General features: G+C 61.6%; 130 protein-coding genes. 71 read left to right on the plus strand and 59 right to left on the minus strand.

Annotated elements, in window-relative coordinates; genetic code table 11:
• The 7 genes from QQJ96_RS17440 to QQJ96_RS17470 form a co-directional block, all read right to left on the minus strand.
• Window positions 1–3371 (minus strand): beta strand repeat-containing protein (locus QQJ96_RS17440; protein WP_486599112.1); only part of this gene is annotated, 3371 nt, incomplete at its 3' end.
• A 504-nt stretch (window positions 3372–3875) separates the two neighbouring features.
• Window positions 3876–4337 (minus strand): DUF4019 domain-containing protein, encoded by a 462-nt coding sequence (locus QQJ96_RS17445; RefSeq protein WP_284333301.1) that lies wholly within the window; start codon window positions 4335–4337, stop codon window positions 3876–3878.
• 155 nt (window positions 4338–4492) lie between these two features.
• Entirely contained in the window at window positions 4493–5326 is an 834-nt protein-coding gene (locus QQJ96_RS17450) for an OmpA family protein (RefSeq protein WP_284333302.1), read from the minus strand.
• A gap of 19 nt (window positions 5327–5345) precedes the next feature.
• Window positions 5346–10646, minus strand: coding sequence for an ESPR-type extended signal peptide-containing protein (locus QQJ96_RS17455; RefSeq protein WP_284333303.1), 5301 nt, complete (start codon window positions 10644–10646; stop codon window positions 5346–5348).
• Window positions 10647–10849: 203 nt separating this feature from the next.
• On the minus strand, window positions 10850–11008 hold the full coding sequence (locus QQJ96_RS17460; protein ID WP_284333304.1) for a hypothetical protein: 159 nt from the start codon (window positions 11006–11008) through the stop codon (window positions 10850–10852).
• A gap of 426 nt (window positions 11009–11434) precedes the next feature.
• Window positions 11435–12418 carry a helix-turn-helix transcriptional regulator gene (locus QQJ96_RS17465; RefSeq protein WP_284333305.1) on the minus strand — a complete coding sequence of 328 codons (984 nt, stop codon included), beginning with the start codon at window positions 12416–12418 and terminating at the stop codon, window positions 11435–11437.
• A 473-nt stretch (window positions 12419–12891) separates the two neighbouring features.
• The gene (locus QQJ96_RS17470) at window positions 12892–13554 is read right to left on the minus strand and encodes a response regulator (protein WP_284333306.1); all 663 of its coding nucleotides are present in this window, start codon (window positions 13552–13554) and stop codon (window positions 12892–12894) included.
• Window positions 13555–14048: 494 nt separating this feature from the next.
• Between QQJ96_RS17470 and QQJ96_RS17475 the strand changes: the two genes are divergently transcribed.
• On the plus strand, window positions 14049–14570 hold the full coding sequence (locus tag QQJ96_RS17475; RefSeq protein ID WP_284333307.1) for a hypothetical protein: 522 nt from the start codon (window positions 14049–14051) through the stop codon (window positions 14568–14570).
• Between the two features lie 8 nt (window positions 14571–14578).
• On the opposite strand, the gene QQJ96_RS17480 is transcribed toward QQJ96_RS17475, so the two are convergent.
• The 5 genes from QQJ96_RS17480 to QQJ96_RS17500 all read right to left on the minus strand — a co-directional run bounded on the left by QQJ96_RS17480 (window position 14579) and on the right by QQJ96_RS17500 (window position 30545).
• Window positions 14579–15088, minus strand: coding sequence for a hypothetical protein (locus QQJ96_RS17480; RefSeq protein WP_284333308.1), 510 nt, complete (start codon window positions 15086–15088; stop codon window positions 14579–14581).
• A gap of 112 nt (window positions 15089–15200) precedes the next feature.
• A complete protein-coding gene (locus QQJ96_RS17485) occupies window positions 15201–16955 on the minus strand; it encodes a ShlB/FhaC/HecB family hemolysin secretion/activation protein (protein WP_284333309.1) in 1755 nt (584 codons plus the stop codon).
• Complete coding sequence (locus QQJ96_RS17490; protein ID WP_284333310.1) at window positions 16952–28375, minus strand: YDG domain-containing protein; 11424 nt, start codon at window positions 28373–28375, stop codon at window positions 16952–16954. The genes QQJ96_RS17485 and QQJ96_RS17490 overlap by 4 nt, the downstream gene beginning before the upstream one ends.
• Window positions 28376–28879: 504 nt before the next feature.
• Complete coding sequence (locus QQJ96_RS17495) at window positions 28880–29575, minus strand: response regulator transcription factor (RefSeq protein ID WP_284333311.1); 696 nt, start codon at window positions 29573–29575, stop codon at window positions 28880–28882.
• 370 nt (window positions 29576–29945) lie between these two features.
• Window positions 29946–30545 carry a DNA-3-methyladenine glycosylase gene (locus tag QQJ96_RS17500; protein ID WP_284333312.1) on the minus strand — a complete coding sequence of 200 codons (600 nt, stop codon included), beginning with the start codon at window positions 30543–30545 and terminating at the stop codon, window positions 29946–29948.
• Window positions 30546–30637: 92 nt separating this feature from the next.
• Here QQJ96_RS17500 and thiM point away from each other — a divergent pair, with 92 nt between their 5' ends.
• Both thiM and thiE read left to right on the plus strand, forming a co-directional pair.
• Window positions 30638–31447 carry a hydroxyethylthiazole kinase gene (thiM, locus tag QQJ96_RS17505; protein ID WP_284333313.1) on the plus strand — a complete coding sequence of 270 codons (810 nt, stop codon included), beginning with the start codon at window positions 30638–30640 and terminating at the stop codon, window positions 31445–31447.
• Window positions 31444–32085 carry a thiamine phosphate synthase gene (gene thiE, locus QQJ96_RS17510; protein ID WP_284333314.1) on the plus strand — a complete coding sequence of 214 codons (642 nt, stop codon included), beginning with the start codon at window positions 31444–31446 and terminating at the stop codon, window positions 32083–32085. The genes thiM and thiE overlap by 4 nt, the downstream gene beginning before the upstream one ends.
• Window positions 32086–32424: 339 nt before the next feature.
• Here thiE and QQJ96_RS17515 read toward each other — a convergent pair whose 3' ends face one another.
• Window positions 32425–33135, minus strand: a complete 711-nt coding sequence (locus QQJ96_RS17515) for a protein-L-isoaspartate(D-aspartate) O-methyltransferase (RefSeq protein WP_284333315.1) — start codon at window positions 33133–33135, stop codon at window positions 32425–32427.
• A gap of 39 nt (window positions 33136–33174) precedes the next feature.
• The gene (locus QQJ96_RS17520) at window positions 33175–33369 is read right to left on the minus strand and encodes a hypothetical protein (RefSeq protein ID WP_284333316.1); all 195 of its coding nucleotides are present in this window, start codon (window positions 33367–33369) and stop codon (window positions 33175–33177) included.
• Window positions 33370–33843: 474 nt separating this feature from the next.
• Here QQJ96_RS17520 and QQJ96_RS17525 point away from each other — a divergent pair, with 474 nt between their 5' ends.
• The 8 genes from QQJ96_RS17525 to QQJ96_RS17560 all read left to right on the plus strand — a co-directional run bounded on the left by QQJ96_RS17525 (window position 33844) and on the right by QQJ96_RS17560 (window position 44195).
• The gene (locus QQJ96_RS17525; protein WP_284333317.1) at window positions 33844–34992 is read left to right on the plus strand and encodes an undecaprenyl/decaprenyl-phosphate alpha-N-acetylglucosaminyl 1-phosphate transferase; all 1149 of its coding nucleotides are present in this window, start codon (window positions 33844–33846) and stop codon (window positions 34990–34992) included.
• A gap of 158 nt (window positions 34993–35150) precedes the next feature.
• A complete protein-coding gene (locus QQJ96_RS17530; RefSeq protein WP_284333318.1) occupies window positions 35151–35975 on the plus strand; it encodes a glycosyltransferase family 2 protein in 825 nt (274 codons plus the stop codon).
• Window positions 35972–37033, plus strand: a complete 1062-nt coding sequence (locus QQJ96_RS17535) for an EpsG family protein (protein ID WP_284333319.1) — start codon at window positions 35972–35974, stop codon at window positions 37031–37033. Before QQJ96_RS17530 ends, QQJ96_RS17535 begins: the two co-directional genes overlap by 4 nt.
• Window positions 37030–38535 carry an asparagine synthase-related protein gene (locus tag QQJ96_RS17540; RefSeq protein ID WP_284333320.1) on the plus strand — a complete coding sequence of 502 codons (1506 nt, stop codon included), beginning with the start codon at window positions 37030–37032 and terminating at the stop codon, window positions 38533–38535. Before QQJ96_RS17535 ends, QQJ96_RS17540 begins: the two co-directional genes overlap by 4 nt.
• A 201-nt stretch (window positions 38536–38736) precedes the next feature.
• Window positions 38737–40218 carry an asparagine synthase-related protein gene (locus tag QQJ96_RS17545; protein WP_284333321.1) on the plus strand — a complete coding sequence of 494 codons (1482 nt, stop codon included), beginning with the start codon at window positions 38737–38739 and terminating at the stop codon, window positions 40216–40218.
• Window positions 40215–41339 carry a right-handed parallel beta-helix repeat-containing protein gene (locus QQJ96_RS17550; protein ID WP_284333322.1) on the plus strand — a complete coding sequence of 375 codons (1125 nt, stop codon included), beginning with the start codon at window positions 40215–40217 and terminating at the stop codon, window positions 41337–41339. The genes QQJ96_RS17545 and QQJ96_RS17550 overlap by 4 nt, the downstream gene beginning before the upstream one ends.
• Window positions 41340–41466: 127 nt before the next feature.
• Complete coding sequence (locus tag QQJ96_RS17555) at window positions 41467–42642, plus strand: glycosyltransferase family 4 protein (RefSeq protein WP_284333323.1); 1176 nt, start codon at window positions 41467–41469, stop codon at window positions 42640–42642.
• Between the two features lie 569 nt (window positions 42643–43211).
• On the plus strand, window positions 43212–44195 hold the full coding sequence (locus QQJ96_RS17560; RefSeq protein ID WP_284333425.1) for a right-handed parallel beta-helix repeat-containing protein: 984 nt from the start codon (window positions 43212–43214) through the stop codon (window positions 44193–44195).
• A gap of 118 nt (window positions 44196–44313) precedes the next feature.
• On the opposite strand, the gene QQJ96_RS17565 is transcribed toward QQJ96_RS17560, so the two are convergent.
• The 3 genes from QQJ96_RS17565 to QQJ96_RS17575 form a co-directional block, all read right to left on the minus strand.
• Window positions 44314–45636, minus strand: coding sequence for a lipopolysaccharide biosynthesis protein (locus QQJ96_RS17565; RefSeq protein ID WP_284333324.1), 1323 nt, complete (start codon window positions 45634–45636; stop codon window positions 44314–44316).
• A 142-nt stretch (window positions 45637–45778) separates the two neighbouring features.
• A complete protein-coding gene (locus QQJ96_RS17570; RefSeq protein WP_284333325.1) occupies window positions 45779–47986 on the minus strand; it encodes a polysaccharide biosynthesis tyrosine autokinase in 2208 nt (735 codons plus the stop codon).
• A gap of 28 nt (window positions 47987–48014) precedes the next feature.
• Window positions 48015–48461: a low molecular weight protein-tyrosine-phosphatase gene (locus tag QQJ96_RS17575; RefSeq protein ID WP_345782714.1), complete on the minus strand. Its 447-nt coding sequence runs from the start codon at window positions 48459–48461 to the stop codon at window positions 48015–48017.
• 405 nt (window positions 48462–48866) lie between these two features.
• Here QQJ96_RS17575 and QQJ96_RS17580 point away from each other — a divergent pair, with 405 nt between their 5' ends.
• Window positions 48867–49949, plus strand: coding sequence for a polysaccharide biosynthesis/export family protein (locus QQJ96_RS17580; RefSeq protein WP_284333326.1), 1083 nt, complete (start codon window positions 48867–48869; stop codon window positions 49947–49949).
• Between the two features lie 61 nt (window positions 49950–50010).
• On the opposite strand, the gene QQJ96_RS17585 is transcribed toward QQJ96_RS17580, so the two are convergent.
• From QQJ96_RS17585 to QQJ96_RS17625, 9 genes are all read right to left on the minus strand, one after another.
• The gene (locus QQJ96_RS17585; RefSeq protein WP_284333327.1) at window positions 50011–50271 is read right to left on the minus strand and encodes a hypothetical protein; all 261 of its coding nucleotides are present in this window, start codon (window positions 50269–50271) and stop codon (window positions 50011–50013) included.
• Between the two features lie 539 nt (window positions 50272–50810).
• Window positions 50811–51788, minus strand: a complete 978-nt coding sequence (locus QQJ96_RS17590) for a hypothetical protein (RefSeq protein WP_284333328.1) — start codon at window positions 51786–51788, stop codon at window positions 50811–50813.
• Window positions 51789–51960: 172 nt separating this feature from the next.
• Window positions 51961–54210: a glycoside hydrolase family 20 protein gene (locus QQJ96_RS17595; protein WP_284333329.1), complete on the minus strand. Its 2250-nt coding sequence runs from the start codon at window positions 54208–54210 to the stop codon at window positions 51961–51963.
• Between the two features lie 86 nt (window positions 54211–54296).
• Window positions 54297–57338: a TonB-dependent receptor domain-containing protein gene (locus tag QQJ96_RS17600; protein ID WP_284333330.1), complete on the minus strand. Its 3042-nt coding sequence runs from the start codon at window positions 57336–57338 to the stop codon at window positions 54297–54299.
• Window positions 57339–57566: 228 nt separating this feature from the next.
• Window positions 57567–58604 (minus strand): glucokinase, encoded by a 1038-nt coding sequence (locus tag QQJ96_RS17605; protein WP_284333331.1) that lies wholly within the window; start codon window positions 58602–58604, stop codon window positions 57567–57569.
• 463 nt (window positions 58605–59067) lie between these two features.
• Window positions 59068–61671 (minus strand): glycoside hydrolase family 3 protein, encoded by a 2604-nt coding sequence (locus tag QQJ96_RS17610; RefSeq protein ID WP_284333332.1) that lies wholly within the window; start codon window positions 61669–61671, stop codon window positions 59068–59070.
• A 74-nt stretch (window positions 61672–61745) separates the two neighbouring features.
• A complete protein-coding gene (locus tag QQJ96_RS17615) occupies window positions 61746–62795 on the minus strand; it encodes a glycosyl hydrolase family 18 protein (protein WP_284333333.1) in 1050 nt (349 codons plus the stop codon).
• A 2-nt stretch (window positions 62796–62797) separates the two neighbouring features.
• Window positions 62798–64402, minus strand: a complete 1605-nt coding sequence (locus tag QQJ96_RS17620; RefSeq protein ID WP_284333334.1) for an alpha-L-fucosidase — start codon at window positions 64400–64402, stop codon at window positions 62798–62800.
• A gap of 134 nt (window positions 64403–64536) precedes the next feature.
• Complete coding sequence (locus QQJ96_RS17625) at window positions 64537–65586, minus strand: glucokinase (protein WP_284333335.1); 1050 nt, start codon at window positions 65584–65586, stop codon at window positions 64537–64539.
• Window positions 65587–65986: 400 nt separating this feature from the next.
• Here QQJ96_RS17625 and QQJ96_RS17630 point away from each other — a divergent pair, with 400 nt between their 5' ends.
• From QQJ96_RS17630 to QQJ96_RS17775, 30 genes are all read left to right on the plus strand, one after another.
• Window positions 65987–67015 (plus strand): aldo/keto reductase, encoded by a 1029-nt coding sequence (locus QQJ96_RS17630; protein ID WP_284333336.1) that lies wholly within the window; start codon window positions 65987–65989, stop codon window positions 67013–67015.
• On the plus strand, window positions 67012–67899 hold the full coding sequence (locus tag QQJ96_RS17635; RefSeq protein WP_284333337.1) for an amidohydrolase family protein: 888 nt from the start codon (window positions 67012–67014) through the stop codon (window positions 67897–67899). The genes QQJ96_RS17630 and QQJ96_RS17635 overlap by 4 nt, the downstream gene beginning before the upstream one ends.
• A gap of 24 nt (window positions 67900–67923) precedes the next feature.
• Window positions 67924–68670, plus strand: a complete 747-nt coding sequence (locus tag QQJ96_RS17640; RefSeq protein ID WP_284333338.1) for an SDR family oxidoreductase — start codon at window positions 67924–67926, stop codon at window positions 68668–68670.
• A 16-nt stretch (window positions 68671–68686) separates the two neighbouring features.
• Window positions 68687–69550 (plus strand): fumarylacetoacetate hydrolase family protein, encoded by an 864-nt coding sequence (locus tag QQJ96_RS17645; RefSeq protein WP_284333339.1) that lies wholly within the window; start codon window positions 68687–68689, stop codon window positions 69548–69550.
• 52 nt (window positions 69551–69602) lie between these two features.
• The gene (locus tag QQJ96_RS17650) at window positions 69603–70922 is read left to right on the plus strand and encodes an L-fuconate dehydratase (protein ID WP_284333340.1); all 1320 of its coding nucleotides are present in this window, start codon (window positions 69603–69605) and stop codon (window positions 70920–70922) included.
• Window positions 70919–72067: an alpha-hydroxy acid oxidase gene (locus QQJ96_RS17655; RefSeq protein WP_284333341.1), complete on the plus strand. Its 1149-nt coding sequence runs from the start codon at window positions 70919–70921 to the stop codon at window positions 72065–72067. The genes QQJ96_RS17650 and QQJ96_RS17655 overlap by 4 nt, the downstream gene beginning before the upstream one ends.
• A 528-nt stretch (window positions 72068–72595) precedes the next feature.
• Window positions 72596–73525 (plus strand): sigma-54 interaction domain-containing protein, encoded by a 930-nt coding sequence (locus tag QQJ96_RS17660; protein ID WP_284333342.1) that lies wholly within the window; start codon window positions 72596–72598, stop codon window positions 73523–73525.
• A gap of 418 nt (window positions 73526–73943) precedes the next feature.
• Window positions 73944–74228, plus strand: a complete 285-nt coding sequence (locus QQJ96_RS17665) for a hypothetical protein (RefSeq protein ID WP_284333343.1) — start codon at window positions 73944–73946, stop codon at window positions 74226–74228.
• Window positions 74229–74248: 20 nt separating this feature from the next.
• Entirely contained in the window at window positions 74249–74866 is a 618-nt protein-coding gene (locus QQJ96_RS17670) for a Pvc16 family protein (RefSeq protein WP_284333344.1), read from the plus strand.
• Window positions 74863–76254 carry a hypothetical protein gene (locus tag QQJ96_RS17675; RefSeq protein WP_284333345.1) on the plus strand — a complete coding sequence of 464 codons (1392 nt, stop codon included), beginning with the start codon at window positions 74863–74865 and terminating at the stop codon, window positions 76252–76254. Before QQJ96_RS17670 ends, QQJ96_RS17675 begins: the two co-directional genes overlap by 4 nt.
• 42 nt (window positions 76255–76296) lie before the next feature.
• Window positions 76297–79494: a phage tail sheath family protein gene (locus QQJ96_RS17680; RefSeq protein ID WP_284333346.1), complete on the plus strand. Its 3198-nt coding sequence runs from the start codon at window positions 76297–76299 to the stop codon at window positions 79492–79494.
• A gap of 61 nt (window positions 79495–79555) precedes the next feature.
• Window positions 79556–80002 (plus strand): phage tail protein, encoded by a 447-nt coding sequence (locus QQJ96_RS17685; protein WP_284333347.1) that lies wholly within the window; start codon window positions 79556–79558, stop codon window positions 80000–80002.
• Between the two features lie 3 nt (window positions 80003–80005).
• A complete protein-coding gene (locus tag QQJ96_RS17690; protein ID WP_284333348.1) occupies window positions 80006–81997 on the plus strand; it encodes a phage tail sheath family protein in 1992 nt (663 codons plus the stop codon).
• Window positions 81997–82539: a phage tail protein gene (locus QQJ96_RS17695; RefSeq protein WP_284333349.1), complete on the plus strand. Its 543-nt coding sequence runs from the start codon at window positions 81997–81999 to the stop codon at window positions 82537–82539. The genes QQJ96_RS17690 and QQJ96_RS17695 overlap by 1 nt, the downstream gene beginning before the upstream one ends.
• An 18-nt stretch (window positions 82540–82557) precedes the next feature.
• Window positions 82558–82764 (plus strand): hypothetical protein, encoded by a 207-nt coding sequence (locus QQJ96_RS17700; RefSeq protein ID WP_284333350.1) that lies wholly within the window; start codon window positions 82558–82560, stop codon window positions 82762–82764.
• A gap of 12 nt (window positions 82765–82776) precedes the next feature.
• A complete protein-coding gene (locus QQJ96_RS17705; protein WP_284333351.1) occupies window positions 82777–83472 on the plus strand; it encodes a CIS tube protein in 696 nt (231 codons plus the stop codon).
• An 8-nt stretch (window positions 83473–83480) separates the two neighbouring features.
• A complete protein-coding gene (locus QQJ96_RS17710) occupies window positions 83481–84701 on the plus strand; it encodes a phage late control D family protein (protein WP_284333352.1) in 1221 nt (406 codons plus the stop codon).
• Window positions 84698–85195 carry a phage baseplate assembly protein V gene (locus QQJ96_RS17715; RefSeq protein ID WP_284333353.1) on the plus strand — a complete coding sequence of 166 codons (498 nt, stop codon included), beginning with the start codon at window positions 84698–84700 and terminating at the stop codon, window positions 85193–85195. Before QQJ96_RS17710 ends, QQJ96_RS17715 begins: the two co-directional genes overlap by 4 nt.
• 13 nt (window positions 85196–85208) lie before the next feature.
• A complete protein-coding gene (locus QQJ96_RS17720; RefSeq protein WP_284333354.1) occupies window positions 85209–85934 on the plus strand; it encodes a hypothetical protein in 726 nt (241 codons plus the stop codon).
• 9 nt (window positions 85935–85943) lie between these two features.
• A complete protein-coding gene (locus QQJ96_RS17725; protein WP_284333355.1) occupies window positions 85944–86348 on the plus strand; it encodes a GPW/gp25 family protein in 405 nt (134 codons plus the stop codon).
• Window positions 86348–88333, plus strand: coding sequence for a putative baseplate assembly protein (locus QQJ96_RS17730; protein ID WP_284333356.1), 1986 nt, complete (start codon window positions 86348–86350; stop codon window positions 88331–88333). The genes QQJ96_RS17725 and QQJ96_RS17730 overlap by 1 nt, the downstream gene beginning before the upstream one ends.
• Window positions 88330–90642 carry a phage tail protein gene (locus tag QQJ96_RS17735; protein ID WP_284333357.1) on the plus strand — a complete coding sequence of 771 codons (2313 nt, stop codon included), beginning with the start codon at window positions 88330–88332 and terminating at the stop codon, window positions 90640–90642. The genes QQJ96_RS17730 and QQJ96_RS17735 overlap by 4 nt, the downstream gene beginning before the upstream one ends.
• A gap of 40 nt (window positions 90643–90682) precedes the next feature.
• On the plus strand, window positions 90683–92221 hold the full coding sequence (locus QQJ96_RS17740; protein ID WP_284333358.1) for a hypothetical protein: 1539 nt from the start codon (window positions 90683–90685) through the stop codon (window positions 92219–92221).
• Window positions 92222–92308: 87 nt separating this feature from the next.
• Entirely contained in the window at window positions 92309–94078 is a 1770-nt protein-coding gene (locus QQJ96_RS17745) for a hypothetical protein (RefSeq protein ID WP_284333359.1), read from the plus strand.
• Window positions 94079–94088: 10 nt separating this feature from the next.
• On the plus strand, window positions 94089–96392 hold the full coding sequence (locus tag QQJ96_RS17750) for a hypothetical protein (RefSeq protein ID WP_284333360.1): 2304 nt from the start codon (window positions 94089–94091) through the stop codon (window positions 96390–96392).
• A 7-nt stretch (window positions 96393–96399) separates the two neighbouring features.
• Window positions 96400–97998: a hypothetical protein gene (locus tag QQJ96_RS17755; RefSeq protein WP_284333361.1), complete on the plus strand. Its 1599-nt coding sequence runs from the start codon at window positions 96400–96402 to the stop codon at window positions 97996–97998.
• 4 nt (window positions 97999–98002) lie between these two features.
• On the plus strand, window positions 98003–100048 hold the full coding sequence (locus tag QQJ96_RS17760; RefSeq protein WP_284333362.1) for an ATP-binding protein: 2046 nt from the start codon (window positions 98003–98005) through the stop codon (window positions 100046–100048).
• 122 nt (window positions 100049–100170) lie between these two features.
• A complete protein-coding gene (locus QQJ96_RS17765; protein ID WP_284333363.1) occupies window positions 100171–105114 on the plus strand; it encodes a hypothetical protein in 4944 nt (1647 codons plus the stop codon).
• 5 nt (window positions 105115–105119) lie between these two features.
• Window positions 105120–106154 (plus strand): tetratricopeptide repeat protein, encoded by a 1035-nt coding sequence (locus QQJ96_RS17770; RefSeq protein ID WP_284333364.1) that lies wholly within the window; start codon window positions 105120–105122, stop codon window positions 106152–106154.
• Window positions 106155–106164: 10 nt separating this feature from the next.
• Complete coding sequence (locus QQJ96_RS17775) at window positions 106165–109287, plus strand: eCIS core domain-containing protein (RefSeq protein ID WP_284333365.1); 3123 nt, start codon at window positions 106165–106167, stop codon at window positions 109285–109287.
• A 143-nt stretch (window positions 109288–109430) separates the two neighbouring features.
• Here the strand turns inward: QQJ96_RS17775 and QQJ96_RS17780 are convergent, their stop codons facing one another.
• Both QQJ96_RS17780 and fucP read right to left on the minus strand, forming a co-directional pair.
• A complete protein-coding gene (locus QQJ96_RS17780; protein ID WP_284333366.1) occupies window positions 109431–109784 on the minus strand; it encodes an L-rhamnose mutarotase in 354 nt (117 codons plus the stop codon).
• Window positions 109784–111040: an L-fucose:H+ symporter permease gene (fucP, locus tag QQJ96_RS17785; RefSeq protein ID WP_284333427.1), complete on the minus strand. Its 1257-nt coding sequence runs from the start codon at window positions 111038–111040 to the stop codon at window positions 109784–109786. Before fucP ends, QQJ96_RS17780 begins: the two co-directional genes overlap by 1 nt.
• Window positions 111041–111257: 217 nt before the next feature.
• Here fucP and QQJ96_RS17790 point away from each other — a divergent pair, with 217 nt between their 5' ends.
• From QQJ96_RS17790 to QQJ96_RS17805, 4 genes are all read left to right on the plus strand, one after another.
• Window positions 111258–112034, plus strand: coding sequence for an IclR family transcriptional regulator (locus tag QQJ96_RS17790; protein WP_284333367.1), 777 nt, complete (start codon window positions 111258–111260; stop codon window positions 112032–112034).
• 18 nt (window positions 112035–112052) lie between these two features.
• Window positions 112053–113414: an alpha-L-fucosidase gene (locus tag QQJ96_RS17795; protein ID WP_284333368.1), complete on the plus strand. Its 1362-nt coding sequence runs from the start codon at window positions 112053–112055 to the stop codon at window positions 113412–113414.
• A 286-nt stretch (window positions 113415–113700) separates the two neighbouring features.
• Window positions 113701–115620 carry a glycosyltransferase family 39 protein gene (locus tag QQJ96_RS17800; RefSeq protein WP_284333369.1) on the plus strand — a complete coding sequence of 640 codons (1920 nt, stop codon included), beginning with the start codon at window positions 113701–113703 and terminating at the stop codon, window positions 115618–115620.
• 36 nt (window positions 115621–115656) lie between these two features.
• Window positions 115657–116481, plus strand: a complete 825-nt coding sequence (locus QQJ96_RS17805) for a CHAD domain-containing protein (protein ID WP_284333370.1) — start codon at window positions 115657–115659, stop codon at window positions 116479–116481.
• Between the two features lies 1 nt (window position 116482).
• Here the strand turns inward: QQJ96_RS17805 and QQJ96_RS17810 are convergent, their stop codons facing one another.
• A complete protein-coding gene (locus tag QQJ96_RS17810; protein WP_284333371.1) occupies window positions 116483–116920 on the minus strand; it encodes a universal stress protein in 438 nt (145 codons plus the stop codon).
• 227 nt (window positions 116921–117147) lie between these two features.
• On the opposite strand from QQJ96_RS17810, the gene QQJ96_RS17815 reads away from it, so the two are divergent.
• Entirely contained in the window at window positions 117148–117978 is an 831-nt protein-coding gene (locus tag QQJ96_RS17815; RefSeq protein ID WP_404649057.1) for an NAD-dependent protein deacetylase, read from the plus strand.
• A gap of 77 nt (window positions 117979–118055) precedes the next feature.
• Here QQJ96_RS17815 and tadA read toward each other — a convergent pair whose 3' ends face one another.
• The 17 genes from tadA to ndk all read right to left on the minus strand — a co-directional run bounded on the left by tadA (window position 118056) and on the right by ndk (window position 134748).
• Window positions 118056–118550 carry a tRNA adenosine(34) deaminase TadA gene (gene tadA, locus QQJ96_RS17820; protein ID WP_284333372.1) on the minus strand — a complete coding sequence of 165 codons (495 nt, stop codon included), beginning with the start codon at window positions 118548–118550 and terminating at the stop codon, window positions 118056–118058.
• Between the two features lie 57 nt (window positions 118551–118607).
• Window positions 118608–118979, minus strand: coding sequence for a type II toxin-antitoxin system VapC family toxin (locus QQJ96_RS17825; RefSeq protein ID WP_284333373.1), 372 nt, complete (start codon window positions 118977–118979; stop codon window positions 118608–118610).
• The gene (locus tag QQJ96_RS17830) at window positions 118976–119173 is read right to left on the minus strand and encodes a type II toxin-antitoxin system VapB family antitoxin (RefSeq protein WP_284333374.1); all 198 of its coding nucleotides are present in this window, start codon (window positions 119171–119173) and stop codon (window positions 118976–118978) included. The genes QQJ96_RS17825 and QQJ96_RS17830 overlap by 4 nt, the downstream gene beginning before the upstream one ends.
• 88 nt (window positions 119174–119261) lie before the next feature.
• Window positions 119262–120035 (minus strand): DUF899 domain-containing protein, encoded by a 774-nt coding sequence (locus tag QQJ96_RS17835; protein WP_284333375.1) that lies wholly within the window; start codon window positions 120033–120035, stop codon window positions 119262–119264.
• Window positions 120036–120122: 87 nt separating this feature from the next.
• A complete protein-coding gene (locus QQJ96_RS17840) occupies window positions 120123–120512 on the minus strand; it encodes a YciI family protein (RefSeq protein ID WP_284333376.1) in 390 nt (129 codons plus the stop codon).
• 323 nt (window positions 120513–120835) lie between these two features.
• Window positions 120836–121882, minus strand: a complete 1047-nt coding sequence (locus QQJ96_RS17845; RefSeq protein ID WP_284333377.1) for a YadA C-terminal domain-containing protein — start codon at window positions 121880–121882, stop codon at window positions 120836–120838.
• Window positions 121883–122360: 478 nt separating this feature from the next.
• Window positions 122361–123941 (minus strand): glutamine-hydrolyzing GMP synthase, encoded by a 1581-nt coding sequence (gene guaA / locus QQJ96_RS17850; RefSeq protein ID WP_284333378.1) that lies wholly within the window; start codon window positions 123939–123941, stop codon window positions 122361–122363.
• 96 nt (window positions 123942–124037) lie between these two features.
• Complete coding sequence (gene guaB / locus QQJ96_RS17855) at window positions 124038–125495, minus strand: IMP dehydrogenase (RefSeq protein WP_284333379.1); 1458 nt, start codon at window positions 125493–125495, stop codon at window positions 124038–124040.
• Window positions 125496–125644: 149 nt separating this feature from the next.
• Window positions 125645–126499: a bifunctional methylenetetrahydrofolate dehydrogenase/methenyltetrahydrofolate cyclohydrolase FolD gene (gene folD, locus QQJ96_RS17860; protein WP_284333380.1), complete on the minus strand. Its 855-nt coding sequence runs from the start codon at window positions 126497–126499 to the stop codon at window positions 125645–125647.
• A 146-nt stretch (window positions 126500–126645) separates the two neighbouring features.
• A complete protein-coding gene (gene moeB, locus QQJ96_RS17865; RefSeq protein WP_284333381.1) occupies window positions 126646–127812 on the minus strand; it encodes a molybdopterin-synthase adenylyltransferase MoeB in 1167 nt (388 codons plus the stop codon).
• A gap of 115 nt (window positions 127813–127927) precedes the next feature.
• Window positions 127928–129325, minus strand: coding sequence for a ribosome biogenesis GTPase Der (der, locus tag QQJ96_RS17870; RefSeq protein WP_284333382.1), 1398 nt, complete (start codon window positions 129323–129325; stop codon window positions 127928–127930).
• Window positions 129326–129343: 18 nt separating this feature from the next.
• Window positions 129344–130543 (minus strand): outer membrane protein assembly factor BamB, encoded by a 1200-nt coding sequence (gene bamB, locus QQJ96_RS17875; RefSeq protein ID WP_284333383.1) that lies wholly within the window; start codon window positions 130541–130543, stop codon window positions 129344–129346.
• Window positions 130540–131193, minus strand: coding sequence for a YfgM family protein (locus tag QQJ96_RS17880; protein WP_284333384.1), 654 nt, complete (start codon window positions 131191–131193; stop codon window positions 130540–130542). Before QQJ96_RS17880 ends, bamB begins: the two co-directional genes overlap by 4 nt.
• 167 nt (window positions 131194–131360) lie before the next feature.
• Window positions 131361–132335, minus strand: a complete 975-nt coding sequence (locus QQJ96_RS17885; protein ID WP_284333385.1) for a helix-turn-helix domain-containing protein — start codon at window positions 132333–132335, stop codon at window positions 131361–131363.
• 71 nt (window positions 132336–132406) lie between these two features.
• The gene (pilW, locus tag QQJ96_RS17890; protein ID WP_284333386.1) at window positions 132407–133201 is read right to left on the minus strand and encodes a type IV pilus biogenesis/stability protein PilW; all 795 of its coding nucleotides are present in this window, start codon (window positions 133199–133201) and stop codon (window positions 132407–132409) included.
• Window positions 133191–134309, minus strand: a complete 1119-nt coding sequence (gene rlmN, locus QQJ96_RS17895) for a dual-specificity RNA methyltransferase RlmN (protein ID WP_284333387.1) — start codon at window positions 134307–134309, stop codon at window positions 133191–133193. Before rlmN ends, pilW begins: the two co-directional genes overlap by 11 nt.
• A 13-nt stretch (window positions 134310–134322) precedes the next feature.
• Window positions 134323–134748 carry a nucleoside-diphosphate kinase gene (gene ndk, locus QQJ96_RS17900; protein WP_284333388.1) on the minus strand — a complete coding sequence of 142 codons (426 nt, stop codon included), beginning with the start codon at window positions 134746–134748 and terminating at the stop codon, window positions 134323–134325.
• Between the two features lie 233 nt (window positions 134749–134981).
• On the opposite strand from ndk, the gene QQJ96_RS17905 reads away from it, so the two are divergent.
• From QQJ96_RS17905 to QQJ96_RS17930, 6 genes are all read left to right on the plus strand, one after another.
• Window positions 134982–135596: a TetR/AcrR family transcriptional regulator gene (locus QQJ96_RS17905; RefSeq protein WP_284333389.1), complete on the plus strand. Its 615-nt coding sequence runs from the start codon at window positions 134982–134984 to the stop codon at window positions 135594–135596.
• Between the two features lie 84 nt (window positions 135597–135680).
• The gene (locus tag QQJ96_RS17910; RefSeq protein ID WP_284333390.1) at window positions 135681–138068 is read left to right on the plus strand and encodes a 3-hydroxyacyl-CoA dehydrogenase/enoyl-CoA hydratase family protein; all 2388 of its coding nucleotides are present in this window, start codon (window positions 135681–135683) and stop codon (window positions 138066–138068) included.
• Window positions 138069–138147: 79 nt separating this feature from the next.
• The gene (locus QQJ96_RS17915; protein WP_284333391.1) at window positions 138148–139353 is read left to right on the plus strand and encodes an acetyl-CoA C-acyltransferase; all 1206 of its coding nucleotides are present in this window, start codon (window positions 138148–138150) and stop codon (window positions 139351–139353) included.
• Between the two features lie 253 nt (window positions 139354–139606).
• On the plus strand, window positions 139607–141049 hold the full coding sequence (locus QQJ96_RS17920) for a DHA2 family efflux MFS transporter permease subunit (protein WP_404649058.1): 1443 nt from the start codon (window positions 139607–139609) through the stop codon (window positions 141047–141049).
• Between the two features lie 83 nt (window positions 141050–141132).
• The gene (locus QQJ96_RS17925; RefSeq protein WP_284333392.1) at window positions 141133–141834 is read left to right on the plus strand and encodes a pirin family protein; all 702 of its coding nucleotides are present in this window, start codon (window positions 141133–141135) and stop codon (window positions 141832–141834) included.
• A gap of 23 nt (window positions 141835–141857) precedes the next feature.
• The gene (locus QQJ96_RS17930) at window positions 141858–142865 is read left to right on the plus strand and encodes an NAD(P)H-quinone oxidoreductase (RefSeq protein ID WP_284333393.1); all 1008 of its coding nucleotides are present in this window, start codon (window positions 141858–141860) and stop codon (window positions 142863–142865) included.
• A 72-nt stretch (window positions 142866–142937) separates the two neighbouring features.
• Here the strand turns inward: QQJ96_RS17930 and epmA are convergent, their stop codons facing one another.
• Both epmA and ligA read right to left on the minus strand, forming a co-directional pair.
• Window positions 142938–143915, minus strand: coding sequence for an EF-P lysine aminoacylase EpmA (epmA, locus tag QQJ96_RS17935; protein WP_284333394.1), 978 nt, complete (start codon window positions 143913–143915; stop codon window positions 142938–142940).
• Between the two features lie 2 nt (window positions 143916–143917).
• On the minus strand, window positions 143918–146305 hold the full coding sequence (gene ligA, locus QQJ96_RS17940; RefSeq protein ID WP_284333395.1) for an NAD-dependent DNA ligase LigA: 2388 nt from the start codon (window positions 146303–146305) through the stop codon (window positions 143918–143920).
• Between the two features lie 147 nt (window positions 146306–146452).
• On the opposite strand from ligA, the gene QQJ96_RS17945 reads away from it, so the two are divergent.
• From QQJ96_RS17945 to QQJ96_RS17970, 6 genes are all read left to right on the plus strand, one after another.
• Window positions 146453–147880 (plus strand): MFS transporter, encoded by a 1428-nt coding sequence (locus QQJ96_RS17945; protein ID WP_284333396.1) that lies wholly within the window; start codon window positions 146453–146455, stop codon window positions 147878–147880.
• A 149-nt stretch (window positions 147881–148029) separates the two neighbouring features.
• Window positions 148030–149232, plus strand: coding sequence for a cation:proton antiporter (locus QQJ96_RS17950; RefSeq protein WP_284333397.1), 1203 nt, complete (start codon window positions 148030–148032; stop codon window positions 149230–149232).
• A 307-nt stretch (window positions 149233–149539) separates the two neighbouring features.
• Entirely contained in the window at window positions 149540–151156 is a 1617-nt protein-coding gene (locus tag QQJ96_RS17955) for a hybrid sensor histidine kinase/response regulator (protein ID WP_284333398.1), read from the plus strand.
• A 235-nt stretch (window positions 151157–151391) separates the two neighbouring features.
• Entirely contained in the window at window positions 151392–153257 is a 1866-nt protein-coding gene (locus QQJ96_RS17960) for a PAS domain S-box protein (protein WP_284333399.1), read from the plus strand.
• The gene (locus QQJ96_RS17965) at window positions 153229–153681 is read left to right on the plus strand and encodes a response regulator (protein ID WP_284333400.1); all 453 of its coding nucleotides are present in this window, start codon (window positions 153229–153231) and stop codon (window positions 153679–153681) included. Before QQJ96_RS17960 ends, QQJ96_RS17965 begins: the two co-directional genes overlap by 29 nt.
• Window positions 153682–153696: 15 nt before the next feature.
• Entirely contained in the window at window positions 153697–157056 is a 3360-nt protein-coding gene (locus QQJ96_RS17970) for an EAL domain-containing protein (protein ID WP_284333401.1), read from the plus strand.
• A gap of 238 nt (window positions 157057–157294) precedes the next feature.
• Here QQJ96_RS17970 and QQJ96_RS17975 read toward each other — a convergent pair whose 3' ends face one another.
• Window positions 157295–158170, minus strand: a complete 876-nt coding sequence (locus QQJ96_RS17975; RefSeq protein WP_284333402.1) for a LytTR family DNA-binding domain-containing protein — start codon at window positions 158168–158170, stop codon at window positions 157295–157297.
• Between the two features lie 145 nt (window positions 158171–158315).
• Here QQJ96_RS17975 and QQJ96_RS17980 point away from each other — a divergent pair, with 145 nt between their 5' ends.
• The 3 genes from QQJ96_RS17980 (at window position 158316) to QQJ96_RS17990 (ending at window position 161719) form a co-directional block, all read left to right on the plus strand.
• Window positions 158316–159506 carry an acyltransferase family protein gene (locus QQJ96_RS17980; protein ID WP_284333403.1) on the plus strand — a complete coding sequence of 397 codons (1191 nt, stop codon included), beginning with the start codon at window positions 158316–158318 and terminating at the stop codon, window positions 159504–159506.
• An 8-nt stretch (window positions 159507–159514) separates the two neighbouring features.
• Window positions 159515–160861: a hypothetical protein gene (locus tag QQJ96_RS17985; RefSeq protein WP_284333404.1), complete on the plus strand. Its 1347-nt coding sequence runs from the start codon at window positions 159515–159517 to the stop codon at window positions 160859–160861.
• 354 nt (window positions 160862–161215) lie between these two features.
• Entirely contained in the window at window positions 161216–161719 is a 504-nt protein-coding gene (locus QQJ96_RS17990) for a nuclear transport factor 2 family protein (RefSeq protein ID WP_284333405.1), read from the plus strand.
• Window positions 161720–161967: 248 nt separating this feature from the next.
• Here QQJ96_RS17990 and QQJ96_RS17995 read toward each other — a convergent pair whose 3' ends face one another.
• Window positions 161968–162867 (minus strand): CPBP family intramembrane glutamic endopeptidase, encoded by a 900-nt coding sequence (locus tag QQJ96_RS17995; protein WP_284333406.1) that lies wholly within the window; start codon window positions 162865–162867, stop codon window positions 161968–161970.
• Between the two features lie 280 nt (window positions 162868–163147).
• On the opposite strand from QQJ96_RS17995, the gene QQJ96_RS18000 reads away from it, so the two are divergent.
• Complete coding sequence (locus QQJ96_RS18000) at window positions 163148–163702, plus strand: DUF6438 domain-containing protein (protein ID WP_284333407.1); 555 nt, start codon at window positions 163148–163150, stop codon at window positions 163700–163702.
• A gap of 189 nt (window positions 163703–163891) precedes the next feature.
• Here QQJ96_RS18000 and QQJ96_RS18005 read toward each other — a convergent pair whose 3' ends face one another.
• Window positions 163892–164845, minus strand: coding sequence for a leucine-rich repeat domain-containing protein (locus QQJ96_RS18005; RefSeq protein ID WP_284333408.1), 954 nt, complete (start codon window positions 164843–164845; stop codon window positions 163892–163894).
• A gap of 176 nt (window positions 164846–165021) precedes the next feature.
• Between QQJ96_RS18005 and QQJ96_RS18010 the strand changes: the two genes are divergently transcribed.
• Both QQJ96_RS18010 and QQJ96_RS18015 read left to right on the plus strand, forming a co-directional pair.
• Window positions 165022–165912, plus strand: coding sequence for an alpha/beta fold hydrolase (locus tag QQJ96_RS18010; protein WP_284333409.1), 891 nt, complete (start codon window positions 165022–165024; stop codon window positions 165910–165912).
• A gap of 256 nt (window positions 165913–166168) precedes the next feature.
• Window positions 166169–168928 carry a GAF domain-containing protein gene (locus tag QQJ96_RS18015; RefSeq protein ID WP_284333410.1) on the plus strand — a complete coding sequence of 920 codons (2760 nt, stop codon included), beginning with the start codon at window positions 166169–166171 and terminating at the stop codon, window positions 168926–168928.
• A gap of 123 nt (window positions 168929–169051) precedes the next feature.
• Here the strand turns inward: QQJ96_RS18015 and QQJ96_RS18020 are convergent, their stop codons facing one another.
• Entirely contained in the window at window positions 169052–170500 is a 1449-nt protein-coding gene (locus tag QQJ96_RS18020) for a YyaL domain-containing protein (RefSeq protein ID WP_284333411.1), read from the minus strand.
• Between the two features lie 370 nt (window positions 170501–170870).
• Between QQJ96_RS18020 and QQJ96_RS18025 the strand changes: the two genes are divergently transcribed.
• Window positions 170871–172013 (plus strand): glycoside hydrolase family 26 protein, encoded by a 1143-nt coding sequence (locus tag QQJ96_RS18025; RefSeq protein WP_284333412.1) that lies wholly within the window; start codon window positions 170871–170873, stop codon window positions 172011–172013.
• A 168-nt stretch (window positions 172014–172181) separates the two neighbouring features.
• Here the strand turns inward: QQJ96_RS18025 and QQJ96_RS18030 are convergent, their stop codons facing one another.
• From QQJ96_RS18030 to QQJ96_RS18040, 3 genes are all read right to left on the minus strand, one after another.
• Window positions 172182–173201 carry a peptidoglycan-binding domain-containing protein gene (locus QQJ96_RS18030; RefSeq protein WP_284333413.1) on the minus strand — a complete coding sequence of 340 codons (1020 nt, stop codon included), beginning with the start codon at window positions 173199–173201 and terminating at the stop codon, window positions 172182–172184.
• A 536-nt stretch (window positions 173202–173737) separates the two neighbouring features.
• Complete coding sequence (locus QQJ96_RS18035; RefSeq protein WP_284333414.1) at window positions 173738–175843, minus strand: flavin monoamine oxidase family protein; 2106 nt, start codon at window positions 175841–175843, stop codon at window positions 173738–173740.
• 31 nt (window positions 175844–175874) lie between these two features.
• Entirely contained in the window at window positions 175875–177638 is a 1764-nt protein-coding gene (locus QQJ96_RS18040) for an alpha-keto acid decarboxylase family protein (RefSeq protein WP_284333415.1), read from the minus strand.
• Window positions 177639–178389: 751 nt separating this feature from the next.
• Between QQJ96_RS18040 and QQJ96_RS18045 the strand changes: the two genes are divergently transcribed.
• Window positions 178390–180036 carry a hypothetical protein gene (locus QQJ96_RS18045; RefSeq protein WP_284333416.1) on the plus strand — a complete coding sequence of 549 codons (1647 nt, stop codon included), beginning with the start codon at window positions 178390–178392 and terminating at the stop codon, window positions 180034–180036.
• A gap of 31 nt (window positions 180037–180067) precedes the next feature.
• Here QQJ96_RS18045 and QQJ96_RS18050 read toward each other — a convergent pair whose 3' ends face one another.
• Window positions 180068–180367 carry a hypothetical protein gene (locus tag QQJ96_RS18050; protein ID WP_284333417.1) on the minus strand — a complete coding sequence of 100 codons (300 nt, stop codon included), beginning with the start codon at window positions 180365–180367 and terminating at the stop codon, window positions 180068–180070.
• Between the two features lie 91 nt (window positions 180368–180458).
• Complete coding sequence (locus tag QQJ96_RS18055) at window positions 180459–180884, minus strand: hypothetical protein (protein ID WP_284333418.1); 426 nt, start codon at window positions 180882–180884, stop codon at window positions 180459–180461.
• Between the two features lie 361 nt (window positions 180885–181245).
• Between QQJ96_RS18055 and QQJ96_RS18060 the strand changes: the two genes are divergently transcribed.
• Window positions 181246–184176, plus strand: a complete 2931-nt coding sequence (locus tag QQJ96_RS18060) for a bifunctional diguanylate cyclase/phosphodiesterase (protein WP_284333419.1) — start codon at window positions 181246–181248, stop codon at window positions 184174–184176.
• A gap of 150 nt (window positions 184177–184326) precedes the next feature.
• Here QQJ96_RS18060 and QQJ96_RS18065 read toward each other — a convergent pair whose 3' ends face one another.
• The gene (locus tag QQJ96_RS18065; RefSeq protein ID WP_284333420.1) at window positions 184327–184590 is read right to left on the minus strand and encodes a hypothetical protein; all 264 of its coding nucleotides are present in this window, start codon (window positions 184588–184590) and stop codon (window positions 184327–184329) included.
• A 137-nt stretch (window positions 184591–184727) separates the two neighbouring features.
• Window positions 184728–186314, minus strand: coding sequence for a PAS domain S-box protein (locus tag QQJ96_RS18070; protein ID WP_284333421.1), 1587 nt, complete (start codon window positions 186312–186314; stop codon window positions 184728–184730).
• Between the two features lie 461 nt (window positions 186315–186775).
• Between QQJ96_RS18070 and QQJ96_RS18075 the strand changes: the two genes are divergently transcribed.
• The 3 genes from QQJ96_RS18075 (at window position 186776) to QQJ96_RS18085 (ending at window position 188984) form a co-directional block, all read left to right on the plus strand.
• Window positions 186776–187147: a DUF2946 family protein gene (locus QQJ96_RS18075; RefSeq protein ID WP_284333422.1), complete on the plus strand. Its 372-nt coding sequence runs from the start codon at window positions 186776–186778 to the stop codon at window positions 187145–187147.
• 196 nt (window positions 187148–187343) lie between these two features.
• The gene (locus QQJ96_RS18080) at window positions 187344–188411 is read left to right on the plus strand and encodes a transporter (RefSeq protein WP_284333423.1); all 1068 of its coding nucleotides are present in this window, start codon (window positions 187344–187346) and stop codon (window positions 188409–188411) included.
• Window positions 188412–188498: 87 nt separating this feature from the next.
• The gene (locus QQJ96_RS18085) at window positions 188499–188984 is read left to right on the plus strand and encodes a peroxiredoxin family protein (RefSeq protein ID WP_284333424.1); all 486 of its coding nucleotides are present in this window, start codon (window positions 188499–188501) and stop codon (window positions 188982–188984) included.
• Window positions 188985–189046: the final 62 nt, after the last annotated feature.

Raw genomic sequence — 189046 nt, forward strand, 5'->3', positions numbered from 1 at the left:
TACGTGGTGGTGGTCACCGCATTGGCATCACCGCTTACCGCACTCAGCGCGGCGATCGCCGTGGCGACTTGGGCGGCCGTCGCGCCGGTGGGGTTGAGGGAGGTACCGCTGTTGCTGCCGGTGGTGATGAGGGTGAGCTGACCGGCGTACGTGGTGGTGCTGACCTTTTCGCCGAAGGCGTCGTAGGTGTACGCGATGACGTTGCCCAGCGCATTGCGCGTCGCGCCGCTCGGCTGGCCCTGGATGGTGTAAAGCACCTTGCCGTCGGCGTCGTAGTAAGTCCACGTGCTGTTGCCCAGCGCATCCGTGGCTTCGACCTGCTGGCCGAGGGTGTTGTAAACGTAGGTGGTCGTCGTATTCGCGGCGTCGGTCGCCGTCAGCGTGTCGCCGAACGCATCGTAGGTCGCACTGGTGGTGCGCGCACTGCCCTGCCCGCTGACTGGCGTGACCGTGGTGCTGAGCACCTGGCCGACGCTGTTATAGGTGTACGTGGTGACGGTGCCATCCACGGCGGTGCGGCTGGTGACCTGGCCGTCACCGTTGGTGGTGACCGTGCTTTGTTCGTTGGCGGTGTTGCTGCCGAGCAAGGCCACCAACGCGGTGACGCTCTCGCTACCGGTCAGCGCACCGAGTTGGGCGCTGGTCAACGCGGTGGCGTAGCGCGTGGTTGTGGTGGTGTCGGTGGTTTCGTCGTAGGCGGTGGTGGTGAGGTAACCGTCCGCGTCGATCGTCGCCACGACACGCCCGGCCCCGTCGTTGTAGGTACGGGTCGTTTGATCCTGCGCGCTGGCCGTGAGATCCGCCTGCAACGCGGCCAGCGTGGGCGTGCTGCCCAGGCTGCTCAGCTGCGCCGCGGTGAGGGCTGTCGCATACGCCGTCTGCCGCACCACCTCATCCGCGTCGTTGGTGGTGATGACCGTGACAAAACCTTGCGCATCAATGGTCGCAGCAGCCCGTCCGTCGGCATCGTAAACGGTCAGCGCCGTGCGGTTGCTGGCGCTGCTGGTGAGATCGGCCTGCAGCGCCGCGAAGGTCGGGTGGCTGCCCAGCGCCGTGCGTTGGGCAGCGGTCAGTGCGGTCGCGTACTGCGTGGTGGCCAGCACGTGATTCATGCCGTCATACAGCACGGTCGTGACGGTGTTGGCCAGATCGATCGTCGCCACCACCTGGCCGGCGGCGTTATAAAGCGTGGTGGTGGTGCGGTCGTTAGGGGTGCTCGCCGGTACCGGCAGGCTGGTTGGATAGCTGCTGGTGAGCGCACCGCCGCTGGTCCAGCTCGATGTCGCCACCGGCGTGGCGTACTGCGTCGTTTGGATCCGCTGCCCATCGGCATCGTAGGTGTAGGCCGTAACATGGCCATCGCTATCGATGCTGCCGCTCACCCGGCCATCGGCATCGTAGAAGGTGTAGCTGACATTACCGGCCGCATCGATGGCGGCGATGGCTTGACCGTCCGCGTTAGTGAGATAGCTGGTCACCCGGCTGGTCTGGCCGCTGGCCGACTGCGTGCTGCTAAGCAACTGCCCGGCGCTGTTGCGCACCTGGGTGGTGGTCAGGCCATTGGCCTGCGTGATGGCGAGGGTGTTGGCACTGTCGGTGTACACGTAGCTGGTGACGTTGCCGAGCGGATCGGTCTTGCTGAGCATCCGCCCCAGGCCATCGTAGGCATAGGTGGTGGTCTGCAAGGTGCTGCGGTTGGCGCCGGTCTCGGTGCTGGTGTGCAGCAAGTGTCCTTGCGCGTCATACGTCGTGGTGGTGATCACCGTGCCATGGGTGACCACGCCATGGCCACTGGTATCGACCGTGTCGTACTGGGTTTGCGTGGCGAGCTGACCGCGCACGTCGTAGGCGTAGTCGGTGCGCGTGCTTTGGCTGAGCGTGCCCTGCACGGCGGTGCCTTGCACCCACGCCTGCAGCTGGGCCAGCGTGGGCGGGTTGCTGGGGCTGTTGCTGCTGGTGCTGAAGGTCGCGCCCAGGTAGTGGCGCGTGGTGGTCAGTTCGCTGAGGCCGTTGACCGTGGTGGTGTCGTGTTCGGTGACGGCACCCAGCGCATCGACGGTATAGGCCAGCTGGTTGGTGGCGGTGTAGACGTAATACGTCGTCTCGGCGCCACTCGGCGCGACGTAACCGCTCTGCCCCACCTGCCCTTGCGCCGGCACGCTGTAGGTGGTCTTGCTGGTGACCTGGTCGGCGGCGTTATAGGTGTAGCTCACCGTGTTGCCGGCGCCGTCTTCCACACTCAGCACATTGCCGTTGGCATCGTATTGGTACGTGGTGACGGCACCGTTCGGGTCGGTGCTCGTCAGCAGGTTGCCGCTGGCGTCGTAGGTATAGGTGGTGGTCGGCGACGCGCCGTTCACCGTCGGCGCGATGACGCTGGTGAGCTGGCCCTGGGCGTTGGTCTGATACGTCGTGACGTGGCCCAGACCATCGGTGACGGTGGTGCTGTTGGTGGCATAGCTCAGGGTGATCGTCTGCGCCGCCGCACCGCTGCCGGTGGTGACGGTCTGCACCCGATTGCTGGCATCGTAGGTGTAGCTGACCGTGGTGCCGTCGCTTTGCGTGACCGAGGCGACCAGGTCGGTGGTGCCCTGATACGTATAGGTGGTGCCATAGCTGGCGGTGGTGGTGTCGGTGTCCGAGCCCAGCGTGGTGGTGACCGTGCTGAGGCGACCCTGGGTGTCGTAGCCATAGGTGACCGCCTGGCGCGTCACGGCGGTGGTCTGGCCGGGCGGGATCTCCTGGATCGACAGGCTGATCAGCTGATTAGTGGTGTTGTAGCCGAACAGCAGCGTGTCGCCGTCGCCGGCGGTGATCTGACTGAGCAAACCGTTGCTGTAGCTGAAGCTATAGCTGGCGCCGCTGCCGGTATCGGTCAGCGCGGTGAGCTGACCGGTGGCGTTGTAGGTTTCCTGGGTCTGCGCGGCGGCGGCGGTCCAGGTCCAGGTGGAGGTGGTGGCGCTCCAGCTCAGCGTATCGGCGGCGCCGCTTTGGGCGGTGCTGACGTAGACGCCCAGCGTGGCGTTGTAGGTGTAGACGACGCTGGCATCGTCATCGCCGGTGCGGGTGATCGTGCTGCCGGCGGTGTTGAGCGTGCCGGTGAGGCCGTTGAGGTGGCGGCTGAAGCCGTAGCTCCAACCGTTGCTGCTCAACTGGCCCAGGCTGTTGTAGGTGCGCAGCACGTTGAGCGGCAGGCCGTCGAACAGTACGCCCTCGTCAGCGCTCTGCAGGACCAGGTTGCCGGTGGCCGTGTTGACGTAGCTGCCGTTGCCGGCCTGGCCTAGCGAAGGCGCGCCGCCCTGGGCTTGGCCCAACTGCGTCAGCGAGGTATTGCCAAGGCCCAGACCATTGCCCGCGATCACTGCGACCATCGTCGTGCTCCTGAAGTCATGAGGCGGCCGCCACCACAGCGACCGTGTTCAGGAGGGCTAATCTGGGATTTAGAGCGAAAGTTTAGGGGTGAGAGGCCAAAGGCTTATGACTTTTATTCATTAGCTGCATGGGCGGCGCTGGCACGCCCGACTTCCTCAGGTCCGTCAGCGAAGGAGCATCGAGGATCTCAATGATCCTGTCCCCATTCCTACACGACATAGCTCCCTCCCCTGCATGCCGGGGAGGGTTCAGGACTAGCGCGCTTGAGGCTCGCCGCCTTCGCGCATTGCGCTTCTGGAATGATGAGGTGCTACTGCGCTTCGAGGGCATGCTTGAAGTTATCCGGCGAAATTTGACCATGCGCTAAAGCCCAAGCAACCCCACCCCGGCCCTCCCCTGCCAAGCAGGGGAGGGAGCAAGTCGAACATCACGCGATATGCAACTCCCTCCCTACTACACGTAGGGAAGGGAGAAGGTGCTCTCAGGGGAGAGTTCGGGTGGGGTTACCGCAGCGTGTAGCCGGTCACCCGCCACACATTGTCACCGTCCAGGTGAAATGAAATCAGTTCGCGCACCGGCTGCTTTTCATTGGCGAAGCGCGTGGCGAAGGCCACGTTGGCAAACAGGCCGGGTGGAAGTTTCTTGCCGTCGGATTCGTTGAAATTGAGCGCGGCCGGCGTGCGGGTGATCAGTGTCCCCACCGTCTTGCGATCGGCGCTGACGCTATTGACGAAGGCATCGCGGGCGACCAGCTGCTTGGTGATGCCGGAAGCACCATCCCACACCTGCCCTTGCTGTCCCTTGTCGACCAGGTCGGCCACCTGCAAGGCAGCCTGTTCGAGTTGCTGATTGCGCTGGGCGTATTCCTGCGGCGTGGGCTGGCGGGCCGGTGCCGGGGATTGGGCGGATGCGCTGGCGGTGAAGGCGGCCAGGGCGAGGAAAGAAAGGGAAGTAACGACGCGCATGTTATTCAGCTCCCGAGAATGCTGTTTTGAAAGACGACTACCCAACCTCGCACTTGCACGATCCGCTATGGAATGGGGTTGCACGAGCTTGCATCCATGCACAGGCTCGTCGCGAGGTTGTGAACTTCACCCCATCCCGACCGTATTACGCATGTTCAATCACTACGCGAAGCCACTCGCACCACCACGCGCCGATTCGGCGCCAGGCAGGCGATCAACTTGCTTCGCGCTTGACCTTCACACTGCACCACCGGCTCGGCCTTGCCGCGCCCCTCCGCGCCGATCAAATCCTCCGGCACGCCCTTGGCGATGAGATAGCTCGCGACTGTCTCCGCGCGCCGCTGCGACAACACCTGGTTGTAGTCATCGCTACCGAGTGGGTCGGTGTAGCCCACCACGCTGATGTGCGCGATACGATCCTTCTCATCCAGCAAATGCGCAGCCAACGCATCTAGCTGCGCACGCCCACCATCCGTAATGTCCTTGAGCGAATAACGATCGAACGCAAACAAGGTGTCTGTCGACAGTATCGTCTCCTGTTTCTCCACCTTTGCAGCCGGCGGCGGTGGCGGCGGCGGATTCATATATCGCGCACATTCGTCCGGCTTCCAATAGAAACTGCGCGCCAGCTTGTCATGGTCGAACAGGATCTTGAACTGGCACACGCTGACCTGTCCCGAATCGGCATCGCGGAAGTTGAACACGTAGTTCCATTCGCGCACGCCCCACACGCCTTCCTCGAAATGCGGCCAGCCGATCAACCGTGAGATCTGCTGCTTGTTCAGACCGGCATGCACCTGGCGCAAGGCGTTGAGTTCGGGGAACGTGCCGCCGCGATGCATCGGCGTGACCTGATCCGGCTTGGGCCACACCAGTTGCTGTGCATGGGAGCCATCCTTGGCCACGTTGCGGCTGATGTCGCCGCAAGCACTCAAGCCCAATGCCAGCAGGACTGCCACGACAACTGAAATCTGCTTTGACGTTTTCATGTTCATCGCCTCCCTGCCCTCACCAGACCATGTTGACGCTGCCGCCCACACCCACGTCGCCGCGGGTGTTGGAGGAAGCGGCCAGCTTGAAGATGTAGCGCCCGCTTTCGGTGATGGTGGACAGGCCCACCGCCACGCCGGCTTCGCCGTGATAGGAACCCACGCCCACGCCGAAGCTGCTCAGGTTCGGCTGGTAGGCCTGGCCGAGGCTGGCCATCGCAATGCCCGCGGCAACGCCGGCATTGGCGCGCGTGGAGATCGCATTCAGATCGTGATCGATCGCGGCGAACTTCTGGTCGGTGTAGTTCTGCGCCCAGTTCTCTGCGGTCTGGATACCGGCATTCACTTGGCCCACATTCGCCGCGTCGCTAGTGGCGGTACCAGCCGCCACATTGTGGACCTGCGCTGGCGCGCCGGCCTGGCCTACGCTGATGCTGCCGTAGTTCACCGTGCCATCGGCGTTCTTGTCGTACTGCACCGAGCCGGCCTGGGCCGACTGCAGCTGCGCCACGTTCACCGCATCGGTCGATGCCGTGCCCGCCGCCACGTTGGTGATCTGTCGCTGATCCGTCGACGAGCCCACTGACACCACATTCGAGCGACCGCCGTCGGTGGAACCCGCGCCCAGCGCCACCGAGTTGCTGCCGCTGGACGTGGAGTTGTTGCCGATCGCCACGCTGCCGCTGCCCGATGCCGTCGACGACGGTCCCGCGGCCACCGAATTGCTGCCGGTGGCCGATGCGGCATTGCCGACCGGGTCGGTCGCGAAATACTTGCTGCCGCCATTGTTGATGTTGCTGACGGCGGTGCTGAGGTTGGCGATCGCCGTGGTATTGGTGTTCACCTGCTGGTTGGTCGCATACAGCTCCGAACCGTTGATCGCATCTGTACTGGTCGCAGTGACCTGCCCGGCCGCGACGTTGGTAATGGTGCGCTCGCTGCCGGCAGTGCCCACGCTCACCGTGCTGGTGGGGTTCGTACCAGCCACGGCATACGTTGTGCCGCCAACCGTCACGCTGCTGGTGCCCTTCACCACCGAGGTGGTGGAACCTGCACCCAGCGCCACGTCCCCCGCATTCGCACTGGCCGTTGCGCCATTGCCGATCGACACCGCATTGGCAGTACCGGCGGTGGACACAGGACCGATCGCGACACTGTTGGCACCCACAGGGGTTGAATCGGCCAGGGTGGAATTGGCGTGGAAGTACTTGATGCCGCCGCCGTTGGCGGCGCCGCTGATCTGGTTCAGCACGCTCTGCACCGAGTTGTAGGTGTTGCCGCCATAACTCAGGCTCGTAGTCACCGCACCCGTGCTGGAGTTGTAGCTGCTGTTGCCACCGAATGAATTGGCGACGCTATTGCCCAGGTTGCTGGTCGCCGTGCCGAGCGAGGACACCGCCTGGTTGGTGGCATACAGCTGCGAGCCATTGATGGCATCCGTGCTTGCGCTGCCGATACGTCCCGCCGCCACGTTGGTGACGGTGCGTTGGCTGGTGGAACTGCCCACGCTCACCGTACTGGTCGGATTGGTGCCTGCGAAGGCATAGGTCACGCCGTTGATGGTGGTATTGGGCGTATTCACCGCCGTGGCGGTCACCGAATTGGCACCCAACGCCACATCACCCGCCTGCGCACTGGCGCTAGCCCCTGCACCCAGCGCTACATCGGTGGGGTTGACGGTGGAACTGCCGGCGCCGATTGAAATCGCCTGGATGCCGCTGGCGGTCGAGTTGGTGCCCATGGCGATCGAATCCTGCAGATTGGTGGTGGCGTTCTCGCCAATCGCCACACCACCCGGCGCGTTCTGCTGCACCAGCGCACCGTTGCCCATGGCAACACCGTTATCGCCATTGACCACCGTGTTCGGACCGACGGCAATCGAATTGCTGCCCACCGCCAGCGAATCCGCGGCGGTGGAGTTGGCATGGAAATACTTGGTAGTGGTGGTTGCAAACGAACTCAGGGCACCGGTTAGCTGGCGTACGGTCACCGCATCGTTGGTCTGCGTGCCGTCCGCCACATTGGTGATCTGGCGATAGGTACTGGAACTACCCACCGATACCGCGCCGAGCAAAGTGTGATCGGTGGTGTTGTAGGGAATGATCGTGCCGCCGATGGTGCCGCTGGCCGGCGTCAGCGCGCGGCTGGAGACCGATTGCGAACCCAGCGCCACGCTGTCGGTGATCGTTGCCTGCGTGCTGTAGCCCAATGCGCTGGCATTGGCTGCGGTGGCGGAAGCCGCCACACCGGCAGCCATCGAATTGGCGCCGGTTGCACCGTTGTTGCTGTAGTTGGCCTGCTGCGTGCCACCGTCGTTGACGCCGTAGTAATGCGTCAATCCATTGGTCACCGTCGTGTTGAGGCTGTTGACGGCCTGGTTCGTCGCATAGAGCTGCGAACCGTTGATCGCATCCGTGCTGGCTGCGCTGATCTGGCCCGCCGCCAGGTTGGTGATGGTGCGCTCGTTGCCGGCGCTGCCCACGCTAACCGTACTGTTTGGATTGGCACCGGAAAAATTGTAGGTCGTGCCGGCGATGCTGGTGCTAGGTGTCTTCACCACAGTGGATGTAACCGAACCCGCACCCAATGCCACATCGCCAGCATTCGCGCCCGCCGTGGCGCCATCGCCGATCGATACAGCATTGGTGGATGTCGCCACGGATACCGGCCCGATCGCTACGCTGTTCGTACCCGTCGCCTGCGAATCGGCCAACGTCGAATTGGCATGGAAATACTTGATGCCGCCACCGCCGTTGATCGAGTTGTTGATCTGGCTCAGCACGTTCTGCACGGAGCCGTAAGTGTTGCCGCCATAGCTCAGGCTGGTCGTCACCGCACCGGTACTGCTGTTGTACGTGCTGCCGCCACCGAGGCTGGAGGCCATGCTGTTGCCCAGGTTGGTCACCTGGTTGCCTACCGCATTGATGGCGCTGTCGGCTGCGTAGAGCTGGCTGCCGTTCACCGCATCCGTACTTGTAGCGCCCACCTGGCCCGCCGCCACGTTCGTGATCTGCCGCGGCGACGTGGACGTGCCCACGCTCACCACGCCACCAGGATTGGTGCCCGCATAGCTGTAGTTGGTACCGTTGATGGGGGCGCCTGTCGTCGGCACGGCGGCCGTTGTCACGGTCGAGCCTTGGCCGAGTGCGACATCTGAGCCGGTCATGCCAGCTGCAATGCTGGCCCCTTGACCCAATACGGTGGAGCCGGCCACGCCGTTGTCAGTGGATTGATTGCCCACCACCGTCGAATTCGCACCGGAAGCCGTCGCACCGAAACCGCCCGCCGCCGCATTCGAACCCGACGACACCGGCTGCGTCGCCGTCACCGAGTTGTTCGACACGAACGGGCCGGTGCTGCCGTTGGTCAGGTTGCTGATCGCCGTGGTGTTGGCCGTCACCTGCTGATTGGTGGCGTACAACTGCGAACCGTTGATCGCATCCGTACTGCTACCGCTGATACGCCCAGCCGCCACGTTGGTGATCGTGCGTTCGCTACCCACCACACCCACGCTCACCGTGCTGGTGGGATTAGTGCCGGCAAAGCTGTAGCTGGTGAAGCCGATGGTGGTGCCCGTGGTCTTTACCACCGTGGCCGTCACCGAACCCGCGCCCAGCGCCACATCGCCCGCTTGTGCGCTCGCCGTAGCGCCGGCACCCAACGCAATCGCATTGGTCTTACTTGCGGTGGCGGTATCGCCGAATGCCAAGGCGCTTGCGGCAGTTGCATTGGAAGAGTTACCCAGCGCCACCGCACCTTGTCCGGTGGCGTTGTTGGTATTGCCGATGGCAACCGCGCCATTGCCGTTGGCAGTGTCGTTAGCACCTTCGGCCACGGCGCCGTTGCCCGTTGCGCTATTGGGATCACCGATGGCTACCGCACCGTTGCCGTTTGCGGTTTGCTGCTGACCAATCGCTACCGCGCCGGTACCGCCGAGCACTTTCGATTGATAGCCGCCGGCGAAGGAACCGGTGCCTGCCGTGCTCGATACCGAGCTGCTGTCGCCGATCACGACGGTGGAGGCGGCTTGCGCATTGGCAGCGTGGCCGATGGCGATGGATTGGGCGCCATTGGCGATGGCCTGCACGCCAAAGGCTGCCGCGTTCGTTTGCGTGGCGCTCGCACCTAGACCCACCGCTGCCGTATTGGCCTGCGAGGCAGTGGCGTTATTACCCACCGCTACAGCGGACGTGCCCGCACTTTGAGCACCCGATCCCTCCGCGACAGATCCAATGCCTGTTGCAACCGCCTGATTGCCGAGGGCAACCGCGAAATTGGCCGATGCATTTGCGGTCGGCCCCACCGCAACGGCATTGCCGCCTGCGGCAGCAGATTGAACCCCCATAGCCATGGCGTTCGTACCGCTGCTATTGGCCGAATAACCAAGCGCAATCGCACCAGGGCCGGAGCCGACCGCCTGCTCGCCGATGGCGACCACCTGCGATTGGCTTGCATTCGCCTGCAGGCCCATGGCAATGGCGTAGGTGCCCGACGATTGCACGTCGGTGCCGATGGCAATGGCCGATTCCGCGGAGGCGCCCACGCCGACCGTGCGCGCGCCGAGATAAATTGCGTTGAGCGCGGTTGAATAGGCCTGCCAGCCTATAGCTGTTGCATGATTAGTCGTAGCTTGCGATCCAAGTCCGACAGCGGTCGCGCCGTTGCCACCGGCAATCGTTGCAGCACCTAATGCAGTGCCACCGATACTGGCTTGCGCATTGTAGCCAAGGGCAGATGCCGATGATCCGCTTGCGTTGGCTGTCGCACCTAGGGCAATGGCGTCGTTACCGCTGGAAATGCTGTCTGAGCCTATGGAAATGGCGTTGCTGCCGGAGGCATTTACGTCGGTTCCGATACCAATCGCACCGCCTGCAGTAGCCCCTGTACCAGCAGCGCTACGGGCACCTATATAAATGGAGTTGATGGCCGTGGCATAGGATTGAAAACCCACGGCGATGGCATTTTGTCCACTTGAACCAGATGCATAGCCCACTGCCAGCGCGCCAAGCACGCTGGCGTTTGCGTCCGACCCAAGCGCCGTAGCGCCAATTCCGCTGGCTGCGGAGTTGTAGCCCATGCACGAAGCCGTGCTGTTATAGGAGTTGTAAGGAGATGGGGTGCAACTTACCGACTGTGCCCGGGCCGAACCGGCCATGCTCAAGCCCAATGCAATGAGCGCACTCAGACCCAGCAGTTTCGTTGGCAAGGGGCGCGGCTCGCACAGTCCTGGCGCCACGCTGTGATGGCTCGAAGCCAGCTCCGAAGCCACCACCATTTGCTTCAACGAAGCATTCCACACCTTGCTGTAAATCTTGTTCATCGCTGTCTCCGAAATCCGGTTTCACGGACGCTGGAAAAGGGCAGTCCATCGTTATTGCGGGTTACGCACGCACTGGATGGGGTTTCCCGGCAGGCAACAGATCCTGAGGCGTCGTCTCGGGGGGTGGGCTCGATCGCCTGCCGTCCACGTCGATTCGTGGACACATGCCTTCCTGGCATGCGGAAAAAAACGGGCATGAAGAGTCAGTACGAGATGAAGTCGAACGCGGTGAGGCACGCCGCTCGGGCATTGGGCAGGATGGCGGCGAGAAAGCTCAGCAAGCGCGGATCGGCTCCGCCGGTTGCACATGGGGACGCAGCTGGAAAACCGTTTCCGCCTGCGCTGTCGCAGTTGTCGCTCATGATCGCCCCCGACTTCGTATCCCTGTGGCAGTCATTTGCGTCATGCAGATGACTGTCAGCTCATTGAAGCGGATGGAAGCGGCAAAAGATGCACAAATTTGGCATGGAACATAGCCAAATATGGCAATTATCGTATAAATCTGGCAAAACGAGACGCACGTCTCAGTGCCGCAAACATCCTGCCCGTCCCGGTTCCTTAGGAAGCGAAAAACCGCGCTGAAGGGAAAGAGCAACAGCTCAAGAAGTGCGTAGGCTGGGATGGCAATCCCAGCATTTCGGAAGCGGCAAGGGAAGCTGGGATTGCCATCCCAGCCTACGACGTGACTCCGCACGAAACATCACGCAAGAGTGGCCCCCTCACCCCAACCCTCTCCCCAAAGGGGAGAGGGCGCCAATCAGGCGCAACGCGAATAAAGAGCCAAAGGCTCAAGAAGCAAAACTGCAGGTCCGCATCAAGGTGTCGCTTGGATGTTCGTCAAACGCCCGCCGGTAGTTCGCGGCGAAGCGCGACAAATTCCAGATCCCGCAATTCATCGCCACGGTTTTCACCGACAGCCGCTCGGTGCCGCGCATGGAAAGCTGGCGGCTCGCCTGGTGCAAGCGAAGCAGCGTGAGGTAACGCGTAGGCGATACGCCCAGCAGGTCGTCGAAGGCCATGCGCAGGCTGCGGTCGCTGATTTGCGCCGCGGCGGCCACTTCTTCCATATAGATGTCGCGCTGCAGGTGATCGCGCATGAATTGCACGGCCTTGCGAAAGGCCGGATAGGAAGCGCGATAGCTGGCCGAATACGGCAAGAACGAGCCGCCCTGGCCGGACAATGCCCTGACGCCGCGTTCGTCGGCCAGGAAGTCCATCGCGTCGCTTTCCATCAATCGTAGAAGCTGCTGACTGTTTCCTTCGGCCAACCCCTGGTACAGCATCGAGTACAAGGTACGCAGCGGCGTACCGGCATGGCTTTGGGGCCTGAACAAGGCGTACTTCCTGCCGGACAGGCCAAAGGCGTCGGCATGCGCATCGATCATGCGTTTTGCCGCCCCATGCAGCGGCGCCAGCATCATGCTTACGCGCGATCCCGCACCCAGCATCAGTCCGCAGCTGCTGTCGGGCAGCGCCAGCAGCATCGCATCCTCGGTCAGCGACATCCCGGCACACCAGCTTTCCGGGGCCGGCTCGTGCAGATAGCAAGCCAGGTAATGGCTATTGGGCAACACCAGGCGCCCATGCAGGGCGAAATCCGTCACGAAGCTGCAAAAGCTCGCAGCGCCGTGTCGGTGGCTGCCAAAGGCACCGCTCAAGCCGCCTTCCTGCAAGGAAATCGCCTCCAGCCTGCATGTCTGCAACATGCGGCCGATGACGGTGAGACCGGGCAGCGGAAGCTTGCGTTCAACCACGGATTCCAGCGGTTCCATGCGACGTTCCCATTCTTATGATCGGTGGCTGCAACCTGCGCGGGCCTGCGCGGCGTTGTTGAAAAAACGAAGCACGGCGCAATGGCTCGCGCTTCTATCACCGCAGGATCAATGGAGGCTTGTGTCGCGAGTGGTCGATACGGACCTGCCCGGTTGAGGCGGACCAAGTGTCGCAAACGTTTACATAAAGCATGAAAAGACGCCCCCTGGAACATCTTTGGTCATGGCATGACGAAAGGCATCTCGCTCTATCCGAGAACGGGAAGCCGCCCCTGCACTCGCTCCCCTACCGTTTAGGCAATCCTTCAAAAGCGCCTGCGGATTGGGGGAATGGGTGTGCCGTTAAAGGCCAGGCTGAAGCATAGGCGTCATTTAGATCGGATGAAATAAGAGGAATCTCATTCTTCGTCAAGATTGTGTGATGACGACCTACACATAGGTGAGGATTGCGTGATGACCGCGCCGGGTTCGCCCTAACCCGCCAAGCCATGCGTGCGCGCGTACTCGAACAGCTGCCCATCGCTGCTTAGCCCCAGCTTCTCCATGGCGCTGCGTTTCTGCCTGCTGACGGTCTTGACGCTGCGATGCGTAAGAGTGGCGATTTCGGTGATGCTGCGCCCTTGCGCGAACATGCGGATCACCTCCATCTCGCGCCTGGAAAGTTGCGGTCCCGCTTTGGCGCCGTCAGCCTGCGTACGTGTCGCATGCTCGCCAGCCAATTGCTCGCCCAGATGCCTGCTCACATAGGTGCGACCACCGCGCACCGTGCGCAGTGCAAGCAACAACTCGTGGACAACGTGCGCCTTTTCCACCACTGCATCCGCGCCTTCCTGGTACAGGCTGCGAAAGATCGCGGAGTTGCGCAGCGCTGTCAGCACCACGATGGGCAACCTGGGATGACGCCTGCGTATTTCATGCAGCAGGGTGACGCCGTCGAGCGCGACGGCGCCTTGCTGCTCATCGGGCATCAGAAAATCGAGGATGACCAGGTCGCACGCCGTGTGTGCGAGCACCTCCAGCAGCTTGACGCCGCCGGCCGCCTGCCCAACCACCTCGTAATCTTCGCCACAGTGTTCCAGGATGGTACGCAGACCGATGCGCACCACTTCGTGGTCATCCGCTATCACAACCCGCACGTGTCACCTGCTTCCCGGCCTTGCGCATCCCGCACAAAGCAAGTTTTTTTCAATTGCTATCACAAGCCATGCTTCATGCATGAATGCCACTAGTCACGGTCGGGTTTGCCAGGGCAAGGCGACACTTATCATTCCATAGTACAAAATTTGAAAACCTGGCTCCATGCGGACAGATGCCACCGCTCAACGACGCTGTCATCAACGCCGGCCATGGCATGCACGAGATCGTTGGTTCAGTTTAGTGGCGAGGTTGCCAGCCCCGAAGGATCAGGATCAATCCCAAAGGCAGTCATTACGGGACACATTGCAAAAAAAGCGCACTGCATCACAGTCTGCGCAACTGACATTTGCTTTGCGCGAACAGCTGTTGCGTCTTGGCACGCGCTCGTGGGAAAGCTGTTAGTCCCGTCCGGTTTTTTTGTGATGCGTTCAGCGCTTTTCGCGCACCGGCTGAACTAGCTTCGGTTTCAGCAGAACGACCAAAGGGGTTGGCCATGAACACCTTCGTGCGTGGACTGGCTTTGCTTCTGCTTGCCCTTCCCCTCTGGGCAACGGCCCAGAACACCCAGGACGTTTCCCGCATCGGCGGATCCATTTACCCCACAATGATCAAGCCGGCACCGGTCCCTGTGCCGGGACCGACGCCAAGTGCGCATCCTTCTTTCGCGACACAAGGCATCCAGGCGGTATGCATCGGTTCGCCCGCCCATGCCGACCGCTGCGGGGCGCAAGCGAACATGGCGTTTTGTGATGTGGACGACGTGGGTCTGGCTCATTGCTTGTCGCATTACGCGAAGGCGTTGGTGAAGCAACCGGATGGGGCGAGGCGCGCCTTGAGCTTTACGGTGCAGGATGCGCACGGTGCATCGAGCATCGTGACGGTGCTGGCGACGTTGGCGCAGAGCGATAAAGCGATCGCCAAAGCGGCCCTGGATGGAATGCCAAGCGCGGAGATCGTCGCCATGCGGACGTCAACCGGTGATATGCCCTACTCGGAGGCATCACGCTTGCCGTGAATGCATCCCTAGGGCTGGTCCAGCAGGTGCCCATGCTGCAAACCGAACCGCCGCACCAGCTTTTGGGTGGGCGGCGCGGCCATCGGCGCATTGCCGGCACGGCCCAGATATGTCACCACGATCTGGCCGTGCTCGACCACAACGCTTTTTGGCACGATGCGATCGCCGATCAGCGCCGCAGGATAACTGCGGCCGTTGCGTGGTACAGCCGCCACATAGATGAAGCTGCCGCTACCGCCGGGATCGTCACTGAGCAAACTCACCACCACCGGCTCACCGTCGAAGTTGCCGCAGGCCTGCGCGCCGGGAATCAACCGGGTTTCGTGCATCGTGTGCGAGCCGGGTGCAGCAGGTTGCGAGCGCGCGCCGTTGACCAGGGTGATCGCATCGCCTTCGATCGTGTAGGTGGCATTGGCGGGGTCGGCCAGTTTAGCGGTGTTGCAATCGAGACTGGCCTGCGCATGCGCGGCAAGGGCTGGCAGGAACAGGCCGATGACCCAGAAGGGGATTGATTTCATGGCGGGCATCTCCGTTGTCGCCTCTTCTGTTGCGACGGGAGTGTGCCATGAATGAGTGCGATCCGTACTCCCTCCCCGGCTTATCGGGGAGGGAGCAATGCTCTGGGTCGTATCAATAAAACCCTTTCTGCACCTGCAGCCAGAAGCGCGGCGAGGTACCGACATGCGCTCCAGCCAGCGCCGGCTTATGGCCGATCGGCTTGGCCACGCTGGTGCCGATCACCCAGTCGTGCGGCGCCGTCCAATGCAGGCCGACGCCAGCACTGCTCAAGCGACCGCTGTTGGTACCCGGAATGAAGGGCTGCTTGTAGACCTGCACATGACCGCTATCGACGAAGGCAGAGGCCTGCCATGGCCCCGGCAGCGCACCGACGCTGAAATCATGGCGATATTCGACGGTGGCAAGATTGCCCTGCGCCCCGGATAGCACACCCACGTCATAGCCGCGTACGGTGCTGGGGCCACCAAGGTAGAACTGCTCGGAGGTATCCAGGTTCTTGTTGCCGTGCTGACCGGAATAGCCGAAGTACAGCGCGTTGGTGGTGTTCAACTGCTGCAGGCGCGAGACGGAGTAATCCCATTTCACATAGCTGCCGGCGGTGCGTGCGCCGAAGTAATCGGCGAACAAGGTCTGGAAGTTGTCCAGGTACAGGCGGCCACGGGTGCCGCTGATGTTGAAGTTGGTGATACCGCTGCGGTCACGTTGATCGCCCGCCACCGTTAGCACCCAGCTGTTGGAATGCCGATGCGTTTCGATGCCGGCGACGTCGATGTCGTCGTACAGGCGCTTGTGGTCGAACTCGAGCTGGGCGTACAAGTTGCCGGCGGTGTTGCGGATGATCGGCTGCGAGAGGTTCACGCTTTGCGTGGTGGCCGTGCCATGGGCGTGCAGATCGGCAAGGCCATTGCCAAGCTTGTACGTCAGCCCTGAAACGGCCATGCCGAGGGTGGTGCCCTGCCCCGTCAATAGATAGCGATAGCCGACGTGACCGTAGCTCATGCCTTTGCCCGAGCTGACGCCGCTGAAATCCAACACGTCGCCCTGGTGGAACAGGCCGTTGACGTCGAACGTGCCGGAAAAGCGCACGCGGTCGGTATAGGCATTGCCGTAGTCGTCCATGCCCAGCGTGCCGGTGTAGCGCGGCGCGTCGGTCACGCTGACGAGCAGATCGGAGCTGCCTTCGGCTTCGCCCGGACGCATCACCGAATTGACGATGGCGCCAGGCACGTCGGAGAGCAACAGCAGGCTGCGCTCCATGCCGTATTCACTCACGGGCTGGCCGGACTGTAACGGCGACAAGGTGGCGCTGAGCGGATAGTTGCCGACCTTGCTCTGGTTTTGCAGCTCCACCTTGCCGTAGCGCGCCTCCACCACGGCGATGCGCACCACGCCATCGCGCAAGGTCTGCGCCGGCACGTAGGCGGTAGCCAGCGGATAGCCGTGGTCGTGATAGTAGTCGCTGATCTTGGTGGCCAGATCGTCCAGATCGCCGAGGCCCAGCTCATGCCCTTCGCCGGAAGCCACCAGCGGACGCAGGGCCTCGGTCTTGATCAGCTGGTTGCCGCTGATCTCGATCGAGCGTACGAAGAACCTGGTGTTGTCCTGCGCGCGTTGCTGCTTCTGTTTCTGGATATTGAGATCCAGATTGGACGATGGCGGCTGCTGTGCTGGTTGTTGCATCTGCTGCAACAACTGGCCGCTATTGGTCTGCGGCGGGGTGATATGGGTTTGCGCGTGCACCGCCGGCGCACATAGCGCCGCGGCGAGCGACAAGCCGATCAAGGTAAGGCGTGGAGTGGCCGAATGCGGCGCATTGTTCATGAGTTCACCGGGAAAGTAGGACCGCTTGGTATGGTTTTTCATCATGGCGAGGCATCCGAGGGCAGACGCACGCCGCCGTTCTGGAATTGCAGCGAAAGGCCGGTACGGAAGTCCGAACGCTCACGGTTGCGCTCCAACGGGCGGTGCTTCAGCTTCTGGTTGCCGGTGAAAACGCCCACCGCATCGGCGTCGCTGGAGCCGTACGGCGTGGCGATGGCAGCCGGCTGCAGGCCCCCTTGCAACTGGGCGATCCAGCTGCCCTGCACGCCGGTGCCATCAAAACCCGCGCTGGTGATGTTGGCGGTGGTGGTGGTGACCGGATCGGTGATCAGGTAGTTCGCCGCATCCACACCGCTTGCCGTAATGCCGCTGACGGTAACGGTCTTGCCGTTGCCCACGTACGGATCGGCGAAGCTGGCAGAGCTATCGGCGACGCTCAGCTGGTCGCCCTGCAGCACACCATTGACGCCGAGCGTGACCACGTCGCTGGTCTTGCTGTTGTACATGCGGTTGGTGCCGATGGCGGTAACCGTAATCGGCAGCGGCGTCACGTTGGCGGCCAGGCCGATGGGCTGGACCAGGATGTAGTTGCCGGCATCACCACCGTTGATGGTCATGGCGGTGACAATGGCCTTGCCGTTGCCGACGTTCTTGTCGCCGAACAGGCCGGTACCGTCATTGCCAAGCACTACGTTGTCGTTGCCGAACACGCCGCTCAAACTGGAACCGCTCAACGCATCGACGCGGGTACTGTCATAGACCCGGTTGGTGGTGGTGGTGCCAACCACCGTCAAGATAGCCGGCGTGATGCTGACCCAGTCGGTGCCGCCAGCCAGCGTGTAGTTGCCGGCCAGGCCCGTGCCATTACCCAGCACCAGCGAACCGGTGTTGGCGAACGCTCGCTGCGAGCCCACGTTCTTGCTGCTGAGCACGCCCGATCCGCTGAGGCTGACCGTTTCACCGTTCACACCGGTAAGCACGCCATGGTTGCCGAACAGGCCGGCGTTGGCGCCCGTCGTTCCGTCATACACTCGCGTGCCGGTGAGGCTGAGCACGTACGGGTTGATGGTGGCGTTGGTGGTAGCGTTGGTGTTGAAACTGTAGTCGCCGGCATTGGCTCCGGAGGCGGTAATGCCGGTGACGGCGATCGACACGGCGTTGCCAGCATTGGGCGAGCTGAAGTTGGCGGCGGCATCGCTGAAGTTCACGGTGTCACCGGCCAACACGCCCTGGCTGCCCAATGTGACGCCGGCCATGGTGTTGCCGTCATAGGTCTTGCTCTGACCGGTGGCGTTGACCGTGATGGCCAATGGCGTGACCGTGACCTGGTCGGTACCGCCTACCAGCGTGTAATTGCTGGCCAGGCCGCTGCCGTTGCTCAATGCCAGGCTACCGAGGTTGGCAAACGACTGCGTGCCGGCATGCTTGCTGACCAGTACAGCCGAGCCGCTGAGGTTCACGGTCTCGCTGCCTACACCGGTAACAAGCACACCATTACCACCGAACAGACCGGCATTCGCATCCGTCATACCGTCGTATACGCGCGTGCCAATGAGGTTGAGCACGTACGGCGTGATGTTGGCGGCAAGGCCGGCGGGCTGAGTGAGCGTGTAGTTGCCGGCATCCGTGCCGCTGACGCTCATGCCGGTGCCGACGGCAATGTTGTTGCTCGCATTCGGCGAGGCAAACGTGCCAGTGCTGTCATTGCCCAGCGCGACGTTGTCGCTGCCCAAAACGCCCTGCAGCTGCGAGCCGCTGAGTTGCGCGGTGGTAGTGCCGTCGTAGGTCTTGTTGGCCGCGACGGTGCCCGTCACAGTCAACGTGGCCTTGGTGATCGCCAGCGTATCCGTACCGCCCGCCAGCGTGTAGTTGCTGGCCAGCGCCAAACCATTACCGGTCAGCGACAGGTTGTTGCGATTGAACTGCGACGCACCCGTATAAGTGCCCACGTTCTTGCTTGACACGAGGCCCGAACCGCTCAACGTGAGCGTGTCGCCATTGATGCCGTTGAGTACGCCGCTGCTGCCGAACAGGCTGGCATTGACGTCGGTGTTGGCGTCGTATACGCGCGTGCCGCTCAGGTTGAGCACGTACGGCGTGATGTTGGCGGCAATACCAGGAGGCTGGGTAAGCGTGTAGTTGCCGGCATCCGTGCCGCTGATGCTCATGCCGGTGCCGACAGCAATGTTGTTGCCCGCGTTCGCTGAGGCAAATGTGCCGGTAGCGTCATTGCCCAAGGTGACATTGTCGCTACCCAGCACGCCCTGCAACTGCGATCCACTGAGTTGCGCGGTGGCATTGCCGTCGTAGGTCTTGTTGGCCGCAACGGTGCCCGTCACGGCCAGCGTGGCCTTGGTGATCGCCAGCGTATCCACGCCACCCGCAAGTGTGTAGTTGCTGGCCAGGGCTGAACCGTTACCGGTCAGCGACAGGTTGTTGCGGTTGAACTGCGACGCCCCTATATAGGTGCCCACGTTCTTGCTTGACACGAGGCCCGAACCGCTCAGCGTCAGCGTGTCGCCGTTGATGCCGTTGAGCACACCACTGCTGCCGAACAGGCCGGCATTGGCGTCGGTGTTGGCGTCGTACAAACGTGTGCCACTGAGGTTGAGCACGTACGGCGTGATGTTGGCCGCGAGGCCGGCGGGCTGAGTAAGGGTGTAGTTGCCCGCATCCGTGCCGCTGACGGTCATGCCGGTGCCAACGGCAATGTTGTTGCCCGCATTCGCCGAGGCAAACGTGCCGGCGGCGTCATTGCCAAGGGTGACACTGTCGCTACCCAACACGCCCTGCAGCTGCGAGCCACTCAGTTGCGCGGAGGTGTTGCCGTCATAGGTCTTGTTGGCCGCGACGGTGCCCGTCACCGTCAGCGTGGCCTTGGTGATCGCCAGCGTATCCATGCCACCTGCCAGCGTGTAGTTGCTGGCCAGGGCCGAACCGTTACCGCTCAGCGACAGGTTGTTGAGGTTGAACTGCGACGCACCCGTATAGATGCCCACGTTCTTGCTTGACACGAGGCCCGAACCGCTCAGCGTCAGCGTGTCGCCATTGATGCCATTGAGCACGCCACTGCTGCCGAACAGGCTGGCATTGGCGTCGGTGTTGGCGTCGTACACACGCGTGCCACTGAGATTGAGCACGTACGGCGTGATGTTGGCGGTAATGCTGCCAGGCTGGGTAAGCGTGTAGTTGCCGGCATCCGTACCGCTGATGCTCATGCCGGTGCCGACGGCAATGTTGTTGCCCGCGTTCTTGCTCGCGAACGTTCCGGCGGTGTCATTGCCTAGCGTGACGTTGTCGCTGCCCAGTACGCCGTTCAATACGGAACCGCTCAGCACAGCGGCAGTAGTGCCGTCGTAAACCTTGTTGCCGGCAACCGTACCAGTGACGCTCAGGGCGGCCTTGGTGATCGCCAGCATATCCGTACCACCGACCAGCGTGTAGTTGCTGGCCAGGCCGGAGCCATTGCTCAAGCTGAGAGTGCCCAGACCGAAGTTCGCCCCGGTGTAGCTGCCTACATTCTTGCTCGATACCGTACCCACGCCGCCGATATTGACGGTTTCCGTGCCGACACCGGTGGAAATCAGCCCGCTGCTGCCGAACAGACTGGCATTGGCGTTGGTGGTCGTGTCGTACGCACGTGTGCCGGTGAGGTTGAGCACGTACGGCGTGATGTTGGCCGTGAGGCCACCAGGTTGGGTAAGCGTGTAGTTACCCGCATCCGTGCCGCTGATGCTCATGCCGGTGCCGACCGCGATCCCGTTGCTCACGTTCGACGAAGCAAACGTGCCGGTGCTGTCATTGCCCAGGGTGACACTGTCGCTACCCAACACACCCTGCAGCTGCGAACCGCTGAGTTGCGCGGCGGTGGTGCCGTCGTAGGTCTTGTTGGCCGCGGCAGTACCCGTCACGGTCAGCGTGGCCTTGGTGATCGCCAGCGTATCCGTACCGCCTGCCAGCGTGTAGTTGCTGGCCAGGGCCGAGCCATTGCCGGTCAGCGACAGGTTGTTGAGGTTGAACTGCGACGCACCCGTATAGGTGCCCACGTTCTTGCTTGACACGATACCCGAACCGCTCAGCGTCAGCGTGTCGCCGTTGATGCCATTGAGCACGCCACTGCCACCGAATAGGCTGGCATTGGCGTCGGTGTTGGCGTCGTACACACGCGTGCCACTGAGATTGAGCACGTACGGCGTGATGTTGGCGGTGATGCTGCCAGGCTGGGTAAGCGTGTAGTTGCCGGCATCCGTACCGCTAATGCTCATGCCGGTGCTGACCGCGATCCCGTTGCCCGCATTCTTGCTGGCGAACGTGCCGGCGGTGTCATTGCCTAGCGTGACGTTGTCGCTGCCCAGTACGCCGTTCAATACGGAACCACTCAGCACAGCGGCAGTAGTACCGTCGTAAACCTTGTTGCCGGCAACCGTACCAGTGACGTTCAGGGCGGCCTTGGTGATCGCCAGCTGGTCGGTGCCGCCGATCAGTGTGTAGTTGCTGGCCAGGCCGGAGCCATTGCTCAAGCTGAGGGTGCCCAGACCGAAGTTCGCCCCGGTGTAGCTACCCACGTTCTTGCTCGATACGGTACCCACGCCGCCGAGGTGGACGGTTTCCGTACCGATGCCAGTGGAAATCACCCCGCTGCTGCCGAACAGGCTGGCATTGGCATCGGTGTTGGCGTCGTACACACGCGTGCCACTGAGGTTGAGCACGTACGGCGTGATGTTGGCGGTGATGCCGCCAGGTTGGGTAAGCGTGTAGTTGCCGGCATCCGTACCGCTAATGCTCATGCCGGTGCTGACCGCGATCCCGTTGCCCGCATTCTTGCTCGCGAACGTGCCGGCGGTGTCATTGCCCAGCGTGACATTGTCGCTGCCCAGTACACCGTTCAACACGGAACCACTCAAGGTCGCGGCGGTAGTGCCGTCATAAACCTTGTTGCCGGCAACCGTGCCGGTGACGTTCAAAGCGGCCTTCGTGATCGTCAGATGGTCAGTGCCACCGACCAGGGTGTAGTTGCTGGCGAGGCCGGAGCCGTTGCTCAAGCTGAGGGTGCCCAGGCCGAAATTCGCACCGGTGTAGGTGCCTACGTTCTTGCTCGACACCGTACCCACGCCGCCGATATTGACGGTTTCCGTGCCGACGCCGGTGGAAATCAGCCCGCTGCTGCCGAACAGGCCGGCATTGGCGTTGGTGGTCGTGTCGTACACGCGCGTGCCGGTGAGATTGAGGATGACCGGCGTGACGTTGGCCGTAGCGGTGGTCGTCGTGTTGTTGAGCGAGTAATTGCTGGCGCTGGCTCCGCTCAAGCTGATGCCGCTCACCGTCACCGTCTTGCCGTTGGCGACGTTAGGGTCAGCAAAGGTGGCCGAGGTATCGTTGATGGTGACCTGGTCACCGGCCAGCGTGCCGGCCAGGGTCACTGCATCGTTCACCGAGCCGTTGTAGACGCGGTTGGTGCCGGTGGCCGTCACCGTGATGGCCAGGGGCGTGATATTGGCGGTGACACCGGCCGGCTGCAGCAGGTTGTAGTTGCCAGCATCGGTGCCGGTGACGGTCATGCCAGTACTGACCGCAATGCCGTTGCCCACGTTCTTGGTGGCGAAGGTACCAGTGGTGTCATTGCCCAGCGTGACGTTGTCGCTTCCCAATACGCCGTTCAACACGGAACCGCTCAGTGCTGCGGTGGTGGTGCCGTCGTAAATTTTGTTGGCGGCAACGGTACCAGTGACATCCAGCGTTGCTTTCGTAATGACCAGTTGATCGGTGCCACCGGCCAGCGTGTAGTTGCTGGCCAGGCCGGAGCCGTTGCTCAAAGCAAGAGTGCCCAGGCCGAAGTTCGCGCCAGTGTAGGTACCCACGTTCTTGCTCGACACCACACCTACGCCGCCGAGGTCGACGGTTTCCGTGCCGATCCCGGTGGAAATCACGCCGCCGCTGCCGAACAGGCTGGCATTGGCGTCGGTGTTGGCGTCATACACGCGCGTGCTGCTGAGGTTGAGAATGCGCGGCGTGATATTGGCTGTGGTAGTAGTCGAGAGGTTGTTGAGCGTGTAATTGTTGGCGCTGGCGCCGCTCAAGCTGATGCCGCTCACCGTCACAGTCTTGCCATTGGCGACGTTGGCATCCGCGAAAGTGGCCGACGTATCGCTGATGGTGACCTGGTCACCAACCAGCGTACCGGCCAGCGTTACCGCATCGTTCACGCTGCCGTCGTATTGGCGGTTGGCGCCAGTGGCGGTCACCGTGATGGCCAGCGGCGTGATGTTGGCCGATACGCCGGAGGGCTGCTGGATAATGTAGTTGCCGGCATCCGTGCCGCTGATGGTCATGTTGGTGCTGACCGCGATCCCGTTGCCCACGTTCTTGGTAGCGAAGGTGCCGGCGGTGTCGTTGCCGAGCGTTACGCTGTCACCGGAAAGCACGCCATTCAAGGTCGAGCCGCTGATGGTGGCCGCCATGCTGTTGTTGTAGACCTTGTTGGCGGCCACGGTGCCGCTTACGGTGAGCGTGGCCGGCGTGATGACCAAGGTATCGGTGCCACCGACCAGGGTGTAGTTGCTGGCCAGCGCCGAACCGTTGCCGGTCAGCGACAGGTTGTTGAGATTGAACTGCGAGGTTCCCGTATAGGTGCCCACGTTCTTGCTGGACACGATGCCCGAGCCGCTCAGCGTGAGCTGGTCGCTATTGAGGCCGGCGAGCACCCCGCTAGTGCCGAACAACGCAGCCGAAGCATCCGTGTTGGCGTCATACACGCGCGTTCCGCTGAGGTTGAGCACGTAGGGCGTGATCACACCGTGGTTGCCGGTCGCGCTCGTGGGCAGGATGTAGTTGGACAGCAAGGTGCCACTGTTGGCCACGAAGTCCGAAACCACCAAGGTGGACTGCACGCCCAGGCCCGTGCCCGCATTGGGCGTGGTGTAGCTGGCGGTGGCCGATTGCGGGATCGATGCGCCCTGCCCGCTTACGAAGCCGGTCAAGGTGTAGTCGGAAGCGGTGAGCGTGGCCGAATTGGTGCCGTCGTAGACCTTGGTCGGGCTGCCGGTGATGGTGGCGGTGAGCGTGGCTGGCGTGATGTTCGCCGTGAAGCCGCTGGGCTGGGTCACCGTGTAGTTGCCGGCCTGCGCGCCACCGAGCGTAAAACCACCAATGGAGACGCCCAGGTTGTTGCCGACGTTGGCCGTGCTAAAGGTTCCGCCCGCTCCGGATGAGACGAGGGCTACGGTATCGCCGCTATAGACGCCAACGAGCGCAGCACTGCCGGTGTTGAGCGTGTCGCTGGTGGTGCCGTCGTAGACCTTGTTGCTGGCTGTAACGCCGTTAATTGTTAGCGCCTTGGGCGTAATGTTCGCAGCCAGGCCGGCGATCGGCTGCAGCGCATAGTTGGACGAGGCGCTGCCAGAGATGGAAAAGCCGCTGGCGGTGACTCCGATGCCATTGCCCACGTTCGATTGTGCGAACGTACCCGAAGTGGACGTGCCCAGCGTAACGTTGCCGACATCCGCTGCAACCAGGCCAGCCAGCCCCGCAGCAGACACATTGAGCGTGTCGCTGGCGGTCGTGTCGTAGACCTTATTGGTGGCGTACACGCCCGTTACATAGAGCGGTGCCTGGGTGATGTTGCCGACACCCGATGCCGAGATGGCCAGCGTGTAGTTGGACAGCAGCGTGCCGCTGTTGGCGGTGTAGTTGTTGGCGGTAAGCGTGCCGTTGATCGCGATATTGCTGCCGGCATTCGCCGAAGCGTAGTTGTACGACTCGGTCGGCGTGACGGTGGCGCCTTCGCCACTGACGAAGCCATTGACCTGGAAGTTGGCCGAGCCCAGCTGGGCAACAGTGCTGCCGTCGTAGACCTTGTTGAGGCTGCCGACCAGGCTCACCGTCAATGGCGCCGGCGTGATACTCCCCGTGGTGAAGATATAGGTGGGGAAGGCGTAGTTACTGGCGCTACCACTGGTGAAGGTGAAGTTCGAGCTGTTCAGCGTGACCTGGAACGGCTGGTTGTTGGCGACGTTCTTGCTCGCGAAATTGCCAGTGATGTTGGCATTGACGTAGGCGTTGTCACCGTTCTTGAAGCCGCTCAGCACGAAGTCCTGCGTGTAGCTCGTGCCACCACCGCTGGTGGCATTGAGCAGATACGTGTTGGTGCCGTCGTACACCTTGGTAATGGGCGTGTTGAGGGTAGCGACCAGGCTGCCGTTCAAGGGAGCTGGCGTAATGGTGCCGAAACCGCTGGCTAGCGTCGGCAACACGTAGTTCGACAACAAGGTGCCGCTGCCGGCGCTGTAGTTGCCGCTACTGAGCGTCGCGCTTACGCCCTGTATGCCCGCATTGGCCGACGCATAGGTACCGCCGGTCGGAGCATTGGCCAACGTGATGCTGTCGCTGCCGATCAACCCGTAAAGGGTGTAATTGCCGGAATTGAGCGTGGCATTGGTGTTGCCGTCGTAGACCTTGGTGGGATCGTTGATGATCGATACGGTCAGCTGGGCCGGATTGATCGTGCCGGTGCCGGTCACGATGCTGTTGAAACTGTAGTTGGAAAGCTTGGTACCGGCGTTGGGCGTGAAGTCCGACGGCTGCAGCGTGGCGGTCACGCCGATATTCGTACCTGCGTTGCGCGACGCATACACGGCGGGGCTTTGCGATACCACCGCGCCTTCGGTGCCGGCGAAACCGGTGATGTTGAAATCGCCCTGCGTCAGCGTGGCGCCATTGGTGCCGTCGTAGATTTTCGCGGGGCTGCCGTTGAACGAAACACTCAGTGGCCGCGGCGTGATGTTGGCGGCCAGCCCGGTGGGCTGCACGACCGTATAATTGCCCGCCGCCGAGCCCGTGAGGCTCAAGCCGCTCGCCGCGACGGCGAGATTGCTGCCCACGTCCGATTGGCCGAAGGTGCCGGTGGCCGAACCGGTAAGCAGTGCAACGTTGTCGCTGCCCACGATGCCGTTGAGCGTGGCGCTGCCGACATTCAAGGTATCGGCGGTGGTGCCGTCGTAGACCTTGTTGTTCGCGGTTACGCCACTCACCGTCAGGGCCTTGGGCGTGATGTTCGCGGTGAGGTTGCCCGGCGCGACCAATTGATAATCGCTGGCCTTGGTGCCGGTCAGCGTAAAGCCGCTGACGCTCACGGCAATGTTGCTGCCGGCATTGGCACTGGCGAAGCTGCCGGTGCCACCCGCGGTACTCAGTGCGACATTGCTTGAATCCTGCGAGATGACGCCGTAGATGCCTACATTGCTGAGGTTCAGCGCGGCAGCAGTGCTGCCGTCGTAAACCTTGCTATTGGCCAGCAAGCCGCTCAGCAGCACCGGTGCCTGGGTAATCGTGCCGGTGCCGGTGGCAGAGGTCGGCAAGCTGTAATTGGAAAGAACGGTACCGGAGTTGGCGACGAAGTTGGTGATGGCGAACGTCGCGTTGACCGTCTGCGAACCGGCGTCTGCGCCCGCGTAGGCGACTGAACTCGGCTGGTTCACCGTGGCACCCTGCCCCGCCACGAAACCGCTTAGCTGGTAGTTGGACGAGCTTAGCGTGGCGGTGGTGGTGCCGTCGTAGACTTTGGTGGGATCGCCGATGATCGAGGCCGTCAGCTGCGCCTGCAGGATGCTGCCGATATTGGCCGTGGCCGAACCGGACAAACCATAGCCATAGGCCGGAATGCCGGCCGCATTGGTGATGGTGAAACCGGAGATGGTCGCGGGCGTGGTTACGGCGAGGTTCGAGCCAGCGTTTGCCGAAGCATACGTGCCTGTTGCGGAAACGATCTTGTCGCCGGAGAGCAGGCCACTGGTGGTGAGGTTGGCGGCAACGAGCGGCGCGCTGGTGGTGCCGTCATAGGTTTTGGACACGCTGCCGGCAAGGCCCGACACCGTCAGCGTCGGCGCCACGCTATAAAGGAAGCCATTGCCCGACGCAGCTGCCGCCGTCTGGTACGGCGCGTTGTACTGGATAAAGCTGGGAGTGAGGCCGCCGGTCGTATCCAGCGTGGGGTTGGTGGAATAGATCAGCCACGGCGCGGACGTGCCGGTCTTGACCGCGGCACTGCCGGCGCTGTTTACGAAATTGGCGCTCGTCGCCAGCGTGACGCCCGCACCACCGGTGATCGACGCTCCGCTCGCGATGGTGAGATTGGCGCCACCAGCGTCCATCACCACCTTGCCCGTACCGTTGACCGCGGCGTTGACGTTGATGCCGTGATACGCCTGCAAAGTCAGCGTGGCATTGGCATTGCTCCAGCTGACTGCGGCATTGACATTGATGTCGCCTGCACCGGCCGACTGCACGCCGCTGCCGGTCGCTCCGGTCGCTGTCGTCGTCTCAGTAACGTTGGTGCCGCCATTGAGCGAGTTGGAAATCGTCGTGGCAGCCGTACTGTCGATGGTGAGGTCGGTCGGATCGACCAGCCAGGTGCCCGCTTGTCCGTGTCCTGCAGCAGCAGTGATGTGCGCGTTGCTCGCCAGATTGAAATGGGCCGCGGAAGTTTCGATCGAACCGCCGTTGCCGCCGTTCGGTGCGCTCGCATCCAGCGTACCGCCGACATTTACTTGCCCGGCGGCCATGCCGCCCAGCAGGGTAATGGTGCCATTGTGGTTCTGCACGGTTTGCGCCTGCACCACGCCGGTGTTGTTTACCACGCTGGCAAGCAGGCTGTCCTTGGCGCCCGCGGTCATGATCACGCGGCCACCATCGGCGACGATCAGCTGGCGGTTTTCGGCCAGATTGGCGAGCGTGCTGCGATCGACCTGAAGATGCACGACCTGGTTGCCGGCGAACGTCAGGGTGACCGCGTTGCCGCCGCCCATCGCCACCGTGCCAAGCTGCGCGGTAATCACGCCCTGGTTGGAAACCCGGTTGCCGAGCAAGGCGATATAGCCGCCATTGATCGCACTGAGGCTGCCGCGGTTGATGATGCTGCCCTTGCCCGATCCGCTGAAACGACGATCGCTGGAGTCCAGCGTGCCGCTGTCGAAATCCAGCGTGGAGGCCACCAGGCCACCCACATTGACTTGTGCGGTTTGCCCGAACAGCACACCGTTCGGGTTGATCAGCCACACCTGACCGTTGGCGTTGAGGTGGCCGAAGATTTCGCTGGGCGTGCTGCTGAAAATGCGGTTGATCGCAATCGCACCGCTGCCCGGCTGCAGGAAGTTCACCGTCTGGTCGGGCGCGATATCGAAGCTTTGCCAGTTCAGCGACAACGTCTGGCTGTTTTGCCTGATCGTGGTGGTATTGCCCACCTGCTGGATCTGGCCCGAACCTCCGACGACCTGGCCGCCGGCAGGGCCGCCGCTGGCGTGCGCCAGTGCAGTCATGCCCAAGGCGGTGGCCAACAAAGATAGCATCGCGAATTTGCGACCTACCACGTGCATGCGTGAAGCGGTGTCCGGAGCGATGGCGGTACTGGCTTCGGGCGCAACAGCATCCTGCGCACCGAAGCGATTCCGGCACAGACGACGGCTAGGACTCATGGCACTACACCTGATCAAGTTTGGGGATTGGCAGCCTTGGTCACACGTGACGCGGGTCGGTTGCTTGCCCACGCACTCCCTTCCTAATGACACGCGCAACATTCCGTCCCGGCTTGAACCAGACCTTCGCTGCGGCCGAAAAACGGACGCAAACGAACGCTGACTCAACGCCAGTCAAGCAACGCGTGGTGTATCGACAGGCGACCCCTGCTTGGCTCGCCCAGACCCCGCTGAACACTCGCGATTCATCCTCGAATCACGGCATACAGGCAGGATCTCCCCCTGTTCCCTCGGCTTGCATGGAAGACTTTCTGCTGAAACGAGACTCTGTACCCATTCCTATGGACGAAATTTTGCGACGATTACCACGTCAGCCTTCTCTGGCTTATGCGCCGCCTCGCAGCAAGCGAAATGTAAGTTTTCGGCGCGCATCCCACAATCTCACTAAATCACCTTTTCTTGCATTTTCTTGCACGCACAGCAGCGTCTGGCGTGCGGACCCGCTCAATTGAGAGTCAGGGTATAACCCACCCTGCGCACGGACATCAGCGGCAATTCTTCACCGGCCTTTTTGGCAACCTTTAGCCGCAATCGATGGATCAGCATTTCGAGCCGTCCCGGATCGAAGCCGGGAATGGCGGCGGCGATTTCATCGATCAAGGCGGCACGCGGGGTGGGCTCGGGCGAAGAAGCAGCCAATCGGTTGAGCAGCAGGCGTTCGGGCATCGACAAGGGAATGATTGCCCCATTGGGCGCGACCAATCGCCATCCGCCTGCTTCCAGCCGCCAATCCGTGGACGCCAGTTCATACGACGCCGCATTGCCCACGCGCCGGCTCAAGCTGTGCAGGGACGCGGCCAGTACTTCCACGTTGACCGGCTTGGTGAGGTAGACATCCGCACCCTCGATCAAACCGCGCACGCGGTGCGCTGTGGAATCCAGTCCGGACAGCACCACGATGCCAATATCGGACAAGGCGCGCAGCTGACTGATAATTTTGAACCCGTCCTCATTGGGCAGTGCAATATCCAGCACGAGCAAACGATAGCGCTCGATCACGATCGAGCGATAAAGCTCGGCGGCGGAACCCACGCCCATCGCATTGAACCCGAAAGCCTTCAAGCCAGGCACCAGAACTTCATCGCGCAATCGCACATCGTCATCTACGACAAGCACGTTGCCCTTCATGCTTTCAACCATGCCTTTCCCCTGCTTCAGGCGCCATGGCGGCGCCGGCATCGGCTGCCGCTTCAGCGCCTGATGCCGATATCCGTTTGTATGACATATACCCGAGCGTACGCTCGGCAAGTCGCAAAAGTCCATGTGCAGACATGCATATGGCGTGGACGGGATTTTTCCCATCACAAACCTGCGGCCTCATCAACTAGCAGGTATGGTCGTTTCCACCCTCTTTGGGGCGCTTTCTGACCAGCGATGACCATTCCGCGCGTCATGCCGGGCACGCGCAATAGCGCGTAGGCCGGGATGCTAATCCCAGCTTTCCACACGGCATCCCGATGCTGGGATTGTCATCCCGGCCTACGCGTGGAGTCGCTGCGAGGCGCGGCATTCACTTTTTCGACACATAGGGGCTATCGCCCACATACCAGCGCCACGGGTAGTCCACCGCCTTGCTGATCCCGATACGCGTCGTCTGCACCGGCTGCTCCGGTGGCGGCACGGCATCATCGACCAGCATGTAGGTCTCGCTACTTACCAGGTCGATCCCGTTCTGCAGTTTGGTAATGCTCATCGCCTGGGTAAGGCATGCCGGCCCGTTGCAAAGCTGCCGGTTGTTCTTCGCCAGCGGACGCGCCGCATGCATCAGGTCAAGACCGGCAATCGGCTGCAGCGCACGGATCAGCACCGCGTTGCCCTTGCCTTTGGGGCCGCACACGGCGTTGGCACACCAGTGCATGCCATAGGTGAAGTACACATACATGTGACCCGGCGGACCGAACATCACTTCGGTACGCGGCGTCACGCCCCGAAACGAATGGGCGGCAGGATCGTCATGGCGATACGCCTCCACCTCCACGATACGCCCGGCACGGCCGTCATGGCAGCGCAGCACCTTATTCAATAGCTCGGGAGCGACGATCAGCGAATCACGCGCATAGAACGAGCGTGGCAGCGGGCGGAGTTCGTTTCGTGGTTTGGCGGTAAGCATGGAACACAGCGTAAATCTTTCTTCCCGTCACGTGCAGGGCCAGTCGCTGGCCATACGGTATAAAATGGCCGCTTACCCACAGCCGTCGCATCATGACCACCAGTACTTCGATCCCTCATGGCGCTTTGCTCGATCGGATGCGCCGCGAATCGCCTCTCGTCCAGTGCGTCACCAATTACGTGGCGATGAACTACGCCGCCAACGTGCTGCTCGCCGCCGGCGCATCGCCGGCGATGGTGCATGCCCCGGAGGAAGCGGGTGAATTCGCCGAACTGGCAAGCGCCCTCACCATCAACATCGGTACGCTCTCATCCTATTGGCTTCAGGGCATGCATGCGGCGGCCAAGGCGGCTCATGCAAGCGGCAAGCCCTGGGTGCTGGATCCGGTGGCGCATTTCGCCACGGCGTTCCGCCGTCAGGCGATCGAAGGCCTGCTTGCGCTCAAGCCCACGGTGATACGTGGCAATGCGTCGGAAATCATGGCGCTGGCCGGCGATGTCAGCTCAGGCCGTGGCGTGGATAGCGGAGACAGTGTCGAGCGCGCGGAAGCGTCCGCACTGGCGCTTGCGCGACGAACGGATGCGGTGGTTGCGGTGACCGGCGTGGTTGATTTTGTCACCGACGGGCACGCTGCCGTATGCATTGCCGGCGGCTCCGAGCTGATGCCAAAAGTAACCGCCATGGGCTGCGCCCTCACCTGCATGGTCGGCGGATTCTTAGCCGTGACGCCACAGCAACCATTGGAAGCGACCGTTACCGCCCTGGCGTGTTTCGGCGTGGCGGGAACACAAGCGGCGCAGGCGTCCAATGGTCCCGGCTCGTTCGCGTGGCGCTTCATCGATTCGCTTGCGGCATTGAATGGCGACGTGCTGCAAGCCCATGCACAGGTGGCCAGGGCATGAAGAAACCATTCGACCTTTCGCTTTATCTGGTGCTGGATCCGGACCTGTGCCAGCGGCATTCGATGGCGGATACCGCACGCGAAGCAGTAGCCGGCGGCGCGACGATGGTACAGGTGCGACACAAGCAGGCTTCCACCGCCGAACGCATCGCACTTGCACGCAGCGTAAAAGAAGCCTTGCACGGCACGCCCGCACTGGTGGTGATGAACGACGACATCGAGGCCGCCGTGGAAGCCAGGGTCGATGCCATCCATATCGGCCAGCGCGACCTGTCGCCGATCCTGGCACGTGAGCGCATCGGCGCGGACATGCTGCTTGGCCTGTCCGTCAATTCCGAGCGCGCGGCACGCGCTGTCGATCCGGGCGTCGTCGACTACGTAGGCATAGGCCCGGTGTTTGCCACACCCACCAAGCCGGACCACGAACAGCCAATCGGCCTGGATGGTCTCGCTCGTATCGTGGCCGCCTGCCCCCTGCCCAGCGTCGCCATCGGCGGCCTCAAAAGACAGCACGTCGAAGATGTCCTGGCCGCAGGCGCCTATGGCCTGGCGGTGGTTTCGGCGATCTGTGGAACGCCCGACCCGCGGCGCTCGGCAAAAGAGCTTTGGGAGCGGATCATCGCCGGCCGGCCGGATTGACCACCCTTTGCCAAGCCTTCGCCAAGCCGATGGCGCTGTATTGACAACTGCATAACGGAATCCGTGATTTAAGGCGTCAATGCACCGTGAAACGCATTACGGCAGTGGGAAAGACCTGACAGCCGCCCGCCAATATGCGATAAATAGCGCCGCCGGGAAGTCAGGCGCCGAGGAGGGGCCCCTCCTCAACATGGATGACCGATGCCCGACCGGGCCGCCGACAAGGCGGCCTGTTTTATTTTAGGGCCCGGATTCCTGCCGTACGTAATGGCCCCCACGGCGACACCAAGTCCACCATCACGCTGTGGCCTGCGCTCCAGACGGCAGCGTACTGTTCCATCAGATGCCATGCCCGTTGTTCTGATCGTGCCACCCTTGCGCACCGATCAGCGGCACGAACTGCACTGCTCCCAATTTCCGCTCTTCCCAGTCGTCATCCCTTCGCCGCACAAGGCGAATCAGGTATTGCTGGAAACGCGACATGCCCACCGGCATCACTAGGCGGCCGCCGATGGCGAGTTGTTCGCGCCAAGCGGCCGGCACGTCAGGGCCACCCGCGGAAGCAAGAATCACTTCGTACGGGGCGCCTTGCAGCCAACCAAGCGTGCCATCGCCCACATGCACCGTTACGTTGCGATAGTTAAGCCGCCGCAGCACTTCGCGCGCGCGTTCCGCCAACAGTCGATGGCGTTCGACGGTATCCACATGCTCGGCTATTTCACCTAATACGGCCGCCGCGTAACCGGAACCCGTGCCGATCTCCAGCACGCGATCGTGCTTATCGACCCTCGCCGCTTCAACCATCAGCGCGACAATGTAGGGCTGCGAAATGGTCTGGCCTTCACCGATCGGCAGCGGTCCATCGTCGTAGGCGGCGCCATGCAGCTGTTTGGGCACGAACGCCTCACGCGGCACGCGCTTCATCGCAGCAAGCACAGCCGGGTCATGCAAACCGCGACCTGCGATCTGACACTCCACCATCTGTCGACGAGCCTGGTCGAAGTCGATCATGTAGATGTGTTGCGATGCCAAGACGTAGTTAGCGTGCATCCAGGAACGTCGCGGATATGTCGATATCACGGCGCGCTGTTAAGCACGTTCCTTCGAAACTGATAAATCCAACGCGTGGTCAATGGACGTGCGCGATGTTTGTTCATCCGTAGCAGCCAGCGGAGTGCTAGCGTCACGCAGTGAATTCGCAAGCAGCCAGGCAATGATGTGCAAAATAGTGAATCGAAATGAAATGACCGCTTCGTGTAGCCAATGGCTGTTGCGATCATTCAATTCTTACTCCTGTCAAAGCGATACCGCTTGATATCGCCACCGACCTCGCAATCGCACGCATCCTGTCGAGCAACATATCGCTCAAATAAGCACGCGCCTATGCAAAACAACGACACGCCAATAAGCATACTTTTCATACTTTTTTATCGATAAAGATCCTCCACACACATTCATGAATGCACGCATACATAGCTCATGCCAAAACAGGCCGATGACGCACATTTTTTGGCCCAATCACACTCTCGCAACAGTCGCTCGATTGAACGCGAATATTCACACCGCAATCACTTTCAAAAGAATTTCTGCTATCACAATCTTGAATGAAAATTTGCGATACGTGGCACGTTTCTTAACGCCACATACACCCATCAATCCATAGCATCGTTACTAAGTACTGCAGTGTCATGTAGTGCTCGCGAAGGTGGCAGGGGCCCTCGCGCGACATGTGTGAAAGTCGTGTAGCTGGGAGATTCCATGCAATACCGCATGCTAGTTTCATGTGTCATCGCTGTATTGTCCTCTGCGGCGGCGATGATCCTTCTGTACCACCACGCGGAATCGATAGGATTGGTCGACCGCCCCGACGAACGGAAGCGCCATGTCGGGAACGTTCCGTTGATCGGTGGCCTGTCGGCGTTCTTCGGTGTCATCGTGAGCATGTGCTTCGAAGGGCAGTCTCTGCTGTTCACGAATGCACTGCTCGGCACCGGAGCCATCCTGGCGTTGACCGGGGCGATGGATGACCGCTTCGATCTAAGCGTACGCATCCGCCTGCTGATTCAGGCGGCCGCAGTGCTGACCATGGTCTACTGCACCGGTGTGTACATCCACACGCTCGGCCATCTGTTCGGCTACAACCTCGAGCTCGGCTCGCTCGGCATTCCGCTGACCCTGGTCGCGGTGGTCGGCCTGCTCAATGCCTTCAACATGATGGATGGCATCGACGGACTGGCCGGCATGCTGACGCTGGTGAGCATCGGCGCCATCAACGTGTTCCAAGGCTTTTCGCAATGGCACAGTGTCATCCTGCTGTTGCTGCTTGCCGCTGCCTTGCTGCCGGACTTGGCCGCCAACATGGGCCTGATCGGGCGCAAGGTCTTCCTGGGCGATGCGGGCAGCGTGATGATCGGCTACTTCCTGGCCTGGACGCTGATCCAGCTCAGCCAGCAAGCACAACCCCAACTGTCGACGCTTGACGTGCTTTGGTGCGTTGCCCTGCCGGTGCTGGACACGCTCCAGGTGATGGCACGCCGCATGGGCGAAGGTAAGTCGCCCTTCAAGCCTGACCGCGGCCATATCCACCACATCATGATGAATGCCGGCTTCAGCGCCCATACCACCCTGGTGCTGCTGATTGGCCTGGCGATGTCGCTGGTGTTCATGGGCACGCTGACGCGCCACCTGGCGCCTGGCAGCAACTTGATGACCTTCGGCGCCATCACCCTCATCTACGTCGCGCTGACTGGCCGGATCTATCGCGCCCAACAGACACGCAAGGCTGGCGCCACTTCCTGGATAACTCCACTGGTACGCAAGCTGCCCCTGCACGCCTCCGCCTGGAACGGCTACCAGGAAGATGAAGAAGAACCGGAACAGGAGACCGCGGAATCCTCGAAGCAATAGCGCATTCGCCAAGGCCGCTGTGGTCACCCCGATAACCGATCAGGAAAGGAGAGGACGTGGTCAATACAGGCCGAACAAGCAACGTGCAAGCCACGCAACAACCGATATCCGCCGGCACGTCCGGCGCTCGTGACCTCCACTCGTCAAAGAGTGGTGATATGGCTTCTGTCAGCGTGGTGGTGCCCTGCTTTCGCTGCGCACACACCATCGCACCCGCAGTGGCGTCCGTGGCAGCGCAGGTGCTGCGCCCCACCGAGGTGCTGCTGGTGGACGACGGCAGTGGCGACGGCACGCTGGAGCAATTGCATCGTGTGGCACGCGCTTATCCGCCCGGATGGGTCAAGGTCATTGCCATGCCGCACAACGGCGGGCCATCGGCAGCGCGCAATCGCGGCTGGGAGAGCGCGAGCCAGGACTGGGTTGCCTTCCTGGACGCCGACGACAGCTGGCATCCACAAAAGCTGAAGCTGCAGATGGAAGCGCTCGCCAGGGATCCTGAGATCGCACTGATTGCCCACGACATGAACGTGCAGCCGCGCTCCGCGCCGGCGCCGGCGCTCAAGCACCCCTTGAAGCTGCGCGTATTCCCGCGCCGCCTGCTAATGCTGCGCAGCCCCTTCCCGACCGCTTCGATCATGTTGCGCCGCGAACTGCCCTTCCGCTTCGACGAAGCGCGCTGGCGGGCGGAAGATTTCATGCTGTGGGCGCAGATCCTGCTGTCGGGACACCGCTGCGCCAAGCTCAACCAGGTGCTGGCCTCCTGGCACAAGCCGCCCTTCGGGGCGGGCGGGCTCAGCGGTGACATGGCGGCGATGTTTGAAGCGGCCAGGGATGTACGCAAGACCCTGCACGCGCAGGGCTTGCTGAACTGGTGGCAGTGGCAGCTGGGCGAGGCCATGAGTCTGGTCCGTTACACGCGGCGGCGCCTGATCACCTTCAAGCGCCGCCATGAAGGCCTGTTCCTTGCCAGGCGCAATGCATGATGAACTCGGTGTCCCCCTATATCGCCTATTCCCATAAGTCGAACATCACGACGAACGCGCGGCTCCTGCTGAGCATGATGCTGATCGCGGCGGCCTGCTTGTTCGTCGACATTGTGGTCGGCACACGTGGCATTGATGTAGGCACCGATACCTATGTCTATGCCGGAATCTTCGGCGAACTACGCGGCGGCGGCCCGGTTGAAACCCGCTTCGAGCCCGGCTTCCTGCTGGTGACGCGCCTGCTTGCCATGCTAGGGGTAAGCCTGGAGTTCTATCAGTGCGCGCTGTTCGGCCTGCTGCTGATCATGGCCATGCTGGCGGCACGCCATTACTTCGACTACCTGGGCGGCACGCGCGGCTTCCTGACTTTCCTCATCGCGAGCCTGGGGTTCCTGCTGATTTCGCCGATGTTCGTGAACGCCTCGATCAACGCCGTGCGGCAAGGCCTGTCGTCGCTGCCGGTGTTCATCGCGCTGCTGGCTTTTCACCAGCGGCAATGGCGCTCTTTCTTCATCTGGGGCGTGATCGCCACCTGCTTCCACTATTCCGCACTGCTCTATCTGGCTTTTGCGCCGCTGCTGCTGTTCAACCCGAAATTCTTGCGCCTGGCGGCCCTGCTTGGCTTCGTGGCCTATTGCACCGGCATCACCATGATCGTGGTGCGCGCCGCCGTACCGTCGCTCTACAACGCGGTGATGGATTACAGCCTCAGCGCCAAATACAAGTCGGGCGTGCGCATCGACTTTGCGGTGTTTTCAATTTTCTGGTACCTGCTTCCGTACATGCTGTCCGGCATCGTGCGCAAGCCGTTCAACACGCGCCTGAAGGACAGCACGGCGGTATACCTGGTGATGCTGCTGCCGTTCTTCGCCGTGGGCTGGGGCAATTTCTCCAACCGTTACCTGCTTTCCTCCTACATGGCCATTTCCCTGATGGTGGCTGCGATCTTTTTCCATAGCCGCATTTCCATCCTGCGTAATCCCATCTTGTTACGCATGGGCCTGGTGATCTCCTGTGCGGTCTTCTATATCTACGTCGTCAAGCAGGTCATGGTATGAACGCACCGCTCGGCGAAACCTACGCTATGTCTCCTGAAACGACGCCGGAATCGTCCAGGCGAATGCAGATCAACACGTCGCCCAACTCCGGCGAGGTCGATCTATCGCCATTGGCCAAGCATGACCGGGATGCGACAGCGTTCGACGTGGTATCGATCGCCGACATCCTTCGCAATGCCGCGGTTTACCCGCCCCACACGATCTATCGGGACGTGAAAATCGCCGCGACGGGCTTTGATCCCACGCAAGACCTGTTCGACAACCCGCGCTTCCATTTTCCCTACCAGGCGGAGTTGGCGACGTCGCGGCCGGCTTTGGGCGCCGTCGACGAAGCGATGCTGCTGGATACCTACCATCGCCTGTTGTGCGACGCTGCGGCGCGAGCCACCGCCAGTATGCGTTCACCGTGGCTGTTGCAGAGCGGCGGCAAAGATTCCACCTCCATGGCGATGGCCCTTGCCGAGGTACGCCCGGACACCACTTGCCTGACCTATCTGGGCGGCAAGGAAGAAGACGAAGTGGCCTCTGCCCGCTTCGTCGCGCGCCGTCTGGGACTGCGGCACGAGTCTCTCGTATGTCACCCTGGTCGTGCTTACGACCGCTACCTGGCGGTACTGCCGCGCATACCGCTGCTGTCCGCGGATTTCGCCGCGCTGTCGTATGTAGACCTGGCCACCGAAGTGAGCCAGCACCAAGGCGACGGCCTCATCGATGCGCTGGGCTCGGACCAGTATTTCGGTGTACCGCTGCATCGGCATGACCGCGTGCTGGCGATGATGGCGCGCGGCTTGCGCTTGCCGCAGGGCCTGTTCGAATGGGGCACGGTCAGCCACAACTTCAAACTGTGCTTCGTGCTGGCCACGCTGCAGATGAACGAATTCGAACGCTACTTCCCGGGTTCGCGTTTTAGCGACGCGGAGGTGGATAGCTTGTTCGGCTGGAACATTGCCGAGTGCTCACGCCAACGCATGCAAACTTTTCACGCCGACGTCACGGCGGCTGCATCCGACGAAGCGGTACGCAGGTTGTCGCTGGTGATAGGCGAATCCGCCCATCTGGCCAAAGGTATGAACGCCGCTCACGCGATGTCGCTGCATCTGGCCTATCCCTATGCCGATCCGCACTTTCGCGACTGGATCTTCAACGATGTGCCCAGCGAACTGCTCATCGGCCCCGACGGCACCAACAAGGTGCTGATGCGCAAGTACATCGCGCGCCACTTCGACGAACTGCCCTACGTCAAGACCAAGGGCTGTTTCCGTTTTGACCTGCGAGGCCTCGCCCGGACGCGCTACGACCAGGTGTATGCCTTCGCCCAGCAGATGCAGACCCTGTTGCCCGGCGCACCGCACTGGCTGGAGAAGCACCGCAATCGCCTGGACAACAAGTTCTTCGCGTCGAAGTTCTACCTGCTTGCAATGATTCTGCCGTGGCTGTTGAGCCGCATGCAATCGGCCACGACTCCTCCAAACGCAGCCCTGCAGGAGAAGGTTGCCTCATGACAGGGAAGATGAAACCACGGCTGGAACATGCGTCGCCCGGCGAGCGCGACAAGAACAACTCCGCAATCGCCACGATGCTGCCGACTACCACGCTCCGTTCCGCGCGAATGCGCCATCCAAGATTGAAGCGGAAATGCTCCACGGCCGCCTACGCAGGCACCTGCTGCCGCGCCCAGCACCGGTGATCTCATGACATCCGCCATGCTTCCAAAAAATAAAGACAAAGACGATATTGCCGTTCGATCGCGTATTCAGGTCAATACTTCGCCTTATCAGGACGATGTGGATTTTTCGCCGCTGGACGGGATCGAACGCAACCATGCTCCGCTCGACCTGGTATCGATGGCCGACTTGTTACGCAACACGTTTGTCTACCCGCCCCATTCCATCTATCGCAACGTAAAAGTCGCGACCACCGGCTTCGACCCCGGGCAGGACATGCATGACAGTCCAGGGTTCCACTACCCTTTTCAGTCGGTTCTGGCGCCCAAGCGTCCGCCGCCTGAAGCCGTCGATGAGGAGTCGTTGCTGCAGGCCTTCCATCAGCTGCTGTGCGATTCGATCGCGCAATCCACCACCGGCATGCGCTCGCCCTGGTTCTTCCAAAGCGGCGGCAAGGATTCCACCTCCATGGCCATCGCGCTCGCCGAAGCGCGCCCCGATGCAACCTGCCTGACCTACCTGGGCGGCATGGAAGAAAACGAGGTGGCCTCTGCGCGCTTCGTCGCGCGGCAACTTGGGCTGCGTCACGAAGCGCTGGTGTGCGATCCCGGACGCGCCTACGACCGCTACCTCGCGATGCTGCCGCGAATGCCCCTGCTGACCGCCGATTTCGCGGCGCTCTCCTACGCCGACATGGCGACGGAAGTGAGCCAGCGGCGCGGCGACGGCATCATCGACGCCATCGGTGCGGATGAATATTTCGGCACGCCGGTGCACAGCAAGGAACGCATCCTCGCCATGCTCGCGCGCGGCGTTCGCTTGCCGCAGGCACTGTTCACATCCAAGCTGGTGAGCAACAGCTTCCGGCTCTGCTTCGTCCTGGCGACCTTGCAGATGGACGAGTTCGAGCGCTACTTCCCCGGCTCGCGCTTCAGCGACGCGGAAGTGGATGCCTTGTTCGGCTGGAATGTTTCGACCAGTTCGCGGCAACGTCTTGAGACGTTCCGCGCCGACATCCAGGCAGCAACCTCCAAGGAGGCCCTACGCCGCCTCTCGCTCATCATCGTCGGATCGGCTCACGTAGCCAAGGGCGTGTATACCGCCAGGGCGATGTCGCTGCGGCTGGCTCAGCCCTACCTCGATGAAGGCTTGCGTGACTGGGTATTCCACCGCGTTCCCGCCGACCTGTTGATCGGCCCCGGCGGCGTGAACAAGGTGCTGATGCGCAAATACATCTCCAAGCACTTCAAGGAGCTGCCCTACGTGAAAGCCAAGGGCTGCTTCCGCTTCGACCTGCGTGGTCTGGCCAGACAACGCTACGACCAGGTCTATGCCTTTGCCGAACAGACGCGGTCCGTGTTGCCGGGCGCCCAGCAATGGCTGGAAACGCATCGCAATTGCCTGGATAACAAGTACTTCGCCTCGAAGTTCTACCTGCTCGCGATCACCCTGCCCTGGCTACTCAGCCGCATGCACGCCCCCAAGCCGTCTCCCCACGTCGAAAAAGAGCGCATGTCATGAATAACCGGACTACATTTTTTCCAAATCGCCTCTTCGCCACGCGCCGCGACTTCCTGCGCTGCGGCCTGTTGGCGCTGCCGTCGCTTGCGTTGCCGGCGGCTTTTCCCCGCATCGCATGGGGAGCAGGGAGCGCGGTGATCAACGTCCGCGACAAGGGCGCCAAGGGTGACGGCAATCATGATGACACCGACGCCATCCAGGATGCCATCAACGCCCTGCCTGGTGGAGGAACGGTCATCGTGCCTCCCGGCAATTACATCATCGACGCGATGCGGGCGGTCCAGCTTCGCTCCAACATGCTGCTGCAACTGGACCCGAACGCCACGCTTACCGCCATTCCCAACAATTCGCCGCGCTCGCACGTGATCAAGGTGTGGAGCGCCAACAACGTGCGCATCACCGGCGGACGCATCGTCGGCGAGCGCAACAACCATAGCGGCGTGGGCGGCGAATGGGGCTATGGCCTCAACATCCAGGCGTCCAATCATGTGCACGTCTCCAATATGCACATTTCCGAATGCTGGGGCGACGGCATCTGGATCGGCGCGATCGGCCCCAATGGCAACCCGGTGGTTTCCAAGGACGTGACCATCGACAACGTGATCTCCACCAACAACCGGCGCCAGGGTCTTTCGATTGGGCCGGTGGATGGGGTGGTGATCATGAATTCCACCTTCAGCAACAGCAACGGCACCAAGCCCGAATCGGGCATCGACATCGAGCCGCAAGCGCAGGGACTGGCACGCAACATCACCATCGACCACTGCATCATCAGCGGCAATCACGGCACCGGCATGGAAATTCACTACAACGTGAGCAACGTGACGGTGAAGAACTGCACCTTCCGCGACAATGTTGGCTATGGCCTGTTGACCGTCGACGCCCCCTCCCAGATCACCATCATCGACAACGTCATGACCGGCAATGGCCTGGTCGGCCTGGTGATCGCAGGACAGTCGAGCCATATCAAGGCCATCGACAACACGCTGCAGGGCAACAGCTCTCGTTATGCACGCCGCATCGCAGCCGCCATCGCCTCGCCCAACGCGGCGGCCCAGAAGCGCGAGTTACGGGTCGATCCAGGCACCAGCGATGTCACGGTATCGGGTACCAAATTCTGACGCTTTCCGCGGAGGCCCGAACGCATCGTCTCCTTTCATGCCACGTCTTTTCCGTCATTCCCGGTTGCGCGGGGATGGCGGCGAAGATCGCCTCCCCCTCGAAAAAAACAAGAACCGGACGCAGCCCATGAAATTCGTCTTCTTCGCCAACACCGACTGGTATCTGTACAACTTCCGCCTGTCCACCGCCCTGCGGCTGCGCAGGGACGGACACGAAGTGGTCATGCTGTCGCCACCAGGCCCGTTCGGGGAGCGGTTCGCTGCGCACGGTCTGCGCTGGGTGCCGCTGCCAATGAATCGTGCCAGCCTCAATCCCTTGCGCGAAGCGGCAACGCTCTATCACCTCGTTGCCGTGCTCCGGCAGGAACAACCCGATCTCTTGCACAACTTCACGGTGAAGTGCGCCGTCTATGGTGCATTCGCCGCACGCTTCGCGCGCATTCCGGCCGTCGTCAACGCCGTGGCCGGCATGGGCTATGTGTTCACCAGCGACAAGCCCAAGGCCCGCATGCTGCGCCCGCTGGTCAAAACCCTGATGCGCGCCACGCTCGGCAGCGAACGCTCGCTGCTGGTGTTGCAGAACCCCGACGATGCCACCACGTTCGCGCATGCGGGGCTGATTCCGCCGGAGAGGATCCGAGTCATCCTCAGCTCCGGCGTCAACACCAACCGCTTCCAGCCGGCCAAGCATTCGCCCGAGCATCGTCACGAACGATTGCGGGTGCTGCTTGCCGCGCGCTTGCTGTGGGAAAAAGGCATCCAGGAATTCGTCGATGCGGCCGCGCTTGTGCAGCGCTGGGGACGCGACGTGGAATTCGTGCTTGCCGGCACTCCCGATCCCGGCAATCCGCATTCGGTATCGGCCGAACAGGTGCGCAAGTGGGTGGATGCCGGATTGGTGCGCTGGCTTGGCCACGTTGACGACATGCCAGGCCTGCTTAGCACCGTACACGTGATGGCGCTACCGAGCTATTACCGGGAAGGTGTACCGAAGTCCCTGATCGAAGGCGCCGCAAGCGGACTTGCACTGATCACTACCGATCGTCCCGGTTGTCGCGAGGTAGTGACCAAGCACGGATTCGACGGCTTGCGCGTGGAAGTGCGCAACGCACGCGCGCTGGCGAAGTGCATCGTGCAACTGGATGAAGATCGCGAGTTGCTGGCTCAGCTTGGTTTGCGTGCGCGGCAGAAGGCGCTGCGGGACTTCGACGAGCGAATCGTGATCCAAAAGACGGTCGATGTGTATCGAGAACTCTTGAGTCCGATGACGGTGCATGCACCAGCGCTTCGCTCTACGCTTTGATGTATACGTGCAGGCTATACGCAGATCAGAAGCAATCCCCAACGTGACACGACGGGCGTAACAGAACCGGGTTCGCCCGACCCACTACATCCTTCTCGCGCCAGAATCGGCATCGCAGACTCTGTGCCGCTCAGATAGCGCGTCGTTCCACCATTTAAATCGTGCAGATGGTCGTATAGACGTCCATCTTATTATCATGTGTGTCAAAAACCCGCGTCAGCGGTCCATGCTACAAGAACAAACATGGCAATTTCGTTATTTTGACAAACTTGAACCGCAGCCAAATTTCACATTTGATTTTTCACGTGCGAATGACGCACCTTTGCTGAGCCGTTCACAAAAAAGAGGCTCTTTCAGACGTGAAAAGTAAGTCTGCGCGTAACTGCGCACAGGGGTTTTCCTTCCCGAACTCGGGCGTATCCATCCGACGCAATTTTAACATTGTATCTCGTCGCAGCTTGTTAGCTACTGCAGCGTCGCTTGCACTCTCGGTTGTGGCCCTGCCGGCTTTTGCAACCAATTGGTGGACACCGACACCCTACGTGTCGATCGGCTCCACCGTCCACAACGTGCGTAACTTCGGTGCCGTAGGAAACGGCGCCATGGACGACACACGGGCCATTCAGGCCGCTATCAATTCGCTGCCGTCCAGCGGTGGCACGATCTATGTGCCTGCTGGTACCTACATGATCAATGCCCTGGCTGGTATCAGCCTTCGCTCGCATACGCGTCTGTCGCTGGCGAGCGGCGCTTACCTCAAGGCGATCGGCAACAGTTCGGACCGCTCCTGGGTCGTGAAGGCGTGGAACGTCAACAACGTCGAGATCGTCGGTGGCGGTGTGATTGGCGAACGCAACAGCCATCGCGGCAGCTACGGCGAGTGGGGCTACGGCATCAACATCTCCGGCTCCAGCAAGGTCTACGTGCATGACATCACCGTCTCCGACTGCTGGGGCGATGGCCTGCTGATCGGCGCAACGGGCTGGGGCGCGCGGATGGTGCCCTCGTACAGCGTGACGCTGAACCATGTCACGTCCACCAACAACCGCCGCCAGGGCATGTCGATCACGCCGTCCAGCCAGGTGTATGTGGTGAACAGCAGCTTCACCAACACCCACGGTACGGCTCCGCAGGGAGGCATCGACATCGAGCCGCAGACGCAAGGCAGGGTCTCAGAGGTGCGCCTGGAGAACACCACGCTGTCGAGCAACACCGGCAACGGCCTTGAGGTTCACAACAATGTGAATGGCTTGACGCTGTATAAGGTCACTGCTCAGCACAACAAGGGCTTTGGTGTGTACACCGGCGGCCCGACCAACGTCAGCATCACCGGCAGCAATCTGAGCCAGAACTACTTGTTCGGCGTCGAAGTTTCCTACGGCACCAGCCACGTGACCATCGCGAACAACACCATCAATTACAATGGTGACTCGTGGTTCTACGCGCATGGCCAGTCGATCTTCACGCTAGGCTGGTCGCCTCGCGACATCCACGTCGCCGGCGGAACGAGCTACGTCAACGTGTACAACAACGTAGTGTCACCGCTACGGTGACCTGCAATCCCGCATGGATCGCCGGAAGCGATCCATGCGGCTTCTGCTGCACGCGTAAGCTGGGATGGTAATCCCAGCTTGCCATACAACATCTCGATGCTGGAATTGCCAACCCAGTCTACGCCGTCCTACGGACGTGGAAATGGCGCATGCCCAGGTACATCATCAGCAGCAACGAAGTTTCGCCGATCACGGTCGCCGCCGCCGCTCCCATCACGTGATAGATGGGTATCAGCAACACATTGGACACGATGACGATAACGGCGCTCGTCCCCATCGCAAGCACGCGATAACGCATGTGCTTCTCATTGAGCAAGGCCGAAGCCGTGGCGGTGGAAAGAAAACGGATCGGCACGCATACCGCCAGCACCGCCAGCACCTTCACCACCGGCCGGAATTTCTCGCCGAAGATGATCGGCACCAGCCACGGCGACACCCCGATCAGCACCGCTCCCACGACCACGCCCGAGGCGAACATGGCGATACTGCCGAGCCGATAGATCGTCCAGAACTTCTTCAGGTCGTGCGCGGCCCAACGATGCAGCTTGGACAGCAGGAATTTCTGGTAGACCGTGGTGGGAATCAGGTAGATCGCCATCATCACGCCCAACGCTATGCCGAAAATGCCGGCCTGCGCGTTGCCGTCCAGGTATTTCAGCAGCACCGTGCTGATCTGAAAAAAAATCGGATAGAGCGTCGCTTCCATCCCATAAGCCCATGCCTGCGACCAAAGGCGCGCTACGCTTGGCGACTCGTCCCAACTCAAGTCGACCGGCCTCGGACCGTGCCCATGCAAGCGGATGCCACCTTGCATCATCGCGCGCAGTCGAGGCAGTGCAAGCATGGCAACTACCAGCGAAATCAAGCTGAATCCTACCGCGGCCGCGCGACTGTCCAAGGCTGGCACCAGCATCAGCAACACAGCCACCAACATACGGCTGCCCGGTGTCATCAACTGCCACAACGCGAGTGCGTAATGCCGCTCTTCCAGGCGCAGCTGGCTGCTGATCAGGCTCGACGCTAGAATCCCCAGCACCACCGGCAGCAACAGCAGCAGAATCGAATGCGCATCCGGCGGTGCGCCAATGAAGGACCATGCCACCACCAGGCTCAGCGACAGCAAGGTGCTGCCAGTAATGAAACGCAGCGAAGGACGCAGCCAGCGGTTGGCCTGCCACCCTTCGACGCCGTACAGCTGCAACCAATACGGCGGTAGGCCAAAAGCAGCCAACGGTGCCACCATGGTGATCGTGGCCAGCGAGGAAGCGAACAGGCCGAACTCCGCCGGACCCAGCTTGCGCGCCAGCAAAGCCTGGGTAAAAAACGCCATCACGGCGCCCAGCGCGGTGGCGATCCAAAGCACGGAAATGGCGCCGAGCGCATGCCGCCAGCTTTGCGGTATCCGCCCCACGAGGGAGATGTCGGAAGTGGAGGAGTTCACCAAATGAGCATCCAAGCAAACGCGCGTTTAACGCAGCCACCAACTATCCCACCGCCCTTCCCGCTTGCACGGAAAGGGCGGTGGCCCGTGAAACTTGAGCAACAGCCCTCTCCCCTGCTCGGAGGAGAGGGCCAACCGGCGATTACACCTTGCTGTTCGGCGCATAGGCGTAATACGCGTATGCGTAGTAGCCCGCCGCACGCTTTTCCACCAGGTTGAAGATGGCACCCTTGATCGGCACGCCATTTTGCTCCAGCCGCTGCTTGGCGAGGGCGATCTCGCGCATCTGATTGATGCCAAAACGCACCACCAGCAGGCTGGTACCGACGTTATGACCGATCACCGCCGCATCGGTTACTGCCAGCACCGGCGGCGTGTCGATGATGATCAGGTCGTAACGCGGACGCAGCGTTTCAAGCAGCGAAGTGAAGTTCGCGTGCATCAACAGTTCCGACGGGTTCGGCGGGACCTTGCCGCGCGGAATGAATAGCAGGCTGCTTACGCCATTGACCGGACGGATTACGTCGCTGATCTGTGCCTGCCCCGCGATCAACTCGGACAGACCGTTGTCGGGCCGGCCGCCGATCATGCGATGCAATAGGCCCTTGCGCATGTCCGCGTCGATCAGCAACACGCGCTGGCCTGCCTGCGCCATCACCACCGCGAGGTTGGAGGCGACAAAGCTCTTGCCCGCCCCCGGGCTGGCGCTGGAAATCATCAGCACGTTGTTCTTGGTTTCCATCCGTGCGAAGTGCAGGCTGGTGCGCAAGCTGCGCAAGGCCTCCGTCGCCAGATCCGCCGGCGCATTCAAGGCCAGCAGATGGTGGTGATTGCTGGTATGGCGATGCCCAAGCCGCATGGCGGACTTGCGCTGCGAGTCGCTGAGCGGAATGGATACGTACACCGGCAAGCCCAGGCGCTCGATCGCCACCGGGTCTTCCACGCCACGGGTCAGCAGCTGGCGAAGGAAGATAAAGCCAAGCGCCGCGAACAGGCCGAGTACCGCACCACCCGGTATCACCCAGATCGGCCGCGGCCACCAGGGCCGGGCAAGGTTCACCGCCGACTGGTCGATCACGCGCACGTTGCCTACGGTACCGGCACGGGCGATATCCAGTTGCTGCGCCTGATTGAGCAGGTTGGTATAGGTCTGGCTGGTGACGGTGACGTCACGCGTCAGCTTGAGCAGTTCCTGTTGCGTGTTGGGCAGTTGGCCGATCTTGTGTTCCAACGCCCCCTTCTCCCCTTCCAACTGGGAGATCTGCTGTTGCAGCGAGCGGTATTCCGGATGCTCCGGCGTGTAACGGCGCTGCGCCTCGGCCATCTGCATGCGCAGCTGGTCCAGGTTGGTGTCGATCGACACGTTCTGATCCAGCAGCGACTGCGTCTGCATGGAGATATCGACCGAATGGGCTTTCAACTGGAAGGCATTCAACGCAGAAGTCGCATGCTCGAGCTCCTGCTTCACCTTCGGCAACTGCTCGCGCACGAACTGCAGGCTGTTGGCAGCTTCGGCTGCGCTGCGGTCGACGTTCTGGCGTACGTACAGCTGGGTGACCTGATCGAGCATGTTGGTGGCAAGCATCGGGTCGGTGTTGTTGTAGGTGAGCTGGATGATCCCCGAATCCTTGCCCTGCTCGTCGGCGCTGATCTTCTTTTGCAGCACCGCGATCGTATCCATGTGCGAATGCCGAACGATGCGGAAACGCGTGCCGGGATTGGCTTGCAGCGTCCGCACCTGCATGGTTACGCCGTTGGACGTCATGGTCTGGCCAACATGACCGTTGACCAGAACGTTACCGTCCGGATCCTGCAAGGTGTAACTGCCATGGTCCCCGGCGACCAGCGACAGCTTTTCATCCAGCAAGTCGGCCGGCACGTCGAGCTGGAAGATATCCAGCTGCGAACCGCCCCAGTCGTAACGGCCCAAACCGAAAACCGGCGAAGCCAGCTGGCCAGGATGCTCGGTTTCGAACTGACGCGCGAGGAAAGAGCCAATCACCGGAAAACGCTTCGGGTGGCTCTCAATGTCGAGCTTTAGGTTCTCCACCACCTGGCCAAGGACTTTGCGCGAAGTGAGCAACTGCGTCTCGGTCGTTGCCTGCGACGTGGAAATGCCCAACGTCTCGGTGAGATCGCTCATGCCAGGCAAGGTAGGCGCTTTCTGCTCGACCTGCACGGATGCGGTGGCTTGGTAGATCGGCGTGGCGAGAATCGAATACAGCACGCCGATCAGAAAAAACACCACGGTGATCGAAGTGATCAGCCATTTGTTGTCGACTACCGTTCCCAGCAATGCACGCAGATCGACATCTTCGTCGCGTGTTGCGAAGGTCTGCTTGGTGGTCATAAGCCGCTCCTCAAAGGGTCAGGTACTCTCATATGTATCGAAGCCAGCTTTCCACACCACGCTCGATCATGGCGTGAACGTGTTCGAACACTTCGCGTGACTGGCGGTAAGGGTCGGGGACATCGTCGGCTCCTTGCCATTTATCGAGCAGAAACAACTTGCCGCTGGCTTCCGGCGCCACTCGCGACACGGCCGTCAGCTGAATACGCTCCATGGCGAGCACGAGATCGGCTTCGCGCAGCATGGACTGATCCAGCTGGCGCGCACGATGGTCGGCCGCATCGATGCCACGTTCTTTCAGGATTTTCATCGCATTGTCATCCATAGGGCGGCCCACCAGTGCTTTAAGACCCGCACTGCTGATATGGATGTCGCGATGTTTCAACTTGTCGCGAAACAGGAACTCCGCCGTGGGACTGCGGCAGATGTTGCCTATACAGACGATCAAGATACGTTTGAACACGGATGGCAGCACTCCTATTCGCTATATCCATGCAACGCCTTGCCGGCCCCACATTTCTAGTAGTCATGCATCTCAACGTTATTACCTTGTTCATACTTGCGTGCCCGTGCACGCGCTCATGGCCAATTATCTAAAGTTCGAATGAAGTTATAGCGCTGCTTTCGTCAAGGGCACATAGATTTTCCAAAACACTTGCCATCACGCGACACGCCGTAGACACACGTGAGGAAAAAAAGTCGCGTTCGACCACAATTCATTTACGCCCCCGCGACGACCCCACGAGCTTAATAAATTAAACAAACGTGGCCATTTCGAGGTTTCCCCGTTTTTATCCAGCGATATTTCCAGCAGTTACCAGCACCCTTCCCGCCCAGTGCTCCATGCCAAGTGGCACAACATCAGACATGTGGAGTGCACATGAAAGCATCGTTAGTTTTGGCAGCTGTTATCACGACCCTGGCCCTGACTGGATGCGCCGCCCTGCCTGGGCAGCACATCTCCATGCACGGTCCCGAACAGAGCCATATCCAGATGGTTCAGGTCACGCCTGAATGGCTAGCGAGCCAGCCAGCCGAGGAGCCGGCGGCCATTCCCCCAGAGTTGCTGAGCTATCAGCCCGAGCCTTACCGCATCGGACCCGGCGATATGCTTTACATCACCGTGTGGGATCACCCCGAATTGACGGCGCCGGCTGGTTCCCAGCAGCAGACCAGCGCCAACAGCCGCCTGGTGCGCTCGGACGGCACACTGTTCTATCCCTATGTCGGCACCGTCAAGGCACAGGGCATGACCATCGATGAACTGCGCCAGGAATTGACCTCCAAGCTCACCAAGTTCGTACCCAAGCCGCAAGTTGACGTGGCCGTCACCAGTTACGGTAGCCAGCTCATCACTTTGCAGGGGGCGTTCACCAAGACGGATCCGCAACAAAGCACCACCATTCCGCTGACGCTCGGGCAGGCGATTGGCACCGCCGGCATCGACTACACCCATGCGGACATGTCGGACTTGGTGCTTTCACGCGAAGGCCACGATTACCACCTGGACCTGAACACGCTCAGTAAGGCCGCTGAACAGCGCATCTACCTGAAACCTGGGGACCGCCTGTTCATGACCTACAACGACAACAAGGAGGTTTACGTGCTGGGTGAAGTGCTGCGCCCGCAGGCCGTTCAATTCCGGACCGATGACATGTCACTTACCCAGGCACTGGGGCGCGTCGGCGGACTGGACCCGATCACCGCCAGCAGCAAATACGTCTATGTCATCCGTGGCGTGAAAGACCTGGCGCACCAGCCGGCAACTGTTTACCAGCTCTACGCTCGCTCCCCCACCTCGTACGCAGTGGCGGACAACTTCCACGTGCGCGCCGGCGACGTGGTGTGGGTGGGTGCGGCAGCCATCACCCAATGGAGCCGCTTCCTGAGCCAGTTGGTGCCGCTGGGCAGCCTGGTCAGCAGCGCAGCCGTGGCCCATGGCGGTACCAATAGCGGACTTTGATCGACAGCCTTGTCGCTTTGCTTGGGCGCCGTCGGAGCGGCGCCCTTTTTTTTCGCCCGATTTATGGGCCTGAACGTAACCGCGCAATCTCGGCGTAGGCCGCATCCAGTTGATCGCGCAAGGCCTGATTGCTCTCCAGCAACTGCTGAATTTCCTGGCACTGCGTAATCACCGAACGAAGCACATCGCATTTCACCGTTACATGGCGTGCACGGTACGCGCGCATGCGTTCAGCCGCGGACTTCGCCTTGCCGGTCGGCGGACGCCCGCGGCGCGGCCTAAGCGACATGGCAATCGTCCCTGGGTCTCTTGGGTCGACCATGGTGTAACTCCCCTGATGCTGGTTGAGATTTGGCGGCCCGAAATTATCGTAACGTTACGATAAAAGCAACAAAAAAATGCCGCGCAGGCCGAGGCAGATTGCGCTGCAAACGATTTGTGTAGACGGGGGATGGCAATCCAAGCACCGCTTGCGCGTCAGGCATGGCAAAGCCAGGCTTGGTGCTTTTTACTTCAGGACATCCTTGCTCTTCTCTTACTTTAGGACATCCAGCAATTGCTTCAGGACAGTTAGTTATTTCTGAGTGCTTTTACTCTTTGGATTTACCTCTAGACATCCATCTTTCTTACTTCTGGACATCCATTGTTTGTACTGCAGTGCGCGATCCCCTCTGCACGCCAGATCTTACATGCGTGAACCTCTATACTTTCCCCCTAAGCGCCACACAGCCTTTAGCTAGGCAACACTTTATTACTTAAAGAGTCCCGCCAATTCACAGTCGCCCCCAACGAAGGAGGTAGCGGCGTGAGTTTTCGGGGAGGCATCGATCTATAGCCTCAAACGAGGCAAATATCCGACAATCATCCTCCGTACGCGGGCCGTCTTGGCCTTCCCACTCCCTTTAGCCAGCACTGCCCCAACGCTCTTGCCTTGGCCATCAAGGACTCCGCCGTTCCTACCGCCCGCCAATATCGGTTCTCGATGCCCAACAATTGCGATTGCCACTGACGCTCGCGCAAGCCAAGCCGTGTCAGCCCTGCGGGCGCCTCCGGTGCGATCGACCCACGTTTATCCTCACGCACCATCCGGCCACTCCAATCCACCAGCTCCAGGTATTCAAGCGTTCGCAGGGAAAGCGCAGGCATCAACGACAAGCCTGCCAAAGGGCGTAACGCTTCACTGAGAGAAGTCACCCTAGCCTCCGCGTTCTTCAAGCGGCGGCGGATCGATGTGTATTCTGAGGTAGCCAGATCGGTTGCCATACCGGCACGGATAGGGTTCAAATCCACATAGGCCATACAGGCCAGCAGCGCCTGCTCATCAAGTAAGGCCTGGCACTTGAAACGACCCTCCCAGAAGCGGCCCGTACAACCATCCTCGCGGTTCGCCTGACGTGCAATGGGCTCATTCAAGCAACGCATGAACCATGACACGCTACCCAAACGACGACGTAGCTCCGCCATCCGCTCCGGATCACTTTGTAGGCGCTGCGCCTTTTCCTGGCATAGCCGTTCGTCAATCGCCTCGCCGACCCGAACCGGAAGCAATCGAACCCAGCGTTCGGCCACTTCCTCATCCGACCAATTCTTGACCGCCTGTGGACTCACATGCAGCACGACGTGCACATGATTGCTCATGACTGCATAGGCGTAGAGCCCTACCCCAAAGCACTCGGTCAACGCCAGTAATCGTTCCTCCACCCAAGTCTTCCGGTGCTCATAGGAGCGACCGCTATACGCGTCTTCTCCGCAAAGGAAGGCGCGGCGCACGCAGCGGGAAACGCAGTGGAAGAATCCTTCTGTTTCTGGGTCGACGATTTGGCGGCGCGGGTAGGTCATGCCACCACGCTACGTCCAGCCGCAAGCCGATGACATCAGTCAATGACCCGCGCAGTCGTCGGCGAAAGACTATTTTTGTGGATGTCCTGGATTAAGATCCTGAATTAAGATCAATAAATAGGATCATGGATGTCCTGGACTAAAGGATTATGGGTGTCCTGGATTGAAAGGTTTATTGGACGAGTATTTCGTCGGCGAACAGCCAGGTGTTCTTTGCGCCGTCCGGGAAATCCGCCGGCACTGTCTTGTGTTGCGTGGCCTTGATGCGGAGGTACCGGGCGGTAACTGCCTGCTCCGAATGGAAGCGCAACGACTGCTTGTGTGCAGAAGCAGCCAAATCGACGCTCAAAGTGGTGCTGTAGAGTGATTTCCAATGCTTACCGTCGGACGACACTTCATACGTGACCGCTTCTGGCAGCAGGATGCGCGAATTGGGCTCGAACAGGAAGCCCACGTCGATCGTATGGAAGCCTGTCTCTTTCTGCAGGTCGATCGTAGCGTCCAGGTCGCTGTCATGCCACGCTGCCCAGCGGCCATCATGAAAATCCGTGCTGCCGATGACACCATCGACCAGCGCATCGCCCGATGCGTACTCCTTCGCTGCCGGTTGCGCGAACGTGATGGGATGACCTGAGGCCAGATTGTCCACCAGCGTAAAGATGGCAGCGTTGTCGTAGCGCAGACCATCGCGGAACGGAGTCACTTTCAGCGTACCCGCGTGCGGAATGATCACCGCATCGTCGAACGAAGGCGACGTTGCCGTGGGTTCGGAACCGTTGGTCGTATAGTGATTGTGTAGATCGCCGAACCCACGCTTGGCTTGCAATTGCCAATGGCCATGCGCTGCATCGAAGCTCACGGCATAGGTCGCCACGAGCTTGTCTTCCGGTCCGTAGGCCACCTTTTGCGCATCCAGCCAGCGGTACTGCGCCTTCAGACGCTGCTCGAAATCCGCATAGGCGGCATCGTCGTGCCTGCCCGTCCAGAGATTTTCCGCGAAAGCAAGCAGGCGCGGATAGAGCTTGGATTCGGCGTTGTAGGGGTTGGCACGCTCGCTCCACAACGGTGCTTCGGCGCCGAGAATCTGGGCGCGGTGCTCGGCAAAAAGCCTGTCGTCGTCCGGCGTGCTTGGCGACGCAGGGCTGGTGATGTCGGTGTGGTAGATGCCTTTAAGGGTCAGCACGTCCAGCGGCGCGTCCAGGTAGAACGGCCCGGCCATGATGATGCGATTGCCGTTGAGCAGGGCCTTGCGCATCACGCTATTGCCGAGCCACATGCGCCAGACTTCCACGATGGCGCTCTTGTCCGCGCCACCCTCCAGGATCTCGTCCCAGCCGATCATGGTCTTGCCCTTGTCGGCGATATAGTTCTGCATGTGCTTGATGAAGTAGCTCTGCAGCCCCTCCTCGTCCTTCAGACCCTGCTCGTGCATCAAGGCCTGGCAGGCATCGCAGGCTTTCCAACGGTCTTTGGGCGCTTCATCGCCTCCGATGTGCACGTACGGCGAAGGGAACAAGGCTATGGTCTCGTCCAGCACGTGCTGCAGGAACGTGAATGTCGCCGGTTTGCCGACGCAGTAGATATCCTTGAACACGCCCCAGGTAGTGGCGACCTTGAGCGGCTGCTGGGTGCAGGAGTATTCCGGATACGCAGCCAGTGCCGCCACGCTGTGTCCGGGCATCTCGATTTCAGGAATCACCGTGATGTTGCGAAGCCGCGCATAGTCCACGATCTCGCGCGCTTCGGCTTGCGTGTAATAGCCGCCGTAGCGGCTGCCGTCGGCCTCGGTGCGCCAGGCGCCAACTTCGGTGAGCTTGGGATAGCGGTTTATCTGCAGGCGCCAACCCTGGTCCTCGGTGAGATGCCAGTGGAAGGTGTTGAGTTTGTAGTAGCTCAGCAGATCGAGCTGTTTCTTGATGAAGGAAACCGGGTAGAAGTGGCGCCCCACGTCGAGCATGAAACCACGGTAAGCGAAGGTCGGAGCATCGCTAACCTGCACTGCGGGAATGGCCGCCGACTCGCCGCGCTCAAGCGGCAGCAGCTGACGCAGGGTTTGCACACCCCAAAACAGCCCCTTGTCGGTCGACGCCTGGATGATGACACCCCGCGAGGTGACCGAAAGCCGATACGCCTCATCGCCTTTGACGGTGGGATCGATCGCCAGCACGATGCCGTGCGCATGCTTGCTTTCCGATAGCCGGATGCCGGACTGATCACGGACCGCATCGCGCAAAAAAGTGACGATTTCGCGCGCGCGCGCATCGTTCGGAGCGTCGATGCCGGTGCTCGCCTCCAGCCGATAACTCCCCTGCCCAGCTTCTACATGTTGCGGTTCGGGGATGATCGAGATCTCGGCGGACGCAGCAAAGCTGGTCATCAGGATCGAGGCTGCAAGGCAGCAAGCAAGCAACGACTTGAACATCCGTAAAACTCCACTTATTCAAAGCCTACCGCTGAAAGTAAGCGAGCCCGGCTTTTGGCCGGGCTCGCTTGGCTTTACAACTTACATCAATCGATCTTGTAGTCGAAGTTGAGGAACATTTCGCGACCGTTGTACTCACTACCGGTCTGCCCCGTCGTCACGAACTCAAAGCCGCCGGCGTAGTACGGAATCGAAGACACGCGGTCGAAGATATTGTTCACCGTGAGCTTCAGCTTCGCCTTGTCATTGATCTGGTAACCGATCGAGGTGTTCCAGGTAATCCACACCGGCGTATGGCCCTGGTACGTAGTATCGGGAATGGTGACGGGGTTGCCATTGACGTTCACCTGGCAAACACCGGTGGCAACCGACTCGGTACCATTTTGCACCGTGATCATGCTCGGCTGGATGCCATTGGGCAGCGTATTGCAGCTACCGTAGTTCGGCGCGCGCATGCCACCGTCGCGTACACCGGAGATCGACACGTCCCAGGCGCCCTTGTGCCAGTCACCAATCCACGTGATCCTGCTCGCCACATTGTTGTAGCGGGTGTTTTGCAACTGGTCGGAAGCCAGCACACGCTGCTTGTACGAGAGGTTGTCGGTGTAGTTGATGCTGGCGCTGAAGTTACCCCAATCGTCGGTGTGCAGCTTGTAGTCCAGCGAGGCATCGATACCGCCCACGTACAGCGAAGCCTCGTTGATCGGGCCGGACTGCTCGCCGGTGATTTGGCCAGCCGCGTTGCGCTGGACCATCTGGGTCACCATCTGGCAATACGCCGAACCCGGCACATGCGCCGTATACGTGGACACAGCCGATGCACCGTTTGCCTGCAGGCCGGTAAGGCAACCAGCCTCGTCGACCAGCACGGTACCCGGATCGAGGTACTCGATGGAGTTGTCCACGCCCATGTGCCAGTAGTCAGCCGAGAACGACAGGCCCTGCACGCCCGGAATCTGCCACACGAAACCGTAGGTCCAGGAATGGCCGGTCTGCGGCTTTAGCAAGCGGCTGCCGCCCGTGGTCAAGTTGTACCACTGCGATTGCGGACGCTGCACCGTGCTGCACCAGGTGCTGTTCGCCACGCCATTCTTGATGGCGTTGATGCACTGCAAGGGATCGACATAATCACCGATCGGCGAGGTGGAGCCGGTCAGGTAAATGGCCTGCATGTCCGGCGCCTTGAAGTTGGTGCCGTAGCTGCCGCGCAGCAGCAGCCCATCATACGGACGCCATTCGAGGCCGGTATTCCAGGTACGGGCGATATCGGCACGGCTGGCGTCGTGGTACTTGTCCAGGCGGCCGGAGATGGTCCAGGTCACCGAATCCAGCACCGGTACGCGGAACTCATTGCCCACCGAATAGCGCTGGCGAGTGCCGGCACCGGTGAGATACGCCCCGAACGGATTCTGGAAGTCGGCGGTGGCTCCACGCGCATCGGGTGAGAGTCGGAAGCCGTTGTGCGCCGCTTCCACCACGGCCGCCCAGCCGATCGAGTCGTTGCTCACCCATGGCAGCTTGAACAGGTCGCCGTTGATGCGGAATTGCACCTGGTCCAGCCAGGATGAGGAGGTGTTCTCACCGTTGACCGCGAATTGGCTGTATTGCTGCGGCGTGATCGGATTCCACCACTGCTGCCAGTTCATGGCGTAAATGGGGAGGGTGGTGCTGCCGCCACCATTGACGGCGCTGTTGCCCGAAACCGTGGTAGTGCCCAATTGCGGCCCGAGGAAGAAGGCGCTCATGGCATTGTTGTCAATGCCCGTGTAATCCTCACGTACGATGTACTTCTGGCTGTTGAGGTTCAAGTCCCAGTTGAACCGGTTGTCATCGAAGGCGCCGCGCAGACCGGTCTGAATGTTCCAGTTTTGCTCACGGTCGTGGGTGTTGGCCGAGGTGCCCATTTCCCGCGCCGTCAACTGGCGAATGGCCTGACTGATGACCTGCCCCGTGCTCTGGTCATAGAACGCACCGGTGCCGAAACCGTTCAGCTGAGTGTTGGAGATGCCCACCGTGTCGTACAGGGCCACCGAGCCATAGAGCTGCAGGCTGCTGTTCTTGAAATCGTACTCGCCGGCCACGTAAGCGTTGTTGCTGCGGCTGCCAGGCGTCAGTACCCAGTTCTGGAACAGGGCCGGCTGCGAGCAGTAATAACCATTGTCGGTCACGCCGGAAATCTGGGTGCCGTTGGTGGTAACGCTATAAGAGTGACTCAATTGCGAGTTGGTGAACTTCCCGCAGGTACCCGGCGGTGCGATGTACTGACCATTGCCGTTCTGTGCGGAGAGGGCGATGGCGCCAGCCGCGTCGTACTGGTAACCGAACATGCGCGAAGCCGGGCTCCACGAGCCGTAGCCGGCCGATGCCACCGAATCCTGGTACGGACGATCCATACCCCACAGCGCGGTGCGGTTGGACTTCTCCACGTTGTACAGGACGTGCCAGTTTTCGCCGGACTTGCCGCCGAAGAAATTGATGTCGCCATAGGCGCGGCCACCGCGGGTGGCGCCGCCGCCGGTAACCTGCACTTCGTCACCCTGGTAGTTCTTTTTCAGGATCACGTTGATTACACCCGCCACCGCGTCCGAGCCGTAGATCGAAGAGGCGCCGGAGGCCAGCACTTCGATATGGTCGACCATACCGATAGGAATGTTGTTGTAGTTCTGGAAGTTGCTCTGCTTGTTCAACGGCTGCGGGTAATCCACGATGCGATGGCCGTCGATCATCAGCAAGCTGAAGCCGGGGCCCACATTGCGCAGGTTCACCGAGCGCGCATTGACCGAGCTGGAACCCCACGAGGCCGGGTCCGAGGTCTGCTGACCCACCTGCGGCAACGAATCGAGGAATTCATACAGCGTGGTGAAGCCTTGATCCTTGATCTGCTGGCCGGTGATGGACACCACGGGAGTCGGCCCTTCAACCTCCACGCGCGGAATCATCGAACCGGTCACGACGACCGCCTTGAGTTCTTTCGCATTCGGGCCGTTCTGCGGCTGATTGCTGGAAGACGTGCTCTGCTGCTGATCGCTGCCCGCCGTCGTCGACGTCTGCGCGACCGCATATGGCGCAAACAGCGCCAGTGCCAAAGAACTAGCCAGTACGCCACGGCGTACGCGAATGATGTTCATCTTGTCCCCTCCCGGTGAAAAATGTATCCGTCTTGCCGCCCCGACACTTTCAAGTGCACGTCGAAACCGGCTTTTGTGGGTCTGTTGTGAGCGCTCCGAAGTGGTCGGAGCTACCTTGCTGCAAACATCGACGATGTATGGAAGTTCTGCACGTGCCTCCGCTTAAGGTTTCGGCAACACCAGCTTCCGTGTCGATGCGGTAAAGGGAACGTCGAGCCTCGCCGTTCCCTAATCTTGCAATGAACGCTGCGTCGCGTGATTCATCAGCCAGCTCGCCGCGCCGATCACGCCCAGTCGCGCGTGGTCCACTACGTACACGGGAACTGTCTGCTGGAACGGACGCATCACCCCTTTATCCAGAAAACGGCTGACGAAACTGCTCTTGGCCATGAAATCCGTCATGCTCGACAGGAAACCGCCGGCGACATAGATGCCGCCGGTGGCGCCGTACAGCATGGCCAGGTCGCCCGCGAAGGAACCCAGCCATCCGCAAAACAGTTGCAGCGTTTCCACCGCCTGCGCATTCGCGCCGGCGCATGCGGCAGCGGTGATCGAGGCGGGTTCCTGCCATTGCGCTTGCACGCCATCAAGCCGGCAAACCGCCTGGTAGACACGCAACAGACCCGGGCCTGACAGCACCGAGTCGTAGGGAATGTGCGTATCCGGCGGCACTAGTTCGCCGAGCACGGCTTGCTCGCGACCCACGCGTGCCGCCAGCTGGATATGCCCGGCTTCCGTAGCCAGCACTTGCGGGGGAGTACCCGGCAGGCGCACGGCCACGCCCAGACCCGTTCCGGGTCCGACGACAACAACGGGAGCTGGCTCAGTACTCTTGTTGCGGCGAGGATCGTGCAGCGTGGTGACACCGGCCGGATCCAGATAAGCCGTGCCATAAGCCAGCGCCTCGAAATCGTTGAGCACTTTCACCTCGCTCAACGCCAACGCCTTTTTCAGTTCGGCCGGTACTATCGGCCAACGTAGGTTGTTGTTGACCACCACACCTTCGTGCAGGAATCCCGCGCAAGCCAGCGCAAGGCGCTGCGGCGTTACCGAAAAGGCTGCGCAAAAGGCATGCACGATGGCATCGAAGCTGGCAAAATCCGCGCACTTGTACACGCGATACGCCAGGGTGCTGGGAACAGCCTGCCCCGGCTGAAAGGCAATCAGGCCGATGCGTGCATGGGTACCACCGACGTCGGCGGCCAGGAAAACCTCATGCTTGCCTGGAACAGGCTTCACGAATGCAGAGGACGTGGTGTGTGGCATGACATCACCTAGGAACGCGTCCGCAGAGGAAGCATCTCGCGCGGTGCCATACGCTTCGTAGCTGCCACCGTCACGCACGTTGCCACCTCGTCCCGAAAACCGGTCGAGCCGAGAACATTTTGCGCTGACGTAGACCGACTACCGCCCTCATCACCCCTCCAGTGCCAACCCATCCTGGAGCATTCATAGACGAACGTCCATTTCATATTTACGTGTATGAGCTTATACGCCTCGTTTAGATCGTGGCAAGTTGCGTCGCAACAGAATGCAGGGTTTCGTAACAATTTGTTTAGCCCTGAAGGATCAGGCAGGCCTTGAGGCCGTGCCAGGCCACCCCTCCAAGGGGCGGGGTGGAAACGTTTCCACCTATATAGATAAGGTGTAGAGCCTGGGTGACGGCGTAGGCTGGGATGCCAATCCCAGCACCAGATGGCGATCGCGATGCCGGGATTGGCATCCCAGCCTACCGCGGCAATACCAGGCGGCCGCCAATGGTAAAGGCCGCCGTCACGCCCGCCGCATCGCCAGGCTGGCCGCCACCGACAAACACGCGGTAGTGCCCCGATTTCACCGCACGCTCTCCGGCCGCATCGACGCTGCTGAGCTGCCGCGGCGCCAGCTGGAAACTGACGCGACGGCTTTGCCCCGCCGCCAGATGCACCCGCTGAAACCCTACCAGCGCATGGCGCGGCGCAAGCGCGTCATCGGGTGCATCGAGGTAAACCTGCACCACTTCGTCGCCCTCGCGGCCGCCGTCATTGCGCACGGTGGCGCTCAGGGTGAGCGTTTTACCCGCCGCTAGCTGCGCGGTCGACAGCTGCGGCTCGGCATAGGCGAAGTGGGTATAGCTCAGGCCATGACCGAACGGATAAAGCGGCGTACCGGTGAAATAGCGATAGGTACGCCCCTGCGTCGAATAGCTGACGAACGGCGGCAGGTCACGGGTGGAACGATAGAAGGTCACCGGCAGGCGCCCGCCGGGGTTGTAGTCGCCAGCCAGCACCTGGGCAATGGCACGGCCACCCTCCTCCCCCGGATACCATGCCGCCACGATGGCGGCGGCACGCTGTTTCGCCCAATTGAGCGCTACCGCGCTGCCTGACATCAGCACCACCACCAACGGCTTGCCGCTGGCCGCTGCGCGTTCCAACAAGGCTTGCTGCGCTTGCGGCAAGCCGATGTCCGTGCGATCGCCGCCGTTGAAACCGGGTACGTCGATCTTCAACTCCTCGCCTTCCACATCCGGCGACAAGCCGACGAATGCGACGATTGCATCGGCACTGCGCACGGCCGCTTCCGCTTGCGCCAACTGCGCCCCAGCCGGTGCCAGCCATTGCAGGCGTACACCCTGGTCACGGCCACTGTGCAGGTATTCGAGCCGGATCGCATGCGGATGTTGATCGGCAACATGCAGTTGAACCTGCATGGGCGTGTCGTCGCCGTTGTCGTCGAGCACTTTGCGGCCGTCGACATACAAGCGCACCGGATCATGCTGGTTGTTGCAATCGAAGCAGCGATCCACCTGCACGGCCAGGGTGTAATCCCCTGCGGCAGGTGGCAACCATTCACCGCTCCAGCGCACTGCATAGCGGCCAGGCTGCGCGCCACCGATCGGCGCAGCCTCATCCCAGTCGAAATCGATCACTCGATCAGTGCGTGTTACGACGGGCCGGCCGCTGAAATCGAGCTTGTCGAAATATTCGCCGTCTAGACCAGGTCGCCCGCTTTTCGTACGAAAGGCGGTTTCGGGTATCGGCACCGGCACGCCCTCGGCAATCGGGGCGCCCTGCGCGTAATACACGCGGTCCGCACCGAAACGCTCGCGCAGGCCTGCAAGCGGTGTAATCGGCGCACGCGCCGTCCCGTGATAATTGGCTTCCAAAGTCTCCAGAGTGTCGGCGTTCGGACCGAGCACGGCCAGGCGCGTGCCGCTGCGTAACGGCAAAGTGGCGTGTTCGTTCTTCAGCAGCACCATCGATTCAAGCGCCGCCTTGAGGGCGTACTGCCGATGTTCGGCGCTATCCACCTGATCCATGCCGATGCCGGCGTAGGGGCTCTTGCCATCGCCCCATTCACCCAGGCGATAACGCGCGGCGAACAAACGGATGAGCGAGGTATCGATCGCCGATGCCTTTACATAGCCTTTTTGCATGGCTTCGAGCAGATCCGCGTAGGCATCGCCGCAATCCAGATCGGTACCGGCCTGGAGGGATGCCGCCGAAGACTGCGCGTTGTCGGGCTTGAAATAGTGAAAGCGGGTTTCATCGTCGATCGCGTCGCAGTCGGACACGACGAAGCCCTTGAAGCCCCAATCGCCACGCAGGCGTGTCGTGAGCAGGTCGCCATCCGCACACGCTGGCGTGCCGTGGATGGCGTTGTAGGCGCACATCACCGAACCAGCCTGTCCCTCGGTCACCGCGGCACGAAATGCTGGCAGATAGGTGGCTTCCAGATCATGTGGCGACACGTCCACGTCGAACCCATGCCGGCCGGCCTCCGGGCCGCTGTGCACCACGAAATGTTTGGGCGTAGCGATCGCGCGCGGATGCTCGGAATCATCCCCTTGAATGCCATGGATGAAAGCCATCGCCAGACGACCGGCAAGGAACGGATCCTCGCCGTAGGTTTCCTGCCCCCTGCCCCAGCGCGGATCGCGGAAGATATTGATGTTGGGCGACCAGATGGTCAGCCCTTGGTAGCGCCCGTGGTCGTGACCGGCGCCGATGGCATTGAACTTGGCGCGCGCTTCAGTGGATACCGTGGTGCCGACTTGTTGCAGCAATTGCGTGTCCCAACTCGCGGCCAAGCCGATGGCCTGCGGGAAGACGGTGGCGTATCCGTTACGGGCATTGCCGTGCAGGCCTTCGCTCCACCAGTCGTAGGCGGCGATACCCAATCGCGGGATGGCGGGGGCGCCGCTTTGCAGTTGAGCGACTTTTTCGGCCGGGGTCATTTTCGCGACCAGGGCGGCGGCTTGAGCCTCGGGCGTTTGCTGCTGAGCGAATGCAGCGCCGGTGACGAGTAAGCCGAGAACGGCGGCGAGGCGCGGAAGATTTGCAAACATCATCTTAAAGGCCCGCTTCGTTAGGGTGCACGCATGGCGATGCCGGGATTGCCATCCCAGCCTACGATCGTCCCAGCCTACCGCTGCACCACCGGCAGCTCATCCCACACCTTCGGATCTTCCGCCCCCAGCACCCAGGCGCAGAATCCTTCCAGATCATTTTGCTTCACCAGCGCATAACGGTCGCGGAAACTGTGCGCATCGGGCATGAACACCCACTCGCGCATCTCGTCGCGGTAGAAGTAATACCAGGACTCATGCGCCTCGGCATCCCACTGCACCACGGCCTTTTGCTCTTGCGCCAGCGGGATCGACTCGTCCGCGTCGATGTAGGTGGCCGAGATATTGGAGGCCTCGCTGCCGTCATCGCGCACCGGATTGCCGGTGTACCAGCGATAGCCGTATAGCGCGATGCCTAGCGAGAGTTTGTTCCTGGGCACCAACGTCAACGCGTATTTCAGCTGGTCGAGCATCCAGGGCATGCCGTCCACCGGGCCTGGCGTGGTCCAGCGCGTGTGCTGGTCGTAGGTCATCAGGCAGATCAGATCGGCATATTTGGCCAAGGCGGCCACATCGTAGGCGCCACGCCAGTACTGCCACATCCACTTGGAGAACGGCCCTTCGCCCGCATGCCCTGGTCCGTTGGGCACCACGGCGATGGAAAGGGTAAGGCCGTGCTTGTGCAAGGCTTCCGCGGTTTGCTTCACCAGCAAGGTGTAGGCATCGCGATCCGTCCACGAAATGCTTTCGAAGTCGAACTGAAAGCCGGCGTAGCCCTGCTCGGCGGCTTGCTGCAGCATGGATTGGATCATGTGCTGCTTGGCGGTTTCATCATGCAGCAGCGCATGGAAACCGTTGCGCCCAGCCGACATGGAAACGATCGGCGTTACCGGTAGCCGATGCTGTTTGGCCAGATCCAGTACATAGCGGTTCGGCCCGCCGTTCACCAGGCCCTGGCCGTCGACCTGGTACCAGGTGGGCACCAGCAAGCCGATCTTGTCGATATGCGCGATGAAGGAGTTGGTGGATTTCTGCGAATCCATCAAATAGAACAGCGCCGTCGGCTGTTTTGCGATAGCGACACCGCAGGCAAGCGCCGCGGCGAGGAAGCAGACCAGTCTTTTCATGATTATTTCGCCAGTTCAATGCGATAGACGTAGGCGTAGTCGCCCACCGGCTGCGCCGGCAGCGACAGATGCAAGCCATCCGGCGCCTGCTGCCATGGAACGGCCTTACCGTTCGCCAGCAGGCTTACTGCGCTCACCTGGTCTTTGGGCTTGATCGAATGGATCACCACCTTGCCGCCTTCGGGCCAGCCCAGCTCGATGGCGTACAACACGCCATCTTTGGTGGTAAAGCGGAAGTCTTCGGCCGTATACGGCTTGGTCTTGGTGTCCTGGAACGTGCCGCCCACCACTTCGGTAGGACCTTCGCCGAAGCTGCGCCAAGGCCGGGTGCCGTAGATCGCGTCAGCATTGGTCTTCAGCCAGCCGCCCATGGCAAGCAGGATCTTCTGCGCGTCCTCCGGGATGGTGCCATCCGAGCGCGGGCCGACATTGAGCAGCAAGTTGCCGTTCTTGCTGACCACGTCCACCAGCAGATGGATCAGCTCCTTCGGCGATTTGTAGGTATCGCCCTTGATGTAGCCCCAGGAGGTGTTGCTGATGGAGGTATCGGTTTGCCAGTGCGCCTGCTGGATGCCGGTAAGCTGACCGCGTTCGATATCCAGCGTACCGGCACCCTCGGCGAAATCGCCTTGCTTGTAATTGACCACTACGCCGCCGCGTTTCGCGCCTTCGTTGTAGTAGTACGCCAGCATCTTCGGCAGTGTGCTGCGGAACGTGGGGTGGCCGATCCACCAGTCGAAATAGATGATGTCCGGGTGGTAGCCGTCGATCAGCTCGGCCGTGCGCGCCAGCCAGTCGTCCAGCCACGCCTGCGAAACATAGGTCCAGTCGTTATAGAGGTCTTCGTCCTTCTTGGCGAGGTGCGCTTCGGCCGGGCCATACAGGCCGGCGTAACGCGGATCGTTGACGTCTGAATCGAATTTGCGGCCGCCGTCGAAGAACCAGTCGTGTTCGGCACGATGCGAAGACACGCCGAAATGCAGCCCCTGCGCGCGCACGGCTTTCTCCAGTTCGCCGATCACATCGCGATGCGGCCCCATTTTCGCAGCCGTCCATTCGGAGAGCTGCGAGTTGTACATGGCAAAGCCATCATGATGCTCCGCTACGGGAATGACGTAGCGCGCGCCGGCTTGCTTGAACAACTCCGCCCACGCCTGCGGATCGAAGTGCTCGGCCTTGAACAGCGGAATGAAATCCTTGTAGCCGAATTTCGACTGCGGGCCATAGGTAGCCACGTGGTGCGCGAAATCGGGCATGTTCTGCTGGTACATGTTGCGCGAGTACCACTCGCTGCCGAAAGCCGGCACCGAATACACGCCCCAATGAATGAAGATGCCGAACTTGGCGTCGTCGTACCAAGTAGGGGCACTGTAATGCTGCAGCGCAGCCCAATCCGCGCGGAACGGACCATCATCCATGTGTTCGGCGACGCGGGCCAGGATGGCCTTGCGTTGCGGCGCGAACTTGGCGGTGGCTTTCTGCCAGGCCAGATCGGCATCCTCGGGTGAAAGGCTGTTGGCGGTGGGTGCCGTAGGAGACTGTTGGGCAGCGACGGCGCCTGTTGCACAGGCCAAGGCGATACCAAGGTAGAACAAACACCGTTTCATGCCCGATCCTCTCCTGATCCGGTTGGAATGATTCATCATGCCAGCGGCCCTGCCATGGAATAAAAAAACCGGTCGCGGAAGTAAGGGGAAGATAACCTCCGCGACCGGTGCTGCGAAAACTTACAGACTTTCGTTCACGACGCACCGTTGCGATCGATACGGGGCTCGCGTTCGCCCTCCGTAAGAGCACCGGAATGCCTGTCAACGTGCCAACCGGCTGCGCCCATCACGCCCAGATGGCTGTGCTCCATCACGCGGATAGGCACGTTTTGCAGAAACGGACGCATCACGCCCTTGTCGAGGAAACGCTCGATCAAGGGGCTGCCACGTAGAAAATCGATCGCCTGAAAAAGAAAACCACCGGCCAGGTAAATGCCACCGGTGGCGCTGTAGAGCAGGCATAGGTCCGCCGCGAACGAACCCAGCCAGCCACAGAACAAAGTGAGCGCCTCATGCGCGATCTCGTCGCCGCCAGCAAGTGCGGCGGCGGTTACCGCAGACGGCTCATGCAAGGACGGATAGCGGTCATGAATCGCGCATAGCGCCATGTAGATGCGATGCAAGCCGGGACCTGACAACACCAGCTCCTGCGAGACATGGGTATCTGGTTGCGCGAGCTTCGCCAGTACCTGTTGTTCAATGCCAATGCGCGCAGATAGTTGCGTATGCCCGGCTTCGGTCGCGATCACGCGCGAGGGCTGGCCCGGCAACCACGCCGCGGCGCCCAGGCCGGTGCCAGGCCCGATCACGATGACTGGCCCGGCGTGACCCTCCCGCGCCATCGGTGCCTTGAGCACTGCCGCATCCATCGCGGCGCCGTCGCCAACGGCATAGGCAAGCGCCTGCAGATCATTGAGAAACCACACGCCATCGAGCTGCAACCGCTCCTTCAGCTGTGGCAGCAACACCGGCCACACGAGGTTTTTGCTGATCACCGAACCGGTATGCACGTAACCGGCACAAGCCAGCACCAGCTCGCGTGGTTGTGCGCCAAGTTCGAGACAGAAGCTACGAACGATGTCTTCCAGGTGGGGATGATCCGCGCAGAGGTACGTGCGGAAGGCGGCCAGCTTCGGCGGCTGGCCGGCAGTGCGTGTCATCAGGGCGAGGCGCGCATGGGTACCGCCGATGTCGGCGGCCAGAAAGCTGTCGTCGCAGCTAATTGCCGGCGCAGGATGCCGCATGGACACCCGCCCAACGGCCGGCGGTATCGAAAATGCTGGGACGGCGGCCATTCCGTCAGCCCTCGCAGGCCCGGACGAAAAACGCGTGCTGACCGGCACTTTCTGTCGAAAACCGCATAGGACCGCCCTTTTTGCTCGCCGCCCAAGACCGCGCCGACGAGACTCCTCGTCGGCGACGTGTTCATTAGCAAAATAAAATTTCATATATGTTTTAGATCGAGTGAAAGCCAATTGCAACCCCTTTCTTCGGTCCAACCGCAAGAACCCACTTTCGGCACCTATGAATCAATTGTTTATATATACACAGAAGAGCAGATGCGCGATGATGCGCCGACAAGGGCCTGGCCAGGTACGAAAAACCGCTTTGCCGGGGCAGTTCAACGAGCGATCGTGAGGATCAATGGCGGCATCAACGACCAGGCCGGATCTCGGCGAAGCCCAGGCTCGGAAGCCAGCATGGCTGGCTTCACGGCTGTCGTTCGGCGGCGCGCCGATCGGTAACCTGTACGAGTCGGTGGATGACGCTTCGGCCACCGCCACCATCGCGCATGCCTGGCATTGCGACATCCGGCATTTCGATACCGCCCCCTATTACGGCTACGGCCTCAGCGAAATCCGGCTCGGCGACGCATTGAGAGGAGTGCCTCGCGAGAGCTTCAGCTTGTCGACCAAGGTGGGCCGGCTGATCGAGAACGATGCACAACAGACGAGTCACGCCGACGGCTTCATCGTCGACGGCCATCGCGCACGCTTCGACTACAGCCGCGAAGGCGTGCTGCGTTCCGTTGAAGCGAGCTTGCGCCGCCTGCGCACCGATCATGTCGAGGTACTGCTGCTGCATGACATCGGCGCGCTCACCCATGCTGGCCATCACACGGCGATCCTGCGCCAGGCCTTGGACGAAGCGCTGCCGGCAATGGCGGAACTTCGCGCCCAGGGCATATGCAAGGCGATCGGCATCGGCGTGAACGAGGAAGCGGTATGCCTGGAGGTGATGCCACGCTTTCCGCTCGACGTGATCATGCTGGCCGGACGCTATACGCTGTTCGAGCAACAGCAAGCCCAAGACGTGATGGCGCAAGCGCAAGCACGTGGTGTCGCCGTGCTGGCGGCAGGGCCGTACAACTCCGGCTTGCTTGGCGGAGCGCACGGCCCCGGCAAGTTCTACAACTATGCGCCGGCCGAAGAATCCACCCTTGCGCGCGCGCAACGTTACTACGACGTACTCGCTCGCACACATACCGATGTGGGCGCCGCGGCTTTGCAATTTCCTTTGGCGCATCCGGCCGTGGCGTGCGTGGTGTGCGGGCTGCGCTCGATCGACGAAGTCGATCAGGCGGCTGCGCGCTTGCAGGCATCCATTCCTGATGCGGCATGGCAGGCCTTGCGCGAGGCCGGCTTGTTGCAGGAAGGAGTTCCCACCCCGTGATCATTGTCGACGCCCACCAGCATTACTGGCAGCCGGCGCGCGCTGACTACGGTTGGCTTGCGCAGGCTCCCGCAACCCTGCAACGAGCGTTCCTGCCGCGCGATCTTCGCGCGCAGCGTGCGACAGCCGGGGTGCAATACAGCGTGCTCGTGCAAGCCGCGCCTACCGAAGCGGAAACGCGGTATCTGTTCGAACTGGCGCAGGAAGATCCGGCCGTGGCCGGGGTGGTGGGCTGGGTCGACATGGAAGCCAGCGACGTCGATGCGCGGATCGACGCGCTGATTCGCGACGGCCGTGGCCTGCTGCGCGGCTTGCGCCCGATGGCGCAGGACCTGGCCGATCCGGACTGGCTGGCCCGGCCTTCGCTCGATCGTGCGTTCGACTGCATCCAGGATTGCGGTCTCAGCTTCGATGCGCTGGTCGACATGCGCCAGCTCCCTGCCCTGCTGCGCCGTCTGCGCCGACATCCACAGTTGAACGTTGTACTCGATCATGCCGGCAAGCCGGCGATCGGTGATGGCCGCTTCGATCAATGGACCAGCTGGATCGACGAGCTGTCCCAGCATCCGTTGCTGCAATGCAAGCTATCGGGCCTGCTCACCCTGCTGGGTGAGCCGGTACACGAAGACGCGATCGAACCTTATGTCGCCGACCTGTTCGCGCATTTCGGCCCGCAGCGGCTGATGTGGGGCAGCGATTGGCCGTTGCTGACCACGCGTGCCGACTACGCGCATTGGCTGCATGTCGCCATGACTCTTACGGAGCGCTATGCCCAGGGCTCGCAAGCGGAAGTATTCGCTGCCAATGCCGTGCGCTTCTACGCGCTGAATATAGATCTTCCTAACCAAGGAACAAGCCATGACCTCACCCACGACGCGAATTGACGCGCATAGCAAGGAGCCTCGCGCATGAGCGGACGCCTCGCCAACAAATATGCCTTGATCACCGCGGCTGGTGCCGGCATCGGCCGTGCTACCGCCCTCGCCTTTGCGCGGGAAGGCGCCAAGGTGCTTGCGACCGACATCAACGCTGAGGCGCTGGCCAGCCTTGCCGCTGAACACCCCGCAATCACCACTCGCTCGCTGGACGTGACGCAAGCCGAACAGATTCAGACGCTCGTCAACGAGACCGGCCCGTTTGATGTGTTGTTCAACTGCGCCGGCTACGTACACGCGGGCACTATCCTGGATACCGACGAAGCGAGCTGGCGCCGCTCGTTCGCGATCAACGTCAACAGCATGTTCCATCTGTGCAAGGCGGTATTGCCTGGCATGCTCGAACGCGGCAGGGGCAGCATCATCAACATGTCCTCGGTGGCGTCCAGCATCAAGGGCGTGCCCAACCGCTTTGCCTATACGGCTACCAAGGCGGCGGTGATCGGCCTCACCCGCTCAATTGCGGCCGATTACGTAGCGCGCGGCGTACGCTGCAATGCGATCTGCCCCGGCACGGTGAAAACGCCGTCGCTAGGTGACCGCGTACGCGCGCTGGCCGGTGATGAAGAGGCCAACTGGCGCAGCTTCGTCCAGCGTCAACCGATGGGCCGCCTCGGCGAGCCCGAAGAAATCGCCGCGCTGGCGCTGTATCTCGCCGCCGACGAATCCGCATTCACCACCGGCACCGTGCACGTCGTGGACGGCGGCTGGTCCAACTGAGCCCGAAGAGAACAGCATGAAACTCGTACGCTATGGCGCGGCCGGCAAGGAAAAGCCAGGCCTGGTCGACAAGGACGGCGCGCTGCGCGACCTGTCCGCCGTTGTGAATGACATCGATACGCAGGCGCTCTCGCGCGAAGGTCGCACGCGCCTCGCCGCAATCGACCCGAACACTCTGCCGCTGGTCTCCGGCGAACCACGCTACGGCGCGCCGGTAGCGCACGTAAGCAAGTTCATCTGCGTGGGACTGAACTACAGCGAGCACGCCGCCGAAACCGGCGCGCCAATACCGGAACAGCCGATCCTGTTCATGAAGGCCACCAGTGCCATCAACGGTCCCAACGATGATGTGATCATTCCGCAAGGCTCGGTGAAAACCGACTGGGAAGTGGAACTGGGCGTGGTGATCGGCGAGACCGCGCGCAGCGTCAGCGTGGAAGACGCGCTGGCGCATGTGGCCGGCTACGTGGTGATCAACGATCTTTCCGAGCGCGAGTTCCAGCTCGAGCACGGTGGTCAGTGGGTGAAGGGCAAGAGCTGCGACAGCTTCGGCCCGATCGGCCCGTGGCTGGTGACCACCGACGAACTACCCGATCCGCAACAGTTGGGCCTTTGGCTGGAAGTGAACGGCCATCGCTACCAGAACGGCAACACACGCACGATGATTTTCGGCGTGGCGCAGCTGGTGAGCTATATCAGCCGCTACATGACGCTGCTGCCCGGCGACGTGATCAGCACCGGCACACCCTCCGGCGTCGGCCTGGGGCTGAAGCCGCCGGTGTACCTGCGCCCCGGCGACAAGATTGAACTGGGCATCGACGGGCTCGGCCGGCAACGCCAGCAAGTCCGCGCGCATCCCAATGACCGTAACTCCGTATGACGGCACCCCACTTTCCCTTTCCGGATGTTCCGGATGCAAGGACAGGCACTCGATGAGCAAGATCACGGCACTGGACACTTACGACGTTCGCTTCCCCACTTCGCGCGAACTGGATGGCTCCGATGCCATGAATCCCGATCCGGACTATTCCGCCGCCTATGTGGTGATGCGCACGGATCAGCCAGGCCTCGCCGGCTATGGCCTGGCGTTCACCATCGGCCGCGGCAATGACGTGCAAAAGGCAGCGATCGATGCGCTGGCCGGTCACGTGGTCGGCCTCAGCCTCGATGAGGTGATCGGCGATCTCGGCGGGTTCTCGATGCGCATGGTCGGCGATTCGCAATTGCGTTGGCTCGGCCCTGAAAAAGGCGTGATGCACATGGCGATCGGCGCGGTGGTCAACGCCGCGTGGGATCTCGCCGCGCGCGTGGCCGGCAAGCCGTTGTGGCGCTTCATCGCCGACATGACGCCCGAGCAGCTCGTCGCCACCCTCGATTTCCGCTATCTCACCGATGCGTTGACGCCCGAAGAAGCGCTGACCATGCTGCACGCCGCCGCGCCGGGCAAAGCCGGACGCATCGAGCAACTGCTGCGTGAAGGCTACCCGGCCTATACCACTTCGCCCGGCTGGCTCGGCTATTCCGACGAAAAAATGCAGCGCCTGGCACGCGAAGCCGTGGCACAGGGCTTCCGCACGATCAAGCTCAAGGTGGGCATGAACGTTGAAGACGACGTGCGCCGCTGCCAATTGGCACGCGCAACCGTCGGCCCTGATATCGCCATTGCAGTGGATGCGAACCAGCGCTGGAACGTGCCCGACGCCATCGCCTGGCTGCGCCGCCTGGTCGACGTGCAGTTGAAATGGGTGGAGGAGCCGACCAGCCCGGACGACGTGCTCGGTCATGCCGCCATCCGCAAAGCGGTGGCACCGGTGCCGATTTCCACTGGCGAACACACCCAGAACCGCGTGATCTTCAAGCAGCTGTTCCAGGCCGGCGCGGTGGATCTGGTGCAGATCGATGCCGCGCGCGTGGGCGGCGTCAACGAGAACCTCGCTATCCTGCTGCTGGCGGCCAAGTTCGGGATTCGCGTGTATCCGCACGCCGGCGGCGTCGGCCTGTGCGAACTGGTGCAGCACCTGGCGATGGCGGACTTCGTGGCGATCACCGGCAAGAAGGAGGATCGCGCGATCGAATTCGTCGATCACCTGCACGAGCATTTCGTCGATCCGGTGGTGATCCGTAACGGGCACTACATCGCGCCGCAGGCACCGGGCTTCTCCGCCCAGATGCACGCCAATACGCTGGCGCAGTACAGTTACCCGGATGGCCCTGTATGGTGTGAACCTCTCGACGCCGCCACTGCGCAATGACGACACCCATCACCAACGTTGCCGATCTGCGCGAACTGGCGAAGCGTCGCGTACCGCGCGCCTTCTTCGAATACGCCGATCGTGGCTCGTACGATGAGGTGACGTTGCGCGCCAACCGCGCTGCGTTCGAACGCATCGCCCTGCGGCAACGGGTGATGAGCAACGTGGACAACCGCTCGCTGGCTACGGATATCGTAGGCCAGCCGGTATCGATGCCGCTGGCCATCGCTCCCACCGGCCTCACCGGACTGCAACATGGCGCCGGCGAGATTCTGGGAGCGCGTGCAGCTCAGCAAGCCGGGATTCCCTTCTGCCTGAGCACCATGTCGATCTGCTCGATCGAACAGGTGCGCGCGGCGACAGGAAAACCGTTCTGGTTCCAGGTCTACGTGATGCGTGATCGCGGCTTCACCCGCGACCTGATCCAACGCGCCAAGGCCGCCGAATGTTCGGCCTTGATGCTCACGGCCGATCTCACCGTGCAAGGCCAGCGCCATCGCGAGATCAAGAACGGCCTTTCGGTACCGCCGAAGATCACCCTGCGCAACATCCTGGACATGGCCAGCAAACCGCGCTGGGCCTGGAGCATGTTGCGCGCGCCCAGCCGCTCCTTCGGCAACCTGCAAGGCCGCATCCAGGACACCGACAGCCTCACCACCCTCGCCCAATGGATCGCCAACCAGTTCGATCCCACGCTGGACTGGAAAGACCTGGAATGGATCCGCGAGCTGTGGCCCGGCAAGCTGATCATCAAAGGCATCCTCGATTCGGAGGATGCACGCATCGCAGCGTCCCTCGGCGTCGACGCCATCGTCGTCTCCAATCATGGCGGCCGTCAGCTCGACGGTGCCCCAGCCACCATCGACGTTTTGCCCTCCATCGTTGAGGCCGTGGGCGACCGCACGCAGGTGCTATTGGACAGCGGCATCCAGAGCGGACAGGATCTGCTCAAGGCGCTTGCCTACGGCGCCCATGCCGGCCTGATCGGCAAGGCATTTCTTTACGGCCTGGGCGCGATGGGCGAAGCCGGCGTGACCAAGACCATCGAACTGATCCGCCGCGAGCTCAGCGTGAGCATGGCGCTGACCGGACAAACCGACGCGCGCCACATCACGTCGGACGCCATTTGGTGCAAGTCGGCATAAAGCACGCTCAACATCGTCAACACAGTCTTCGGCGACTACGCTCCGTGCGATGAAAACCGGTAGCGGTAAGTTCCAAAGCAATGACTGACACGGCAAGTATCGTGACCGGCCTATCACGATGACCGTTTGGTAGTTCCTCACGCCCGGCCAGGCACGTTGCGCGCGGGTGGAAAACCTGGCCTTTTCATGCGCATAGCCGCGACACCAAAGATGGACTAGGCGCACGTGCCGGTCGACTCGTAACACCGCGATGTAAACATGATGAAACAGTTTCGGCCGTCATCGGCGTAGCACCGAAGCTACAATCGCCGGCCTTCAGCGCCCCGTATTCAATCGGTCCATACGCGAACTGCTCGTCCTTCCGAAAAAGCAAACTCTGTCATCCAGTAATTATTTACGGATTCGTATCGAATATTCTGTAAGAATTCGCTGTCGGCACCAGCTCTTCCGGCACAGGGCATCAACCGGGGTTTCTTCGCTGCGCACCGCGGCACGCGGGAGCGCAGGGTGTTTGCCTATGGAGGTACTATGATCGGGAAGTCGTGTGCTTTTCTGAAAATGATGGCGCTCATCGAGAAGATCACCCTGTATGACGCGCCAGTGTTGATCGAAGGCGAAACGGGTACGGGCAAGGAACTCGCTGCGCGGGCCATCCACTATCAGGGCAAGCGTCGGCATGGTCCTTTTGTTCCACTCAATTGCGGCGCCCTGCCTGACAATCTGATCGAGAGCGAATTGTTCGGACATTGCCGTGGCGCGTTCACCGACGCACGCACGGACAAGCCTGGCGTGGTCGAACTGGCCCATGCGGGCACCCTGTTCCTGGATGAAGTCGACGCCTTGTCGGGCAAGGCGCAGGTGGCGCTGCTGCGTTTCTTGCAGGACCAGCAGTTTCGCCCCGTCGGCGGACGCACCGAACGCAGTTCGGATGTACGCATCATTGCCGCAACCAATCGCAGGCTCAGCGAGCTGGAGGCACAAGGGCAATTTCGCCTGGACCTGTTTTATCGCCTGCGTATTCTGCATCTACGCCTTCCGCCCTTGCGCGAACGCGAGGGCGACCCCGAATTGCTGGCCCGGCACTTCGCGCAGATCGGCAGTGCGCGCTTCGGCAAATGCGTGCGCCCGTTCGATCCCCAGACCCTGCACTGGTTCAGCTGCTACCACTGGCCCGGCAATATCCGTGAGCTGGAAAACATGGTTTACCAGGGGCTGTTGCTGGGCGACGGTCCCTGCATACAGTTGAACACGCCAGCCGGACTGCAAGCGCCGGAACCTGCCGGATCAAGCATGAATTATCGCTGCGCCAAGGAACGCGCGATCGTGGAATTCGAAAGCCGCTTTCTACGCGCCGCCATGCACCATAGCGGTGGCAATGTCTCTGCCGCAGCACGCCTGATCGGTACGGAGCGACGTCATCTCGGGCGTCTGCTGAAGAAGTACCAGATCGAGGCCTAGGCTCCATGCCCCCGGAGCAAGCGCGTAGGCTGGGATGTTAATCCCAGCTTTGCATACGGCATCCCGATGCTGGGATTGTCATCCCAGCCTACACGCTTATGTGGCTGCGAAGCGCGCATACAGGTGACCCCGGAGCAAGTCCGGGGCAACCCAGGCCATCATCGGCGCCCCATCCAGTCTTTGTCTCGGCGATCTTCGTGCCGGGCTCACCCGTGCGCATCAAGCTTGGATTCGCTCCTGAGGGATGTACTTCTGCACACCCTGCCCCGGGTGCAAACAGCCCCAGCGTCGAAACTCGCCAAAACAGGGGACCAGATGCGATGACACCGAACTGGTCCTGGGTTCGCACGCACCCATCGTTCCATCGATCGCATGCGCAACACCGCAGCCTGATGCGCTTTTTCATCTGGCACGGCACTTGCCTCGGTGTATGGGTGAGACCGAAACGTCGGTGGCCATCCATGTCGACGCCATGAGTGACGCGGTGCTACGCGCCGCGCTTCTCAGCCACATCGAACGCAACCCGGGTGCGTCCGATACGTTGGAGGGGATACAGCGCTATTGGCTGATGTTGCCGGCGTCGGGGGAGATAGCGCGGTCGCTCGAAGAAGTACTGCTCGAACTGGTTGAAACGAGACACATGCGGCGCACCGCGTTGCCCGATGGCGGCGTGCTTTACACGGTGCGACACCCTAAACCGTAGGCGGCAAGGAAACGCTTAGGATGTACCAGGCCATACATGCCACCAGTATCAGTCTGAAAAAGTACCTCGGCGATCAGATCAAGGCCGATACGTTTCTCTATGCGACCGGTGCTCCTTATCGCGTGCGCGGGATGGACGTGTACCTGAACACGCCCAAGGAGATGGAAGACAATTCCCTGGAGGGCATCTCGCTATGGCTCTATCGCGTGGTACGTGACGACCAGCGCCTCAACGATCCCCCTGTGCGCATCAGCCCGAATGCCTTGAAGCTGCCGCCCCTGCCCTTGCGCCTGCATTATCTGGTTACGCCGCTCACCTTGCGCACCAACAAGGGCGACCCGGATACCGAACAGTATCTGCTCGGCAAGGCGATGCAATGCCTACACAGTCACGCGGTTTTCCGGGGCACCGACCTGCAACAGGAACTGAGCGGCACCGCAGCCGAGTTGCATGTGCGTCTGGAGTCGCTGGCCTTGGAGGAACTCACGCGCGTGTGGGATGCGCTCGAAGGCTCCTACCAGCTCTCGGTATCGTATGAAGTGAGCGTGGTGAACATCGACACGGCGATTTCGCCCGAACCGGTCACCCCCGTGCTTGAAGTGGTACCGCGCACCGGCGTGATCGTAGGGGTGTCATGAGCTACGAAACCGTCACCGTAGATAGCTATCAGTACAGCGTGGCTTTCGATGGCCCTTTGCCGGTGCGCGCGCACCCCTGGGCGATCGCGCAGGGCAGCGTAACGGATGAACTCACCGGGGCAGCGCCGCCGGTGATAGTGACGATCCAAGTGCAGGAACCCGGTTTGTCGGTCGTCGGCGGCAAAGATGGCCAGTTCGCCCTGGTCGCGGTGCCATGGCAGCGCTTTTCGATGTTCGACGGCGGCGCCCTGCTCCTGCACTTGCATGCGAGCGCCAGCGGATACGTCGACCTGGACTGGCAGGCGCCATTGCTGGATTTTCGCCGGCACATTGCTACACCCATTGCGGCCGCAGGCACGACCGTGATCACGCTGGATAACGTGCAGAATCTCTACAACGGGCAAAGCCTGTGGTTCGGTCCGACCGGTCCCAAGGAGGAAATGGCGCGCATCGTCGCCATCGATACCAGCCTCAAGCAGGTAACGCTCGGCGCGCCCTTGCAATTCACGCACACGTTCGGCGACGTCGTAGTCGCGGACGAATATGCGAGCACTGTACTGGATCCGGTGACATTGCGGCGTACGCCCACCGTTTTGCGCGGCAGGGTGTTTCGCCGCGACGACGCCACACAGTCGACTACACCAATTTCAGGTGCGCAGATCGCCCTTACCGACTTCTGGCGAAGCCTGCCTGCGCTGCGTGCGATGTTGCCGGGCGCGATGACCGACCCCAATCCGACGAAGCGACAGTTCGCGCTGGCTTGCGGGCCGGGTGTCTATCTATCGCATCCCGTTGGCATGGATGTACATGTGCTGCCCCTTGCAACGGTACCCGGTGCAGACAAGACCCTGGCCCAACCCTGCGCCAGCGGCGCATCGCAGTTGTCCTTGACCGACCGGATCGGTGTCACCGCGAACGATGTGCTCCAAGTGGGCGATCCGCTCGACGATGCCTCTGAACTGGTATCCGTACAAAGCATTCCCGTCATCGGCAGCGATGTAGAACCTACCACCCTGCCATTAAGCATGCCCGTCCATGCCGCGTACAGCGCCGGGACCCGTGTGCAGGTGCTGCAGCCGCAGGTGCCTGGCGTGAACATGAGCTTGCGCGATGCGACCGCGCCGGAAGACCGCTGCATCTTCGTTGACGACACCAGCACCCTGCCCCCTCTGTGCTGGATCGACATCGACGCAGCCCATCCGGAATACCAGCGCGCGCAGCTGCCGGCTGCCACAACCGATAAAAACGGCTATTTCCGCTTTCCGCCGATCCAGCGCATCGCCGCCATGCAACTCACGGTCACATCGGGCGGGTCGCCGCCGGTGACGCTCACCGTGCAACCGGATTACGCACTGGCGGAGAACTGGTTGGACATCGTGATGCCGTAACGCCTCAACTCACCGCCGCAGTCTGGCTTAGGGAGAACAGCAATGCCCGAATATCTCGCGCCTGCCGTGTACATCGAAGAAGTCGACACCGGCTCCAAGCCGATCGAGGGAGTCAGCACCAGCACGGCGGGAATGCTGGGCATGACCGAACGCGGACCGGTCAATGTGCCCATACTGGTGACCAGCGTCGGCGACTATAACTACTGGTTCGGCGAACGCCTGGATGCCGCCGACTTTACTGGCGGCACCTGTTTCCTGCCGCATGCCGTGGAAGGTTTTTTCACCAATGGCGGACAGCGATTGTTCGTCACGCGGGTGCTGGAAACCGACAGCGCCGAGTTCGCCGAAACCAAGTTGTTCGACCGCGGTACCGCTGCGGCCGCATCGACGCGCTTGTTGACCGGTGTCGGCACTTCGCCACCAAGCAGCGAGATCTATGTATTGAGCAATGCCGGCCTGAGCGTGACGGTGCCGCCCACCTGGGTGCAGATCGGCAACGGTTCCAGCGCAGAATTCCGCACCATCGTCACCCCCGCAAGCACCCCCAACAACGTCACCGTACGGCTGCCTCTGCAATACAGCTACGACAATGCGGCGGCCGCGGTTACCGTGGACCATTTCGCCGCAGCGCCAGCCGTAACCTCTTCGCCGCATCTGTTGACCGCGATCTCGCCCGGCGACACCACCATCACCATCGACAGCAATGCCGGTATCACCGCCAACACCATCATCCGGGTGGGCAGCGTCGCCAACGGCAACGAAGAACTGCTGTATGCCACCGGCGCTGCAACCCCGGCCGGCAGCGGCAGCTTTTTGCTGAGCCTCAGCGCGCCGGCGATGTTCGTACACAGCGGTGGCCATCTCACCGATACGATCGATGTCCTGAACAACTTCGCGCCCGATCCGCCCGCGGCAGCCGCCGACAGCACCACGCTAGCTGCGCCTGGCAATGCCGTGAGCGCAGGCAATACAGTGATGTTTCTGGCTGCGCCTGCAAACTTCGCCACTGAAGGCGATCTGCTGCGTATCAGCGACGGTCAGCACATCGAATTGCGGCGCATCGGTGATCTTGGCACCCTGCCTCTCGCCGCGCCGGCGTATGCGTCTTATCTGGCTGGCGCCAGCGTCCAGGAATGCACCGTTAGCGACGATGTCTACGGCGATCGCATACTTACGGCCGATGCGCCTGCAGGCAGTCTCAGCATCACGCTCGACAAACGGCAAAGCCTGTCGGCGGGCGATGTACTGCGGATCGGCGCCGCCGCCGATCCGCTGCGCGAATACGTCACCATCGCTGCGATCAACGATCGCCAGAGCGGTCTCGACCCTGGCACCGTCACGCTGGCCGCGCCTTTACAGCGTAAATGGAACAACACCGATCATGCGCGCGCGCAGTCCGTCACGCCGACCAGCACGCCTACATCGGCCCTGTCGATGGCAGCAGCAGCGGGCGACAGCTCGTTGATCGTTTCCGACATCAACGCCCTAACCGCCAACAGCATCGTGTGCATCACGGCCAGCGGCATTGCTTACTACCACACGCTCGCCGCGGCACCCGCCGTTATCCACGCACAACCCGTCACCCTGAATTCGGCGCTCAATCTCATGCACGCCGCCGGTGAACCAGTTATTGCACGCAAGCCACTGCTCACCGTGAAAGCGCTCGACCAGGGCGCCTGGGGCAATCGCCTGCGCGTAGCAGTCACTGACAACGCGCCGCCCAACTCGCAACCCTTGGCCAACAGCACGATCCGTTCGATCCAGGACAATCAGCATCTGCGCCTGATGACCGCCAACGGCATCGAACCCGGCACGGTGTTGAAGCGCGTCGACGCCTCCGGTAACACGCTGTCCACGCACAAAGTGATCAAGCTCGACCGGCAAAGCGATTCATTGATCACCCTCGACGCAACCACGCCCTTGCCGGGCGCCGCCGCCATCGGCGATCGCGTGGTTTCGCAGGAATTCCAATTGAATGTGTATTTGCTGCGGCAGCCCGATCCGGCCGTTCCCACACGCAACGAATCCATTCTGACCGTGGAGAGTTTTCCCTATCTCTCCATGGACCCACGCCACAGCCGCTACGTGCACAAGGTGATCGGCACCACCTGGACCATCGGCGCCACGCCTCCGTTGGACGACGATGGCCAGCCGCTGCGCAAGAGCGATCAACGCTCCGAAGGTGGCTCCTGGCTGATCCGCATACGTGACGAGCAGAGCGACCAGAGCATCAAGCAATCCGTGCGGCTCGGCCCGACGCCGCTGGTCGACACCTTGCCCAGCGGCGCCACCCAACCCGCCCGCATGGCGCTCACACGCGGCGACGATGCAGTGAGCAGCGTCAGCGACAGCACCTATATCGGCGAAGACAACATCGAACCCGAATTGCGCACCGGCGTGTACAGCCTGCGCAACGAAGAAGAAATCAGCATCGTCTCCGTGCCGGGCCGTACCAGCGCCGCGCTTCAAGGTGCCTTGATCGCACACTGCGAAAACATGCTTTACCGATTCGCCGTGCTCGACGGTCCGCCGCCGCCGGATGATCAGCTCACCGACGTGCAGACGCAACGCCAGCAATTCGATACCAAATACGCGGCGCTCTATCACCCGTGGCTGGTCATCCCCGACCCTTATCCGACCAATCTGGACAGCATTGCCGATTATCCGATTCCGCCCAGCGGTCACGTGCTTGGCGTGTACGCACGGGTAGACAACGACCGCGGCGTGCAGAAGGCACCGGCCAACGAAGTGGTGAGCGGCATTACCGGCTTGACGCGACGCTTGAACAAAGCCGAGCAGGACATCCTCAATCCTGCACCGGTCAACATCAACGTCATCCGCGATTTCCGCAACGACTACCTGGGATTGCGCGTGTATGGTGCACGCGTCATCACCAGCGATCCGGACTGGAAATACGTCAACGTGCGCCGCCTGCTGATTTTCATCGAGGCATCGCTCAACAGCGGCCTGCAATGGGTGGTGTTCGAACCGAATGCCGAGCCTTTATGGGCGCGCGTGCGCCGCTCGATCTCCAACTTCCTCACCGAGGTGTGGCGCAGCGGCGCGCTGGAAGGCACCAAGACCGAAGAAGCGTTCTTCGTGCGTTGCGACCGTACCACCATGACGCAATCCGACATCGACAACGGCAGGCTGATCTGCCTGGTTGGCGTAGCCCCCGTCAAACCGGCAGAGTTCGTGATCGTGCGCATCGGCTTGTGGACGGCGGGCGCCGATAACTAGCGTCGTCATTCCCTCCAAAGAGTAAAGCGGGCAACGACTACCCAGGCATCAGGAGCACACCATGGCAACCGCCGAACGTAACGATCCCTACCGCGCTTTTAATTTCCAATTGCAGATCGACGGCATCGCGCGTGGCGGCTTCAGCGAAGCCAGCGGCCTCACTGCCGAAGGCGATGCCGTCGACTATCGCGAAGGCAGCGACAAGCAGTCCAACGTGCGCAAGCTGGTCGGCTTGCGCAAGTACACCAACATCACACTCAAGCGCGGCTATACCCAAGACACATCGCTATGGGATTGGTACATCAACATCCGCAACGGCGTGGCCGACCGGCGCAACGTCACTATCGTGCTAATGAACGAGGCACATACGCCGGTGTTGCGCTGGCATGCCGAAAACGTGTGGATCAACAAGATCGAAGGGCCCAGCTTCAAGGCCAGCGGCAACGAAGTGGCCATGGAGTCCGTCGAGCTGGTACACGAAGGCCTGATCATCGAAGCCGGGGCTTGATGCATGGCCACCTACGCCACCCCCGGCGTCTACTACGAGCGGGCCGACAGCGACAATGCGGGCGTGTCGCCGCTGCGCACGGATATTGCCGGCTTCGTCGGCATGGCGGCGCGCGGCCCTTTGCACACGCCGCTGCCGGTGCAGTCGTGGCGGCAGTTCCAGGCCTATTTCGGCGATTGTATCGGGGGCGGCTATCTGGCTTATGCGGTGCGTGCGTTCTTTGAAAACGGCGGCCGTCGCGCATGGATCGTGCGCATCGCTGCCGATGCGGCCAGCAGCGCGGGGCTCGATCTGGCGGATGCCGCTGCCGTCACGGCATGGCGCATCCAGGCCATCAGCCCGGGCGTTTGGGGTAATGGTTTAAGCGTTGCCTTGCGCGCCACTCATCGCCTGCAAACGATCATGGACCCGCAACACTCGACGCCCGACTACGCGCAGGTTACGCGCGTCGCAGGATTCGTGCGCGGCACGCACGTGCGCATTCCGGTCAAACCCGGCATGGCGATGTATCGCATGGTGGCCGCCGTGGATTCGGCCAACAACCGGCTCTATTGGGTCGATCCCGATCCGCGCGGCCGCACCAGCATCCAGCAATCGCTGACCGGCCTGGATCCCAACAGCACGCCCTTGCTGGAAAGCGTGGAATACACCGTGCTGGTTTTCGATGGCACGCGCCTGCTCAACAGCTACGAAGACCTGTCGCTGCTACCCGATCACCCGCGTTATGGCCCGCGCGTGTTGGCGCCCTTGTCCACGCCGCCGCCCAACCCGCGCGACTGGAAGCTGCCGGACGCACCACCACCGGTCTGCATCACCGAACAACGCACGCCTTCGCAGATCGATGCGCTCGTCCCCCTCGCCGAGATGGATGCCGCCACGTTTCTCAGCGGCGGCCTCGACGGTCTCAGCCAACTCACGGTGCGCGATTTCATCGGCGAAACCGTCGACGCGATGGACGACGACGCCACACGCCAAGACAAGACGCGCGGCCTGAGCGCGCTAGTCCCCATTTCCGAAGTCGCCCTGCTAGCGATACCGGATATCCATATTCAACCGGAGCAACCGCCAACCTATCAGCCACTGCCACGGTGCGTACCCAATCCCTGCCTGCCGCAGCCGCCGCCCGCGAATGCGGTCACGCCGATCCTCACACCGGATTTGCCGCCGCGTTTCAACGATGCGCAGGTCTACCAGGTGCAGGCAGCGATGGTGCAGCAATGCGAAACACTGCGCGACCGCTTCGCCCTGCTCGATCCTCCGTATGATTGCGTCAGCGATCCGCGCCTGGGCGTCGCTGCCGTGCGCGCGTGGCGCAAGCGTTTCGATTCGCCGTTTGCCGCGCTGTATTTTCCCTGGGCGCGAGTGGTCGATCCGCTGTTTCTGCCGGGGGTGCGTCCGCGCGACATTCCACCCAGCGGCCACGTCGCCGGTTATTGCGCCAGCACCGACCTGACGATTGGCGTGCACAAGGCCCCGGCCAACGGTGCGCTATCGTGGATACAGGATCTGACTTCGACCATCGATGCCGCGACTCACGGTCTGCTCAACGACGAACAGATCGACGTCTTGCGCGCCATGCCCGGCCGCGGTCTGCGCATTTATGGCGCACGTACGTTATCCAACGATCCCGACTGGCTCTACATCAATGTGCGCCGCCTGCTCAGCATGGTTGCCAAGACGCTCAGGCAGGCCGTTCGATGGGCAGTGTTCGAACCCAACAACATCGCCACGCGCACCAAGCTGCATCTGGCCATTACCAGTTTTCTGCTCACCCTGTGGCAGCGCGGCGCACTGGCGGGCAAGACGCCGCGCGCTGCGTTCTACGTGATCTGCAATGAAGACAACAATCCGCCCGCCCTTCGCGATAACGGCGAGCTGATCATCGAAGTGGGTATAGCGCCGGCGATTCCGTTCGAATTCGTAGTGCTTCGCGTAGGTCGCGTCGACAACGAATTCGATGTCACCGATACCGACCAGGCAGGAGCAGCCGCGTAATGGACCGCATCGACCCCCTGCTCAACCACAATTTCATCATCAACCTGATCGATACGAGCAGCGCACTGGGCATGCTTGGCTCAGCCTTTTCGGCCATCGCGCCGCGTGTGCTCGATACGCCCGTGGGCGGCTTCAGCGAATGCAGCGGCCTGGAGATGGCGATGCAGCCGGAGGAATACAAGGAAGGCGGACGCAACGGCAACACGCTGAAGTTTCCCAGCCGCGTCACCTGGAGCAACCTCACGCTCAAGCGTGGCATCGCCAACAGCACCGAATTGTGGGACTGGCACTACGGCTTCGTGACTGGCGAAGGCACGCGGCGCGACGGCATGATCACCTTGCTCGATGAACAGCGAAACACGCGTTGCATCTGGTATTTCACGCGCGGCCTGCCGATCAAGTACACCGGCCCGACGCTCAATGCGACGCAGAACAGCGTGGCGATCGAAACGATCGAGATCGCGCATGAAGGTCTTTATCAGGTGGGCGGTCTGGGAACGATCAGCGGAGCCATCGGCGCGATCGCCGGGCTGGTTGGCTGACAGGAAACCGGAGGCGTTATGAGCATCGAAATCGGCGAAGTCTCAAGCACCGTACATACGGTGGATAGCGACCTTCCGCTCTCCGCCAAAGCCATGCAACGCCTGGTACAGCACGTTGCCCATGCGGTTCGCGATGGCGAGGCGCACCGGAAACGCTGCGAGGACGAACGAAAAGTGACCGCCGGCGTCGTTGCCGAGCGCGATGAAGAAAGTCGCGGCGACTAAAGGAGCCTCCGCATGGAACAGCTGCAAAAAGCGATGCTGCTGGTCGATTACCCAAGCGGCGCCAGCGACGAGTTCGAGGTGCAGTTCAATCCCACCGAATTCTCGCTGGAGAAAGCTGCGCAGATCGCTGAGATCAATATCCCCGGCCTGGATTCGCCGTTGCTGCAATTCGTGCGCGGCCAAAACGAAAAACTTACCGTCGAACTGTTCTGCGACACCACCGAACAAGGCATGGGCGACGGCGCAGTCAGTGTCACCACGGTCTCCGACCGGGTGTATTCGCTGATCAAGATCGAACCTTCCGGCCATGCGCCACCTATCTGTACGTTCATCTGGAGCCCCAATTTCCCGGGTGCCGATTTGCTTGCCGGCGCAGGCAACCAGCGGCGCAACAGTTTTCAGTGCGTGGTGGAAAGCATCCGGCAAAAGTTCACCTTGTTCGCTCCCGACGGGACGCCGTTGCGCGCCACGCTTACCCTGACACTGCGCGAATACAAGACGCTGGACGACCAGCTCTGGCAACTCAATCTCAGCTCGCCCGATCGTAGCCACAGCTACGTGACGCAGCGCGGCGACCGTTTGAGCAGCGTCTCCTGGCAGTACTACCGCAAGACCAGTGCATGGCGGGACATCGCCACGAACAACACGATCGAAGATCCGCGTCGGCTCGGCGCCGGCGTGTTCCTGCGCATCCCCAAGATCAGCTGAGACAGCCCATGGCTTCGACACTGACCTCGCTCTACGACGAATCTCAACTGCAGCACGGTTTCTACGTGCCGCAGTTCCAGGTAAAGATCCAGGGCGTCGGTTTGCCCAGGGACGTGCTGCGCGACGTCATCCAGATCACCTATCACGACAACATCAAGGAAATCGACGGCTTCGAGATCACCGTCAACAACTGGGATCCCAGCACGCGTCAATTCAAATACGTCGGCGCTGAAACCTCGAGCACACAACGCGGCCTGTTCGACCTCACCGATAAAACGGTGGAGGTCTGGATGGGCTATGCCACCGACATGCGCCTGATGATGAAAGGCACGTTCACCACCTTGGAGCCGAACTTCAATGCCGGTACGCCCACGCTGACCGTGCGCGGACTCAATGCCCTGCACCAGCTTCGCCGCAAGCAATACAGCACCACCTGGAACAACAAGCGCGACAGCGATATCGCCACCGACATCGCCACGCGTACCGACGGCAGCGCCGCCGGCGGCGCCAAGCGTTTTCCGATGCCGCTGGTGATCAACAGCCAGGCCAGGGACAAGGAAGCGATCCTTCCCTATGTCGCGCAAAACAACCAGTACGACATCGATTTCCTGATGGGGCGCGCGCTGAAGCTGGGTTATGTCTTCTACCTGGCGGAAGGCGACCCGAGCGCCAGCGATCCCCAGCAACAACAACAGCACGTGTACTTCGGGCCATCCGATGGCATGGGTCCGGGCATGCGCGACGTAACCTTCCGCTTGCGTTGGGGCGCGTCTTTGACCGAATTCAAGCCGACGCTTACCACTGCGAGGCAAATTCGTTCGGTCACCGTGAACGGCTGGGACCCGGCGCGCAAGAAAGCCATCTCGGTCAAAGCGAGCATCGACGACAAGGACATGAAGGTGAACGCCGATCTGCATCCATTGATCGATGCGGCCGATGCGCATGACGAAGTCGTCGTCAACAAACCGGTGCAAAGCGAAGACGACGCCAAGCGCATGGCGCAGGGCATCCTCAAGGATCGGCTCAAGGAAATCGTCAAGGCCAGCGGCAGCTGCGTCGGCCTGCCCGATCTGCGTGCGGGCCGGCAGGTGGTGATCGAGGGATTGGGCGCACGCTTCGACGGCCCCTATTTCATCCTCGACACCAGCCACAGCATCAGCGACGGCGGCTACGTCACGCATTTCAATGCGCGCCGCGAAAGCACCGGCAGCCTGGAGGGTCTGCAATGAGCACGATGCACGGCGTAGTGATCGGCATCGTCAAGGAAATCGATCCGACGCAGGCGCGGGTCAAGCTGGATTTTCCGTGGAAACAGCCAGCGCAGCGCAGCAACTGGGCGCGCATCGCCGCACCCATGAGCGGCGGCAAGCGCGGCGTGTACGTGATGCCGGAGCTGGAAGACGAAGCATTGGTCGCCTTCGATCACGGTGATTTCGAGCAGCCCTATGTGGTGGGTTTTCTATGGAACGGCCAGGACCTGCCGCCGGCCGACAAGCGCGAAGTGCGCGTGATTCGCTCGGTCAACAACCACCAGATCGTCATCTACGACAATCCCGCACAAGGCGCCGACAAGGGCTTTATCCGCATCCAGGATGCCCACGGCAACATGGTCGAACTGGCCAATGGCCAAGTCACCATCAAGTCCGTCGGCAAGCTGCAGCTCAACGCACCCAACGTCACCATCAACGGGCGCCTGGTCGCGCCGGTTGGCCCGCCGATCTGACCCGGAGCGCAGCATGACTACCGACATCGATCTCACTATTGCCGATGCGCCCTGTGTAGAACTGAGCGCGCTTGGCGATCTGCCCAGCATTCCCCTGCTGGGCGGCGCGCAACTCAACGCATTCGTGGATTTCGCCAGCGGCCCGCCAACCGATTGCAAGTTGAATTTGAACCTGCTGATCCAGCTAGGCCCCTTGTTCGCCAGCATGGCATGTCTGTTCAAGATTCTTGATGTGATCAGCAAGATCAAGGATTTCGCCACCGCAGTGCCGGACCCGACCAAGCTTCTGACCGCCGTGCCGAAATTGCTTGAATCCATTGCCAAGCTGGAAGGCTGCATCCCGGCACTGCAGATTCCGAATCTGCTCGCAATGCTCAAGCACATCCTGCTGTTGATCATCAACATCCTGCTGTGCTTTTTGAATCAGATCGACAGCATTCTCAAATTCAAGCTGACGCTGGATTTCGATGCGGCCCAGGGCAATCCGGCATTGCTGCAAACGCTGACCTGCGCCAGCGACAGCGCGGATGCGGCGATGAAGAACGCGATGTCATCGCTGCAACCGCTGCAAGCCTTAATGATGATCATCGGCATCATCGGCGGATTAATCGGCCAATCGCTGGAGCTGCCCGATTTCAGCGCGATTCCCAACGAACTGGCGGACATCGAAAAAACCGTCGCCGGGGTCAAGTCCGCCGTGCAAGGTTTGCAGGGCATCGTGGAATCACTACCGGGTTGAGGACGAACGATGAGCGACGACACCCGCGAATTCCTTGGCATCGGCTGGAAATTCCCGCTGCAGGTCACAGCCGGCGGCGGCATTGCCCGATCGCGCTACGAACAGCGTATCGAGGAGTCGATTTACCTGATTCTCTCCACCGCCAAAGGCGAACGCGTGATGCTCGACGATTTCGGCTGCGGCATCCAGGATCTTGTGTTCGCGCCGAACAACGCGGTCACGCGCGCACGCGTAGTGCAGAACGTGCGCAAGGCCTTGACCACCTACGAACCCCGTATCGACGTGCTTGATGTCAGCGCCGACAGCCAGCCGAACCAGGACAACCTGTTGCTGATCCGCGTCAGCTACCGCATCCGCAGCAACAACGCGATCGGCAACATGGTCTATCCCTTCTACATCCAGGAGGCAGCCTGATGCCGCTCGATAATCTGCTGCCCATCATCGACGATCGCAGCTACGACGATATTGTCAGCGAGATCCGGAACCGCATTGCGCGCTATGCGCCGGAGTGGCAGCCCGGCGATTCCGCCTGGACCGATGTCAACGACAACGATCCGGGCGTGACGTTCGCGCAAGTCTTCGCCTGGCTGGCAGACATGCTGCTGTATCGCATGAACCTGGTGCCGCAGCTCAACTACATCAAGTTTCTGCAACTTCTTGGCATCGAGCTGCAGCCGGCGTCACCTGCTTCCGCCGAGGTGACGCTGCCGGTACTGGCCAGTTGCACGCAAAGCGTGGTGACGGTACCGGCGCGCGTGCAGCTCAGCGCCGATCCGGGCGACGGCGGACCGCCGCTGATTTTTGAAACCGTCGGTTCGCTCAAGGCATTCCGCGCAAAACTGGATCAGTTGCTCAGCGCCGAAGGCGGCGGTGGTTACAGCGACATCACTTCGGCCAACGACGGCGTCACCGGTTTTCAACCGTTTGGCGCGCAAGCGGCCAAGGACGCGGAATTTGCACTGGGCTTCGTCGACAGCGCGGCACTGCCTTCGGAGCTGCTGGATCTTTCCATCAGCGTGCAAAGCGACCCGCAGGCGAGCGGTTGGTATGGCTGCGGCGACAACATCACCCTGCCGGCCAACCTGGCCTGGGAATATTGGAATGGCACGTACTGGCTGCCGCTGAATGTGCTCAAGGACGACAGCCTGGCGTTCACGCGCAGCGGGCACGTCACTTTGAAGTTGCCTGCCGGCGGCATCACCGCCACGGCCAAGCTCAGTGGCAGCAGCACCGATAGCACCCTGCGCTACTGGATACGCGCACGCGTGGTGTCCAGCCAATATTTGAATCCGCCTTCGTTACTGGCCATACGCACCAATTCCGTCGCGGTCCAACAAGCCGAAACCATCAGCAACGAAGTGCTGGGCGGCAGCGACGGCAGCCGCAATCAGACGTTCCAGCTCGGCGCGACGCCGGTGGTCGCCGGCTCTCTGCAACTGCAGATCCAGCAGAGCAGCGATGGTTTCGACACTTGGACCGAAGTCACCGATTTTTTCGGCGCGGGTCCGAACGACATGGTGTATGTACTCGACCGCACCGCAGGAACGATTCTCTGCGGCGATGGCATCAACGGCGCGATCCCGGTGGCCTTTATCGGTAACCCGGGCGGCAATGTGGTGGCGCGTGTCTATCAGGTGGGTGGCGGCAAGCGCGGCAATGTCGCGGCCGGCCTGATCGATACCCTGACCTCGCCGATCGACGGCATCGACAGCAACGGCGTAGGCAATCTGTTTGCCGCTTATGGCGGCCGCGACGAGGAAACATTGGACCAGGCCAAAAAGCGCGCGCCATTAAGTCTGCGCAGCCAGGATCGCGCGGTGAGCAACAGCGATTTCGAATATCTCGCCACGCAGGCAGGCAATGTGGCGCGGGCCAAGGCGCTACCGTTCTTTCATCCACAATTTCCCGGCTTGCAGGTACCAGGCACGATATCGGTGGTGATCGTGCCGGATACCGATGATCCAGCACCGCAGGCCAGCGATGGTCTGCTGCGTACGGTGTGCAGTTATCTGGATGCACGCCGGTTGCTGGCCACGGAGTTGTTCGTGCTGCGGCCGCTGTACCAGCTCGTGCAGATCACCGGCGACGTGGTGGCCGCGGACGATGCCGATCTGGTGGCGCTCGGCGTCGCGATCGAGCAATCGCTGCTGGATTACTTCCACCCGCTCATTGGCGGAGACCAAGGCGACGGCTGGCCGTTCGGCGGCACCATCTACTACTCGCGCATTTACCAGCGCCTGCTCGCCATCGACGGCGTGACCAGCATTACCGATCTCACCATCGTGCTCGATGGCGATGCGCAAGCGCCGTGCACGGATATTCCGATCCAGCCACATGCACTGCTGTATTCCGTGCAACACGCCGTGCTCGCCAACTACGCCAGCGAGGTGACGGCGTGAGCGCCTTTGTCTCTCAACCCGGCGCATCTACGCCGGTGGCACCCAGCGCGCCGGCACGCGTGCCGTCACCCCCGCAATTGCCGAACGATCCGCTTTCCTTGCTGCTCAATGCACGGGTCGGCTGGCGCATGCTCGACGACAGCGGCGTGCGCACGACGCCGGACGGCGCCATCACCTTGCCGTGGCTGGCAGGCAGTGAGCGCAGCTTCGGCGAGGCATCGGGCAGCTTCGGTGGCTTGTGTGCACCGTGGCGCGCAGCCATCGACGACAGCAGCAGCCTTTACGTGCTCGACGCGTTCCGCTATCGGCTGAAGCATTTCGATCCATGCCGCTGCGGTTTCGTCGCGCTGCCCTGTATCGGCGGCCATGGCGGCGGTGCCAGGCAGTTGCGCAAGCCAGGCGGCATCGCCGTGCATAAGGGCCTGCTTTATATCTGCGACAGCGGCCTGGACGGTCTTACGCAAACCGGCAGCAACCCGCGACGGCAAGCCCTGCGCGAGCGCATTCGCGGCGAGAACCACCGGGTAAGCGTGTTCCTGTTGAATGGCTATGCGCTGCGCGGGCATCTGCGTCCACCACGTGAAAAGTATCCGCACTGGAAACCGCGCGCCGTGGCTTGCGACGCGCATGGCGGCGTGTGGGTCACGGATATCGCCAACCAATGCGTGCATCACTTCGGCGCCAACGGTCACTGGCGCGGCACGCGCGGGCCATCCTTCAACCAGCCTCTTTTCATAAGCGTAGATCGCTGTGGCGCGATCTACGTGGTCGATCTGGACCCGGTCAAACAGACACCGCGACTGCAAACCATGCAGCCTGACGGCGTGCCGCTGCTGCCACCGCAAAGCGTGGAGGCAGGCGCGAAACATTTTGCTGCGCTGCCGTTTACGGTGCTGGCGAATGGCACGCTCGATCTTCGCGCACTGTGCGCCACGCTTGCCGGCGAAGTCAGCGGCTATTTCGATGCGGATGGCGATCCACTCAAAGTCGCACCCGCTGCACCGGTTCAGTACTTTGAAACCGACGCGTCATTCGTCAGCGGCCCGCTCGACAGCAAGCTGCTCGACTGCCAATGGCATCGCCTGCTGCTGCGCGGCGAGCTGCCGCAGGGCTGTTCGGTGCTTGCGCAAACCTTCTGCGCCGACGAAATCTACAACGGCGATCAACTCGACGGTTTTGCGCAATGGCAACCGCTGACCCTCGCACAGCCCTTGACGCCGCCTCGCAACGGCACCGGCAAGGCATGGTCGTGGGACGGTCTGATCCGTAGTCCGCCGGGACGTTATCTCTGGCTACGCATCGCGCTGCATGGCACGGGCAAGGCCACACCTGTGCTGCGCGCGATGGAAGTCGAATTTCCACGCATCACCTCGCTGCGCTATCTGCCGGCGGTGTTTGCCATCGAACCGGTGAGTGCGGATTTCACTGCGCGCTTCCTGGCACTGTTCGACACCACCTTGCGCAGCATCGAACACAGCGTGGATACCCTGCCACGCTGGTTCGATCCGATGAGCACGCCAGCCAAGCCCGTCGGTAACGCCAGGATCGATTTTTTGAGCTGGTTGGCCTCCTGGATCGGCCTGAGTCTGCCGCGCAACTGGAGCGAAGCACGCAAACGCGACTACGTACGCCGTGCCGGCAAACTGTATGCGCGACGTGGCACACCGCGTGGCTTGCGCGACATGCTGTTGCTCTTTCTTGGTTGGGGCGATGCGGCACAGCGCTATTCCCGGCGCCCCACCGCACATCGATGCAACGAGGAACCGCGCAATTGCCGCCCCCTTCCACCCTGCGTGCCCTACCAACCGCCGCCGCTAGTGCTGGAGCATTTCAAGCTGCGGCGCTGGTTGCAGTTGGGGGCGGGTCGATTGGGCGAAAAAGCCGAGCTGTGGGGACGGCGCCTCGTCAACCGTTCGCAACTGAACACAAATGCGCGCACCGGCGATACACGATTGCTGACCACGCCGGATGCAGCCAGCGATCCGGTGCTGCTGGACGCCAACCAGATCACCGTGTTTGTGCCTGCGCGCTATCGCGATCCCGCGCAGCGCCGGTCACTGCAGCAATGGCTACGCAGTGAATGCCCCGCTTACGTGCTGGCGAACATTGAGTACGTGGAACCACGCATGCGCATTGGCGTGCAATCCATGATCGGTTTCGACAGCGTCATCGCGCGCCTGCCGCAAGGCGTGGCGCTCGGTGGCAACGCGCTAGGCAACGGCACCGTGCTGACCGGTGCAGCACCGGCAAAACCGCCCGCGGCACGGATCGGCCGCGACAGCCGTATCGGTAACCCGCCAACCCTTTAACCAAACCTTTCACCGCATGCACGCCCAGGAGAACGAGACCATGGCCGATCCCAGCGAAGTCACTCAGGCGAAGTGTCCGGCTTGCGATTACGAACCGTTCTCCCGCAATGCCTATTGGACCGGCAAGCTGATGCTGGCGCGCGACTTCATCGACGAACAACGCTACGTCGTCGAAAAACTGCGCCACCACAATCAGCTTCTGCATGGCGAAGGCGTGGTCTGCGGCTTGAAGGTCACGCAACACGACAATCCCAACTGCCGCAGCCGTTACGTGTACGTAGAACCTGGCACCGCCGTGGATTGCTGCGGCCACGATATCGTGGTGAACGACCGCGAGATCCTCGACGTGCTGGCACAACCCGCGGTGGCCGCGATCAAGGACAAGGATCCGCACACGCTGCAGATCTGCATCCGCTATCGCGAATGCCCTACCGAAGACATACCGGTGCTGTACGACGAATGCGGCTGCGACGATTCGCGTTGCGCACCTAACCGGATTCTCGAATCCTTCGAGCTATGCGTGCTGGTCGATCCCAAGCTATCGTCGCCCTCGCCCGCGCCCGATCAATGCGATGCACTTTGGCAACAAAGCCTGGATGGCTGCCCCCATTGCGATAAACCCGATTGCGTGGTGCTGGCAACGATCGACCAGTACGTGGCAGGCGATCAGTTGGTGGATCCGCCAGCATCGGCTCCCGCGCCTACGCCCACACCCACACCCACACCCACTCCGACTCCGACTCCGACTCCGACTCCGACGCCTGCTCCAACACCCGCCGCAGGCACGGCAATCATCGACAACCTCACCGACCGCGTGATGCTGCCCAGTACGCAGGTGATCAAGGCAGTAATCGATTGCGTTCTCTCCAAAGGTGGCACGCAAGGCCCTAAAGGCGATAAGGGAGATAAAGGCGATAAAGGAGACAAAGGCGACAAGGGCGATAAGGGAGATAAGGGAGATAAGGGAGATAAGGGAGATAAGGGAGATAAGGGAGATAAAGGCGATGCCGGCCTCAAGGGCGACCCAGGCCCCGGCCTACAAACCGGCCTGCGGCGAATCATTGCGACGAGCTGGCAGCATGGCAAGCCGTGGAAGATGAGCTATCTCACCCCTGGCCCTAACGGCAACAACGATGCCTGTTTCGTTATCGCCTTCGATGGCCCCATCACATTCGACGACAGCGTCAAGGATCCGCACGTGTTCCAGGTGCTGGTGCCATGGGGTTCCGGCAATGCCACGGCTGCAAACCCAGTCCTGTGCCGCTGTCCGCTCATCGGCGAGGTAGTGCCCGTTGTTGCGACGGTCGATACGGCGCAAAACCTGGTGACCTCCGCGACTTATACAAGCGGTTCACCTAACTTCACTGAAGCGATCGCCTTCGTACCGCCTCCGCAGATCGCCGAGAACTTCCGTGAGTTCTGGGTAATCCTGCGTTGCGACTTCGTGCTGGACAAAACCGGCAAATCGGCCGTGTCGGGTCAGTTCGTGCGACACGTCTTTCCGACCGGACAAGTCACCGCCGATCCGAAGCTTGGCATCCAGGGCGGTTTGTTCGAAAGCTGGTTCAAGCGCGGATGAGCTGCTCATGACTTCGATCACTGCCGCAATCGCGAACGCCATCCACGGACCGGCACCTGCCACGCCGTCCACGACGAGGACACGCTAATGGCCACCACTTCACCTATCTATACGCGCGGCTCGATCTCGCTTCCGGACTGCAATAGCACGCCGATGTGCGACACCACGCCGGCATGCCCTGCCTGCGGCGGATTGGAATGCCTTTGCCGTCCACGCTTTTTCGCCGGTCAATTGCTGACCGACGAAGATTTGAATCGCCTGGACCATTACATCGTCGCCAAAAACCGCCTGCATAACCGATATCTGGTCGGCACCGGTGTCGCCTGCGGGCTCGAAGTGGTTTGCGACGGCTGCGCCACACAGCGCGGTTCGGGCAAGGTGACGGTGAAGCCAGGCTATGCGGTGTCGCCGTGCGGCAACGACATCGTGGTGTGCAACAACGTCACGGTTGACGTGTGCGCATTGATCGCGCAATGCAGGCCGCAAACCGACAGCGATTGCTCCGACTTGTTCGCCGAAAAGAACACCGCCACCCTTACCGAAAACCAGTGCGATGCAGGCAGCGAAGACTGGGTGTTGGCGATCTGCTACACAGAGAAACCATCGCGCGGTGTCGGCGCCTTGCACGAATCGGCGAATGGTCCAAGCTGCTCGTGTGGTGGCAGCGGCGGCAGTGGTGGTTGCTCATGTGGCGGCACAACAAGTAGCACCAATAGTTGCGGCTGCCAGTCGAGTAGCGCAAACAAGAGCGCCACCACCACGCCCAAGAGAACCTCGGTCTCCTGCGAGCCCACGCTGATCTGCGAGGGCTACAGCTTCAAGGCGTACAAAATCCCCAGGAATGCGCTCAATCAGCGCAGCTACGGCGCACTGATGAAGCGCTATCTGTGCTGCATCAAGCCGATGCTGGATGAACTGCAAGGATCGTTCGGCGACAACCGCTTCGCGGAGGAACAGCTTTACGGCAAGCTATCCTCGTTGCGCGATGCGCTAGCCGAATTCATCCAGGAACAGGGTTTTTACGACTGCGAACTGGCTGCACGACTGGGAGCGGTAGGCATCCCGGCGCCATTGACGGGTGCTAACGGCAACGAAACCAACTGGCAGAAGCAGGCGGACAGCTACGCTTACGCCATGAATGGGTTGAGCAAGGTGGCAGCGGAAATCAAGCAGAAATGCCTATGCGCCGCGCTGCTGCCACCCTGCCCCGCCCAGGCGATGGCCGATTGCGTGCCGCTGGCGACGATTACGGTTTCCACCGGTACTTGCCGCGTAAGCAAGGTCTGCAATGTCAGCGTCCGCGATTTTCTGCCTACCTGGCCCAACATCCAGTATTGGCTATCCGCCTTCAGCACTCGCTACGGCAGCCTGTTCGACATGCTGCATCGCTATCTCGAGCTGATGTGCTGCAACACCCGATCATGGGGGCATGGCGTCAATATCAAGTATGAGCAGAATGGCTACGTGATGAGCGCACAACCGGCAACTGCGAAGCTCGACGAAGTCAACAATACGCCGCCGGCCTTCGCCACCTTGCTGAGCGATGCGCTCGCTCATCCCGAGCACCGCATCGATTCGCAAAGCCTGTTCCTGGCCACGCTTGGCCTGCACGACGCCTACGACAAGCCCCTGCTCAGCGATGAGGAGATGAGCCATCCGACAGAAGCTTTGCTGATCAGCCAGGTGATCGCGCCGTGGCTGCGCGACCTGTCGCCGAAGCCCGCGCAGAATGGAACGACGGCATCCAATGAAGCGGTGAACGTCAACGATCTGGCCAGCCAGATCGACGCTTTGAAAAAGCAGGTTGCGGACCAGCAAGCGCAGATAGCCAAGTTGAGCAGCAACACCAAGCCTTGAGGAGACGGCGATGAATCAGAGCGAGCGTCCGGTTTTCTTCGCAGGCCAATATCTGAGCGCCGACGATCTCACGGCAGCCGTGCTCTATGAGCATGTGCAAACGGCACGCCATGGCTTGGGTGCGCACACCTGGGGCATCGCGATCGGCCTGGACTTGGTGGAGCGCAGCTTGCCGTCCGGCGCCGTCGATGTCGCAATGATGCCCGGCGTTGCCTGGGATGGTTATGGCCAGGCGGTAGTGGTGGCGGCGCCGGTCAAGCTCAGCGTCAATCAATTCGCCAACTTCTTGAATACATCCGACAATGGCGATCTGATCAAAGTGTGGCTGCGCTATAAGGAAGCAGCCACGCCAAGCACGCCGCAGGGTTTCGCGCTATGCAGCGGCGATACGTCCAATCGCATTGCAGAAACCTACGAAGTGGTAGCTGGCGATCCCACCAAGGGGTCCCACGACACGATTACCGTGGCCGGCCGACAGCTCGACGCCAGGACAGCACTGCAGCAATTCGACGCAGACGCACCCATCGTCTACGACGAATCCATTCCGTTCCAGCAATTTCCCGAAGCGGGCGACAAGCGTCGCTGGCTGATTCCGATCGGCATGGTGCGCTGGTTCCAACAGGGCAATCAGCCCGGTCAGTTTGTTCCGCGCGACGACAGCGGCGGTGCGAGCGGACAACAGGCCAAGGACTCCGACACCATTCGCGCGTTCCGCCAATATCTGGGCGTGGTGGCCGAAAGCCTGCAAGCAGCCGACGGCGCGATCCGTTTGCGCGACCGCTACCGCGATCCACAGAAAGCGAAATTCCAGCCGCCGCTGGTTACCGATCCGAGTGCCAACGACCTGGTATGGGTGGAAGGCCATCTGCGCGTACTTGGCGATGCGCGGCTGGTGAACGGCATGCTCGATTTTCGCGCCGCCGATGGTCAACGCGATGGCGTGCCTGAAGCGCTTCGCCGCGTCGACGGTAACAAGGCCGGCGGCAGCGACTTGCAAGTTCTATTTGCAGCGAAAGACGGCGCCACCGGCAAGAATGCATTCGCAGTGGGTAACGTGAATGTAGACAGCAAGGGCGCGTTGCAGGACATCGTGCCGTTCCTTACGGTACGCGACAACGGCCTGACCTGCATCGGCGGCACCACTACGCCGGTCGCTACCCTGCAGGTTGCTGGCGACCTGGCACTCGACAAAATCAAAGGCGGCAGTCCGCTCAATCTCGTCAACAACGCCACCCTGATCTGGAATGACGGCAGCACGCTCTGGCTCAATGCCAACCTCGACCAGAGCAAGTTGATCGATGGCGTACGTGCGCTGGGCGAATTCGCCTGCGACTCTTTGAACATCGGTGGCATGGGTAGCAACAACAACTGGAGCGACCCGGGTGCAGGTAATGCCTGGTTCGCGGGGTCGGTGGCGATCGGCACGACCACGCTCGATGCAAGCCTGGTTATCCAAGGTGCCCAAGACGATCAGGGAATGCTGCGCATATTCGGCAACGGAGGCGATTTCGTCTACGACGGCGGCAAAGACAAATTGTTCGTCTTCAACAACACCGGCAATATCACCGCGTTCCTTGGCGGCACCATCGGCATCGGCACCACCTCGCCGAATGCCCAATTGCACGTCGCCAACAATCTGCAAGTCGACGCAGGCGCCAGCATCAGCGGATCGCTGTCGGTATCCGGCAATCCTTCGCTTAATCCCGTGCTGGCCTTGCACAGCCAGCAAGCCGACCAGGGCAACATGTCCTTCTTCAGCAACGGCGGCGATATCGAATACGACGGTGGCAGCGACCAGTTGTTCGTGATCAAGAACAACGGCAATGTCACCTCTTTCATGGGTGGAAGCATCGGCATCGGCACTACCAACCCCTTGGTAAACCTGCAAGTCGAGGGCGACTTCTATGCCACCGGCGCCGTCTACGCTCAATTCAAACCCTTTCTCATTCCGCATCCCAAAGACGCAACTGGCAAGTATCTGGTTCATTGCGCTATTGAAGGTCCTGAGGCGGCTGTCTATTACCGAGGCGAAAGCCAATTGGCTGGCGGAATCGCCACCGTCGCTCTGCCCGATTACTTCGAGCCGCTGACGCTTCCTACTCAACGCACTGTGCAAATCACTCCCATCTACGAAGCGAATGAACCGATATCGTCATTGGCAAGCTCGGCAGTACGCAATGGGAGCTTCAACGTTCGCATGATTACGCCAGATAATCCATCGCAACGTTTCTACTGGGAAGTAAAGGCAGTGCGCGCGGATGTTCCAGCCTTGCAGGTGGAACGTCCAGCCAGCAGCGCGCTTGCACGGCGGTGAGCATCTCATGATTGCCGCGCATGGCAGCTTGCATATCCGCCGCTGGCAAAACCGCTACCTGGTTTCGGCGACGCATCCATCCCCGCGGCAGGTGCAGGCAAAGCTCGATACGGCCCTGCGTACGCGCACTGCTGCAGCGCTTGCGCCGATCCAGACCCTATTGCTTGCCCCGCTTGAAGCGGAGGCTCTGTATTTCATCCGCCATATCGCCCTGGAATGGCAGGTCGACAGTGCTGCCGATATCGATGAACTGGCACGTCGCGGTGCACAAGCCTTAGGCACCGCGCTTGCCAAAACCTTGGCGGAAGGCGAAAACGACAATGTCATCCGCTTTCGCGATCGCGCGGCTTATCTCGCACGGTTCGTCAACGATTGCGCCGTAGGCGACGCATGGCAGCGCTGGTATTACGCATCATTCGATGGCTTGCGCCATCTGCCTGCTTCGATGGCGATTCGCACAGCCTTGACCGAAGAACCGGCTCTTGGGCTGAACGCCTTGCTTGCCCTGAACAACGAATCGAAACGTCGCGTGCTCGCCGCGCTGAGCGCCTATGACATTCAGCGCTTGCTGCAAAGCTGGGACGAGCCGGCTGCAAATGCCGATACGTGCTTTGCAGAAGCGCTCCGTGCGGCCATGCAATCGCCTGGTATCGCGTACTCGATCGAATACCATGCGCTGTGGCTTTACCTGTCCATCAGCTCAGGCGGCGGCACGGCCAGCGTCTCTGCGTGCATTGCAGTAGCCGCACTGATCGAAATCATGCGCGAACTTCCGCCAGCGCAACGCATAGCATGGATTGCCGCATTCGAGGACGCAATACCGCCGGCAAGCCATACCTACTTGCAATGGCTGCATCGACTGCCACTCGAAGTGCGCCGCCACGGCATGCAACAACTGGCGGCGGTGATGGACATGCCAGCGACGGCCGTGCCTGTCGATAACGCCTATACCTCATTCGGTGGAGCATTCATGTTGCTGTCGATCCTGGACGACATGCACTTGGATGAACACACGCAGGACTGGCCCGATCTGCAGGCGACGGATGCGCCCCCCTTGCCGGCAACGCAAGCGATGCGCTGGTTATTGCTGGCGCACGCGCAAGGCGCGCAACGCATGCGCGCATTTCTTGCCGATCCGCTATGGCGCCATTTGCTTGGTGTCGATGCTCGCGTGTCGGTCGACACCATCACGGACTGGCTGCATGGCCTTGGAGCTGAGCGACTGCGCCGGTGGCGACGCTGCTCGATGGAGGGCGCAAAGCAAATACTGCCCAATACCGAAAGACAGTTCCTCGCACGGCCAGCCAGCCCATGGTCCAGGCCATGGCATGCCGCTATCGTGATGACCGCGGAACAACTGATGCGCTACTTCGCACAAAAGATACCGGGCTTCGCCGCTTCCAGCGCCAGTTATCTGCACGCGCAATTTCTCGATATCGGCGCGCAGATCGACTACCCGCACGCCGGTAGCGAATACGGCCATCTGCAAGTGACACTGGAACGTCCGCCGCTGGCCTTGCTGTTGAACCTCGCCGGTTTGAATCGTGGCCAGAGCGAAATCCCCTGGCTGAGCACACCTTCGCTGCGCTTTTTCAGCCGGGAATAAGCCCATGACCCTTGCCCCGGCCCTCTATCCAATCACCATGCTGGCGCGCCTCGACCGCCTGATCGAGCGCGAGATACTGCGGCTTCGCGCACGCTATCAAATGTCACTGGATGAGTTCCGCGGCTTATATATCAGTGACGCGCAGGTCGACGAGCTGATCGCGCAAGCGTATGCCAACGCGGGACTGGAAGAATGCGACGACATCGCAACGGATGGTGATGAAATCGTACGCGACAACGAACCGAAATGGGAGCGTTTGCGGCAGGCATTCTCGCTTGCCCCATGCGAAGAAGACCTGATTCTGATCGCGCTGGCACCCGAGTTGGATCTCAAATACGAAACGCTATACGCCTACCTCAACAACGATATTACGCGCAAATGGCCCACGACCGACCTGGCGCGACGTCTGCTTGGCGACGCCGCCGCCGTCGAATCCGCACTGGATCGCCTGCGCCGCATCGACGTACTGCAGCTTATCGAAGTCCCCAGCAGCCGCCCCTCGCTACTCAACACCGGCTTTGCGCCCAATCCGGCTTTGGTGCGTCACCTCCTTGGCACCACTCGCAAGTCAGATGCATCTTCGACCGCGCCCCTATCCCATGATGCTCAGCTACTGGCACGGCTAATCCAGCTGCTCGGCCCTCGATCAAACGATCCCCCGGTACTGGTTCTGCAGGCGGCAACACGCTACGAGCGCGAAAGCCTAGCGGTCGGCCTGGCCGACCGGCTTGGCCTGCCTTGGCGTTGCCTCGATCTCGCCGTTCTGCGCCGCGAGGGGCTCCCCCTGCAGAAAGCACTCAAGCAGTGTGCGTTCGAATGCCGTTTGCAAGCAACGGTGCTCTTGCTGGAAGGGCTCGAAGCGCTAGGTGAGCGCGAGATGCAAGCTCCTGCGGAACTCAACGGCTGCCTGGACCTGCCCATTTCGCCCATGCTGATTGCCGTCCATGCCCAGACACCCTGGCGCGACCTGTTGGGGCAACGGCGGGCATTGCCGCTTTGCCTGCAGGCCCCCTCATTCACCACGCGCGCCGCACTGTGGCAGCAGGCAGCTCCCACGCTGAGTACGGAAGACTGCGCCGTGCTGGCCGAGCGATTCGCCTTCAGTGCCAGGCAAATCGAAACTGCGATCGCGGACGCCGAGGATTTACGCATCCTGCACGGCCTTCCCAGCTTTGACGCCAAGCTGCTTCGCCATGCAGCACGGCAGCAATTGCAAAGCCAGCTTGGCGCGCTGGCCAGCAAGATCGACCGTGCCTGCGACTGGAGTGATCTGGTCTTGCCCGATGACGTTCTGGAGCGCCTGCGCGAAATCGCCGCGGCGATTCGCTATCGCCATCGCGTTTACCACGAATGGGGTTTTCTCGAGCGTGACCGTGGCGGCGGCATGAGGGTGCTGTTTGCTGGCGCATCAGGAACCGGCAAGACCATGACCGCGAGCGTGATCGCGCATGAACTGGATCTTGATCTTTACCGCATCGACCTTTCCGGCATCGTCAGCAAATACATCGGGGATACGGAAAAAAACCTGGATCGCATATTTGACGCGGCTAGCGCCCATAACGCCGTGCTGTTTTTCGACGAGGCTGACGCGATGTTCGGCAAGCGCTCGGAAGTCAAGGATGCGCATGACCGCTACGCCAATATCGAGGTGGCCTACTTGCTTCAAAAGCTGGAGGAGCATTCCGGCGTGGTGATGCTGGCCACCAACTTCAAGCGCAATATCGATGAAGCTTTTACCCGGCGCATGCACTATGTGGTGGATTTTCCCAAGCCCGATGCAACGCTGCGCGAACGCTTATGGCGCGGCATGTTTCCCGAGCGTGCGCCGCTACAGCCCGATGTCGACTTCGAGTTTCTGGCCCGGCAATTCGAACTTCCCGGCGGTGATATTCGTACCACGGCGCTGGATGCCGCTTTTCTGGCGGCACAGGAACAACAAGCGATAGGCATGCAGCATGTGGTCCGCGCACTGGCCCGGCAAATGGCGAAACAGGGGACAGCGCCCTCGCCGATCGACTTCAAGCAATACCACGCTTTGCTGCGGCGCTGAACGATGGCCCTTACGACGGCGCCCATGCTCATGCCTACCAGTGCGATGCGCCTGCACCCATGAGCGAGCCCGCGCGAGCAGTGCCTGCACCGAGCCCAGACGCTACACGGCCGGCCACGCGCATGCGCGCCGAGCCTGCGGCATCCGCGCCGCCTTCGCCTGCGTTGCCGAGCAGCCTGCAGCAGATCGCCGGCAACCAGACCATACAGCGCTTGCGGCAAGACATGGTGGCTGCCCTGCCGCTTGCACCAGCACCGGCTCCCCCGCCTGCCGCCACACCGCCCAATGTCGACAACGACAACACTCCGTTACCTGCCGCGGTACCGGCAGCGCAAGCTGTAGATGCCGCGACTCCCGCGGCGGGTGCAACCGCTTCACCCACTGCCGATCCGGCCGCTGCGAGCCCATCTGGCGCGGCATTACCCGCTACACCGCAAGGCGGCACGCCAACAGCTGGCGCCGCCCTGCCCAACGCAGTAGCCGGCACTCCAAACGCAAGAGGTGCTGCGACAGCCCAAACAGGCGGTGCACCAGGAAGTGGCGCAGCAGCACACCCTGGCGGCACACCCGCCCACGGCAATGCGCACGGTGCAACGGGGGCTGGAGCGGGCGCGCCGGGCCAGGGTGGTGCCGCAGCAGGCGGTGCGGACAGTGGGCTGGCATCGGCCGAGATCGGTGACCTGGCGCTGATCGACGAAGAACTGGCCGAACATCAACGCTGGTCATCTGCGTCACAACGCGTGGGCGCAGCTGAATCCACACAACGTGCAGCCTTTATTGCCGAACAAGCCGGCGCCGGTTTTACCGAAGGCGTCGGCACCGGCTTTTTGATGGGCTTGGGCGTAGGTGTGGGTACGCGCGCGGCGTTACGCGGCGTGGATTACGCGATGCGTCGCTTTGGCGGGCGTATTGCAGGCGGCGCCCTGCGATTTTCGCCACTACCCGGCGTAGGCGCGATGATCGGCGGCGCTTTTGCAGCCTACGGACTTGCGACGCGCGACTGGGAGGGCACCGGTAGGCGTATCGGGCGTATCGGACAAGGCGGCTCTACTTATGAAAGGATCGCCAACACGATCGACGGCATTTCCGAAATCATCGATGTCACGACCAATATCCTGAATGTCATCGCCGGCATTTGCGGAGCGATTGCCGTGGGACTGTGGGTTTTCGCCGTCGCAACTGCCGGTGTACTGTCGCCCCTGGCCGGCATCATGACTGAAGTGGCCTTGGCGATCGGTGCGGCCACCATGATCCTGGATGGGATCAATTCGGCGGTATTGCATCCGGTCGGGTTGGCGTTTCGCGCCTTGCATGAATTCACCACCGATGCCGATCCAACCCAAGTGGAAGCCGACGGTGCGGATCTGCAGGCTGCGGCCGCCGCATCGGGCGGCGCCTTGGGCGGCCTAGCCGGGGGCAAGCTGGCGCACGTGCGCCCAGGCAAGCCCTCGCCGCATCCCCCGCCAAGGCAGCAGGGTGATCATCCCAATCCACCAGCACGCGGTGGCCAAGGGCCGACGGTTACGGCAACACCGCCAGTCACCGATGCGGGTGAACACGCTGGACCACGTCCAGCACAAGCGCCGGATGCACCATCTCCTGCGCAGGGCTCGGGCGAACCCGTCATGCACGTGGAAGATCCCGGCAATGTGCCACCCGCCTCCGGAACCTCAGCGGCGCCCGACGCAACGCGGGTAGCGGCGACGACAGAACCCGCAGCCGCAGCAACACCAGCACCTACGGCGACGCCCGCTGCACCGGCGGCCGTACCCGCACCAGCAGCCACACCCACTTCGGCCGCCGCGCCCGCGCCAACCAGCACACCTGCGCAGGGCGTGGTGGACCGCAACTATGGCCGCGGCGCTCCACCGCCAGGTGTTGCGCCTCCGGTAGGAACACCGGTGCCGGGTCAACCGGAGCGTGCCTTCATTCCCGCATCGCCGGAACTCAATCGACCCTGGATGTACGACGAGCAAGTTCCCAATCGCGGCGCACTCGGACAAAACGTGCAACGCGATCACGTGATTTCGCAGCAAAAGATTCGCGATCAAATGACTGATCCCCACGGGGTACTCAGGCGTCCTGACCTGGATTCGCTCACCGTGTTGGCGGAAACCGGAAAAGCTACTGCAACCGATCCCGCGCGACCGCATACCCAGGCGACGTTTATCGATCCGCAAGCCGATGTACCGGAAATCCAACGCTTGCGTGGCCTAGGACGTCCGGCCAACTGGACCACCGATATCATCGAGCCCAGCCGTGATGCGCGATTGCGTTCCGGCTACGATCCGGCGTCGGTCGACGCGGTGATCCTGGATCAGACCGGACGCCTGCATGAGCAATACCGCAATAACGAGGTGCTGGATGCATTAACCAGGCTCGAAGCTGCTGAAACCGCATCGGGACGGCGAACCACGGCAGCGCCGGATACGGATTTGGCGACCTTGCATGGCCAGCTGGATGCCGAGTTCGGCGGGACCTCACCTGCTGCTGCGCCCGCGCCTAACGCAGGCGCGCAGGCCCCAAGCGCAACCCCTGCTCCAGCTCCAGCTTCTACTCCAACTTCCGCTGCCACACCTGTTGCAGCCCCATCTCCTGCGTCATCCGCTGCGGGCCCTACGATCCCATCGGTGACGGAGCCTGTTACAGCAAGTCCCGCGCCTGTTCCGCAAGCGGGAACGCCTCCAGCGGCAGTACCACCACCTTTAGTACCGCCACAAGTCGAGATACCCAACAGTGCATCGCTGCCGCCGGAAGCTCACGCGCGTGGAGGTGTCGACGAACCGTCGCTCCGCAATCCCGCCGATAGCCAGCAAAATCCTGCCTCGCTACTCGATGAAATTCTCGCCGAGACCGCGTCCAGACGTGAGGCAGACGGTGCCACGAGGCAGCCCAGTGGAGCTCAAATCCTCGACGAAATTCTCGACGAGAGTTCCAGGCCGTGGCATGAGGCGTCGCCTGAGGAACGCCAGCGTCGTCGGCAAATGTCAGATGACATCTTCAATATGCTCAATCGCGACGAGAGTTCCAAGCCGTGGCATGAGGCGTCTCCCGAGGAACGCCAGCGTCGCCAGCAAATGTCAGATGACATCTTCAATTGGCTTTCCGAGCACCGTCAATCAGGAGAAGCACCGGAGCCGCAGCACGTCGTTGAATCGCGATCCGGAAAAGACCGCTATGGCATAGCCGACGCGCAAGCCAGCAACACGCACAGCGATATTTACGATATGGCCGCGCAGCTCAGCCCCACACGCAGCAACGAACCGCTGACGCCAGCACAGCAGGAAGAGTTCGTGCGACGCCTGGTTGAGCAATTCCATGTGCCACGCGACAAAATCAGAGTCGACAACAACGCGCGGACGCACGTCAATGTGCAAACCGGCGTGGTGACGGTCGGTCCCAATGTCTTCCCACGCCCGGAAGGCCAACGTCCCCCCGGTTTGCGCAACCCGGCCAACGCCGCCTTGTCCGATCAGGCCGCGTTGGGGCACGAGGTCATCGGTCATCTCGAAGCCAGCCAGGCTGGCCAGACTCGATCCGACCGTTGGCATGAAGAGCTGCAAGCCAGTGCGCGAGCCGGGTTGTACACACCGGATTTGCCACCATCCGAGGTGCAACTGTTGCTGCAGGACGCCGCAGGACGGCGCCCCGTCGGTCACGACGAAACCATCTACGTGTACACCGGACGCAATGACGCCTCGGGCAGGCCATTACCGCCGCCCTCAGGTCCTGGCAGTGGCGGCCCAACGGGACCGGTGCGTGGCGCGCGACCGCAAGACGGTCTGCCGAAGGTCATCATCGATCCCTCGTTGCTAGGCCCCACGCCAGGCAATCCGAACGCCGCACCCGCTGCCCATCCTCTCAACGCGACGCCGACGTCAACCGCCGCACCATCTTCGACGCCCCCTGCAAACGTTGCACCTACCGCCGTGCCAAGCGGCACCCAGACATCCCCAGCAACTGTTGCGCCATCTGCAGCAGTCCCCGCAAGCCCAGCGACACCGAGCGGTGCGCCATCATCTGCAACGCCCGCACAACCATCGCGTATGCCAACTCCGCGCTTGCCACCGGCCTTGACCAGACCCCATCCTGCGCCCGGAACGGGAGGTGGCAGTGCGGGTGGCAGCGGTACGGCAAGCGGAGCCGGCGGCGCGCAAGCCCGACCACGCTCAGGCAATGCCTTCGTGCGGGGTTTTCGCGAAGGACTGGAGCCGGTGGTCATTCGCGTCAATCCCACCTATACACCACCGCCGGTAACGCCACAGCAGATCATCGATATACAAAACGAGATCCTGCAGATCCTGGCTGCACGCGCCCAGGCCGAAAACGAAGCAGCGAGGATGGCCAGGGAGCGTTCGCAGCATCAGGCAAACACCGCTCCGATCACTCGTGCAACCCAGGAGATGACCGGCGCGCAAACTGCAGTGAGCGCACATCAGGCCGCAGTGCAACGGCGCCAGCAAGCCAACCAGGCCCAACAGCAACGCGCGCAGGCTGCCAGCAGCGCGCTGGCAGGCGCGCCCAATCGCATGGCGGGTCTTAGCGTGATTACGATACCGCTGGGAGCGTTCCTCAATCTCACCCAGTATTCGTACCTGTTGCCCGAAGGCAGCGGCGTGCGCCGGGACATGGAAAAAATGGACCACGACAGCCGCCACCTGCTCGCCGCCTTTGGCGAAATGGAAACCAGCGTCAACACGCAAAATGCCGCCTCGCCAGGGCGTCAGCAAGCCTTGCAGGCCGACGCCGGAGCCCTTGGCACCACGGCGCAACAAGCCAATCCCTCGCGAGAAGGCTTTGTGCGCGCGGGTGCGGGCGCCACCGCATTGCAACAAGCCAACGCCAATCGCATCGCGCATGCAGGAGCAGCGCAAGCGCAGGCCCGTGGGCAGGCGGCGGTATTGGGCAACGACGCCGAGCAGCGCCAGGCGACGGTGCAGACACTGTCTGACACCTTGCGTGCATGGGCACAGACACATCGTGCACAGCGGCAAGCGGCACTGCAGCAGACGGAGCAACGTATTCAGGCACAGGGAGGCCGCGTTATCGCGCGCAGCGAGGGATGACGTCCATGCAAAGCACCGAACAACGCCTGCTGTACGCCCGCCGGCAAAAGCGGCCCGGCCCGCTCGCCGTGGCTTTGACCGAACATGCCGATCAACTCAGCCGTCAAGGCCAGCTGAGCGAAGCACGCACGCTACTAGACGAGGCTGCCGCGCTGCATCGCCAATTGCGCCATGCGTACGACGAAGTACGTTGCCTGCACCTGGCTGCCACGTTGTCGCGCTTTGTCGGAGACCTCGACGGCTCCCGCGAACGCGCCACGCGTGCATTGCAGCAAGCACAAGCCCATACGCCGGAAGCCGCTTCGTCGGCCGCGGAACTGGCCGAAAGCTGGAACACGTGCGGCGACGCGGAACAGTCCGCGCGGTATTGGCTCATCGCCATCGAACATGCCGAAGCGGCAGGCGCCCTACCCGGCCCGCTCGCCGGCATGTATCGTCGATGCGCGATGTCACTCGCAGGCAGTGCGCAGTGGCATGCCGCCATGGATGCACTCGCCAAGGCCAGGGCGCTCTATCTCGGCCAGGACGATAAGGCCAATGCGCTGCGTACGTTGATCGAAACGACCACGGCATGGGTGGCGCAAGACAAGCTTGGCGATGCGTACCACCATTGGGACCAGTCTTGGTCCGAAGCGCAAGCCATCAGCGATTTGCCGGCCCAGGCGGACCTGCTGTTGATCCAGGCCAGTCTGCATCTGAAATCAGGCGAACACGAGGCTGCGCGAAAAACCACCGCAAAAGCGCGGCAAGCAGCGTTGGATGCAAACATGCCGGTCAACTACGTCACCACCAGCCTGATGCTCGCCGAGCTGGCCGAACATGCACAGGACCTTGAAGCAAGCTACGCGGCACTCGCAACCGGCTGGGCTACGCTCGGCAACCTGTTGGGGCGTGAGGTCGCGGCGGAAAGTTTCCGTCCGCATCTGCAGGCACTGCGGGAACGCCTTGGCGAGGCGCGCTTCGCCGAGGTCAAACATCGCTACGAAGCGAAGCGGCGGGAGCAACGCGCCGCCGCTTCGCCCTCATCCGCCACCGACTGAGTGGCGCATCATGGGCAGCGACCTTCATCGCATCGCCATCAGCATCAGGCATTGGCTGGCGCATCGCTACGACAGTTCCACGGCGGTGGAACCGGGTGCCGCCGATGCGGCGCAGCTGGCTGGTGCCGATACCGTCATTTCCCATATCGGCAATCAGGCCGCGGCACGCCGCCTTGGCTCCCCCAATACGGAAACAGGTGCTCCGGCGACACCGTCTCGCAGCGATTTTGCCGATCTTCCACCCGTATTACGCATCGGCATGCCGGGTGGTTTGCACGAGCGCGAAGCCGAGCGCATTGCCAACAGTCGCATGACGGTAGACCTGGCCAACGGCTCGGACGATCTACCCGGCATGCCCACACCGATGCGTAAAAGCGACACTGTGCAGCACATCCCCACTTTGGCGGCCGCACAACAATTGCGCTCGCCGTCCCTGTATGGCACGCCCGGCGGCGGGCAGGCACTGGACTCGCGTCACCGCGAGCCACTGGAGCGCGCGCTGGGCCACGGCTTATCCCATGTGCGCATCCACGACGACGCGCACGCGCACGATGCAGCGCATGGGCTCCAGGCTCGCGCGTTTACGCGCGGCCAGCACGTCTTCTTCGGCGAAGGACGCTATGCGCCGGATACCAAGAGCGGCCGCCGCCTGTTGCTGCATGAACTTACCCATGCGTTGCAACAACGCGACCAAGCCGACCCCTTGATCCAGGCCGATTTTCCCAAGGATTTTGCCGGCCGCCAGGACGTAGCAGTTGAAGGTACGCCAGTACAGCCGCCCGGCACGCTCAAGGTCAAAACCTATGACGGCGGCTGGGTATATGCACCGTATGGCATCTATAGCCCGAGTGACGTGCCGGTGGAATACCAGGATCGCATCATGGAGTCGGGCAAAGCCTTCCAATGGCGCAATCCAGGCATGTCGTTGGGTGCTTCCGTCGATGCGGAAATGCAGCGCATGGAAAACAAGGGCGAGCTGACGGTACGCGATATGCGCGTGCTTTCCGAGACGGCCGGCTCCAAGATGAATATCCGCGTTGCGATGGCTCGCGTCGGCAATGATTACCGGTTTGTCGGCTACGACATGTCCGTCTTTCCGGAGGGGCTATCCATCGGGACAGGAAGTGTCACCAATGGCTTCGTCGAGTCGGAAATGGGCAACACCGCCGGCGTTGGTCGCAGCCTGTTCGCCGACCGGGTGGTACGTACGCTAGCGCGTGGCGTTCCGGCGATGTCGCTGGAAGTCTATACCAGCCAGCGCACCGGCGATTTCCATGCGCAGATCTGGCAAACCATCGGTCGTCCGGGCATGCCAGCGGAGCGCGAGCATTATTCGCTCGACACCCGCGACATGGTGCGCATCGCCCTGACCTGGAGCGATGCGCTTTCCATGCAACAACGCGCCGACCTGGTGCGCCTCGCCACTTCCCAGACCGCGCCCAGCGCACAGGAAGCCCAGGCTGCACTGGGATCGGCCGAAGTAGGCAGCGGCGGCAAGGCCCCTGGTGGCTTTTCATCCGGCGCGCACGAAGCAATGCTGGGATTGGCCCACCAGGTCAATGCCAACGTGCGCCGCCCGGTGGCATTGGAGCGCTACGAACAATTGAGCGATGCCGCCACGGTCGACCGCATCATCAAAGAAAATGGGGGCTACGCCACACTTGGCGGCCGGCTCTACCGCGTGCTGCGTGAAGGAGCACAAACGCGTTACTTCGAACTCAATCCGGTCGCCATCCGCCTGCAGATCGCACCCGGCGGGAGCGCAGCCGCGCCAGACGCCAAGGAAGCCGAAGCGACAAAAGCGCCGATCGCCCCCGAAACACCGCCGACATCGACGGGCGAGGTAAAAGAAGGCGAGGTGATCGTGGTGCCCTACACCACCTTTTTTGAGGCGCGCGATGCCGGCAGCGGCCGCGCGCTGTTCGGCATCCAGGAAGGCGAACGCTGGTATCGCCTGGAGGCTGGCAACGGCAAGCGCCTGGAGTTCGACCCAGTTACCGGCGAGCAGTTGATTCCCACCCAGATGACTACACCAGGCGGGCAACCGCTGCTCGCACGGCCCTGGGACCCGGAACCGTATACGCCGGCGCAAATGCGCCCTAGCGGCACGGCACAAGGTGCGGTGGCGGCAGGTGGCATCGTCATGGTGCTCAATGAACTACTAAGCCCTATCGGCGCTGGCCTGCAAGTGCAACGTGGCAACATTGCGCGCGGCAATGCGGAAATTTCGTTCTGGAACGCTTTGGGTGCCAACCCCGTGGCGGGTGTGTGGGACAACATTGCGCGCGAACCGGCGCCCGCCGGGCAAAAGCCCGATACCGCGGCGTTGTTCGGACATATGTTTTATCCGTATGTGGTGGATATCGACGCTGCACGCCTGCGCCCGAATATCGCGCTGCGCGCCGGTTCCTATACGGAATTGCAGACCTTGCTGCACGTGGGGAAAAGCCTCGGCGCCATCAGCGAAGAGGGCGGCAACTATTTTGCCGTCGTCAACCGCGTGTCGGCGCAAGGGGTGAAGCGCTATGAGATTACCGAAGCGGTCAATCAGGCCCTGGCCATGGTGTTGGCCCGTGCTGAATCCGGTTTGCGCAACGAGCTGGACGCGCTGTCCCCTGCACAGCGCAAAGGAAAGCTGTTTCGCATGCATGCCGGTGCGCCGATCTATCGCTCGGAACAAGGGCAGCAATTCATTCAGAATGCGGCCGAGCAAATGGGGCCCGCGCCCCTGGTGCGGGAAATCGGCAGACGTAGCAGCAATGTCATCCAATACCTGTGGACCGGTTATGCGGGAACACGCGTGCAAGTGGCACCAGCCAACGCAGACGCCTATCGATCGGCCGCGTACGCGCAATACCGGATTTACCGGCCCATCGACGATGTCTGGCGCGAAGTGAAAAATGCCGGCCGCAGCGTTACGCCAAGCGAGCTACCCGGTTTCCTGAGCGAACCGCTGAGCAGTTTCATCGCCGGTCCAGGCCAGGGAGCGACGACCGGATTCGGCACGACCAATTACATCTGCGATCCGGAAAACCGCGGGCAATGGACGATGGCCACGGGGGAGATCAAAAGCTTTTGGGTCTCCGCCAGCGACCTCACGCCGATCGACGAAAAGGACCTGTCGAAAGATTGAGTCTGAAGTCGCCGAGTTGTCTGTCATCCCCACCCGGCTCAGGCACGTCCGCTGGCGTCTGCGGCAACCTATCGGACTTGGGTTGCCATTGGGGTGCTGGGATTGGCATCCCAGCCTACGAACTGGACGAAATCGCGCGTCAGTCAAATCGCCGCTAGCGCTTCCTTCAACGAAAAAATCCGCCCCATCGGCACCCACTTCTGCCCTGCTTCCGCCCACGGCAGCCGCTGCTGGTAGCGATCCATCAACGCTTCCCACTCCTGCGTCTTCGCATCGGCGTCCGTTTCCCGTTTCGGAGACGGCACGTAGTCGTCTGCCATCCGCACCGCCATCACCAGCCGATTGCCGGTACGGAAGATTTCCATGTCCTCGATGCCTGCAGCGCGAATCGACGCGACGATTTCCGGCCAGATCACGCCGGGTCGATGCCAGCGCTCGTATTCGGCGATGGCGGCGGCATCGTCCTTGAGGTCCAGGGCGTAGTAGTAGCGTTGCATCAGACCGGGCTCCGTGCAGCGCGGCGACGCCAGGCAAACAAGGCGATGATGGCGAAACTCAAGGCCGGCACGATCATCGCATCGGACATGCTGGAGTGATCGGAGATCGCACCCATGATCGCGGTGAGCACGGCGCCGCCGATGATGGTCATCACCAGCAGGCCGGAGCCGAGCTTGCGCTCGTCGTCGCCGCGGCCTTCCACGCCGAGGGCGAAGATGGTCGGGTACATCACCGACATGAAGAAGCTGCATGCGGCCAGTGCATAGGCTCCACTGCTGCCGGGATGCACCACCGCATACAGCGTAAGCACCACGTTGATGGCTGCGAATGCGAACAACAGGCGTACGGGTGCCACGTACTTCATCAGCGCGGTACCGGCGAAGCGGCCGATCATGAAGCACACCAGTTCGGTGGTGAGGAAATTCGCGGCCAGTTTGGCCGGCGTGCCATGCATCGTCGCCTGCACGTAGCGGATGGTGTAGCTCCATACGCCGACTTGCGCGCCCACGTAGAAGAACTGCGAAAGCAGCGCGCCGATGAACGACTTGTCGCGCAACAGCTTGCCCATCACGCCGCCGTTCATGGCCGAGCTTGCCGTGGCCGTGTGCGCGGTGATCATTCGAGGGAAACGCGTCGCCAGAATCAGCAGCGCCCATGCGAGCACCACGATGCCGATCACCAGGTACGGCCACTGCACGGCATGGGTCTCGCTCAGGTAATACGCCGTGCGCTCGGCTTCACTCATCGCCGCCAGCTGTTCGGGCGTGTGCTCGATACCTGAAAAGATGAAATGCTGGCCGATCAGGATCCCCGCGATCGAACCCAAGGGATTGAACGCCTGCGCCAGATTGAGCCGACGGGTAGCCGTTTCGGGGGGGCCGAGCAGGGTCACGAAGGGATTGGCCGAGGTTTCCAGGAAGGCCAGTCCGCCGGCGATCACGAACAGCGCGAACAGGAACATGCCGTAGGTGGCCCGCTCTGCCGCCGGCCAGAACAGCAATGCGCCGATGCCGTAGAGCGTGAGGCCGAAGATCACCGCGCTCTTGTAGCCGAAGCGGCGCATATAGATGCCCGCCGGCATGGCGATCAGGAAATAGCCGAGGTAGAACGCGCTCTGCACCAGGCCGGCCTGGAAGTCGTTGAGCACGAAGGCCTTTTTGAATTGCGCGATCAGGACGTCGTTGAGGTTGTTGGCGCCGCCCCACAGGAAGAACAGGCTGACGATCAGCACCAGCGGCAGCCAGATCCGGCCCATGGGCGTGGCATCGGTGGCCGGCACGGGGGAATCTTCGATCACGGTCGGTGCTTCCACCTTGTTCTCCTACCTGTCGCAACGCGCGCCGGGGTGACGTCCCCGCCCATTTGTGCAAATATGAAACCGTTATTCATAGATAGCACAAGTCGCGCCGCAACATGTAGTCGGGTTTTAGGCAAGATGGCGCGATAGGAACCCACTGGACAAGGGGAAAGCCATGGCCCAACAAACGCCCAAGTATCGCGCCCCGGCACTCGACAAAGGGCTGGACATCCTGGAATTGCTGGCTGCCTCCAGCAACCCGCTGAGCATTGCAGAAATTTCCGAAGGCGTGGGCCGTTCCCGCGGCGAAATCTTCCGCATGCTGCAGGTGCTGGAAGAACGCGACTACATCGCCCGCGGCGAAGGCGACGTGGGCTACTCGGTCACGCCACGCCTGTTCCGCCTGGGGATGGAGCAGCCGCCGGTGAAGAGCGCCATCGAAACGGCGCTGCCGGTGATGCACCACCTGGCCGATGCCTGCGGCCAGGCCTGCCATCTGGTGGTGCCTTCCGGCGAACAGATCGTGGTGGTGGCGCGGGTGGACCCACCCGGCGAAGTGGCGCTCGTGGTGCGTGTGGGGCATCGCCGCCCGATGTCGCAGTCCACCTCCGGTCACGTGCTGCTGGCCTTTCAGGAGGAGCAGACACGCGAACGCTGGCTGGACCTCATCCAGCGTTCCGAACCGGCGCTGGATCGCAAGAAGCTTATGCGCCTGCTCCATCAATTGCGCACGCGCGGTCATGCCTGCGAGCGCAGCCATGTGGTGGATGCGGTCACCGATCTATCCGCGCCAGTGCTGCAACACGGCAGCGCGGTATGCGCGCTCACCATTCCCTACATCGAGCAGCAGAACGCCACGCAAACCACCGACGACGTAGTCGCCGCCCTGCTCCGCGCCACCCACGATATTTCCGAAGCGCTGCAATTCGGTTCTTCCAACCGGACCGCTTAACCGAAGAGTATTCAAACGATGCCCAAAATTTTGTTGGCCGCCGCGTTGGCCGCCACCCTCTTCGCAGGCAGCGCCACGGCGCAGAACTTCGCCGACGTCAAGCCCGCGCCGCAACAGACGCATTGGCAGGATCTGCAATTTGGCGTGATCGTGCATTTCGGCACGAATACCTTCCTGGATCGCGAATGGGGTGACGGCACCGCCGATCCGAAGGTGTTCAATCCGGACCACGTGGACCCGGACCAGTGGGCGCGCGCGGCCAGGTCCGCCGGTGCGAAATACCTGCTGCTGGTGGCCAAGCATCACGATGGCTTTGCATTGTGGCCGACCGAACAGAGCAACTATTCGGTAAAAAGCAGCCCCTGGCTGGGCGGCAAAGGCGATCTGGTGCGCATGACCGCCGATGCCGTGCACAAGGAGGGCATGGAGTTCGGCATCTATTTGTCGCCGTGGGACCGCCACGAGCCCCGCTACAAGGATTCGGCGGCCTACGACAAGTTCTACATGGCGCAAATGGATGAACTGGTGCAGGGCTATGGCCCGCTGGTGGAATGGTGGCTCGACGGCGCCGGCAGCGCAGGCCACGTCTACGATTTCAAGAAGTACATGGAAGAGCTGCGCACCTATCAATCCAACACCATGGTATTCGCCGACGTGGCGCTGTTCGGCTACGGCGACATCCGCTGGGTGGGCCAGGAAGACGGCCACATCCGTGGCGAAAACTGGAACGTGATCGATCGCCACGGCGAGTTGCGCTGGCGTCCGGTAGAAGTGGATACGCCGCTGCACAAGCTGGAATGGTTCTGGCATCCGGACGCCGACCAGACGCTCAAGAGCGTGGACGAGCTGATGGACATCTGGGAAAACAGCGTAGGCCGTGGCGGCCAGCTGATGCTGGGGCTGGCGCCGAATCGGCATGGCTTGTTGCCGGATGCCGACGTAAAACGCTTGAAGGAGTTCGGTGGAGCGTTGCAAGCGCGTTATGGTGCGGACAAGAACCTGGTGCTGCACCGCCTTCCCTCGCCCTCGGACGATCCCAACCTTGACGCGGCGCTGGACGGCAACCTCGATACATTCTGGTCGGCCCCGGAGGGCTCCCACCACGCCGTGCTCGAAGTGGACTTCGCCCACCCCATCACGTTCGATCACGCGTTGACGATGGAATGGTTGAACGACGGCCAGTGCGTGCAGAATTATGCGATCGAGGCATGGACGCACGACACCTGGGCGCCTGTCGCCAAGGCCGAAGCGATCGGCCATATGAAGATCGATCGCTTCGCCCCGATCACCACCTCGAAAGTACGCTTGAACGTGCTTTCGAGCGCTTGCACGGCCCGGATCCGGGAATTTCAGTTGTTTGACGTCGAACAGAAGCGCTGAGAACCTAGGCTGGGACGACAATCCCAGCTTATGAGCTAAGCCTTCGAGGCATATCAAGAACTTGCGAACGGCCTCGCACTTCCGAGCCTGCCGAGCAGGGATTCATGCGGGAGAAACACCCGCTTAAGAATTCTGTGCCAGAATCCAAGGCCACGATCGGCGTGCAACAAGCTTGCCGGCGAACAGGGGATCTACCCAGGGCAGACGTTGAACCGCCGCGGTCGGCGGAGCGTTACCTTGCGCGTGTCCTCCGCTATTACCTTGGGATCAATGCGGGAGCGGGTGCGTGAATCATGTGGTGCGGGCGCCAGCCCGATGGCAGGCCGCTGTCTATGGACTGATCGCGTTGATGGCTTGTGCAGGGGCTTTTGCAGGGCTTTCCGCCAGCAGCCTATGGATCGATGAGCTATTTACGGTTTACGTGATCCATCACGACGGCGGCCTGGGTGAAGTATTTCGCCGCGCACTGACGGATGCGCATCCGCCGCTTTACTATTTCTTCGAGTACGCGTGGACGCGCCTGGCCGGACTGTCGGAAACGGCCTTGCGCCTGCCCAGCGCCGTGTTCGCCGTCGCATCCCTTTTCATCTTCGCGCTGGGTACGCGACGCGTGCTCAGTCACACCGCCATCGCGTTCGCATGCGCAGTGGCCGGAGTTTCCGCGTTCTGGTTCGAGCAGTCGCAGAATGCGCGCAGCTACGGACTTTGCCTGGTGCTTTCCAGCAGTCTTTTGGCCATTGCCCTCGCCTTCCGTCGCCGTGCGCAGACACGCGCGGATTTTCCCTTTGCGCACTGGATGGCACTGAGCCTGCTGGGCCTGATCGCCAGCCTCACGCATGCCTATCTGCTGCTGGCAACGGGAATGCTGCTGCTGTTTCTTTTGCTCAGCCTGCCTTCCTGGCGCACACGCGGCGCGCTGGTGGCGACCGGGCTGCTGATACTCGCGTTCAACGTTGCGTATTACCGAATGATGGTTCAAGCCACTCAGCTGGATCTGCATAATTCCTGGTTCAGTACCAGCGGCAGCTTCTTCGGGCAACAGATTCGCGATGCGCTACATGGATTGATGCAGCGGCAAGTGATCGTTGTGACCGTGCTGCTGATCCTGTCAGCCATTCGCCTGAAGATGCTGGGCAAAGAATATTTCGCCTGCGACGAACAAGACACGCGTTGGGCGACTGGATTGGCCACCTTCGTGCTGATCGGCATCACCGTTTGCGGTATCGGCGTATCGCTGGCTGTCGCGCCCTCGCTTTCGGATCGCAACCTGCTTTCCTGCGTGCCGTTCGCGTGGTTGCTGGTTGGTCGCCTCTACGACGCAGCAGGCCCCCGTGGCTACACGCGCAGCAGCGTGATCATCGCAGTGCTCGCCATGCTGATGGTGGGCAGCTATCTGTGCCGGCTGCCGGGGCGCGCGTTGCCGCGGCGTGAAAGTTGGCGGGCGTCTGCCCAATACATTGCCCAACTGCCGGGCTGCACCAGCCAGCTGGTGCCGGCAATTCTTCCCTATCATTTCGGTTCCTCACCGTACTTTCGCACGCTCGCCGCGAATGACTTCTTCGGCTATTACCTGCCACCAGGCACGCCGACCCGCGCCTACATGCCGGCGGAGCTGGCCGCACGTCATCCGGTGCAGGAACTGCCGCCACTGCTCGCATCACGCGCGGCCAACGCCGAAACCGGCGGCTGCGGCTTGCTGGCATGGGGCGTCCACGATATCGACGAACCATCGGCCTTGAAGATTGCGTTGGATCTCGCACGTCAACCGGGCGTCGCGCCACGACGAGTGCTGTTGCAGCAATTCATCGACTATCACCCCCGATATCTGCGCTGGAACGCCGTGCCGGAGGCTTTTGTCTATCTTGCGATCCCACCAGCAACAGCCGGCGCCCGGGTTGCGCCACAGGTAGCGCCGGAAGTTCACCTGGACAAGCGCAACGCCGCGGCAGTCGGCGATCGCGTCGTGGTGCAATACCTGAGCACTTATGCAAACCCGACCCAGCCGGTATATCAGGTTGACCTCTATGCCATCCAGCGCTGGAACAAGAACCATGCCGTGCATCAGGACTTTCTGGCCGTTCATCGCTTGACATGCGATGCGCCCGTCTCCAAATCCAATTGGGGTGTATGGCCCGATCCGGCTTATCCTGGCTGTAGCCCCTTGCCGCCGCCTACCCCGGCAAGGAACAGCGGCGAGTCGTTATGATCGCCCCTTAAGCGAACCTCCCGGAGCCTGTCTGGGATGATGAACAAGACCAAGAATGACGGCCGGCCGGCCTTGGGAACCGCCTTGGGGCAGCTTGCAGCCCGGGAGTGCCGTTCGCTGCTGCGCGCGCTGGCCATGCGCAAGCGACGGCAGGAGGGCATTCACGAGGCACGCAAATCCTGCCGTCGTCTGCGCAGCCTGCTGCCCTTGCTGCCACCCGAGCAACCGACCAACGCGGTGAATCGAGGCTTGCAAGAGCTGGCGCACGCGCTTGCTCCCCTGCGCGATGCGCATATCGCCGCACGCACGGCGAAACTGCTGGCGACGGCACACGAAACCTGGATTACGCCCGAGGTAATCCACTCGCTCGAACACCGATGCGAGCAAATGCTCGACAACGCGCTCAAGCAAGACCCCCATTGGCGCCGGCGGCGCGCGGATGCGCAACGGATCATCGCATCGATCCATGCGCTGGCTTGGGCCGACATTCGCCCTTCCCTGGCCAAGAAAACCCTCAAACGCAGCAAGAGGCGTGTAAAGAAGGCGCACAGCAAAGCGCGTGAATCGCGCGCGCCTGACGCCCTGCATCGTTGGCGACGGCGAGCGCGCAAGCTTCGCTATCAGCTCGAGTTCGTCCGCAAGGCGCGTCACGTGGCGGGCATGAAGAAAGGCCGCTCCCAAAAATATGCCGCCAGTGCCAAGCAGCTATCGGCGCTGACCGATCAACTCGGCTGGCGCCAGGATTTTCAGATCTTCCTCGACGCGGTCGAGCAGTTGCCGACTTCCCGCGATGTACGGGCACTACGACGGGAACTGCCATCGAAGTCGGCCAGTTGGTCACAGGCCGAGCCACTTCCCTAGCTCAATGGCACACCAGCACAGGAATGTCGCAGCAGCCCAACACCCGGTTCGTTTCGCTGCCCAGCAGCATGCGGTCCAGTGTGGCATAGCCATGCGTGCTCATCACGATGAGATCGCAATGCTGCTTTTTGGCCGCGCCGACGATGGCCACATAGGGGCGACGATCGAAAGCATAGCCACCGTGGCAATCCACGCCCGCTTTATTCGCCAATTCGGCGATTTCGTCCAGACGCTGTTGCGCGCGCAGCACCGCGCGCTCGACATGTGAATCTTCCGTGTGCTGAATCACGTCCGATAAATAAGCGACGGCGGCCAGCGGCGCCAAGACGTGAAAAGCGTAAATACGGGCACCCAGCGAACGCGCCAGCCCGATACCGATTTCCGCGGCGTGCATGGCGTAATCGGAGCCATCGGTAGGAACCAGGATATGCGAGAACATGATGCCTCCTTCGGGGCGCAACCCCGCCGAACGCATCGTTTTCTTCATGGCGGCGTCGGCCATGGCGGCCATTGGCGCATGGCTTACCTGGCCCGACTTGAGTTGAGTTTACACCCGGCAAACAAGGGCGCATGGAATATGCCCGGTCCACGCCGCAGAGTTTTCGCTTGTGTTAATGCTGCCGGCGCCCCATTTTGCAACCGGCCCCGAGCACATTTGAGGTAATCATGACGCTGGCGCAAGCTGTGTCCCAGGAAACCAGCGACAGCCTGCAGCACTTCGTCGCCAGGCATCGCCGCCTGTTCGTGCTGACCGGCGCCGGCTGCAGCACCGATTCGGGCATTCCGGACTATCGCGACGCCGACGGCGGCTGGAAGCGCGCCCAGCCGGTCACCTACCAGGCATTCATGGGCGAAGCGCTGACGCGCCAGCGCTATTGGGCGCGCAGCCTGATCGGTTGGCAACGCTTCGGCAAGGCGTCGCCGAATGCCACCCACCTTGCCCTGGCCCGGCTGGAGCAATCGGGCAAGGTCCAGCTGCTACTTACGCAGAACGTGGATGGCCTGCACCAGCAGGCCGGAAACAGCCAGGTGGTGGACCTGCATGGGCGACTGGATAGCGTGCGCTGCATGGGCTGCGAACATCGTTCGCCGCGTCACGTGTTGCAAAACGCCTTGCTGGAACTCAACCCGGCATGGGCCAGGCTCGACGCGGTGGACGCGCCGGATGGCGATGCCGATCTCGACGGCCATGACTTCAGCACCTTTGACGTACCGGCCTGCTCACGCTGCGGCGGCATCCTGAAGCCGGACGTGGTGTTCTTCGGCGAGAACGTACCGCGCGATCGCGTGGCGACCGCCATGCAGGCACTGGAAGCCGCCGACGCCATGCTGGTAGTGGGTTCATCGCTGATGGTGTTTTCCGGCTACCGTTTCGCCCACTCTGCCGCCAAGGCCGGCAAGCCGATTGCCGCGGTCAACCTGGGGCGCACGCGCGCCGATCCGCTGCTTAGCCTGAAAGTGGAGCAGTCTTGCGCAGAGGCCTTGGCGTTTTTGTAGGCTGGGATGCCAATCCCAGCTTTCTTCGTTGCGGCGGGTTGATGCTGGGATTGTCATCCCAGCCTACGGGCACGCTTTCAGCGCCGTGCGCGGAAGAAGTCGCGTAGCAGTGCCGCCGATTCCTCCGCCAGCAAACCGCCCCGCACGTCGATGCGGTGATTGTGGCGCTCGGAAATCAGCGTATCGAACACACTGCCCGCAGCACCAGTCTTGGGATCGGTGGTGCCGTACACCACGCGCCCAACCCGTGCATGCACCAGCGCCATCGAGCACATCGCACAAGGCTCCAGCGTCACATAAAGCGTGGCGCCGACGATGCGGTAATTGGCCAGTTTTTCCCCAGCCGCGCGCAAGGCCATGATTTCCGCATGCGCGGTGGGATCGTGCAGGGTGATGTTGCGGTTCCAGCCCAGACCGACGATCTGCCCATCCTGCACCAGCACGGCGCCCACCGGCACTTCGTTTTCGGCATCGCGCGCGTGCTCGGCCAGTTGCAGCGCGCGACGCATATAGGCTTCGTCTGCGGCGCTGAATTCAGGCGAGATGGGATTGCTGTTCGATTCGCTGGGCATTTCAGTGAGGTGTTGAGTTTACTTAAAGCCGGCAGGCAGTACAGACAACGGGGTTCTCTAGTGGGATATCTGTGCGGCCAATCCAAGTTCGTCGGCGATCTGCTGCAAGCGCTTGTCGCGTGTCCAGATCTTGGCCCCAGCGGTAAGCCGTGCCGATGCCAACAACGAAATATCCATGTACCCGGCTCCGCGGCCATGAAGCTTCGCTTGCTCAATAAAGTGCATGACCTCGTCGTGAGTAGCCACGCTGGCGATGGGCATATCATTGAGCAAGCTGAGGAAGGCTGCCCGGTTTGGCAGGCTCCCGCAGGCCAACTCCCCAACAACAATGGGATGGACTAGCACCCGCCCCTCTTCCAGCAGCTTGGCGAGAACGGGATGCCGACTCCGAAGGTGGTCGATCCAGATCGACGTGTCGACAATGATCACTCCGCCTCGGGCCTCCGGCGCGGAATCTCCTCCATGTTCGGTTTGCTGCCGCCAAGTGCAGCGAGCCGGCGCGCGGCTTCACGCTGGATCAAGGCTTTCAGCGCTTCCCTCACCAGGGCGGATTTTTCATGCAGGCCCGTGTATGCCTCTGCCTTGGTGAGTAGGTCATCGTCTAATGCCAGTGTCGTGCGCATGGCCCATCGCCCCTGAGTGATGCACGGATCATAGCATCATTCGATGACCAATTTGATGCGAAGCCAGGTATGCCGGCGATGAGGGAAGTCAGTCGCGTTTGCGGAACGCGGCCTCTCCAGCCTCGGCGACCTCAACCCATTTCTTGTCGGGCTCGGCATTGGCGACATAGTTGTCGTGCCAATTCCACCATTTGTAGGGTGGGGTCTGGGGGTAGCCCTCGGGCGAATCCTCCCAGGTTTCCTGGCGGCCGAGCGGGGTGAGATCGAGATAGCTCCAGAGCGTGCCCATCGCTTCGTCGCCCCGGTTGTTGATGAAGTAAGTGCGAAAAATCTTGCCGCCGTCGCGGATGAACACGTTGTGGCCATGCCATTGATCCACGCCGAAATCCGCGTCGAAACCGTCGGTGATGGTGTACCAGGGCATCTCCCAGCCCATGCGTGCTTTTAAGCGCGCAATATCGGGCTGCGGTGCACGGGAGGCATAAACCAGCGTGGTGTCGCGCGTATTCAAGTGCGAGAGATGCGAAACCTGGTCGGCGCCCAGCGAGCAGCCGCGGCAGGCATGATCCGGCCAGCCATACACGCCAGGCTCGTAGAAGGCGCGATAGACAATCAACTGCGGGCGGCCTTCGAACAAGTCCAGCAGGCTGACTTTGCCGTCAGGCCCCTCGAAGGAATAGGCCTTCTCCACGGCCATCCACGGCATGCGTCGCCGCTCGGCCGCAAGCTGGTCGCGTGCGCGCGTGAAGGCCTTTTCCTTCACCAGCATCTCTTGGCGCGCCGTCTCCCAGGCCTCGGGCGAAACGATCGGCGGCGTCTTCATGGTGTCAGCGAACTCATTCTTACTTGACGGCGTGCTCATGACTATCTCCGCTTGCTGAGGTATGAAGCGATAGTGCTCGCGGTCGCGTCCATGGCGGGAGTGACAAGTCTGGCGGGATCAGGGTCGCTAGCCGACGGCCTCGGCTTCACATCGCAGATCAGCCATCTCGTAAAACGGCCGAATCTCGATTTCGCTCGGCTCCGACATGGGGTTGGGGCAGCGTTTCACCCATGCTACCGCCTCGTCCATGTCCTTGACGTCCCAGATCCAGAAGCCGGCGACCAGCTCCTTGGTCTCCACAAAAGGTCCATCGGTCACCGTGCGGCCTGAGCCATTGAACCCAACACGCTTGGACCGCGAGGTAGGCTGGAGGCCTTCGGCCATCTGCAGGATGCCGGCCTGGCGCAGTTCGTCGTTGAACTTGCCCATGGCTTGCATCATCTGGGCCATCCACTCCGGCGAATGGGTTTCCTTTTCGCTGGCTTCGGTCGCCTTCACAAACACCATCACGCGCATCGTCTGTCTCCTCATTCCAGCCGGTTACATCTGCCTGGTATCGAAGCGACGAACGACATTTGCAGAAATCGACACTATCCGGCCAGATTGGCCCCAGCCGCCTTGTCGCCGCGATGATTGATGAAGTAAATGCGAAATATTTTGTCGCCGTCGCGGATGAATACATCGGACGTGACAGTATTGAACAAACTGCTGAGGTAATAGGCAGAGTGCTTCTCCAGCCGCAGTCTTCCTGCAGAAAAGCACCCTGCCCTACCCACACCCTGGCGTGGAAAACGAAGCAAACTAAACCATCCAAAGATGGGTTCACGACCGAGGCCAGGTTACCAGCTCATCAATGCACCGGCACCCGCCGCAGTCTTTCCGTCCGAGCCGGTTCCAACGTTGAGCCTCACCTGGACATGACTACTTACTCGCATCTCGCCAGCGATAGAAACCGCGGCGCGGCCGTCATAGGTGCCGGTTCCGACACCCACGCCAAAGCGACTTGTGCCTTCGAGGGCGGGCACCGAAGCTGCCGCCATCGCGATGGCGGTGCCAGTGCTCGCAATGCGTCGGTTGACTCCCGTTTGCTGGCTCAACTGCTGGAACTGTTGCTGGCTTGCCTGCTGCGCCCAGTTGGCTGCAGCTTGAAGTTGCTGCACATTTACGGCATCGGTAGGCGCTACGCCTGCCTCCACATTCTCAACGCGACCATTCGCGACAACGCCAGCACCCGCAGTCACGGTTCCAGCTGCAGCTATATTGCCGGTAGATTGAATATTGCCGTTATTTTGAAACGTCCCAGTATTGGTTAGTCCGCTTGTAAAGGTATTTCCATAAAAAATATTGGATGCGGTTTCTGCGCTTATAGTCAACCCCGCATTGCGCAAAGCGTAAGGGCGACCATTGGGCGCCGTTTTTTCGACTGTAGTTTCCAGGTCAACCAGCCCCGATTGGACGGCAACGCTACCGCCAGTAGCACCTTGAGGGGCATCTCCACCTGCAACAAGACTTGCACCAGTTGCCTCAACGACCATGCCCGCAGCCGAGCTGTAGGCTCCACCGGTATCCATCGCGCCGGCCTGCACAACATTGGCAGTTTGGTAAAAAAGCGAGCTACTCGTGCCTGACTGAAGACCAGAGTAAATTTGGCCGTTGTTGTTAATACCACCCGTATTAATTGAGGAGCCTGTTACGGTAACAGCCGAAACCTGGCTACCCGCAGGCGGCGTAGAACCGTTACTCACCAGAACATTCTGCTGTGAAAAAGCCGGTTGAACAAAACCAGCCGCCAGCAGGCTCACGACCGCAGAAAAAGAAACCATCCGTTTGCTCATTTTCTTCCCTCCTCCATCGTTGATAACAGCAGGCATTATTTGCCTGCGCATGCTTCCTTACCGGCGCGAAAGTGCGTGGGGCCACCACGTCAAATTCCGACATGCCATGGTTAGTGATCAAATACCGGCCCCGGAAAAGCCTATGGCTTTATTTTGCCCCTGTACGCAACTCGCGGACAACACGCAACACCGGCAGCAAGAATAAGCGGAGCGTCATCCCAAACGTCATGCCGACAGTCATGGCAGAAGGACTCATTCCCACTGGCAAGACGATCACGCGATACCCGCGTCACCGGCGCCCTCGCATGCCTTATGCGGCTCTAGTGCCCGAAAAGCGGGAGCAATCGGGGCCATCCACTATCTGACCAACAGCGAACTAATTTGTAAATGACCCCGATTGCTTTTCCGATTGGTCCAGCCCCGATTGCTCTCTGGTACAGCCTACCTCGAGCAGGGGGCAAGACACCGGCTCAGGCACCAAGTTTCCCAAACGCAACAAAGGCGCCTCGCGGCGCCTTTGCTGTTCGACTCACTCCCACTCGATCGTGGCAGGTGGCTTGCCGCTGATGTCATAAACCACGCGGGAAACACCGCGAATTTCATTGATGATGCGGTTGGAGACCTTGCCAAGGAAATCGTACGGCAGGTGCGCCCAGTGGGCGGTCATGAAGTCGATGGTTTCGACTGCGCGCAGCGCGATCACCCACTCGTAAGCGCGGGCGTCGCCTACTACACCCACCGATTTCACCGGCAGGAATACCGCGAAGGCCTGGCTGACCTGGTCGTAGAGGTCGGCCTTGCGCAGTTCCTCGATGAAGATCGCGTCGGCGCGGGCCAGCAGTTCGGCATATTCGGGCTTGACCTCGCCTAGGATGCGCACGCCCAGGCCCGGACCCGGGAATGGGTGGCGATAGACCATTTCGCGCGGCAGGCCAAGTTCCACGCCGATGCGGCGCACTTCGTCCTTGAACAGCTCGCGCAGCGGTTCGACCAGCTTGAGCTTCATGTGCTCGGGCAAGCCGCCGACGTTGTGGTGGCTCTTGATCACATGCGCCTTGCCGGTCTTGCTACCGGCCGACTCGATCACGTCGGGATAGATGGTGCCCTGTGCCAGCCACTTCACCTGGCCATGGCCGGCGGAGGTGACCTTGGCCGATTCCTCGTCGAAGATCTCCACGAACAGGCGGCCGATGATCTTGCGCTTGGCTTCCGGATCGGCCTCGCCTTCCAGTGCCTTGAAGTAGCGCTCGGCGGCGTTGACGCGAATCACCTTCACGCCCATGTGCTCGGCCATGGTGGCCATGACCTGGTCGCCTTCCTGCCAGCGCAGCAGGCCGGTGTCGACGAACACGCAGGTGAGCTGGTCACCGATCGCGCGATGCAGTAGCGCGGCCACTACCGAGGAATCCACGCCGCCCGACAAACCCAGCAGCACGTGATCCTGGCCGACTTGTTCACGCACGCGCGCGATCTGGTCATCGATGATCTGCGCGGCGGTCCACAACATCTGGCAAGCGCATATCTCGGTAACGAAACGCTTGAGCAGTGCCGTGCCCTGCTTGGTGTGCGTCACTTCCGGATGGAACTGCACGCCGTACCAGCGCTTGGCTTCGTTGGACATCGCGGCGACCGGAATGCGATCGGTAACAGCGGTGACGGTGAAGCCGGGCGGCGCCTTGGCGACGTGGTCGCCGTGGCTCATCCACACGTCCAGCGCATGGAAGGAATCGTGATCGCTGAGACCGGTGAGAAGTTGGTCCGGCGAAACCACTTCTACACGTGCATGTCCGAATTCGCGCGCGTCGGCTGCCTCGGTGGCGCCGCCCAGTTGCGCGGCCAGCGTTTGCATGCCGTAGCAGATGCCGAGGATCGGCAGGCCCGAATCGAACACTTCCTGCGGCGCCTTGGGCGCGCCATGCACGGTGGTGGATTCCGGTCCGCCGGAAAGGATGATGCCCTTGGCGCCGAACGCGGCGATCTCGGCGGGGTTATGGTCCCAGGCCCAGATTTCGCAATAGACGCCGATTTCGCGGATGCGCCGAGCGATGAGCTGCGTGTACTGCGCGCCGAAATCGAGGATGAGGATTTTGTCGCTGTGGATGTTGGTCATGGCAGCGAGATCAAAGATGTTGGGAAGAAGGTAGCGAACGCCTCGCCGTCATCCCGGCGCAAGCCGGAATGACGAGCGATGAAGCGCTCTGGGCAATCACGAATTCAACCGGTAGTTCGGCGCTTCCTTCGTAATCTGGATATCGTGCGGATGCGCTTCGGTCACGCCGGCCGAGGTGACTTTCACGAACTGCGCCTTGTTGCGCACGTCATCGATCGTGGCGGCGCCGAGATAGCCCATCGAAGCGCGCAAGCCACCGATCAGCTGGTGAATGATGTTGCGCAGCGGACCGCGATACGGCACGCGGCCTTCGATGCCTTCCGGCACCAGCTTGTCGGCGTCCGCTTCTTCCTGGAAGTAGCGATCCTTGGAGCCCAGGGCCATCGCGCCCAGCGAACCCATGCCGCGATAGCTCTTGTAGGAGCGGCCCTGGAACAGTTCCACTTCGCCTGGCGATTCCTCGGTGCCGGCGAACATGGAGCCGAGCATCACGGTGGATGCGCCGGCAGCGAGCGCCTTGGGAATATCGCCCGAGTAGCGGATGCCGCCGTCGGCGATCAGCGGGATGCTGTCCTTCAGGGCAGTGGCCACCATGTCGATCGCAGTGATCTGCGGCACACCTACGCCAGCGACGACGCGCGTGGTGCAGATCGAGCCAGGGCCAACACCTACTTTCACCGCATCAACGCCGGCATCGCGCAACGCCAGCGCCGCTTCGCCAGTGACGATGTTGCCGGCGATCAGCTGCACCTGCGGGAAATGTTTCTTCACCCACGCCGCGCGCTCGATCACGCCCTGCGAATGGCCGTGCGCGGTATCCACCACGATCACGTCCACCCCGGCTTGCACCAGCGCTTCGACACGCTGCTCGGTATCACCGCCTACACCGACTGCCGCGCCAACGAGCAGGCGCTCGTGTGCGTCCTTGGCGGCGTTGGGATTGTCACGGGCTTTCTGGATGTCCTTGACGGTAATCAGGCCGCGCAGCTGGTAAGCGTCGTTCACCACCAGCACTTTTTCGATGCGGTGCTTGTGCAGCAGCTGCAGCACTTCGTCCTGGCTGGCGCCCTCGCGCACTGTAACCAGCTTTTCTTGGCGCGTCATGATGTTGCGCACGGGGTCGTCGTGCTTGCGTTCGAAACGCAGGTCGCGGCTGGTGACGATGCCGACCAGTTGCTCCCCTTCCACCACCGGCACGCCGGAGATGTTGTGCGCGCTGGTGAGCTTGAGGACTTCGCGAATCGAGGTGTGCGGGGTAACGGTGATCGGGCTGCGAATGACGCCGGCTTCGAATTTTTTCACCATGCGCACTTCGGCGGCCTGCTGCTCGGCGCTCATGTTCTTGTGGATGATGCCGATGCCGCCGTTCTGGGCCATGGTGATGGCGAGCCGGGCTTCAGTGACCGTGTCCATGGCGGCAGACACAATCGGGATATTCAGGCGAAGGTTGCGCGTCAGTCGCGTGGAGGTGTCCACGTCGCGCGGCAAGACTTGGGAATGGGCCGGGACGAGGTAGACGTCGTCGTAAGTAAGGGCCTCGGCGAGGATGCGCATGGAAAAGTCCCGCTGCAAAGAGAGGATTATACGCGGGAGTCGCGTTCGGCGCGAGTTTTGCTTTGGCTTCTGTCCAGCGAATAAGCGTAGGCTGGGATGCCAATCCCAGCTTTCTTTGCGGGCATGAATGCTGGGATTGTCATCCCAGCCTACGGATCGCGCGCTTCGGCGGCTTCCAGCGTGTTTTCCATCAAGGTGGCCACAGTCATCGGCCCCACGCCTCCCGGCACCGGCGTGATCCAGCTGGCGCGCTGCGCGGCCGGCCCGAATTCCACGTCGCCGACCAGGCGCCCGTCATCCAGGCGATTGATGCCGACGTCCACGACCACCGCGCCCGGCTTGACCCATTCACCTTTCACCAGGCCCGGCTTGCCGACCGCCACCACCAGGATATCGGCCTGGCGCACGTAGGTCTCCAGCTCACGCGTGAAGCGGTGACAACAGGTGGTGGTGCAGCCGGCGATCAGCAACTCCAGTGCAAGTGGACGCCCAACATGGTTGGAAACGCCAACGACCACCGCGTGCTGGCCACGCACCGGGCGGTCGGTGTGGCCAAGGAGGGTCATCACGCCTCGCGGCGTGCAGGGGCGCAAGCCGAAACGGCGCAGCGCAAGGCGGCCTACGTTGACGGCCTGGAAACCATCCACATCCTTGTCCGGATCGATGCGATCGACCAGGGCGTCTTCGTCGATGTGGTCCGGCAGCGGCGACTGCACCAGGATCCCGTGCACGTCCGGATCGGCATTGAGCTTGTCGATCAGGGTAAACAGCTCGTCTTGGGTGGCGCTGGCCGGCAGGTCGTAGTCGAAGGAACGGAAACCCACTTGGTGGCAAGCCTTGCGCTTGTTGCGCACATAGACCGAGGAAGCGGCATCGCTCCCGACCAGCACCACCGCCAGGCCAGGCTCCAGCTTGCCCTGCGCCTTGCGTTCGCTGACGCGTTTGGCGATGCGCTCCAGCAGTTCCTGCGCAATTCGTTTGCCATCGAGTATGCGTGCGCTCATGAGGGGTCCTGGCTGGCGAAGGCGGCATTATCGCCCAATACCCCCTCAACCACACGACCGTCATTCCCGCGCAAGCGGGAACCCATTTTGATCTAATGCCAAAAGAAGAATGGATTCCCGCTTGCGCGGGAATGACGGCCGAGGAATTAAGATCTCGCTGCGCAGAACCGTTCGATATCCGCATAGCCGTGAAACTCCGCTTGCGGCCCGCAACCCGGGCAAGCCGGGTCACGCGGCAAACGCGTTTCGCGAAAGCGCATGCCCAGCGCATCGAAGGAGAGCAGCCGGCCGACCAGCGGTTCGCCGATGCCAAGAATCAACTTCAAGGCCTCCGTCGCCTGCAATAGGCCAACGATGCCTGGCAGCACACCGAGCACGCCGGCCTCGGCGCAATTGGGTGCATCGGCGGCATCAGGCGGCTCGGGGAACAGGCAGCGGTAGCAAGGCGAGTCGCTGCGGCGTGGGTCGAACACGCCGACCTGGCCGGTGAAGCGCTCCACCGCGCCGTACACCATCGGCATGTTCAAGCGTCGCGTAGCAGCGGCGAGCAGATAACGCGCGGGAAAGTTGTCGGCACCGTCGACGACCAGGTCATGCCCGCTCAGCAGTTGTTCCACGTTGTCCGCACGTAGGCGCTCGTTACGCAGCTCGACGCTTATGCGCGGATTGAGCGCATTCAGGGTCATGCGCGCCGATTCGGTCTTGGGCATGCCGACGCGCGCATCGGCATGAATGACCTGTCGATGCAGGTTGGAGCGCTCGACGCGATCGTCGTCGATCAGCGTAAGCCGCCCTACTCCCGCGGCGGCGAGATAAAGCGCCGCGGGCGCGCCGAGACCGCCGGCTCCCAGCAAGGCGACGCTGGCCTGGCCAAGCCGGGCTTGCCCGGCCTCGCCTACCTGGGGCAACCGCAGCTGGCGTGAGTAGCGTTCAGCCGAATCGGTGTCGAGCTGCGCGGCGCTGACCGGCAGGCCTTCGCTTTTCCAGCGCTCGAAGCCACCGGCTACGGAGGCCACGTTGCGATAGCCCATCCGCTGCAAGGCTTCGGCGGCGAACAGGGAGCGCATGCCGCTGCCGCACAGCGTGAGGATTTCCCGCTCGCGGCTGGGTTCCTGGCTTTCGATACGCAGTTCGAGGAAGCCGCGCGACAGGGGTAATGCGCCAACGGGGGAACCGGTAGTGCGCTCGCTGTCTTCGCGCACGTCGATCAGCAACGCGCCTTGGGCCTGTTTGCGTAGGGCTTCAGCTGGAGCCAGTTCGGGCACGCGTTGGCGTAGGTCGGTGAGCCAGGATTCGCGATCGAGGGGGTTCATGCGCGTAGTTTAGCTCGCGCGCCGGCACCCCGCCCCACTCCATGTGGCTGCGTAGGCTGGGATGGAATCCCAGCTTTCGTGCGGATAGCGATGCTGGGATTTCATCCCAGCCTACTCATTTGCGCTTCTTCATCTCGCGGATCATGCGCTGCCGCTTGCGCTGCTGCGATTCGGTCAGCACGTTGCGCCTGCCCGCGAAGGGATTGTCACCGTCGCGGAAGTCGATGCGGATCGGCGTGCCTTCCAGCTTGTAGCGCTGCCGGAAGAAGTTTTCCAGGTAACGGCGATACGCGGGCGCAATATGCTTGGTGCGGCTGCCGTGGATCACGATGGTGGGCGGGTTGCTGCCGCCGGGGTGCGCAAAGCGCAGCTTCGGCGCATGCCCACGCACCAGCGGCGGCTGGTAGCTTTCGTAGGCACGTTCGAGCGTGCGGGTAAGGTCGGAAGAAGTGAGTTCGCGGGTGGCGGAGGTATGCGCGCGCACGACCGCACGCATCAGCTCGCGCAAGCCCGAGCCGTGCAGCGCCGAAATGAACACCTGCTTGGCCCATTCGACGAAGCCAAGCCGGCGCTCCAGCGCGCGCATGCATTGCTCACGCGCGTAGGCTTCCATGTCGTCCCACTTGTTGACGGCGATCACCAGCGCCCTGCCCTCGTCGATCGCATGACCGATCAAGGTCAGATCCTGGTCGGCGAGATTCTCGCGGGCGTCGACCATCACCACCACCACCTGGGCGGCGGCCATCGACTGCAGCGTCTTGATGACACTGAATTTCTCCACGCCCTCGTCGACTTTCGACTTGCGCCTGACGCCAGCCGTATCGATCAGCGTGTAACGCTTGCCGTCGCGCTCCAGCGGTACGCGGATCGGATCGCGCGTGGTGCCGGCGACGTCGGAAACGATCAGCCGGTTTTCGCCCAGCAGGCGATTGATCAAGGTCGACTTGCCGGCATTGGGACGGCCGACGATCGCAACGCGAATACTGCCCTCGTCTTCCGGCGCGAGTTCTTCATGCGCATCTTCCGGCAGCAGCGGCAGCACGGCGGCGACTAGTTCTTCCGTGCCGCGGTTGTGCGCGGCCGACAAAGGCAGCGTCTGGGCGATGCCGAACACGGCAAATTCCGCCAGCGCGTCTTGCACATCCAGGCCATCGGTCTTGTTGACCGCGGCGATCACCGGCTTGCCGCTGCGACGCAGCTCGTCGAGGATGCTGCGATCCTGCGGCAGCAAGCCGTCGCGCGCATCGACCACGAACACCAGTACTTGCGCCTCGCCGATGGCAAGGCGCACTTGCTGGGCGGTGAGCGCGTCGATGCCTTCTTCAACTCCGGACAGGCCGCCGGTGTCGACCACTACGAAGGGACGCGGCCCGGTCCGGCAAACGCCGTAATGGCGGTCGCGGGTGACACCCGGCATGTCGGCCACCAGGGCGTCGCGGCTGCGCGTCAGCGCATTGAACAGGGTCGACTTACCGACGTTGGGACGACCGACCAGGGCGATGACGGGCAGCACGAAACATCGATCCAGTGATTACTTCGCACCGAGACGGTAAGCGGCGATGTGACCCTCGACATCTTCGATGTACACCAGGTCACCCACCACCACCGGCTGCGCGCGAATGGCTTTCTTGGAAAGGCGCTCGCGCGCGGCCAGCGCGCCGTCGCCGGTCTGCAGCCAGTGCACGTAGCCTTGGATATCACCGACCACGACGTAATTGCCCTGCACCCCCGGTGAACTCAGCCAGCGATACTTCAGGTCGTCGTTCTTCCACATGTCGGCGCCGCTGGTCTTGTCGAACGCCCACACTTGCGAGTCGGTGTTGACGCCGAACAGGCTATTGCCGCTTAGCGCCATCGAGGTGTAGGTGGAGAACTGGCGTGCCCACAACGGACGGCCACTGGGGCCGTCCACGGCAGTGAGGCTGCCGTGATAGGCGGCGGAGTAAAGCGTGCTGCCATCCACCACGACACCACCGTCGGCATCGTTCATGCGGTCGATGTCGGTACGCCCTTCACCCGTCGCCAGCTTCTGTTCCCACAGTTTGTCGCCATTGTCCTGGCGAAGCGCGATGAGCTTGCCGTCATCGCTGCCGAAGAACACCACGCCATTGGTGACCAGCAGCGGACCATTGCCACGCAGGCTGAGCAGCGGCACGTTGCCCTGGTCGTTGACCCAGCGGCGATCGCCGGTGTTGCCATCCAGGCCGTACACACGGCCATCCTGCGTGCGCACAACAACCAGCCCACCGCTAACGACAGGCTCATCGATCACTTCCGAAGGCAGCGCGGCCACCCAGCGCTGGCTGCCGTCCTTGGTGCTCAGGCCATAGACATGGCCGTCGAGCGTACCGACGACCAGCAGATCCCCATCGACCGCCGGACCACCGGAATAGAATGCATCCTTGCGCTTCTTGTCGCCCCAGCCGAACCAGCCGTGGGTGCGGCTCTTGTTTTTCCACAGGGTCTTGCCGCTATTGGCGTCATACGCGGCGACCACACCATCGGTACTGGCCGCATAAAGCACGCCACCCACCACGGTGGGCTGCATGCGCACGCCGCTAACGCCCGCACCATGACCGACACGGTCTTTCCACACCCGCGCGACCTGCACGGTGGGTTTGAAATCCTTGGCCAGCGGCGTCGGCGGCTGGATGTTTTCTTTCTTGAAGGAATGACAACCAGCAAGCGCCACCAGCGAGCCGGTCACTACGATCAGCCAAAAACGTTTCATGCACCCTGCTTCCCGGCCGTGGCCAGATCGTCGATTTTCATTTGCACTTCATTGTCATGCGATACGTTCGACCCCATCGCGCTCACCGCGGCCTGATAAGCCTTGCGGGCATCGTCGCGGCGTCCCAGCTTGACCAGCGCATCGCCGCGTAGTTCCTGGCTTTCAATGGCGTAGCTGTTGGCCGGCATGCGATCGAGCGCATTCAGGCTTTCCTGGGCATTGCCCTTGGCCAGCTGCACATGCGCGATGCGCAGTTCGACCAAGGCCTTCAGCTCCGGGCTGGGGGCATGCTGTTCGGCCCAGGCGAGCGAATCGAGTGCCTTGTCCAGCTGCTTGCCTTCCACCTGGTGACGCGCGCGGTCGCTCACGGCGAACAGGGCGTAAGGCGTGTCGGAGTAATCCTTCATCAACTGCTGGATGATCATGTCGCTGGCATTGGTATTGCCCGTATCGAGCACGCCTTGCAGCTGCTGGTAAAGGCCGGACGCCTGCATCTGGTGCCCAAGCCGATGATTGCGCCATTGCTGATAGCCGAAAATGGCAATCAAGCCGATGACGACACCCACAGCGATCGACAGGCCGTTCTGCCGCAGCCATTTCTGTACGCGTTCGCTCTGTTCATAGTCGTCGTAAGCATCATTGAATGCCATGCAATCACCGTATCGCGAATAACGCCGGAAGGCGTTGAAGGAGGCGTTAGAAAGCCGCCGCTATCCGGCGGCAGCGGCACTGCCCACCCAAGCGGATGGGCTAATGCGCAAGCATAACCGATTGAAGGGGGGTGCAGGCTACCGGTGCAGGCTACCGAACCGGCGCCTCAGGCGCCGGCAGGCACGGCCTTGCCGTTCTGCACATCGACGCGAAAATGCGCGATGTTGGCGTGACGGTAGGCATCCAGCGGCATCGGCTGGCCGTCTACGCTCACCTGCGCCCCGTTTGCATTGCCGATACGCACATCCAGCGGCTGGTCGCTGTGATAGGTCTTGCTGGTACCTGCCGGCAGCAGCCCGTACTCCAGCTTAGTACCGTCCTTGTCGAGCACCTCCACCCAACTCGCGTTGGGTAGGCTTAGCGTCAGGCTGTGCGCACCACTGCCAATGGCAGCTGCAGGCGCGTTACCCACGGCGGGAGCCGTGACAGTCGCCGAATCGCTATCGAGATTCGGCAACGGCACCATCGAGGCCAGCAACGGCTGCTGCGCAGCGGCCGGACTGGGCGTTGAAGCGGTTACGGCGAGAGCTGCGGAGGGTGCCTGGGCGATCGCGATGCTGCCAGCGGCCACTTTCGCCACGCTGGCGGAGGTCGCCGGTGTAGCCGGCGGTGGCGCATCCTGCTGCGCTACCGGCGCGGCATCCAGCGGCGCCAGGCGGCCCATGTCGTGGGTAAGCGTGCCGCGCATGCCCAGCCATACCGTGGGCACGGCGATCACCAGCGTCAGCACCACATAGGTGGCCGCCTTCGCATATTGATCCAGCAGGTAGCGGGAATGCGGAATGCCGCCGGTGGACACCAGCTTGGGCTGGGCCGGCTTGAACTGGCTGACGACCCGCTCGATCTCGTTCTCGTCGATGTCGAGATAGCGCCCATACTTGCGCAGGTAACCACCCAGATACACCTGGTAGTCGATGCCGCTGAACTCGTTGCCCTCAAGCTGGCGCAGCACGCGCACCGGCAGATGCAGGGCGTGACCGCAGGTTTCCAGATCAAGGCCGCGTGCTTCGCGCACCGCACGCAGGCGTGAACCAAAACCGGGCACTTCGTTGAAGCGAAATTCGGCAGCGCTGTGTTCCATGTTCGCTGCGGTCGTGGCGGACGTTTCGGAGGAGGACTCCTCATGCGACGCCGGATGGGACTGCTGGGAAGTCATGGGTGTAAGGATTGATTGAGGGCCTGCGCCTGTTCCGAATCCGGGAACTGACTAAGCAGCCGCTTGCTGTAGTTCTGGGCTGCATCCTTGTTACCCAAGTGAGATTCGATGTCGTAGCCGAGCTTCAGCGAATCGGCGTTGAACTGCCCCATCGCGTCCAGACGCTGCAGGAACGCGCTGGCGTTGAAGTAATCCTGATTGAGGTACAGCACGTGGGCGAGTTGCAGCAGGGCGCTGGCGTTGTCCGGATTGAGCTTGATTGCCTTGCGCAGATTGGCCTCGGCGCCGACGCGATCGCCCATTTGCAGCTGGCAGATGCCCTGGTTGGCCAAGGCCATGTCCGGCGTCTTGTAGAACGGGTCGGCCAGCGCCTTGGCGAAATACGGCATGGCCTGCTGACCCTTGCCGATGCGGCACAGGAACTGGCCCAGGTTGTTGTTGGTGTCGCCCTTGTCCGGCTCCAGCTCCTGCGCCCGGCGGTAATGCAACTCAGCGTTCGGCACATCGTTGATGCGTTCGTAAACGTATGCCATCACCGTGTGCGCAGGTGCGTAGCTGGGGTCTTCCTGCACGGCGATCTTGGTTTTTTCCAGCGCGCCCTGGAGATTGCCGATCTCGATGTAATGCTGTGCCAGGCTGGTATGGACGTTGGCCGCACTCTCGGCCTTCTGCGCCTTGGTCTGCTCCGGCAGCGGAGGCTCCGGCGGCGGGTTCTGCACTGTGATCCCCCGGTGACAACCGGCGAGCAGAACGGCCAGGCCTATGCCGAGCAGAACGCGATCATGCCGCATGCGCTGTACCCTCGTCCAAACGCTTGAGGAATTCGGCCTGGCGACGCGTGCGGTCCAGCACCTGCCCTTTCAGCTGGCCACAGGCGGCGTCGATGTCGTCGCCACGCGTACGGCGCAGCATCGTGAGAATGTTTGCGTTGAGCAGCTGGGTCTGGAAAGCACGGATGATTTCCGGCTCCGAGCGCTCGAAGCGCGTACCCGGGAACGGATTGAACGGAATCAGATTGACCTTGCAGGTCGGCAGCTTGCGCATCAGCTTGATCAGCTGGCGAGCATGCTCGGGTTGATCGTTGACGCCTTTCATCAGCGTGTATTCGAACGTGATGGAGGTGCGCGGCTTGCGCTCGATCCAGCGCTGGCAGGCGGCCATCAGTTCGGCGATCGGAAAACGCTTGTTGAGCGGCACCAGTTCGGTACGCAGCTCGTCATTGGCCGCGTGCAGCGATACCGCCAGCGACACGTCGATGCTTTCGGAAAGCTTGTCGATCATCGGCACCAGCCCGGCGGTCGACAGGGTGACGCGCTTGGAGGCCAGGCCAAAGCCCAGGTCGTCGCGCATCAGGCTCATCGCCTTCACGACGTTGTCGAAATTCAACAGCGGTTCGCCCATGCCCATCATCACCACGTTGGTGATACGGCGGTTCTGGTGCGTGACGTTGCCCAGGTATTTCGCGGCCACCCACATCTGGCCGATGATCTCGGAGGTGGTGAGGTTGCGGTTGAAGCCCTGCGTCGCGGTGGAACAGAACTGGCAGTTCAAGCCGCAACCCACCTGCGAGGACACGCACAAGGTGCCGCGGGTGGGCTCGGGAATGTAGACCGCTTCCACGGCATTGCCGCCGTCCATGCCCAACAGCCATTTGTGCGTGCCGTCGGCGGCACCCTTGTCAAACAGCGTCTTGGGCGGACCGACGTAGCACGTGGCCTCGAGCTTGGCGCGCAGCGCCTTGCCCACGTCGGTCATGTTTTCGAAGTTGTCTTCCAGGCGATGGTAAATCCATTTCATCACCTGCTCGGCGCGATAAGGTTTCTCGCCGAGCTGCGCGAAAAACTCGCGCAGTCCGTGGCGATCGAAATCGAGCAGATTGACTTTTTCCACCGGGTTCACTTCGGTCTCTAAGTTAGCGCGCCAACACTTCGGTTGATGCGAAGAAGTACGCGATTTCAACCGCCGCCGTTTCAGCAGCGTCCGAACCGTGCACAGCGTTCGCGTCGATCGAGTCGGCGAAATCGGCGCGGATGGTGCCCGGGGCGGCGTCCTTCGGATTGGTCGCGCCCATCAGTTCGCGATTCTTCAAAATGGCGTTTTCGCCTTCGAGCGCCTGGATCATCACCGGGCCGGAAATCATGAATTCCACCAGGGCGTTGAAGAAGGGGCGCTCGCGATGCACTGCGTAGAAACCTTCCGCTTCTTTGCGCGAAAGATGCTTCATCTTGGCGGCAACGACTTTCAGGCCAGCCTTTTCGAAGCGTGCGTAGATTTCACCGATCACATTCTTGGCTACGGCGTCGGGTTTGATGATGGAAAGGGTGCGCTCCAGCGCCATGCGGTCTGCTCCGGGTTATGCGGACGGATTGAAGGGCGGCCTGACGAAAGGACGTCAGAAGGAAAGATAGAACTAAAACCGCATGGGAATGCGGATTTAGCTCACGAAAGTTTGACAGATTCTAGCCCATAAGCAACCCGTTTTTGAGCGCCATGCAAACGACTGTTTGACTGCTCCGGGCGCTCGCGCGTATCCTCAAACGATCGTTTGAACCATTCGACAGGCGTGTGCCCGTGAACAGCTCCGCTTCTACGAAGGAACGCATCCTGACCGCGGCCGAAGCCCTGTTTGCCCAACGCGGCTTCGAAGGCGCCTCGCTGCGCCAGCTCACCGCCGCCGCGGGCGTGAACCTGGCGGCCGTGAACTACCACTTCGGCTCCAAGGACCACCTGGTCGAGCAGGTGTTCAAGCGCCGCCTGGACCAGCTCAATGCCCGCCGCCTGGGCGCCCTCAAGCACATCGCCGGCCTGCAGGAGACGACCCTGGAGGATGTGCTGTCGGCTTTCATCCGTCCTGCCCTGGACCTGTCCCACGACGGTGGCGGCGGCCTTTTCATGCGCGTGCTGGCCCGCGCCTTTGCCGAGCACGACGACAGCCTGCGCAAGTTCCTGTCGGAGAACTACGGCCACGTGATGCGGCAATTCACTGTCGAGTTCGCTCGCTTGCTGCCTGGCTTGAGCAAGGAAGAGCTGTACTGGCGCATCGACCTGGTGACCGGCGCCCTGACCCATGCCATGTCCGGCTTCGGCATCATCCAGCGCAAGAGCGACGTCAGCGAGACCAGCCACCGCGAGCAGACCGCCGAGCACTTGATCCGCTTCGCCGCCGCCGGCTTGCGCGCCCCTTAGACCTTTCCTGTCAGCGGGAGGTCACCGGCCTCCCATACCAAAGCTTTCATTCACCTGCTACGCATTCGTACCACGGAGAAGCCAATGACCGCTCCATCTTTAACCAAATCCGCGCTACGCATCCGCAAGGCCGCGGTGCTCGGCGCCGGCGTCATGGGCGCGCAGATCGCCGCGCATCTGACCAACGCCGACGTCGAAACCGTGCTGTTCGACCTGCCGGCCAAAGACGGTCCCAAGAGCGGCATCGCGATCAAGGCGATCGAAAACCTGAAGAAGCTCTCGCCCGCCCCGCTGGCCGAAGCCAACCGCGCGGCCGCCATCATCCCGGCCAACTATGAGGAAGACCTCGACCAGCTGAAGGATGTGGACCTGGTGATCGAGGCGATCGCCGAGCGGATGGACTGGAAGCTGGACCTGTACAAGAAGATCGCCCCGCACGTTTCGCCCAACGCCGTGCTGGCCAGCAACACCTCCGGCCTGTCGATCAATGGCCTGGCCGAGGCGCTGCCCGAAGAAATGCGCCACCGCTTTACCGGCGTGCATTTTTTCAACCCGCCGCGCTACATGCACCTGGTCGAACTGATCCCGACCCGGCACACCGATGCCAGCGTGCTCGCAGGGCTGGAAGCCTTCCTGACCACCACGGTCGGCAAGGGCGTGGTCTATGCGAAGGACACGCCGAACTTCATCGGCAACCGCATCGGTGTGTTTTCGATGTTGGCCACCATGCACCACACCGAGCAGTTCAAGCTCGGCTTCGATACGGTCGACGCGCTGACCGGCCCGGCCATCGGCCGCCCCAAGAGCGCCACCTACCGCACCGCCGACGTGGTGGGTCTGGACACCATGGCGCACGTGATCAAGACCATGGCCGACACGCTGGCCGACGATCCGTGGCATGCCTATTTCAAGGCACCCATGTGGCTGAGCGGTCTGATCGAAAAAGGCGCGCTGGGCCAGAAGACCGGCGCCGGCGTCTATCGCAAGGCCGGCAAGGACATCGTGGTATTGGATGTTGCCAAGCGCGACTATGTGCCGTCCGAGCAGAACGCCTCTGAAGAAGTATCGGCCATCCTCGCGATCAAGGACCCGGCGGAGAAGTTCGGCAAGCTGCGCGCCTCCGGCGACCCGCAGGCACAGTTCCTGTGGGCCACCTTCCGCGACCTGTTCCACTACACCGCCTATCACCTGGCCGATATCGCCGATACCGCGCGCGACGTCGATTTCGCCATCCGCTGGGGTTACGGCTGGAAGCTTGGTCCGTTCGAAACCTGGCAGGCGGCCGGCTGGCAGCAGGTCGCCCAGTGGATCCAGGAGGACATCGACGCCGGCAAGGCGATGAGCAAGGCGCCACTGCCGAAGTGGGTGAGCGATGGCCGCCATGGCGTCCACAGCAAAGCTGGCTCGTACTCGGCTGCCGCCCAGGCCGACAAGCCACGTTCGCAGCATCCGGTCTACCGGCGCCAGTTGTTCCCCGACGCGATCATCGGCGAGAAATTCGACCAGGGACTGACCCTGTGGGAGAACGACGGCATCCGCCTGTGGACCCTGGGCGAGGACAACGTCGGCATCATCTCGTTCAAGACCAAGATGAACACGGTCAACGACCAGGTGCTCGACGGCATCCAGCAGGCGATCGGCATTGCGGAAGAAAAGCTCAAGGCCGTGGTGATCTGGCAGGCCGCCGAGCCGTTCTCCGCCGGCGCGGACCTGAAGGGCGCGCTGGGCCTGCTGCAAGCCGGCAAGGTCAAGGAATTCGAGGCGATGGTCGCGAACTTCCAGCGCACCAGCATGCGCATCAAGCACGCACTGGTACCGGTGGTCGCCGCGGTACGCGGCCTGTGCCTGGGCGGCGGCTGCGAATTCCAGATGCACTCGGCGCGCACGGTGGCGGCACTGGAAAGCTATGTCGGCCTGGTCGAAGCCGGCGTCGGCCTGCTGCCTGCCGGTGGCGGCCTGCATGAGCTGGCCATTCGCGCTGCGCAGAGCAACCCCAATGATCCATTCGAATCGCTGAAGAAGGTGTTCGAGACGGTGGCGATGGCGAAGGTCTCCGGCAGCGCGCTGGAAGCCAAGCAGCTCGGCCTGCTCCGCGACAGCGACGTGGTGGTGTTCAACGCTTATGAGTTGCTGTACGTCGCCAAGCAGGTGGCCAGCTCGCTCGCCGAAAGCGGTTGGCGCGCGCCGCTGTACGCGCGCAACGTTCCGGTGGCTGGCGACGTCGGCACCGCCACGTTCAGAGCCTCGCTAGCCAATCTGCAGGCCGGCTACTTCGCTTCCGAACACGATGTAGCGATCGCCACGCGCATTGCGGACACGCTGTGCGGCGGCGCCATCGAGCGTGGCTCGCTGGTGGATGAGGAATGGTTGCTGGCGCTGGAGCGCAAGCACTTCGTGGAGCTGGCGCAAACCGAAAAGACCCAGGCGCGCATCGCCCACACCATGACTACCGGCAAACCGCTGCGCAACTGACGCTCGCAGTCACGTTTACCGATCGAACCCATACCAACCGGCGTCGCCGCGATTCGCGCGACGCCCTGGAGCAGACACCATGAGCAAGCAAGTGCAAGACGCCTATATCGTCGCCGCCACCCGCACGCCGGTCGGCAAGGCGCCGCGCGGCGTATTCCGCAACACCCGCCCCGACGACATGCTGGCCCACGTGATCCGTGCCGTCATGGCGCAGGCACCGGGCATCGATCCGCATCGCATCGGCGACGTGATCATCGGCTGCGCCATGCCGGAAGCCGAGCAAGGCATGAACGTGGCGCGCATCGGCCTGCTGCTGGCCGGCCTGCCGGACACCGTGCCGGGCGTTACCGTCAACCGCTTCTGCTCGTCCGGCCTGCAGGCGGTGGCGATGGCAGCCGATCGCATCCGCCTCGGCGAGGCGGACCTGATGATCGCTGGCGGCACCGAGAGCATGAGCATGGTGCCGATGATGGGCCACAAGGTGGCGATGAATCCGTCCATCTTCGACAACGAGCACATGGGCATTGCCTACGGCATGGGCATTACCGCCGAGAACGTCGCCAAGCAGTGGAAGGTCTCGCGCGAAGCGCAGGACGCCTTCGCCGCGCAAAGCCACGACCGCGCCCTGGCCGCGATCAAGGCCGGCGAGTTCAAGGATGAAATCACCCCGTTCCAGCTCGACGACCACTACCCCGACCTCGCCACGCGCGGCATCAAGACCGATAGCCGCCTGATCGACACTGATGAAGGCCCCCGTGCCGGCAGCACGCCGGACGTGCTGGGCAAGCTGAAAACGGTGTTCCGCAACGGCCAGTTCGGCGGCTCGGTCACGGCCGGCAACTCCTCGCAAACCTCCGACGGCGCGGCTGCCGTAATGCTGGCCAGCGAACAGGCGATCAAGGACTACGGCCTGACTCCCCTCGCCCGCTTCGTGGGCTACTCGGTGGCCGGCGTGCGCCCGGACATCATGGGCATCGGCCCGAAGGAAGCCATTCCCAAGGCGCTCAAGCTGACCGGCATCCAGCAGGACCAGCTCGACTGGATCGAACTGAACGAAGCCTTTGCTGCCCAGGCCCTGGCTGTGATCGGCGACCTCGGCCTGGACCCGGCCAAGGTGAACCCGCTCGGCGGCGCCATTGCGCTGGGTCACCCGCTGGGCGCCACCGGCGCCGTCCGTACCGCCACGCTGGTGCACGGCTTGCGCCGTCGCAAGCAGAAGTACGGCATGGTCACCATGTGCATCGGCACCGGCATGGGTGCCGCGGGCGTGTTCGAGGCGCTCTAAGCACGCTTTCCACCCCCTGCCTGCAGGAGCCGCGTAGGCTGGGATGACAATCCCAGCACCTGGCCACCCGCGAGGAAGCTGGGATTGTCATCCCAGCCTACGCGCGCTTCTCGGTAGAACGCTTGTCCTCCCCGTCCACCCAGCGAATAATGCGCTACGTTGCGGCGCACACCCCGATGCGCCCACGTCCCGGGTGCTTCCGACCTCCTTGCCGCTTGGCATAGGCCCACTGCGCCCGCTGCAGGAACCGAAAGTGAGCGCGTTGAGTGAGGAAAAGCTGGACCTCCCGGCCACCGCCCAGCCGGTGCACCCCGATTACCGCGTCATTTCCCTGATCGTCGGCTGCGCGATCTTCCTTGAGCAGGTGGACGGCACCGTGCTGGCCACTGCCCTGCCCACCATGGCGCGCGACTTTGCCGTTTCCGCGCCGGCGATGAGTGTGGCCGTCACCAGCTATCTGCTAGCGCTGGCGATCCTGATACCGGTCAGTGGCGCGATTGCCGACCGCTTCGGCACCAAGCGCGTGTTCAACAGCTCCATCGTGGTGTTCATCATCGGCTCGGTGCTGTGCTCGCTTACCCACAGCCTGCCGATGATGGTGGCGGCGCGGCTGGTGCAAGGCACGGGCGGCGCGATGATGGCCCCGGTGGGGCGCCTGGTGATCCTGCGCACGGTGGACCGCAAACACCTGGTCTCGTCGATGATGTGGACGCTGATCCCGGCCGTGCTCGGCACCATGGCCGGACCGCCGCTGGGCGGCTTCATCGTCGAATACTTCGATTGGCGCTGGATCTTCTATATCAATGTGCCGATCGGCGTGCTGGGGTATTGGCTGGTGCGGCGCTACATCCCGGTAGTGACCTGCACGGTGCGGCCTGCGCCGTTCGACTGGCTGGGTTTCGCGCTCTGCAGCGTCGGGCTGGGCTGCCTGCTGTTCGGGCTGGAACTGTTTGGCGAAAACACCAGCCCGCGCAATGGCGTGATACTGGTGGCGATCGGTGCTGCCGCCTGCCTGGCGTATGTGCGGCATGCCCGGCGCCGCGAGCACCCGGCCGTGGATCTCACCTTGTTGCGCATCGATTCGTTCCGGCTGTCGGTGATTTCCGGCGCGCTGATGCGCATCACCCAGGGCGCCCAGCCATTCCTGCTGCCACTTCTGCTGCAGATCGGCCTGGGCTTTTCCGCCCTGCGCAGCGGCCAGCTGATCCTGGCCATTTCCCTGGGCGCGCTGCTGGCGCGCGCGCTGACCACGCGCCTGCTGCGCTGGATCGGTTTTCGCCGTGTGATGGTCTACAACGGCGTGCTGGCCGGATTAAGCTATGCCGTGTGCGCGTTCTTCCGGGCGGATTGGCCGTTCTGGCTAATGTTCGGCCTGCTGGCGTGCTGCGGCGTCATCATGTCGGTGCAGTTCACCGCCTACAACACCATCGCGTACGAAGCGGTGCCGACCGAGCGCATGAGCGCGGCCAACAGCTTCTATTCCACCTTGCAGCAGTTGATGCTGTCAGTAGGCGTGTGCTGCGGCGCGCTGATACTCAAGCTGGCCATGAGCGCGAGCCACAACAGCGAGCCCAGCCGCCTGAATTTCTCGGTGGCGTTCCTGGTTGTTACCGTGATTTCGCTCAGCTCCACCCACTGGCATCGCGCTTTCGCACCCGATGCTGGACACGAAATGAGCGGGCATCGTCAGCGGTAGCGACACACTGTTTCCCTGGCGAGCGTTTTGCAATGCGCTGGACGGACTTATCTTGCGCGGCATCCCAATCAGCGAGGTGTCCCATGATTGAACGGCGTCCCTTCAACAGCCTTGGCGGTGCCGATCACGGCTGGCTCAAGGCCAAGCATCACTTTTCGTTTGCCAGCTACAACGACGCCAAGCGCATGGGCTGGGGTGCGCTGCGCGTGTGGAACGATGACGCCATCGCCGCGCAAACCGGCTTTCCGCCGCATCCGCATGCGGACATGGAAATCATCACCTACGTGCGCGAAGGCGCCATCACCCACCGCGACAACCTGGGCAACGAAGGCCGCACAGTGGCGGGCGACGTGCAGGTGATGAGCGCCGGCAGCGGCATTCGGCACAGCGAATACAACCTGGAGCCGGATACCACGCGCATCTTCCAGATCTGGATCATTCCGGATGAGAGCGGTGGCGCGCCGTCCTGGGGCAGCAAGCCCTTCCCGGCAGGCGAGCGTTCCGGACGCTTTGTGGCGCTGGCCAGTGGCATGCAGGGCGATACGGACGTGCTGCCTTTGCGCACCAACTCCCGCGTACTCGGTGCCACGCTCAAGGCCGGCGAAACCGCTCGCTACACGTTGGACAAACAACGCTACGCCTATCTTGTGCCGGCCAAGGGAGCGGTAGAAATCAACGGCGTGCGCCTTGATGAGCGCGATGGTGCGGCCATTCGTAATGAAACCACGCTCGAAGTGAAAGCGCTGGAAGACACCGAACTGGTGTTGGTCGACACGAGTCCGTAATCCCGATCGTCAGGAAATCGCCGATGCCATCCATGCAAGCCATCGAGATCCCGCATTTCGGCGGCCCGGAGGTGCTGCGGCTCGTTGAGCGCCCGATGCCACGGCCCGATGCCGGCGAAGTGCTGATCAAGGTGGCGGCGGCGGGCGTCAATCGCCCGGACGTTTTCCAGCGGCAAGGCCACTATCCGCCGCCGCGCGGCGCTTCCGACCTGCCCGGGCTGGAAGCGGCCGGCGAACTGATGGATGGCGATTTCAGCGGCAGCAATCCGTTCGGGCTCAAGCCCCGCGATGCCGTGTGCGCCTTGCTGGCCGGCGGCGGCTATGCACAATACGCCGTCGCGCCGCTGGGCCAATGCCTGCCGGTGCCGCAAGGCATCAGCGTGGTGGAAGCCGCCTCGTTGCCGGAAAACTACTTCACGGTGTGGAGCAACGTGTTCGAGCGCGGCCGCCTGGGTCGACGCGAGGACGGTTCAAGGGAAAGCCTGCTGGTGCAAGGCGGCTCCAGCGGCATCGGCGTGACGGCGATCCAGCTTGCGCACGCTTTGGATCATCCGGTCTTTGCCACCGCCGGCAACGATGAAAAATGCCGAGCGTGCGAAGCGCTGGGCGCGCGCGCCATCAACTACCGGAGCGAAGATTTCGTCGAGCGCGTGAAAGCCTTGACAGACGGTCGCGGCGTAGACGTGATCCTCGACATGGTCGCTGGCGACTACCTACCGCGCGAACTGGATGCCCTGGCCGATGATGGCCGGCTGGTGGTGATCGCCACGCTTGGCGGCATCCAAGCCACACTGGATGCAGGCCTATTGATGCGCAGGCGCCTAACCATCACCGGTTCGACCTTGCGTACTCGGCCAGTCACCTTCAAGGCGGCGATCGCAGAAAAGCTGCATGAACATGTGTGGCCGCTGTTTGCGAACCGGCAGCTGCGCCCGGTCATCCATGAAATCTTTCCCGCTGATGAAGCCGCTCATGCGCATGCGTTGATGGAAAGCAGCGTGCATATCGGGAAAATTTTGTTGCGTTGGTAGGCTGGGATGCCAATCCCAGCATCGGCAGAATGGAGAAGAGCTGGGATTGGCATCCCAGCCTACCAATGCCAATTACGCCTTCGAAAACGGAAACGCCAACACATCGGCAATCTTGTCCGTTCCTGCCAGGCACATCAGCAAACGCTCGATGCCCATCGCTACGCCGGCGCAATCGGGCATGCGTTCCAATACCGCCAGCAACTGCTCGTCGATCGGCATCTCGCGCAAGCCACGTTCGCGGCGGCGGGCATTGTCGCGTTCGAAGCGGGTACGCTGCTCGGCGGCATCGTTGAGTTCGTGGTAGCCGTTGGCCAGTTCATGCGGCCCCAGGTAAAGCTCGAAGCGCTCGGCCAGCGGCGGATCGCCGGGACGAATGCGCGCCAGAGCGCTCTGGCTGGCCGGATAGTCGTGGATCACAGTGATGCGATCACGCGGAAACGCCGGCTGCAGTTTGTGAGTAATGAGCAGGTCGAGCCAATCGTCGCGAGTCAGGCCTTCGGGATGGATGTTGTACTGGGCGAGCGGTGCACGCAGTTCCTCGATGTCGGCATTCAACGGATCCAATCCCAGCTCGTCGAGAAACAGCTGCCGGTAGCCCTCGATCAACACCTCGACGCGACGCCCCACCAAGGCCAGCGACGCCTCGACCAGGGCGATGGCTTCCTCCATCAGTTGCCGATGGGTCCAGCCGACGCGGTACCACTCCAGCATGGTGAACTCGGGATTGTGCCGCTCCCCTGCCTCGCCATTGCGGAACACGCGGCCTAGCTCGTAGCAATCGCCGACGCCATCGGCCAGCAGCCGCTTCAAGGGATATTCGGGCGAGGTGCGCAGCCAGCGGTCGCGCGCGCCTGCATCGACATGGCCGTGGAACGGCGCACTGAAGCTTTCGATATTCGGGTCGGTGTTGCCGGCTGCCGACAGGATCGGCGTTTCCACTTCCAGTACGCCACGATCGGCAAAGAAGGCGCGGATCATGGCGTAGAGTTTCGCGCGGCCTTGCAGGCGCTGGCGGAAAGGGGTGACGTTGGTGGTGATGTTCGCGTCCATCCTCAAACCCCGTGCTGCTTGAACAGCGCGAGCAACCGCGCCTCATCCCACACTTCCACGCCCAGCTCCTGCGCCTTGTCGAGCTTGGAGCCGGCCGCTTCGCCGGCCACCACGAAGTGGGTTTTCTTCGACACGCTGCCGGCCACCTTCGCGCCCAGCGCTTCCAGTTTCTCCTTGGCTTCGTCACGACCCATGCCCGATAGCGTGCCGGTGAGCACGGCGGTTTGGCCGCTCAACGGCAGGCTTTCGACGCTGGCGTGCTTGGGGATGGCGGCCAAGAGACTGTGCATGGCCGCTTCCGCCTCCTGCAAGGCGGCAAGCTGCTGAGGATTGGAAAGGTACTCGTCCAGGCTGGCAGCTGCGTTTTGCGACAGGCCCGCGGTGATCCAATGGGACGAGCCGCCGCCATGCAGTTTCGCGATCGACGGGAAATGCGACGCCAGCAATTCGGCATTGCGATGACCGATGCCGTTGACGCCGGCATCTTCCAGCAACACCGCCAGGCTGAGCTTTTGCTGCAGGCGCGGCGATGGATCGGCTTCGTCGCCCAGCGTCACGCCGGCTTTCAGCAGGGCATCGACGACTTCGCGATTGCCCTTCTGCTTGAAAAACGCTTCGATGGAACCGGCCACTTCGGCGCCGATATCGGGCAGCTCGCGCAGGATCGCCGCCGGCATGCTGCGCACCCATTCCAGCCGTCCCAGCCAGCCTGCCAGCGTCTTGGCGGTGCTTTCGCCGATGTGCACGATGCCAAGCGCATACAGAAAGCGCGCCAAGGTGGTGCGCTTGCTGGCTTCGATCGCTTCGATCAGGTTCTCGGCCCACTTGGTGGCGATCTTACCGGCCTTCACGGTTTCCGGCGTGGTGCCGTCGCGCTCGTCCGCACGACGCTTCATCTCAAGAAAATCCTCAAGCGTAAGCGGGTAGAGATCGGCCGGGGTGTGCACGTAGCCAAAATCCACCAAGGCGTCGACGAAACGCTCGCCTATGCCTTCGATATCCATGGCCCGGCGCGAGGCGAAGTGAATCAGGGCTTCCTTGCGTTGCGCGGCGCAGACCAGTCCGCCCGAGCAGCGCCAAGCCGCCTCCCCTTCCTCGCGTACCAAGGCCGAGCCGCACACCGGACAATGCGTCGGCATGTGCCAGGGATGCGTTTTGGGCGGGCGGCGATCGGGTATCACGCGCACCACTTCGGGAATCACATCGCCGGCACGGCGCACGATCACCGTATCGCCAACTCGCACGTCGAGCCTCGCCACCTGGTCGGCGTTATGCAAGGTGGCGTTGGTGACAGTTACGCCGGCCACCTGCACCGGCGACAGCCGCGCCACCGGGGTGGCGGCGCCGGTGCGGCCGATCTGGATCTCGATCGCTTCGACCGTGGTGCTCTGCTCTTGCGCGGGGAATTTATGCGCGATCGCCCAGCGCGGCGCGCGCGCCACGAAACCCATCTCGCGCTGGCCGAGGTAGTCGTCCAGCTTGTACACCACGCCGTCGATGTCGTAAGGCAACTGGTCGCGCTTGGCGCCGACGCTTTTGAAATAAGCGATCAAGCCATCGAAACCCGTGGCCGTCTTCACTTCGGGCGACACGGGGAAGCCCCACTCACGCAATTTCTGCAGCGTCTTCGAATGGCTGGGCGGTAACTCCATACCTTCTGCCAACCCCAGGCCATAGGCGAAGAAGCTCAGCTTGCGCCTGGCGGTGATGGCCGGGTCCAGCTGCCGCAGCGAACCGGCGGCGCCATTGCGCGGATTGGCCAATGGGCGCTCGCCATGCTCGCGCGCATGGGCGTTGAAGGCTTCGAAGTCCTTGCGCAACATGATCACCTCGCCGCGTACTTCCAGCACGCGCGGCCAGTCCTCGCCGCGCAGGCGCAGCGGAATGGCGCGCACGGTGCGCAGGTTGGCAGTCACATCCTCTCCGGTTTCGCCATCACCGCGCGTGGCGCCTTGCACGAACACGCCGTTTTCATAGCGCAGGCTGATCGCCAGGCCGTCCAGTTTCGGCTCCACCGAAAACACCGCCTTGCTGCGGCCCAGCGTCTGCTCGATGCGGCGCTCGAACTCCGACACTTCCCGGTAACGCTCGCGGTCGTTGTCGCCCTCCTGCTCGAAGGCGTTGCTCAATGACAGCATCGACAGGGCATGCCGTACTTCGGCAAAGCCGCCGTGGGCACGCGCGCCAACACGCCGGGTAGGCGAATCGGCAGTCGCCAGCTGCGGGTGCTCGGCCTCCAGCGCCTCCAGCTCGCGCATGAGGCGGTCATATTCGGCATCCGTGATTTCCGGATCGTCGAGCACGAAATAGCAATAGTTGGCATGTTCGATCCGCTTGCGCAGATCCTCGACACGTTCGGCGGGCAAGGGGGAAGCTGACGGTTTGCTCATAGGCGAAGTGTAACGATTCGGCGTAGTCATTCCCTCACCCGTAGGTTGGGGCGCGAACCTCAACATCGCGATCCGCACATGGGGCAACGTCGGGGTTTGCACCCCAACCTACGACAAATAGCTGCCATAGCAAGTATCATAACGCCCATGCCCTCCCCGTCCGCAGCTTCCACAGCCCCCGCAACCACGGCGGACGCAGTTGCGGAGCCCTACTCGCGCGACCGCTATGACGGCCTGATCTGGCTGGTAGCCGCTTCGTTCTTCATGCAGGCGCTGGACTCCACCATCGTCAACACGGCGGTGCCCGCCATCGCCACGGCATTGCACCAGACACCGCTGAACATGCGCAGCGCGCTGACCAGCTATGTGCTCACCCTGGCGATTCTCATTCCCGCCACGCCTTGGCTATGCGACCGCTTCGGCACACGTCGGGTCTTCGGAACAGCCATCAGCGTGTTCGCGCTGGGTTCCCTGCTCTGCGGCGTCTCGCAGACGTTACAGCAGCTGGTCATGGCGCGCGTGCTGCAGGGTATCGGTGGTGCCGCACTGATGCCTGTGGGCCGCTACGTCCTGGCGCGGGCCATCGACAAGCGCGACTTCGTCAAGGTCATGAGCACGGTCTCCACCTTCGGTCTGCTCGGCTCGGTCCTGGGGCCGATGCTAGGCGGTGCGCTGGTGGAATACGCCAACTGGCGGCTGATCTTCTTGATCAACGTGCCGGTGGGCATCGTGGGCCTGTGGCTCAATCAACGCGAAATGCCGGAGTACCGGCTCGATACCGCCAACCGCTTCGATCTGTTCGGTTTCCTGCTATTTGCTGCCGCGTCCGCGCTGCTGCTGACCGCCTCCGAATTCGCCGCTGAAGCGACCGTTCGCTGGGGCCAGATGGGCCTGCTGGTAGTGCTCGCTGTCGCATTCGGCATCGCCTACGTCTGGCATAGCCGGCGCACGCCGCATCCAGTGGCGGATCTGAGCCTGCTGCGCGTGCGCAGCGTCTGGGTCTCGCTCTCGGGCAGCCTGCTGACGCGGCTCGGCGTAAGCGGCATGTTCCTGCTGATCGTGCTGTTCCTGCAGGAGGGCTGCGGCTGGTCGCCGATGGCGGCCGGACTGATGATGGTGCCGCAGGCACTGGGTGCGATCAGCTTCAAGTGGCTGGTGAACCGCTCGCTGGTCCGGCTGGGCTATCGACGCCTGCTGTTCGGCAATACCCTGGTCGTGGCCGCCCTGCTGGCGATGTTCGCCCTACTTGGCCCACACACGCCGATGGCGCTGATCATCCCGCTGCTCTTCGCCTACGGCGGCTTCATGGGTATGCAGTACACCGTGATGAACACGCTGATCTACACCGACCTGGACGTCAAACACGCCTCGATGGCCTCGTCGATGGCCTCCACCACCCAATATCTGTCGATGAGCTTCGGCATTGCGCTGGCCACCATCCTGATGCAGACGCTGCTGCGTGGCCAGGACAGCGCCGCCTATGTGGCGGCGTTCCGCTGGACGGTAATCGTGATCGCGGTGATCACCGCAGCCGCCAGCCGCGTCTTCGCACGCCTGGACAAAAATGTTACGTAGGCTGGGATGACAATCCCAGCATTGGGAATGCTGGGATTGTCATCCCAGCCTACGTTCCGCGCGAGACTTCGCCTACAAGCTGGACGCATGCCTTCCAGCGCATGAGCCGTTAGCATGAAGTACCGCTCCAGCTCCAAGGATGCCTTGCCTTGCATCACGCCAATGAGATCCTGTTCGCGCTGTTCATCGTGTTCGTCGCCGCGCAGGTCGGTGCGGAGATCGCGCAGCGGCTGAAGCTGCCGGGCGTGGTGGGCGAAATCGCCGCCGGCTGCGCGATCGGGCCATCGGTGCTGGGCTGGATTACACCCGAACAAATCGCCACCGGCACCCCGCTGGATGTACTGGCTGAAATCGGCGTAGTGCTGCTGCTGTTCTCGGTCGGCCTCGAAACCCGGCTGGAGGATCTGAAAAAGGTCGGCAAGGCCGCCTTCCTGGTCGGCGTGCTCGGCGTGCTGCTGCCGTTCGGCATGGGCGGTTTCTGGGCGCATGCCCAGGGTTTCGACTGGGGCAAGTCACTGTTTCTCGCCGCCGCCTTCGTGGCCACCTCAGCTGGTATCACGGCACGCGTACTGCAAGAACTGGGTGTGCTGCAACGCGTGGAAAGCAAGGTGATCCTCGGCGCCGCGGTGATCGACGACATCCTGGCCATGCTGCTGCTTGGCGTAGTGGTGTCGCTGCAAGGGGGCCAGGGCTTCGATCCGATGCACCTGCTGGTCGTGCTGGGCAGTGCGGTCGGCTTCATCGCGGTGATCGGCTGGGGCGGCACGCGCGTGATGCGCTGGAATTCCACCTGGCTGGAAAAGCCGCATAGCAGCCACTCGCCGCTGCTGATCGTGCTGGCGCTATGCCTGGGCGTGGCCTACGTTTCCACCTTGTTTGGTCTTGCAGCGATCATCGGTGCGTTCCTGGCCGGGATGATCGCTTCGGAAACACGCCAGCAGCACACACTGGAACAGCAGATGCAACCGCTACTCGCCTTGCTTACGCCATTCTTCTTCGTGCTCACCGGCAGCAAGATCGATCTGCAGCAGCTCGCCAATGCCGACGCCTTGATCGCGCTGCTGGTGGTCACGCTGATCGCCATCGTTTCCAAGCTGCTGGGTGGCTTTCTGGGGGCGCTATCGCTGGGCCGCATGGGTGCGACCATCGTTGGCTTCGGCATGGTGCCGCGCGGTGAGGTGGGCGTGGTCATCGCCAGCCTTGGGCTTGCCGCAGGGGTCTTCAGCGACCGGATGTACGCGATCATCGTCGCCATGTCACTGCTTACCGCCATGGTCACGCCGCCGATTCTGGCCTGGCTGCTGAAGCGAACCGTCCGCACCGGTCTGTCCACCCAGCCTGGTGATGCGTAAAACGAAATAACAACAAAATTTTGGCGTTTCCTAGACATCGCCGCTAGCGCTGCGGAGCCATACTCATGCCTGGGACGATCGACGCTTTTCCATAAATGCCCGGCTTTACGAGCGTTTCGCCGGCCCTTGCGGTAAATGCGGGCCTGAACGTCCAGGGGAGATGACATCGGCACCGGCGCCGCCCGATTTGTTTTGGGTGCAACCGAGCTGATGAGCAGGATGTCCGACCAAGCGTTTCATGAACACCATACTGGATGACGCAGCACGCGCCCGAAGATAAGGGCGCAAGCACGCAAGAGGTATGTTCATGGCATCGACACCGGTCAATAACGATCTGCGTAGCGAGCTTGCACTGCATGGCGGCCCTCTTTCCAACGGCAGCCGTTACGAACTGCTGGTGCAGTCGGTCGTCGACTACGCGATCTATCTGCTCGATCCGGACGGACGAATCGTGAGCTGGAACGCCGGTGCGCAGCGCATCAAGGGCTATACCTCCGAGGAAGTGATCGGTAAACATTTCTCGATGTTCTATACGCCAGAGGATCAGGCAGCGGGAACTCCGCAGCACAATCTCGACACCGCGGCGACCGAGGGGCGCTTCAATGGCGAAGCTTGTCGGGTGCGTAAGGATGGCACGCGTTTTCATGCCCAGGTGGCCATGGATGCCATCCATGACGACGCTGGCCAGCTGATCGGATTTGCCAAAGTCACCCGCGACGTCACCGAACGGTCGGAATTGATGGCCCATCTGGAGGAAAGCGAACGACGTTTTCGGCTGTTCGCCGAAAGCACGCCCGGCTACGCGCTCTGCATGCTGGACAAACACGGTCGCGTGCGCCACTGGAACGCGGGCGCCGAACTCCTGAGCGGATACACCAGCGAAGAGGCGATGGATAAACCCGTCGTGCGAATGCTGCTGCCCGACGAACGCGATGAGCAGAAACTGCACGCGCTGATCGAGCAAACGCTATCCAGCGGCAAGTATGAAGGCGAGCATCGGATCACCCGCAAAAACGGCAGCAGGTTCCAGGCACAAGTGCTGTTGCGCGCCTTGAAGGACCAGGCGGGGCGCTTGCATGGGCTTGCCTGCACGGTGCAGGACCTCAGCGAGAAACGAGCGATGGAAGAGGCTCTGGAGCAAACCCGCCAGCAACTGTTCCAGTCGCAAAAACTCGATGCGCTCGGTCAGCTCACCGGCGGCATCGCCAGTGATTTCAACGGTATTCTGCACTCCCTCGCCGGCGGCCTGGAAATAGCGCGCATGCAAGTGGCGCGCAACGACACCTCCCAGCTGGAAAAACGCCTGGCCGAGGCCTTGAACCTGGTGCAGCGGGCCGCCCAGCTCACCCAGCATTTGATGGCTTTCGCGCGACGCCAGCCCTTGGCGCCAAGCCAGGTCGATCTGAATGAATGGGTTCTCACCTTGAGTGAGATGCTGCTGCGCACCGTGGGCGCGCATATCCGGATCGATTTTGATTTGGCCCATACACCGCTGCCCCTGCGCTGCGATCTCAACCAACTGGAGAGTGCCTTGTTGAATCTGGTGCTCAACAGCCGTGATGCGATGCCCAACGGTGGCAGCTTGCGCATCATCACCTCACGGGTGCAACGCGAAGATGGCGCGGCCGGCGAGTGGGTCAGGCTGACGGTGAAAGACAGCGGCGTCGGCATGTCCGCCGAAATGGCGGGTCGGGCTTTCGAGCCATTCTTCACCACCAAGCCACTCGGGCACGGGACCGGCCTTGGGTTGTCGCTGGTGCACGGCTTCGTGCGCCAATCCAACGGCAGCATAGCCTTGCATTCGAAGGTAGGCGAAGGCACTGAGGTGGAAATATGCCTACCGGTAGCCGATCCGGTTGACACAGCAACGCTTGGGGTAGACCAGGACCCTACCCCGCACGTAGATCAACTACATGGTTTCTAGGCGACCCCAAGCAAGCATCGTGCTTATTTCCAATAGTTTTACAAATAATCGGCGCGACTCTCACGAAATTGGCCTTTTTCACGGCATGGCGCTTGCGCAAGTCCGCGAGACGAGAGTATCAATGCCAAAACTGATCGGCAGCGTGCTGGTCGCACTGAATATCGGGCTGCATTACTCACTCACGTCACGCGCAACGATCTTCGTGTAATCGCACAAAGCCTGTCAGGGGGTGGCGATGAAGAGTGCGGATATCAGCAACATCCTGGCGTTGGAAAACCCCGACGCATCCGTGTTGACTGACCAGGACGGCCGCATTCTTCATTGGAACCGCGCGGCCGAAGCCCTGTTCGGTCATGCCGCGGCAGAAGCGCTCGGAAATCGGTTCCACGAGCTCGTCGTCCCCGAAGGCGTGGATGCCCCGGAACAAGGCTTCAAAACGCGGGTAGCCCGGGGCGACACGGTCACTTATCGCACACTGCGCAAACACAAGGACGGCTCCCTGGTTTTCGTGCTTGTTTCGGAACGGCCGGTACGTGGCGAATTCGGCGAAGGCCTGCTGCGTAGCGAACGGGACATTTCCGAATGGCAGGCACGCCGGCTGACGCAATACGTCCAGACCCGCTACGGCGATTTTCTCGAATCCATCAGGGAAGGCGTCATCCTGGCGACCGTTGCCGGCAGGGTCGTCCTGGCCAACCACCACGCGGCCTTTCAGTTCGGCTACGAGCGCGAAGAGTTGAGCGGTATGCGCATCGACGACTTGCTGCCCGAACGTTACCGGCGCATGCACCACGACCTGACCGGCGAATTCTTCGGTCGGGCCCATGGCCTTCCCGTGCACGATATCGAGTTGCACGGCTTGCGCCCGGACGGTCAAGAATTTCCGATCGAAGTCAGCCTGAGTTCCGTGGAGACCGATGACGGCAAGCTGATCATGACCGCGGTACGCGACGTCAGCGATCGCATGAAAGCCGAGCGCAAGTTCCGCGGACTGCTGGAATCGGCCCCCGATGCGATGGTGATCGTGAACCGGGATGGCCTGATCGAACTGGTCAACTCGCAAGCGGAGGCCTTGTTCGGCTATCGGCGCGACGCGATGCTGGGTCAGCCAGTGGAAATGCTCATACCCGAGCGCTTTCGCCAAGGGCATCCAGCGAAACGCCAGGCCTACTCCCAATATCCACGGCCACGTGTGCTCGGCGCGCCCCATTTGTACGGCCGGCGCAGCGACGGCGGTGAGTTTCCGATCGAACTCAGCCTGGCTCCGATCGATACCGAAGAAGGCATCCTGATCTCCAGCTCCATCCGCGATATCAGCGAGCGACGCCATTTCGAGGAAATGCTGCAGGAAACGAATCTGCAACTGCGCGCCGCTTCGGAGGCCAAGGACCGCTTCCTGGCCGGCATGTCGCACGAATTGCGCACGCCGCTCAATGCCATCATCGGTTATACCGGCACGCTGCTGATGCGCATGCCCGGCCCCATCAACGAAGAACAGGAGCAGCAGCTGCGCACCATTTCCGGCAGCGCCAAGCACCTGTTGTCGCTGATCAACGATCTGCTCGACCTGGCCAAGGTCGAGTCGGGCAAGGTGCAATTGCACATGGCGACCCTGCCCTGCCACGAAGTGATCGACGAAGTGGCCTCGGTGCTGCGCCCACTGGCGGAAAAGAAACAAATAGCGCTGGAAAAGCACCTGCCGCGCGAGCGCCTGCTAGCGCATACCGATCGCCGCTCGCTCAGCCAGATCGTGATCAACCTCACCAACAATGCGATCAAGTTCACCGAGCCCGGCGGCACGGTGGCATTGAAGCTCAAACGCGTGATCCAGGACGGCAAGCCTTGCTGCGAAATCGCCGTGAGCGATACCGGACGCGGCATCAAACCCGAGGAACAGGCCGCCCTGTTCCAGGCCTTCTCGCAACTGGAAAGCACACGCCCGCACGAGGGCACTGGCCTAGGCCTTTACCTGTCCAAGCGCCTTGCCGCCATGCTGGGCGCCAACCTGAATTTTGAAAGCGAATACGGGCGTGGGAGCACCTTTTCATTGGCGATACCCGAGCACACTACCGATGCGCCTGCGCCGGTATCCGCGTGTTGAATCAACCGAAGGGACTACCTTTATGGCCTGCGTACTGGTGATCGAAGACAACAAAGACAATCGTGAACTGATGGTTTATCTGCTGAAGTATTTCGGCCATCGGACCCTGGTCGCGCCGGACGGTGAAGCGGGCATCGACACGGTGGCGCATGGCGAAGACCGTCCGGACCTGATCGTTTGCGACATCCATATGCCCAAGATGGACGGCTACGAGGTGGCAAAGCAGCTCAAGGGCCATCCCGAGCACCGCGAAATTCCATTGATCGCGGTCACCTCCTCGGCGATGGTCGGCGATGGCCAACGGATTCTCTGCCACGGCTTCGACGGCTACATGACCAAACCGATTGATCCGGCCACCTTCGTGCAGCAATTGGAGGAGTTCATGTCCAAGGACATCGAGACGCCGGCCGGCGACCGCACTTGAGGCACGGATAGCCCCATGGCGACCATACTCATAGTCGATGACCGGGCGCTCAACCGCCGGTTTCTCACCACCCTGCTCGGCTATGCCGGTCACGAGACGATCGAGGCCGAAGACGGCATCATCGCCTTGACCATGGCCCAGGTTCGGCGTCCGGACCTGATGATCACCGACGTGCTGATGCCGAACATGGACGGCGTCATGCTCACCGAGATGGTGCGTGCGACAGCCGGATTGACCGACGTGCCGGTCATTTTCTACACCGCCACCTACCGGCTGGAAGATGCACGCGAGATGGCCTCAACGCTGGGCGTGCAACGCATCCTGTCCAAGCCTTGCGAACCCCAGGTGATCCTGGACACGGTAACGGAAGTATTGCGCGAAGCGGGTATCGCCTCCGCCACGCCTTCCTCTGCGGTATCCACGGAATTGGCGAACGCGATGCAGGCACCTGGCGACATCGGCCCCTTGCAGGACCGTTTGCGTGAAGTCACCGAGCGAGGCCTGGCGATGACGGAGCAGCACGCCTCCGCCGAAAAGCTCAAACTCGCCTTCACCGACATCCAGACCTTGAGCCTGCGTATGTCGGCGCTACTGGAACTGAGCCTGGAACTGGGTAGCGAACACAACCCGACCGGCCTGATCGAATTATGTTGCCGCGCCACGCAGGATATTCTCGGCACGCGCCAGACCATGATCACGATTGCGGAAGAGGACAAGCCGCTGCGGCAGGCTACGAGTGGGCTGGACGATTGGGAATGCGCGCATTTTGCCGGATTGGACTGGCAATCGCCGCCGCCGGCGTTTGGCGAGGCGCGTTCGTCTGGCAAGACGGTGTTGATACGCGACAACGCGCGCGCGCAGCTGGGTGAACTGGCCGAGCACAGCGCGATCCGTTCGGCCATGGTGATCCCCTTGCGCACCTCCGGCTGCGATTCGGGCTGGATCTACGTGGCCGACAAGCTCGGCGGAGCCTTCGACCATAACGACGAGCAGTTCGGCAGCGCATTGGCCGCGGCCTTTGCCAACGCTTATGACAACCTGGACCTGCTTGAGCAGGTTCGGCAGGACGCCGAATCCCTGCGGCGCGAAATCAACGAGCGCACCAAGGCCGAGCGCGCACGCCGTGAAAGCGACAAACGCTTCTTCGATCTGTTTCGCGCCCACCCGCTGCCGATGTGGGTGCAAGACAGCGAGACGGCGCAGTTCAAGGCTGTCAACGCTGCCGCGGTGGCGCATTACGGCTACAGCGAAGGCGAATTCCTCGGCATGACGGTGCAAGACCTGCAGCCGCCCTCACCCGCCGCGCAACCTCGGCGATATTGGCCGCTTGGCTTGGACGAGTCCGACGTGTCGCAGCACTGCAAGAAGGACGGCGGCCTGATCGACGTGGAGATCAGTTCGCATGTGCTTTCATTCGATGGCAGCGATTGCCGCTTCGTGGTGGCGCAGGACATCACGGCACGCCTGCAGATCGAGGAGCGCAATGCACGCCTGAGCCGCATCAGTGCTGTGCTATCGGACATCAATTCAGCCATTGTGCGTATCCGCGATCGTCACAGCCTGCTGCAGGAGGCCTGCCGCGTCGCGGTCGACAGCGGAGCATTCCGCGCTGCATGGATCGGCGAGATTGGTCCGAATAGCCTCGATGGCGTGGTCGTGGCGTGGCATGGTGCGGTCGGCAGCTACATCGACACGATCAAGTTGACCGTGCAGCCGGAAACTCCCTATAGCTCGCGCCCCGCCAATGTGGCGTTGCGTGAAAACCGGGCTGTGGTATTCAATGACATCATCGAGTCTTCGCTGCCGATCGCCCTGAAAGAGGAATATCGCACGCACGACTTTTGCGCCGTTGCGGCCTTTCCACTGGTGACCGAAGGGCGCTCCACCGCGGTGCTCACCCTGTTCGCCGACCAGGTCGGCTTCTTCGACGACGAAGAGCTGGAATTGCTGATGCGCCTGGCCGGGGATGTTTCCTTCGGCCTGCAATTCATCGAACGCGAGCGACAGCTGCGCTATCTGGCGCTGTACGACTCGCTCACCGATCTGCCCAATCGCCGTTTGCTGCTGGAACGCCTGACGCAGTTCATCCATGCGGCCGAGCATCAGCAATTGGTGGTGGCGATATTCGCAGTGGACCTCGACCATTTCCGCCAGATCAACGATGCCTTCGGGCGGCACGTGGGCGATGAACTGCTACGTCAGGTCAGCACGCGCTGGAACGCCGCGCTGATTGAACCCTATTGCCTGGCGCGACTGGACGCCGATTCCTTCGCCATCGCGGTGGGCGACCTGCCCAGCCATGCCGATGGCACCACCATCGTGCGCGACCGCCTGGAACGCCCCTTGGCCGAACCCATCGAAATCGGCGGCCATGTGCTGCGCATTGGTTTTCGCACCGGCATCGCCTTGTATCCCGACGATGGCACTGGCGCGGAGCAACTGCTCAACAATGCCGAAAGCGCGATGAAACAGGCCTTGCTGACCGGCGAACGGCATTTCTATTTCGATCCGGCGACGCAAGCGAGGATGGCCGAAAAACTGGCCCTGGAAAACGACTTGCGCCAGGCTGTGGAAGCGCAGCAATTCGTGCTTCACTTCCAGCCGCGGGTGGATCTCGGTCGCGGGCGCGTCGTGGGCGCAGAGGCCTTGATCCGCTGGCAGCATCCCGAGCGGGGGCTGGTGTCTCCGGCGCAATTCATTCCGTTGGCCGAGGAAACCGGCTTGATTCTGCCGATCGGCGACTGGGTAATCCGCACCGTCTGCGCGCAATTGGCGCAATGGCAACGAACGGAACGGCACGTGGTGCCAATCTCGCTCAATCTGTCCGCCGCCCAATTCAAGGGCGGACGTGTGCTGGACACCTTGCACCAGGCCATCGCGCAATATGCGGTCAAGGCCAAGCTGATCGAACTGGAACTGACCGAATCATTGCTGATGAACGATCCCCAGGCCGCCATCACCATCCTGAGCGCTTTTCGCGGCATGGGTGTAAGGCTGTCACTCGATGACTTCGGCACCGGTTATTCGTCGCTAGCCTACCTCAGCCGCTTCCCGTTCGACTTCCTGAAAATCGACCGCGCCTTCGTCTCCGGCGTGCCGGACAACATCGAAGACGGTGCGATCGCCAAGGCGATCATCGCGCTGGCCAAGCAGCTCAATTTGCGCACCGTGGCCGAAGGTGTCGAGACCGAAGAGCAGCTACGCTTCCTGCATCAACACGGCTGCGATGAAATGCAAGGCTACCTATTCAGCAAGCCGGTGCCACTGGAGCAGTTCGAGCAGATGCTGCGTGACCATGTGCGTTTGTCGGTCCCGCAGAGCTATCCGGCCGGCAAGCGTTCGCCACAAAGGGGGCGTAGCACCTTTTCAACCTGAAGGCGTTCCGCTTTTTGTAGACTGGGATGGCAATCCCAGCATTCCCATACATGTGCCCCCGACCGACGGATGCCTTTCTTTGGCCGCTGCGCGGGAAGGATGGGGTCGTTGATTACTTGTGGAAGCCGATGCGCATCGAGAATTTGCGCGTCATGCTCGGGTTGTGGCTGGGCCGGTCGCCGCAGGGTCAGGATGGCGTTTCCCGTTAGGTACGTGCCCTCAGAAGCTTGCGGGCAAATCACTCTGCCATAACCGGCTGCCCGAATCGTTCGCGCAACGCAGCGCGATAGCGACGGCTGCACGGGACGGTGGTGCCATCGCGCAGCAGCAGGCGCGCGTCGCCGGTCTCCAACGGCTCGATCTCGGCGAGGTAGTCGAGGTTGATGAAGTAGCCGCGATGCACGCGCAGGAAACGCGCCGGGTCCAGCCGCGCCTCGATGCCGGCCATCGTGCTGCGCAGTGGGTAATCGCGCCCGCGCACATGCAGGTTCACGTAGTTGCCCGCGGCCTGCAGCCACTCGATCTCACTGGCGTTGACCAGGAACTCCTTGCCCAGCTTGCGCACCAGGAAACGTTCGGGCCGCTCCACCGGCTCCACCGGCGGCCCGTCGTCCGGCTCCACCAGCAGCTTGGCCTCGCCCTGCCGGCGCAGCCACCAGAAGCGGTAAAGCATCAGCGCGCCGACGATCAGGAAATAGCTGCGCACGTCCTTGAGGTATTCGTAGCCGAAATTGATCCACCAGCCCCCAAACCGGTAGGGCCAGCCGGCGATGGCGGCATAAGCCAGCCAGCGCAGGGCGATCATGCCCCCGACGTGGATCACGCTGAACACCACGCTGAGCAGAAGGTGCAGCGGCAGGTTGCGCGGCCAGGTGTCGAAGCGGATCTGCCAGCGCCGCTCGGCGACGACCACGGCCGGTAGCAGCGCCAGCATCACCAGCGCGCTGCTTATCTCCCACACCCAGGGTTCCCAGGGGGCAATCCGGCCGGCATGGTCGATGCGGGCGTCGATGCTGTTGAAGATCACGTTCAGGGTCATGAGCGTGATCCAGAACCCGACTTCGATCGGACGTCGCCAGCGCTGGAAGGTGTCGAAACCGGGGGATGTCTGCATGGGCGGATTCTACGCAAAACGCCAGCACCATCCGTCCCCGCCATCCGCCGTTCGTCACAACCGCCCAGCAAACAATCACTTGAGACACGACACGCCGCGCCGCCTTGCCGAAGCTGACTCCACTTTCCAGCCACGGAGTCCCACCATGAACCGCCGCCACGACATCGACGCCTTGCGCGTCCTCGCCTTCGGCCTACTGATCCTTTACCACTCCGCCATGCTGTACGTGGCTGGCTGGGACTTCCATCTTAAAAGCAGCCACACCGCCTCCTGGCTGCAAGACCCGATGCTGTTCCTCAACCGTTGGCGAATGGAGCTGCTGTTCCTGATCTCGGGGCTGGCGGTGAACTTCATGCGCCGCCGAGGCAGCCTGCCCGGGATGGCCTGGAAGCGCACCGCCCGCCTGCTGCTGCCGCTGGTGTTCGGCATGCTGGTGGTGATTCCGATCCAGCCCTACGTGCAAGGCCTGTCCAACCACCTGGTGCAGCCCGGCTTCGGCCGCTTTCTGCTGCGCTACTGGACCGGCGGTCCGTGGCCGGCCGGCGCCTTCACCGGCTGGCAGTTCGGCTTCACCTGGAACCACCTGTGGTACCTGCCCTACCTGTGGGTCTATACGATGCTGCTGATGCCGCTGCTGGAATCGCCAGCGGGCCAGCGCCTGCGTGCCGCCGTTTTGCAATTGCGCGGCCCGGCGCTACTGGTGCTGCCGGTCATTCCCCTGTTCGTTTGGCACCTTCTGCTGGCCCACCGCTACCCGTTCACCGGCGCGCTTTGGGGGGACTGGTACGCGCATGCGCTCTACTTCAGCATGTTCCTTTATGGCTACCTGATGGGTACCGACGCCGGTATCTGGTCGGAACTGGCACGCTTGCGCCGGATCACTCTGCCGTCGGCACTGGCTTGCTTCGCACTTTACCTCGCCGGCATTCGCCTGCTGCCTGATTCAGCGCCTACCGTGGTCTGGTGGGCCGTGCATGCGCTGCGCTATGCCTACCTGTGGACCGCAATCTGCGCCGTACTTGGCTGGGGCCATGCTTATCTCAACCGTCCGTTCCGTTGGCTGCCGTATGCGCGTGAAGCGGTGTATCCGTGGTACGTGCTGCATCAGAGCCTGCTGTTATTGTTCGCCTGGCAGCTGATGCCGCTGGGGCTGGGGCCGGTGGCTGAGCCTGTATTGATCATCGCCTGCACCATCGGCGGCTGCGCGCTGCTGCACGAGTGTGTGATCCGCCGTGTGAGCTGGCTGCGGCCGCTGTTCGGGATGGAGCCAATGCCGCGTGCAACAGTTATCAGGTCAGCGCCGATGAATTTGCGCATCGCTGACGACATCGCTTGATGCCTGTTATGGAACGGCAATCGCGCCACAAGGAGTGGCGCGATTGCCGTTTTGCGCCAGAATGGCGCGATCCGTCCACCAATTACGAAAAGGGAGCTGCCTCTTCTCGCTGGGTGATTTTCGGACCTGTGGTGGTCTCGAACATACCGCCAAGCGAAGGAGGCGGCGGCATGAGTTTTCAGAGACTTCCTTACGTTTTTCTTGTTCGTCGTCCCGGCGAAAGGTGGGTTGATGATGCGGTGGTCGGATATATCACGGCCAGCTTGGGCGGCGTCCTGGTCTTTTTGAACCCTTCGTGCAAAAAACGTGGGGAACCTCAGACTCTGATCCGCTTTTCATCCAAGCATTCAATCTGCATGGCCATGGCATTTAACAACCTAATCGACAAGGAGAAACTCATGTCAAGATCATGTATCAAAAAGCATACGCTGTTGGACCGATCATTTAAATTGCGGTTGCTATGCGTTTCTTTTCTTATAGGCACAACGTCAATTTACGCGCAGACAAATCCTTTAATTACAGCAAACCCGTCCGCTTCGAATGCCGCCACGGGGAATGCGACCATACTGCTTCAGCCCGTCATGTCATCGTTCAATTCTGTCGGGGTATTTTGCCTCCCCCAGATGGGCTCGTTTACGAGCACCACAGCTTTTCCAGCGTGCTTCAATTTAAAGTGGGGTGATGTAGGCTCACCTGTCCCTGCAGGGACAGCGGGAGCCCTTGTCGGTTATGAAGCCAATATCACGACGGCACAAACCGCATCCGACATAGATCCATCGATTCAAAATGGACATGCCTTTGGCGCAACCATTTCCACCTCTGGGGGTGCGCCATACCACGTCTTGGATGGAACTGTTACGGTCCAAACAGCCGCTGCGTCTGTCGGCGGCATTGACTTGAATATCACAAAAAACGTCAGCGGTGGATCTGCTTACGGTGGATTCTTCGGGTCAACCGGTAGCGTGAACGGAGATTACGGAATCTGGATACACGGGAACTGGAACGTCGGCCTGTTCATGGACGGAAACAATATCCGCGGGTCTTCCAATATCGGGTTCTCCGGAAGCCCATCGTATTTCATTGACGGATCGGAGCCGGACACGCTTCGCTTATCCGGGGGCGGAAGTAGCGGAGGCATGATCATCTATGGTTCTGGCTCAGGACAAAGCGGCACTGACGGATTGATACGGTTCAGAAACAATTCCACCGACAACACACAAGGTGCAAGCATAGATCCGGGAAGCGGCAACATCAGTGCAAATTCGTTTTCAGCCGGCTCATCTGCCGGGGTAAGCTGCTCGGGTCCGCCCAGTTCACAGTTTACCGTTACGGCAGGCATCGTTACGCATTGCTAATGCATCACACCTGATCTGGCATCAAGCTCTATCCAGCGCCGGTTGGGGTGGGAGACAACTCCCGCCCCTTTGGCACCCCGAGACGGAAGGTTATTTGACATGCCTTGTGTTGACTTCTTTGAGCGAGGCATCGTCCTACGGCGTCCTTTGAAGTACGGGCCATCCTGTCGCGCCTCTTACGACGAGCATCCTAAAAAGGCACGCCGAATATGCAACCGATCAGCACGTGGGCGTATCCATACCCGAACACTTGAAAATCAACCCACCTGATGGGGCGATGTCGATGGCACGAAGATCCATGGAATCCAGTCACTCGCCATATCAAACAATCCTTTCTAGACGAAGGAGATGGAAATGAACAGGAATATCTTCTTAGCCAGCGTCCTACTTATCTTCGCCATCACCAATGCAGGAGCGGCAACACCTGCTACATCTCTGCCAGAAGCACCTGAAAATCAGGATGCCTTGTTCAGCACCATCTCAAATATGGACGCTGCACTGTTTGATGCTTTCAACCACTGCAGCTCGCCCGACCAGCTCAAAAAGCACGCAAGCTACTTGAACCCAAACCTTGAGTTCTACCACGACAAGGGTGGCGTCACCTGGACCAGGCAAGACTATATCGATAAAACTCGCGAGAATGTTTGTGGTCACTTTCGGCGCGTCCTTACGAAGGGAAGCTTGCGGGTGTTCCCTATCAAGGATTATGGCGCCATCGAAGAAGGCCATCATGCCTTCTGTGAGATTGAATCCGGGAAATGCTTCGGCGAGGCCAAATTCCTGATCGTTTGGCATCATTCCGCCGGGGGTTGGGAGGCCACCCGAATCTTTAGTTACGGGCATCAAGCCATCCATTGAAACCTGCCCGGGGCCACGGGTGACCGGTCGTTACCCCGGCTGCTATGCGCGCGCCACTGTGTCGGGCGAATCTTCCGACCCTACGCTTACCGAGTGACGCGCACCTTCACACCTGCGACGGCACCCGTGGCTCGATCATTATGCTCCGCGGGCGCCTTCTTCAGGCACTTCGTGATGAAGTCGACCAAGCGAACCTAGCCGCTATCTATCGCGTTTCTAGCGACGTGCATTTTTTAAACGACGTGATTTCAATCAAACTCAGTGACCATAGCGCCAGAATCGAGCCTAGGTGTTTCACTCCTGCGCAGTATCGATGCCATAACCAGGCCTAGCACGATCAGCAACACTACGCATAGAAGGCTGCCCTCCGGGCCCGCGGCACCGCCCGATAGCCATGCCGGTCCGCTAGGACTCAGCTGCATCACCGAGCCCTCGGTGGGAACGCCGCTATCGACCGCGCCCCAAAAACACGTCAGGGTCCAGTCCCAGCCGGCGTGGAAACCGATGGTCCATAACAAGGAGCCGGTGCGTACGATCACCAGCCCATACACCAAACCCACCACCACTGCTGTGGCAATGCCCAGCGGGTTTTCGCCTGCATTACCTAGGTGTACCGCCCCAAACAAAAGCGAGCTAACCAGCACCGCTGGCCATGCTCCCCAGCTTCGCTGCATACGAAACAGCGGGTAACCTCGCAGAACGGATTCCTCGTTGAAAGCGACCAGGGCAAAAAAGACCAGCCACAAGCACGCCGATCCCAGCATGGGCCACCCCCACCCCATGGCGTGGACTTGAGCCACTCCGCAGGCAGCCAGCATGCCTACCAGCAGGGATACACAGGCCGCGCCGACCATAAAAGTCGTCAACAGCGTGCGTATGGGACGCACTCCACCCCAACCATAAGCACGGAAGGGGCGACGCTCGATCCGCTTCATGACCAGGGTAGCCAGCAAGACAGCGCAAGCCAGTTTCACCTCTCCCAGCAACAGCCACGACCGATTGAGACCCGGCGTCAAATGGGTACTGATGTGCGCGACGCGCAGCAGCCACCCGATGGCGAAATTACCGCCTAGCACCAAGCCAATATAAAGCAGCAACGAGAGGACCACGCCGAAGCCGGCGTGCAAGGACGAGAGGGACAATTTCATGCCGGCATGCTCTGCATTGCGATGCAACTGAGATAGTGCCGGACGTCATGCGGTCGGACGCTCGGCTGTCCTAGGTGATGCAATGACTTCTGGTCAGATACGTCAAACTGCACCGTTCTCACACCTGCCTCTCGCACTGAGAGACGCAGCGCAAGGTAGATCTCTTGGTGGGTCTTGGCTACGCTGCGGGCATCTGGTTCTCAAACGGGTAAATGCAACCGTCCATGTATTCTGGAAATCCTTAGATCTGGCTTTACTCCGGCATCCACAGGGAAGAGCAATGATGGGAATGCAGCGGCATATCTTTACCATGATGGCCATTTGGTCGGCGGTTGCGCTTGCATCCACAGCATGCAACGCCGCGCCACAGACGATGGATCCCGGCAAGCTTACGATCACGTTGACAAGATCGGCTTGTTACGGAGCCTGTCCGGCTTACAAGGTTACGATTCAGAGCGATGGGCGCGTACAGTTTACGACGGATACGGAACCTGTCGATGCGGTTGATGCTGTACATCGGCAGTTTGCCATTTCACGCGGTGTACTGTTTCCGGGCACACACGAAGATCGGGTCGCCCCCGAGGCGGTGACGGCGCTGCCCAAGCAGTTTGAGGATGTGGATTTCTGGCATCTGAAGGATGAGTATCGATCTTTCGTCACCGACAATCCCACACAAATCGTCACCCTAGTTTCCGGTACCCGACAAAAGAGCGTGATCGATTACGTCGGAGTGGAAGCCGGGATGCCCAAGACCGTGCAACGCCTGGAGGACGCTATCGACCAGGTTGCGGGCACGGACCGCTGGGTCCGCGGTAGCCCGGCACTCATTCCGTGACTAGAACGAACGCATTTCGATTTCCACTCATCCGACGCCGCGGAACTGCTGGATCCCGGCGTTCGCCGGGACGACCAAAAAACGAGTGTCGGGCTGGCGTCCAAATCCCTAAGCCGGGACATAACGCAATCCAGGATCGCCACGGCTCTGCGCCTCCCCTGGCAAACCAGCTGCTTCTCCCCATGCCTGTCAGGCCTCGGTGATATCTGGCAATAACTGCCTGACCGCCTCGCGCACCGATTTCTTGAGGTTCACCGCTCCCCCAAGGCTGCTCCATAGACGGAGCTTCTGCAGATGCGGATGACCGACCAGGCAGCGGAAGGCGGCAACATCGAGCTGTGCCATGCCAGCGATGGTGAGCTGGCGCAAGTTGGGGGCCGCGGCCACGGCGGATAGCTCGGTAAGACCTTTCATAGTCTCGAGGGTAACTTCTTCGAGATGGGTCAGGGATTCCAGGCTCGGCAAGGACATGACATTGCGCATCGAATCGAGATCGAGCGTCTTCAGCGAAGTGAGCTTCGTCAGGATGGATAAGTCGTAGAGCTTGTTGATCCGGAACAAGCTGAGCGTCTGCAACTGCGGCAGTTCCGCGAGATGGGCAAGATCCGGGGTGCCTCCAAATGCGATACCTAAAGTAGCCAGCTCGCGTAACGGCGCCAGGATGCTTAGATCCGGCAGCGTGATGCACCTCAGCCCCAATGAGGTCAATCGCGTAAGACGACTGACGCTGGCGATGTCTTTGGCGTGACCCTCCAGGGAAAGTTTTTCGAGCGCAGGCATGCCTTCCAGGAACTTTAGCGAATGCCGCTTTTTGGTGTTGCCAAAACTGAGCAACTCAAGCTTACCTTGCAGATGCGAAAATCCGCCGATGTCCTCAAGGCTCCACAGATCCACGCTCAGGCGTCGTACGCCTGGGAAATACTTGAGAAAATCGAGGTCCGTAACCGGCGCGGAGTGGAAGCGCAGTGTAACTTCAGGGCGCCCCTCAAGAAGTCGGGCGAGCTTTTCCAGGTCCACGGGCGTCATGGGCAACCTGACCGCAACCAAGGTGCATTCTGGGCCTAGGGGCTCAAACGAATCCTGGCCGTGACCGTAGAAGTAATTGCGGGCGGGTCTTGCTTCTGCCATACGATTGTCATCCATCTCTCTCACCGTCCACGAATCGTTAGTAGGGTTAAGCATGACCATGCCGCGAGGCAACTGGACCACGGCGATGATAGCAACGCTAGCATTCCGATTTACTGAAGTCTCTTGACCAAAGCTCAGGAAGAACCTCAAGCTCTGGCCAATTTTTATTGAGCGTCGCCATTAGGAAGATCATGACCGGTGCATGGGTAGACAGCTTCCTGACACGTCTAGCTGCGAAGCGGCCGATCAGCCTGCGCCGTGAACTCTCGCCGTTTCGCTATATCGAGACAGCTGTCGGGACAGTGCGTGCATACGACTCCGGATCGACCCTGCCGTGCGTCGTAATGGTCCCTGACGGTCCCAATGTCATCGAACACTACGCGGGGTTAATAAGCCTGCTATCTGAGCGATTGCGTGTCGTGTGTTTCGATATGCCCGGCTTCGGCTACTCCCTTCCCCAAGCTTCGTATGCACACTCGCTGGATCAAGGTGCGCGTGCTGTCTTGGGCGTACTCGACGACCTCGGCATCGAACGGGCGACGCTGGCGTTTAGTTGCGCCAATGGCTTCTATGCGCTGCGTGCGGCCCAGCTAGCGCCTGGACGCGTTGCCAATCTGGTCCTTTCGCAAACGCCATCGCTCTCAGCCATGCATGCCTGGTCGGACCGCACCATTCCCAAGCCCCTGCGCGTTCCCGTGCTAGGGCAAATCACCGCATGGCTCTTTCGGCAAATGACTGCTGCCAAGTGGTACGGCATGTCGCTTCCCAGGACAACGGACCCACAACTGTTCCGGGAAAGGGCATTGACCGCGCTTTCCAACGGCGCCTGTTTTTGTCTGGCAAGCGTGGTTCAAGGTTTGGCTAGGGAGAAATGCGATGACTTGCACGGCATAAAAGCTCCCTGCACGATGATTTGGGGTGAGCAAGATTATTCCCACCGCTTGACCGATCCATGCTCCCTACACGAAGTTCTTTCGCATGCCGAGATTGTCCGCTTTGAAGATTGCGGGCACTTTCCCGATCTGGAACAGCCCGGGCGCTTTGCCGAACTGCTCATAGAACAGGTGTTCCGGTATGCCTAGCTGCACGTTCGATACAGCGAGCTTCATCGAACTTGCCAGGGGAGGCCCGAGGTTTCACGTAACGACCATGCTTCATGGCCCGCGCAGTTACCCGGCAGATCCAGGGCCTTTCCGCTCATGCTGCGCCGCACGTCCCGTGCACGCCACGGGGAGCGGCCTCGATTTAGACCTGTCGTTTACGCAGCAAGGACGAAAGTTGCACAGTTGAAGCTATGTCCCTGGCCCATGGCCGGCACGCTGCCAAAAGGTGATCTAGATGACTCCTGGCGAAACCCGGCCCGCAGACCAAGGCGCAACCGCAGAAGCATGCTCCAGCACACCGCTGCGCAAGGCCCTACAGGATCTCGATCAGGCCAAGGCTGCCTTGAATGCAAGCGAGGAAAACCTGCGCCTGAAGCAGGTTTGCCTGGTGGCGCAACAGGAGGCTTTCCAGGCGGAAATGAACGGTGCTCGGCTCGAAACTTCGCTCGGTATTCTGGTCCACGCAGCGGTTCGGTGCGCGGATGATGGTCGCCGCGGCGCCTTTTACATCACCAATGCAAAGGGAGACACCCTATCGCATGTCGTCGGCATGCCGCAGTCCTACGCGTTGGCCATCGACGGTTTCAAGATTTCGCCCGAATCGCTTGCCTGCGGATTGGCGGTCGCTACGGGCAAGCCGGTGGTGACAGCGGATGTGCTTGAAGACCAGCGTTGGCAACCTTGGCAATGGCTGGCCCGTGAATACGATTTTCGGGGCTGCTGGTCGTTCCCGGTGGAGACCTCCGCCGGCAGCCTGGTCGGCTCGTTCGCCTTTTACTTCCGGGAGCCGCATCAACCCCATGCGCGCGACTATGAGTTGGCATCGGCCATCACCCAGGCCGCAGCGATCATCATCTCCCGCCATCAAGAGAATGAGGAGCGTGTTCGAATCGAGCAACAGCAGACTTTCTTGCTCAAACTCTCCGACGCGCTGCGTCCCTTGTCGGACGTGAATCAGATCCAGAGGGAAGCCACGCGACAGCTGGGCATGTTCCTTGGGGCGGACCGCGTGTTCTACGCTGAGGTCGACCAGGCAGGCCTAGCTGCCATCGACACTGAATATGGCAGTGGCAAGGCAAGCTCGATCATCGGGCGCTACCGCCTGCATGATTTCGGGCAAGCGTTTTGCGATGCCTTGCATGCCGGACTCGCATTGGCCATCCCGGACATCAAATCCAGCACCGAGCTTACGCACCAGGAGATGCAGGCCTATGACACGCTGCATGTCGCGGCGCAAATACTGGTTCCGCTGGTCAAGCATGGCCGGATGCTCGCCCTGCTTGGCGTTCACCAGCAAGTCGCACGTGACTGGTCCCCGGGTGAGATGACCTTGGTGAAGGAGGTTGCCGAGCGTACCTGGCTGACCCTGGAACGCACCCATGCGCAGACCGCGCTTTCGAACGAACTGGCCGCCATGCAGGCCCTGCACGAACTGAGCACGATTGCATCGGGTTGTTTAGATGTACCAAAAGTACTGCAAGCAGCGCTGGATGTGACCATGACACTGCATGATGCCGACTTTGGCAATGTGCAGCTCTACGAACCTGAGACCAATACGCTGCGAATTATCGTCCAACGCGGTTTCGAGCCCGCGTTCCTCGATCACTACGCGTTGGTGGACGCCAGCAATCCTTCGGCCTGTGGCTTGGCCTTGGCGGGACGCAAACGGAAAATCGTCAAGGACGTCGAAACGGATCCCGACTACCTACTCAGCCGCGACGTGGCGCGCGTGGCAGGCTATCGCGCCGTGCAATCCACGCCATTGCTTTCCGCCGCCGGCGAGCCGCTGGGCATGCTTTCCACGCATTTTCGGGCACCGCGGTCATTCAGCGAGGCGGAGCAGCGGCAGACCGACCTGGTGGCGCATGAGATCGCCCGCGTCATCGAGCGAACGCGAGCCCAGGCAACCTTGCGTGACAGCGAAGAACGCCTGCGCAGCGCCGCGGATGTAGGGCGGCTGGGCTTGTGGGATTGGAAAGTCACCACCGGCGAGGTCTATTGGTCGGACGAGCATTTCCGCATGGAAGGCTATGCCGTGGGCGAGGTGAGCCCCAGCTACGAGGCCTGGGCCGCGCGCATTCATCCGGCCGACCGCAGCGCCGCCGAGGCGGCGGTTCTGCACGCCATGGAGGCCCGCCAGGAATATGTCCAGGAGTTCCGCGTCGTCCATCCAGACGGATCGGTGCATTGGCTGCAGGGCCGTGGCCGCTTTTTTTATGACGAGCATGGACGGCCGGTGCGCATGATCGGCGCCAATGTCGACACTACCGAGCGGCGCGAATGGGAAGAACGCCAGAAGGTGCTGATTGCCGAACTTCAGCACCGCACCCGCAACCTCATGGGCGTGGTTCGCTCGATGGCAGAGAAGACCGCACACGCCAGTGCCAACCTGCCCGATTTCCACGCGCGCTTCGGTGACCGGCTGGCAGCGCTTTCGCGCGTGCAAGGTCTCCTTTCGCGAGTCAACGATATCGATCGCGTGACTTTCGACGATCTTATCCGCACCGAAATGGCGGCCATGGAGGGGAGTCCCGAGCAGGTAACGCTCAGCGGGCCGCCTGGTATACGCCTGCGCTCCTCCACCGTGCAGACCCTTGCGCTGGTGCTGCACGAACTGGCCACCAACGCCGTGAAGTACGGCGCGCTCGGGCAGCCGCGGGGACACCTCGCCGTCACCTGGCGGCTTGAGTCCAGCGGCTGCGGCGACCGGCCGTGGCTGCATGTCGATTGGCGCGAATCAGGCGTGAACATGCCACCGGAAAGCACTATTCCGCGCCGCCGGGGACAAGGTCGCGAGCTGATCGAACATGCCCTGCCCTATCAGTTCAACGGCAAGACTTCCTATGTGTTCGGAGTCGATGGGGTGGTATGCAACATTTCCATTCCGGTCTCAAACAGCACGCCGCAAGGGGAAACGGAATCCTTGGAGGATAGCCTCGACCAGCAAAATTCGGGAAGCCTAGGCCCGCAAAACTTTCCGTGGATGGATAAATAGACGCCACTGCAAAACGGGATGCCCGACGAAAGATCGCCGGGCGGCAGCGCGCAGGCTGGGATGATAATCCCGGCTTTCTACGCAGCATCCCGATGCTGGAATTGCCATCCCAGCCTACGCGCGTTAAGGCAAAACCCAATAACCGGTGAGATGGAGATAGGCCCCGCCTTCCTTGCCGTTTTCAGTCCCCGGCAGGAAGCGGATCGTGTGATGGCCTGCCTTGGGCCAACGCCACGCGAATAGCACCGCATTTGGCGTTCGCCGGCCGCTGCTGGACTTGTTTTGCCAGATGCCGGTTTGATCGAAGGTTTCCTCACCGTCGACGATCACGCGCGCGTGTCCGGCTTCGCAGCAGTTGTCGCCGATCGTGCCCATCAACGCGACCGCCGATCCGTCGAAACTGACCGGCTCGGATTTCAGCGTGATATCGCGGTCGACAAGATGCGCATCCGACCAATCGTTGGTCGCCGGCACTTTCGTATTCGGCGAAACGGCAGCCGCCGCGACCGCCAGCGCGAATCCCCCGTTGCTTTGCCAGACACTGGTCAATGCGGTGGGAGCCGGGCCGTCGAAGAAACGCCCGAACGTTCCGTCGTGGGCACGTGCCGTCAACGCTACCGCTGCATTGCGCAACAACCATTGTTGCGCCGGCTGGAAATGACGTTCGGCAGCCAGTTCGTAAAAGGCTTCCACCAAAGGCTCGACGATGTCGTTTTCGGCTTGAAGATCCGCAAATATGCCACGTGCATCGGAGAGGTGTTCGTCGACTGCATGCGCCGTGGCTAGCGATTCCTGCAGATACGCTTCCTTGTGGGTAGCGTGATAGAGATGCAAGCCATTCCAGATCATGTCGCCGTTGACCGAGCCGAAAAAGCGATGTGGTGTCTGTTCGCACTTGGTGCCGTCATCGAAGACATACACGCTGTAGAGCGGCACCTTCGGGTCGAGAAAATACTTGCGTATGGCCGCATAGCGCGCTGATGCAGCCGAGAGATAGCGTTGCTCGTGCGTAGCTTCGTAAAGCAAGATGGCGGCCTTCACGCCGTTCGCATCGGTCTCCAGAGTCTTTAGATGGTTGGTGCCACCGTCGGCGAGCTGGTAGTTGATCGCCGGGCACGCGCCTCTGGCAAAAACCTGCGCGTGCTCGACAAAGTCAAAGGCCGCTCGTGCTTTTTGCAAAGCAATGGCATCGTGCGTGATTTCGTATTCGCGTGAAGCCGCGATCGAATCCCACTCCGGTACGTCGCTCCAGGAACTACACGCCACACCCTCTACGCAAGGGATCGGATAGGCAGGCGCCGTTTGCTCAAGCGCACGCATGAGCGGCGCCACCTTCGGATCCTTGGTCGTCTTCCAATCCAGCCAGCGCACGTAGGTCATCGAATCGACGCCCCAGTCTTGGTTGGAAGAGTGGCAATCTTTGGCCGCACACTCCCGCCACTTGCCGTCTCCGGTGTAGAAGACGTGCACCATGCGGTCAACCGCATCCGCGCCCGCTTGGCTAAAGCTTGTTGGCGCGGCCGTAGCCCCGGCTGCGAACAGGACCAGCAAGGCTGCTATCAATTTAGTCACGCGTATTTCCTCTACACCCGATCGACCCGGCGCAAGATATTGCTATCGTGCGCCATCAACCATGGCAATTTACTGCAAGAAAAGCCACCGCGTCATGGCTTTGGGTATTGCAACGCGGGCCGGCGCACGAACGCGGGCATGACTCCAAAACAAAACATAGGGAAAACCCCAGCATTGCGGCTTCGAACAGGCTGCGCTGTCAACCTTTCATCGGCAGGGGAGTTAAGCGGAGAGCTGGTGAGGTAGCCCGCCGGTTCCCGCGGGCACATGTTCTTGCATGTTCCATATGTACCGCGTCATGACCATGACGCGGCGGATGGTGTCGTCCCAATGTCTTGCATCGCTACTTCAACCTGTAGGGGAATTTCCCATGAAAGCTTTCCGCTCGATGTTTGCCACGCTCGCGCTTGGCATGTGCTTGTTGTGCGAAGCGGCTTCCGCTTCAACCGCTACTTCATCACCGCCACCTGTGCCCGAGAACGGGGCCTATTTGGGTGCGTGGGTGTATTACGACCACAACGCCTCCAAACAGGGCCAGGTTGGCCCCGCGGCGCAGCTCGATGTGCTCGAACAGGATTTGGGCCGCCGATTCGACATCGGCCACGCCTATTACTGCTTCGATGGCACTAATGGCTGCAATGGCCAGCTTACCGGCAATGCAGCCACCAACTCCGATCAGCAATATGGGCGCATGCCACTCGACTCCTGGTCGTGCTCGACGACCAGCGGCTATACGCTTGGCGATATCATCAGCGGCTATCAGGCCTGGAAACTCAATCCCGCCACACCCTCGCCGGTGATTGCCTACATCATCGGCCAGGCCAAGTCCGTGGCCGCCTATGGCACCACCACCTACATTCGATGGGCGTGGGAAATGCTCAACCATGGAGCCAATGGCGACTGTGTCAGCAGCGACGGCGGAGCTGCCAATTACGTGGCGGCATGGCAGGCCATCTACAATTTGTTCCACTACTACCAAGCCAACAATGCCGTGTTCGTGTGGTGCCCATCCGCCGGCAATTTCAATTCGAGTGACGGCAATCCCTTGAACAGCCCGGCAGCCGAATATTATCCGGGCAACGGCTACGTGGATTACGTTTGCGCGGATGGTTATAACGACAGCGGACAAACCAGCACATTCGCTACGAAATTCGACAACGCCTACAAGTTTGCCATGATCGTGAACAGTGCCGGTCCGATGCCGTTCATGGTGGGCGAAACGGGAGACGAGGCAGCCGACCCCAATCAGGCGACCTGGACCAGCAGTTTCTACGCAGACATAAAGGCCGGCTATCCGTACGTCAAGGCAATCGTCTATTTTGATTCGTACAACTGCAAGACGCAGAACGATTTCACCCTTGGCTGGCCAGCCGGGCAAGTTACCGTGCCGCCCAGCTTGGACGCGATGCGTACGATCATGAAAGAAGGCTATTTCAATCCACGCGGCTTATCGTTGTTTGCGCCGGCGTCGCAAACGATGCTGGATACGTTCAAGCCGGGATGTTCCGGCTAAGCTTGCAGGCTGAAACATCTTGCAAGCCGGCCGTTTCGTCAATACCGGTGCGGCCGGCCTGCAAATGGCAAATAACTGTTACCTGAAAAAAAAGCCGCCCTAAGGCGGCTCGTCACGACTGGCCGGAGTGCCCCGCGGGCTCTCCGGCTTCGGTTTCAGGGCCGACGATCAGCGCGCTTGCAAGGCGCCAGTCGTAGCCGCGTCCAGCTGGCCGGTCACCGGTAGTCCGCTGACCTTCTGGAATGTACTGATGGCGCGAGATGTTCCTGGGCCAGGCAAACCATCCACCTTGCTGTTGTACAAACCAAGCTGGGCGAGCTTGCGCTGTGCATCAGCCAGCGAATAGGCCTGCGTCGCCGCATTGTTCGCGCCGTCCACCGCCAATGCACCACCGGCACCTAGGCCGCCGGAAACATGTTGAGGTGCATACTCACGCACGGATTTGACCATCTGGTTATAGGAATCCAGGAAGGCCGCCGCAATCACCTTGCCCTGGGGGGTCTGGCTGTAAGCGCCCAGAGCCCCCCCCCCGGTACCGAAGCCTCCTAACAGGCCGCCAGCGCCGAAATCGATATTCTTGGCGCTACCCTGCGACGCTGCCACCTGCACGCCCGAACGTGTGTCGGTCAACATCATGGTGGTCGACGCTTCGCTGGTCTTCATCGATCCGGCGATGGCGCCGATGATCGCGCCGTACCCACCACCCACACCCGCCAGCGCGGCGGCGCCGCCACCGGTATTTTGCGAGAACTGGATAGAAGGCGTGACGACATAGTCGGCCGCCACCATCTGGCCTTTGCCCATGCTGCTGGTCGTGCGCAGTTCGCCGCTGGCGGCAAGATTGCGTTCGCCCATCATCGAATTCATGGCCTGGCCGCGATCCACCACCACAAAGCAGTTGCTCTGTTGAACCATCAGGCGAATCAGCGGTATGGTCGAAGGCAAGTGATATTGGCCGGTCAACACTGCATACCACGGATCGCCGGTGTTCTCTTCCACCGCCAGCGTACCCAGCGGGTGGTCACAATGTTCAAGCGTTTTGGCCGCACCGGTGCTGGTAGCGCCGCCGGCCGAGCCGCCGACCGGATTCTTGCCGCCGCCGACCTGCATGTCGGCGCAGCCGGTAAGCGACAAGCAAGCACTGACGCCAACAGCCAGCAGGGTGTATTTCAATTGACCGATTCGCATAACGACTCCATTTGTTTTCGATAACGGATTGAGCGGAACGACATGCCCATGCACGGCACGGTTTATTTCGAGCGCACTTCACCTTCCGGCCTTCCGGAAGCCGGATAAGGAAAATCAGGCAGCAGCCTTGCCCGCTTCCAAGGAAAAGAAGTCGGCGTGGATCGGGCGAAAGCCACACAAGCGAGCGCAACGACGCAATGCATCGTCAGTCATGAATAGCTTGCGGCGATATGCACCCTGGATCGGGTATCGACGTCAGTCCCTGTCGGCGTGGATATCTGTTCCCTGAATGAATTCCCCAGGCACCAAGGCTAACCCAGGGTTGAATCATTGAGCAAGTGACCCTTTGGGCATGGTGCTGTTTCGACGTCCCGTCTTTCGCCCACTGCCGCCCGGGAAAATTTCGCAGCAGACTTTGCACTTAAAAAAGCTAAACCAAAGCGAAAACCAGCAGCTAGGCAAAAAATGGCTCCCTCCCCTACTACACGTAGGGGAGGGAGCAGATATCCGCCAACTGAGATATAGCGGATGGAGCCTCAAACCGCCTCGGACTCTTCCGCATCACGCCGCGGCCCTGCCTTGCGCAGCAGCTTCTCCAACTCTTCGCTGGTTTCGTCGCTCGCCGCTTCCGGACAGATAAAGGGATACTCCCGATCGTCGATGATCGGTTCGATGCCGAAGAAATCGTTGAGTACCGATTCCGACGTGCAATAGGCGCCTTCTACCCAGGCCTGGTCGTTCGAATATGCCTCGCCGACAATGAAGATGTCGGCATCGGCACCTTGAATCAGCTGCGAAGGTTTGCGGATCTTGCGCTGCACATCGCCCACATCGAAATGCGGCGCCCATTCGTGGTAGCCGGCGTTGAACGGGGGCAGCGACCAATCCATGTAGGCGGCCTCGAGTGGCTCGGGCACGGCGGTGTAATCGGAGTTCGGGCCGAAATGGAGTTCCGCCAGCATTTTGCGTAGCATTTTCACCATCCGCTTGGGCACCTTGCGCGGACCTTCCAGCGGCTGGGTATCCTGTGAAATCGGGATTTCGCGCTGATGCTTGGGGCCTAGTTCCAGCTCTTGCCAGAACGCGGTGTTGTCCTCGTCGTCATAGCTGGCCAGGATGCCGTAGATGGGTTTCCGCTTGGGCTCGATCGCGTTATTGCCGAAATACACCACCATGCGTATGGGCGAGTTGCTCACGCTCGGGCCGATGGTGTTGTTGCGCGAAACGACGGCCAACTGCTTGGTTTGCGCAATGCTGAGCGCCTGCTCGGTGATGTTCTCGATCGCGCCCACCATCTCCTCCACGGAGGTATAAGGCACGTCGATCAATGTCTGTATCGCTTTCATCGTAGCGGCAGGGAACTTCAGCGTGCGCAACGCGGCTATCGTTTGCGGAGTGATGGTGTAGCCGACGATTTGGGCGGGATAAGGCGCGGGGCTGGCAATGTCCGGAGCCCACCATGGCTGGTCGAAGAACATGCCCACCTTGTACGAGGGCTGCATGATCGTCGATTCCAGGTACAGGTTCACCTTCTCGTGGTTCAGTACATCCACCTCGCCCTGTGCCGGCGCACGAAAACGCGTGGCCTGCGCCACCAGGTCGATCGCTGCGCGCGGCATCGCCATCCATGCAGCATCGGCTTCGCGCGAGCCGGCGGCGATGTTGGGGTTGCTTCGCTCCGCATAAGTAAACAACGCCTTGCCGGCTTTCCAAAGGATCGAATGCAGGCGCGTATCGGGGTGATAGCGAAACTCGACGCCCTTGGCCTTGGCGAGTTTTACGATCTCGTCGAACAGGCCGTTGAACATGCCCGAGTAGCCGATCGACAGCGTGCGGTACTGGCTGCCGGGCGCGAATTCGTTGTTGATGTTGAATGAAACACCGGCGTGGGTGTTGATGACGTTGGAACTGTAGCCGTTGCCGTCGGCGGCATAATCGAAGCCTTCCGCCCCCAGCTGATCGTAGAGCAGGTTCCAGTAGCCGATGTCCTTGAGGTAGTCGCCTTGCTGGAACACGCTGGCTGCCGGCAGCTGCGCGGTGATCCTTCCGTTCTGGTAAAAGCGGCACCAGTCGCGGCGGGTGAATTGATCCCACGGCTTGGTGGTCGCCAGATCCTGCACGGTGGTGAAGCCCTGGTCGGGGGTAGTGGATGCGCCGAAGTTGTTCACCGTGTACGGCGCGGGAGTGTTCGACCCGATGTTGTTGAGATAGAAGTTCCGCGAGCGCAGGTAGAACAGCTGATTATTGGTGACGTTGAACGGCACCGAGTATTTTTCCAGACCGAGCATCGAGATCACCGCCGACACCACGCGGTGGCCCGGCGCCAGGCCGTTGTTCGGGTCCGGAAACTCCTTGGTCGGTGCGCTGTTCCAGTAGGAGTAGCGCATGCCGCCCAGTTCGACGTACGAATCGGTCTTGTCGTTGTTGTAATGCCAGGTACAGACGCGAGCACCGGCTGCACGGGTGCCCTGGTGACGCTTGGAGAAGTCATAGCGACCCCAGTCGTACAGCTCCAGAACATCGCCCTTCTTCAGCTGTTTGGAGGCAAGTTTACTTTTCTTGCATTGGCCGTTCAGCAGCCGCCAGGCGGTGTAGAGGCCGGCGGCACCGGCACCGAAGATCGAGTAGGTTTTTTGCGTCATGATCGAGCCCTCGGAAAGAGGAACGGGTGTTTCATTCGCTGCCGAGGCGATACATCTGGCCGGGCAGATCCTTTTGCGGTATGACAACTTCGACTAGCACGGGCTTGTCTTTGATCGCAGCGATGCGGGGCAGCTCGGCCTTCAGCGCGTCGACCGTTTCCACCCGGATGCCTTCGGCGCCGAAAGCTTTGGCCAGCGCGAGGTAGTCCCAACCGGGCAGGATGTCGAAGGCGTCGAAGCGGTGCTTCGGGCCGGGTCGGAACGCGGCCATGTCCACGTAGACCTGTTCGATGGCGTAAACCTGGTTGCTCATGACGAAAATCACCGCGTTGAGCCTATTGCGGGCCAGCGTGGACAGCGACTGGCAAACCATCATGAAGCCGCCGTCGCCGGCTACGGTCCAGGCGCGCTTGCCGCTGCCCAGTTGTGCGCCGGCTGCGGCGCCGGTCTCGAAGCCGATGCATTGCCACGCAGCCGATGCGATGAAGCTGCCCTGCGACAGGCCGTAGCAATTGGTGGCGACATACATCGCCGAACTGACGCCATAGGTCATCACGATGTCTTTCAGCAGTTTATGGTCCTGCAGGAATTTCATCGTGTGTTCGAAGAAGCGATTGTAGGTAATGACTTGCGACTTGGCGTCGTAGGCCGGGTCGGAATTGCCGGCCCACGGCTGTGGGTATTTCGGCTGCGGCGGCGCCTTGGCCTTGATCGGATAGGCGTCGCTCGCCTTGAACTTCGCCAGCAGGGCCTGCATGAAATCCTGCATCGTCACATCACCGTATTTGAAATAGCCGGCACGGATGCCGGCCGTATCGGCCAATACCATGTCGGCGTATTTGCTCTCGATGAAGACGAGATAGTCGTCGGTAAGGATGGTGCCCAGGGTCAGCACGCAATCGGAAGCCTGGACGACTTCGCGTACCGATTCGATCGACGCGGCATCGGAGTAAGTTCCGATGAACTTGTCGCCCTTCTCGTCCAGCACGGTCTTGCCGAGCGAAGTGGTGGTGTAGAGAAATCCGCTGGCGTCGATGATCTGCTGCAGCAACTCTGACAGGCCAAAGCGCAGGATCTCCACACCGGCAAAGATCAACGGCTGCTTCGCCTGCGTGATCTGCGTCCAGGCCTGATCCACCGCGTTACGTAGCGCCAGCTCCGGGCTGTGGGTAACGCGTGGTTTGAGCGCTGTCTTGGGCGGGCGCGAACACGGCTGGCCCCAGACTTCCTTGTAGCAGGCGATATACACGGGGCGCTTTTGGGTGATCGCATCGATCAGCAATTCGTCGATTTGTTCGGCGGCGCCCACATTGGTGCTGAGCGTGATTGCCCTGACCGTCACGTTCTCGTAGACCTTCCGATCCGCATCGAGGTCGCCGGTGGAATGATGAAACAACACGTCATACATGTCGGTGATATCGCGCATGTCGGCGCCTGGCGTGGCGCTGATCACCACGATCGGGCTACGCTCGACCCACGCGCCGGCGATGGCGTTGAGCGCGCTGTAGGTACTCACACCAAATTGCAACGAAACCGCTGCAAGGCCGCGGGTGCGCGCATATGCATCGGCGGCGTAAGCGGCATCCAATTCATTGATCGCGCCGATCGTGTTGATGCCGTCGAAATGCTCCAGTGCCTGGGTGAAGTGCTTCACATAATCGCCGGGAATCTGGAAAACGTCGGTGACGTTGAGCTGCTTGAGGCGGGTGAGCAGGTAGTCGGCGACGGTGAAGCCGGTACCGGCGGCCGGCCCTGCGGCGAAGAGCGACTTCTTCGAGAGGGCGCTGTGTGTCATGGCGATTCCCCTGCCCGGCCCTTACCTCGATCAGCAAAACGGATCAGTTTGAAAGCCACAGCATCACTCCTTCAATCAATGAAAGGACTTTCCTGGGCAAGGTGTGCCAGCTACATGCGTCGCGCTTCTATCGAGGACCCATACCGAGCGATTGAACGCAGGCGAATACCCCGCCCTTCGCCTCATGGCGAGCGGCAGCGCCCACGGCAAGACCTCACCGCTATGCGCAGATCACGCACAGCACCAGGCCACACGCTGAAACACTACTTAAGACGGAAGACGCATCTTTCTGCGTTGCATAAATCCCTGCCCCTGTTTCCTGTAAAAAAACCCCATCACCCGTCACATTGCGCAGACAGGCCGGCGGAGTGTGCGATCGAATATGTGATGATCATGTCTTTTCGACGTTAGGCTTGCGATAAACACCAAGCCATATTTCTCCAGTAAAACGAGGAGATCTATGTGCCTTGCTCAGCATGGCCACTGATCGACCTGGATGGGCAGGCTCCCCATCGGCTTCGCTTTGCGCGAGGAGATAGGCAAGAGCGTTGGACGGCTAATCAAAATAGGGCCTGGCGCTTTTACCGCACGAAATTTTTTACACAAAGTGATTGCGTACCGATATCATCGCGCACGGCGTATTGGGAGTAACAGGCGCGCCGCGCGACATGGGTCCTTTGCCTTGGGGGGCACTGACCTTGTCTTAAGCAGCTGAATTCCAAGGGAAATCATTCCAGCAAGGGGGCTAGGAATGTGGAACAGACAAGGTTGGTCGATGCTTTGGCAGGTGGCAGTGGTGGTGGGCTATGTGGCCCTCTATACGCTGCTTCGCCCGCTATCGGATGCTCACTGGCAGCTGACGGCCGGGCTTCGCCTGGGGGCGTTGCTGCTGCTTCCCTATCGCTACTGGATCGCGCTGGCCATCGGTGACACGGTCACCAATGCGTATCAGAGTTACCTCGATGCACCCCGATTTGGCGTTCCTTGGGCAATTACCAGTAGCCTGCCCCTAATTGCCTTTGCCATGCCGGTGGTCTGGCTATGCCGGGAGCGGCTGGCCCTGTTCCCTTCCAGGCGGCTGGTTAACTTTCCCATCCTGCTGCTCTGTGCGCTGCTGGTTTCGGGCATCTGGTCGCTCGTCAAGCAGGCCGCCATTGTGCTGGCCAAGAATCCGGGCGTCGAAATCACGCCGATGATCTTGGCCTACCTGTTTGTCGGCGCTTATGTCGCCCTGCTGACAACCATTCCCTGGGTGGTCATCGCCAAGCTTGATTACCACTCGGGTACGCCGTGGAAGCGGCTGCGCGGGTTCATGCGCGGCTCTTTGATGCTGGAGACGGCCGGCCTGCTGATACCGATGCAGCTCATCTTGTCCTGGCTCGCCTTCCACGGCGACTGGGACAAGCCGGTCTACTGCCTTTTCATGTTCATGCCGGTCGCCTGGTTGACACTCAAGCATGGCTGGCGTGCCGCGGTGCTCGGCGGAACGTTCGTGGTTGCCTGCATCTGCGTGTTGATGAACTACGGCACGCCGGACCCGATGGTCTTGCAAGTCCAGGCCATCATCGCCTTCGCCATCACATGCCTCATTGCGATGGGCGTGCGCATCTCCGCCATGCATCAGCGGGAGGAACGGCAACGCATCGACGTCAAACAAGCGATGCGGCTGGCCAGGCAGAGCCTTTACGTGGGCGAGATGCGCCTGCGCCAGGCCTCCGAAACCCTGGAACACGTCAGCGGCGAGATGCAGGTCAGCCAGAATCGCCTGCTCCATCGTTTCCAGACGATGCTGCCGGCCAACGAAAGCCGGATGTATTCCAATCAGGTCGCCACGCTGCGAGAAAAGGTGCAGCAAATCGCCAGCGCCATGCACCCCATTGCCTGGCGGCGCAAGGATTTACCCGCAGCGCTGCGCGAGAACATCGGCGATGCGTTGAATGCATCGGGCATCACCTACAGCTATCAAATCAAGGGCCTCGGCTTCGGCTTCGGCATGCACTCCTCGGACCTGCATACCGCGATTTACCGGTTGGCGTGCGAGTCGGTGGTCTACGTTTGCGCACATATGCGCTGCTCTCACCTCCGCCTGACCTTGCGCGGCGTTCAGATCGCCGATCATCGCCTGGTCGTGCTGCGCGTCGAAGGGGCCTTGGGCTCTCCCGTCATCGGCGATCTGCTGTTTGAAGAAATCCCAAGCGACCGGCTGGCCCAGAAGCTGGGAGCCACCGGGCTGGAACTGGTCGAACTGAAGGATCACGCAAGCTTGTTCAACGGCGAGCTGCACACCCGCATCAAGGGCGACAAATTGCGCCTTACGTTCCTGCTGCGGGATATCCCGGAAATGGAGCAGGAGCGCTTGTCCACGCTCGCCGCCCCAATGCGCCTATGGGCTCATTAACCGCGCGTAGGCTGGGATGAAAATCCCAGCATCACGCATTGGCAAGAGTATGAAACGGTTTGGGCGGCGCCGTGCCCTCCGCCGGCAAGGCGCCGATCGCCATGTCCCGCGCGGTACGCGCAAGTATCACGCCCCTGACAAAGGCCTCCTTGGCCGGGCCAGGATTATCCGGCGCCTGGACTACGGCGAGAAAAAACGTGTCATACAGGCTGCGCAGCTTCTCGGCGTAGGCATCGCTGATGATGTCGGCATCGGCCCTGGATGTGTTCGGCATTACCTGCTCCGCATTGGCGATAACGCAGGACTTATACACCAGCCATGCTCTTTTCATGCGACTTTGCCCCCTCGCCTCTCTCCTCCGGGAAGAGCGCGGATGCTGGGATGATAATCCCAGCATCCGCGTGGTGACGGGCCCGAGTGCTTCAGTTCTGTCCCGGCATCGTCTTGAGCTGCTTGTCCACATCGCCGCTGTTGAGGTTGCCCAGATCGCTCGGCCACTTATTGCCATTGCCCGTCGAGCCCGTCAAGGAACGGACGAAGTGCCCGTTCTGATCGAAGACGAGCATGGTGGAAAACGTCTTTACCACGCGCTTGGGGATCTTCGTGCCGGTGGTCGGAGTGCCGTCGTCCGCCAATTCCTCATGCTTGCTCAGGTATTGCAATTGCTGGCCGCCATCGGCGGTGCGCGCGACCAGCAACGGCTGGCCCAAGGCAGCCTCGGCCTGGGCGATGGTCGTCACGCCCGGCTGGAATGATGCGATCGTAGTCGCATCGACCTTGGTCTCGGAGGTGGTGGCACAACCTGCAAGCAATACCGCAGCCATGACAGCTGCAACAGCCTTGTTCATCTTTACTCCCCTTATCTTCCTGCGATGAATTCCTGAGTCGATCATGCTCGGCCAAAGCCGAGCAGCCGCGCGCATGTATGAAGTCATGCAAGTAAACCAATAATCCCGCGTAGTTCAAAAATCGAGAGCCAATTCCCGCAAAAATTTGCTTGCAGCAGGCTTGGGGATGGTCATGGAGGCGCGGGCGGCGGCCACGGCGGGACCTTCCACGACCCGCGCGAGGGCCGGTAAAGCTATCAAGGATTTAGCCGATACATTGACAAAGCCACGGCAGCAATGTCTTTATTAGCCAAAAGGGGTTCACGTTGCCTGCACTCCACATACCCACTGATAGGTGAGCCATAACGGCAGATTGGTGGCCATGAGCCTGAGTCTTCCTGTCCCTGTCCTTGCTTCCAAAGAGCCGGAGAACACGGTCTGGCTCGGCTGCCTTATCGAGGCCGAAACGCCTGGCGAAGTCTGTGCACTGATCGAAACGTTGCTGCATGCGCAGCCCCATTGCCTTCGGGCCAAGGTGCTGATGCCCGGTCAAGCGGAACCGGCAGGCTCGGCCGATGCGCAAGAAACCGAACTGGCCCGGGACGCGCTGCAGGCCGCCGACGGCGTAAGCCTGTCTGCCGACGGCAGACACCATGCGCTGGTCCTGCTTCCAGCCCAACGCGTAGTGCTGCTGCTTAGCATGACCATCGAGGGTTCGGCCAAGGCGCTGCTCGCCAAGTTGGGGTCGTACCTGCAGTTGGGCGTGCGCCAGCTGCATCACACGATCAAGCTGGCCGAACTCCACGATTCGCACAGCCAGTTGGAGCATTCGGAAAATTTGCAGCGTGCACTGTTCTCGATCTCCGAGCTATCCAGTTCGGACGTGGACATGCCGGACATGCTTGAGGAAATCCACCGCATCGTCAGCGGGCTGATGTATGCGGAAAATTTCTTCATCGTCCGCTACGACGCGGAGCGCGATTGCATGCGGTTCCTGTATTACGCGGACGCCCAGGACCAGGACAAGCCTGAAACCAATCGCGACCTGCACATGGATGACCGGCAACACACGCTCACCTGGTATCTGCTTACCCGGGGCAAGCCGCTGATGGGCAGCAACGAGCAATTGCTGCAGCAAGTGAACGGCCCGCTGGTGATTGCCGGCCCCGACAGCGACGACTGGCTGGGCGCGCCGATACTGCGCGAAGGCCAGGTGCAAGGCGCCCTGGTGGTGCAAAGCTATGGAACCGGCATCGTGTATTCGCGCGAGGACCTCGCTTTGCTGGAATTCGTCGGCAACCACATCCTCACCGCGCTGGAACGCAAGGAAAGCAAGGATGAACTGGAACGGCGCGTGCGCCAGCGCACCGAGGAGCTTGCCGAAGTCAATCGCGGCCTGCGCCAGGAAGTGCGTGAACGGCATCGCGCCGAACGCTTGCAGGAAGCCTTGTTTCAGGTAGCGCAGCTGGCCACCGCCGACATCGACGAAAACACTTTCTACGAGCGCGTGCACATGGTAGTGGGACGCCTGCTGGATGCAAAAAATTTCTTCATCGCCTTGCTCAGCGACGACCGTAGCAAACTGGAATTCCCCTATTACATGGACGCCGGCATACGCCATGAGCTGTCACGCCCCGTCGGCCGTGGCATGAGCGAATATGTGCTGCGCCGCGGCCAGCCATGGTCGGGCACACGCGAAGACATTATCGCGCTGACCCACGCGGGCGAAGTGATACCGCACCACATCGGCGAACCATCCGCGTGCTGGCTGGGCGTGCCGCTGAAAGTGGACGAGGCAGTGATCGGGCTGGTCGCCGTGCAAAGCTACGAAACCCAGACCGCTTACGGCGCGCCCGAGCAAGAGCTGCTGAGCTTCGTCGCCTTGCAGATCGCCAACAGCATTTATCGCCGCCGCTCGGCGGCCGCGTTGCATCTGGCCAATCTGCGACTGGAGAATCGGGTGGAGGAGCGCACCCGCGAGCTGCGTGCCGAAATCCAGCGGCGCGAGCAGATGCAGCAGCAGCTGCATCATCAGGTGATGCACGATCCGCTCACCGGCCTGCCCAACCGCGGCTATCTGCGCGAACGGCTGGACCGCGTGCTCAACCGCATCCAGAGCGATCCGAACCGCCGCTGCGCCCTGCTGTACATCGACATCGACCGATTCAAGGTCATCAACGACAGCCTGGGCCATCTGGCCGGCGACGAGTTCCTGAAGGCGGTCGCGGTACGCCTGCTTACGCATGTGCGCGAACCCGACATGGTGGCGCGGCTTTCCGGCGACGAATTCGCCATCCTGCTGGAGTACATCGAAAACATCGATACCGCCACCATCATTGCCGATCGCGTGCTGCAAGCCGTGGCCACACCGCTGCGCATCTCCGGCAAGGAACTGGAACCATCGGTGAGCGTGGGTATCGCCTGCGGCGACGCCAGTTACCTGGATGCGGACGAATTGATCCGCGACGCGGACATGGCGCTCTACCAGGCCAAGGAGCTGGGCCGCAAACGCTTCGCCGTGTTCGACGAAGCGCTCGCCAAAGGCATGGTGGACGTGCTGGCAATGGAAAGCGAATTGCGCAAGGCGCTGCGGCAGAACGAATTCGAGCCGTATTTCCAGCCGATCTGCCGGCTTGGCGACGGCAAGGTAGTGGGCTACGAAGCGCTGATCCGCTGGAACCACCCCCAACGCGGACTGCTGCGTCCGTCGGATTTCGTCAAGATCGCCGAGGACAGCGGCCTGATCGAAGCCATCGACTGGCGCCTATTCGAACTCAGCTGCCGCTTGCTGACGCAGCAAGCGCCTTCGGAGCTGTTCATTACCTTCAACGTGTCGGCCTTGCATCTGCGCCACGCCGATTTCGACGTGCGCATCCTCAAGATGCTCGAACGCACCGGCCTGGCTCCATCCCGGCTGGTCACCGAAGTCACGGAAGGCGCGCTGCTGGACAACCCCGAAAGCGTGCGCGCCGTGCTGGAACGCCTGCGCAGCGTGGGAGTAGGCGCCGCGCTGGACGATTTCGGCACGGGCTACTCGTCGCTCAGTTATCTGCACTCCCTGCCCTTGCGCATGCTCAAGATCGACCGCGCGTTCGTGCAGGAACTGGACAAGGCCGGCAGCAGCAACAGCACCACCGTGGTAGCGGCGATTCTCGCGCTGGCGCATGCGCTCAATATCCAGGTCATTGCCGAAGGCATCGAGACACAGGCGCAACGGGATGCGCTGGTGAGCATGGGCTGCGAGATGGCACAAGGGTATTTGCTGGGGAGCCCGGCACCGATGGCGCATTGGATGGCGGGACAAAAGACTTAAGGCCCTTGCTTCATCGTCATTCTGGCGAAGGCTCGGAATGACGATCCTGCGTCCCATCTCGCTATCCGCTATGACCTGCAACACGGCCAGCCTGGACGTGCCTTCGTAAAACGGATGTGGCTACCCCGTCATGGCGAGGGCGAGTTGGCATCAGACGTGCAGTTTGCCGTTATCGTGCTGACGCTTTTCCTTCACTTCGCGCAATAGCTCCAGGACATGCGCGCGTTGTTCGCGGCGCTTCTGCTCTTGTGCGGCAAGCAATTCCTGCCGTCGCGTCATATGCGCGGGTGCTTGGGTGGTTTTCTTCGCCGTCGCGTTGACCAGATGGCTGAAGTAATCCGACCACGCGCGGAAATGCCACAAGGAATGGGTCGAGCCCGGAGACCTAGGATGGATTGAGCCAGGGGTGTTCATGGAACGGCCTCCACACGGACGGTTGCCCGCAGCAGCATTGCGCTGCCCGGACATTAAATGTGCACTTAGCTTCGTTAGCGCCCCGTAATGCACCGCGCTGGAATCGCTAACGGACCCCAAACATCCGCCCAGGCGGCTCAGGCCTGTACGCTCCGGTCGTCCATGGCTTTCGTAATGGCCTCCGCCAGGTCCGCGCGGTCGTACGGCTTGGCCAAACGCGTGGCGCCGTCGCTGAGGTCGGTCGGGATCTCCGCGTAACCCGTTGCCAGCACTATGGGAAGCGCTGGCCAGCGGATATTGACCTCCTCCACCAGTTGCGCACCGGTCATGCCCGGCATGGCGTGGTCGGTGATCAGCAAGTCCACGCGATCCTGATTTTCAAGCACCCGCAGCGCCTCTTCCGCCGACGCCAGCTCGATGACCCGGTGGCCCTGGTCTTGCAGTACAGCACCGGTGATGTTGAGAACGAGCGGATCGTCGTCCACCACCACGATGTGCAGAGGACGCGGCACATGCACCGGGTTCACCAAGGACAACTTCGGCGTGCCGACAACCGGTGCGGCGGCCTCCGACTTCACGCTCGGCAACCACATTTCCACGCGCGTACCGAAGCCCTTGCTGCTCTTGATCACCAGGCGCCCGCCCGACTGTTCGGCCAGTCCGTGCACCATCGACAAGCCCAGACCGGTGCCTTTGCCCACACCCTTGGTGGTGAAGAAGGGTTCGGTGGCCTTCAACAGGGTTTCCTCATCCATGCCGTCACCCTCGTCGGTGACGGAAAGACAGACATAATCACCAGGCTCCAGGCGCGTGGAATGGCTGGTGTCGATGGTGACGTTGCGCGCGGCAATGGTCAGCTCGCCGCCCTCCGGCATCGCATCGCGAGCATTCACGGCCAGGTTCATCAGCGCCAGTTCCAGCTGATTGGCATCGGTCTTCACCGCATTGAGCGCAACCGGAAACAAGGTAGTGATGTTCACCAGCGGCCCCAGCGAGCGGCGCAGCAGCTCGGTCATGTTCGCCACCAGCGAAACGATGTCGACCCGCGCCACGCGCAGCTCCTGCTTGCGCGCGAATGCCAGCATGCGCTGCGTCAAGGCCGCACCGCGCTGCACGGCCGACTGCCCGTTCTGGACTAGCTTGCGCAACTGCGAATCCTGGGGAAGCTTCAGGTCCATCATGTCCAGGCAGCTCTGGATCACCATCAACAGATTGTTGAAATCGTGCGCCACCCCACCGGTGAGCTTGCCGATGGCCTCGGTCTTCTGTGCCTGGAACAGCGCTTCGCGCGCACGGTCCAATTCCATGGCCGCGTTGCGCTGTTCGGTCACGTCGCGCGAGATCTTGGCAAAGCCAACCAGCTCGCCGTCGTCATCCAGAATGCGATCGACCACCACGTGCGCCCTGAAGCGCGAACCGTCCTTGCGCACGCGCCATCCTTCGCTTTCCACGCGCCCCTCCGCAGCGGCTTGCATCAGATTGGTCTGCGGCAAGCCGGCGTCGCGATCGGCTTGGGTGTAAAACGTGGAAACATGCTTGCCAACGATCTCCTCGGGCTGGTAGCCCTTGATGCGCGCGGCACCATGATTCCAGCTGGCTACGTGGCCATCCCTGTCCAACATGAAGATCGCATAGTCGGTAATCGACTCGATCATCAAACGGTATCGGTTTTCATCGACCGAAGGGCTTAAAGCCGCGTTGGATTTCGGAGGTAGGTTTGCCATGCGCGTTCAACCATCAATCGATTGAAATGTGAAAGCCAAATCAAAACTCACCACTTCGGTTGATCCTGCCTGCCGGCAGAAAACGCCGAATGCTTGTCGTTTTCGATTAGCACATCCCCGATTGTGTACCGCAAGCAAGCTCGGCGAAAGTCCCACGCACCCATTTAAAGCAATTCGCAAGAGAGCCAGGCAGCTGCGATTCACGCATGCATAACGATTGCTCATTGCAATGCACAAGATGACGATGGCACCGAGGCGAGAAAAAGCATTTACTTCACGACAAAACTACATAATTAAAACGAATCGAAGGCACCGGGTTACCACTTACTGGGCAGCTACCGGAACACCGAGCAAGGCTTGAGCACTGCCTTGTGGCAAATCGAAGCAGGCATGGCGAATGCCTGTCCCCCTGAAGCGCGTGCTAACCTTATGGGCCTGACCCATCCCCCAGGGGGGGACTCGTGCTGCAAGGCAAGCACCCGCTTCGACACGTGACGTGGCTGGCCATGCTGGCCATGGCGCTGATCGTGGTGATGCCGGTGCTCGCACGAACCCTGCCGATGGCGTCCCTAGCCGGCATCGCCGGGGACTGCCCCGTGCACCAGGCCGCACACAGCAGGCATCCAGCTTCCCCGCATGCTCCGGTTGACCCAACCGAACGCTGTGGTTATTGCACACTGCTCAATCACAGCCCACCGCTTGCATCCGGCGCGGTCGTTCACGTTGCTCCCGCGGCACCCATTGCAGCCATTGCACGTAGCCACCGAATCGGCGAGAAACCCGCGCTGCCGCGGCTGAGCGCCGACCCGCGCGGCCCGCCAACCGTCGCCTGATACGACGGCAACGCATGCACGATCTCTTTCGCGCATGCTTTTGCTACCCACTCCATACCGCTGAATGGCGCCTGCGACGAATCGCAGGCCGACATTTGCTGCGGCTATCGCCGTTGATGTCGCCCTGCTTGCGTCACGGCAGCAGTAAAGGATATCCATTGCAATGAGCCTTCGAAATTCCATGCTCGCAGCGAGCATGCGATCGCGTCAGCAGCTGCGGCGTCATGCTGCGCTCGCTGGCCTGATTGCCAGCTGCGCCATGCCACAGCTGGCGCATGCCTGCGCCACTTGTGGCTGCACGCTCAGCACCGACGCCGCCACCGGTTATTCCACGATGAGCGGCTGGCGCATCAACCTCGATTACACCTATATCGACCAGAACCAATTGCGGCACGGCAGGGGCAAAGCCACAGCGGAGCAAGTGGTGAATCAACCAGCCAATCCGGCGCTGGGTGGCGGCGAAATCGAGAAGAGCACGACCAACCGCTATATCAACCTTACCGCGATGTATCGCTTCAACGCCGACTGGGGCGTGAACTTCATCGTGCCGTACGTGATCCGCGATCACAGCACCTACGGCACGCAACTGCAGCCCTATACGTCGACGGAAACTGCGCCAGACCAGCTCAGCAGCACGCATGTATCCGGCTTGGGCGATGTCAAGATCCTCGCCGGTTACCAAGGCTTTCTGCCCACGCACAACCTGGGCGTGCAGTTCGGCGTAAAACTGCCGACAGGAAATTACGGCGGGCAGTCGGCCGATGGCAATCTGGTCGGCCGTCCCGTCACCTTCCGCAACGGTCCGGGGCTCGGGCAGTCGCTCGACACCGACCTGCAGGCCGGCACCGGCAGCACCGACTTGATCATCGGCGGGTATTACTATCAGCCGGTAAGCCAGGATTTCGATGCCTTCGCCAGCGCGCAATTCCAGGCGGCGGTCAAGGAAAACCTCAACCGGCCCGGCGCCGATTACCGCCCCGGCAACCTCACCACCGTGAGCGTTGGCTTGCGTTACGAAGCGCATGCGAACTGGGTGCCGCAGGTGCAGCTCAACTGGTCGCATAAAATGGCCGACCAAGGCTTTCTCGCCGACGTACCCGATACCGAGGGTACAGTGGCTTACCTGAGCCCCGGTTTCAGCGCCAGCTTGAGCAGGAACCTGCAGGTATACGCTTTCGTGCAGGTGCCGATCTACAGCCATCTGCATGGGTACCAGTTGTTTCCCGGATGGACTGGGACGGTTGGCGTGAGCATGAAGCTTTAAGCCCTTGCTCCCTCAAAAAAGCGAAAAAACGCGGTCCTATCGATGTCCAGATTTCTAATTACTTATCTAAAGAAGACATGCATCACGATGATGCTATGTCTTCTCGCTCAGGCCAGCTTCGCCAACGACTTGGTCGTCGGCCAGCCTGCGCCGCCTATCGGCTTGCACACGCTCGATGGCAAGCAGATCGACTTGCGCGACCTGCACGGCAAGGTTGTCATCCTCACCTTCTGGGCGACATGGTGCGGCCCATGCCGCGAAGAACTGCCCCTGCTCTCGCGCTATGCCAGTGAGCATGCGAAACAGGGCCTGGTCGTGCTCGGCTTCAGCCTGGATGGGCCAGAAGATCTGGACCAGGTGCGCAAAGTAGCAGGCAGCCTCGATTTCCCGGTGGGTCTGCTTGGCGATCCGCACGTGCCCGGCTACGGACGCATCTGGCATCTGCCGGTGAATTTCACCATCGACCGCGACGGAAAACTCATCGACAACGGCTGGAAAGACAAGCCGCCAGAGTGGACGCGGGAACGGCTCGATCGAATCGTCACGCCTTTGCTAAGTGATGCGGCGCGCTAAGGATGCTCTGATCTATTCCACGTGCCCGGCATGACGTCCAGAAGGCCCGCAGGGCGTGCCGC

Origin of the sequence: Dyella flagellata (assembly GCF_030160275.1) — a bacterium.
Lineage (GTDB): Bacteria > Pseudomonadota > Gammaproteobacteria > Xanthomonadales > Rhodanobacteraceae > Dyella_B > Dyella_B flagellata.

Excerpts from the sequence above, each read along its gene's own strand:
- QQJ96_RS17495 (WP_284333311.1), bottom strand. The coding sequence starts at position 29,575 with ATGGTTGAAAGCATGAAGGGCAACGTGCTTGTCGTAGATGACGATGTG.
- QQJ96_RS17840 (WP_284333376.1), bottom strand. The coding sequence starts at position 120,512 with ATGCGCGTGATGGTGTTTGTGAAGGCGACCGAAGCCAGCGAAAAGGAA.
- QQJ96_RS18050 (WP_284333417.1), bottom strand. The coding sequence starts at position 180,367 with ATGAAAAGAGCATGGCTGGTGTATAAGTCCTGCGTTATCGCCAATGCG.
- QQJ96_RS17645 (WP_284333339.1), top strand. The coding sequence starts at position 68,687 with ATGAAACTCGTACGCTATGGCGCGGCCGGCAAGGAAAAGCCAGGCCTG.
- QQJ96_RS17650 (WP_284333340.1), top strand. The coding sequence starts at position 69,603 with ATGAGCAAGATCACGGCACTGGACACTTACGACGTTCGCTTCCCCACT.
- QQJ96_RS17610 (WP_284333332.1), bottom strand. The coding sequence starts at position 61,671 with ATGATGTTTGCAAATCTTCCGCGCCTCGCCGCCGTTCTCGGCTTACTC.
- QQJ96_RS17760 (WP_284333362.1), top strand. The coding sequence starts at position 98,003 with ATGACCCTTGCCCCGGCCCTCTATCCAATCACCATGCTGGCGCGCCTC.
- QQJ96_RS17780 (WP_284333366.1), bottom strand. The coding sequence starts at position 109,784 with ATGCAACGCTACTACTACGCCCTGGACCTCAAGGACGATGCCGCCGCC.
- folD (WP_284333380.1), bottom strand. The coding sequence starts at position 126,499 with ATGAGCGCACGCATACTCGATGGCAAACGAATTGCGCAGGAACTGCTG.
- QQJ96_RS17640 (WP_284333338.1), top strand. The coding sequence starts at position 67,924 with ATGAGCGGACGCCTCGCCAACAAATATGCCTTGATCACCGCGGCTGGT.
- QQJ96_RS17670 (WP_284333344.1), top strand. The coding sequence starts at position 74,249 with ATGTACCAGGCCATACATGCCACCAGTATCAGTCTGAAAAAGTACCTC.
- QQJ96_RS18040 (WP_284333415.1), bottom strand. The coding sequence starts at position 177,638 with ATGACACACAGCGCCCTCTCGAAGAAGTCGCTCTTCGCCGCAGGGCCG.
- QQJ96_RS17690 (WP_284333348.1), top strand. The coding sequence starts at position 80,006 with ATGGCCACCTACGCCACCCCCGGCGTCTACTACGAGCGGGCCGACAGC.
- QQJ96_RS17970 (WP_284333401.1), top strand. The coding sequence starts at position 153,697 with ATGGCGACCATACTCATAGTCGATGACCGGGCGCTCAACCGCCGGTTT.
- QQJ96_RS17770 (WP_284333364.1), top strand. The coding sequence starts at position 105,120 with ATGCAAAGCACCGAACAACGCCTGCTGTACGCCCGCCGGCAAAAGCGG.
- QQJ96_RS17980 (WP_284333403.1), top strand. The coding sequence starts at position 158,316 with ATGAACCGCCGCCACGACATCGACGCCTTGCGCGTCCTCGCCTTCGGC.
- QQJ96_RS17545 (WP_284333321.1), top strand. The coding sequence starts at position 38,737 with ATGCTTCCAAAAAATAAAGACAAAGACGATATTGCCGTTCGATCGCGT.
- epmA (WP_284333394.1), bottom strand. The coding sequence starts at position 143,915 with ATGGACGCGAACATCACCACCAACGTCACCCCTTTCCGCCAGCGCCTG.
- QQJ96_RS17880 (WP_284333384.1), bottom strand. The coding sequence starts at position 131,193 with ATGGCATTCAATGATGCTTACGACGACTATGAACAGAGCGAACGCGTA.
- QQJ96_RS17795 (WP_284333368.1), top strand. The coding sequence starts at position 112,053 with ATGCCCAAAATTTTGTTGGCCGCCGCGTTGGCCGCCACCCTCTTCGCA.
- QQJ96_RS17620 (WP_284333334.1), bottom strand. The coding sequence starts at position 64,402 with ATGAAACGGTGTTTGTTCTACCTTGGTATCGCCTTGGCCTGTGCAACA.
- QQJ96_RS17740 (WP_284333358.1), top strand. The coding sequence starts at position 90,683 with ATGGCCGATCCCAGCGAAGTCACTCAGGCGAAGTGTCCGGCTTGCGAT.
- QQJ96_RS17685 (WP_284333347.1), top strand. The coding sequence starts at position 79,556 with ATGGCAACCGCCGAACGTAACGATCCCTACCGCGCTTTTAATTTCCAA.
- QQJ96_RS17945 (WP_284333396.1), top strand. The coding sequence starts at position 146,453 with ATGCCCTCCCCGTCCGCAGCTTCCACAGCCCCCGCAACCACGGCGGAC.
- QQJ96_RS17540 (WP_284333320.1), top strand. The coding sequence starts at position 37,030 with ATGAACGCACCGCTCGGCGAAACCTACGCTATGTCTCCTGAAACGACG.
- QQJ96_RS17705 (WP_284333351.1), top strand. The coding sequence starts at position 82,777 with ATGGAACAGCTGCAAAAAGCGATGCTGCTGGTCGATTACCCAAGCGGC.
- QQJ96_RS17535 (WP_284333319.1), top strand. The coding sequence starts at position 35,972 with ATGATGAACTCGGTGTCCCCCTATATCGCCTATTCCCATAAGTCGAAC.
- thiM (WP_284333313.1), top strand. The coding sequence starts at position 30,638 with ATGACCACCAGTACTTCGATCCCTCATGGCGCTTTGCTCGATCGGATG.
- QQJ96_RS17710 (WP_284333352.1), top strand. The coding sequence starts at position 83,481 with ATGGCTTCGACACTGACCTCGCTCTACGACGAATCTCAACTGCAGCAC.
- QQJ96_RS17845 (WP_284333377.1), bottom strand. The coding sequence starts at position 121,882 with ATGCGCAGGCAAATAATGCCTGCTGTTATCAACGATGGAGGAGGGAAG.
- QQJ96_RS18000 (WP_284333407.1), top strand. The coding sequence starts at position 163,148 with ATGATGGGAATGCAGCGGCATATCTTTACCATGATGGCCATTTGGTCG.
- QQJ96_RS17830 (WP_284333374.1), bottom strand. The coding sequence starts at position 119,173 with ATGCGCACGACACTGGCATTAGACGATGACCTACTCACCAAGGCAGAG.
- QQJ96_RS17465 (WP_284333305.1), bottom strand. The coding sequence starts at position 12,418 with ATGGAACCGCTGGAATCCGTGGTTGAACGCAAGCTTCCGCTGCCCGGT.
- QQJ96_RS17790 (WP_284333367.1), top strand. The coding sequence starts at position 111,258 with ATGGCCCAACAAACGCCCAAGTATCGCGCCCCGGCACTCGACAAAGGG.
- QQJ96_RS17815 (WP_404649057.1), top strand. The coding sequence starts at position 117,148 with ATGACGCTGGCGCAAGCTGTGTCCCAGGAAACCAGCGACAGCCTGCAG.
- thiE (WP_284333314.1), top strand. The coding sequence starts at position 31,444 with ATGAAGAAACCATTCGACCTTTCGCTTTATCTGGTGCTGGATCCGGAC.
- QQJ96_RS17595 (WP_284333329.1), bottom strand. The coding sequence starts at position 54,210 with ATGTTCAAGTCGTTGCTTGCTTGCTGCCTTGCAGCCTCGATCCTGATG.
- QQJ96_RS17680 (WP_284333346.1), top strand. The coding sequence starts at position 76,297 with ATGCCCGAATATCTCGCGCCTGCCGTGTACATCGAAGAAGTCGACACC.
- QQJ96_RS17750 (WP_284333360.1), top strand. The coding sequence starts at position 94,089 with ATGAATCAGAGCGAGCGTCCGGTTTTCTTCGCAGGCCAATATCTGAGC.
- QQJ96_RS17835 (WP_284333375.1), bottom strand. The coding sequence starts at position 120,035 with ATGAGCACGCCGTCAAGTAAGAATGAGTTCGCTGACACCATGAAGACG.
- QQJ96_RS18030 (WP_284333413.1), bottom strand. The coding sequence starts at position 173,201 with ATGCGAATCGGTCAATTGAAATACACCCTGCTGGCTGTTGGCGTCAGT.
- QQJ96_RS17600 (WP_284333330.1), bottom strand. The coding sequence starts at position 57,338 with ATGAACATCATTCGCGTACGCCGTGGCGTACTGGCTAGTTCTTTGGCA.
- QQJ96_RS17590 (WP_284333328.1), bottom strand. The coding sequence starts at position 51,788 with ATGACCTACCCGCGCCGCCAAATCGTCGACCCAGAAACAGAAGGATTC.
- QQJ96_RS17490 (WP_284333310.1), bottom strand. The coding sequence starts at position 28,375 with ATGAGTCCTAGCCGTCGTCTGTGCCGGAATCGCTTCGGTGCGCAGGAT.
- QQJ96_RS17730 (WP_284333356.1), top strand. The coding sequence starts at position 86,348 with ATGCCGCTCGATAATCTGCTGCCCATCATCGACGATCGCAGCTACGAC.
- QQJ96_RS17810 (WP_284333371.1), bottom strand. The coding sequence starts at position 116,920 with ATGTTCTCGCATATCCTGGTTCCTACCGATGGCTCCGATTACGCCATG.
- QQJ96_RS17915 (WP_284333391.1), top strand. The coding sequence starts at position 138,148 with ATGAGCAAGCAAGTGCAAGACGCCTATATCGTCGCCGCCACCCGCACG.
- QQJ96_RS17570 (WP_284333325.1), bottom strand. The coding sequence starts at position 47,986 with ATGACCACCAAGCAGACCTTCGCAACACGCGACGAAGATGTCGATCTG.
- guaB (WP_284333379.1), bottom strand. The coding sequence starts at position 125,495 with ATGCGCATCCTCGCCGAGGCCCTTACTTACGACGACGTCTACCTCGTC.
- QQJ96_RS17615 (WP_284333333.1), bottom strand. The coding sequence starts at position 62,795 with ATGAAAAGACTGGTCTGCTTCCTCGCCGCGGCGCTTGCCTGCGGTGTC.
- QQJ96_RS17955 (WP_284333398.1), top strand. The coding sequence starts at position 149,540 with ATGGCATCGACACCGGTCAATAACGATCTGCGTAGCGAGCTTGCACTG.
- QQJ96_RS17455 (WP_284333303.1), bottom strand. The coding sequence starts at position 10,646 with ATGAACAAGATTTACAGCAAGGTGTGGAATGCTTCGTTGAAGCAAATG.
- QQJ96_RS17765 (WP_284333363.1), top strand. The coding sequence starts at position 100,171 with ATGCGCGCCGAGCCTGCGGCATCCGCGCCGCCTTCGCCTGCGTTGCCG.
- QQJ96_RS17485 (WP_284333309.1), bottom strand. The coding sequence starts at position 16,955 with ATGATGAAAAACCATACCAAGCGGTCCTACTTTCCCGGTGAACTCATG.
- QQJ96_RS17775 (WP_284333365.1), top strand. The coding sequence starts at position 106,165 with ATGGGCAGCGACCTTCATCGCATCGCCATCAGCATCAGGCATTGGCTG.
- guaA (WP_284333378.1), bottom strand. The coding sequence starts at position 123,941 with ATGACCAACATCCACAGCGACAAAATCCTCATCCTCGATTTCGGCGCG.
- QQJ96_RS18010 (WP_284333409.1), top strand. The coding sequence starts at position 165,022 with ATGACCGGTGCATGGGTAGACAGCTTCCTGACACGTCTAGCTGCGAAG.
- QQJ96_RS17975 (WP_284333402.1), bottom strand. The coding sequence starts at position 158,170 with ATGCAGACATCCCCCGGTTTCGACACCTTCCAGCGCTGGCGACGTCCG.
- ndk (WP_284333388.1), bottom strand. The coding sequence starts at position 134,748 with ATGGCGCTGGAGCGCACCCTTTCCATCATCAAACCCGACGCCGTAGCC.
- QQJ96_RS17480 (WP_284333308.1), bottom strand. The coding sequence starts at position 15,088 with ATGAAATCAATCCCCTTCTGGGTCATCGGCCTGTTCCTGCCAGCCCTT.
- QQJ96_RS18070 (WP_284333421.1), bottom strand. The coding sequence starts at position 186,314 with ATGGCAAACCTACCTCCGAAATCCAACGCGGCTTTAAGCCCTTCGGTC.
- QQJ96_RS17475 (WP_284333307.1), top strand. The coding sequence starts at position 14,049 with ATGAACACCTTCGTGCGTGGACTGGCTTTGCTTCTGCTTGCCCTTCCC.
- QQJ96_RS17695 (WP_284333349.1), top strand. The coding sequence starts at position 81,997 with ATGGACCGCATCGACCCCCTGCTCAACCACAATTTCATCATCAACCTG.
- QQJ96_RS17985 (WP_284333404.1), top strand. The coding sequence starts at position 159,515 with ATGGAACGGCAATCGCGCCACAAGGAGTGGCGCGATTGCCGTTTTGCG.
- QQJ96_RS18025 (WP_284333412.1), top strand. The coding sequence starts at position 170,871 with ATGAAAGCTTTCCGCTCGATGTTTGCCACGCTCGCGCTTGGCATGTGC.
- QQJ96_RS17720 (WP_284333354.1), top strand. The coding sequence starts at position 85,209 with ATGACTACCGACATCGATCTCACTATTGCCGATGCGCCCTGTGTAGAA.
- QQJ96_RS17655 (WP_284333341.1), top strand. The coding sequence starts at position 70,919 with ATGACGACACCCATCACCAACGTTGCCGATCTGCGCGAACTGGCGAAG.
- QQJ96_RS17715 (WP_284333353.1), top strand. The coding sequence starts at position 84,698 with ATGAGCACGATGCACGGCGTAGTGATCGGCATCGTCAAGGAAATCGAT.
- QQJ96_RS17585 (WP_284333327.1), bottom strand. The coding sequence starts at position 50,271 with ATGGTCGACCCAAGAGACCCAGGGACGATTGCCATGTCGCTTAGGCCG.
- QQJ96_RS17995 (WP_284333406.1), bottom strand. The coding sequence starts at position 162,867 with ATGAAATTGTCCCTCTCGTCCTTGCACGCCGGCTTCGGCGTGGTCCTC.
- QQJ96_RS17925 (WP_284333392.1), top strand. The coding sequence starts at position 141,133 with ATGATTGAACGGCGTCCCTTCAACAGCCTTGGCGGTGCCGATCACGGC.
- tadA (WP_284333372.1), bottom strand. The coding sequence starts at position 118,550 with ATGCCCAGCGAATCGAACAGCAATCCCATCTCGCCTGAATTCAGCGCC.
- QQJ96_RS17445 (WP_284333301.1), bottom strand. The coding sequence starts at position 4,337 with ATGCGCGTCGTTACTTCCCTTTCTTTCCTCGCCCTGGCCGCCTTCACC.
- QQJ96_RS17745 (WP_284333359.1), top strand. The coding sequence starts at position 92,309 with ATGGCCACCACTTCACCTATCTATACGCGCGGCTCGATCTCGCTTCCG.
- moeB (WP_284333381.1), bottom strand. The coding sequence starts at position 127,812 with ATGAACCCCCTCGATCGCGAATCCTGGCTCACCGACCTACGCCAACGC.
- QQJ96_RS17525 (WP_284333317.1), top strand. The coding sequence starts at position 33,844 with ATGCAATACCGCATGCTAGTTTCATGTGTCATCGCTGTATTGTCCTCT.
- QQJ96_RS17965 (WP_284333400.1), top strand. The coding sequence starts at position 153,229 with ATGCGCCTGCGCCGGTATCCGCGTGTTGAATCAACCGAAGGGACTACC.
- QQJ96_RS17625 (WP_284333335.1), bottom strand. The coding sequence starts at position 65,586 with ATGCGGCATCCTGCGCCGGCAATTAGCTGCGACGACAGCTTTCTGGCC.
- QQJ96_RS17700 (WP_284333350.1), top strand. The coding sequence starts at position 82,558 with ATGAGCATCGAAATCGGCGAAGTCTCAAGCACCGTACATACGGTGGAT.
- QQJ96_RS18085 (WP_284333424.1), top strand. The coding sequence starts at position 188,499 with ATGATGCTATGTCTTCTCGCTCAGGCCAGCTTCGCCAACGACTTGGTC.
- QQJ96_RS17580 (WP_284333326.1), top strand. The coding sequence starts at position 48,867 with ATGAAAGCATCGTTAGTTTTGGCAGCTGTTATCACGACCCTGGCCCTG.
- QQJ96_RS18080 (WP_284333423.1), top strand. The coding sequence starts at position 187,344 with ATGCGATCGCGTCAGCAGCTGCGGCGTCATGCTGCGCTCGCTGGCCTG.
- bamB (WP_284333383.1), bottom strand. The coding sequence starts at position 130,543 with ATGAAACGTTTTTGGCTGATCGTAGTGACCGGCTCGCTGGTGGCGCTT.
- QQJ96_RS17910 (WP_284333390.1), top strand. The coding sequence starts at position 135,681 with ATGACCGCTCCATCTTTAACCAAATCCGCGCTACGCATCCGCAAGGCC.
- QQJ96_RS17885 (WP_284333385.1), bottom strand. The coding sequence starts at position 132,335 with ATGGAACACAGCGCTGCCGAATTTCGCTTCAACGAAGTGCCCGGTTTT.
- QQJ96_RS17755 (WP_284333361.1), top strand. The coding sequence starts at position 96,400 with ATGATTGCCGCGCATGGCAGCTTGCATATCCGCCGCTGGCAAAACCGC.
- QQJ96_RS17725 (WP_284333355.1), top strand. The coding sequence starts at position 85,944 with ATGAGCGACGACACCCGCGAATTCCTTGGCATCGGCTGGAAATTCCCG.
- QQJ96_RS18060 (WP_284333419.1), top strand. The coding sequence starts at position 181,246 with ATGAGCCTGAGTCTTCCTGTCCCTGTCCTTGCTTCCAAAGAGCCGGAG.
- QQJ96_RS17675 (WP_284333345.1), top strand. The coding sequence starts at position 74,863 with ATGAGCTACGAAACCGTCACCGTAGATAGCTATCAGTACAGCGTGGCT.
- QQJ96_RS18065 (WP_284333420.1), bottom strand. The coding sequence starts at position 184,590 with ATGAACACCCCTGGCTCAATCCATCCTAGGTCTCCGGGCTCGACCCAT.
- ligA (WP_284333395.1), bottom strand. The coding sequence starts at position 146,305 with ATGAGCAAACCGTCAGCTTCCCCCTTGCCCGCCGAACGTGTCGAGGAT.
- QQJ96_RS17805 (WP_284333370.1), top strand. The coding sequence starts at position 115,657 with ATGATGAACAAGACCAAGAATGACGGCCGGCCGGCCTTGGGAACCGCC.
- QQJ96_RS17555 (WP_284333323.1), top strand. The coding sequence starts at position 41,467 with ATGAAATTCGTCTTCTTCGCCAACACCGACTGGTATCTGTACAACTTC.
- QQJ96_RS17960 (WP_284333399.1), top strand. The coding sequence starts at position 151,392 with ATGAAGAGTGCGGATATCAGCAACATCCTGGCGTTGGAAAACCCCGAC.
- QQJ96_RS17660 (WP_284333342.1), top strand. The coding sequence starts at position 72,596 with ATGATCGGGAAGTCGTGTGCTTTTCTGAAAATGATGGCGCTCATCGAG.
- fucP (WP_284333427.1), bottom strand. The coding sequence starts at position 111,040 with ATGGGCCGGATCTGGCTGCCGCTGGTGCTGATCGTCAGCCTGTTCTTC.
- QQJ96_RS18045 (WP_284333416.1), top strand. The coding sequence starts at position 178,390 with ATGTGGAACAGACAAGGTTGGTCGATGCTTTGGCAGGTGGCAGTGGTG.
- QQJ96_RS17450 (WP_284333302.1), bottom strand. The coding sequence starts at position 5,326 with ATGAAAACGTCAAAGCAGATTTCAGTTGTCGTGGCAGTCCTGCTGGCA.
- QQJ96_RS17500 (WP_284333312.1), bottom strand. The coding sequence starts at position 30,545 with ATGCTTACCGCCAAACCACGAAACGAACTCCGCCCGCTGCCACGCTCG.
- QQJ96_RS18035 (WP_284333414.1), bottom strand. The coding sequence starts at position 175,843 with ATGACGCAAAAAACCTACTCGATCTTCGGTGCCGGTGCCGCCGGCCTC.
- QQJ96_RS18005 (WP_284333408.1), bottom strand. The coding sequence starts at position 164,845 with ATGGATGACAATCGTATGGCAGAAGCAAGACCCGCCCGCAATTACTTC.
- QQJ96_RS18015 (WP_284333410.1), top strand. The coding sequence starts at position 166,169 with ATGACTCCTGGCGAAACCCGGCCCGCAGACCAAGGCGCAACCGCAGAA.
- QQJ96_RS17550 (WP_284333322.1), top strand. The coding sequence starts at position 40,215 with ATGAATAACCGGACTACATTTTTTCCAAATCGCCTCTTCGCCACGCGC.
- QQJ96_RS17605 (WP_284333331.1), bottom strand. The coding sequence starts at position 58,604 with ATGCCACACACCACGTCCTCTGCATTCGTGAAGCCTGTTCCAGGCAAG.
- pilW (WP_284333386.1), bottom strand. The coding sequence starts at position 133,201 with ATGCGGCATGATCGCGTTCTGCTCGGCATAGGCCTGGCCGTTCTGCTC.
- QQJ96_RS17530 (WP_284333318.1), top strand. The coding sequence starts at position 35,151 with ATGGCTTCTGTCAGCGTGGTGGTGCCCTGCTTTCGCTGCGCACACACC.
- QQJ96_RS17630 (WP_284333336.1), top strand. The coding sequence starts at position 65,987 with ATGGCGGCATCAACGACCAGGCCGGATCTCGGCGAAGCCCAGGCTCGG.
- QQJ96_RS17515 (WP_284333315.1), bottom strand. The coding sequence starts at position 33,135 with ATGCACGCTAACTACGTCTTGGCATCGCAACACATCTACATGATCGAC.
- QQJ96_RS17990 (WP_284333405.1), top strand. The coding sequence starts at position 161,216 with ATGAACAGGAATATCTTCTTAGCCAGCGTCCTACTTATCTTCGCCATC.
- QQJ96_RS17930 (WP_284333393.1), top strand. The coding sequence starts at position 141,858 with ATGCCATCCATGCAAGCCATCGAGATCCCGCATTTCGGCGGCCCGGAG.
- QQJ96_RS17460 (WP_284333304.1), bottom strand. The coding sequence starts at position 11,008 with ATGAGCGACAACTGCGACAGCGCAGGCGGAAACGGTTTTCCAGCTGCG.
- QQJ96_RS18055 (WP_284333418.1), bottom strand. The coding sequence starts at position 180,884 with ATGAACAAGGCTGTTGCAGCTGTCATGGCTGCGGTATTGCTTGCAGGT.